Here is a 230,686-nt window from a genome sequence, read left to right as displayed (position 1 = left end):
GTAGGCCCAATGGGTAGTAGCTTCCTGGCCGTTCAGCAGACCCGCTTCGGCAAGCAGTATCGCGCCGGAGCAGGCGGTGGCCAATAGTTTTCCCGCTGCATAACAGCTTTGCAGGCAGGCGATTTCTTCTTGGAATCGCCCATCCAGCGATTCACCGGGCGCGACCATTAATTCCGGCACGCAAATCACATCGGCGGACATGCAGGCGGCGAGCGGTGCATCGGGCGTTATCTTCACGTTGTTGGCAGCGACAAAACAATCGCCGTGACGGGACACAACCTGCGGCAAGATGACAGGGGTGCCGGGTTGCCCATCGACAATCAACTTCCAGTCTCGGCCGGCCGACATGAACATGTCGTACATGCCGTAGACCACCGATGCCGAGGTTTCCGGCATGGCCAGGATGGCGACGCGGGCAGGCTGTTGGCGATTCATGGCCGTTTTGTCCGGTTCATTGCCGAAATGGCTTTAGTGACGGAGACAGGGCAGGAGTACCGTATGAATAGTCTAGGATTTTTATTCATCACAGGACGGACTAGCGCAAAGCGCACGCAATCTCAACAGCCACAAAGGAGCAGCATCATGAGCAAATACCGCAACCGCCTGCCGCAATTGCAACGCGACCGCTTATTCATGACCGATGGCGGACTCGAAACCACGCTGATCTTTCACCAGGGCATGGAGCTGCCGCATTTCGCTGCCTTCGACTTGCTCAAGGATGCGGAAGGCACTGCAGTGCTGGAAAACTACTACCGGCGTTATGCGCAAATGGCACGGCGCTACGGCATCGGACTGGTGCTGGAAGCGCCGACCTGGCGCGCCAACTCGGACTGGGCACAAAAACTCGGTTACGGCAGCATCGAACTGGCCGATGCCAATCGCAAGGCGATTGCATTGATGCTGCGGATCCGCACCGATTATGAGTCGCCCGACACTCCCGTCGTCATCAGCGGCAACCTTGGGCCGCGCGGCGACGGTTATCGGGCAGACAAGCGCATGAGCAGCGTCGAGGCATGCGCTTATCACGCACCGCAGATCGAAACCTTTGCGCAGACCGACGCAGACATGGTGGCCGCGTTCACGATGAATTATGTCGAGGAAGCGATCGGCGTCGTGGTCGCGGCCAGGGAGTATGCCATGCCGGTCGCAATCTCGTTTACGCTGGAAACCGATGGCCGCCTGCCGTCGGGCGAATTGCTCAAAACCGCAATCGAGCGGGTCGACGGCGACACCGGCGGCTATGCGGTGTATTACATGATCAACTGCGCGCATCCCAGCCATTTCGAGCATGCGCTTGAAGGCGGCAATGCATGGGCGCGGCGCATACATGGCGTGCGCGCCAATGCGTCGCGCCGCAGTCATGCCGAACTGGACGAGGCCAGCGATCTCGATGACGGCAATCCCGACGAATTGGGCAGCCTGTACGGCAAGCTGAATGCCTTGCTGCCTTGCATGAATGTCGTCGGTGGATGTTGCGGTACCGATCACCGTCATGTCGACGCGATCTGCAGCGTCCTTGCACGGGAAGCTGCCTGAAAAACCTGTCGTGTCAGTGTCTGGTATTCAGACTTAGTACAGGCGGGTTTTTCTCCAGATCACGCAATGCCGTTTGCAGCCATGCGCGGACAAAGTCATCCCCTTCGACATCGCGCAGCAGGTTGTAGTTGGTCATCATTAACACGTTGAGCGCATCGGCCTTGGCCGATGCGTCCGGCATTCCCTGCAACAGATTGCTTACCGCATCCACTGCGGCGATTGCGACTTTGTCTTGCGCCATATTTTTCTCCGTATTTGAATGTGCCGCGCGTCTCTTGCGTGAAGGCGGTCGCGCTGCCATTTCTGCGGCGGACATGCTGAAATCAGTAGCGACACAATGGCATTAGCAAAGTGTGTGCCGGTATCGCAAATACACGGCGAAAGCGACGCCAGGGCTTGAACTGGCGTTGATCGGCGCAGTTCAGGCACGAGAATTTTTACATTTCCGATGAATTGAGTGAGACGCTATGTGTAATCGATACAAAGCTGCGTAAGCTATTCCCGGATCGGCGGGTTCAAGATGCCCTGTCGCTCAGGATGCAATGGGTTTGTGCTTGGGTTTCTTAGGCTTCTTAGGCTTTTTAATTATCTGTCCGCGCGCATCGGTCTGCGGCACCCGATGTTCCGGTTCAAACCCCTGTTCTTCGACGCGTTGCAAGACTTGCCCGGTCAGCGCTTCTATGGCCGCCAGCAATTGGACTTCATCGGCGCAGACCAGCGAAATCGCTTCTCCGGAAGCGCCCGCGCGACCGGTACGGCCGATGCGGTGAATGTAATCTTCCGCCACGATCGGCAAATCGAAATTCACGACTTGAGGAAGATCAAGGATGTCCAGTCCACGCGCTGCGACATCGGTCGCGACAAGGATTTGCACTTCGGCATTCCGGAAGCGTTCGAGCGCGCGCAAACGCGCCGGCTGAGGTTTGTCGCCATGCACGGAGTCGGCACTGATGCCCTGCGTCGCCAGGGTTTCCACCAGCTCCTCTACGCCCCTGCGGGTTTTTACAAAGGTCAGCACCTGGCCCCAGCCCCTGTTTTTCAGCAAATGACAAAACAGCGCGGTCTTGCGCTTCTTGTCGACGGGGATTGCCGATTGCCTGACGGCTTTCACGGTCGTATTGGGCGGGTCGGCTTCGATCAGCAGCGGATCGTTCAGCAGCGTGCCCGCCAGCGTCCGTATCGTTTCGGAAAACGTCGCTGAAAACAACAGGGTCTGCCGCTGTTTCGGCATCAGCGAAAACACTGTGTCGAGCTCGCGCGAAAAACCGAGGTCGAGCATGCGGTCGGCTTCATCGAGCACCAGTGTCTGTACCTGCCGGAAGCGGACCGCGTTCTGCCGATGCAGATCGAGCAGGCGGCCCGGCGTCGCGACCAACAGATCCAGTCCGCGTCGCAGTTTCATCATTTGCGGGTTGATGCTGACGCCGCCATAAGCCACATGGGTACGTAGCGAAAGGTGGGCACCGTACTTGCGAAAGCTTTCATGGACCTGGTCGGCCAGTTCGCGTGTGGGGACGAGTACCAGAGCCCGCACTGAATTGCTGGATACCGGCGGGCCTTCGGTGCTCAGCCGCTGCAGCAGAGGCAATGCAAACCCGGCGGTCTTGCCGGTGCCCGTCTGCGCGGCCGCCATCAGGTCACGTCCGGCCAGTACGGCCGGTATTGCCTCGGTTTGCACCGGGGTCGGGGATCGGTAGTCGAGCGCATCGAGTGCGCGCAGCAGCGGTTCGATCAGGCCAAGGGAAGCAAATGTCATCAGAAAAAGAATAGATTGAAATCAACAGGACAACAAAAGGACAAGTCGCAACTGAACCGGGGCGGCATCAGGACACCGGACGAATTGCGATTGTCGGCGACCGCATTGCGTTCGCCCGCGCTCTCAGCTGTCCGCATCCGCCATCCACCTCTTGCGCGGCCGAATCGCGCAGCTTGGTCAGCACGCCATGCTGATGCAGCCATCTGGCAATCGCACGCGCGCGGTCCCACGACGGTCGCTTGAATTGCAAATCGGGAATGGTGTTATACGGGATCATGTTCAGCACCGCGTATTTGCCTTTGAGCAGATCGACGATGCCTTCCAGTTCATCGTCGCCGTCATTGATCCCCTCAAGTAGCGTCCACTGGTATTGCACCGGATAAGCGGTGCTGCGGCCATAGTGTTCGCCGCGTTCGACCAGTTCTTGCGGCGTCAGCTTCGGCGCACGCGGCAAGAGCTTTTCGCGCAGGGCCGGCTTGGTGGTATGCAAGGATAGCGCGAGCGCCGGCTTGACCGTGCCTTGCGGCAGGCGTTCAAAGACGCGCAGGTCCCCCACAGTCGAAAACACTAGGTTCTTGTGTGCGATGTTGCCTTCGGTTCCCAGCAGTTCGATCGCATCCATTACGTTATCCAGGTTATGCGCCGGCTCGCCCATGCCCATGAACACGACCTTGCTGACGGCGCGCTGGCTGCGTGCCAGCGCGACCTGGGCCAGGATTTCGCCGCTGCTCAACTGACGGAGCAATCCATCCCTGCCGGTCATGCAGAATTGACAACCGACCGCGCAGCCGACCTGGCTGGACACGCACAGGCCATTGCGCGGCAACAGTACGCTTTCCACGGTCTGGCCATCGACCAGGCCGACCAGCAGGCGTGCAGAACCGTCTTCCGTGGGATGGGTGGCGATCAGGCGCGCCATTGCACGCAAGTCATCATCCAGCGCCGGTAATGCATCGCGCAGCGATTTCGGCAAAAAATCCTGCGGACGGCGCCGCCCATGATCGTAAGGCCGCGCCTGCAGCCAGTCGCGCAACACGCGCTGCTCGTGTTCCGGCTTGGCGCCGAGTGCGCGCATGCGCTGTCGTATCAGATGTATATGCATCGGGGCGATTGTGCCAGATTTGCGATAGGGCGTTATCGAATGGGAGTGAAACCGGCGATGCCTCTTGCCTTGGCAGATTCGCAACTTTTATTTGTAGTCCATCGCAAAATATGAAATACGGTTAAAAAAATTCCGTTTAGTTGGCAAATTACCATTCAGTTCGTCCCGGGCATGGACGTAATAGTAGTTGCGCCTTTTCTTTGCGTGACAACTTCGCGTGACAACTATAGGAGTGGACCTTGAGATTACTAAAGAATCTAAAAATTGGTCGGCGTCTCGGACTTGCCTTTGGCATTCTGGCGCTTCTCATGCTCACCATCATCGTCTTTTCGATTTCCCGGATGAGCGGCATTGCCGAGGCAGTCGCGTTCCAGAACAAGGTCCGCACCGAAAAACTGGAACCCCTGTATGCCGCGCGCGAAGCCCTTGCCCAGACGGGCTTGTCGGCCCGGAATGCGCTCGCGATTTCAGACGAAGCGGAAGCGAAAAGGGAACTCGACAAGCTGGACGCGTTCAAGGCGGTTTATCTGGCCGAACTGAAAAAAGCCGCGCCTTACTTCAGCGGCAACAAGGATTTTGAAAAGGTCAACGCCGGCTTTCTCAAAATGGCCGAGGAACTGAATCGCGTTCGGCCGCTCCGTGCAGAGCCGACCATAAGCAACCTGGCCACGTTCATTGCCAACGAATGCCGGCCCTTGCGCAACCAGATCGTGGCCGACATGGATACCTTGCTGCGTTCGGTGCAAGCTGATGTGGATACCGCAAGCCGCGCCGCAGAAAGCTTGTTCGACCAGTCCACCATGTGGATTCTGGTGGTCGGCGGCCTGGTGCTGGTGGCAACCGTCATGCTCGGTCTCGTGATCACCGCATCGATCACCGCGCCGTTGCGGGCCGCAGTGCATGTAGCCGAGACGGTTGCGGCCGGAGATCTGACCAGCCGTATCGAGGTGACATCGAATGACGAAACCGGACAATTGCAGCGCGCCTTGCAGCAGATGAATGCCAACCTGCTCAAGATGATCGGTGAAGTACGCTCGGGCACCAATGCAATTGCAGCCGGCTCGAATGAGATTGCATCGGGTAATCTCGAACTCTCGTCCCGCACCGAACAACAGGCTTCGTCGCTGGAAGAAACCGCAACCTCGATGGAAGAGCTGACATCCACCGTCAAGCAGAACGCCGATAATGCCCGCCAGGCAAACCAGCTCGCGGTATCGGCATCCACGGTCGCGGTCAAGGGCGGCGAAGTTGTGGCACAAGTGGTGGACACCATGGGTTCGATCAACGAATCCGCGAAGAAGATCGTCGATATCATCGGCGTCATCGACGGCATTGCGTTCCAGACCAATATCCTTGCGCTGAATGCAGCCGTCGAGGCAGCGCGAGCGGGCGAACAGGGACGCGGTTTCGCCGTAGTTGCATCGGAAGTGCGTAACCTGGCCCAGCGCTCCGCCGCCGCTGCGAAGGAAATCAAGGCCTTGATCGGCGACTCGGTCGACAAGGTCGACACCGGCAGCAAGCTGGTGACGCAGGCAGGCAGCACCATGGACGAGATCGTCGAAAGCGTGAAGCGCGTCACCGACATCATGGCTGAAATCATGGCCGCGAGCCAGGAGCAAAGCGCCGGCATCGAGCAAGTCAATCAAGCCATCAACCAGATGGATCAGGTAACGCAGCAGAATGCTGCGCTGGTCGAAGAAGCCGCTGCCGCCTCTCAGGGCATGCAGAACCAGGCTTCCAATCTGGAGCAAGTGGTCAGCGTGTTCAAGCTTGATGGCATGCAGCAGAGCCAGTCCTTCGTCGCAGCGCCGGTGGCTGTCAAACCGGCTGCCGCAGTGCGGGTTGCGCACAAGCCGCGCACTGCGATGGCGGCAAAGGCACCTGCTCCGGAAAAGCGAAAAATCGCTGCGCCGGCTGGCAATCCCAACAATGACTGGGAAGAGTTTTAAACTCGCACGACCGCCCCGTACGGTCGCAGGCAATCAGGCAGGTGTGGTAAGTGCGTAAAGCCATGCCTTGATGCCGCAAGACTGCTGCATTGAATGAAAATCCCCTGCCGGCTTCCGCCGCAGGGGATTTTTTTCAGGTGATTCAGGTAGACGTGTTTTTTCGGGTCAAAAGACAAGCGTGGTCAGATTGTTTATATTTCGCTTTTCCATGCTGAACCGACATGACCGACCTGAAAGGATTCCTGATGACCGATCTCTCCGCCTTCCCGATTACCAAGAAATGGCCGGCCCAACATCCCGACCGCATACAGCTGTATTCGCTGCCGACGCCGAATGGTGTCAAAGTTTCGATCATGCTGGAAGAAACCGGCTTGCCTTACGAACCGCATCTGGTGCGCTTCGATGCGAATGATCAGCTATCGCCGGAATTTCTTTCGCTCAATCCCAACAACAAGATTCCCGCGATCCTCGATCCGAACGGCCCCGATGGCAAGCCGCTTACGCTGTTTGAATCGGGTGCGATTCTGCTCTATCTTGCGGACAAGACTGGTCAACTGATTCCGCAAGACGGCGCCGGTCGCTACGAAGCCATACAGTGGCTGATGTTCCAGATGGGTGGCGTCGGACCGATGTTCGGACAAGTCGGCTTCTTCCACAAATTCGCCGGCAAGGATTATGAAGACAAGCGTCCGCGCGATCGCTATACCGCGGAATCGAAGCGCCTGCTCGCCGTGCTGGATCGACGTCTGGCAGACCGTGCCTGGCTCATGGGCGATAGCTACACCATCGCTGATATTGCAACCTTTCCATGGGTGCGCAACCTGATCGGCTTTTACGGCGCGGGCGATCTGGTGGGGATTGCCGACTTCCCGCATGTGCGGCGCGTGCTTGAAACTTTCGTCGCGCGGCCGGCGGTCGCAAAAGGGCTGGAGATTCCCAAGCGCGATGCCGCTTAGAGCATTTTTTCCCGCATGACCGGCCGGCTCGAAATCAATCCGCTCCGAACAGGTCGTGCGCATCGAGAATTGCATAGACGATCTCAGGATTTTTTTCCAGGCATCGTCGCACGGCAGATGGAATCGACTGCCGTATTTTCCTGCACAGGCCGGGCTGCTCTACAAGCTGGATAGTCAAGCCGCGTACAGTGCGCACTTCGCGACTGCCCGGCGCGATGCGAAGAACGATGCCTAGCTGCGCCTGCATGCGTTCTCCGATATGTTTCAGCTCTGCATAGCTGCCTATCGCTTCTATGCGTTCGATCAGTTTTTTCTCTTCCTGCTGCGTCAATCTGAGAACGCGCAGGTCGCCATTCGGATCGTCCAGCAAGCGGTCGCGCTCGCAGATACAGGCGCCCGGCGGGCACTCTTTGCGTATCGGAAAAGGAACCGTGGGGATCATCGGATCGGACAGCAGGAAGTTAGCGGAAAACAGGCGAGGCTTTGAGTCTCGCCTCGTGTCAATCATACTCGCTCTTGATCGCACTCGATTTTTCTCCGCCTCAATCGGCCGGTGGTAAACGCGATCCTGACTACCGGTTCATAATTGCGTTTTTGCGTCTTGCCGAATGCGGCCGAACCGTTCCATGTCGACACGACTTCCCGTTGAACTTGCCAAATCCTATCGCCTGCTCAATCACGGCCCGACCGTCTTGGTCAGCAGCGCGCATGGCGATACCGTCAATGTGATGGCGGCGGCCTGGTCGATGCCGGTCGATTTTTCTCCGCCCAAGGTCGCCGTCGTGATTGACCGCAATACCCTGACACGCCAACTGGTCGACGCCTCGGGCGAGTTCGTGCTGAATATTCCATCCCGGCAGCTGGCGCAGGCGACGCTCGCGGTCGGATCGGCATCCGGCCGCGAGGTCGACAAGTTTCATGCATATGGCCTGAGCACGTTTGCCGCTGAAAAGATCGCAGCGCCTTTACTGCAAGGCTGCCTGGGCTGGTTGGAATGCCGTGTCATTCCCGAGCCGCAGATCCAGGAGCGCTACGATCTCTTTCTCGGCGAAATCGTCGCGGCCTGGGCCGATCCGCAGGCCTTCAGCAATGGCCACTGGATATTTGAAAATGATAGCCCGCGCAGTATTCACTACATTGCGGGCGGAAATTTTTTCGAGACTGGAGCGGCCTTCGACGTAGAACGATAAGTCTCCATCCTGGCAATCAGGCGCCGGCTTCGCATTCCTGGATGATTTCGGTTTCCTGCAAGGCATCGGCTACCCATGCCTTTGTGTCGGCGTCATCCAACACCGTTTGCAGATAAGCGCTGGCGGTGTCATTCAGCGTCACATCATAGGTTTGAAAGTGCAACGCCAGCGGGATGAACATGGCATCGGCGATGCTGAAGCGCCCGAACAGCCAGTCTCCCGATACTGTGCACGTCTGCCGGCATTGCGACCAGATCGTTTCCACTCTGCGCACTTCTTCCCGCAGTTCGGGAGAAAAATCGACGCGCCGGTGCGACGCCCGGCAATTCATTGGAATCTGGCCGCGGATCGCGCGAAAGCCGGAATGCATTTCGGCGCAGATCGCACGTGCATGCGCACGCTGAAGACGATCGTCCGGCCATAAATGGGGATGGGTTTCCGCGACATATTCGCAAATCGCCAGACTGTCCCATAATGCAAATTCGCCATCCCGATAGACGGGCACCAGTCCTGTCGGTCCGAAGCGCTTGAGCTTGTCGCTATGGCCGTCTTCATATAACGGGATGCGTATTTCATCGAAAGCGATTCCCGCCTTGCGCAGGCATATCCAGGCGCGTAGCGACCATGTCGAATAATTCTTGTTGCCGATTACCAGCTGAACCATGTGCTTCTCCCTGTTGTGCATTGAGCGTAGCTTATTTCATCGTAATTAATGAATAAAGTCGGTTAGACTGAATTCATTATTCACGGACATTGAATAAAGCGCGGGACATGGACCAGTTATTCAGCATGCAGGTGTTTTGCCAGATCATCGATTCCGGAAACATGGCCGACGCGGCGCGCACGCTTGGGCTGGCGCCCGCCACAGTGACGGGAACGCTGGCGCGTGTGGAAAAGAAGCTCGGAGTGCGCCTGCTGGACCGCACCACGCGCCGCATGAACCTGACTGAAGCGGGACGCCTCTGGTACCAGCATGCCAAGCAGATCCTGGAGCAGGCGGCCGAGGCGGAAAACGCGGTACGAAGCCTTGCCGTGGAACCGCGCGGATTGTTGCGCGTAACGCTGCCGCTCGGGGTCGCGATGATTTTCATCTATCCGTATCTGCATGCGTTTTCGCAGGCTTATCCGCTGATCGAACTTGACTTGCAGGTCAACGACCGCTTCATCGACCTGATCGAAAACCGCATCGATCTTGCCATCCGCGTCGGCTTCATGAAGGACTCGGAACTGATCGCGCGCCCGCTGCTGCGGTATTCGCGTGTGGTCTGCGCGAGTCCGCTCTACCTGTCGGCGCACGGGATACCCGAGCAGCCGTCGGATCTGGCGCGGCACCAGTGCCTGCTGTACCGGCACGATCTGCAACCGGTGTACTGGGATTTTCAGGCTGGAACAGAGGTGCAGGCGGTCCAGGTGCGCGGTACCCTGCAAAGCAACGAATCGAATGCACTGCTGGCCTGGGCTCGTGCCGGGCAGGGGCTGACCAGACAGCCGTCATGGCTGGTCGCGAAAGATCTGGAGCGAGGCGTTCTTGTTCCGGTGCTGGAGTGTTTTGCGGTGAAATCGCCGCACGACCTTCCGGGCATCTATGCGGTAACAGCCAGGACCCATCAGCTTCCGGCAAAGGTCAAGGCGTTTCTTGATTTCTTTTCTTCCAGGGTAGCGGCGCCATCGACGGCACAGTCAGGCTGAAACTGATCGAGCCAGGTCACAGCGCGTGGAATTTTGTGCGGCACCGTGCTCGGATTTCCGATGGGCGCGCGGTGCGTATGACGGTGGGCCGTCGGCACTTCGTTCAGTATTTTGTATTCACTGATTTCAATAGCCCGTAGATATCCAGTCCGGCACCGTAATCATCTCGTGCCTATGCAGCCGTCATTACGGGGATGGTATCCAATGTAAACAGAGGCTGGTTATGAAAGTACGCCGGCCGATCACTTCAACATACCGAGCGGCGGCAGGCGGCCAATTCCAGCCGCTAGACGGCGATCCGCGGCTCCTTGAAGCGGACGTTGGCGGTGACTTCCATGGATTTCCTACCGGCCCATGAGCAGGCAAACGGTTTATACAATATATACAATACGTCAATTTCCCTTGACCGAAACCACCGCCTGGGTGTGCTTTTGAAGCGGTGAACCTGACCCTGCAACAAGTGCCCGTATAATTTGGGCCATGTTGACTATTTTTTAAAAACAACAACTTTGGAAAAGGTTGCTTTTGTGCTCACCAGACCGTCGCGGTGCATGCCACCACAACCTTTCCATATGACTAACAGTTAGGCGCGAGGATAGGATGAGTCAGAGTCCCAAGCTACTGAGGCGCTTGTTGCGTGCGAAAGATCACATGGACGGGGCACCCCATGAGGAGTGGCCCATTCACCGGTTAGCGGAAGTGAGCGCGGTCTCGGCGGCGCACTTCACTCGCGAGTTCAAGAAGGCTTTCGGCGTGCCCCCACACCGCTACCTGCTCACGCGTCGTATTGAGCGAGCCACAGCGCTACTCCGCGACACCAATCTGCCTATTACGGAGATCGCAATCCAAACCGGCTGGAGCAGTCTTGGTACCTTTGGGCGCATCTTCCGTGACATCACCGGTGGGAGCCCAGGGGAGCTTCGAGCGCGTGCGCGGTCGGTTCCACATGTGGGGGTGCATATGCCCGAGTGCTTCATGCGCAATGCACATCGGCCAAACCTCAATATCGCAGTTTTGGAGAAGCGACGAATAGAAGCCTCTGGCAAACTGGAGCTCCAATCCAACTAAGGAGTTTCTATGACTCAAGGTATCAATGTGGTCGGTCTGTATGTACGTGATCAGGACGAAGCGCTTGCTTTCTACGTCGAGAAGCTGGGGTTTCTCTGCCACACAGACGTTCGTAACGGTGACTATCGTTGGCTGACTGTGCAGCATCCGAACCAACCCTCGTTTCAGCTCGGCTTGTTTAAACCTGGACCGCCAGTACATGACGCGGCAACCGCGCAGACTTTGCAAGAGATCGTCGCCAAGGGGGCCATGCCGCCACTCGTGCTCTTCGTGGACAACTGCCGTGCTGCTTACGAACGTCTGAGTAAGTGCGGCGTCGAGTTCACGCAGGCACCTGTGGATCGCTACGGCACTGTGGACGCAGGCTTTCGGGATCCTTCCGGCAATGGATGGAAGATGATCGAGGTTGCGGCCAAGCAGGAGTCGCAATGAACTGGAAAAACTGGACTCGACAGAGCCACCGCTGGCTGTCCATCGTTTTCACCGTGACTGTAATTGCCAACTTCGTGGCGAGGGCAGTGGAGCCGGCCGAGCCGCCGCCGTGGATAACATACTCCCCGCTGCCACCGCTCTTTCTTCAATTTTTTTCAGGCCTATACCTGTTCGCGCTGCCATATATGACTAAGTGGCGCAGCAGGCCACGCGCCTGACAATTGGTTCAATCCGACGCCGCTTCGCGGCGCGGCTTAACTCAAACGTGAAGCGTCTGCTTACGGGAAAACGCATAGACGGCTAAGGATCGCGTTCTGTCGGTTGACCGACTATCGGCAATGTCCGGAGTTGCGCACTTTACTGACGGCGCTCATGAGCACCGGTCTGAATGCGCCCGATGTCGAAGTAGCTGCGTACGAACACCGGAATACGCAGATTGCTCGCCGTTCAGCACATGGGTTTCCTATTGTCTTGACCATGGCGCTGTATCGAACGGGTTGATACTTGCAGTGAAGGCACCGCAAAGCGGATGCGATGCCTAAGCTTCGCTTACTTTTCAATGGCGAGAAGTTCCACTTCAAAAGTCAGCGTGCTATTCGGGGGAATAGTGCCGGGTACGCCGCGCGATCCATAGGCAGTCTTGGCGGGGCAAGTCAACTTGGCTTTGCCGCCAACCTGAATCCGTTGGACTCCTTCCGTCCAGCACGGAATCACCTGGGAAAGCGGAAAAGTGGCAGGTGCATTTCGCTTATATGAACTGTCGAATTCAGATCCATTTTCCAATGTGCCGCGATAATGTACTTTCACGACATTCGAGGCCTTCGGGTGAGGGCCGCTGCCAGCCGAAACATGCTCGATACCTACGCCAGACGGCAAGGTTTCTTTTTGACGGTCTGCAGCTACTGCAGGGGTAAGGAATAATGCGGCCAGCAGGGAAACGACGATGCGCATTTGAATTGTCCTTAAGAAGAGACGATATGACGGGAAGGTATGGTTCAACAGCCGCATTTTACCCCGTGAGGTACACGAATCCGCTATGGCCTGCGATGTGTATGGAGCGATGCGTGCTTGGACAGTTTGGCAGCGAGCACGGCGCGTTTGATCTCCCGCCGGTGGGTTGATATGGAAACCTGACGCTCGTTAGCCAAGTACGACAGAAAGGCATGGATTTTCGGCGCTCCCATATCGACGGGATGGTGTAGTCCATGGAAGCGGATATACCATCTTGCCCAATACATGTAGACGCGCTCCGTATGCAGACTATCGTGTTTGTCCCTGGGGTAACATCGTGCCTAATCGAGCAGCTTTGGAGGCCGCTTCGAGGCAGTATTTTAGGTGACGTTTTTCACGATTAATTAATGCTGTATATTTGAACGGTGTTCGGCTGTATGCTAGGCAGCATGCATCTTCCAGAGGATCATGCGAAATGGTTTATCAGGCAGCACACTGGTTTAACCGGCTGACTACGCCGATGAAACCTAATTAGGCCGCATGTGACAGTCCAGGGAGGGGGGTATGAAAGTCGCAATGCTCATTTGTGCAGCCGTTGTGCTCACCGGCTGTACCAGAGTAACGGTCACAACCGGTAGCTCGATCTCAAATGAGGACCTTGAGGCATTCTTTCACAAGCACAAAGTCGATGGCAACTACGCAGCAGCGCTCAAAAAGAGCGCTGCTGGCGTTGCCTCATACCTCGCCACCATCCATGGCTACCGTGACAACATGGCTGTTTGCAAGTCGCTTATTGAGCCGTACAACAAAGATCCATCTCTATCTGCGATTTCGGGAACGTACTACTGTCAGGAGCTTAGGTAGTTGCGGTCTAACAATTCATATATGGACTCCCTCCGAAGTACAAGGGACTGATCGACAGGGATGACATGAGGGATAAGCCTGCAGTCGTATATCCGGCATCTGAAGTGGACTCTTTTTTGGTCCGTGCCGACATGGAATCTGCGTCACCGCTGCGCCAATCGATACAAGCGGCAGGCGTGAAGCTGCCGGAAGAGTTATCGGCGTCAAGCGGTGTGGGTGCGTCCCGGTGTGCCATGATGGGCGATCAATCTCTGTGCAAAGGCGGGTGGGTCAAACGTGGTCCAATCGATTCAGGCTGGCATCGCGTAAGCAGTGCGTTCCATTTTCTTGCTCATGCGCGTCACCGTTCCGGTATAGGGTTCCCCGTCGCGCAGCGTCGCGTAGCAAATGCGAGCGAGTTTGTTGGCCAGCGCACAGGTGGCCTTGTTGTGGTTCGACCTTCCCTGAACAGTGAGCGCCCAAATTCGCAAGTGATCGATGCGCTTGCCGGCGGCCTGTGCAACACTGGCGGCACGCAGTATCGACCGGGCACCGTGGGTGAGCAACATGCGCAGGTAGCGGTCGCCGCGCTTGGAGATGTGGCCGAGAGAGCGGCTGCTGCCGGAGGAGTATTCCTTGGGTGTGAGGCCGAACCAGCTGGCGAAGTGGCGGGCATCTCGGAAGTGTTCGACGTTGCCACTGGTGGCGGCAACCATGGCGGTGGCAGTGAGCAGACCGACGCCGGGGATCGACAGCAGAGTGGTGCAGGCAGGGCTGTGCCTGGCCAGCTCAGTCAGTTCGCGTTCCAGTTGCGCGATGCGCGCTTCGAGCAGGTGGATTTCTTCGACCAGCAGTTTCATGGTGCCGCGGATCAATACAGGAACAGCGGAATTCGGATCGGCCAGGACACGGCTGATTTGTTCCAGGCCGTTGCGGCTGCCAGCCGTAACGGAAATACCGAATTCCCGACAGAAACCGCGCAGTGCATTGATACGCGAGGTGCGGGTGCCCATCCACAGGGAGCGGGTGCGATGCAACCCTTGCAGCGCCTGCTGCTCAATCGACTTGACCTTGACGGGTACGATGTCGGCGCAGCGGGCGGCCTCGAGCAAGGCACAGGCATCAGCGGCATCAGTCTTGTTGCGCTTGACGTAGGCGCGGATGTAGGCCGCAGGCAGCAACTTGACGGTAATGCCCAGGGCATTGAACTGGCGCGCCCAGTGGTGAGCCGAACCGCAGGATTCCATGATGACGAGGGAAACATTACGATTGACGAACCAGCGCTCGAACTGGCTGCGGGTCAGGCGGTGCTGTTCAATGACATGCCAGGAGGAATTGGCCACGGCGAGCTGAAAGACGGATTTGGCCAGATCGACGGCCACAGTAGTAGCATTCATAGTGGGCTCCTTTCGTTAACTGATTCCCGTCTCCACGTGAACCAGTACGCCTACTTTGGCGCAAAAAGACGGAGGGAGTCCATCCCATCATTCAAGCCGAAGCCGCTTCGCGGCTCGGCTTAATTCAGGTGTTGAACTAAACCGCTGCGCGGTGGCAAGACGCGCAACGAAGGATCGTGCTCGATGAGCAAGTCTCCTACGCTGGACTTGGGAATGTTCCCGGTTCATTCGAGGAGAGCATCATGAGCCCGCTTCGTCAGCAAATGATCGCCGACATGCAATTGCGCGGTCTGGCCCAACGCACCCAGAAGACCTATCTGGCGGTGGTCGAGCAACTTGCCGACTACTACCATCAGTCGCCCGCGCACCTGACCCAGAACCAGATCCAGTGCTACCTGCTGCACCTGATCGAGGACCGCAAGCTGGCCTGGAGCAGCACCAACCAGGCTGCCTGCGCCTTGCGCTTCCTGTACCGCACCACGCTGCACCAGCCTGATACGTACTGCTGCATCCCGGCCCGCAAGAGCGCCGCCCAGCTCCCGGAGATCCTGTCGCCCAATGAAGTCGCTCGCCTGCTGGACGCCTGCCTGCTGCTCAAACACCGTGCCCTGCTGATGACGACGTACGCGGCAGGGCTACGGGTTTCAGAGACTTGTGCGCTGAAGGTAGACGACATCGACAGCGAACGCATGATGCTGCGTATCGAAGGCGGCAAGGGAGGCCGCGACCGCTATTCGCTCTTGTCACCCGCGTTGCTGGAAACGCTCCGCCAATACTGGCGGGCAGAGCGGCCACGGCACTGGCTGTTTGCCAAACGCAATGGCAGCGGCCCCATCGATGTCTCGCAGGCGCAGAAGGTGTTTTACCGCGCCAAACGACGCGCCGGCATCCACAAGGTGGGCGGCATTCACAGCCTGCGGCACGCGTTCGCCACCCACCTGCTGGAAGCCGGCGTCGACATCCACACCATCGGGCGCCTGATGGGTCATGACAAGATCACGACCACGGCACGCTATCTGCATCTGCGGCAGCAGCAGGCAAAGACCAACTCCCCCTTGGACCTGCTGTCGGCGCTGAAGAACAAGCAGTAGAACGTGGCCGGCTGCGGCCGCACCGAACTGGCCGATATTTTCCGCCTGCACGGGCAAGGCTACCTTGCCACGCATGCGCTCGCCCGATCGCAAGCCAAGGCATGGCGTGCGATCGTCTCCTGCCGTACCCCGGCCCTGGGCGGGCATGTCGACCAATGCGCCGCCTGCGGCACGACCAGGCACGTCTATCATTCCTGCCGCAACCGCCACTGTCCGCGCTGCCAGACACGCGCCAAGGAACAATGGATCGCGAACCGGCATCGCGAACTCCTGCCGGTGCCTTACACCCATCTGGTCTTTACCATCCCGCATGCGCTCAATGGCGTGGCCAGCCATCACTTCCGGGCAATCACCGACATCCTGTTCGCGTCGGCAGCCGCCACGTTGACCGCCTTCGGCGGCAACCCGCGCTGGCTGGGCGGCAAGCTCGCGTTCTCGCTGGTGCTGCATACCTGGTCGCAGAGCCTGATGCGGCACCTGCATGTGCATGCACTGGTTGCAAGTGGTGCATTGACGCCGGACGGGCAGTGGGTGAGCAGCCGTCGCGGCTTCCTGTTCCCGGTCAAGGCGCTGTCGAAGGTGTTTCGCGGGAAGTTCATTGATGCGCTTACCCAGGCGCGCGAGCAAGGGCGCTTGAACCAGGATGCCAACACCAGCGACGCGGCATGGCGGCAGTTGCTGCGCGAGTTACGCCGGCACGACTGGGTGGTGTACGCCAAGCAGCCGCTGGGCGGTCCGGCTCAAGTACTGGAGTACTTGGCGCGCTACACGCATCGGGTTGCCATCTCCCACGAGCGGCTGGTCAGCATGGCCAATGGCACCGTCGCCTTCCGGGTGCGCGACAACGCCAATCCGGGCAAGAAGCGCATAGAGCGCCTGCCGGCACAACAGTTCATCGGCCGCTTCCTGCTGCATGTACTGCCGTTGGGATTCAAGCGCATCCGGCACTACGGCATTCTCGCCAGCGTTCACAAGCACAGGCAGCTGGCGCGATGCCGGCAGGCACTGGCAGCGCCCGAACCAGACGCCGCCATCATTGAAACAGTCGATGCGTTCTTGCGCAGGGTAACCGGACAGGCGCTGGCTTGCTGCCCGCATTGCGGACAGCCCGCAATGCGATTGATGGAAGTGGTCGCGCCCAGCCGGTGGCATGCTTGCTCGACAGGACCGCCATGAATGCTGCCCAAGAATTCCATCACCCCTTGGGATGGCAAGCGACGTTGCCAGGGCGGGGCTCGTCCGGTCCGGCAAAATCAAGGCACGATCAACACACGGCCGGAGGCCATCGACATCTGCCTGCTTGTCGGCAGATGTATCAAACAAGAGAAATGGTCGGCCGGCACCGGATTCCCTTGCCAAACCAACACCCGCCCGGCTTACAATCCCCCTAACCACCGCCGAAGTTGGCGGTTCAGTCCAACAGCGTTTATCTGCCGCTGCCGCGCCGCAGCCCTTGACTGACGCTGCTGGAGCGACAGATAAACTCTATTCGTTAGAGCGCATGGGCGAGCAACCTGAACCAATCGATCCCTGGGTGCCAGGCAGCACATCGGCGGGACAAATGCTGTGGCTCGCAAACGCGTACGCCGAAGGTGCAGAGGTACTCGCCGACGCTCTGGTTACCGATGACTTCACTCGCCAGTTCACGAGTACGCGCGTTGTACTCCACCTATGCCGGCATGCTGCCGAGCTGTACTTAAAGGGGGCTATCGGTGTTGCTACAAATCAACCGCCACTAGCCACTCATCGGCTCGACCAGTTGTACGCTCAATACGTATTGCTGTATCCGCAGGAGCATCATTGGCTCGAGGTGCCATTCTCTCGACAAGTTCTTTCGGCGGACGAGGGCCTCTTCCCCGGAACCATGGAGGAGTATCAGCGAACGCACGATCAACGATTTCGCTATCTGACGGACACGAAAGGTAAGCCGTTTATGGAGTTCGAAAAATTTGATGTACGCGCCTATGCGGAGGCGATCACCAGTTTCCGTCAAGCGCTTAGCATCCTCGTCGCACGGATCGAGTTCCCGTGCGGCTTCGATTAATGCGCTCTAACGATTAAGGTTAGATCGTGGCTCGCTTCGCAATCACGATCTAACCTTAATCGTTAAACCATAAAAGGAACGAATATGGATGTTGTCGCTGTAAAAGAACATTGCAGCCGCTATCCTGGAGCATCGTCGAAAGTGTTCGGCCCGCCCAGCAACGTTCTCGCATATACAGTTGGAGACAAGCAGTTCGCGTACTTTAAGACCAGCGAGCCTGAAAAATGGCGTTTTAGTATTCGTACTACGCCAGATCGCTTTCTTGAACTAACCAATGTTCCTGGCATCAAGCCGGCGCGTTACATGGCTCGGTTTCATTGGGTCACGATCGTCGACGTCCGTACTATCCCGCCAGACTATCTCCAAGAGCTGATCATGTGGTCCTACAAAAAGGCGCTCGGTAGCCTGACAAAGCGGCAGCAGCTCGCAATTGTCAATGAGCGGCCTAACAACACCGCGTCCATGCCGACGCTGCCCCAAGGCCCCGTTTGACATAGGCGTTAAACATATGGAAATCAGCCTTTAAATAAATTGCTTTATGATCAGTGGTCATGTGAGCGAAAGGGTAATGTATGGCTGCAATTGATGATCTGGTTAAAAAGCATAAGGCAGGCGCGCAGTTTGTCATTAGCGCGCAGATGCTTCGCTTGAAACCACAGGAATTCGATCCTATGGCGCAGCGCTGGCTCGATGACGGCGGACCGGGATTCAACGTCGTCGGGGTTCCTCATAGAACCGTAGTGGATGGTGAGTTCCTCATTAGCCGCGTTACGGTGATAAGGACGACAGCACCTTTGTAAGCTGGTGCGAAGCAGTAAGGTGCAGCAGCGCCATTGTAAAAACGCCCCTACCGCACATTCATCCTCTGCCGGTACTCCCCCGGCCCCGTGCCTGTCCATTTCTTGAACGCGCGATGAAACGCGCTGGGTTCCGCAAACCCCAGTTCCATTGCGATATCCATCACGCTTTTGGAGGTATGGCATAAATAGTCGATCGCGAGGTCGCGCCTGAGCTGGTCCTTGATCGCCTGGAAGGATTGCCCTTCGTCTTCCAGTCTGCGCCTGAGTGTCGACGGCGTCATGTGCAGGCTTCGCGCGAAGCTGTCGAAATCCGGCCATTCGGTGCGCGCGGCCGAGCGCAGGCGGCGGCGGATCTGCGCGGCGAGACCGGTGGTGTTCTTGTATTTCAGCACGATGTTGGCTGGCGCCACGCGCAGAAAATCCTTGAGCGTGCGTTCGTTCTGGATCACCGGCAGATTCAGATAGCTGCGATCAAAACTTAATGCCGTCGCGTCTGCGTTAAAGCTCAGCTGCTGCGAATACATGAAAGGATATTCCGCGCTGCGCGAGGGTTCGGGATAGGCAAACGCCGCCGACAGGATCGGAATGCGCCGTCCCACCAGCCAGCATGCGACGCCATGCTGCATCATCAGCAGCGTCTCGTGTCCGAATACCCTGGGGCAGCGCGGATTCGGCCTTTCCCGGATCGTCAGGCGGCCATGGCGGCTGTCGGTTTCAAGGCTGCAGGCGAAGTCGTCCAGGATCAGGTTGAAGAAACGCGCCATGCGATGCAACGCACTGTCGAGCGTGGGGCAATGAATCAGGGTATGGCACATCATCGCGAAGCTGCCGACCTTCATGCGGCGCGTATCCTGGGCAAATAATTCGTCGTCCAGGGCGCGCGCCACGGCCAGCCAGAGCGCGCTGAAATTTTGCGCGGTCACGCGGCCTTGCGCGCTGTTGAGCAGGGCGGGCGAGATGCCGGCCTGCCGCAGGACGGCTTGCGCATCCAATCCGCGTTCGACGATGGGTTCGAGCGCGGAATGAACGAAATAGATCGAGATGCTGCCTTTTTCCATGCGCGTCAAGGTGCAGTGAGAGATGCCATGGAGACAGATTTTAGCGCGGAAGGCTTTGTACCTTGTGGAGGGAAGGCAAAAAGTGGCAAATATTTGCAGCAATATTGGCGTTTTTTGACATGGCTGCAGTGCCTCCGCGTGCCTATACTCAAAATCGGCCGGCGCGGCGCAACGCCGTGCCGGCAATGCCGACAACAACAAGATCAGCTGTCAAAGAACGTCGCATACTGATCTTCACGCCATCATCCTTCATCTCCGAGACAAGGTGAAACCATGAACGCCACACAGGCTTTTTTTGAAGCGCGCGATTTCCTGCAACGCCATCGCGAAGATTACAACACTGCTTACCGTGATTACCGTCCGCCGGTACTGGACAATTTCAACTGGGCGCTGGACTTTTTCGATGTGCAGGCGCGCGGCAACCAGGCGCCGGCGCTGTGGGTGGTCGATGAAAACGGCAGCGAACAGAAAATCTCATTTGCCGAGATGGCCGAACGCTCCAACCGCGTCGCCAACTATTTGCGCGGCCTGGGTGTCGGACGCGGTGACCGCCTGCTGCTGATGCTGCCGAACCGGGTCGAATTATGGGAAGTGATGCTTGCCGGTATCAAGCTCGGCGCAGTCATGGTGCCGACCACGATGCTGGTATCGACCGAAGACCTGGCCGACCGGCTGGAACGCGGCGCGGTGCGCCATGTGATCGCGCAGGCATCCGAAACGGCGAAGTTCGCAACGCTGGCCGGCGACTACACCCGGATCAGCGTCGGCGGCAAGGCCGAGGGCTGGCACGACTTCGATGACAGCAGCGCCGCCGGCAGCGATTTCGTCCCGGACGGCGTCACGCCGGCCAGCGATCCGCTGCTGCTGTACTTTACCTCCGGCACCACCTCCAAACCCAAGCTGGTCTTGCACAGCCATCAAAGCTATCCGGTGGGGCATTTGTCGACCATGTACTGGATCGGCCTCAAGCAGGGCGACGTGCATTGGAATATCAGCTCGCCGGGCTGGGCCAAGCATGCATGGAGCTGCTTCTTTGCCCCATGGAATGCCGGTGCGACGATCTTCGTCTACAACTATGCGCGCTTTAGTGCAAAGCAGTCGCTCGACGTCATCACGCGTTGCGGCGTCACGTCGTTGTGCGCGCCGCCGACCGTGTGGCGCATGATGATCCAGGAAAATCTGGCCGCATTCAAGGTGCCGTTGCGCGAACTGGTCGGTGCCGGCGAGCCGCTCAATCCGGAAGTGATCGAGCAGGTGGAACGCGCCTGGGGCATACGCATACGCGACGGTTTCGGCCAGTCCGAGACCACGGCCCAGATCGGCAATACGCCAGGGCAGTTATTGAAGCCGGGATCGATGGGCCGGCCGCTGCCCGGTTACCGGATCGCCTTGCTCGATCACAACGATGCGCCGGCCGACGAAGGCGAAATCTCCATCGTTACCGCGCCGCCCCCGCTGGGCCTGATGCTGGCCTACGAAGGCGATGCCAAAAAGACCGCCGAAGTCATGCGCGACGGGTATTACCACACCGGCGATACCGCGACCCGCGATGCCGACGGTTACTACTTTTACGTCGGCCGCAATGACGATGTCTTCAAGTCGTCCGATTACCGGATCAGCCCATTCGAGCTGGAAAGCGTATTGATCGAACATGAGGCAGTGCTGGAAGCGGCGATCGTGCCTAGTCCCGATGCCTTGCGCCTGTCCGTGCCGAAGGCGTTTATCAGCCTGCGCGAAGGGCACAAGCCCAGCCGCGAACTGGCGATTTCGATCTTCGAGTTTGCGCGCGAGAAACTGGCACCGTACAAGCGGATTCGCCGCATCGAGTTCAGCGATCTTCCGAAAACCATTTCCGGCAAGATCCGTCGCGTCGAACTGCGCAAGCAGGAACAGGAGCAATCCGGCCAGACGCGCGGCCAATATGAATTCTGGGAAGAAGACCTGACTTGACATCAAGACAAGTCGGTTGCGTCAAACTGGCAAATCCTTGCAGCCAGTTTGACGCTTTCCGGCATGGCAAGCCGTCGCCATGCTTTCTATACTCCATCCATACAACGCCCCATCCTGCCACCCCATCCGTAGCCAAAGGCTGATCATGACCGACCTTTCCATTGCGCAAAAACTGACCGAATACAAACCGGCCAACAAGGTACGTTTCGTCACCGCCGCCTCGCTGTTCGACGGGCACGATGCCTCGATCAACATCATGCGGCGCATCCTCATGGCCAATGGCGCCGAAGTGATCCATCTCGGGCATAACCGCTCGGTCGATGAAATCGTGACTGCCGCGTTGCAGGAAGACGCGCAGGGCATTGCGATTTCGAGCTATCAGGGCGGCCACGTCGAATACTTCAAGTACATGATCGACCTGCTGAAGGAACGCGGTGGCGCGCACATCAAGGTGTTCGGCGGCGGCGGCGGCGTGATCGTGCCGTCCGAGATCGCGGACCTGCATGCGTATGGCGTGGCGCGCATCTTCTCGCCGGAAGACGGGCAGCGTCTCGGTCTCGTCGGCATGATCCTGTCGATGATCCAGGCTTGCGATGTCGATCTGTCCGGCTATACGCCGACCACGCTCGACGTGCTGATGCAAGGCGATATCCTTGAACGCCAGCGCCCGCTCGCGCAACTGGTCACCGCGCTGGAAAACGACAAGCTTGCGCCCGCGCTCAAGTCGGAACTGCACAAGGCCGCCGACGTGATCAAGACGCCGGTGTTCGGCATCACCGGTACCGGCGGCGCGGGCAAGTCCTCGCTGACCGACGAACTGATCCGCCGCATCCGGCTCGATCAGGACGACGCGCTCAATATCGCCGTGGTATCGATCGATCCCTCGCGCCGCAAATCCGGCGGCGCCTTGCTGGGCGACCGTATCCGCATGAATGCGATCAATCCCTGGAACGGCCAGTCGCGCGTGTTCATGCGTTCGCTCGCCACGCGCGAAGCCGGTTCGGAAATTTCACAGGCGCTGCCCGATGTGATCGCTGCCTGCAAGGTCGCGGGATTCGATCTGGTGATTGTCGAAACTTCCGGTATCGGGCAGGGCGATGCCGCGATCGTTCCGCACGTCGACCTGTCGATGTATGTGATGACGCCGGAATTCGGCGCCGCCTCGCAACTGGAAAAGATCGACATGCTCGACTTTGCCGATTTCGTCGCGATCAACAAGTTCGACCGCAAGGGTGCGCAGGATGCATTGCGCGACGTCGCCAAGCAATATCAGCGCAACCGCGAGCTGTGGAGCAAGAAGGCGGACGAGATGCCGGTCTACGGCACGCAGGCGTCGCGCTTCAATGACGATGGCGTGACCGCACTCTATCAGGGTCTGTTGCCGGCCCTGACCGAACTCGGCCTTAACGCAAAGCCGGGCAAGCTGGCGCCGGTCTCGGTGCGTTTCTCTTCAGGCAAGAATGCGATCGTGCCGCCGGCCCGCAGCCGTTATCTGGCCGAGATTGCCGACACCGTGCGCGGCTATCATCAGCATGTCGGCAAGCAGGTGGCGCTGGCGCGCGAACGCCAGCATTTGCAGGAAGCGGCGCGCATGATGCAGGCGGCCGGCAAGAGCGCCGACATCGCCGACCTGATCGACGATCGCGAAGCCCGCCTCGATGCCGAAGCGAAGAAACTGATCGCGATGTGGCCCGACATGCAGGCTGCCTATGCCGGCGACGATTATGTCGTCAAGATCCGCGACAAGGAAATCCGCACCCGCCTCGTGCAGACCACGCTGTCCGGCACCAAGATCCGCAAGGTGGCGCTGCCGAAATTCCAGGATCATGGCGAAATCCTGCGCTGGCTGATGCTGGAAAACGTGCCAGGCTCCTTCCCCTACAGCGCCGGCGTGTTCGCCTTCAAGCGCGAAGGCGAAGACCCGACTCGCATGTTCGCCGGCGAGGGCGATGCCTTCCGCACCAACCGCCGTTTCAAGCTGGTGTCCGAAGGCATGGACGCCAAGCGCTTGTCGACCGCGTTTGATTCGGTCACGCTGTATGGCGCGGATCCTGCGCCGCGTCCTGACATCTACGGCAAGATCGGCAATTCCGGCGTGTCGATCGCGACGCTGGACGACATGAAGGTGCTGTACGACGGCTTCGACCTGTGCAGTCCCTCGACCTCGGTATCGATGACGATTAATGGTCCCGCGCCGAGCATCCTCGCGATGTTCATGAATACCGCGGTCGACCAGCAGATGGACAAGTTCCGCGCCGACAACAAGCGCGAGCCGACCGCCGACGAAGCCGCCAAGATCAAGGCATGGGTGCTGCAGAATGTACGCGGCACGGTGCAGGCCGACATCCTGAAGGAAGACCAGGGACAAAACACCTGCATCTTCTCGACCGAGTTTTCGCTCAAGGTGATGGGCGATATCCAGGAATACTTTGTCCATCATCAGGTGCGCAATTTCTATTCGGTATCGATCTCCGGCTACCACATCGCAGAAGCAGGGGCCAATCCGGTTTCTCAGCTCGCATTTACGCTGTCGAACGGTTTCACCTTTGTCGAAGCCTATCTGGCGCGCGGCATGCACATCGACGATTTCGCGCCCAACCTGTCGTTCTTCTTTTCCAACGGCATGGACCCGGAATACACGGTGCTGGGCCGCGTCGCGCGACGCATCTGGGCAGTCGCGATGCGAGAAAAGTACGGCGCCAATGAGCGCTCGCAAAAACTCAAATACCACATCCAGACTTCCGGCCGTTCGTTGCATGCACAGGAAATCGACTTCAACGATATCCGCACCACGCTGCAGGCGCTGATCGCGATCTATGACAACTGCAATTCGCTGCACACCAATGCCTACGATGAAGCGATCACCACGCCGACCGACGAATCGGTACGCCGTGCGCTCGCCATCCAATTGATCATCAACCGTGAATGGGGACTCGCCAAAAACGAGAACCCGAACCAGGGCGCGTTCATCATCGAAGAACTCACCGACCTGGTCGAAGAAGCGGTGCTGCAGGAATTCGAGCGCATCGCCGAGCGTGGCGGCGTGCTGGGTGCGATGGAAACCGGCTATCAGCGCGGCAAGATCCAGGAAGAGTCGATGTATTACGAGCAGCTCAAGCACGACGGCACGTTGCCCATCATTGGCGTCAATACCTTCCGCAACCCGAAAGGCGATGCGACGCCGCAATCGCTGGAACTGGCGCGCTCCACCGACGACGAGAAGCAGTCCCAGCTCAAGCGCCTGGCTGACTTCCATACACGGCATGCCGATGCCGCACCGGCTTTGCTGCACAAGCTGCAGCAGGCCGTGATCGAAGACCGCAATGTATTCGACACCTTGATGGATGCGGTGCGGGTCTGTTCGCTCGGACAAATCAGCAGCGCATTGTTCGAAGTCGGCGGCCAATACCGCCGCAGCATGTAAGGACGACACGCAGTCATGAGCCGTCAAGCCGTCCGCCAGCTGAAACGCGCCGTCGCCGACGGCAAGGATACCGATGCGATGCAGGCGCTGCTGCAACGGTCGGTGCGCTTCGGTCACAAGCGCCTTGCCCTGATGCGCTGCATACAGGCCGAGCAGCTCGGCATCGCTGTCCTTCCTGAAACGTTACACTATTGCCAGCGCGTGGCTGACGCCATGAGGCCGGATGAACTGGCGCGCCTTATCCGTCAGGTGACCGCGGCACATTGAATGTACACATTGCATCGAACAGATTGCCCAACATAATAGGAAAGAGATAGTCATGCAAGAAGACCTGGTATTGGCCCGCAAGGAGGGCCGCGTAGGCATCCTCCAACTCAATCGTCCCGCACAGCTGAACGCCTTGAACGATGCACTGATGGATGCGCTCGGCATCGCCTTGCTGGCGATGGAGCAAGACAATGATATCGGCTGCATCGTGCTGACCGGGAGCGCCAAGGCGTTTGCGGCGGGCGCCGATATCGCCGCGATGCAGCCGATGAATTACATCAATGTGGTGCGTAACAACTTTATCGGCCGCAATTGGGAAACCATTCTCACCCTGCGCAAGCCGGTGATCGCAGCGGTCGCCGGCTATGCACTCGGCGGCGGGTGCGAACTCGCGATGATGTGCGACTTCATCATCGCCGCCGACAACGCCAAGTTCGGCCAGCCGGAAATCAAGATCGGCGTCATTCCCGGCGCGGGCGGCACTCAACGCCTGCCGCGTGCCATCTCCAAATCCAAAGCGATGGACATGGTGCTGACCGGCCGCATGATGGATGCGCAGGAAGCCGAACGCGCCGGCCTGGTGTCGCGCATCGTACCGGCCGACAAACTGGAACAGGAAGCGATCGAAGCCGCAACCATCATTGCCGCCATGTCACTGCCCAGCGTGATGGCCGCCAAGGAAGCCGTCAACCGCGCCTACGAATCGACGCTGAACGAAGGCGTGCTGTTCGAGCGCAGAACCTTCCACGCGTTGTTCGGCACGCTCGATCAGAAGGAAGGCATGACAGCATTCCTCGAAAAGCGCAAGCCGGACTTCAAGCATGAGTGAAGCCGACGCCGTCAGTCGTCTGCAAACGGCGTCTGAACTGATAGCCGGCCGCCGTTCGGTGCGCGCCTTCCACTCCACTCCGGTCGAGAAGTCGACCGTGACATCGATACTCGATATGGCGGGGCGAGCGCCGTCCGGCTCCAACACCCAGCCGTGGAAGGTGTACGTGGCGACCGGCGAAACCCAGCGCCGCGTGATCGATGCGCTGGTCGCCGCATTCAATGCACCGGATGCGGCCGAACGCTATGCGGAAGAATATCCATACTATCCGCGCCAGTGGATGCCGCCGTACATCGACCGCAGACGAAAGATAGGGTGGGATTTATACACGCTGCTCGGTATCGGTAAAGCCGACAAGGCGCGCATGCATGCGCAGCATCGCCGTAATGTCGAATTTTTCGGTGCACCGGTCAGCCTGTTCTTTACGATAGACCGAGTGATGGAGCAGGGCAGCTGGCTGGACTATGGGATGTTCCTGCAAAACGTGATGCTCGCGGCGCGCGCACACGGGCTGGAAACCTGTCCGCAGGCGGCGATCAATCCATTTCATACTGTGCTGCGCGAGCTACTGCAGTGGCCGGATAACGAGACCATGGTCTGCAGCATGTCCTTAGGCTATGAGAACGTGGATTCGGTCGAAAGCCGGCTGGTGACCGAGCGGGCGCCGGTGGAAGAGTTTGTGAAGTTTGTTGACTGATGATGTGAATGCAGGACGGGGAGACGTTTGCAGTTTCCCGTCTTCGGCATGTGGCAGCAGAGGTTCCAATAGACGTTGGGTTCAATTCATCACCGGATGCATATCGGTTATTCGAGCCCCCCTTTAACCGCTCACTAGAACACTTTCGTCCTGACTGGCTCAGTCGAGGCCGAAACGTATTAGCTGCGGAACAAGGCGCGGCGACGCGTCGTAGCGGGCTCGGCGCCCCCGTGCTAAGGCAAGGAGCATCGGCGGCCCCCCCCGCAACGCCGTGACGTGGGCAATACGTCCAGCATCGGCGAGCTGGTCAGGACGAAAGTGCTCTAAAGTCAGCACGCATCAAATCAATTCCTGGCTAGGGCAATTCAATTTCGGAAGAATTGACTGGCCTCATATGTTCTTGAAATTCTTTGCTGATCGGGATCCCATATTTCTGCAAAACCTCATATAAATTTTGTTCTACATTTTCGTCTGTATATTCTATTGATTTAATTTCCGAAAGCATTTCCGGAGATATCTGATTCAAATACTCCTCGGCCATTTTCTTTGTTTTTAAGTAGCGGGTTGCATTTCCAGCAAGTGGAAGAGTATAAAGCGCGCTTGGAATTCCAGGAATAACACCCAATGGCAGCAATATTGCAGCCTTTTTCCCTTGCCTGATTGCTTCTGATTTTGTGAAATCTCGCCCCTTTCGACTTTGCAAATAACGATAGGCGGTCATTGAAACGTCTTCGACTTGAATAGCATCGACTGTGCTATTGCGAATATATGCACATTGTTCTTCACATGGCATAGGTCCAATCAATAAAGAGTTTTTTGGATCAACGTGCTCTAGCGACGAGCTTGGGACCCGGGCGCTTTGAGGAGAGCCTGAACTTACCTGCGTATCTAGTCGTTCAGTCGATAGTGTGGCTTGGCGCTGGGGTGGCAGTGTCGCAACGGACGGTCCTGAAACGTGGCTGATGGTTGGCATCGTCGCCTGGCTATAGGTCGATGATGAAGGTGTCCGATCCGATGGTGATGTGGGCGATAGCGGCTGCATGGCGAAATGTCCGGTGGTGGAATGGTAACGTGTCCTGAGTAGCGTATACCCCGCGACGAGTTCCGGTTCGATCACAAGAAATTCTTTCCGGTAGACCAAGCGCCCGACAGAAATTGATGATCAAGGCAATACATACTCCGTCAATTCCATCGACATCTTCCCGCCGCTGAAAAACGCCGTCGACAGTTCTTCTATCCTTTCCAGCTTCACCAGTCCTATCCCTTTGCAATACCATTCATTCGTCACCAGCGGCACCTTGTGAAAACCACGTACCGGATCGGTGTACAAGGTCAGAAACGCAAGCCCGCTGACACGCGCGCAATTGCTGAATTGTCCCGCTGGCACGGTCACGGTTTCATCGACGGACTCGACGGTGTAGGTCATCAAGGCTTTATGCGAGTACTTCAGTTCGCGTGGAAACTCGCTTTTGCGCAGAATGAAGTAGGTGGTCGTCAGTGTCGTCCACGCACTGCCTTTCCTGAGCGGCACGGGCAGCACGGTACGGGGCTGGGCATCCATGGTCGCGCGTTCTTCCAGATCACTGCGTTGCGCAATCCGTACAAACCGGTCCGGTAGCGTGCTGATCCAGTACTCCACGCCGATGTTCTGTTCGCTCTCGCTGCGTCGGACCGCCACTTGCCGATTGTCTTGCGTGATCTGCTTGATCACGCTGATGACGTGGTTTTCCCGTGAGGCATTGCCGTCACTTTCGCTGCTGACCGTGTAGGCCCAGCGTGTGCCCGTCGCCAATGGAAAATAAGAATCCTCCTCTACCTTGTTGCCGCATCCGCATAACATGGCGGCAAGCATGAAGGAAACGATGATGTGGCGCATGCTCATTTCTCCGGCAGTGACGGCGAAGGCGCGTCGCTGATGCGCACCTTCACATTCGGATCGGCCGCATTGCGCAGCCACGAGCCGACCTTGCCGCCAGCAGGTGCCTCGGTCGAACCGATCTGGCTGATACCTTGCCGGCTCTTTTTCATCGCGTCATTGAGGACGCTGTGCAAGTCCTTGCGATAGGCGAGGCGATAGGCGCGAGGTTCGGGCACCGGTCGGTTGTCACGGATGGCATTGACCCACAGGTACAGCGCGCCGCCGACGCCATGCTCCTTGTCAGGCTCTTGCGTGACCACCGCCAGCAATACGAATTTTTCCGGCAGGCGCTCGTCGGCGGGCCAGCCCAGCATGCGCTGGAATGCACCCTGCGCGAACAGATAACTTAGTGTGACGATGCCTATCATGCCCATCTTGACCCAGCGCGGCCAATGTGTCGCCAGACAGAGCACCAGCAGCAGGAAGGCAACCGCGACGTAACACAGGGTGAGCAACAAGGCACTATCGTTCATAGCGTCTGCACAATGGTTTTAGGAAGGGTGTTGACATCGGTGACCGCGCCGGAAGCATCCACCGTGAATCGCACGGTGGTGCGCTCCGCGCCTTTGGACGGGAGTTTAATGTTGCCGTAAAAAATGACTTCCGCCTTGGGATTGACCTTGATGACGGAAACATTCGCCTCTACCGGTTCGTGGTTCTTGGTTTCGTAATACTGCACGTTGACCGTGTATTCGCCAGCGGCGAAGCCGCGGATGGTTACGACTTCCTGATTCAGCGGATTGATGATTTCCCGGCCGTTGACCAGCAGGATTTCTCCTACCGTTCCGCGGTCGTCGCGGTCCAGATGCATGAGGCCCGCTTCGCGTTGCCGGAACCAGACCAGGTTTCCGGCCGGGTCCTGCACCCAGGTATCGAGATCGTTGGGATTGAGATCGGGCCACGATACGGTGATGATGAATTCCGCCTTGCTCGGAATGTCGCCGGCCTTCTTTGCAACCGGATTCATCGCGAGCAACGCGACGATGAAGCAAAAGACAAAAGCGATCAGGATATTGAACAGCATGTCGTAGAAGGGATCGACTTCCGCTTCCCGCTTTTTTCGGCCGAGCGCCATCAGCCTATCCGTCCGGTGTCGGACAGGCTTTTACCGGTCTGCAAGGTATCGGCCAGCAGCGTGTCGGCGAACCGGTCCAATCTCACCAGCTGCAGGCCGAGCAGGATGTTGGCGACCAGGCCGACGGCGGTGGTCAGCAATGCAATGCCGAGCCCGCCGGTCAGGTTGCGCAACAAGGTTTGCGACTGTGCCGGGTCGAAGTTTTCGATACGGGCGATCTGCAGCGCAAGGATGCTGAAGCCGATCACCTTGCCCAGCAGGCCCAGCTTGATCTGGATGCCGTTGATCCACCATGCCGATTCGCTCGGACCATGCAGCCGTTCCGCGAGTATGTCGCCAAGGTGCCGCGTCGCGGCATGGTCTTGCGAGGCATCCGCCACGCGCGCCAGGTAGTCGCGTACCGCGCTCCCATCGCTCGGGCTATCCACGGGCGCCGAGGAGCCCGGCAATGCCCGCGACGACTTCCAGTCAGCAAGATCGGCTCTTTCCCTGCATAACCGATGGGCGCGCATGCCGCACCACATGGTCGATGCGCCAAAGATAAGCAGTATCAGTAATGTGATGCCGGTCGGGTCCGCCTTGACCAGTGTGGCCCACACATCATGAAGCCATAGCAGGTAGGCGGAGAACAAGAGCAAGCCAGCATACGATAACCAGTGCAGATACAGGATGAAGGGCGGCTCCAGTCCGGCTGCCGTCCTTGCGCAAACAGACGGTCTGGTCAACGGCCGAAAAACGGCGAATAGCTTGCGCACGGCAGGTCTCCGTATTGATGAACCTAAGGATTGCGCCGTCGGTCCGTATGATTTTTCGTGTAACCGGCGCAATATTCATGCCGAGGGATGGACGCCTACGAAAACTGTTCGCAGATGGAATGGGAAGAGAGAATTGCGCCGTTATCGGCTGCTGCCCCATCGGTGTGACAGTCCGACTGTCCCAGCTTTTAACAACGGTGCTCCATATTGGATCAATGTTGAGGATCGAACGGCCGACAGCTGTTTGCAGGCGCATGCGACAGGTTTGCAAATACCATTGCCTGCATGACCCGGATCGATACCTTGTGCGTGAAGGGCAGGGATCGATGCTCGGGTAATGGCACAGTACTTGCCTCAACGTACCCGTCTGATTACTTAATACGCTGAGGAGGCACAATGAAGTTTTCCCTATCCCTGACCCGCTCGGCGCTCGGTGCGCTGCTCTGTACCGTCGCACTGCATGCGCCGGGCGCTTTCGCCCATGGTGATGTCACGCCGCAAGCGGTCGACACCAAGGCACTGACGCAGCTTGGCGATCAATGGCGCGAAGAGAATCCATACCGCAGCAGCAAGGAAGCGATCCGCATCGGCGGTTCGGCCTATAACCAGAACTGCGCCCGCTGCCATGGCATCGAAGCGATTTCCGGCGGTATTGCGCCTGACCTGCGCAAGCTCGATCGCGACTGCGTGAACCAGAAAGTCGAAAACAAAAAGCAGGCCTGCCTCAAGGAGGTGGATCAGTACTACGTGACATCGGTGCGGCGCGGAAAAGTGCGCAATGGCGCGGTGTATATGCCGCCGTTTGAAGGCACGCTCAGCCAGGAAGCCATGTGGGCGATGAAGGCATATCTCGATACGCGTCGCGAGACGAAGTAAAACAGCGGCGACGGCCGGACTGCCGTCGCTTTAAAAACTATAACGGAGACTATGATGAAAACCATTTCACTACCCAGGCTGGGCTCGCTGTTTGCCGTTCTCTGCGCCGTGTCGGCTGCCATGCCGAGCGCACATGCCGATCTCGACAAAGTCAAGCAATCCGGTGTCCTCAAGGTCGCCGTGTACAAAGACATGCTGCCCTTCTCGGCCAACAACGGCAATGGCATCGATGTCGAACTGGCGAATGCGCTGGCCGTCAAGCTCGGCGTACGCACCAGCTTTCTTCCCTTCGATGCGGGGGAGAACCTGAATGACGATTTGCGCAACATGGTGTGGAAAGGACATTACCTCGGCTATGGGCCGGCCGACGTGATGATGCATGTGCCGGTCGATACCGGATTGATGGCGGCGAACAAGAACGTGTCGATTTTCGCGCCCTACTACCGCGAGCAGGTGCGCCTGGTCCGCGACGTGCGCAAAATTCCGAACTGCGACTCTGTCGATTGCCTGGTGGGTAAAAAAGTCGGCGTCGAAAAAGTCTCGATTGCTGCCGTCGTCTTGCTCGGCGAACAGGATGGCAAGGTGCGCGACTCGGTCAAGATCTATGACACCGCTGCGGCCGCCCTGGCAGCGATGAAAGCGGGAGAAATCGATGCGGTTCTGGCCAACCGGTCCGAGATCGAATCGGCGGTGCGCGGCAATGCCGATTATCCGCTGAGCGACCTGAGCTTTGCGCGCTTGCCGCGACAGGGATGGATCGTCGGTCTTGCGGTCAAACAAAGCAATACCGAACTGGCGCGCGCGTTGCAGGCTGCCGCCAACGATCTGTCGACCTCCGGTGAACTGGCGAAGATCTTTGCCAAATACGGAGTGACGCCCACCAGGCCGTGATCGTGATCAGGCTGCTGCTTGTAGCGCTATGCTTTTGCATCGTCGCATTGGCACCGGCCCGCGCTGGCGTGATGACGCACGCGCAGCTGGAACAGAAATTCCCGGCACCGTTGATGATCGGTCAGAAGGATACGACGGTGCCGGTATGGCCGGTGTTCAAGCAGAACGCCACCGCGAACGAATTGGTCGGTTACCTGTTCGAGTCTATCGATTTCGCTTCGGTCCCCGGCTTTTCGGGCACACCGGTCAACTTGCTGGTGGCGCTTGATGCCAGGGGCGTGTTTATGGACGTGCAAGTCATCTCGCATCATGAACCGGTCTTTCTCGAAGGCTTGGGCGAGGGGCCGCTGCACAAGTTCGTCAACCAATACCGCGGCATTTCGCTCAAGCAGAATGTCGCGATCGATACCGCGCCCAGGGATCGCGCCGACAAGTCGGGCGGCAATGTGCATATCGATGGCGTGGCGAAGGCCACCGCGTCGGTCAGGATCATCAATCAAAGCCTGTTGTCGGCTGCGCTCAAAGTCGCACGCAAAAAACTCGGTTACGCCGGCACCCGCGATCCCGACCAGATCGCACGCATCCGCGAAGAACTGGCCGAGTCGCTCGATATCCGTGCACTGACGGCGAACGGCTTGTTCAAACGCGTGGTATTCAGCAATGGCGACGTGGAGAACGGGTTTGCCGGTACAGCGGGCGCCGGGCTCGATGCGGAAGCGCTGGCCAGGCCGGACGATGCATTCATCGAGCTGCAGGTGGGATTGGTGTCGGTACCGTCGATCGGCCGCAGCCTGCTTGACGACGCCAGCTGGCAAAGATTGAAAGGACGGCTCGAAGAGGGCGACCATGCGGTGCTGGTATGGTGGAACGGACGTTACGGGCCCGTGTCGGGCAGTTTCGTCGCCGGCACCGTGCCGGATCGCCTGATCCTGTCGCAGGAAGGGTTGCCGATCGAAATGCGCGACCTCAACCTGGACCTGAAGCTGCGCGATGCCGATGCCTTGCCACCGGCATCGATGAAGGTGTTCAGGATCATTAGCCAGGCCGGGCTCGATCCGGCGCAGGCGCTCGACCTTTCGCTGCGGGTGACAAGGCTGAAAGGCATGATCTATCCGGAAAGAATCGGGCAGGACTTTGCCATGCGCTATCGTCTTCCTGAGCGTTTTTACATAGTGCCTGCCGGCGACAACAAATCATGGCTGCCGGTCTGGAAGCAGCGCTGGTGGGAGTTGGCGATCGTACTCGCAGGCCTTATCGTTTTATTCCTTGCACTGGCGCGACAGAAAAGCCTGGCCCAGGATGGCCGCCGCTTCGGCTGGTTTCGTACCGCCTACCTCGGCTTTACCTTGTTCTTTCTCGGCTGGTTCGCGCAGGGACAGCTTTCCATCGTCAATATCACCGGAGTCATCCAGGCGATCAAGGATGGGCGTGGCCTGGACTTCATGCTGTACGACCCGGTATCCATCGTGCTCTGGTGCGGCGTGCTGGTGTCGCTGCTGATCTGGGGACGCGGAACCTTTTGCGGATGGCTATGCCCGTTCGGCGCCTTGCAGGAATTTGCGGCCCGGTTGGGGAAATGGCTGAAGCTGCCGCAGATCCGTGTCCGGGCCGCACTGGATGCCAGGCTCAAGCTGCTCAAGTATCTGGTGCTTGCGGTGATACTGGGCAGCGTATTCGTGGCGCCGTCGCTGACCGACAAGCTGGCCGAGGTCGAGCCTTTCAAGACCGTGATCACGCTCAACTTCGTCAGGTCCTGGCCCTTCGTGCTGTATGCGGCCGGGCTGCTGCTTGCCAGCGCCGTCTGCTACAAGTTCTTTTGCCGTTATCTGTGCCCGTTCGGCGCAGGGCTGGCAGTGCTGGGCAGATTCCGTCTGCTGGCATGGCTGCCGCGTCGGGCGCAGTGCGGCCAGCCTTGCCAGACCTGCCGCTATCGCTGCGACTACGAAGCGATCCGTCCCGACGGCACAATCCGGTATGACGAATGTTTCCAGTGCATGGATTGCGTGGTGATTTATCAAAGCGATGAAAAGTGCGCGCCGCTCATCCTAGAAAAGAAACGGCGTGTGCCGATTTCAATCCGCGCAGCGTGACTGGCTCAGCGAGAGGTACGCAATGCAACGCAGAAAATTTATGTCCACAGGTGTGGGAGCATTGGCACTGGGCGCCGGCGCGTTATCGATGTGGGAAGCGGCGGCATTTGTCCATGCAACGCGAACCGATTCCCTACAGACCGGCAAGCGCTTGTTCAATGGCGCGGACCTGGCATTTGGTACGACGGTATCGGTGCAACTGTTGCATCACAATGAAGCGGTCGCGCGCAAGGCAATCAGGGAGGCGCTCGATACGGCGCAGGCTATCGACCGCTTGCTGAGCGTTTATCGCGAAGGAAGTCAGGTGTTCGAACTGAACCGCACAGGGCGCCTGCGCGATCCCGATCTGCATCTGTTGAAGGTGCTCGACGCGGCATGCCGTTTGTCGCGGCAAACTGCGGGCGCATTCGACATTACGGTGCAACCATTGTGGCTGGCTGCGGCGAACGGGAAGGATCCACGCGATGCGCGCCGCCTGGTCGGATGGCGCAAGCTGCACATCAGCCCGGAACTTGTGCAGTTGAAGCAGCCCGGCATGGCGATCACTTTGAACGGGATCGCACAAGGCTATGCAAGCGATCTGGCACTGGCAGCAGTGCGCGCGCATGGGATCAACGATGTTCTGGTCGACATCGGCGAGTTTTCGGCGAGTGGACAGCGCGCCCCGCAACGTCTCTGGCAGGTCGGCATCCAGGATCCGCGAGATCCGCAGTCGCTGGTCGGCACCGTGTCGCTGCAAGCGCGCAGCCTTGCAAGCTCGGGCGATTACGAGACCGCATTCAGTGAGGATTTTTCATCGCATCATATTGTCGATCCCAACACGGGCCATTCACCGCTAGAACTGGCGAGCGTCGCCGTTGCGGCACCCACTGCCATGCTTGCCGATGGCTTGTCGACCGCGTTCATGGTGATGGGAACGCAACCGGGACTTCAGCTGGCAAACCAATTGCCGGAGATTGATGCGCTCTTCATCGACAAGTCGGGAAGACAAGCGCAAACCGCCGGTTTTCCATGGATTGCATGAAGCGGTGCCTTCTTGCGATTGATCAAAATTTGCACGGCGTTGTCCTGTGTTGATCCAAATCTACACAAGTAAGCAGCTGCCATCGCTGTTGTGGTTGCTCGCCGAAATCGACAATGTGTAGCATGCGACGCATCGATTCCGCAATCGCTGATGTCGCGATTCCGGACGATTTCAGTTTGCCGAGACGCGGTCGAATTTCCCGTCAAAACAATTACTTAGTTTTCTTCAACGGTATGAATCAAGGACCGGTCGGCAAAGCCGGAGCCGACCGGCCGGCATAAAACCCAGAGAAAAAACGCGGCATTAATGCATACCGGCACAGCTTTTGCGCTTACTTCTCCAAGCCAGATCACTGGTGAATTTCACTTTAAAAATCCTGGGAGGAGAAATATGAACAAGAAGTTGTTGTTGGGCGCGGCTGCGCTCGCGTGCGGGCAGATGGCACAGGCAGTGGACCTGCAAGCGGGAGAATGGACTGTGTCTGTCGGTGGTATCGCCAATGCCTATTACACCGCAGTCGATTGCTCGGGTACCCAGGTGCCGGGCCTCGGCCTGGCAAATCGCGCACTCGGTTGCGGCGGTGATGACCGCAGGACCACCATCGGCAATGGCTTGCTGCCCAACGCGCTCATCACCAGTGTGAAGTCGCGCCAGGGCGAGTACGATGTCGCAGGCACGATCGGCATCATGGCCCACACGGCGACCGACAGCGCAATCGCGGCCAATAGCGGCGTCGATGTGCGCCAGGCCTTCCTGTCGTTCGGAAATTCGGGCATGGGCACAATCAAGCTTGGACGCGACTATGGCATCTTCGGCTCCAACGCAATCCTGAGCGACATGACCCTGCTCGGCGCGGGCGCACCGGTGCAGGCAACGCAGCGCGGCCGCGTTACGCTCGGCCACATCGGCGCGGGCTACACCTATCTCGGCAACTATGGACAAATCGCCTATAGCACACCGAAGATGGGCGGCATGACAATCGACGCCGCGGTGGTCAGTCCGGTTGGCAATGGCGGCGGTTTCAATGCAAAGTCCCAACCACAAGTGCAGGCACAACTGAGTTATGGTGTCGATGCATGGAAGACCTGGGTCGGCGCAAAGACGCAAAAGTTTTATTCGTCCACTACCGCTTCCGATTTCCAGATGACAGGTTTTGAAGTCGGTGCGTCGTACAACAAGGGCGCGCTCGGTCTCCTGGCAAACGTACAGACAGGCAAGAGTCTGGGCATACTTTCCGACGCGGATCAGGGTGACATCCGTTCGACCAACTATCTGCTGCAGGCAACCTACAAGACCAGCGACAAGCTCAAGCTCGGTGTCGGCTACGGCATGAGCCGCAATCGCGAAGACACGACAGGTCTGCGGTCCAACAGCAATCTGACGCTGGGTTCCTACTATGCGCTGACCAAGAGCGTGACACTGGTCGGTGAACTCGGCCAGACGCGCTCCAAGGCGGTCACCGGCGGCGAAGCACGCATGAATGGCGTTTCGCTTGGCGGAATCCTTTTCTTCTAAAAGAAAGAGCGGTGATGCATAAGCATGCATCACCGCGAAGCAGTGCAGCAATGAACGACTAACGAAGCAAACACGAGAACCAGCATGTCTGACATTCAAGCTCCGAAGCAAGAGAACCGCGTATTCAACGCCCCCGAAAAATTTGTCAAGCGCGCCAACATATCCGGCATGGATGCGTACAAGGCCATGTGCGCTGCCGCTGAGCGTGATTACGAATTGTTCTGGGCCCAGCTCGCCCATGAAAACATACTCTGGCGCCAGCGCTTTACCAAGATTCTGGACGAGACGGATGCGCCGTTCTATCGCTGGTTTGAAGATGGTCAGCTGAATGTTTCGTATAACTGTCTTGATCGTCATTTGAGACAAGGGAATGGTGACAAGAAGGCGATCATTTTCGAAGCGGATGATGGCGTGGTCACTGAAGTGACTTATCAGGAATTGCATGAACGCGTGTGCCGGCTGGCGAACGGCCTGCGGCAGCTTGGCGTCAAGAAGGGCGATCGCGTCGTGATCTACATGCCGATGTCAGTCGAAGGCGTAACAGCCATGCAGGCCTGCGCCCGTATTGGAGCGACGCATTCGGTGGTGTTCGGCGGCTTTTCCGCCAAGGCGCTGCAGGAACGCATCATCGATACTGGCGCCGTTGCGGTTATCACTGCCGATGAACAGGTACGCGGCGGCAAACGATTACCACTCAAGAAGATCGTCGATGAAGCGCTGGAAGCAGGCGGCTGCGAAAGCGTGCGCAATGTGATCGTCTACCGCAGAACCGGCGGTAACATCGACGTGACGGCCGGCCGCGATCTGTGGCTGCACGACGTTATCTCCAACCAGGACAGCACTTGCGAACCGGAGTGGGTCGATGCAGAACATCCGTTGTTCATCCTGTATACCTCCGGCTCGACCGGCAAGCCCAAGGGTGTCCAGCATGCCTCCGGCGGCTATCTGCTGTGGGCGGCACTGACCATGAAGTGGACCTTCGACATCAAGCCCACCGACATTTTCTGGTGCACCGCCGACATCGGCTGGGTCACCGGCCACACCTATATCGCCTATGGACCGCTGGCCGTAGGCGCAACCCAGATCGTGTTCGAAGGCGTGCCGACCTACCCCAACGCCGGCCGCTTCTGGGACATGATTGCCAAACACAAGGCCACCATTTTCTATACCGCGCCCACCGCGATCCGTTCGCTGATCAAGGCCGCCGACGCCGATGCCGAGGTGCATCCAAAGAAATATGATCTATCCTCGCTACGTCTGCTCGGTTCGGTCGGCGAGCCGATCAATCCGGAAGCCTGGATGTGGTACTACCGCAATGTGGGCAATGAACACTGCCCGATCGTCGATACCTTCTGGCAAACCGAGACTGGCGGCCACATGATCACGCCGCTGCCGGGCGCCACACCGATGGTGCCGGGTTCGTGCACGATGCCGCTGCCAGGCATCATGGCCGCGGTGGTCGATGAAACCGGCAACGACTTGCCGAATGGACAGGGCGGCATCCTGGTGGTCAAGCGGCCCTGGCCATCGATGATCCGCACCATCTGGGGCGATCCGGAACGGTTCAAGAAGAGTTATTTTCCGGAAGAGCTGGGCGGCAAGATTTACCTGGCTGGCGACGGGGCGGTGCGCAATGACAAGACCGGTTACTTCACGATCACCGGTCGCATCGACGATGTCTTGAATGTATCGGGTCACCGCATGGGTACGATGGAAATCGAATCGGCGCTGGTGGCCAATCCGCTGGTGGCGGAAGCGGCAGTGGTGGGCAAGCCGGACGAGACCACGGGCGAATCGATTTGCGCCTTCGTGGTGCTGAAGCGGGCGCGGCCGAGCGGCGAGGAAGCCAGGCAGATTGCCAAGGAGTTGCGCGACTGGGTGGCCAGGGAAATTGGTCCGATCGCCAAGCCCAAGGAAATCCGTTTCGGCGACAATCTGCCCAAGACCCGTTCCGGCAAGATCATGCGCCGCTTGCTGCGCGTACTGGCCAAGGGCGAGCAAATTACGCAAGATATCTCCACACTGGAAAACCCGGCGATCCTGGAGCAGATGCGGCAGGTTCAATAGAGTTGCCGTGTTACGTGAAGAGCCCGCATGGTTATGAGCCTTGCGGGCTTTTTGTTTTTTGAAGCATAAGCGCGTGCGCTGGAGCAAGCGTAATCACATGCACCAAAATAAAGTGAACATTGGAAATTGCTTAATTTGCAATAAATTAGTATTCTTGCAATTTCTTCGCTGGCCCTGTGGTCAGCCGCCATATAACTGTCAGGCTGATCATTAGACTAAACATGCTATTCAAGCCGTCTCACACAACCGCTAATCTTCTAAATTCCTCTCCGGCAGCAGGTTTGCTAAGCGTGGTGGAGACTGTCATACCTGCTCCCGTGGTGCAATGCGCTTAAGGTCCGTCGAATATGTCAGGAGCAGCACGTTTAAGCGACCCCATTGGTCATAGTCCAACCATGAGCTGGTTGTTAACTGGTCTGCTCGCCGGCGCCGCGATAGGGGTGGGAACGGCTGCGATCATCGGTACCGGCGGCCTGGCTGCTGCCGCAATCGTAGGTGGTTTGGCTGCCACAGGCGGCGGGCTCGGTGACATGCTCAGTACGATGAGCTGGGCGCCGAAGGAAACATGTGGTGTCATTAAAGGCACGTGCTCGGGCAATGTCTTTGTTAACGGACTGCGTGCAGCGCGGGCGCACGCAGATGTGGTCGACTGTTCCAAACATGCGTCGCCATATCTGCCTATAGCTAGCGGAAGCGCCACGGTTTATATCAATGGGCAGCCTGCTGCGCGGATCAATGACAAGGTAGGTTGCTCCGCCGTTATCACAGGCGGCTCGGGGAATGTCTTCATTGGTGGCAACACTGTCCAGACCGATGTTCTGCATCCTGAAAAGCTGGTCCCGGATGCAGTGCATGCCGCACTATTTGTCGTCGGATTGGGCAGTGCCATTGTCATTGGCGGTCCGATCATCGCGACTGCGGGGTTTGCTGGCGGCGCGGCCGGCCAGCTGGGTGGCGAATGGATAGGCGGGAAAGCATTTGGAGTCGGATCAGATGGTCAAAAGTGGGCCATGTTTGGCGGAGCGATGCTGGGCGGCGCAATGAGCGCCAAAGGCGGTGCCGTCCGCGTCGGGAAGTGGAGTCCGCCATCACCGTCGACAATGAGCGAACTGGCTACTGGCGGAATGCATCAGTTAGAGCTAGCCGCCCGCAAGACTTCCAACCCGCCAGCATTGGAGACGTCCAATCGCATGGCAGAATTGCATAAAAAATGGGGCCACCTCAACCCTAATGAACGCCGCGCACTTCTGAAGGCTAAAAGTGAAAGTACCTGGTCCAACTGGCTGGAAAAACGTGATTCGGAGGCAGCTACCGTCAATCCAAATACGCATTTTTTAGAAAAGCACGGCCCTAATACGACATTATTGGATCAAGAAATCCGGGCAACGACACGCGTGGCACCTGATGGGTCCTTAGACAGAGCGTTCAGAGATTCGACAAGATTTATGTCCGCGAGAGACATGGGGGCCGCAATGCAAAGAGCCGACTCGATATTCCACTTGAACGGTAGTGTAAACAGAGCATACTCCTTTCAAATGGAGGGTTTGATCGGTGAAGGATTTACCAAGGCGCCAGCCAATAAATGGATGTTCACAACAAATGTAAATGCTGTATATCGCAATGGCCACCCGTACACTATGTTTCCCCTTCTAAGACCAATCTCATGAAAATAGAAAACCTTGTAAACGGCTATGTTTTACCTAATTTGTTCTATGAACTCATATTTTTGGATGAACATGGAATAGATGGAAGTGATGAAGACTGGGAAAACCGCGACTACGTTGAAAGTGTTATTTCAGGTTTCGTCCTTCCTCGATTTCAGTCATTTACGCCGAACACAAAAACTGTTGTCCGTAATACGTTGCGTTACCTGCTAGTTACAGAGCAGGCAAACGGTGAAATATGGGAAGCTATTTGGCAGGCCAGTTCCGCCCCTGTTCCAACACCCTACGGTGTACGTAGCTTCATGCAGCATTGCTACGACGTGATATTTGTAAATGACAAGTTGCCTCTACCTGATGAAGTAAACAATTACCTGGTTAATCATGATCCACAGATTGCGAACCGATTGAATTAAGACAGACAATTGCCATATCGAGACGTTTAATTGATCATTCCGGAACAAATACCTGAACCTGCATTGGTTTGAACCGCTGGGCGAAGCCAGAGAAATTATGAAGGCTGGATAACGAGATTACGACGAGAGTCGTCCTCACTCCACTTTTCATGACCTGTCGTCGATCGGATTTGTACGCCAGCGATGATATTGCAGTCCAACACCGGTTTAACCAGCACCGAAAATTCCTCTTGGGATGGTCACGAAAACCCAAGCAAGCCATGACCAAGAATAAGTAGCTCCTGGCGCAACCTCTTGCTTCAGCCGAACAAGTGCTGCAGTTTGGAACACTGCCCATCCAACTGTTCAAAAACAAAACAACCGATTCTGTCCCCGCACGTAAAGGATAGAACAAATCATACCCAAACCGACCTCCGAAGCCATGTTCAGCCGTGCCGAACCACATGGCACGCCAATTGCGATGAAGACATCATCCTGGCAACACCTGGATTAGACACTTCTCACATACGACCTTCGGAGGACGACAATGAATCTGGCAGACATCAGCAAACTTGGCATCAAGAACCCGTTCAAGCAGCGCTACGACAACTTCATCGGCGGGAAATTCGTGGCGCCGGTCAAGGGCGAATATTTCGAGAACGTCAGCCCGGTCATCGGTAAGAGCTTTTGCGAAGTGGCCCGCTCGTCGGCAGAAGACGTCGAACTGGCGCTGGATGCCGCGCATGCAGCGAAAAAGGAGTGGGCCAAGACATCGCCGGCCGCACGCGCGATCATCCTGAACAAGATCGCCGATCGCATGGAAGCCAATCTCGAATTGCTGGCGACTGCAGAAACCCTCGACAACGGCAAGCCAATCCGCGAAACCATGGCTGCCGACATTCCGCTGGCGATCGATCATTTCCGCTACTTTGCCGGCTGCGTGCGCGCGCAGGAAGGCAGCGTCTCGCCTATCGATGCGGACACCTACGCTTATCATTTCCATGAGCCGCTCGGCGTCGTCGGCCAGATCATTCCCTGGAATTTCCCGATCCTGATGGCAGTGTGGAAGCTGGCGCCCGCGCTGGCCGCCGGCAACTGCGTGGTGATGAAACCGGCCGAACAGACACCGGCTTCGATCATGGTATTGATTGAGCTGATCGCGGACCTGCTGCCGCCGGGCGTGATCAACATCGTCAACGGCTTCGGCCTGGAAGCGGGCAAGCCACTCGCATCGAGCAAGCGCATCGCCAAAATTGCATTCACCGGCGAAACCGGCACCGGCCGCCTGATCATGCAATACGCGTCGCAAAACCTGATTCCCGTCACGCTGGAACTCGGCGGCAAGTCGCCCAACATCTTCTTCGCCGATGTGATGGATCAGGACGACGACTTCTTTGACAAGTGCCTGGAAGGCTTTGCAATGTTCGCGCTGAACCAGGGCGAAGTCTGCACCTGCCCATCGCGCGTGCTGATCCAGGAATCGATCTACGAGCGCTTCATCGAGCGCGCGATCAAGCGTGTTGCAGCGATCAAGCAGGGCAGTCCGCTCGACGCTTCCACGATGATAGGCGCGCAGGCATCGCAGGAGCAGATGGAAAAGATCCTGTCCTACATCGACATCGGCAGGCAGGAAGGTGCACAGGTTTTGCTCGGCGGCGAGCGCAAGACGCAGGATGGCGACCTGGCCGGCGGTTATTACGTGCAGCCAACCATCTTCCGCGGACACAACAAGATGCGCATCTTCCAGGAAGAGATTTTTGGACCGGTGGTGTCGGTGACCACCTTCAAGGATGAAGCCGATGCGCTGGCAATCGCCAACGATACGCTATACGGCCTGGGTGCCGGTGTCTGGACCCGTGACGGCACGCGTGCGTTCCGCATGGGCCGCGGCATCGAAGCGGGCCGCGTCTGGACCAACTGCTATCACCTGTATCCGGCCCATGCGGCATTCGGCGGTTACAAGCAGTCCGGCATCGGCCGCGAGAACCACAAGATGATGCTGGAGCACTATCAGCAGACCAAGAACCTGCTGGTCAGCTATAGCCCGAAAGCGCTGGGTTTCTTCTGAGGTAGCAATGCTTGTGTTCCGGCCGCGCACGCTGCCGGAACATCTCACTGTAATCAAGGTAACTGAAACAGGACGAGACATGGCAGATACAGCACCACCAAGAGTGGTCGCCACCGAGGCCGCAATGCATTTGATCGATACCCTAACCAAACGCTACGGCGCGCTGATGTTTTTCCAATCCGGCGGATGCTGCGACGGCAGTTCGCCGATGTGTTATCCGGCAGGTGAATTCAACATTAGCCAGATCGATGTATGTCTGGGCACCTTGCACGGCGCGCCGTTCTATATCGGTCATGACCAGTTCGAGTATTGGCAGCACACGCAGCTGATCATCGATGTGGTCGATGGCATGGGTGGAATGTTTTCGCTGGAAAACGGAACGGGCAAACGCTTCCTTACCCGTTCGCGCTTGTTTAGTGACGAAGAGTGTGACGCCCTGGCCCGACAGGGCGTGCGCTAGGCTCGGCTCCAGACGGAAGCGAAGAAACCCGGTCAATCAGCGCCATGCGCTTTATTCAAATAACAGGAGGAGTAAATGAAATCGAATCTGATCACGCTGTCCCTGATGGTGGTATTCGCCGCCCCTATGGGCGCTCACGCCGCCGGTGTCACCAACGCAATGATCGAGGCTGACGCCAAGTCGACCAACGACGTGCTGTCCTGGGGCATGGGCCCGCAAGGCCAGCGCTATTCCACACTTAACCAGATCAATACCAAGACCGTCAGCAAGCTGGTGCCAGCCTGGTCGTTTTCCTTTGGTGGCGAAAAGCAGCGCGGTCAGGAATCGCAGCCGCTGATCCACGACGGAAAAATGTTTGTCACCGCGTCGTACTCGCGTATCTATGCGCTCGATGTCAAGACTGGCGAGAAACTCTGGAAATACGAACACCGTCTGCCGGATGGCATCATGCCCTGCTGCGACGTGGTCAATCGCGGCGCAGCGCTGTTTGAAAACCTGGTCATCTTCAGCACCCTCGATGCGCAGCTGATTGCTCTGGATCAGAAAACCGGTGACGTAGTGTGGAAAGAAAAGGTCGACGACTATGCGGCAGGATATTCGAATACCGCCGCACCGCTGATCGCAAAGGGCTTGCTGCTGACCGGCGTGTCAGGCGGCGAGTTTGGCATCGTCGGCCGCGTGGAAGCGCGCGACCCGCGCACCGGCCAGCTGGTCTGGCTGCGCCCGACGGTCGAAGGCCACATGGGCTACAAGTACGACAAGGATGGCAAGCAGATCGAGAATGGCATATCCGGCACCACCAACAAGACCTGGCCGGGCGATTTGTGGAAGACCGGCGGCGCGGCCACATGGCTGGGCGGCACCTATGACCCGACGACAGGCTTCGCGTATTTCGGCACCGGCAATCCGGCACCCTGGAACAGCCACCTGCGTCCCGGTGACAACCTGTATTCGGCCGCAACTGTTGCCATCGACGTCGCCACCGGCCAGATCAAATGGCACTATCAGACCACACCAAATGATGGCTGGGACTTTGACGGTGTCAACGAGTTCATCACTTTCGACATGAATGGCAAGCGTCTCGGCGGCAAGGCCGACCGCAACGGCTTCTTCTATGTGATCGATGCCAAGAACGGCAAGCTGGAAAATGCCTTCCCATTCGTGAAGAAGATCACCTGGGCCACTGGCATCGATCTTAAGACCGGCCGCCCCAACTTCACGCCGAATGGCCGTCCGGGCGATCCGACCAAGGGTGCCGACGGCAAGAAGGGCGAAGTCGTGTTTTCCGCGCCTTCCTTCCTCGGCGGCAAGAACCAACAACCGATGGCATACAGCCCGAAGTCGCAATTGTTCTACGTACCGGCTAATGAATGGGGCATGGATATCTGGAACGAGCCGATCAGCTACAAGAAGGGAGCAGCCTTCCTTGGTGCCGGATTTACCATCAAGCCGCTGCAGGACGAGTACATCGGCGCATTGCGCGCGATCGATCCGAAGACCGGCAAGATCGTCTGGGAAGCCAAGAATAATGCGCCGCTCTGGGGTGGCGTGATGTCGACGGCCGGCGACCTGGTGTTCTACGGCACGCCGGAAGGCTACCTGAAAGCGCTGGACGCCAAGACCGGCAAGGAATTGTGGAAGTTCCAGACCGGCTCCGGCGTGGTTGCGCCTCCGGTCACCTGGCAGGAAGGAAACACGCAATATGTGGCGGTGGTGTCCGGCTGGGGCGGCGCGGTTCCGCTGTGGGGCGGTGAAGTTGCGAAGCGGGTCAACTTCCTGGAACAGGGCGGTTCGGTCTGGGTATTCAAGCTGTCTTCCATCTAAGTCGTTTTGCAACAAGGCGCGAGAAGCCAGACCTGGCATTCTCGCGTTGCATCTGAAACTTGGTTGAGGTCGTTGTCTCTGCGTTCTCTCGGAACCGGCATGTCCCCGGTCCTGCAAATCCGAGGAAGGCACTTTGCCGGTGATGAAAGTCACCGGCATTTTTTTGTCTGGCAGCGCGGTATCGGGATGCGCCACCGTCGAACGATCGATGTCCGTGCCCCCTTGTTCTTCCTACACTCCCCGCATGTTCAACTGTCCGGAATAATGTGATTGACACATCCGCAGTGCCCGCAGACGGGCCATGGTCGATCAGGCATGTCACCTACTCTGCCCCGTCATACCCGAGAAATCGGGTATCCATACTGAGTCTGCATTTCGGCTACGACTATCCAGTTAACTGCCTTGTCCCATTGGCTGATGGATTCCCACTTTCGTGGGAATGACGGGGACGAAACAGGAAATTGAATCAACCGCAGATAGCCGCGTGTGACTGCTTTCGGAAAAATTGGTGTTCACGTCTCCGAACGTGGATGCGCTCCCTTGCACCAATGCCTGTCAGTTTCTCATGCCTTGTCAGCGACATGCGCCCGCCATCATTGTTGACACATCGTTTTGCCCTTATTGTTTCCCATGTCCATGGGATGTCGTTGCCCAGGGAAACGGATACTGTCTGTCTTTCGCAGTCACTCGCCAGACGCTTATCCTGTCCACAATCGACCGCCATGCTGAAAACAACCGCAACTTCCGCCGCTCTCGTATGGAGAAACCTGTGCTAGACACCCGCCAGGATGCATACCGCCTGCTCCAGGCGCTCGGTGCTCCGACGCGCCTGCTCGTCCATGTGCAGCTTGTCGGCGAGGCGGCCGACCGTCTGGTGCAGGAATATAGCGATCTCGGAATTACATTCGATGCTCGCTTGATCGAATTGGGCGTGGCGGTGCACGATACCGGAAAGATAAAACACCCTGAAGAACTGGACCAGTCCGGTTCCTTGCATGAACCGGCGGGCAAGATCATGCTGCTTGCCAATGGCGTTCAAGCCGAGGTGGCTCAGTGCTGCGTATCGCATGCGCAATGGCAAGGAAGCGAGGTCTCGTTTGAAGAGCGCTCGATTGCGCTGGCAGACAAGCTCTGGAAAGGAAAGCGCGAGGAAGCGCTCGAACTGCTCGTCATTGACGACGTCGCGGCGCGACTCGGCGTTGACCGTTGGGATGTCTTCAGCCGGCTCGATTCGGTGTTTGAAGAGATCGCGGCGGAGGGAGGCGAGCGGCTCGAGCGGAGCCGGCGAAATTAGAGCTCCACAAGGCCGCGTATGGATGCCGCCTGCGAGACGGCCATCGTTTCTTCCCTCCGGCTGCCGTCAGGCGCCCGGCTTATCAAACAGGTAGCGCACACCTAGCCAGAACAGGCGCGGCGCGCCAGGTGCATAGAAAGTCGAGTGCTGTACGCCGAATTCGCCGCCGACCGCCGGAAACGGTCTTGCCTGAAAATTTCCCGAGCCATCGAATCCGGCAGGTCCCAGTTGCGCCGAGGTCGCATAGCGCTTGTCGAACAGGTTGTTGACCTGGACCATGAGTTCCAGCTTTGGCGAAGGAGTGTAGCTGGCTCCCGCATTGAAGATCGCATAGCCGGCCGTGCTGCCCTTTCCGAGGTAATAGCGGCCGTCGGGCTGATGTTCGCCATTCTCGTTTCTGCGTGCACGCATGCTTGGTCTCGATCGACAGTGCGCCGCCCAGGGTGTTCAGGCCGAACAGCGGATTGGAGCCGGGCGCCAGCGTCATTGACTTGATGGCTGTCCTGGGTATCAGATCCCAGCTCACCACATCGCCGAAAGCCTGATTCATGCGTACGCCATCGACAAAGACCGACAAGCCTTGCGGCGTGCCGAGCAAGGGTGAAGCGGTGTAGCCGCAATAATTCACATCGGCCTGGAACGGATTGCCCTGGGTTTCATTGATATGGACGCTGCCAAGGTTCCGGTTCATGAAGTCGCCGACGTCCAACGCCCGGCTTTGCCGGATCGTCTCGCCGCTGACAGTCTGCACCGGCGACGGAATCACGTCACGCGGTACCTCCAGCCCTGGAATCGGCCGCGCGCCGCTCACGACGATCGCTGGCAGGGAGGTATCGTCGGCGTGCGCCGGCAAGGCGACCAGCAGGCCGGCTATCGCAGGTATCAGCATGCCGATCGGCGTAGTTGCCGAAGAAACGTCGGGTAATGCGCGCCGGTGTGGTGCGGTTCTTTTCATGGTTTTGTGTCCAGGTGAATCGGTGGCGATCAGTGTTTGAATTGACCTGGCGCAAGTTGCATGCCGTGATGTGTATTGCGGCATTTATTTCATCGCACACTGCCTCCATCGCAATCCACCACCGGAGAAAAAGATGCAAGCAGTGATTCATCGCAATTCGGGTGCCTGGATCATGCAAGTGTGGGCATCGTTCGTAATAGCAGTTTTCCTGTGCGTTGTCGACCTGGCGCGGCCTGACGATAGCTGAGCGGACGATGAACGCGCTCGACCGCAGCGGACATCAGCTGGTCTTACCAGCAATCCAACTAGTGGGCGATCGAAACCATGGCATCCGCGATGACGCCGGGCGCCCCCAGCCCTTCTCCCGCTTGCGGGCGAAGGGCGCCGAACCGAGCTCGATAAACCGGATCGGCGAAATGTCAAAAGCCTTTTGACTATCCGCTTAGAACGTATCGCGGTCCGTCGTCCGGATCGTTTCAAAACGTGACACCGGTGTGGCGAAAGATTACAGCCGCGCTCACCTTGTTCCGTCCTGAAACAGGATTCATTCTTGACGCACGTCGTCCATGTGCCGTGTCGGCGCAGGTACATGGAGCCGTGCTTCTCGCACTTGATTCAAACGCTGCTCGCATCGCGTAACATTCCTTTCACCAGTGGCATGCTACTTGCTGAACTGGAACTTGCTGCTTCGACCCATTGATCATCTTGCGGATACCCCATGTACAAATTGATTCACCGCGACCATTTGTTATCCGCGTCCAGTGCCATCCTGCTGGTGCTGGCGTCCGACGCGGCGGCCCAACAGGAAAAGCAGCTGGATGCGGTCGTCGTGTCGGCCAGCCGCAGCGAGCAACAGCGCTTCGACGCCGCGGCATCGATCGATGCGGTCACTATCGATCCGCTGCGCGCGGCATCGCCGCTGGTCAATATGTCGGAACTTTTGTCGAGCGCACCAGGCATACAGATACGCGAGCGCCAGAATTATGCGCAAGACCTGCAATTGTCGGTACGCGGATTCGGTACCCGCTCGACCTTCGGCGTGCGCGGCGTGCGTATCCTGGTCGACGGCATTCCCGCCACCATGCCGGATGGACAGGGGCAAGCCGCGACCGCAACGCTGAGCTCGGCCCAGCGCATAGAAATATTGCGCGGACCGGTTGCGCAACTGTATGGCAATGCGGCCGGTGGCGTGGTGCAGGTCTTTACCAGCGATCCTCCACTGGCGCCGCAGGCGCCGATTGCCAGCGCATCGCTAGGCGCCGGCAGCGATGGACAGCGCCAGATGGGCGTCACGCTCGCGGGCGGCGGCAGCGAGCTGGGCGGCTTGCTCGATGTCTCTCATTATGAAACCGACGGCTACCGCGACCATAGCGCTGCCGAACGCACCCAGATCAATGGCAAGGTGCTATGGAGACCATCGTCATCGACCAGGATCACCGGCCTGATCAACAGCTTTCGCCAGCCATTGGCCCAGGATCCGCTCGGCCTGACGCGCGCGCAATTCGAGGATAACCCGCGCCAGGTAGTGGCCGGCGCGCTGACCTTCGATACGCGCAAGGCTATCGAGCAGCAGCAAGCCGGTATCGTGGTCGAACACAAGCTGGACCGCAGCAACACGCTGAACGGACGCATCTATGCTGGTACGCGACAAGTCAACCAGACGCTGGCCTTCAGCGGTGCGGCGGCGAACTCTTCCGGCGGCGTGGTGGATCTCGATAATCACTATCGCGGCATCGGATTGAGCTGGACCCATGCGACCACGGCCAATGGCATGCCTCTCAACTGGACCGTGGGCATGGAAGCCGACGATCTCGATCAGCGGCGGCGCGGTTTCGTCAACGACAATGGCGTGGCCGGCGCGTTGCGGCGCGAGGAGATGGATGGCGCAAACAATGTCGACGTGTTCGGTCAGGTCGACTGGATGTTCGCGCCGCAATGGAAGGCGAGCGCAGGCCTGCGTTCCAGCCGGGTACGCCTGTCGGTGGACGACCGCTATGTGACGGCCGCCAGCCCCGACGACAGCGGCAGTGTCGAATACCGCAACAATAGTCCGGTGCTTGGCCTGGTCTGGTATGCCAACGACAGCCTGAATATCTACGGCAATCTGGGGCGCGGGTTCGAGACGCCGACGCTGGCGGAATCCGCCTATCGCGCCGGTGCGACCGGGCCCAACCTCGGACTGCAGCCATCGCGCAGCGTGCAGGGTGAAATCGGCATGAAGTGGCGTTCCGGGACGCAAAGCGTGGACCTTGCATTGTTCAATGCGCGCAGCCGCGACGAGATCGTGCCGCAAACCACCGAAGGTGGCCGCTCGATTTTCCAGAACATCGACAAGGTCGAGCGACGCGGCGTCGAGGTCAGTTGGAGAAACGATGTCGGCAGCGTCGGCACGCAGTTTGCGTACACCTTGCTGGACGCGCGCTTCCGCGAAAGTTTTACTACCGGGCAGAACACGCTGGTGGCTGCAGGCAATCGCCTTCCCGGCGCACCCATGCACAGTCTGTTCACGCAACTCGAGTATCGCCCCGCGCCCGGTTTGAGCACTGCGCTTGAAATGCGTGTCGAGAGCAAAGCCTATGTGGATGACCTGAACAGCGATGCGGCGCCCGGGTATGCGGTGTTCAATCTGCGCGCCGGTCAGGAATTCCGCGCCGGTGCAAGCAAGTGGTATCTGTACGGACGCATCGACAATCTGTTCGACAAGCAGTACGCAGGCTCGGTGATTGTCAATGACGGCAATCGCCGGTTCTTCGAACCGGCAGCAGGACGCCGGTTGTTCGTCGGATTGCGCGCTGCGCTGTAATGCCGGGCTGTATTACATATCAACACTCAAGGAGACGACATGACTTACTTTATTCGCCGCACACTGACGCTCGGTATTGCCGGGCTCGCACTGACGCTTGATGCCGGCCTGGCGACGGCTGCACCCTACGCCTATGTGCCGAATGAGAAATCCGGCACGATTTCGGTGATCGACGCGGGCAACGATACGGTGGTAGCAACCATCAAGACCGGCGGTAAGCCGCGCGGCCTGGCCATCGGCAATGCAGGCAAGTCGCTTTATGTGAGCGACCAAAGCACCGATTCCCTGCTCGTCATCGACCTCGCGAAACAGGAAGTCAGCGATCGCATCAAATTGCAGGAGTCGCCGGAAGGCGTCGGCATTTCGCCCAAGGGCGACTGGGTGGTGGTTGCCAGCGAAATCAGCAACAGCGTCAGCTTCGTATCGCCGGCCACGCGCAAGGCGGCATACAGCATCAAGACCAAGGGCAAGAATCCGGAACATGCGCATTTCAGTCCGGACGGCAAATGGCTGTATGTCAGCGCGGAAGAGGCCGACACCGTCGACATCGTCGATGTTGAAAAGCGTACGCAGGTCAACTCCGTTACCGTAGGCAAACGGCCGCGCGGCATCGGCTTCCTGCCGGACGGCAGTCGTGCGTATGTGGCCGCCGAGATCGCCGGTATCGTGTATGCGATCGACACCAAATCGCAAAAGGTGATCGCCAGCATACCGTCGGGTAATTTCTCGAATGGCGTCACCGTGCATCCCGATGGAAAAACCGTTTACGTTTCCAATGGCAAGGATGGCACGGTCAGCGTTATCGATGTCGCCGACAACAAGGTCAGTGCAACCATCCCGGTAGGCAAACGGCCATGGAATATGGCGATCACGCCGGACGGCAAAAAACTGTATGTCGCCAATGGCCGTTCCGGTTCTGTATCCGTCATCGATACCGACAAGCGGGAAGTCGTCAAGGAAGTTGCGGTCGGCGAATTTCCCTGGGGTGTGGTGATCCAATGAACGCCGGCAGCCGCGATCGGGAAGTATCGTCGGCGGTCCGGCGATACAGCCTTCCTGCCATGACCCTGCATTGGTTGATGGCGGCCTTGCTGATCGCACAGATCGTCATCGGCCTCTACATGGTGGAGCTACCCAAGCGTACGCCGGCGGTAGGCTACTACTATAACCTGCACAAGTCGCTTGGTCTGCTCGCTTTCATGCTGGTGCTGCTGCGGGTTTGGTGGCGTTATGTGCAGCCCGCGCCTTCTTCGACCGGGCTGCACCTCGCGGCATGGCAGGAAAAGGCCGCGTGCCTGTCACACCGGCTGTTATATGTGTGTATGGTGCTGATTCCGCTGCTGGGCTTCACCGCATCGAATTTCGGCAAGCATCCGGTGCGCTTTTTCGGCTACATGCTGCCGCAGTTCGGATGGGACAGCCCGCCGATCGCAGCAGTGTTCCGCCAGGCGCATGCGGTGGCGGCGTGGCTGCTGTGCGCGCTGATTGTGTTGCACCTGCTGGCTGTTGCCTATCACCTGCTTACTTCGGGCAAGCTGGTGATTCAGAGGATGGTGCCGAAGGTCTAATCGCACTCGCAGTGCATCATCGACGCCCTGCAAGCTCGGCGCCGATGATGCACTTATTCAAACTGCTCCAGCCGTATCAGGAAATCTTCCGGTAAATCGTATTGCGCGAAATACCGAGTGCGCGCGCCGTTGCGGATACATTGCCGCCGTTCGCCTGCAAGGCTTTCTGAATGACCGACAGTTCGACGTCTTCCAGCGTGGCGTTGGTCGGCACCCCACCGACAGCCGGTTCGACCGCGCTATCCTTTCTGAGGCTGTGCACATCGTCGAGGAAATCGTCGGGAAGATGTTCAAGCCGGATTTCGCCGTCGTCACTTGTCATTACCATTGCGGTACGCAGCAGGTTGGTCAGCTGACGGAAGTTGCCCGGCCAGTTATGCTGTTTGAACAGCTGCATCACCTCGGGCGATGCGGTATAGCGGCGACCGCTTGCTTCGGCAGCCAGCAGCTTGTTGACCACGATTTCAAAATCGGTGCGCTCGCGCAGCGGCGGCAACTTGACCACGAGGCCATTGAGCCGGTAATACAGATCCTCGCGGAATTCACCCTTGGCGATCATGTCGCGCAGGTTGCGGTGCGTGGCGCAGATCAGCGAGACATTGACCGGAATCGATTTCGCGCTGCCCAGCGGGGTGACCATGCGTTCCTGCAGCACGCGCAGCAAGCGGGCCTGCAGGTTCAACGGCATGTCGCCGATTTCATCGAGAAACAGCGTGCCGCCATTGGCTTGCAGGATGCGGCCTACGCTGCCCTTCTTGCGCGCGCCGGTGAAAGCGCCGTCTTCATAGCCGAACAGTTCCGATTCGATCAGCGTCTCGGGAATCGATGCGCAGTTGACCGCAACAAAGGGACCGCCGGCACGCGGAGAATCATTGTGTATCGCCTGCGCCAGCAATTCCTTGCCGGTACCGGTTTCGCCGGTGACCAGGATGGGAATGTCGCGCCCGGTGACCTTGTTGAGCTTGCCGATGATGGCCGCCACCTGCGGATCGCCGGTGTTCAGGTAGCGCAAACTGGACAGCCGGTGCGCACTGTCATGATCCGTTGCGGTCTGCCGGCCTGTCCCCGCAGTCGCGCTCTGTGCCTGCCGCGCCGACTGCGTGATCTCGGTGCTGCAGATAACATGGCTGCTTAGCCGCACCGACGCTCTCGCATAGACCCGGACGCCGCTGGGCAGGCACATATGCAGCAGTCCCGGCGCGGCAGTGCGGTAATGATCGAACAGTGCCGATACACCCAAGCCGAACAGCGAGTTGAGCGTATGCACGCTCAGGGCCTGGGGCGACAGGCCAAGCTGGAACATTGCGCTGCGGTTGGCCGACATGAAGCGTCCGCCGGGCGTAAATGATGCAATGCCCTCCATCAGGGTACCGATGAATTCCGGCCGGCTATGAAAGTGCAGCGTGATGCCGTCCTGGTAGGCGGCAGCGAACAACTGATTCTCGATCATCTGGGCCGACATGCGCACCAGCGCCATCGTATGGCGATGGAAGCTGTGACAGTCTCCGGTGACGTCGAGCACACCGATGACAGCGCCGCGCGGATCGAAGATGGGCGCGGCCGAGCAGGTCAGGATGTGATTGGCGCGCAGGTAATGCTCGTCGGCGTTGACCAGGGTGGGCGCGCCTTCCGCAATCGCGGTGCCGATCGCATTGGTGCCGCGCCGCTGCTCGGACCATGCAACACCCGGCGTGAGCGCAACCCGGTTGGCCTTTTCCAGGAAGTCATCGTCGCCCAGCGTATGCATGATCACGCCTTGGGCATCGGTGAGTATGACCATGTTGTGTGTATTCACGATCTGCTCATACAGCGTTTCCATGACCGGCAACGCGTAGGTATGCAGCGCGTGGTTTTGCTCGATGACGCCCGACAGGTCGGTTTTCGTCAACGGCGAAAAGTCGGGCTTGTCTACTGTGCTCAAGCCATACGAGGCGGAGCGCTGATGAGATTGTTCTACCATGGTGCCGTGCTCGTCTGCAGGAAGCATGCCACACGACACTGGGCTGTTGCCCAAAGGGCGCGGCTCAGGGATCCGCGTAAATCCATTCCCGGCAATTACGGCCGGGTTGCCAAATTTTCCATATTCCACCGCTGTCTCCTTTGCGGAATTGTCCTGTAGCGCTGTTGCGTGCGTCTTGCTCCAATTTGTGACACTGATTCGTTTTGGAACAAGTACACCCGGTGCTCGAATGACCCGCCGCACACTTGTTTTTTTATTTGCTGCGCCCGCGAAATAAATCATACACCTCTCGATAAGCGCTCTCTGTACTGAATCTTTTTTGAGTCATTTATCGACCAGCGCAATATCGGCCGAGCCTGTACATGCCGCGGTTAATCACGCTGGATGACAACCGTTGTGCAAGAGTTGTTCCTTCGGCCAAGCTTTTAGAGCTGATGCACATGTGCCCGCAAGCCAGTATTTGCCTGTCAGCCTGCTTATATCAAAGTAACAAGTTTCCATGCCGGATAAACTTGAGCAAGGCATGGCAAATGCGTCCTGCCGGAATGCCCATTAATAAAGAACATGAGGGGCGCATGAACCGACGCTGGGAACTGGACACATTGCGCGGCCTGATGCTGGTGCTGATGTTCGTTACGCATTTGCCTACCCGGTTTTCCAGTATGCTCGGGCAGCCGTTCGGTTACGTTTCGGCGGCCGAAGGATTCGTCATGCTGTCCGCCTTCATGGCCGGCATGATCTACACGGCGAAGGGGCAGCGCGATGGCTTGCCGGCGATGCGCAATGCATTTCTTGCCAGAGCACTCAAGGTCTACGCCTGCCATGCGGCGCTGCTGCTCCTGCTGTTCACGGTGATCGCGGCGCTCGGCATATCGCGCGACGAGCCTGCATTGAAAAATCTGATCGGCTTTTATCTGGAGCAGCCGATGGCCGGTCTGATGGGTGGTTTGCTTCTGATCTATAACCCGCCGCTGCTCGACATTCTGCCCTTGTACATCATGTTGATGCTGGTGAGTCCTCTCGTTCTCGAACACGGTTTGAAGCGCGGCTGGCGCGGTATCTTTGCGCTCAGCATCGTATTGTGGGCAAGCGCCCAGTTCAAGATATCGGAAAATCTGTACAACGCCTTTGTCGCGCTGACCGATCTGCAAGTGCCGTATCGGGAAACCGGTTCCTTTGAAACCTTTGCGTGGCAGTTCCTGTGGATACTGGGCTTGTGGATGGGATCGGCGACCGCGACCGGCGCGATGAAAAATCGCCGCCCCTTTCCCAAAGCATTGATTCTTGCCTGCATCGCCATTGCCGTTCCCTTATTGCTATGGCGTTACATCGCGGGGCAGGTACCAACGGAAGGTGAAAGTCTGATCAACCATTGGTTCGACAAATGGCATCTTGGTCCGCTGCGCCTGTTGAATTTCTTTGCACTGCTGGTGCTGGTCATGCATTTCGGCGAATGGCTGAAACAACGTATTCCCCAATTTGCATTCCTGCAAACACTGGGCGCGGCTTCACTGCCGGTATTTTGCGTTCACCTGGTGGTCGTCTTGCTCGCGCTGTCGATATTCGGCGAGAGTACGCCAGAGCGGCCGGTATGGACCGATGTGCTGCTGATGCTGTCCGGACTGGGCAGTCTCTACCTGGCGGCAATCATTACGCTGCGCTTCGATGCGGAAGCCAATCCGCGTCCCGGAGCGGCGGCGTCGCGATAGCGATGTCACCGCGCGCCAACCGGCACCCGTCGTTACTTCGTCATCTGGGCCGATATCACCGATTTCCAGAGCGCATAGCCGGTGGTGTTCAAATGAAGCGCATCCTCCCGGAATAATTCCGTGCGCGGATTGCCGTTGGCATCCAGCATCGGTGTGAAGATATCGATGTAGCGGATGTTGCTGCTGGAAGCAATGTAATTCTCGATCAGGGTATTGGTGGCGCGGACCTTGTCCAGCAATCCCCGGCGTGCCGGGCTTGGCTTGATCGACATATAGGCGATCTTGGTGTCAGGCAATGCAGTATGCACGCCCTTTACGAATTCGCTGAAGCTTTGCATCACCTGTTCCGGCGTGCGTCCTTCGGCAAGATCGTTGTCACCTGCATAAACGATGACCAGACGCGGCTTGTAGGGAACCACCAGGCGGCCGAGATAGTTCTTGCAGTCTTCCATGCGCGATCCGCCAAAGCCGCGCTTGACGACTACAGGCATTGCCTCGAATTGCGTTTCCAATCCATCCCACAAACGTATCGACGAACTGCCGACAAACAGCACGCCTCCGGGCGGCGGCGCCTTTTCCTTGTCGGCTTGTTCGAATGCGGCAAAACTCGATGCCCATTTCGGATCGATTGCCGCCACGGTGGTGGATAAGCCAGAGTCAGGGGTGACAGGCTGGCTATGGGAAGCAGCGGCTGTCAGCGCGGCCGCACAGGAAAACAAGGCAATAAAGAGTCGTTTCACTAAAGTACCGTGATTTGGAAGGACAGCAGTGGAAAAGGCAGGAGAGTGGTCTCCATGATATGGGGTATACGGCATTAGGAAAAGCATTAAGCCGCTCTATCTGAAGGACCGGGCGCATATTGCAGCGTGAAGGCAACGCTGATGGCTTAAAAGTTTCGGAGCGTAATGAGAAAATGCATTGTCGCCATGCAGGACGGCAATTATTTCATGCAGGATGGTTTGATGAACGAACTGGAAAAGATCAACGTGATTTTTGAATGGCTGGGTAACGGAGGCCGGGTGAGGATGGTAAGAGAAATGCGCACCCACGGCGGGCAAGTATTTGCGGCCGGTGAGGCGTTACGGCTGTTGCGATTGGAACCGTCATTAGTCGATCATTCTTACGTCGCGATATTTGAAAGCGAAGAAGTGGCGAACAAGATTATTCGCATCCGCGAAACCAGTTTCGACTGGATCGAGCCGCTCTGAACGGTGCCTTAGTAAGCCCCTTCTTTGCCACGCCCGCAGGGCGAAACTCGCTGCCGAGATATATCGCCCGCCTTGCATTGTCAGGCCGCAAGTTTGGCAGCACTGCGCGCCGCATGCTTGGAAGGCGGCAAGCGCCGCAGGGTCTTCAGCGAGTCCGGTTCATGAATGGTCACTGTCTTTTGCTCGACAGAAATCAGGCCCAGCGCATTGAATGCCGACAGCGTGCGGCTAACGGTTTCAAGCGTCAGGCCCAGATAGCTGCCGATTTCCTGGCGTGTCATCCGCAAGTTGAATTGCTTGCTGGAAAAGCCGATTTCGGCAAAGCGATCCGACAGCGACATCAAGAAACGAGCGACACGCGCTTCTGCGCCCAGCGAACCGATGGAACTGATCATGCGTTGTTCGCGGATCAGTTCTCTTCCCATCGCTCCCCACATTGCCTGCTCGACGTCGGGCGAGGCTTTCCCGATGGTTAGCAAGGTCTTGAAGGGGATGAGAATCACATCGCAGGTCGACAAGGCCACGACTTCGGAGGTATACGCTTTGCCGTGAATGCCGTCGATGCCGAACATGTCGCCTTTCATCGGAAATCCCAGCACCAGCTCGTTGCCGGATTCATCGATCGCAACGGTTTTCAAGAACCCGGAATAGACGACGTATAGCATGTCGAATGGCTGGCCGATTGTATAAATGCGTTGTCCGGCGCGGAACTGCACATGCTGGAATCGCACCGTATCATCTGCATGCGAGACTGGCACTTGCATCAATTGGCACACTTCGCTGAGCGAAGACCAGAGTTTGGTCTGGCGTGCGCCAGTCGATGCCAATGGGGCGGAACGGGAAACGGCAAACTGGTCGGAAGTGGTTGAGGTCGTGAACATGGAAGCTCCTTATTATTCGCACAGGGTTTGGGTACGCGCTGAAATAAAGTATCCAGTGTCTGCGGCAATAAAGAAATCAGAAAGCACGGAATATCATGTAGGCAATTTCCGAATTACAAATCGTTGCAATTTGGATTGGTCGAAAGAGTTTCCGGGTAGAAGCATTAGCAGGGCAACTGACCGTGATCGGCAATCGAAAATGGACACCGTAAAGATGAATGCGGATATGAATGCAAGCCTATGAACATGAATTTATCCAAGCTACCCGGTGTTATTTTTCTGGCCCTGTCGCTTTCGATCGCGACCGTGTCCGCCGCGACGAATTGCCGCAGCGCTGCACCGAACATCGCCGCAGGATCCAGACTCGCGGAACTCGCCGACCGCGAGCTCCGCGAATTTAATGGTCATCGCATCGGTGATGATGGCCATATTCTGAAGTTCGGTTCAATCGAATCAGAAAACGAATTGCTGCATGATGTCGAGACAGGCGTGCCGTCCGGCAACGTATCCGGCCGCTTCGCATGGCGCAGGGTATGGGAATATTGGATTGCTCTCGGAAAACACGTCGACGGCGAACCTTTGCACCGCAAGCTGGTCTTCGTACCCGGCTTGCTAGGCAACGCCAACAGCAGTGCGCGGGCGAGAGAGGTGGAACTGTCGACGCTCCTCGTCGGCATCGGTGGTGATGGCGATGCTGACATCGCGCTGCGGGAAGCGGCCGTGCGCGCGGCATTGAACGATTCGCCCTGGTCGGCCGCATTCATCGCCTATGTCATGAATCAGGCCGGCTTGCGCAGAGAGCAGTTTCAGTACTCCGCCACGCACTCCGACTATATCAAGGCGGCGTTTCATGCATCGGACACGTATGCATATCGCGCTTGCGATCCTGTCGCCACCATGCCGCGGGTCGGCGATCTGCTTTGCTATTCGCGCGGGAACAAGCCTTTGAAAACATATTCGGCCTGGGAAGCGGCCGTGCAGGACCAAAATTTCATCAGTGCCTCGCATTGCGAAGTGGTGGTTGACGTGGACGTTGGCGCATTGAAGATCGAAACGATAGGCGGCAACGTACTGCAGTCGGTTGCGCGGCGAAAGCTGAGATTGAACGAACGCGGCGTGTTGTCGCGCAATCATTCGCCCGATGCTTTTCCGCCGGCCGATGACAACAACTGCCTTATCGGAAAGGCATGCAAAAGACAAAACTTCAACCGGCAATACTGGAGCGTGCTGCTGCAGCTGAAATAATTGAAGCGATGGCACGATGTCCGAAAACAACGAAGCACGACAATATGCGGATACGTGATGTGCATCACAGATACGCGCCGTCCCGGCGCATATATTGAAGGCCCCAGCAGTAAATAGGTTTTTACGAGCCCGCCGCCGCAAGGTATGCGGGCATTTTTTTGGATCGCCTGCTACTTTTTTAAGCAGCTCGCAAGGTTTAGAGCAGTTTCAGTCTGACTGTATCGTCGATGCCGGACGCTTTGCCTGCGGCACGGCGTTGTCGCGGGGCCGCCGAGGCCTCCTTGCCATGGCTCGCCATGTCGCGTCGCCGCGCCTTGTTCCACAGGCAAATCGCCTCGGCCTCGCCTGGCAAGTCAGCCTGAAACTGCTCTCGCGTTGTCCTCTCCACCTTCCCAAAAAGGATGGATTTTGCCCGCCCCCGGCAACGGATGGCGGGCTTTTTTTGCGTGGTACTAATCGTGTCCGGTGATGACCATCCAGCCGACGCCAAAGCGATCCGTCAGCATGCCGAAGCGCGATGCAAAGAAGGTGGTCGCCATGGGCATGGTGACCTTTCCTCCGTCGGACAGCGCTGCGAACAACTGTTCGGCCTTGGCATCGTTCTCGGCAGAAATCGACAATGAAAAACCCTGGAACACACCTTCTCCGGTGCACATGCCATCCGATGCCATCACGGTGGTGTCGCCGATGCGGAAGTTTGAATGCATGATCTTGTTTTCCGAGCCGGGCGGAAGCATGCCGGGTGGATGCGGCTCGGGGCTATCCTTGAAACGCATCAGTGCCGTGACTTCGGCGCCAAGCGCACTTTTATAAAACTCCAGGGCTTCTTCACACTGCCCATTGAAAAACAGATACGGCTCTACGTTCATGGCGTTTTCCTTTCCATTTGCTGGGGCAATTTGCAAGCGATGTACGGGATCAGGATCGGGTCTGCGCAATGACCGATCATGATTTCATATCGGCGGCGGTTAGCTGCATGTTGTCGAATTGGCACGCCGTCACCTCAGTATAGCAATATGTCAGCATGATGATCGATGCTGGAGTCTGATACCAATCCTGACTCGTAACGTGACAAATGAAATCGATGGATTTTTTTGTCTGGCAAGGCGCAGGAGGAGTTAATAGCTTTGCTATTGACGACGAGTGCAACGCAGGCAGGCGGAAAAAGACGCGATTTCATGTCACGTTATGGGTTGGGATTGGTATGAGTAGCACCTTGCAGGCAATTAACTGAAAATCGGTTGTCACTGTTATCATCAATGGCTTCCGTCCGGTATTGCCAACTTGGCTTATCATGCGCATACGTGATAGTTTCACAAGATCGGTAAAAAGAACCCAAAGATGGTGAATGTTGATGTGTGGTCTGAGCAGTATGTAGTTGGCTGCTTTCCTTATTTCCTGGTAGAGCCCATATCGCGCGGCGCTTTCCGCTTTGTAAAGCGGATTCCGACCGTCGACAAGCCGAATCGCCGCAGCCGTAATATTGTGGTGATCGTTACGCCATTTGTCGCCGCCGCGCTAGCCACTGCCAGTACGGATCGGGCTGAAAAAATGGGCCACCGCGCGATACGCCAGATTCAGGAAGCCATGGCCACGACAGACCTCGGCGAGGTGGGAGACGACCCCATCATCATCAATATCGGCGAAGGTGTACTGGCTTGAATAAAGGCAGCAGCAAGCCGTTTGCCTGAATTCCGGTGAGGTCTGGTCACTAGCCCGCCGCCAGCGATACCAGGGCCGGGATCTCGGTAGCCGGCACCGGACGCGACACCAGATAGCCTTGCGCCTCGTCGCAATGCAAGCGCTTCAATATCGCCATCTGTTCCTCGGTCTCGACGCCTTCCGCCACCACGCGCATGCCCAGTGCATGGGCCATGGTGACAATCGCCGCAACGAACACTTCGCCTTCCCTGGTTCGCCCGAGTTCGGAGGTGAATGCGCGGTCGATCTTCAAACCATCCATGTCCAGGCGCTGCAATTGCGCGAGCGAGGAATAGCCGGTGCCGAAGTCATCGACCAGCAGCTTGACGCCGAGCGCCTGCAGCGATTCCATTTCCCTGGTCACCATGGATTCTTCGCCCATCATCGACGACTCGGTCACTTCGATCTCGACCAGCCGAGGCGGAACATGGAACCGCGTCAGGCAGGCAGTGAGGAATTCATGTACCGAGCCGTCATGAAATTGCTGAGGCGAGACATTGATCGATACCGGGACTTCGAAGTTGTGCTGGCTCGACCAATTGGCGATCTGCGCGCAAACCTTTTCCATGACCTGCTTGCCGAGTCCCTTGATCAAGCCGGTTTCTTCGGCGATGCCGATGAATTCCACCGGATTGACGAGCCCGTTGTTCGGGTGATGCCAACGGATCAGTGCTTCCAGTCCGCACACCCGGCCGGATACCATGTCCACCCGAGGCTGGTAAAACATCTCAAACTGATCGAGTTCAATTGCCAGGCGCAGGCTTCGCTCGACTTCCAGGCGCTCGAGCAGATGCGCGTAAAAGGCGCGGTCATAGAAACGGAATTGCGACTTGCCGCTCTTCTTCGCCGAGTACATCGCCACATCCGCGTTCTGCAGCAGGGTTTCGGCGACTGTGCCGTCCTTCGGAAAAATGCTGATGCCTATCGACACACCAAGCTCGAGCACTCCCTTTTCCAGCTTGAATTTCTTGCTGAAGGCTTCCAGCACCCGGGTGGATACATGCGCGGCATCCGCTTCGGTTTCTATGTCTTCGAGAATCAGGAGAAACTCGTCGCCGCCGAGGCGGACCACATTATCTTGCGGGCGCAGAATCGATTTCAGGCGGGAAGCCGCGATACGCAGCAATTCGTCGCCGGCGTTGTGACCGAGCGCGTCGTTGACCGCCTTGAAACCGTCGATGTCGATAAACAGAAGCGCAAGCTGCTTGTCGCTTGCGGCAAGACGCTGCAGCGCCTGCGGAAGATAGGAATGCAGCCAATGCCGGTTGTGCAGGGTAGTCAGCGCATCTTCGTTGCCGCGCCGCTCCAGTTCCTCGATATGCTTCTTGGTATCGCTGATGTCGCGCAGCGTGACCGCGATACTGTCGCCCGAACGCAAGAGCTTCCTGTGCAGCCATGTGGCGCGCGCCAGGTTGTGCGGCCCGGTGCGGTATTCGTCTTCGTATACGCCGTGCGCCATCGCTTCGCGGCCGAGCGCAAGAACGCTCGGGAAATACGAGGGCGGGTAAAGCGAGGAAAGATGAACGCCCAGCAGTTCAGTGCGTTCCTTGCCCACCATCGCGGCGCCGCGATGATTGCAGTCCATTAATTTGAGATCCACCAGCTCGCCGTCGTCGTTGTGGATCGCCTGAAATATGAAAAAGCCGTCATTGCCCACATCGGTCGCCATGCGATAGGCATTGCGCACCGATTCCGCTTGCTGCCTTGCGCGCGCCAGACGGTCCGCCATGATGGTCGCCAGTAATGCGAGCGCAAGTGCGGCCAGCGTTGCCACCGCGCCTGCACGGAGCGCCCTACCACGGCTATCACGATAAGAAGCGAGGACCGCCTGCTGATCGACTCCGGCCACTGCGATGATGGGATAGCGGTTTAGTGCGTACCAGCCGATAAACCGGCTCTGCGCATCGGAAAACCAACCTGACCCGGGGTAGAAGCGGCTGCCGAATTCCGAATCCAGCGGCATTCTCGTGATGATTGCGGGAAGATCGGGCGCCGACAAGGTGTCGCCTATTCTCGATACCCGTATTTCGCCATCGCGTCCCATCATCGCGAGCAAGCCGCTGGAACCGATGTTATTCATGTTGAACGCCTGGGCAAAGAATGCCGGCGCTACCGAGACCACGACCACACCCGCAAAACTGCCATCGGCATCGACAATCCGGCGTGTGAACTGTATGACAGGTTTGCGTGAGACGCGGCCGACGATGACTTGGCTGATATATAAAATATCCGTGTCGCTTGCCTTGTGCACGCGGAAATGCTCGCGATCTGCGACATTGACGTCAGGATCGAAGGGTACCGTACTGTTGAGCGGCTTCCCATCCCGATTAACGATAGTCACCAGTACCAGTTCAGGTGCGGGAAACAAGCCGTCGTTCTTGGCTTTCTGCAAATCGAGCGAACCATTCGACAGTTTCCATTCATAGCGGACATGTTGTGCAATCTGGTCCACCGCATCGAATGCACGAGTCAGATGGTCGGCATATGCCTGGGCAAGCTGGGCACTTTCGCGCAAGGCAAACGATTCGGCGTTTTTTCTTTCGAGGCTCAGGTTGGTCAATAAAATCGACCAGCCAAGGATTGCCGCCACCACGATCAGCAGCGGCCACTTTGCAAGATCCCAGGCATTGCGATGACGAAATTTATTGGCGATCAATTTTTTTAGCAGTCATAAATCATGGCCCCGCAAGCCGGCTTCGACCATGTGATTGGCGCCTTCTCTGGCGAGGCATTGTGTTATGGTCGTTCGATATGGGAAAGGAATGAACCATGCTTCCTACTTATGACCGTTTCGACACGAGGATGGTTTAATGCTCATATCCATTTCAATAAAACTGCGTCTTGACGGCACTTCGTTTGGGGCTTTGTCAAATCCCCCTTTGCTTATCGCAAGACTTCGAGTAGAATGGCGCCCGCACTCAACACAGGTTTCTGTCTCCATCGTCTAGAGGCCTAGGACATCACCCTTTCACGGTGAGTACCGGGGTTCGAATCCCCGTGGAGACGCCATACAAAAAACGCCACGCATCTGCGTGGCGTTTTTCATTTGCACGTCGCATGTCGGAACGCATGACGCAGGTGGATGTGCTTGCCTGAATTGCAATAGACCAGCCGTAATCGTTAGCAAACGTTAAACTTGCGCCGCCATGCATGGTCTGACCGGCTTTGAAGTCATTCATGACGGAGGCCTCATGTCACCAAGCAAAGCGACCGACACGGTGCCGGGCAATTGCACCAGGGTGAGCCTCCATGAGTGCGCGCAATCCTTCGACATCCAATCGGTTTCCTACGGCGGCGGGAGTCTACTTCGGACTCGGCATGGTATTGCTCTGGCGCGCGGTGCGCCGCGCCCACTTGTGGTGGTCCGGAAAGATGCTGGCTGGGACCATGCTCACGGGCTTCGGATTGTGCAATGTCGTCGAGGGCATCATCGATCACCATATCCTGCAGCTGCATCACGTTAACGAAACCGTGCCGCCGCATCAATGGGTGTACTGGGATATCGGCTTCCTGGTCTGGGGCGCCGCAATGCTTGCCGGCGGATGGATGCTGCATCGCGTGCAATGAAGGGACTGAACGCGGACCTGGTGAATTGCGAAGATGCGGATTTGTCTATACTCGCTCTCTGTCACGTTTTATCAACGCAGGTGGTACGCATGACTTCTTCGGAACTGAAATATCAGCTGCTGGTCTTTGATTTCGACGGTACGCTTGCCGATTCCTTCGGTTTCTTCATTGGCGTCTTTGACCAGCTGGCCGACAGGCATGGTTTCCGGCGCATTGCGGACGAAGACATCGACAGACTGCGCGGTTACGATGCCAGGCAGATCATCCGGCACGTCGGCATTCCCTTGTGGAAGGTGCCCGGCGTGGCAAAGGACTTCAAGGCCATGATGTCGAAGGAAATTGCACGCGTATCCCTGTTCGACGGCATCAGCGAGCTGTTGCAGGCACTGGTTGCGCAAGGCGTACATCTGGCGGTGCTGACGTCGAATTCCGAAGAAAACGTGCGCGCTGTGTTGGGGCCGTCGAATGCCGCCCTGTTCAGCCGTTTCGAATGCGGCGCCACGCTGTTCGGTAAACGCGGAAAACTGCGGCGCCTGGTTGCCGACAGTCGCGTGCCGCGCAGCCGCATTCTGTGCATCGGCGATGAAACGCGCGACGCCGATGCCGCGTTCGCCGAAGGTATCGCCTTTGGCGCGGTCGCGTGGGGTTATACCCAGCTCGATACCCTGAAAGCCAAGTGTCCCGATCTGGTCTTTGCATCGGTCGACGATATTCCGCATCAGTTGGGATTGCGGCGCGACTCGGTATAGCGCACTCTCTTGCAAGACTTCGCACCACGGGTTTTTCCGGATCGTATAATCGGATCACAATAATCATTCCAGAGACGCCATGGCATGTTTCTCCCTTGGCGCGACGCTGTCGCGTTCGCTGTTATTTCTGTTCATGCCGCTGCTGCTTTCCCATGCCGTCCCGGGCCGGAGCCAGGCCGCCGGTGCCGATACCCGTTTGCTGGAAGCGGCCGAGCGCGAGCAAGCCGCGGTGATCGCCAGCCTCAAGGACATGGTGCATATCGAGTCGCCCAGTATGGATGCGCGCGGGCTTGCAAGGATGGCTGACTATACCGAGAAGCGTTTGCGTGAACTCGGCGCGGCGGTGGAGCGGCGAAAGGGCACGCAAGGTCCGGCTGAGATCGTCATCGGACGATTCAGCGGTACCGGCAGCAAGCGCATCATGCTTCTCGCCCACCTGGATACCGTGTATCCGGTCGGCACCTTGCAGTCGCAACCTTACCGGATCGAGGCCAACCGTATCTATGGGCCGGGCATTGCGGATGATAAGGGCGGCGTTGCATTGATATTGCATGCGCTGAAGATCCTCAAAGAGATGGGGTGGCGCGACCATGCCGGATTGACCGTTGTGTTCAATGCCGACGAAGAGACCGGTTCGCTCGGCTCCGGCGAGCTGATCGCCGCCATGGCCGCGGAACACGACTACGTGTTTTCCTGCGAGCCGGCACCGGACCAGCCCGATGGTGTGCTGCTGAGCGCGAGCGGTACCGGCACCGTCGTGATGCAGGTACAAGGGCGCGCCTCCCATGCAGGCGCCATGCCTGAAAAAGGTCGTAATGCCCTGGTTGAACTGGCCCATCAAATCCTGCAGACCGAAGACGTGGCCGCCTCGGTGCCCGGTACCCAGCTCAACTGGACCATTGCCCGGGCCGGTCTGGTGCGCAATCAGATTCCCGAACGTGCCTATGTGACCGGAGACCTGCGCCTGATGAATCCGGATGGCTTTGACCACATCGAGTCCGCGCTCAAGGAGCGCGTCAGGAACAGGCATATCCCCGATACGGAAACCAGCATAGCGATCGAACGCGGTCGTCCTCCGTTTGTTGCGACACCTGCCGGCCACGAACTGGCGCGAAAGGCGCAAGCCATCTATGCGGAGATCGACAGGCCGCTGATGCTGATTCCCGGTACGGGCGGGGCTACCGATGCCGGTTTCGCCGCACGCTCGGGCAAGGCCGTGGTGCTGGAAAGTTTCGGTCTTGCCGGCTTCGGCTACCATGCGCGCGATGAGTATATTGCGGTGGATTCGATCGTGCCCAGGCTGTATCTGATGACGCGCATTTTGCGCGAAGTGGCAAAACCATAACCCAGGCTATCTTTTTACTCTCAAGGTATTACCCGGGACCCCGGTACAATCACGGTAATTTCTTTCTCCATATCATCTTCAATCGTGCCAAATCGTCGAGCAGTCTTGCATCAATATCTGTTACCGAAACAGGCGCTCACCGTGCTTGCCGGAAAAATCGCCGGCGCACAGGCGGGCGTGTTCACTACCGCGCTGATCCGCGCCTTCGTCCGCTTTTACGGCGTCAACATGCAGGAAGCGGTCAATCCGGACATCGCCAGTTACAAAAGCTTCAATGAATTCTTTACCCGCCCGTTGCGCGAAGGCGCGCGCCCGTTTGCCGCTGCCGATTTCCTGTGCCCGGTCGACGGCGCAGTGAGCCAGTTCGGCAGGATCGACAAGGATCGAATATTTCAGGCGAAAGGCCACGACTATTCGACGCTGGAGTTGGTGGGCGGGGACACGAAGCTGGCAGCGGCTTTCGAAGACGGCGATTTCGCCACCATCTACCTTAGTCCCAAGGATTACCATCGCATCCATATGCCATGTGACGGCCGCCTGACCCGCATGATTTATGTACCGGGCGACCTGTTCTCGGTCAATCCGACCACGGTGCGCAATGTGCCCAATCTGTTCGCGCGCAACGAGCGCGTGGTCTGCGTGTTTGAGGGCAAGGACGGTCCTTTCGTCATAGTGCTGGTGGGTGCGACCATCGTCGGTAGCATGGCAACCGCGTGGCACGGTATCGTCAATCCGCCGCGTACGCCGAACGTGCGCGAATGGCGCTACGACGATCAGACGATCGCCATTGCCCGCGGCAGGGAAATGGGCCGCTTCCTGCTCGGTTCCACCGTGGTTCTGCTGTTCCCGAAGAACATGGTCGATTTCAATCGCGAATGGCGGCCGGAGCGGCTGGTGCAGTTGTGCGAGGCGATGGGTACGCGCCGCGCGTAACCCTTGTCAACGTGGCTTGGCGAAGCCGCTTTCGATCCATGCTTCGGCGCTGGTCCGCGTCAGCTTGAAGTTAGGGGCCACGCGGACCTCGGCCAGACGTTCGCCGCTTTCATCCTCGGCCGCCAGGATCGCATAAGGGTCGTCTTCGTCGGGCACGATATCGAGCGTCACATTGATCGTTGCGGACGCGGTACTGACCTGCACGCTTTTGTGCAGCATCGCATGAAGCTGCTGCTCATGCCGGCGCAGCACTTCGGATGCGGTCTTGACCAGCGTGTGGAAGGCGCCCGCATCGAGCGGCTTGGGATTTTTCTTGTCGCGGCCCATGGTCCATGGACCGACCAGCGCAGGTTCGGGTTCGCCATCCTTGATCATCGCGACTGCCCAGCCGTCATCGTCTTCATTCTTGATGACGCGCGCGGTCCAGCCATCGTCGCGCCAAAGCCGGTCCTGCTCGATCTTTTCCGCGGCTTCCGGGTGTTGTCCGCTGCCGGTATCGGTTTCGTCATGTTGCTCGTTAGTCATATTCGCGTCGCATGCATCGGTTCAGAGGGCGATCATCATAGTTCAATTTCAAGTTCCGGCGTGTCGCTGCAACGGCGATTCCCGATCAAGCTACAATCGGCGGGCGGAGATTTCCGCAACTCTCGCCATCTGTCAAACCTTGCCGAAGAACCAGGCCCGCAATGCATTCCCTTCATAGCCACACCGCGACCCCGATTGACGATTATGAAAGCAGGGTAGCCGAAGCGCTCGCTGCGCTCGGTATTCCTGAAGCTGCGGTAGCTCGAACGGGCTTGCCTTTTCACCGCGAAGCCGCGCATCTCGCGATTGCGGAAACCGCCTCCGACGGCGAAGAGCATTTGCTGATTCCACCGGCCGCCGCCGCCTGGAAGGAAATGAAAGCCGAAGCGGGCCGCGATGGCATCGGCTTGTATGTCGTGTCAGCCTATCGCGACCTCGCAAGCCAGTCGGCGATCGTGCGCGAAAAGATGGAACGCGGCATGCCGCTGGCGACCATCTTCACATTGAGCGCACCGCCCGGCTACAGCGAACACCACACCGGCCGCGCCGTCGATATCAATACGCCAGGCTGCGTACCGCGTGAAGAACCGTTTGAACATACCGCCGCATTTGGGTGGTTGTCGGATAGGGCAAAAGACTTCGGATTCGTGCTCTCCTATCCGCGACACAATGCCAGTGGTTTCAGCTACGAGCCTTGGCATTGGTATTACACTTGAAGTTTGTTGATCAGCTTGCCACCAGCCGCCCCGCAAGCAGCACGAACACCGTCGGCAACAGCCATTTTCTGAAGGGCGAAGCCGACCTGACCCGGCGGCTCAGACGGGCCGCCAATACTGCATAGATGGCATCGAATGCAAAGCCAACCGCGACCAGAATCGCTCCCAGCCACACAAACTGCAACAGTACCGGGCCGCGTTCCGGCGCCACAAATTGCGGCAGGAACAACCCGCAAAACATCAATGCCTTAGGATTGAGCAGGTTGGTCAGCAATCCGCGCGTAAAGCCGGATGCTGCAGATCCTTCGGCGCCCTGCGTCGTGTCGACCCTCATGTCAGCTCTTAGCACCTGCCATGCAAGAAAGAGCAGATAAGCCGCGCCGCCCCACCGCACCACATCGAGCAACACCGGATGCGCCGCCATCAACGCAGCCAGGCCGAGACCAGACATGAACACATGCATACCGCGCGACAAGGCAATGCCAAGACTGGTCACCAATGCCATGCGCACGCCGCGACTGGCGCCGGTGGCGACTACCAGTGCCATATCGGGGCCGGGCAGCAGATATACGGCGACCAGCGCGGAGAAATAGAGGGAAAACAGGGTGGCGTCCATGACAAGGCTCCTGATGAGGAAGATCGGCGTTCAGCTGCGCCGAGTCAAAATTGATAACTGAATTATCTTCCACTTCAGAAAGGTTTTTCTCGCAAAATCCAGCGGCAAATCGTCTATATTTAGAAGATTCTTTCATAAAATAACGGTCATTTAAATGAAATCGTCTCAAGTAGGGTTGGATGATGTCGACCTTCGCATAGTCGCCTTGCTGCAGGAAGAAGGACGCATGTCCAATGCGCGGCTGGCGGAGCGCCTGCACCTATCGGAAACACCGGTGTGGCGGCGCTTGCGGCGGCTGGAAGATGAGGGCTATATCACAGGCTATGAGGCGCGTACCGATCGACGCAAACTGGGTTTTGGATTGGTTGCTTTTGTGCAAATCAATTTCGCAAACCACACCGGCGAGCAGCCGGCGCAGTTTGAAGCAGCGATACAGTCGATTCCGGAAGTGCTGTCCTGCCATAACGTCAGCGGCGAAGCCGACTATTTCCTGCAGGTGGTGACGCGCGATCTCGATGCCTATGGCGAATTCGTCACGCATGTGCTGCGCAAACTGCCAGGCGTCACATCGATCCGCTCCAGCCTTGCCATGCGTGAAATCAAGGCGACTTCCCGGTTACCGTTGCGCTGAAGCGGCCGGTGTGCTGCGCAAAGTTCGATACTGCCAAGGGACTAATCCCAACCCATAACAACGGCCTCAAAACGCTCAAGCGGTCCTTGATGCAAAAAAATGGCGATATGTTGGCCTGGCGCATAGCGTTGTTTCTGTTTAAGGAATAAAACGAGGGGGAATTGGTTCTTGCGTCGGACATCAAGGAATGGAAACGATATGGATATCAATGCGCAAGTAGTCGACGATCCCACGGGTTTCATGAGCGGTGCGGCATTCGCGCATCCCCACGCGGTACAAATTTCCTGTTATGACAATGAAGTGCCGGCATTCGTGATCGCCGAAATCGACCGTTTATACGGGCACTTGTACTGTTCCCCATCCTATTTTTTAATGGCAAAAGAGATGGTTGGGGCAAGTACCTATGTCGCTGTTGAGAACAATGCCGCTGTATCGATTTTGCTTTACAAGCTGGCCGGCAATGCAGTCATGGTTATCGGTCAATTCATGAACCTGCGTGCCGAGGACATCAATCGATTCGCCGAGCACATATTCAACAGGTTCCCATTAGTGAAGATGATCTCGTTTTCAGAAATCTGCAAGATTGAACATGCTCTCGCGTATCCATCGCACGAGATGACATGCAGCGAAGACATGGTAATCAATCTGCCGGCGACGGTTCGGGACTATGAGTCAGCAGTGGGAAAGAACATGCGCCGTAACATAAAGCGATACACAAAGGCGCTGGTCGACGATTTCCCCTCATATCAGTTCCGTATCCTGGTCGAGAACGAAATTGGCGATCAGGATATCCGTGACATCATTGCACTGAGCTGTTCGAGAATGAAAAGTAAGAACATCGTTCCCCGCTTCAATGAAGAGGAGGAACGCTGGATTGTCGAGCATGCAAGGAGATGCGGCGTCGTCGGCATGGCTACGGTGGATGGCCGCGTTTGCGCGGGCGCGATCGGATTTCGCATTGGCGAGAATTACATGATGCATGTGATCGCGCACGACCTTAAATACAACGAATACAGTCTGGGCATTCTCTGCTATTACCATACGATCTGTGACGTCATCGCGCGTGGCGGCAAAAGATTCCACCTGCTGCAGGGCCGTTATGGATACAAATATCGTTTGCTTGCCGACAGACATGACATCGTGCATCTTGATGTATTCCGTAGCCACTTCGGCGCCCTTAGGCACAGCCGAAGAATCCTGAAAAAGGAAATCAAAGGGCGGCTCTGGCTGACGAAACAATGGCTGCTTCACGACGTGGAGCGCGAAGAGGGAAAGGCCTATCGGTTCCTTGGGAGTGCTGTCAATGCGTTGCGCACGGCTAAGCGGTCAAGAGGTTCATTGGAGGAGTGAAAAGGTGGCATATCTGGCATAACAGCGGAAACTGGCATAACAGCGGAAATTCGAGTCCAGGAAGCGACAATGCACGCGTACTGTCGAGTCGAAAGATGTGGGGATGCCCGCTGATGACCCTGAGCCACTGAGCCGTGGTGAACCGCGGCGTATTCCTGTCGTGTTCATATCGGTGGCTACTGCGCGGGATTGCTTTCGAGGCGGGAGTTAGCCGGGCGCGAAACACGGACTCGCGTCCATGCATCGACCCGGTGACATGAGACAGTGAATGAACCTCATCGGGATGCTGCTTATTGCAGAGGTACCCCTGCCGTACGAAGAGCCGTTCCAAGACGGTTAACTTCCGATTTGAGATGAACGCGTAACCCTTCGGACGTTTGCAAGTTGGCGGGAGCCGCGCCCAAGTTGTCACATTTCGACACTACCGCCTGGTCCTTCAATGCTGTCTGCAAGGCCGAGTTGAGCTTCGCCACGACAGGAGCGGAGGTTCCTTTCGATGCGTATAAGCCGTGCCAAACCGCAAGCTCAAGATTTTTCAGACCACTCTCCTCGAAGGTGGGCACCTCTTTCAAAGTAGGCAGGCGTTCCTTGGTAGCGAGGGCGATTGCTTTGATATTGCCGTTCTGGATCCAGCCCGTGGTGCTGGCTGGTTGATCGCAAATCATATCAACGTGGCCGCCAACAAGGTCATTCAAGGCAGGACCGGCGCCTTTATACGGTACCAGCATGATGTCCAGCTTGATCACTAGCCAGCTTTCCGTGCCATAACGCGCACCGATATCTACGCGCTGCGTAACGAAATCTACCGGCTTGAGGCTCACGTCCAGAAGCACGTCCGCGTCAGGGCAGCCAGAGTATGTGATGCTTGTACTGGATATTTCATAAAGTCTCCTCGTCACTATTGGTAATGTGGTTTAGATCGAAGCCCGCAGTCCGATGAAGAAGCGCCGTCCCGGCGCAGGCTCATAGAAACGGCGGTTGCCGTCATTGACGATGACCGAACCCGCATAGTCGCGGTCGAACACATTGTCGATGCGGCCGAACAGCGTCCATCTCGTTGCGCCTGCCCGGAACTCCTGCGCGGCGCGCAGGTTGAAGACTGCGTATCCGGGCTCGGCTTCGCTGTTGAGGTCATCGACATAGGTCTTGCTTTCGAGACGCATCTCCAATGCCGTAGTCAAGCCTTCGGCAGGTCGGTATTCAAGTTGGGTGAACAGGCTATGAATGGGCGCGCCAGGTAGCCGGTTGCCGGCGGCGACAACGCCGTTCGCGTTGGAGAAACTTTGCTTGAAACGGGCATCAAGCAGCGTATAAGCGAGCTGCGTGCTGAAGCTGCCCAAGTTGTTGCGCCAGCTTGCTTCAATGCCGCGCCGCTCCACGCGGTCGGCATTCTGGAAAATCGAGCGGCCGTTCTCGGTTGCCCGCGGCACGATCTCATCGCGGCTGCGCGCGGTGAATATGGCCAGATCCGCGCTCTGTGTGCCGGATCGCCACTTCATGCCGATTTCACCCTGCCGGCTCTTCGACGGCTGCAGGCTGAGGTTGGGGCCGGTCCCGCCGCTGCGATATGCCGATTCCGCCAGTGTCGGCGTCTCGAATCCACGCCCGATGTTGCCGTAGAGGTTGAGATTGTCGTTGGCATACCAAACCAGTCCGAGCACCGGACTGGTATTGCGGTATTCCACGCTGCCGCTGTCGTTCGGGCTGGCGGCGGTCACATAGCGGTCGTCGACCGAAAAGCGCACACGGCTTGTACGCGCGCCCGCAGTGGCTTTCCATTGCGGCGCGAAGGTCCAGTCCACCTGGCCGAAGAAATCGACATTGTTGGCATTGGCGCGCTCGTCTCGGCGCAGCTCGCCTGGAGTGCCATTGTTGTTGATGAAGCCGCGCCGGGTCTGGTCGAGATCGTCGGCCTCCATGCCGACCGTCCAGTTGAGCGGCATGCCGCCGGCCTGCGTCGCATGGGTCCAGCTGATACCGGCGCCGCGATAGTGGTTGTCGAGATCAACCACGCCTCCGGAAGAATTGGCCGCAGCGCCGGAAAAGGACAGCGTCTGGAACACCTCGCGCGTGCCGGCATACAGCCGCGCATTGAGGGTATTGCTGCGGTCGAACTTATGCTCCAGCACAAGACCCGCCTGCTGCTGGTCGACGGTCTTGCGGGTATCGAATGTCAGCGCGACCGGCGCCACCTGCCGTGGGTTCTGTTCGAACTGCGCGCGCGTCAGGCCGAGCGGGTCCTGCGCCAGCGGCAGGTCGAACAAGTTGACGATGCCGGTGACCGTAGTCGATGCCGATGGCTTCCACAAGACCTTGGCATTGACTTGGGTTCGTTCCGCCGCGCTGTGATCGCGATAGCCGTCGGTCTCATAGCGCGACACATCGAGCAGGCCGCCGAGCGTTTCGCCGCCGCCTGCCAGTGTGAATCCAAGCTGGCGCTGGCCGTCGCTGCCCGCGCCGACCGAGGCGCTGGCGTAAGGCGCCTGCGGCGCCAGCGGCGGATCGGCGGTAAACACCTGCAATACACCGCCCGCAGCATTGCCATAAAGCTGGGCCACTGGCCCGCGCAGGATTTCGATGCGCCGCGCCGAAGTCAGCGTGGCCGTGGCCGCCTGCCCCTGGCCGTCGGGCATGGTAGCCGGAATACCGTCGATAAGAATGCGCACGCCGCGCACGCCGAAGGTGGACCGGGTGCCGAAACCACGTACTGACAATTGCAGATCCTGCGCATAGTTCTGCCGCTCGCGGATCTGGATGCCGGGCGCGGTGCCGAGCAGTTCTGACAGATTGACCAGGGGCGATGCGGCGCGCAGCGGATCGACCTGGATGGCGTCGATCGAGGCCGGCGCGTCGAAGCGCTTTTGCTCGCTGCGGCTTGCGGAGACGACGACTTCTTCCAGCTGTTTTTCCTGCTGGGCCGCGGCATCGGCAATGATTCCGAAGAATGACCCAGCCAGTAGTATGGTTGCCAGCATGCTGCGTTGCGAATTGGTTTTGTCCATGGCGCGTTATTCTCGGTGCAAACTATTGATGCCCATGACGGGGAATTTCCTCGATCGAAAGCGCTAAATGCGCTTACTGGTAGATCCAAAGGGTGCTACCAGTTGCGCAATTATTGGTTGATTCAAAAAGCAAAATGTGAATGTCAGGTCGATTACTGGCAGGTCGGACTATTTGATCGACAGGACGTATTCGGCCAGCACCTTGGCATCGGCATCCGAGACTTGAGGTTGTGGCGGCATGGGCATTTGGCCCCAAACGCCGGTGCCGCCAGCTTTGATCTTTATAGCCAGCTTTTCTACCGCACTGCTGTCGCCGTTGTATTTGGCAGCCACTTCCTTGAGGGAGGGGCCAACCCGTTTTTGATCAACGGCATGACAGGCCATACAGTTGGATTTCTTGAACAAGTCATCATTGGCAAAAGCCGATCCTGTCGAAAACAAAAAGCCAGAAGCGATGCATACAGCCAAAACTTTGTGCATGAACATGATCCCCATATCAAACGCGCCCTGACGGGCCTGCGATGTCAGCCCACCCGCCATGAAGCAAGGCTACGAGCGGGGGACTGATCACCAAACATGGCTTGACCGAAAGCCATGTTTGCCAAAGATATTTCCACTTATAGCGGCACTGCCAATTCGACAGTGGGGTTTGCGGAATATCAGTTCGGGGTCATCTTGTAGATTTCGCCCTCATCAGTTGCGACGTACAGATTACCGTCGGGTCCCTGAACCACCGAGCGGAAGCGTCCTGCCGGCATCGGCAGCGACACCGTGGTCCGCTTCGCAGTCTGGCCGTCGGCGCTGATGTCCAGCACATCCAAACGGTTGCCGACCGGGGTTCCATGGATGCCGATGCCCATATGGGAGACGATCATCTTGCCGTCCCAATCCTTCCACTGCTTGCCGCTCAGGAAGGCGCCAGAAGACATACCCTGGGACAAGCCTTCGTTGGTCCAGGCCGGCTTCATCGCGTTCGGATAGGCCTTCAGGTCGGTCATGGGCATGAACTTGGACCGCTCCTTCGGGTCGACCGCACCCATCTGATTGGGACTGTAGCCACAATACTTGTCAGGGCAGTCGCCGCGGCCGTTGACGTTGGGGCGCGGGTCCCATCCGGCGTTGCCGCCAGCCTTCAGGGCGGTCACCTCGTCGGTATGCCATGGTCCGTTTTCAGCCGTGAACGGTTGGTTGCTCCCCGGACGGAAAGCGATGCCTTGAGGATTACGGTGTCCATACGTGAAGATGCGCGGGTCAAATCCCTGCGGCGCGTTGTTGCCGGGGGCAGCCTTGCCTTCGCGGTCGATGCGCAGCACTTTGCCGCCAATGCGTGTCGGACTTTGCGGCACTTCGCCGTTGTGGGTGTCGCCGGTGGTCACGTACAGGAAGCCGTCGCCGGGGCTAAAGCGGATGCGGCCGCCATTATGGGCGCCCGACGCGCCGAACGGGTGGTCGCTCGGTGCAGTCTTGTAGGGGATGTCGGCGACAATGTCCTTGCGGTCAGAAAGCTTGGTCGCATCGTCGCTGACAACGAAGCGCATGACGCGGTTGGCCTGTGGCTGCGACATGCTGGAGGCAGAGTAGACGTAGATGAAGCGGTTCTTTGCGAAGTCGGGGTCGACCGCAACACCGCTCATGCCGGCCTGGCCATCGCAAAACAAGTCGTTGGCCGTGGTGTCGTAACCCTTCGAGTCCTTCATGCCGAGCAGGCGATTGACGGTGCCTGATGGCGTTCGCACCGATAGACCGTTGCATTTCTCGGTAAAGAACATGGTACCGTCCGGCAGGAAGGCCATGTCCCACGGGTTGCTCAATTTGGACAAAACGGGGGTTGCTGACAAATTCGGTGCTGCCGCAACGACAGCACCCGAAACAGCGATTCCAGAACTTGCCAAAAGTATGCAGCTTATAAGCCTTGTACGACGCATAGTATCTTCTCCTCGAACTTATTGTTGATGTTGGAATGTTGAAAAGATGAGTCTTCCGTACTAACTTCTCACGCGCATTTTGAGTGTAGACTTTTGCCAGAATGGCATCCAAAACATTTTAACTATCTAAGCTATAGAAATATTTAATTGCACTCTTTGATTAATTACAGAAGGTTGATAGACACCAACCCCAAATGTCCGCATTCTGGGCCGGTCAGCGTCTATGCGTTTTTCAGGTTCGACCGGTCGCTTTACGTCATACTTCAGTCTGTTCGGCGATCTCCAACGCGTCATCGACCTCGATCCCAAGATAACGTACCGTAATCTCCAACTTGGTGTGGCCGAGCAACAGTTGCACTGGCCTCAGGTTCTTCGTTCGCCGATAGAAATGACGGTTGGTATCAGCATCCATGCCGACTTGCCTTGTTTCAGTACCATCCAGAGGGCAAGCAGCACCCTCCGATCTCCGCCAGCGTCGTGATTGCAAGCAGAGTGCTGGCTTTCATCTTTTCAAGCGTTCAACCTCCACGATGCAACCCTGGTAAAGACATCCGAAATATCGGTTTAGCGTAGTTGTAAGCTTTTAATGACCGCGCTGCATCTTTTCAGGGAAAGCGGCTTCAGTTCAGGAAAACGTGGTGAATCTTCATCGGCGTACCTTCGGTACTGGAAAGGGCGGACATGACATGAAAACATTTTTACTTCCGATTATTCCTGTTGGTAACTTCCGGCATCTTTCATCCCATTCAAAATTATTTTGAAATGAACGGAATAAACCGCCCTGCTGCTGCGTATACCCGGATGTGGGCAGCAGCAAGCCGACGCAGGACCGTGGACCGAACCCTTAAGAGACCTTTTACTGATACCGGAGCTTGAACATGAAATATCCCATCTTTGCCGCCCTGCTGTCGCTGGCATCCATCGGCAGTGCTTTTGCCGGCCCTGCATCCGATGCAGCGCAGACCCACTTCAATGCCATTGCATCGGGTGACCTGTCCATCGTCATGCGTGGCTACGCTGCCAATCCTCAGTTGAACTGGGTTGGTGGCCCGTTGGACGGCACTTATGTCGGAGCCGACAGCATCCGCACCACCTGGGAAAAATTTGCCAAGGCCGCAGGTCCGCTGAAAGTGAGTGTCACCAACTTGGACGAAGCCATCAACCCGAAGGGCGCCACCGTCTCCGCCAACGTGCTGTTCGAAGGTAAGCAGCCGATCAAGGTGCGTTATGTGCTGACCTACCGCGACGGTCTACTCGTCAACGAGACTTGGCAGATCGATCCGAAGCTTACGGTTGCCGCTGCCTACTGACCATTCCAGCAAACACGTTCCGGCCCTATTCCGGCCAAATGGCGAAGGTTCTTCATGCAAGACGATATTGCGCAACTAATGGTTTCCTGCATCCCGCGCCTGCGCCGCTATGCGCGTGCGCTGGCCGGCGACCGGTCTGGGGCCGATGACCTGGTGCAGGACACCATGGAGCGCGGCTGGAGCAAGCTGTCTTCCTGGCGTGCTGGCAGCGACATGCGCGCCTGGCTGTTCGGCATCATGCACAACTTGCATATCGATCAAGTGCGCAAGCCGACGCTTGCCATGGTTGAACTCGATGACGACACACCCGTGCCTCTCGTGAACGCAACGCAGACACACAGGCTGGAGATCCGCGATATGCAATCCGCATTGCAGACACTGCCGGCGGAGTTGCGCGAAGTCCTGCTCCTGGTCGCGCTGGAAGAGATGAGTTATGAGGAGGTTGCGGTCACGCTGCGCATTCCTCTCGGGACCGTCATGTCGCGGCTGTCGCGTGCACGCGAGCGGCTGCGTGCCCACATGGAAGGACGCGCCATCACATCCCCGTTGAAAGTCGTGAAATGAGCCAACTACCCATTACCGAAGCGGACCTGCATGCCTATGTGGATGGCTTGCTGCCGCACGCACGGCGCGCCGAGATTGCAGCTTATCTCGCCACACGACCCGACGAAGCGGACCGGCTGGACGCTTACCGCAGCCAGAACGAAGCCCTGCGCAAGCTGTTCGACCCGGTGCTTGACGAACCGGTCCCGGCGCGCCTGAGTGCCAGGCCCCGCCGCAGCACGATACTGCAGCGCGTTGCGGCTGGGCTGGCAATCGCTTTCTTCAGCGGTATTGCGGGCTGGCACCTGCATGATCAGACCGCCCCAGGAAGACAACTGGCGCAGGCACCGGCAGCGGCTCCCGCCGCGGCAAGCCAGCGGGTCGCCGGACTGGTGCGCCAGGCGGCGATCGCCCATGTGGTCTACAGTCCGGATGTGCGGCGCCCGGTCGAGATCGGCGCCGATCAGGAAGAACAACTGGTGACCTGGTTGTCGAAACGCATTGGCAGCAAGATACACCCCCCGAAGCTCGGCAAGCTTGGCTATGAATTGATTGGCGGACGCCTGCTGCCGGGAGAAAGCGGACCAGTGGCGCAGTTCATGTACCACGATGCCACCGGTCAACGTCTGACCCTGTATGTCTCTACCGAACAATCGCACAACCAGGACACCGGCTTTCGCTTCGCGCAGGAAGGCCCGGTCAACGTCTTTTACTGGATCGACGGCAAGTTTGGCTACGCCTTGTCGGCCGGCGCCGACAAGGGCGAACTAGCCCGTATTGCCGCCGCAGTGCACGAGCAGCTGGAAAAATCATGAGAGGCACGTCAACCATGCTTACTCCCGAAAAAATCCGTTCATTTTTGCGCAGCGGCATTACAACTGCATGTTTGCTTGCCGCGGCATCAGCTGTCGCACAGCATGCCCGTCACCATGGAGCCGGGGAAGGCAAAGCTTCACCACAGTTCATCGCCAGCACCGCCAAACCGTTTTCCGCCTTGATGGACGATGCCATGGCGGTGATGGATGACGGCATGAAGCGCGCGCCGATGAACGGCATGCCCGAGCATGATTTCGTCACCATGATGATTCCCCATCACCAAGGCGCAATCGACATGGCCAAGGCGGTTCTGCTCAACACCACCGACCCGGAGCTGAGCAACCTGGCGCAAGGCATCATTACCGAGCAGCAGAATGAAATCCGCGTGATGCGGGCTTGGCTGGGGCGGCATCAGGAAAAGCGGGCGGGCCGTGCCCAAGCGCCAAGATGATCCGTCAACTCATCTATCACAAGGCAATCATGAAACTCCGTCTTCTTACCCTCGCTATCGGCGCGTTGGCCGTCAATTTAGCTTGGGCGGCTCCCGGTGCCGCCGACCGTGTCTACACCGCCGACCAGAACAGCAATACCGTCTCGGTGATCAATCCGGCCACCAATACCCTGCTCGGACAGATCAAGCTCGGCAATCAGCGCCCCGACGTGCTCTCGCCTCTCTACAAGGGCGAGATCAATGTGCATGGCCTCGGCTTTTCGCCCGACCGCAAGACTTTGGTGGCAATCTCCAACGGCTCCAACTCGGTGACGTTCATCGACACGGCAACTAATCAGGTCAAGGGCAAGACCTATATCGGTCGCTCGCCGCATGAAGGCTTTTTCACCGCGGATGGCCGCGAGGTATGGGCGGTGGTGCGCGGCGAGAATTACATCTCCGTGATTGACCCGATCACCTACAAGGAAACCGGCCGCATCGAGACCACGCCGGGCCCCGGCATGGTGCTGTTCCATCCGGACGGCAAGCAGGCTTTCGTCGTCTCGAGCTTTAATCCGGTGGTCGATGTCATCGATGTCGCATCTCGCAAGCTTGTCAATCGGATCAAGGTCGTCAGCCCCTTCTCTCCCTTCTTGCAGTTCACGCCGGATTTCAAGGAAATGTGGATGACGCATAAGGATGTGGGAAAAGTCACCCGCATCGATACTGCCACGCAGGAAATCAAAGGCGTGTTTGACACTGGCATGATCACCAACCATATCGGCTTTGCCAAAACAACCGCAGGCGCACTGGCCTATATCACCATCGGCGGCGAAAATGTGGTCAAGGTTTTCACCACCGACGACACACCCAAGCTGGTGGCCACCATCCCGGTCGGTGCCCTGCCACATGGGATCTGGGCCTCGGACGATGGCAGCCGCATGTACATTGGCCTGGAAAACGGCGATGCGGTAGATGTGATCGATACCGCGTCCAACAAGGTGACCGCGCGGATCCCGGTCGGTCAGGCGCCGCAGGCACTGGTGTACGTCTCGAACGCGGTAACGCAGGGAGACGGCATGGCAAACTTGACGCCCCGTGGCAATAGTGAGCCGATCAACATCGCCTTGAAGCCGGCGTCCGGAGATGCCAAGGGATTCGTGGTGGCGCGTAATCTGGGCGTGATCGATGCGCTTGAAGTGTCGCTTTTCAAGCTCAAGCCCAACGTCGTGTATAGCGTCTATGTCACCGGGCAGAAGCAACCGGTGGCAAGTTTCAAAACCAATGCCGCAGGCATGGCCAACGGTACCGCCATCGGGCCGTTGCGCGAGGTCTCCAACAGCCTGTCTGCCAAAGAAGCGTCGCCCACCAAGATCACTGTCATGGAGGGCGATGCCGCTGCCGACAGCGAGAAGGCAGCGCTGGTCAGTGCCGGCTGACGGCAAGCATGTGGCGGCACTACATTGCTACGGACCCCTGATCCCAACCTGCAAGCACAATATTTATGATCAATATGCCAAGTGTGGCGGCATACCAAAGCTACAAAGTAAATAAATTAACATCCCGGCGCCATCCGGAAACGAGGGTGGAGCGCTCGGTGCCGCTCAAGGCCATGGCCGACGCCCTGCTGGCCTGGAAGATGAACGGCGAACCGATTCCACTTGCGCATGGCGGCCCGCTGCACCTGATCGTGCCCGACTACACCGGCGTCAACAACGTCAAGTACATCAAACTCCTGGCCTTTTCCTCCGAACAGAGCGATGCCGCCATCCAGAAGACCGGCTACCGCATCTCGCCGCCTGGCCAGAAGGGCGACCCAAGCCAGCCGTAGGTGTGGGAGATGGGTCCCAAATCGTGGATCAACTCCCCGGCCCGGGAAACCGGCGCAGTGGCCGCCGCATGGTGCAGATCAAGGGCGTGGCCTTCGGCGGCATGAGCGCGCTGAAATCGGTCGATGTCTCGGTGGACGGCGGCAAGACCTGGCGGCAGGCGCGCCTGGTCGGCCCCGACCTTGGGAAGTATGCATGGCGCCAGATCTTGCTGCCGATCAAGTTCGAGCCAGGGAACTACACGATCGCTTGCGCCGTGACGCACGCCGACGGCAACCGTCAGCCCGAGGGACGGGTGGAAAACACCGGCGGCTACAACAACAGCTGGCGCGGCCATGCGCTCAACATCACTGTCACGTAAGGATAGCCTTGTACTTGCAGGGCAGTCAGCGCCTTGGCCCGGGCGCTACCTTTCGGTTCGTTAGACTACTGAAAGAGGCCGTTCGGTCAACAGATTGCAGCCCGTAGCAAGGTCGATTACGTCGAGGGTGAATTTGATTGCGTATTCCGATGTTCGTGATCAGTCCCTCCGGCACCGTGATCACTCAGAACGGTAGTCATAATCGCCGGCAGGAATTTGTCGGAAAGTGGACGTTACTGGCATTCAGTTGGCGGGCATCAACCGACCCGAAGCGGATGCATTTCTGATACGAACCGATGGGCATGAGGAATATTATTACCGGCGGCTTGATCAGGCTCACCACCCCTCATTTCTGAGGTTGGCATTCAGGGGATCACGACTATCTTGACAATTATCTGTTCGTACTCAGAGCTTGTTATAGGAGAGCTACGCTGTGGACATCTCACACTTGCCTGGACAGCTCAGAGGAAAGCTCGGTAGGTCTATCGGGCGTTCTGCTACGCCGACCTACGCGGGGTTCTTGGATTGGTATTTTCTCATCCAAGTGATTTGTAAAAGATCGGAAATTTACGTTCACGCCCAGAGCCTTCATAGAACCAAAAGCCAGTTCTTTCGTTTTTTTAGCATTCCTATTTGGATAAACGAAAAGGGAGAACGCTATACGCCGTCTGGATGGGTGAAACAACAAGCATGGAGCCACATCCCTGATTTCGACCTTGGAAATTCAACTTCAGACACCCGCGCGCCTTGGCAGTCAGGGTGGAAAGTACTCAAGGCGTATGGATCTAGAGACTTTGATTATCGCTATGCGATCGGCCTTCAATCTTACTGGTATGAGCACGGTGGGGAAGGAACAGACTACAGATACGAATCCGTCCAGCAGGACTTTGAAGACGGATATGTCACAATCGTCAAATGCTTCGCCCACGGGGAAACTCAGCCAAGTGCAGAGATTACTCTTGCGTCGGTTTCTGACAATATCACTCCAGAGCATGCTCCCGATCCGCTCATTAAGGAGTTCGTTACACGATTGCCTGCAGATATACGGACGGGATTAGGCCCATACATGGATGCATGTAGGCATGGAAACGTTCATCGCAAGTGAGCAAATCGCCTCCGCAAGAATATGCGTGCCATCACAGCCAGCGATCTACCATATCGGGCTCCGCCTTTTGAATCCGGCAGTAGGATTTTTCCAATTTCGTGTATGGAAACAGGAGTTAGCAAGAGTTCATGATCCCAATGCCTGGCGGCTAATTCCAGAGCTAGACATTGGAGATTCAAAAGGCGCCTACCGCGCGCCATTCCCTAAAGACGGGCGCATGTTTGAGTGGAAGACGACCGGGCAGCCAATCGGTTCGAAAAGACAAGCGGACTTCGTATTGCTTGCCCTTGCAGGCTGGCACTACGGTCCGGGATTCCATCCGATGTTCTTTCGCCGTTTTGATTACGTTTTCGCCAATGGACACGTCGCATACTTCCATGTGCGTGCTGAAAATAGCTACGCACAAATAGACGCTGAAGTCCCGGTCGTAATGATCGTCACAAACGATCGGTGTTAAGTAAGTTCGAATAAGCTTGCCATACGAAAGATTCTTCTGGTCCGTCGAGTCCGCCGCCTCCTGCAACGGCAAGGAACTCACCAATTCCTTATGGAGCTGTCGCACAGTCATACCACGCAAGGACAGCACGTCGGCCATAGCTGCCTGTGGCATAGAGCTAGCGGAGTGGCTGTAACTAAGCAACTTGCTGATATTCATACCATCTTTGAACAGGCTTCAGAGCATTTAAAAAATTCGGAGCGATTCATTCCAAATGATAAACTGAGGGCATGGCAAGGATTAACCTCAGAAAATTCATCGCGGAACACTACAAAGGCGGAGTCTCGGCTCGGGATGTGATTCGTGAGGCTCTCACGAATTCCATTCATGCCGGAGGGAAGTTCATTTCCGTTGACCTGCACTTCTCAGAGAGACAACAGGAGTTGTCCCCCGGTAGTGAAGAAAGAAGAACTCTTGAACAAATAACCATCTCTGATGATGGGGAAGGCTTCACTGCGGAGAATCTGAATTTCTTTGATGAGATTTGCACCAGTCACAAGGACAACATTGGTGGCAAAGGTGTTGGGCGCTTGGCGTTCCTGAAATATGCCAACAAAGTTGAAATTCGAAGTCAGCTTCCAACCGAACTGGTCGAGTTCGTTTACACGCCCGAATTCAAGCCGGAAGAAGTTAAGAAATCGCCAAAACTGGGGTCCTTGAACACGTGCATCACGTTGCGGGACTTGAAGGAAAAAATCAATACTCAGGTCGCCAAGCTGGTTAACTCAATCTGCGATGATCTGCGCCTCCTGCTTTTCTTGAAGCACCAATCAGGGCACAGCATCGCCCTGAAATTCACCCATAACTCCAGACAGCCGTTTGATGAAGTCCATGTGTTCTCAGGGGAAAACATCCAGGCGGAGTTGACGCGGGAATTTGAATTCCAGGGCGAGAAGTTCAACTGCTACCTCTTTAGGGATGAACCTCCCAAAAAGGGCATTGTTGCGATGCTCTGTGCCGACGAACTCTGTATTGAAGAGTACGTCATTAGTAAGCGGTTTGACATCTGCCGACATCTGATTTTTGTCACCTCCGACTACTTCAACAAACGCTCCAATATTGAACGGCAACGACTAGAACTCCCCAAGACTGATGACGATGTGGACATGGTCTCTCCCATCAGTCGCGAGAAGCTGATGCCATGCATTCACGAGGAATGCATGACGATGATCAATGAATCCGCCGAAGGAGACATTGAGGAATTCAAGTCAGACAATATTGAGAAGCTCAAAAAATACTATCCATTCATCAAGATTGATTCGATGGATGCTGATGCCGCTCTTCTGGATGCTGATGAGGTGGTTAAGACCTATAGGGCACAGCAAGCCAGAAAAGAAGATCAGGTCGTCGAGGCTCTTCAAAGCGGCAAACCTGTCTCATGGGATGATGTGTCGCATCTTGCAAGTGAAGATTTGGCAAGATACATCGTTCATCGGGCATTGGTCATCGACTCTTTGGCAAACATGCCCCCTGACAGTGCCGAAGATGCAATCCATAACGCCATTCTTCGCAAAAAGAGTGACGGTTCCGAAATTCGCGAAAACAATGTCTGGTTAGTGGACGACAAGTTCCTGTCCTATTCGAGCATATATAGCGACCAAGCATTAGCAACCATCATTCAAGAGGTCGGCAACTTGGTAGAGTCCAAACAGCAACGACGGCCTGATGTTGCAGCGTTCTTCTCGAAAGATAGCGAAAACCACCCCAACAAGCTGGTAATCATCGAATTCAAGAAGCCGGGCGCAGATATATTTGACAACAACAAAGCTCTCATGCAGTGCCGTCTCTACGCAAGCGAGCTAGCCGACAGAATTCCAACGGTAAGAGAAGTCTTCGCGTTCTCCATTGTGGAAATCGACAATGAGTTCTACAGAGACATGAAGCAAACGGGCTTCAAGGATGTCTTTTCTCTGACGGAACGAGTGGTCTATAACGACTTCTCGATTGGCTCGAACAATGAGATTCCATTGCATCTTTATGTGATGCCCGCATCAGCCCTAATCAAGGATGCAAGGGCCAGAAACAAGGTTTTTGAAGAGGTTCTCCAATTCGATTTGAATCGCCCAGCTTTCGTAGACACTCAGAGGGCCGCTGACTCTTTAATACGGGCAGTGTCGAAACGGGATTCGAACGTCAGCAAAGGCCAGGTTGTGTAAATTGACCTTCCGTCAGGTTCGGAAGTACAGCAGTCATTCGGATGGCTGCTTTCCGAAATCATCGAACGGCAACTCCTGGCCGATTCCCGAAGCACAAGCAATCTTGTTCACTGGCCGGTAAGGTGCTAGAAGCAGCCTTCCGCCAAACATTGCAATCACATCTACTAAACAAAAAAGGCCAGCGATTAAGCGTCGGCCTTTCATTTTTATAGTCGTCTGCCTGTCCTGTTAAGCCAGTTGCAACACCTGTGGCACTCAATCGCAATAACTCTGTCGTCCTATGACCGTAGGATTTCTTCATCAAGATTGAGATTTTTTCACTGGAGTGACACAATTTTCATCTTCTCTGAGACCCTACCTCCGCGGTGCGGCCCAAATTGGGTAATATCCAAAAATGACGTTTTTAATGTCAAAATGGACAAATGAAAACGATCCTGATTCTGGCCCTGGACGGTGTAATGGATTCCAGCCTGGCCATCACGCTCGACACCCTGAAAGCCGGTCAGGCATTTCTTGCCCGGGCTGGACAGCGGGATGCGATTCGCATCGTGACGGCCGGCTATCGCAAAACCGTCAAGACGGGCGCCGGCCTGCGGCTCGATCCCGAACTTAGCTTCAAGCAAGTCCTTGAGAAAGGAATTAAGCCCGAATGGATCATCGTGCCCGGCTTGGGTCTGGTGTCGGATGCCGATATAACGGCGCGCTTTGCGCAGCGCGATGCGCTGGCAGCCATTGAGCTGCTGCGCATGGCAGAAAAGAATCTGATCAAGACCGCGGCGTCCTGCTCAGCGGTATTCATGCTTGCCCATGCCGGCGTGCTGGCCGGACGCGAAGCGACCACGACCTGGTGGCTGGCGCCGGCCTTTCGCTCGCGTCATCCCGATATTCGATTGGATGAGACCAGGATGTTGGTGCGCGACGGAAAATATCTGACCGCCGGTTCCGCCTATTCCCAACTCGATCTTGTGCTGGCAATCGTCGCCGATGTGATGGGCACAACGATTGCGCATCTGTGCTCACGCTTTTTGCTGATCGACCAACGGCCTTCGCAAGCGCGATACATGATCCATACCCACTTGCAGCAGGTCGATCCCACTGTGCTGGCTGCCGAACGCTGGATAGACGGACATCTTTCCGAAGCGATCAGTATCGCCGAGCTGTCATCCACGCTGGCGGTGTCTGCGAAAACGCTGGCGCGTCGCATCGAAGCGGCGACCGGTGTTTCGCCGGTAAAGTTTATCCAGCGCCGCAGGCTGATGCGCGCCGCGCACTTGATCGCCACCACGACGCTGTCGATCGATGCGGTTGCCGCGCAGGTCGGGTATCAGGATGGAACGGCGTTGCGCAAACTCGTCAAGCGCGAGTTCGGCATTACCCCGGGGGCATTGCGTTAGGTTCTGGCTGCTCGTGTTAAATTGATGTTGAATATTGCAAGCTTCTCCGATCAACCCGGACCCCTGCCTATCCATGCCGATTGTCACTATCACCGTTCGCAAGCCGAAAACCGCCGAATTTAAATCGCTGGTTCTTGGCGCGGTACATGCCGCGCTTGTCAGCGTCGGGGTGAATCCAAACGACCGTTTCCACCGCGTGCTGGAACTGGACGAAGCCGACTTTCAATACGACGCCACATTTCCCGATGTGCGTACGCAGAGAAGCGATGACTTCGTGCTTATCGAAATTCTTCTAGGCACCGGCCGCAGCGTCAAAGTGAAAAAGCAGATTCTTGCGGGTATCGTCGAACGCTTGTCGTCGGCCGGCTTCGACCCGGAAAACCTGATGGTCGTGTTCCAGGACGTCGCCTGGGAAAACTGGTCACCAGCAGGGGGGCGTGTACCCCACGCATGATCACTCGGCATCCGGTTGCGCGGACGGTTGCGCCAGCTTCACGGCCTCCAGCGCCATCGCGTTTTCATACACTGTTGCAATTGTCGGAAACCGGTCGAGCGGACACTCGAAGCGCAAGGCATTCCATACCTGCGGAACAAGAAACGCGTCGGCCAGTGTGATGCTGTCGCCCAGGCAGTACTGACCGGCGCGGTCGCCAATCATTTTCTCTATCGCTTCCAGTCCGGTCACAATCCAGTGCCGGTACCACGCCGTCTTCTCTTCTTCGCTATGTCCGAGTTCGGTCTTGAGGTATTTCAGGACGCGCAGATTGTTGATCGGATGAATATCGCAGGCAATGACATTGCACAGCGAGCGTACCCATGCGCGCTCGAAGCGGTCTGCGGGCAGTAGTCGCGGCTCCGGATAAGTTTCTTCCAGAAATTCGCATATCGCAATCGATTGCGTCAACACAGGGCCTTCGTCAGTTTCAAGCGCCGGCACCAGACCGAGCGGATTGATCGCGCGGTACGCAGGCGAATGCTGTTCGCCCCCATCGCGCAGCATATGTACAGGAATGGCTTGATAAGCCTGGTTCTTCAGGTTGAGCACGATGCGTACGCGAAACGATGCGGACGAACGGAAATAGGTGTGCAGGTTCAAGGCAGCCTCCAAGGATGTGAAGCGATTTTAGCGTCGGACCGGCCGGTTCCGGCATTCCTCTCACGGGAGGAATGTATTTACCGCCGGCATCGCATATCGTGTCTTCCAAGCGTATGGCCGGCCCGCATACATCTCTCCCCGTCATTCAAGAAAGGAAGCGAAATGGTCCCGATCCGTGGATTGCATCACTTCGCATATCGTTGCCGCGACGCGGCGGAAACCCGTCTTTTTTATGAAGACCTGCTCGGCTTGCCGCTGGTGCATCTGGTCCGCGCGGACAAGGTGCCCAGCACCGGCGAAGACTGTCCGTTCGTGCATATCTTTTTCCAGATGCGCGATGGCTCGCATCTGGCATTCTTCGACCTCGGCGATAACGTCGCTGCGGAACCGAGTGCCAATACGCCGGGCTGGGTCAACCATATCGCATTACGGGTCGATTCCGAAAGTGATCTTGCCGATGCCAGGCAGCGCCTTGAAGCCGCCGGCATCGATGTCGTCGGCGTCACTGATCATCACTTCATCCGGTCCATCTATTTCTTCGACCCTAATGGTATCCGACTCGAGCTGACGACGTTCGTCGGCAGCGACACCTATATGCAAGCCAAGCATTTAAGCGCTCGCGAAGAGCTGGATGCCTGGAGTGCCGAGAAACAGGCGCGCGCTGCGTAAGGAGAAGCCCATGTCAATTTTCGATGAAGGCATGGCCACGCGGCCTGCGGAAATAACCGAGGCGGAATGGCGCCAGCGCCTGGAGTTGGCTGCCTGCTATCAGGTGTTCGATTTTCTGGGCTGGACCGAATCGATTTTCAACCATATTTCAGTCCGTGTCCCCGGGTCAGAAAAGCACTACCTGGTCAATCCCTTCGGCCTGAATTATGCCGAAATCACCGCCAGCAATCTGATCAAGGTCGATGTCAACGGCCGGCTGGTCACGCCGTCTGCCTACGGCGGCAACCGTGCCGGATTCATTATCCATGGCGCGGTGCATGATGCGCGCGAGGATGCGCATTGCGTGATGCATACGCATACCGATAGCGGCATGGCAGTCGCCTGTTCGCAGGACGGCATCAGCTACGACAATTTCTATGGCGCGCAACTGTTCGGGCGTGTCGCCTATCACGACTTTGAAGGTATCACCGTGCATCGCGACGAGCAGGCCAGGCTGCTGGCGAGCCTCGGCAACAAAAACATTCTCGTGCTGAAGAACCATGGCTTGCTTGTGGTTGAAAAATCACTGATGAAAGCCTTCTGGCTGATGTGGACGCTGCAGCGCGCTTGCGATGTGCAATGCCGCGTCGAAGCCATGGGCAACAAGGGTATTCCGGTCAGCGACACCATCCGCCGGCAAAGCGCATTCGATGGCGAGAATTTCGATCCTGAGGGTTTGCTCGGACAAAAGATGCTGGAAGCCATGGTGCGCAAGATGGACATCGTCCGCAACAACCTCTATCCGAATTTTCGTTCCTGAACCATGACGCCGACTAAAGAAATCAACACAACGACAGGTTACGAACTGCCGTCCTATCCATTCCAGCCGCCGCCCGATCTGCAGCTGGAGCGGCCGCGCCGCTATCGCATTGCGATTGTCGGCGGCGGCCTGGCCGGCCTGACCGCTGCCTGCGATCTCGCGGTCCGGGGCATAGAAACCGTTCTGCTCGACGACGACAATACCGTTGGCGTGCGCGGCGCATCCAGCCGGGGCATGGTCTATGCGCAAAAGACGCTGGAGATCATGGAGCGGCTGGGCATTTATCGCCGCATCCATCAAAAAGGAATCACCTGGTCGGTAGGCCGCACCATGACCGGTGGCGACGAGGTGTATTCGTTTGACCGCGCCAGCGATAACGCGTCACAGCAATCGGCCTTCATCAATCTGCAGCAGTTCTATCTGGAATGGTATCTGGTCGATCGCATTACGGAACTGGGCAAGACCGATCTGCGCTGGAACAACAAGGTGACCGGCGCCGAGCATCTGGACGACGGAGTACGCCTGTCGGTCGAAACGCCTGCAGGCAATTACCAGCTGGATGCCGACTGGGTGATCGATGCGGCAGGCATCCATAGCGCGATCCGCGAAGGCTTCGGGCTCGACACGCATGCCGCGCGTTCGGTGGACCGCTGGTGCATCTGCGACGTGCGCTTCAAGAAGCCCTTGCCGGTCGAGCGCTGGACCTGGGTGGAAGCGCCATTCAATCAAAACCGCGCGGTATGGCAGCACCTGATGGCCGACAACGTTTGGCGTCTCGATTATCAGATGGACCCGGATGCCGATGCGGCGCATGTGAGCCAGCTGGACGTCGCCGCCGAGCGCGTGCGCGCGCACGTCGGCGCCGATACCGAGTTCGAGATGGTATGGGTCGGTCCATGGCAATACCGCACGCAGCTGCTCGACAGTTTCCGTCTCGGCCGCATTTTCTTTGCCGGCGATGTCGCGCATGTGGTGAGTCCCTTTGGTGCGCGCGGCGGCAATTCCGGCATCCAGGATGCGGACAATCTGAGCTGGAAGCTGGCGCTGGTCGTCAACGGCCAGGCGCCCGATGCGCTGCTCGACAGCTATCATCACGAGCGGCATGCCGCTGCTGTCGAGAATATCAAGGTCACCTCCCGTACCTCGCGTTTTCTGGCACCGACCTCGCTGTTCGAGCGCATTATGCGCAAGGCAGTGCTCGATCTTGCGCGCGAATACCCGTTCGCCCGCGCGCTGGTCAATACCGGCCGGCTGTCGGTACCGAACGACTATCCGGATTCGCCTATCGTGCAGAACGGCGGACATTCGGTGCCCAACCTGCCGATGGGCCTGCCGGACCGAACCGTTTCCAATCTGGTCGAGCTGTCGCGCTCGCATGGCACCGCGTATCTGGGCATCTGCTTCAAGCACCCAGGCCCGGACCAACTCGATGCAATTCGCGAACTGGCTTCGCGCTATCGCTGCTTCGCCATTTATCTATGCAACGTGGAGGGCGCCGGCCTGCCGACACTGCGCGATGACGGTGCGCTTGCCCGTGCCGTCGGCGCCGAATGCGGCTTCGCATTGCTGCGCCCCGATTTGCATGTGGCAGGCAGTTTGCAGCATGTCACCGCGACACAGGCCGAGGCCTTGCTCAAGCGCGCATTGGGCTATTGATTTATGGAGCCGACCTTGAATACCCATCCCAACATCATTGATTCCGATACGTTTTACGCGACGCTGATCGCCGCCAACGAGCGCCTCTCTCTCGAACAAAGCGCCGAACTGGCGATGCGGCTGGTGTTTTTGCTCGCCAACCAGATCGGCGACGCGCAGACGCTGGCGAACTGTATCGATATCGCCCGCAAACCTTTTACCCAATCCCATGGAGAACCGCAATGAGCAGCACCACTTTCGCATCCGCCAGTGACGTTACCGAACAAAAGGCCAAAGTCGTTGAACTGGCCAAGGGCGCCTATGGCTATATCAGCGATTCGGATCCGAACTGCGGTTTCGTGGTCGGCGACGATGCGGTTCTCATCATCGACACGCGCGCCACGCCGGCCCTGGCGCGCGATCTGATTGACGACATCCGTACCGTCACCGACAAGCCCGTCAAATATATTTTTCTTACCCACTACCATGCAGTTCGTGTCCTTGGCGCGTCGGCGTTCAACGTCGACGCGGTTTTTTCCAGCACGGGCACGCATCAACTGATTCTGGAGCGCGGCGCGGCCGATTATGAATCCGAGGTCAGGCGTTTCCCGCGCCTGTTCAAGGGTGTCGATGAAATTCCCGGCCTCACCATGCCGCATGTGACATTCGACGACAGCATGAGCTTCTGGCTCGGCGGGCGCGAATTGCGCTTCATGCATCTCGGACGCGGGCATTCTGCCGGCGATTCAGTGTGCTGGCTGCCGGATTGCGGCGTGCTGTATGCCGGTGATCTGGTCGAAAACAATTGCGCGGTGTATACCGGCGACGCTTATATGCGTGACTGGACCCATACGCTGGAACGGGTGCGCGCACTGCGGGCCGATGTGATGGTGCCGGGACGCGGCGCAGTCCTTACCAGTCGCCAGCAGGTATCGGATGCGATCGATTCGACCAAGGACTTTATCGTCACGCTGCTTGGCGCGGTGGAACATGGCTTGCGTCAAGGTCAGGATTTGAAAGGATGCTATCGCGTCGCCGAGCAAGTGATGACCCCGCGCTTTGGCGAATGGCCGGTGTACAAGCATGCATTGGCATTCGATGTCGCGCGCGCCTACGACGAATTGCGCGGGCTGGAGCATCCGCAGATCTGGACCGCAGCGCGCGACCAGGATCTGTGGGCGCGCCTGCACGGTTGATTGACGCGGTTGCGGAAGAACTGAATTGGCAACGACACAGAACGTGCGTACGGCGCAACGCATCGCGGTAGTGGGCGCCGGTGCGATCGGCGGATATCTCGCGGTGCGCCTCGCCAATGCTGGACATTGCGTCTCGGTGGTGCAGCGCGGGCAGACTTTGCAAGCCATTCGTGACCGTGGGATGGTACTGCATGAGGGCGGCACGACGCTGGTGGCGCATGTGCCGGCAGCGGCGCGCTGCGGTGATCTCGACAAACAAGATATCGTCTTCCTGACAGTGAAAGCGACCGGCTTGCGGGCCGTTGCGCCGGACCTGGCGCTGCTGCTCGCGCCGCATACGCGGATAGTGCCGGTATTGAACGGCATTCCGTGGTGGTATTCCCGGGATGCGCTGCCGATTCTCGATCCTGACAACGGCATTGCCAACGCAATCCCTCACGCAAGAATCATCGGTTGCGTCGCACATGTTTCCGCACAAATGGCGGAGCCGGGGGTGGTGCGTTGTATTGCGCCAGGCAAGCTGGTGTTGGGCGAGCCCGGCGGCGGACTGTCGCAGGCGCTGCATGACGCCGCGTCGCTGCTCGCGCAGGCTGGCATCGCTGTGTGTGCCAGCGACGACATCCGGCAGGAAATCTGGACCAAGCTGATCGGCAATCTTGCATTCAATCCGATTTCGGCACTCACCGGCGCGCGCATGGATGAAATTTTCGCGAGTCCGGAGCTGATCGGGCTGGCCCGTCAGGTCATGCTGGAAGGCATGGCCATCGGGCAGGCTACGGGGATTCACTTTCCGGTCGATGTGGATCGGCGGCTGGACATGGCGCGTGCGATCGGCGCAGCGAAATTATCGATGCTGCAAGACCTGGAAGCAGGGCGGGCGCTGGAAGTCGATGCCATTGTCACCGCAGTGGTGAAGCTTGCCGCACAGCACCGGATTGCTGCGCCGACATTAAAGACGGTGCATGCATTGATTAAGGAACGCGCGCGTCACCTTCTGTACTGAAAACTTATTTTTAATGGAATAAAGATGAAACTGGCAACATTGAAAAACGGCCGCAGGGACGGTCAGCTGTTGGTGGTGAGCCGTGACTTGCGCATGGCGGTCGCGGTGCCGGATATCGCGTCGACGATGCAGCAGGTTTTGGAGGAATGGCAGGCAAAACATCGCGCGCTGGACGAGGTGTATCGCGCGTTGAATGCGGGAATCGCGACGGGTGCGTTCGTGCTGGATGTCGCGCAGCTTGCGGCGCCATTACCGCGCGCCTATCAATGGGCGGACGGCAGCGCTTACCTGGTGCATAGCGAACTGGTCAGAAAGGCGCGCGGTGCGGAGCTGACGCCTGAACTGTGGCACGACCCACTGATGTACCAGGGCTGCGGCGACTCGCTGCTGGGCGCGCGCGATGACGTCGCGCTGGAATCGACCGACTGGGGGATCGATCTCGAAGGCGAGGTCGCGGTATTCACCGACGACGTGCCGATGGGCGTATCGCCGCAACAGGCGAAAGGCCATATCCGGTTGATCGCGCTGGTCAACGATGTCAGCCTGCGTGGTCTGGTGCCCGCCGAACTGGCAAAGGGATTCGGATTTTTCCAGAGCAAGCCGTGGACCGCATTCTCGCCGGTGGCGGTGACGCCGGACGAACTGGGCGACGCCTGGGACGGACAGCGTGTGCATCTGCCGCTGACGGTGCATGTGAATGAAGACTTGCTCGGACAGCCGAATGCCGGTGTCGATATGGTGTTCGACTTTCCGCAATTGATCGCTCACGCGGCAAAAACCCGGCCCCTGGGCGCGGGCACGATTGTCGGGTCCGGTACCGTTTCCAACGGCGACCGCAGCGTCGGGTCAGCCTGCCTGGCCGAGAAACGCGCGCTTGAAACGGTACGCGACGGCAAACCCGGCACCCCGTTCCTGACCTTCGGCGACCGGATGACCATCGACATGTTCGACCGCAACGGCAACAGCGTGTTCGGCGCGATATCGCAGCGTGTGGTCGAGTACGCGCCGCCATTGCTTGCCTGACATGCCGGACGGCCTCAGATTGACTTGTGAAGAAATCCGCTCATAATGTCCCAGATCTTGCAAGCGCCTGCCTTACCAAGGCGGGTTGCACATATCGGCAACAAGCCATATTGGGGCTGTGGGGGATATATGGAAATTTGCAGTATCGATCTGGCACACCATCGCCCGAATGTCGATCCGACGCTGGCGATCGAATCGATCAGGGCGATCGGCAAGGACGCCTTTGCGGAACGCCTGGTGGGCTCCCTCAGCCGGTACTTCAGGCTTGCCCACCTTTCCATGTTCTCGTTCGGACCGGAACACCGGCCAAATCTTCTTGGCACCAGCAGCACCTTGTCGGCGCGTATCGCCTACGATACCGCGCTGACCTATCTGGGTTCGCATTACCAGTCGGATCCCGGACAGCATGTACGCGATGCCGAAAAACCCGATACCCAGCAAGTGCACGTCCAATACCAGATCGCCAGCGACATCGTCGACACCGGCTATCGCATCAATTGCTACGAGCAGCCCGGCATCGTCGATCGCCTGTCGATTCTGCAGCGTTCCGAGGACAACGCCTGGATCGCCGTGAATGTCTATCGCGACCGCAGCCAGGGACTGTTTTCACGCTCGGACTTCGATGCGCTGATGACGGTGGCGCCTATCCTTACCGCGGCAGCCGACCGCCATGCGCAGCTTCTTCATCTCGCCAAGGCCAGCGACTGCAGCGATCACTATGCGTTGATCGCGCGCGTGAACCCGCGCCTGAGCCAGCGCGAAAAGGAAGTCTGCGCAGGCATCCTCGATGGCCTTACCGCCAAGCAGATTGCCAAACGGCTCGGCATTGCGCCGACCAGCGTGATTACGCACCGCAAGAATGCCTATCTGAAGCTGGGCATCAACGATCACAAGCAATTGTTTGCGCTGGTGCGCTGACCGGCATTCTGCCTGTCGGTGATTTCAGCGACGCTTTCACTATTCCAGCCCGGGGCCGCGCAACGCGGCCATTGAGTGCACGCATCACAACGCAAGCGTTGCCGCGCATAGCGATTTGTATTCCACAACCATACTCATGCGCTCCAATTCATCGGAGGCGTTCGTCTATTCAAAACCGAAACCCAGACATGTCCATCATTAAACGATCCGACTTTATTCAGTCCATCGCCGACGCGCTGCAATTCATCTCTTACTATCATCCCAGGGACTATATCGAGCATCTGGCGCGTGCCTATGAACGCGAACAATCCGCCTCCGCCAAAGACGCCATCGGGCAAATCCTGATCAACTCCCGCATGGCCGCCGAAGGACGCCGCCCGGTATGCCAGGACACCGGCGTGGTCAATGTGTTCCTCGACATCGGCATGCAGCTGCACTGGGAAGGCGATCATTCGATCGAGGAGATGGTGAATGAAGGCGTGCGCCAGGCGTATCTCTGCGCAGACAATCCGTTGCGCGCATCGGTCGTGCGCGATCCCTTGTTTTCGCGCACGAATACGGAAGACAATGCGCCAGCGGTGGCGCATATGCGCATGGTGCCGGGTGCGACATTGCGTTGCCGGGTAATGGCCAAGGGCGGCGGCGCGGAAAACAAGGCGAAGTTCGCTACGCTGAATCCCTCGGATTCCTTTGTCGACTGGGTGCTGAACATGGTGCCGGCGATGGGTGCCGGCTGGTGCCCGCCGGGCATGCTTGGCATCGGCGTAGGCGGTAGTGCGGAAAAGGCGATGCTGCTGGCTAAGCAGTCGCTGCTGGATCCCATCGACATGCATGCGTTGCTGGCGCGCGGACCCATGAACCGCCTCGAGGAAATGCGCATCGAACTGTATGAAAAAATCAATGCGCTCGGCATCGGCGCACAAGGCTTGGGCGGATTGACGACGGTACTCGATGTAAAGATTCTCGACTATCCAACCCATGCCGCCAGCCTGCCGGTCGCGCTCATTCCCAACTGCGCAGCGACACGCCGGATCGATTTTCTTCTCGACGGGAGTGGTCCGGCGCGACTGGACATCCCCGACCTCGCCGCATGGCCGAAGTTGCACCGGGCGCCTGACACCGAACAATCGAAGAGCGTCAATCTCGACACCCTGACCAAGGAAGAAGTCGCTTCCTGGAAGCCGGGCCAGACACTACTGCTTAACGGCAAGATGCTGACCGGCCGCGATGCCGCGCACAAGCGCATCCAGGACATGCTGGCCAAGGGCGAATCGCTGCCGGTAGCCTTTACCAACCGCGTGATTTACTACGTCGGCCCGGTCGATCCGGTACGCGACGAAGTGGTCGGCCCGGCAGGCCCGACCACCGCCACGCGCATGGACAAGTTCACCGACATGATGCTGGAGCAGACCGGCCTGATTTCCATGGTCGGCAAGGCCGAGCGCGGTCCAGTCGCGATCGAGTCGATCAAGCAGCACAAGTCGGCCTATCTGATGGCGGTCGGCGGCGCGGCTTACCTGGTATCCAAGGCGATCAAGGGCGCGAAGGTGGTGGGCTTTGCCGACCTCGGCATGGAAGCGATCTATGAGTTTGAAGTCAAGGACATGCCGGTCACGGTCGCGGTCGATGCCAACGGCATCTCGGTGCATGACACCGGACCACGGCACTGGCAGCGAGAGATTCGCGGACGTGCAATACCGATGCGCATCGCATGACGGCTCCTCTCACAGGAGGAATGCGGCAGCGGTTTCTTTGTCGCATGATGCAGGCATCGTTACACAAAATCAAAGGAGACGTCATGCAAGTTCGCCATCCATTTTTCATTTCGTTGTTCGTTGCCGCTTCGGCCATTTTTTCCGCTGCTGCGTATGCCGAAGTCAACATCGGTGTCACGCTGTCCACCACCGGTCCGGCCGCTTCGCTCGGCATTCCGGAACGTAATGCGGTCGCCTTGCTGCCCAAGGAAATCGGTGGGCAAAAAATCAATTATCTCGTTCTTGACGATGCATCGGACTCCACCAATGCAGTCAAAAATGCGCGCAAGCTGACCGCCGAAAGCCATGTCGACCTGCTGGTCGGTTCCAGCACCAGCCCGAACGCACTGGCGATGATCGATGTGGCGGCCGAATCGATGACGCCGATGATCGCAGTGGCGGCCTCGGCGGCCATCGTGCAGCCGATGGATGCCAAGCGTAATTGGGTATTCAAGCCGCCGCAGCACGACAGCTTGATGGCGCGCGCGGTGCTTGAGCATATGTCCAAGAGCAACATCAAATCGCTGGGATTCATCGGCTTCAACGATGCATACGGCGAAAGCTGGTGGAAAGAGATACAAAAGGCGGCCGAGGTCCATAAGGTAAAGATCGTCGCATCGGAGCGCTTCAGCCGCACCGACAACAATGTGGTGGGCCAGGTGCTCAAGCTGATGGCCGGCAATCCGGACGCGGTGATGATTGCCGGTTCCGGCACGCCGGCCGCGATGCCGCAGATCGCCTTGAAGCAGCGCGGCTATCAGGGACGCATTTATCAGACGCATGGCGTGGCCAACAACGACTTCCTGCGGGTCGGCGCAAAAGATGTCGAAGGCGCCTACCTGCCCGCCGGCCCGCTGCTGGTTGCGCAACAGCTGCCCGCCAATCATTCTTCACGGCAGCGTGGCGTCGAGTTTATCAATGCGTATGAATCCGCCTACGGTCCTGGCACCGCGAATACCTTTGCCGCGCATGTGTGGGATATCGGCTTGTGGCTGCAGCAGTCGATTCCGGTCGCGCTCAAGTCAGGCGCCAAGCCGGGCACGGCCGAATTCAGGAAAGCCTTGCGCGATGCGCTTGAGCTGTTGAAAGAGGTGCGTGGCGCGCACGGTGTCTACAACCTGTCTCCTAACGATCACAATGGCCTGGACGAACGTGCCCGCGTGATCGTGAAGATCGAAGGCGGGCAATGGAAGTACGTGCCGTAACAATATGCCATCACGTCGAACTGCGTATTCGGCAGACATCTTGAAAGACCTGCGGACGCAATAGCAAACGCAAGGCTTGATACCCGGACTGTGCTCCTGCACCGCCGTCGCCATCGTGCGACAGCGGGGGAGAGCGTTCGTCCCGACTTCTGGAGCGGATTCACCCATCATGGATTTTTCAATCGCTGCCATTCTTGTACAAGACGGCATCACATCCGGCGCGATCTATGCACTGCTGGCGCTGGCGATCGTGCTTGTGTTTTCGGTCACGCGCGTGATCTTCATTCCGCAGGGCGAATTCGTCGCCTATGGCGCGCTGACCCTGGCGGCGCTGCAGGCGCAACGCCTGCCGCTGACCTGCGTGCTACTGCTGGCAATGGGCGTCCTTACCTTCGTTGCCGAAAGCGCGGCAATGCTGCGCAATGTCGAAAGACACCACGGCCGGGGCAAAAGCCTGGCTTTGGTCGCCGGCAAATATCTGGCATTTCCGGCGACTGTATTCGCGTTGACCAAGCTGTATGCCGGCGCGCAGATGCCGCTGACACTGCAAGTGCTGCTGGCCTTGCTGATCGTGATACCGATGGGGCCGATGCTGTACCGCCTGGCCTATCAACCGCTGGCCAAGGCCAGCGTGCTGATGCTGCTGATCGTATCGGTCAGCGTGCATCTTGCATTGACGGGACTCGGCCTTGTGATGTTCGGGGCCGAAGGTGTGCGTACCCAGCCGTTTTCCAATGCCATCCATTCGGTAGGCGCGTTGCAGATTTCCGGCCAGAGCTTGTGGGTGATCGGCATATCGGCCGCATTGATCGTTCTGCTCTATCTGTATTTCGAATTCACGCTGTCCGGCAAGGCGCTGCGCGCAACCGCCGTCAACGGTCTGGGTGCGCAACTGCTCGGCATCAGCCCGACCCGCGCGGGCAAGCTGACTTTCACGCTGGCTGCCGCAATGGGCGCGCTATGCGGCATCCTGATTGCGCCGATGACCACCATTTATTACGAGTCGGGCTTTCTGATCGGACTCAAGGGCTTCGTCGGTTCGATCTTCGGCGGGCTGGCGAGTTATCCGGCAGCCGCAGCCGGCGCGTTTTTTGTTGGCTTGCTGGAATCGCAGTCGTCGTTCTGGGCAAGCGCCTTCAAGGAAGTCATCGTGTTCACCCTGATCCTGCCGGTGCTGCTGTGGCGCTCGCTGACATCCCGCCATGCCGAGCATGAAGCATAAGGAAAAGAACATGCACAACCAACTCCATCGACTATTACCACTCGTTTTGCTCGCACCGGCTGCGCTGCTGCCTGTACTGCCGGTTCCCGAATACTGGATCACGCTGTTGAACTATATCGGCTTGTACAGCCTGGTTGCGATCGGACTCGTTCTGCTGACCGGTGTCGGCGGACTGACCTCGTTCGGGCAAGCCGCGTTTGTCGGCATCGGCGCCTATGTCAGCGGCTACCTGAGCACCCGCTACGGCGTATCGCCCTGGCTGACGCTGCCGGCAGGTCTGTTGATCACGGTCGCCGCCGCTTACCTGATCGGCTTGCTCACCATGCGCATGTCCGGCCATTACCTGCCGCTGGCAACCATTGCCTGGGGCTTGTCACTGTATTACCTGTTCGGCAATCTGGAATTTCTCGGCAAGCATGACGGGCTTAACGGCATCCCGCCGCTCGCCATTTTCGGCAGACCACTCAATGCCGGACGCGAAATGTACTACCTGATCTGGCTGATCGTGCTGCTGGCCGCACTGGCGGTGACGAATCTATTGAATTCGCGGCCCGGCCGCGCGATCCGCGCATTGAAAGGCGGCGTCACAATGGCCGAGGCGATGGGGGTACATACCGCCTGGATGAAAGTCGTGGTGTTCGTCTTTGCCGCAGTGCTAGCCTGCATCTCCGGCTGGCTGTATGCGCATCTGCAACGTGCAGTTAATCCGACGCCGTTCGGTCTCAATTACGGTATCGAATATCTGTTCATGGCGGTGGTCGGCGGCGTTGCTCACGTCGGTGGCGCGGTACTCGGCGCATCGGTGCTGACGATCCTGAAGGATTTGCTGCAAGGCGTGCTGCCGCGACTGTTCGGCGACAACGGCAACTATGACGGCATCGTATTCGGGATTCTGCTGGTGTTGCTGCTGCAGTACGCGAAAGACGGCATCTGGCCCTACCTGCGTACGTGGTTTCCGCGCCGCACGCCTGTCGATGCGCCCGCCGACGCGGTGCCGCTCACGGTACGCAAGAAGCCTGCACGCGGCAGCTTGCTGCTCGATGTGAAGGCGGCGCGTAAGGAGTTCGGCGGCCTGGTAGCGGTCAACGATGTGAGTTTCCAGATGCGCGCGGGCGAGATCGTCGGCCTGATCGGCCCCAACGGCGCGGGCAAGTCCACCACCTTCAACCTGGTGACCGGCCTGCTGCCGCTGACCCGAGGCGAGATCCGCTATCGCGATGACATCGTGTCCAACCTGACATCGCGCGACATCGCACAGCGCGGCATCGGGCGTACCTTCCAGCATGTGCAATTGCTGCCGACCATGACCGTGCTTGAAAACGTCGCGCTGGGCGCACACCTGCGCGGCGACTTCCTGCCGCAAGGCGGCGTGATGGCGAGCGTACTGCGCCTGAACCGGAACGAAGAAAAGAAGCTGTTGCGCGAAGCCGCGATGCAGATCAAGCGTGTCGGGCTGGAACGGCATATGTACGACGAAGCCGGAAGTCTCGCGCTGGGGCAACAACGGATTCTGGAAATCGCCCGTGCATTGTGCGGCGACCCGGCGCTGCTGCTGCTGGACGAGCCGGCCGCCGGCTTGCGTTACAAGGAAAAACAGGCGCTCGCCGAGCTGCTGCGCAAACTCAGGGCGGAAGGCATGAGCGTGCTGATCGTCGAACATGACATGGATTTCGTCATGAACCTGACGGACCGCCTGGTCGTGATGGAATTCGGCACGCGCATCGCCGAAGGCGCGCCGGAAAAAATCCAGAGCGACCCCGCTGTGCTGGAAGCCTATCTCGGTAGCGTCGCTTGAAGGAGCAGATCATGTCAGTGATACTCGAAGTAAAGGATTTTCATGCATCGTATGGCAAGGTCGACGCATTGAGCGGCGTCAACCTGAAGGTCGATGCCGGTGAGATTGTCACGGTGATCGGTCCGAACGGCGCAGGCAAGTCGACCATGCTCAATGCGGTGATGGGCGCCTTGCCGGCAGGCGGCGTCGCGCGCGGCGCAGTCTGCTATCTGGGTAGTGACGTCAGCGCAATGCCGATCGAACGGCGCGTCGCGCAAGGCATGTGCCTGGTGCCGGAAAACCGCGAACTGTTTTCATCCATGACAGTGGAAGACAACCTGATGCTGGGCGCATATCGCCGCCGGCAGGCCGGTGACAAAAACTACCTGGATCAGACCGATGTCGTGTTCGGCCTGTTCCCACGTCTGAAAGAGCGCCGCAGGCAAGAAGCAGGCACCCTCTCCGGTGGCGAGCGGCAAATGCTCGCGGTGGGCCGGGCGTTGATGGGCAAGCCGCAGCTGCTGATGCTGGATGAACCGAGTCTCGGACTGGCGCCGCTGATCGTCAAGGAGATATTTCACATCATCAGCGACTTGCGCAAGACCGGCGTCGCCATCCTGCTGGTCGAACAGAACGCACGCGCCGCCTTGCAGGTCGCCGATTATGGTTATGTCATCGAAACCGGCGAAATCGTGCTGGAAGGCGCGGCATCGGAGCTGGCCGCCAATCCGCGTGTCATCGAGTCTTATCTCGGATTGGCAAAGAAAGAAACGACTGCGGCAGGCCATGGTGCGCAAGCATTTGCATAAGATTAAAACAGGAGAACATATGGAAAAGATAATTCTCACAATCAAGGCCATCGTATTCGCTATGCTCATCGCGGCTGGCTCTGGCGCCGCACGGGCGGCCGACAAGGGATCGGCCGACGAAGCCATTGCATTGGTGAAGAAGGCGGTTGCTTATATCAAGGCCAATGGCCAGGAAAAGGCCTTCGCGGAGTTCAGCAATCCCCATGGACAGTTCAAGGATCGCGACATGTATATCAATGTGACGAGCATGAACGGCGTCAATCTCGCGCATGGCATGAATCCCAAATTGATAGGCAAGAACATGCTCGAGTTGCGGGATGCGGATGGTAAATACTTCATCAAGGCCTTCATCGAAACGGGCAACAGCAAAGGAAAAGGCTGGGTCGATTATCAATGGCCGAATCCGGTGACCAAGGCGGTTGAAGCCAAATCGACCTATGTGGAAAAGGTGGATGAGGTGCTCGTCGGTTGCGGCATCTACAAGAATTGACCGGCATTGGTGCGAGAGAGCGAATCTGTGTTCGGAGATTTGAATTTAGTTTTTTTCGAAAGCGGCCGTATGCGGCTGATTGCGTTCGATGCATTTCACTGCGTCTCCTCGTCATTCCCACGCAAGTGGGAATCCATAAGCCGATAGGACAAGGCAGTTACCGGAATAGTTGCAACCGAAGTGCGGGCTCAGTATGGATACCCGATTGCTCGGGTATGACGGGGAAAGCGAAGCGGCGTCCTGTATCCGATCCGCCCGCATGCGAATACCGGTGAGCGGTGTAAGAAGAATTCTTCCGGCCCGCAGTGCGAGCAAATGTCATTACCAATCCGTCTTTCCTCTTTCAAGAGGAATGACATCGATTCCATGCCAGTCGCATGATCATTAGACATTCCAACCAGAACCAAAGGAGACCTCCGTGGCATCTCATCGCATACTTTTCCGTAGTTTGGTTGTTGCGGCCGCATCGCTTTTCACGTTAAACGTGCAAGCGCAAATCAATGTCGGCGTGACGCTATCCACCACCGGACTGGCGGCGTCGCTCGGCATTCCCGAACGCAACACGATCGCGCTGCTGCCAAGGGAAATGGGCGGCCAGAAAATCAATTACATCGTGCTCGACGACGGCTCCGATCCAACCAATGCGGTCAAGAATGCGCGCAAGCTGACAGCGGAACATCGCGTCGATGTGCTGGTCGGTTCCAGCACCAGTCCGAACGCGCTGGCGATGATCGAAGTTGCCGCGGAAACGATGACGCCGATGATCGCGGTCGCCGCTTCGTCGGCGATCGTGGCGCCGATGGATGCCAAGCGCTATTGGGTATTCAAGCCGCCGCAGAACGACAGCCTGATGGCGCGCGCCGCCTTCGAACACATGGCGAAAAACAATATCAAATCCGTCGCCTTCATCGGCTTCAACGATGCCTACGGCGAAGGCTGGTGGCATGAAACGCAAAAGGCAGCGGAAATCAACAAGCTCAGTATCGTCGCTGTCGAGCGCTTCAGTCGCAACGACAACAATGTGGTCGGCCAGGTACTGAAGATCATGGCTGCCCGTCCCGAAGCGGTGTTGATTGCAGGGTCCGGCACGCCGGCAGCAATGCCGCAACTCGCATTGAAGCAGCGCGGCTATCAGGGAAAGATTTATCAGACACCCGGCATCGCGAACAACGATTTTCTGCGCATCGGCGGCAAGGACGTCGATGGCGCGTTCCTGCCGGTCGGGCCCTCGGTGGTGGCGCAGCAACTTCCGGCCAGTCATCCGGCGCGGCAGAGCGGACTGGAATTCCTGAAAGCGTATGAAGCGGCCTATGGCCCCGGCACCACCAGCACCTTTGCCGCCCATGTCTGGGACGTCGGCCTGTGGCTGCAGAACGCGATCCCTGCGGCATTGAATTCCGGCGCCAAGCCGGGCACGCCGGAATTCAGGAAGGCCTTGCGCGACGCGATCGAATCGCTGAAGGACGTGCGCGGAGTAAACGGCGTCTATAACCTGTCGGCGAACGATCACAACGGCCTGGACGAACGGGCTCGCGTCATCATGAAAATCGAGAATGGACAATGGAAGCTGCTTCCATTGTCCCCGTGAATGTGCGCCATGACGGTTCCATGCCGCTGCCGGTCACGCTGGAACTGATCGAAAGCGTCGGACGCCGCGCCTTCTATGCTGCGGTGTTGCGTGCGGTGAACCGGTTTGCGCAAGTCGATCATTGTGCGCTGATGCGTATTCCTGTCGGTGGCCAGATCGAAGTGTTCGGCGCCGACAGCAAGTCGTCGCCATCGTTGCTGGCGGCCGCAACGGTCGCCTATATCGACCATTATCACAAGTTCGATCCGAACCGCATCCTGCTGCGCGACGCGAAAGCGATGCGCGGAGAATTGCAGGTGCATCGGCAACGGCGCGTCGACATGGGAGATCGCGCCTACCGTGAAGCTTGCTACGAACGCAGCGAATTGGTGGAGCGCCTGTCATTCAGTACCGGCATCGATGACGGTTCGCTGGTGGCGCTGAACGTATATCGACGGGAAGTCACTGGTGAGTTCAACCGGACCGAAGTCGCGTCATTGACGGATATTGCTCCGGTATTGCTCGCGGCCTGCGTGCGCCATGTCGATCTCATTCGTTGTGTCGTGCGCGATGCCGAAAGCTGGCATGAATTGCTGAAGATGCGCTGCGCATCCTTGACGAAACGGGAAGTAGACGTGCTGTCATGCATGTTGTCGGGCATGACATTGCGCGACGCGGCGCAAGCCTGCGGTATCGCCTTTTCCAGCGCGGTGACCTATAGCAGCCGCGCATACAACCGCCTGGGCGTGCGTACGCTGCGCGAAGTGAAAAACCTGTTTGAAGCTGGCTGAATCTATCACAGGCAACCATCTGGTTTACTGAGTTTTCAGGAAGTAAATGACGCAGTCACGCATTGATGCATTCGACCCCCACCCTAACCCTCCCCCTGCCCGGAGGAGGGAACTTGACCCCTTCCCCCTGATAGGGGGAAGGTTGGGATGGGGGTTGAGTGTGTCAAGTATCGACTGAATTCTCAATAGATGAGCCAGCTTGCTTGTCCCTATCTCATACGGACACAGCGTTGATTTCCTCCTCGCATAATCGTTTCAACAAGAACACCCGGCGTTAACCAAGCGGCGACGCCGGATACTGGAGATAACGATGCGTCTATACAGCCACAAGAATCGGGCTTTTCATCTCAGCAGTCTTGCGCTGGAAGCATTGCCCCGTATCGAGACCGACGCACTGCGCGAAGTCAATGCGCGTCAGCCGGAAGATTGCCATGCGGCTGAACAGGGTGCGATATCGCACGCCATACCGGAATATCTGGAACTGTTCCGCACATACCTGGACGGCGCTCCAGCGCCGTCACGAGCGCCGGTCCCGGACGATGTAGCGGCACGTGCAAATAATCTCAAGGCCTCCGCCTATTTCCTGGATGCGACCATCGGCGGCGTGTGTGTGCTGCAGGACAGCGACTGGCTGGTTGCGGAGCGACCGCGACACACGCATGCCTTCGTCTATCTGATCGAGTTCGAGCGCGAACCGGCGGTCGGCGAACCGGGCGACAAATGGATACGCGGCAGCAATGCCGCGCGTGGCGATTTGCGTGCGACCGAGCTTGCGGTGATCCTGTCGGGCTACCTGCGCGCCATGGGTTTCGCCGCACGCGGGCATGCGGCCAACACCACCCTGGTCGACATCGAAAAGCTCGCTGTGCGGGCCGGTGTAGTGCGTGCGCAAGACGGCATGCTGCAGGCGCCGTATCTGAAGGGCGGATTTCGCCTTGGGGTGGTCACCACGGATTACGCGATGGCATGCGATGCGCCGCTCGCGCCGGAGGGCGTGCTGGAACCGTCCGACCCTTCCATCAGGATGGGAATGGGCGGTACGCGGCCGGAATGGTGGAGCGATGAACTGGCAAAGCGTCCGCTGCATCTGGGCCGCTATCCGATGGAAAAGATCAAGCGCGCCGATGAGCCGACGACGCTGGTGTTGCGCGAAGAAATCCGAAGGGTGCCGAAGCGCGGCGATTTTTTCAAGCGCGCGCAGGCAGGCGATATGGGCGCCAAGGCCCAACAAGAGAAATCGCGCTTCGCCATGAAGCATCCGTATGCGCTCGGTATGGCGCCGTTGATTCAAAACATGGTGCCGCTGCAAGGTACCCGCGAGCCTTTGCAGCCTACCGGTATTGGTGGCGACCTTTCCGATCCGCAGCGCAATGCGGATGCGATCAAGGCGCTCGGACATTTTCTCGGCGCCGATTTCGTCGGCATTTGCATTGCCGAACCCTGGATGTATTACTCGCACGACGAGGTCGAAGGCAGAGAAATTCCGGCCTATCACAAGTATGCGGTGTGCATGCTGATCGATCAGGGTTTTGAAACGATGGAAGGTGCGTCGGGCGATGACTGGATATCGGCGTCGCAATCGATGCGCGCCTACCTGCGTGGCGCGGAAATCGCCGGCGTGATGGCCGCGCATTGCCGGCGCATGGGATATTCGGCACGCTCGCATTCGAATGCGCATTCGGAAGTCATCCACAATCCGACTATCCTGATGTCCGGACTGGGCGAGGTAAGCCGTATCGGCGAAACCATCCTGAATCCATTCATCGGCCCGCGTTCCAAGTCGGTGGTGTTTACTACCGACCTGCCGATGACGCCGGACCGGCCGATAGCCTTCAATCTGCAGAACTTTTGCGACAACTGCCTGAAGTGTGCGCGCGAATGTCCATGCAATGCGATTACCTACGGCCCCAAAGTCATGTTCAACGGCTATGAGATCTGGAAAGCCGACGTTGAAAAATGCACGAAATACCGGGTAACGCAACAAAAGGGATCGGCCTGCGGGCGCTGCATGAAGATGTGTCCCTGGAATCGCGAGGACACGGTGGAAGCAGAGCGCCTGACCTGGCTATCGATAGACCATCCGGAACTGGCGAAAGCGATCGCGGATCTCGATGACCACCAGGGAAACGGCGCACGCAATCCGATCAAGAAGTGGTGGTTCGACCTGGAAATGGTGAACGGTGTCGCCATGCACCCGGTGGCCGGCATCAATGAGCGCGATCTCAGCCCGGACCGGGGCGAGAAACTGGCAAAGGCGCAGAAGCTGGCGTTCTTTCCGCCCGAGCTGCAGCCGCGCGGCGGCACCACGCTGAACGAGACGGTGCCGGTCGACCGCGAAGCCGGCCTGGCGCACTATGCGGAGGCTGAAACGCCGGCTGCCGCGCGCCGACGCCAAGCCAGGAACTCTACCGAATCCGAGCGCTAGGAGCGATCTCATGGCCCATGTCGTTACCGAATCCTGCATCAACTGCCGCCATACCGACTGCGTGGAAGTGTGCCCGGTCGATTGCTTTCGCGCCGGGGAAAACTTTCTCGTCATCGATCCGAACGAATGCATCGACTGTGGCGTGTGCATCCCGGAGTGTCCGGTCGATGCGATCGCGCTCGAAGAGGATTTGCCGCCCGATCAGAGATCGTTTGTCCGCATCAATGCGGAACTGGCCGCGCAATGGCCGGCGATTACGGCCAAGGTCGATGCGCTGCCGGACGCCGAACGCTATCGCGGCCAGCCCGGCAAGCGGGCCTTGCTCAAGCGATAACAGGCTGTTGGAGCGCTAGTCCCATCGGCGGCATGACCCCCGCATGCCGCTTTTTTCGAAGGCAGATGTACTGCCATACAACAGCAAGCAGAGGAGACTTCAATTGAAAAAAACCATCATGGTGCTCGCCTTCCTATCGGCGGCATCGACAGCGGCAATCGCGCAAAGCAATCTGCAGCTATACGGGCGGCTTGATGTCGTCGTCGATTCAGTGCGTTTCAAGGGTACGCCGAATTCGGTCTCCGTCACCGACCTGTCGACCGACACATCGTACTGGGGCGTGCGCGGCAGGGAAGATCTTGGCGCAGGCTTGAAAGCCTTTTTCAAGCTGGAGTCCGGTTTTAGTGTCGATACCGGCGCACAGGGAAGCGCTACCCAGTTCTTCAACCGCGAAGCCTACGTGGGGATGGGCGGGAATTTCGGCAGTGTGCAGCTCGGCAGCCAGTACACGCCGGCACTATGGATCACCACCAAGGTCGATCCGTTCCAGCGCTCGGCCAACGGCGCGATCTTCAATCTGATGCAGCAGAACGGCGGCAACCGGCAGCGCGGCTATTTGCTGTTGCAAAACAATGCGCTCCAATATGTATCGCCTGACGTCAAGGGATTTTCTGCGCGCGCGATGCTTGGACTGAGCGAACAGACCGCAGCGCCGAGGGACGTGGGCGAGTTCAGGTCGGCCAGCATCGAATATAGCCAGGGTGCGTTCTACGGCGGGTTCAGTATCGAGGATCTGAAGATTGCCAGCACGCCAGCCGGGGCCGCGTGGTCCAACAAAACTGTCACCCTGGGCGCGACCTATGATTTGCGCACCGTGAAGCTGTATGGCTACCTGCTCAAAAATACGCTCACCAATAGCCGGGATGCGGAAGGCTACATGCTTGGCCTGACTTATCCGGTCGGTGCCGGCACCGTACGCGCTTCTTACTCGGCGCGCGAGGTCGACGGCATTGCCGGCAGCAAGGCCAGCGTGATGGCGCTGGGATACACCTACGACCTGTCGAAGCGCACCACGCTGTACACCTCGTATGCACTGCTGGACAACGGCGCCGCCTCGAACATGGGCTTGTGGCCCAGTTCGAAGACCCACGGCTTGCCGGCAACTGGTCAGGATGTCCGCAGCATTGAAGCGGGGATCCGCCACTTTTTCTAAACAAGTGCTTCGAAGAGGGCAAGATGATGCACGCCTCTTCGCCGTCGAACTCATCCAGAACCGCAACGCGGAGAATGTTTTGATCAAAACCGATGTCGTCATTATCGGCGCCGGGCCGGTCGGCCTGTTTGCCGTCTTCGAGCTGGGCCTGCTCGGTCTGAGTGCGCATGTCATTGACGTGCTCGATAAACCGGGCGGGCAATGCGCGGAGTTTTATCCCGAAAAACCTATCTACGATATCCCGGGTATTCCGGCCTGCACAGGCCAGGAATTGACCGACGGCTTGCTTGCGCAGATCCGTCCTTTCGAGCCCATGTTTCATTTCAACACCAGTGCGCGGCATGTCGAGCCGCTGGGCGACGGCGGCTGGCGGCTGACGACCGATGCCGGCGAAGTGTTTGAAGCCCCGGTCATCGTCATCGCCGCCGGCGGCGGCAGCTTCATGCCCAAGAAACCGGCGATTGCAGGAATCGAAGACTACGACGGCAAGTCGGTACATTATGCGGTGCGCAAGATAGATGCGTTTCGCGGAAAACGACTGGTCATTTCCGGCGGAGGAGACTCGGCGCTGGATTGGACAATGGCATTGCAGCCGGTTGCGCAACGTGTGACGCTGGTGCACCGCCGTGCCGAATTCCGCGCAGTGCCTGACTCGGTGGTCCGGATGCTGGCACTGGCCGATGCCGGCAAGATCGATTTCATGCTGGGCGAAATCGTGTCATTGCATGGCGAAGAAGGCATCTTGCAGCGCGTCGGCTTGCGTACCGATACCGGCGTGCGGGAGATCGGCTGCGATGCCTTCTTGCCATTCTTCGGATTGACAATGAAGATCGGCCCGATTGCCGATTTCGGCCTTGAACTGCAGGCGGGCCGCATCGTCGTCGATACCGAAAAATTCGAAACGAACCGCAAGGGTATTTTTGCGATCGGCGATATCAACGTCTATCCGGGAAAGCTGAAGCTGATCCTCTCTGGTTTCCATGAGGCGGCGCTGATGGCACAGCAGGCATTCCGCTATGCGCGTCCGAACCAGAAACTGTTGTTCCAATACACCACGACATCCACCAAACTGCGCGACAAATTAGGAGCAGCATGAATATTCACGTCACCGATTACGAAGGTAAAGAGCACACCATCGACCTGGTGGAAGGCTGGCCGCTGATGGAAGCCATCAAGGCCGCGACCTTGCCGATCAAGGCGGAATGCGGCGGCTGCTGTCTGTGCGCGACTTGCCATGTCTATGTCGATCCTGCATGGGCGGCACGGATTCCGGAAATGGATGACGAAGAACGCTCGCAACTGGACGAAGCGCCCGAGATCACAGGGCGCTCACGTCTGTCATGCCAGATACGGTTGACTGCGCAGATGGATGGCTTGCGGGTGAGCCTTGCGCCGGTTTATTGAAGTCTATTGATAACGCGGCATCATTTTCCGTGCCTTGTTTTTACTTGTTTCATACGCGAAAAATTTGACTTGCGCCGCATCATCGAACCATCGTTGTGCTGCCTCATGACGCCGCGCATCGCGGCGCGTTATCGTTCGATCAGTTCATGCCCGGCGGGTTTCCGCCCTCATTGTTCACGATCGTCCGCCATGTCTCCGCATTCGCTGGAAGAGTTTCTTCAACGCAAGGATGTACGCTTTGCGCTAGCGATCGTTTGCGGCTTCCTGTGCGGCCAGGGCATCTATCTGCTGATGTATGCAACAAGCGGCGCGGAGGCAATGCGCGGAGGCGGCGAGCTTTTGCTCTGGGGCAGTCTCGCGTGGTCCAATCTTTTACGTTTGCATGACGCGACCATGCCGAACATCCGCTTTGCCTTGTATGTCGGCGCCGGACTCATCGTCGCGAGCTGGCTGATGTAAATGCAGTCGCATCCACCTGTCATCCTGTTTGGTGCGATGGACCGCCACAATTTCGGCGATCTGCTTTTCCCTCATGTGCTGGGTGAGTTGCTGCAGGAGCCAAAGTCATGCTGTGCGGGCCTGGTCGAACGCGATTTGCGCAATGAAGGCGGACATCATGTGCGGCGCCTGACGGAAGCTATTGCTGCGCAACACGGCTCGCCGTTTTACCTGATCCATGTCGGCGGTGAAGTTCTGACGTGCGGCGTATGGGAAGCCGCGGTCATGCTGCTGCCCGATGCGGAGGCGACTGCGGCCATTCGCCAGTTCGCGGTCGACCGTCTTGCAAGACCGGCCTGGGCGCAGGGGTTTTTTGGAATCGGGGCGCTTGCGCCGTACACGGTGGCACGCGCCGCATGTCCCGGCGCGGCGTCCGTGATTTATCATGCGGTCGGCGGTGTGGACCTTGCGATATCCGATGTCGCACAACGCGACGAAGTCATTGCTAAATTGATGCAAGCCGATGTGGTCAGCGTGCGCGATGCCGTGACTTTCAATTACCTGGCAGGTCTGGGCATGCAAGTGAGGCTGATCCCTGACCCTGCGGTAATGGTTGCCGAACTCTTCCATTCGCGGATCGCGGATCGCGCCTTGCAGGGAGAGGTGGCGCAGCTCGATTCGATTTTTCCTGATGGTTACATCGCCATGCAATTCAGCGCCGATTACGGCGATGACACAACGCTGGCAACCATGGCGTCGCAGATCGATGAGCTTGCCCGTGCCACCGGTTATGGCGTCGCATTGTTCCGCGCCGGAACCGCACCCTGGCATGACGATCTCGACACGTATCGGCGGCTTGCGGCGCGCGTCGTCATGGCGTCAGTCACGATCGTGTCCGCAACCGGGCTGTGGGATATCTGTGCTCTCATCGCCAATAGCCGCCTGTATGCCGGCAGCAGCCTGCATGGGCGCATCGTGGCGATGGCCTATGGCGTGCCGCGCGTGAACCTGCGCCATCCGGCGCATGCCAGGATGACGAAGCAGGCGAGCTACGCTGCGACCTGGGATATTGCCGATATGCCGGTTGCGGAAGAAGCGAGCCGCCTCGCTGCAGCAGCACATCAAGCCTTGCGCATCGATCGCTCGATATTGCACGCCAGGGCGGCGTGGCTGGTCCATGAGTACCGGAAGGGATTTGCGCATGACTTCAAAGATTCCTGTCGCTGATTGCGTCGACATGTCGCGTCACGCCTCCGTGCCCAACTCCTGCTTGAGAAAACGCTCGAACTTATCCGCCGGCAGCGGCTTGCTGAACAGATAGCCCTGAACCTGATCGCACTTGTGTTCGCGCAGGTAGCTCAATTGTTCCGCCGTTTCCACCCCTTCGGCGATCACTTGCAGCCGCAGATTATGCGCCAGGGAGATCACCGACATAACGATCATTGCATTATCCGGATCGGTGGCCAGATCATGCACGAAGGATTGATCGATTTTGAGTACATCGATGGGGAATTGCTTCAGATAGGACAGGCTGGAGAAACCGGTGCCAAAGTCGTCTATCGACAGATTCACATCGATACTCTTGAGTTCATGCAAGGTGCGGATCGCATGCTGGACATCGACCATGACGGTGCTTTCGGTAATTTCGAGTTCCAGATCGCTGGCTTGCAGTCCACTGTCGGCCAGCGCGCTCTGCACCATGCGCACCAGATTGGGCTGGTTGAACTGGCGGGCGGAAAGATTGATCGCAATACGCAACTTGCCCAGTCCGGCCAGTTCCCAGTGCCGCGCCTGCGCGCAGGAGGTGCGCAATACCCAGTCGCCGATCGCGCCGATCAAACCGGTCTCTTCGGCCAGGCTGATGAATTCCGCCGGAGAAATCAAGCCCAGCTCCGGATGCTGCCAGCGTATCAAGGCTTCCGCGCCGACGATGCGGCTGGTGCTCACATCGATCTGCGGTTGATAATGCAGCACCAGTTCGCGCCGCTCCAGCGCACGACGCAAATCGCCTTCCAGCTGCAGGCGCTTTGCCGCGCGCTCATTCATGGTCGGCGCATAGAACTGAAAATTGTTGCGCCCCTTTTCCTTGGCGCTGTACATCGCAATATCGGCATGCGTGATCAGCGTCTCGAAATCATGGCCGTCGGTCGGATAGACTGCGATCCCGGCGCTGCAGGTGGGGAAAAAATCCTTGCCGTTGATCGGTACCGGACGCGATAGTGCCTGCATTACGCGCTGCACCACTCTTGCGGATTCGGCGATGTCGTCGGCTTCCGGCAAGACCAGCACGAACTCGTCGCCGCCATAGCGGGCCACGGTATCGGTATCGCGCGCTGCGCGCTTGAGTCGTTGCGCTATCGTTTTGAGAAACAGGTCGCCGGCCCTATGCCCAAGACTATCGTTGATGAACTTGAAGCGGTCGATATCCATGAAGGCAATGAATACCCGTTCCTCATGCCGTGCCGCCATGGTCAAGGCTTGGGTGACGCGGTCACGCAGCAGGTTGCGGTTGGCGATACCGGTCAGCAGATCGTAATTGGCCTGGAATTCCAGTTCGGCCTGATAGCGGCGGGTTTCGGTGATGTCGTACTGGGTCACGACGAAATGGGTAACTGCCCGGCCGGCCAGCGTGACCGGCGCCACATACACATGGTTCCAGAACTGCGTGCCATCCTTGCGGTAATGGCGAACGATGGCATTGCTTTCGGTGCCCGGACTCAAGGCGGCGCGCAATTCCAGCGCGCCGGCCTGATCGCGGTCGGTGCCGCACAGGAAGTCGAATGACTTACCCATCACTTCGTTTGCCTGATAGCCGGTGATCCGGGTGAACGCCGGATTCACGTATTCGATCGCGAAGTCCGGACCCTGGGCCGAAGTGATCATAATGGCATTCGCGCTGGCTTCGATCGCACGCTTGCGTAATTCGAGATCACGACTGGTGCGGCTCAGTTCGACGGTGCGCTGCTCGACCAGCTTCTCGATATGCTGTGCGCGGCTTGCGGCTGACTGCCGGTTCAATGCCGAGGCCACACTCAGCAACAGGCCGAAGATCAAGACCAGCAGCGACGCGCGATGGCTATACGTGAAAGGCGCGGCACCTCCGGATACCAGGATCGTCCATATCGTGCCGCCGACATCAAACGATTCCGACACGGTCAATGTCTGCTCACCGAACAGCGCGCTGTCGGATAGCCACCGCCCATCGACATTCGTCTGCCCGGTTTTGTGATGAAAGGCCAACTGCTGTGCTTCTCCGGCCGCTGCGGCGTGAACGCTGACTTCGAGTCCGGATGTCGACAGCGCTTGATGACCCAGCCCGCGGGCAACCAGGTCGTGGGCGTTGAAGACAGCTTGCGTGACGCCGAACACCGCCTTGCGCCGTTCGTCCATCGTGGTCAGCGGCATGTCGCTCCGGTACAGCGGCATCACGACGAAGAAGGTCGGCATATTGGTGGCGGACAAAATGGTTTGCACGATGCCCGTTGCCGATGGCGCTCCGCGATCGATTGCCCGCCATGCCGCTGCCGCGCGCTGCGGATTGGACAAGGCATCACTGCCGATACGGGATTGGTTATCGGCTTTCGGCGCGATAAAAATGGCAGGCAGGTATTGTTCCCGATTGCCGGCAGGAACCGCTTCAGTTTTTTCCGATTCACGGATCTGAAAACCGGGGTGGATGCGCCGCATCGAGGCTTCGAACATGCGACGTTCCCGCGATGAAATAAAGCGGTGGTAAGTGAATGCGCGAATGTAAGGCTGTCGAGCCAGCAGGGGTTCGGTAAAGGTTTCGAATTCTTCCTGATCAACTTCGCCGACGCTGGCGAACAATTGGTTGACGGCTTGCAGACTGGCAACGGCGTCTTCAACGCCACGCTGCAGATCGTTGATGTAGTTTTCCGCCCGACGCCGGAAATCGAGACTGGCCTTGTCGGTCTCAAGTTCATAGGTCAGACCGAAGAGCAGGGTGGTCAGCACCAATCCAAGCAAGAGTGTTACGAGCGCAGCAGGACTGGGCTTGCGCACGCGGGGCGGTTGCGACATAGGCGTCACTTTGAACAGACGCATGACTCCCTGGTGGGCATGCTGTTCTTGTTATATCGAATGAATGACGTTTTCATCATACTTGTTCGTTAGGCAAGCATATGGACATTACGCAAGTCACGCTGCGCCAACATCATGAGCGTTGTCGTATTACATCGCCGAACAAGTTTCCGCGCAGGCGCGACAAGCTTTTGCACATGCGGCCATCTCTCCGTCCGGATCGCCATGTTCTTCGCATAAAGCGGCGCAGGCGCTGCAGATTTCGGCACACTCCTTGGCCAGATGGGCATGATGCGGCGAACGGCGCGACATGAAATCGGCATGCGTCAGGCAGATTTGAGCACAATCGAGCAGGGCGATCAGATGCTTTGCTTCGCTATGCACATGGTCGCCATGCAATACATGCGAAGCGGCTTCCGTGCAAATGCGGTGACACTCCATGCAATTGGCAAGGCATTGCTTCATTTCGGGTGACATCGTGATGCTCATGACAGCGCTCCTTTCAGTAAGGCACCGGTAGCAAAATGTCATTGATAGGGTGGTTTTAACCGGAAAGGTTCCTATGCGCGATTAACTCCCGTACGCATGCAGCAAAAATTGCTGCAAGGCTTCTCCGGGAGTCGATAGCGTGCTCCCTTGCTTCCATAGTACGCCCGCTTCCATATGCGGAACGACATCGAGAATCGGTCTCGCTTCGATCCGCTTGCCTTCAAGCGACCATGGGCGGAATATCATGTCCGACAACACGGTCACGCCGAACCCGTGCGCCACCAGCCCCCGCACCGCTTCGATCGAACCGGTGCGGAACACGATATTCGGCTTCAACCGCTTGGCCTTCCAGTAGGCCGCAGTCGAGGCCTCCGCTTCATCGGCGGTCACCAGGATATACGGATGCTGTGCAATATCCTTGAGCGACGGCGATTCAAGCTGGGCGAGCGGATGTTCGGGTGCTACCCAGAGCTGGCGCCGCGAGCGTACCAGGACGGCATGACCGAAACGGTTCAACTTTTGCACATTGGAGAGGATCGCCACGCCGAGTTCAACCTCGCCCGAGAGCACCGCTTCTTCGATGCGGGCACGATCCATGTCGCGCAAGTCGATCTCGACATCCGGATAGCTTGCGCGGAATCGCGCCAGCAATTCCGGCAGGAAGTAACCTAACACCGTGTATGACGCTGCCACCGTGACTTTGCCGCGCAGATTGTTCGCGCGGAAGCGCGGTTTGTGCATTGCATCACGCACCGAATCGAGGATATGGCGCGCATGATGGAAAAAATCCTCGCCGTCGGCTGTGAGCGCAACGCCTTGCGGCAGGCGGTCGAACAGGCGCACGCCCAGCTGTTGCTCCAAGGCCAGCACGGCATTGGTAATGGCCGACTGGGAGACGTGTTCGTTGCTTGCCGCCATCGAAAACTGCCCGGTACGGGCGGCAGCCACGAAATAACGAAGCTGCCTGAGGGTAACGTTTTCTGCCATGCGTTTTTCAGATATCAGAGTTGTGTATTTGTGATTTTACGATACCAGGCCGGGTTACTATACTTGAATGAGGGTTAAAAAATACGGAGACCACCGACATGAATGCACCCCTTTCACCTGACCAGCGCAACACGCTGGACAATATCTCGCTGGACGACAAGTTCACGCTGGAACGCGGCCGTGCTTTTATCACAGGCACGCAGGCCCTGATTCGTCTCCCAATGATGCAACGCCAGCGCGATGTCGCGGCTGGCCTGAACACCGCAGGGTATATCACCGGCTATCGCGGCTCCCCGCTGGGCAACGTCGACCTGACGGCGATAAAGGCGAAAAAATACCTGGAAGCGAACCATGTTAAGTTCCATCCGGGCATGAACGAAGATCTCGCAGCGACTGCGGTATGGGGTACGCAACAAGTCAATCTCTTCCCTAACGCCAAATATGACGGCGTGTTTTCGATGTGGTACGGCAAGGGCCCCGGCGTCGACCGCTGCGGCGACGTCTTCAAGCATGCCAACATGGCCGGCACCGACAGGAACGGCGGCGTGCTGGTGCTGGCCGGCGATGACCATGCGGCGAAATCCTCCACTACCGCCCACCAAAGCGAACACATCCTCAAGGCCTGCGGCATCCCGGTGCTGTTTCCGTCTTCGGTGCAGGAATACCTGGATTACGGCCTGCACGGCTGGGCGCTGTCGCGCTATACCGGCCTGTGGGTATCGATGAAATGCGTGACCGATATCGTCGAATCCGGCGCATCGGTCGAACTCGATCCGGGCCGCGTCAATATCGTGCTGCCGACCGATTTCGAATTGCCACCGGGCGGCCTCAATATCCGCTATCCGGACGCCGTGCTCGATCAGGAAGCGCGGATGAACAATTACAAGTGGTACGCGGCGCTGGCTTATGTACGCGCGAACAAGCTCAACCAGATCATCTGGGACAGTCCGCGTGCAAAGATCGGCATCGTCACGGCCGGCAAATCGTATCTGGATACCCGCCAGGCGCTGGCTGACCTCGGCATCGATGAAGCAGTCGCGCGCGATATCGGCATCCGCCTCTACAAGATCGGCATGACCTGGCCGCTCGAAGCGGAAGGCGTGCGGCAGTTCGCGCAGGGCCTGGAAGAAATCCTGGTGGTCGAAGAAAAACGCCAGATCCTCGAATACCAGCTCAAGGAAGAACTGTACAACTGGCGCGACGATGTGCGTCCGCGCGTGGTCGGCAAGTTCGACGATACCGGCGAATGGAGCGGCAATCATCGCGAGGGCCATGGCAACTGGCTGCTGCCGGCGACCTATGAACTGAACCCGGCACAGATTGCGCGCGCGATTGCGACGCGCATCTCCAAATATTTCGCCGGCCACCCCATCGAGCAGCGCGTCAAGGAACGCGTCGCTTACCTGGAAGCCAAGGAAGCCGTGCTCAAGGTCGGCAGCGCCAAGCCGGATCCGGCCAAGGATCGTATTCCGCATTTCTGCTCCGGTTGCCCGCACAATACCTCGACCAAGGTACCCGAAGGCAGCCGCGCGCTGGCGGGCATCGGCTGCCACTACATGGTGCTGTGGATGGACCGCCAGACCGCGACCTTCACCCACATGGGCGCCGAAGGCGTGACCTGGGTCGGCCATGCGCCGTTCACCACCGAACAGCACGTATTCGCCAACCTCGGCGACGGTACCTATTTTCACTCCGGCCTGCTGGCGATTCGCGCCGCTGTCGCCGGCAAGGTCAACATGACCTACAAGATCCTGTTCAACGATGCGGTCGCGATGACCGGCGGCCAGGCTTTTGACGGCCCGCTCGATCCGGCGATGATTTCGCGCCAGATCGCGGCCGAAGGCGTGAACCCGATCATCGTGGTCACCGACGAACCCGAAAAATACTCGGCCGGCGTGAACTGGGCGCCGGGCGTCACGATCCGTCATCGCGACGAACTTGACGCGGTTCAGAAAGAGCTGCGCGAAGTGAAGGGTGTGTCGGCCATGATCTACGATCAGACCTGTGCGTCGGAAAAGCGTCGCCGCCGGAAAAAAATCGGCAAGGATGGCAAGCCGGGCTTCCCCGACCCGGCCAAGCGCGCGGTGATCAATGAAGCGGTCTGCGAAGGCTGCGGCGATTGCAGCGTCCAGTCGAACTGCCTGTCGGTCGAGCCGCTCGACACAGAATTCGGACGCAAGCGCCAGATCAACCAGTCGTCGTGCAACAAGGACTTTTCCTGCGTCAAGGGATTCTGCCCGAGCTTTGTCACGGTCGAAGGCGGCCAGCTGCGCAAGCCGAAGAAGGCTGCGGTCGACAGCAATGCCGGCGCGAAGAAACTGCCTATCCTGCAAGGCAGCAACCTGCCGCAACCTGCGCTGCCGGACACGCGTGAACCCTTCGGCATCCTGGTCACCGGGATCGGCGGTACCGGCGTGGTCACGGTCGGCCAGATTCTGGCCATGGCGGCCCACGTCGAAGGCAAGGGATGCTCGGTGCTCGACATGAGCGGCCTGGCGCAAAAGGGTGGACCGGTGATGTCGCATGTGCGCCTGGCCGATAGTCCTGACGCGATCCATTCGACCCGCGTCGGCACCGGCGCGGCAGACCTGGTGATCGGCTGCGACGTGATCGTCACGGCCAGCCGCGACGCGCTGTCGCGCATGGGTGAGGGACGGACCCATGCGGCGGTCAATGCGACCGGCACACCGACTGCGGCCTTTGTCAAGAATCCGGACTGGAAGTATCCGGGCCAAGCGGCGGAACAGGATATCCGTACCGCCTGCGGCAGCGAGCGCGTGGACTTCATTGATGCGGGCAAGCTGGCGACTGCGTTGATGGGCGACAACATCGCGACCAATATGTTCATGCTGGGCTATGCGTGGCAAAAAGGCTGGGTGCCGCTGTCCGAAACCGCGATCATCAAGGCGATCGAACTGAATGCCGTATCGATCGAGTTCAACAAGCAGGCTTTCGTGTGGGGCCGCAATGCCGCGCACGACTGGGCAGCGGTCGAGCGTCTGGCGAAAGTCAACGACACGGCGGCACAGGTGATCGAGTTCAAGCGCGCGCCATCGCTGGATGACGTGATCGCCACCCGCGTCGACTTCCTGACCAAGTACCAGAATGCCCAGTACGCCGAGCAATATCACGATTTCCTCCAGCGGGTCCGGGAATCGGAGCGTCGTGCAGCGGGAGAAAAGTCGACCAGGCTGACCGAAGCGGTTGCGCGCTATCTGTTCAAGCTGATGGCCTACAAGGATGAATACGAAGTCGCGCGCCTGCACGCAGAGACGGCATTCAAGGCAAAAATCGACGGTATGTTCGAAGGCGACTACAAGATCAAGTTCCATCTTGCGCCGCCGCTGTTTGCCAAGCGCGATACGGAAGGTCATCTGATCAAGCAGGAGTTCGGCCCCTGGATGATGAAAGCTTTCGGCGTGCTGGCGAAATTCAAATTCCTGCGCGGCACGGCGCTGGACGTGTTCGGCCATACCGAAGAGCGCAAGATGGAGCGCGCGCTGATTTCGCAATACAAGGAAACGGTGTCATCGCTACTTCCCAAATTGAGTCCGGATAACCTGGCGCAGGCGGCGGCGATTGCCAGCATTCCGGAAGATATTCGCGGCTTTGGCCATGTGAAGGAAAGGCATTTGAAGGTGGCAAAGGAAAAGGAAGCGGCATTGCTGAATGCTTTCAATGCAAGCAAGGCGGCAGGAACGACGGTGGTGCATGCAGCCTGAATCGGGATTCTGAAGCACCAAAGGTAGTTGTCCTGAACCCGCACAAAAAGCCGACGCATCGCCGTCGGCTTTTTGCATTGTATGCCCCGATGCTTCAAGACGCGGGATAATGGGGCGAATGAGTGGCGACTGAGCGAACTCGCCGGCCTATGGCGAGTCCGATATTGAGTGCAAGACATATCAGCTTTTTCAAAAGGATTTTCTATGGCAACCGGTTGGCTTTCACTTCTGAAACATGTGCCTTGGTCGGAAGTCATCAATTCCGCACCACAGCTGGCCGATAGCGCCAGGAAACTTTGGGGGGCGGTCGACAAGCGACCCATCCAGGATGAGCATGCGGATGTCGGCACCTATAGCAGCGCGTCGCCGCAGGAAACCATGGCCGTGCTGGAAGCGCGGGTGGTCGCGCTGGATGAATCGGTCGCCCAACTGCATACCCAGATGCGCGCCTCGTCCGAACTGATCAAGGCGCTGGCCGACCAGAATGCGCAGCTGATTCAGCGCATTGAAACCAACCGCGTCAGGCTGATCTGGCTGTCGGCAGCTACCGCGGTGTTCGGCCTGACGTCGGTGATAGCGCTGGTGTTGGCGTTGACGCGGTCGGCGTGATTTCAACCGTCCCGCTACCGGTCTCGATCAAGAACCGCTTGCCATTGTCCATATCGATGGTACGAATCGCTGCCAGGCGTGTAGCGCCCGGCAGCCAGCGGACAAGATCAGCTTCGGTGCAGCCCGTTTCGCGAACCAGGACGAACTCTTCGTCCTTCCATGCGCTCATCAGCCGCCCGCAACCGGTGGCCAGATCGCTACTACGTCCCCTTCTGCCAGCCTGCGACTGTTGCGCTGGGCCGGGTCGACAAACACTCCATTGACCAGCACCAGATGCACCAGCTTGGGCGGCATATTGAAGCGCGCGATCAGTTCACCCAAGGTGATATCCGGTCCTACCTCCATATCAATCGCGTTGTACTTGCGTTCCGGGGGCAGGTAGTCGGTCAGCGTGGCAAACAGCTTGAAGGTGATTTTCATGCATGACGCCAGTCGGGATGCTTGCGTGAGGTCGCGATATAGGCTTCGGGCAGACGGAGCGGATTGGCGAGCAAGGCGTTTTTCCAGCCGCCCAGGCTGAGCTTGGATTCGATCAGGCCACGCAGAATGCCGACATGTTCGGTGAAGCCGATTGCATTGGCGCCGACCAGCACATCGCCGTCGAATTCCAGACGCACATGGCGGAATGCTTCGTGATCGGTCAATTCCATACGGTCGCCGCCGGGCATATGCGACTCTTGATGCTCCCTACCCCCATACCTATGGGATTTCCTGAGTGCAAATTCCATATATCCTATGCGAAAATATGAAACAGCGTATCACACATAGATACGCCTTTTAACCTAACGCTAGCTAGCGTTTTTTCGCCTTCTCTGGAGCTAATTGTGGCGCTTTCTACGTTCTGAAATTTTCCGGTATGTCCGAGTTATTTGAATGAGTCTTATATGAAGATGGCGGAATGGCATGCATCAAATTTCTTAATTTGTTTCCATGCTCCTCACTGTTGGCGACGTTATGTGTACATTACTACACCAAATAATTTTGGCGCTTGAAACACCGTAAGGAGCTGCACTTGCCACGTACCTGTTTTCGATACTGCTAGTAGAGACATTATGAAAATTCTTAAAGAGCTTACGTCATGGCCGTTTTTGATAATCCTCTTGTGCAGCTTTACATTGACATATCTAGTTTCGCCAGAATGGGTGCGCTCGCAACCAGGAGTCGACGTAGTGTTGGGATGGATCCTGAACCATATTCCAGCATTGAACGCCTATGTTAGCCACTCACGTTTTCCTGATATTGCATACGTCTATTTCCCAGCGATGCTGTTAATTAGTCCCTTGCACTTTATATTTGTCTGGCGACAAGATGAGCAGCATCAGTTCTGGCGTGTACTTTTCGATGAAAAACCGGTTCGAACGGCCTTTCGTTTATTGATAACTACGGCGTTGCTCATCATTGTTGCTCTAATAACGTGCCTTTGGGGAGGAGAGCAACTCGACTCTGTGCCTTGGAATGACTCAAAACTAGCTTTGTTTTTGGCTGGGCACGCGGCGGCTGGAGGGGCATTCTTTGGAATGCTCGGCGTCACCTTATCGGGCTTTGCGGTTTTATTTGGTAGACGTTCCTAGTTTTGTCACGTTTCTTCAATTAGTCATTACCGCTGCACTTCCTTTTTGGGATTTATATCTTCTCCATAAGAGAGGAGTAGTTGCGTGTCGTCTATTGAAAGGAGTTAAAGGTTGTCCCTTTTCTCACTGGTACTTTGCGGTGGACAGGGTCTTCTTTGTGTTTCTGGAAATGTGTTTTTATTTGACTTCAAAAAATTAACAAAAAGGTAAAGGGAAATCATGACTGTAAGCATTACATCGCAAGACCTGACGCAAGACTCTTTTAAAGAAACATTAGTTAAGTTCGGAGAAAAGGCATTTGCAGGTGGTGGCGCATACATGTCGGCGCTTGGAGACAGTATTCTGCAACAGGCTGGTTCAGCACAAGCTAGAGCCGAGTTGTTTCAGCAGCAGTTGTCAAATCTTGACAATCTGGCTGCACACATAGTGGACGAGATGAAGGCTGTGAACAGCTCAGGTTTGGACACTGCGATTTTAAGTCGATATAACGCGCTGACAATTGAATTAGGGAAAGTTGATGGATTCATAGACAGTGCTAAGCAAGCGGGCGTAATGGCAGATAATTTGCATGCTGTCGGAAAATCTCTTGGAGCAGTGGTTGGTAGCTTGGAGCTTCTCGCCGCATTGCGATCAAATGCTTCACAAGCGGAGATTAGCAAAGAGGCATTCGTTGCCGGCGCCGGGATTGCTGCCGGTATTTTTGCGGGCACTAGCTTAACTATAGGAGTAGCGGTCGCGGTAATCGTCGGTGCTGGGGCTAAACTCTTCTGGGACAACTTTATTGCTCCCAACGTTTCCGATGCCGGCATAGATCTATCTCGCCCTTTTTGGGACAGTCTTTTCGACAGCTTGGGACTGAATCCGGTTCAAAGTAAAATTAAACAGAACACTCTTATTTCCGAACTTCAGGTGGCTTTTGAAAAAGCTGAAACCACGACAAGTCCTCTTATTCTCGATCTTGACGGTGACGGGGTTGAGACTATAAGCAGGACTGCCGATATTCACTTCGATCATGACGGGAATCAGTTTGCGGAAAATACTGGTTGGGTGGGCAAGGATGACGGCCTTTTAGTCTGGGATCGGAACGGAAACGGAAAGATCGATAGCGGACAAGAACTGTTCGGTAGCGAGACATTATTGGCAAACGGTAGCAAAGCTGCGAACGGATTTGCTGCTTTATCCGAGCTAGATGGCAATAATGACGGAAAGGTCGATGCCAATGACGCCGCATATGCGCAATTACGGATTTGGAAGGATGGCGACAGCAATGCAGTAGTGTCTGATGGCGAGTTGATCACACTGGGTGCAGGCGGCATCCAAAGTATGGAAACCGCCTACACAACGCAAGCAGAGATGGATGCGCAAGGCAACCAGCATCTGCAGGTTAGCCAATATATCCGTACAGATGGGAGCGCGCGCAAAGTGACGGACGTATGGTTTAGCGTTGACCAAGCGCGGACAATTAATCAGAACACCATTGTAGTCAGTGAAACAATTTCGGCTTTGCCGGATCTGCAAGGTTTTGGCAACGTCCGGAGCCTGCATCAGGCGATGGCAATCGATACATCCGGCCGGTTACAGTCTCTTGTAGAAGCATTTGCGAGTGAGACAAGCGCGGACGCACGTGCCAACATCATGACGACCTTGGTCTACGCTTGGGCCGGCGTCGAAAATATTGATCCGAATAGCCGCGCCGCAACCCAGATATATGGGAACGTGATCGGCGACGCACGGAAACTTGCTACTCTGGAAGCATTTCTGGGTGAAGGCTACCTTGGGACGTGGTGCTGGGGTGAGCGTGACCCTAATCCTCACGGGAACGCAGCCCCGATCTTGATTAAAGCGTTCGACAAGCTCGTGGCAGAGTTTTCCAGGGAGTTGCTTGCACAAACTCATTTCAACAGTTTATATAACGCCTTCGGTTTAGTTTGGAATGCTAGCTCTGCATCGTTGGAAATCGATGTGACAGAAGTCGTTGCCGCGTTGCAGAGCAAATATGACGCGAACCAAGAAGCGGGTGCTACGTTGATGAGAGAGTTCGGTGTGGCATTGAAGCAGGGCGGAGCTTTCGGTACAAAAGCCTTGGCAGCGTTACATCTGCATGGAAGCAGCGGTGGTACCGAATTTGAATTGTTGTTGTCCCAGATGGGTTGGAGTCAGACCACGGGCGGCAGTGGCGACAATACGTTGTATGGTGATGTTGGTCGCAGCAACGTGCTCCAAGGGCTCGGCGGGAACGACCGGTTATATGGAAACAACTTGGACGATATCCTCGAGGGCGGAACGGGAGACGACTGGCTTTACGGGGAGGACGCGAATGACACCTTGGAAGGCGGACTTGGCAAAGACGTTCTGTCTGGTGGAAAAAATGATGACACTTACGTTTTTTCGCTAGGTGATGGCAACGACACCATAAATGAAAATGCGAACGAAGGTGCCGATGTACTCAAGTTTGGCACAGGAATTTCTCCGATAGATGTTGAGGTTTCCCGAGAAATCATGGATGTTGTTTTGCGCCTTAACGGGACTGATTCAGTTCGTATTGTCGGGTACTTTAATAAAAATGCTATAGATCAAATCAAGTTTTCGGACGGCACAAGCTGGGATTTCGAAACCGTAGCGAATAAAGCATCCTACATCGGTACAGCGGGGACAGATTATATGTACGCGGTAACTGGTGTAGCCAACCGGATCAACGGTCTGGGCGGGAACGACTCCATCTATGGCGCGGACAAGGACGATGTGCTCAACGGCGGTGCGGGGAACGATGTGCTGGAAGGCAGCGGCGGCAACGACACCTATGTCTTCAATCTCGGTGATGGCAGTGACGCGATTGCGGAGAGCACATCGACGTCAGGCGGTACCGATATCCTGAGGCTGGGCGCTGGTCTGGATGCGGCCAGCACCCAGATTGAGCGCCAGAACAGCGATCTGACCCTGGTCTTCAATGGCACCGACAAGGTTAGGATTGTCAACTACTTCAACAAGAACACGGTCGACCAGATCCAGTTTGCGGACGGCACGGTGTGGGACCACGCGGCGATCACGGACAGGCTGACATACAACGGTACGGCTGGAGCGGACTATCTCTACAGCCTGTCGGGTGTGGCTAACCGGATCAACGGTCTGGGTGGGAATGACACCCTCTATGGCGCGGACAAGGACGATGTGCTCAATGGCGGTGTGGGGAACGATGTGCTGGAAGGCAGTGGCGGCAACGACACCTATGTCTTCAATCTCGGTGATGGCAGTGACGCGATTGCGGAGAGCACATCGATGTCAGGCGGTACCGATATCCTGAAGCTGGGCGCTGGTCTGGATGCGGCCGGTACCCAGATTGAGCGCCAGAACAGCGATCTGACCCTGGTCTTCAATGGCACCGACAAGGTTAGGATTGTCAACTACTTCAACAAGAACACGGTTGATCAGATCCAGTTTGCGGATGGCACGGTGTGGGACTATAACGCGGTCGTAGCGCTGCTTCCGTATAACGGTACTGATGGAGCAGACTACATGTATGGTCTGTCGGGTGTAGCCAACCGGATCAACGGTCTGGGCGGGAACGACTCCATCTATGGCGCGGACAAGGACGATGTGCTCAACGGCGGTGCGGGGAACGATGTGCTGGAAGGCAGCGGCGGCAACGACACCTATGTCTTCAATCTCGGTGATGGCAGTGACGCGATTGCGGAGAGCACATCGACGTCAGGCGGTACCGATATCCTGAGGCTGGGCGCTGGTCTGGATGCGGCCAGCACCCAGATTGAGCGCCAGAACAGCGATCTGACCCTGGTCTTCAATGGCACCGACAAGGTTAGGATTGTCAACTACTTCAACAAGAACACGGTCGACCAGATCCAGTTTGCGGACGGCACGGTGTGGGACCACGCGGCGATCACGGACAGGCTGACATACAACGGTACGGCTGGAGCGGACTATCTCTACAGCCTGTCGGGTGTGGCTAACCGGATCAACGGTCTGGGTGGGAATGACACCCTCTATGGCGCGGACAAGGATGACGTACTCAACGGCGGTGTGGGGAACGATGTGCTGGAAGGCAGCGGCGGCAACGACACCTATGTCTTCAATCTCGGTGATGGCAGTGACGCGATTGCGGAGAGCACATCGACGTCAGGCGGTACCGATATCCTGAGGCTGGGCGCTGGTCTGGATGCGGCCAGCACCCAGATTGAGCGCCAGAACAGCGATCTGACCCTGGTCTTCAATGGCACCGACAAGGTTAGGATTGTCAACTACTTCAACAAGAACACGGTCGACCAGATCCAGTTTGCGGACGGCACGGTGTGGGACCACGCGGCGATCACGGACAGGCTGACTTACAACGGTACGGCTGGAGCGGACTATCTCTACAGCCTGTCGGGTGTGGCTAACCGGATCAACGGTCTGGGTGGGAATGACACCCTCTATGGCGCGGACAAGGATGACGTACTCAACGGCGGTGCGGGGAACGATGTGCTGGAAGGCAGCGGCGGCAACGACACCTATGTCTTCAATCTCGGTGATGGCAGTGACGCGATTGCGGAGAGCACATCGATGTCAGGCGGTACCGATATCCTGAAGCTGGGCGCTGGTCTGGATGCGGCCGGTACCCAGATTGAGCGCCAGAACAGCGATCTGACCCTGGTCTTCAATGGCACCGACAAGGTTAGGATTGTCAACTACTTCAACAAGAACACGGTCGACCAGATCCAGTTTGCGGACGGCACGGTGTGGGACCACGCGGCGGTCACGGACAGGCTGACTTACAACGGTACGGCTGGAGCGGACTATCTCTACAGCCTGTCGGGCGTAGCCAACCGGATCAACGGTCTGGGCGGGAACGACTCCCTCTATGGCGCGGACAAGGATGACGTGCTCAACGGCGGTGTGGGGAACGATGTGCTGGAAGGCAGTGGCGGCAACGACACCTATGTCTTCAATCTCGGTGATGGCAGTGACGCGATTGCGGAGAGCACATCGACGTCAGGCGGTACCGATATCCTGAAGCTGGGCGCTGGTCTGGATGCGGCCGGTACCCAGATTGAGCGCCAGAACAGCGATCTGACCCTGGTCTTCAATGGCACCGACAAGGTTAGGATTGTCAACTACTTCAACAAGAACACGGTCGACCAGATCCAGTTTGCGGACGGCACGGTGTGGGACCACGCGGCGGTCACGGACAGGCTGACATACAACGGTACGGCTGGAGCGGACTATCTCTACAGCCTGTCGGGCGTAGCCAACCGGATCAACGGTCTGGGTGGGAACGACTCCCTCTACGGCGCGGACAAGGATGACGTGCTCAACGGCGGTGTGGGGAACGATGTGCTGGAAGGCAGCGGCGGCAACGATACCTATGTCTTCAATCTCGGTGATGGCAGTGACGCGATTGCGGAGAGCACATCGACGTCAGGCGGTACCGATATCCTGAGGCTGGGCGCTGGTCTGGATGCGGCCAGCACCCAGATTGAGCGCCAGAACAGCGATCTGACCCTGGTCTTCAATGGCACCGACAAGGTTAGGATTGTCAACTACTTCAACAAGAACACGGTCGACCAGATCCAGTTTGCGGACGGCACGGTGTGGGACCACGCGGCGGTCACGGACAGGCTGACTTACAACGGTACGGCTGGAGCGGACTATCTCTACAGCCTGTCGGGCGTAGCCAACCGGATCAACGGTCTGGGCGGGAATGACACCCTCTACGGCGCGGACAAGGACGATGTGCTCAACGGCGGTGCCGGGAATGATCAACTCTACGGAGGAGCTGGAAATGATGTGCTGGAAGGCGGAAGCGGAAACGACTTGCTCGCAGGCGAGGGAGGTAACGATATTTTCAGATTTACCGGCCCACTCGACGGGATAGACACGGTATCAAATTTTGTAACTGGTTCTGATGTCATCCATATTATCGGTTCAGGTTTTGGTTTGACGGGTGGCGATGGGGTCTCGTTCTTTACCGGTACATCGACACCGGCTACGTCGGGAGTATCGGCGCAATTCTTATACAACTCCAGTTCGGGCGCGCTGTATTTTGATAGAGATGGAACAGACCTCGCTTATGGTGCAGTACAGGTCGCGACGCTCACAGGATCGAAAACTTTGGTTGCGACCGATTTTGTTGTAGTTGAGGTTTAACCCAAGCATCGCGAGATGCCTGAACAAGCAAGCAGTGTTCGGGCATCAGTTCACGATTTGATGGCCCAATTCGTGAATTTCTTGCTCACGCTCGAATAGCGGGCAGTATTTGGTTGATTTATATCGAGCCAAGTCACTGGTGGAAAATATTTCAACCACTATTGCCAGTCTGACTGTAGTAGGTCTGCTGGCAATAGTAATCACGATGCTCACGGCTCCGCCACAGGGATATATAGTCAACCCCCACCGCGCTGGGTATAGCGATCGAAATAGGCGAGAAATTCGTCACGCTGCTCCTGCGCCATGCCGATGAAACGAAAGCGCATCTGCAGCACGGGCAATACGATCCCGGCGATACGCCGCGGTGCCGCCGGGATCGGTGTGATTTCAACCGTCCCGCTACCGGTCTCGGTCAAGAACCGCTTGCCATTGTCTATATCGATGGTACGAATCGCTGCCAGGCGTGTAGCGCCCGGCAGCTAGCGCATAAGATTAGCCTCGGTGCAGCCCATTTCGGGAACCAGGACGAACTCTTCGTCCTTCCATTCGCTCATCAGTCACTCGCAACCGGTGGCCAGATCGCTACTACGTCCCCTTCTGCCAGCTTGCGGCTGTTGTGCTGCGCCGGGTCGACAAACACCCCATTGACCAGCACCAGATGCACCAGCTTGGGCGGCATATTGAAGCGCGCGATCAGTTCACCCAAGGTGATATCCGGGCCTACCTCCATATCAATCGCGTTGTACTTGCGTTCCGGGGGCAGATAGTCGGTCAGCGTGGCAAACAGCTTGAAGGTGATTTTCATGCATGACGCCCGTCGGGATGCTTGCGTGAGGTCGCGATATAGGCTTCGGGCAGACGGAGCGGATTGACGCGCAGGATTTTTCCAGTCCAGGACATATTCGTTCTCCTTACGCTGTAGTCTTGTCGCTGAGCTTGGCTGCCCACTGGCGCATGCAGTCCAGGCCGGTCCAGTCGGCGTCGATATAGGTGATCGCTGCGGTCGGACATGCCTCTGCACAGGCCGGGCCTGCGACATTGTCATAGCAAAGATCGCACTTCTGCACCTTGCCGGTAGCTTGCACATAATTGACGGTGCCGAACGGGCAGGCATGCAGGCACTAGGCTTCATCGCACTGGGTGCAGGTGTAAGGCACCTTGGTGCCGGTCTGGTGGAACTCGAATACCTTGATGCGGGATTTGGCCGGGTTGAATACCCCGTAGTTTTCATAGCTGCAGGCCATTTCGCACTGCAGGCAGCCGGTGCATTTGTCCGGCTCGATGTGTAGGGACCGCTGCATTGTTCGTCTCCTTTTGAATTGAATTCGAACAGTTCAAGCCCTTCACAGCAATGCGTATGCCTGCGAACAGGGTTTCATATGATATGGCGCAAGGTTTGGTATTGCGCCGTTCAGTCGGCCCCGACGAGTTTTTGCAAATAAGCGCGCGCGTTCTCGAACTCTTGCTGCAGCTGTAGCTGTAGCTGCAGCGCATGCGCGCCTTGCATGCTGCCTTCCAGCCCGAGGCGTTCCAGTGCCATGCAAGGTCCGCGCATGCGCATCGCGCCGAGGTTTTCAATGCCGGACAGGAAGCGGTGGCTGGCTGTCTTCAGGAGCGTTGCATCGCCTTCCGTGATCGCGCGCGCAATGCTGTCGAGATGGGTCGGCGCATCCTGCACAAACAATTGCATGATGTCGGCGGCCAGCGTGGGATTATCTTCGTCTTGCAACTCAAGCAGCTGATCGATCCGGCGTTGGTCGATTACCGGCATAGTGTTGCCGTCCGCCTTGTTCGCGCGATGTGCCGGGGCGATTGCTGTCAGCACGCCGCTCACATCGTCGAGTTCGATCGGCTTCGACACATAAGCATCCATACCGGCGGCCAGGCATTTTTCACGGTCGCCGGGCATTGCATTGGCGGTCATTGCAATGATGCGCGGCCCGCTGCTGCCGAAACGCGCGCGCAGCCGGCGCGTCGCTTCCAGGCCATCCATTTCCGGCATCTGCACATCCATCAGTACCACATCGTAAGCCTGACGCTCAAGTGCATCGAGCACTTCCACGCCATTGGCGACGACGTCCGCACGGTAACCCAAGTGCGCAAGCAACTGCTGCACGACTTTCTGGTTGACGGTGTTGTCCTCGGCCACGAGTATGTTGAGCGGCAATGATTCGGCCATTCTGCCGCGCGCGGCATGCGGCTTTTCCTTGCCGGCCACAAGAGGCTGGATCTGCATTGCGTGCAGCAAGACATCGAACAGAGCTGCCGGCTTGATCGGCTTGTTCAGATAGGCAGCAAACCGGATTTCCTGCATGCCGGTGTCGTCCGGCCGGTGCGCGACCGAGGTGAGCATGACGAGGGGAAGCGCATTCGCATCGCGATGCTTGCGGATTTCGCGTGCCAGCGCCATGCCATCCATTTCGGGCATGCTCATGTCGAGAATCGCGACATCGAATGCATGGCCATGACGCAGCAGATCGAGTGCCTCGATGCCGGACGCTAGCGCCGCTGGAATCATGCCCCACAGCAGCGCCTGCTTGACCAGGATGCGCCGGTTGGTCGCGTTGTCATCGACGATCAGCACATGCTTGCCGCGCAAGGCCGAGGCGCTTTCCTGCAATACGTTTTCCGCCAGGACCGGACTCGCGGCGGCAGCCGTGATGGTGAAATAAAACGTCGAGCCGGTGCCGACCGCGCTTTCCACCCACATCCGGCCGCCCATGATTTCGGTCAGCCGTTTGCTGATCGCAAGCCCGAGGCCGGTACCGCCGTATTTGCGCGTGGTCGAGGCATCGACCTGGGTAAATGCCTGGAACAGATCGCCAAGCCGATCCGCCGGTATGCCGATGCCGCTATCCTTGACCGCAAAACGGATTTCATGCCGCTCGTCATCGATACGGGTGGATGAGACGAGTACGACGACTTCGCCGTGATGGGTGAACTTGATGGAATTCGACAGCAGGTTGACCAGCACCTGGCGCACCCGCGTGACGTCGCCCATCAATGAGGCCGGGACGCCGTCCTCGATGAAATAGGCGAAGTTCAGGTTCTTCTGGCTGGCTTCCGAAGACAGCAGGTCCAGCGATTCCTCGATACAGCGCCTCAGGTCGAATGGCTGGCGTTCGGTTTCCAGTTTGCCGATCTCGATCTTGGAGTAATCGAGGATGTCGTTGAGCAGCGTGAGCAGCACTTCGCCGCTGGCACGGATGGTTTCCGCGTAATCGCGCTGCTCGTCGTCCACCGGCGTGTTGAGCAGCAGGCTGGTCATGCCGATCACCGCGTTGAGCGGCGTGCGGATTTCATGGCTCATGTTCGCAAGAAACATGCTCTTCGCCTGCGTCGCCGCTTCAGCCTTGTCGCGGGCCTCCTGCAATTCGCGCTCATAGGCCTTGCGGGTGGATATGTCGCGCAGGATCACCGTGTATATCGCGCCGTCATCGGCTTCGAGGCGCGAGATCGAGGCTTCCGCCGGGAATTCTGAGCCGTCCTTGCGCAGCGCGAAAATGGCGCGGCGTTCGCCCATCCTCCTTGCACTTTGTCCCGAACGGTCGAAGTTGTCGATATGGGTCCGATGACTGGCGTGGTACCGTTGCGGCAGCAGTTCGTTGAGATCGGCGCCGTAGGCTTCGGCAGCAGTCCAGCCGAAAATCCGTTCGGCACCCTGGTTGAAAAGGATGATGCGGTGCCTGTTGTCCACACAGATGATCGCATCGTCGGCAATGCTGAGTATGCCGTTCAGTTGCGCTGAAGTAAGGTTGTGTGAATTCATGTCATCAATGTGGTATTTGGGGATGGCCACCAGGTTATGTAACGGCCAGCAATTCTCTCACTGCGGAGGTCAGGGCGGCACGTTCGCGCGCGGGTTCGAACAGGCCGCTTCTTTCCTTGCATTGCGAGGAAAGAATGGTGCGAAATACAGGGTCCTTGCAAGCGCGATCGATCAGTGCCGCCAGCGCAGTACTATCGCCGGGCGGAAAATAGCCGGCATATTCATCGCCCAGCATGCCGCGGTTGCCCGGAATATCGCTGGCCAATACCGGCACTTTGTGAACGACGGATTCTATGATGACATTGGCACCGCCTTCCATCCGTGAAGCAATCACCATCATGTCGCTCGCGGCAAGATATTCCAGCGTTTGCGCATGGGGTAAATCGCCCAGCCAGCGATACTGCGGCAAAGCGCGTTGCGTCGATTCGGCCTGCCGTCCGAGCGCGGCATCGAGCGCGCCGCCGATGTGCGTCATGCGAATCCGGGATGGGGCGACCACTGCGGCCGCGCGCATGAACGTCAGCGGGTCCTTTTCTGTGCGGAGGTGGCCGATCATGATGACTTCGAATCTGGCATCGGCCCGAACACGAGGCGTGTCCGGCGGCTGCGGCGCGGACTGGTAAATGACGCAGGCCTTGGCGCGTAGTGCGGGCGGTAACTGCTGCAGGCCGGCATCCTGCAGCAGTACAAGCCGGGTGGCCAGTTGCAGCGATGCCTGCGCCTGCGCGTCGGAATGAATGTCGCGATAAAGATCGGTGCCGGTAAGCACCAGCAGGATAGGACGATGTCCGAAGGCTTGTGCGAACCGGGCAAGCGAAGTCGCGGAGCGGCGTGCATGCAATGCGATCATCAAGTCGCAATGGCTATCGTCCCATTCTTCCATTACGCTGACGTCATAGGAAGAGGAAAGAAAACCCGCCCATCGGCTTGCGGTTTGCCAATTGCCGTTATTGGCGTTTGCCGTTGCCGGACTGATAATGATAACGTGCTGTTTGTTCAATCCTGTTTCCCGCAACCACGGTTGCCATATTGATGAGTCTTTCATTTCGACATGCCGGTCCCGGCGAACTGTTACTTGCGTTGCGCGATGCCCATGCCCGCACGTTGGCGATGTTCGACGCGCTGGCGACGGGCGGCTACGATAAACCGGAACGGGTGCCGTGCCTGCCCATTGTCAACCCGCCGCTGTGGGAACTCGGACATATCGCCTGGTTCGCCGAGTGGTACACCTTGCGTGAAGCGGTTTCCAGCGATCCTTCGACGGTGCGGCATGCATCTCTGCTGTCGCAGGCCGATACCTGCTTCGATTCTAATACGGTTGGGCACGATGCGCGCTGGACACTGGACTTGCCGAGTCCGGCGACGATGAGAAGTTATTGCAAGGAAGTGCATGAAAGGCTGCTGGACAAATTGGCGGTCAGCGGCGATGACGATGTTGCGCTCTATCCCTACCGATTGATTTTGTCGCATGAAGACATGCATGGCGAAGCCTTGCATTACACCATTAATACGCTCGATCAAAAACCACCGGTTTCCGCTGAAACCCGTCCGTGCGGTGAAGCGGCGCAGATTCGCTTTCCCGGCGGCGTCCTGCATCGTGGCGCAGTGCGCGGCGATGGCTTTGCCTTTGATAACGAACGCTGGGACCATTGCTGCGAGGTCTATGCCTTTGCCATCGATGCGGCGCCGGTCAGCAATGCGGCGTATCGCGCCTTCATCGAAGACGGCGGTTACACCCGCCCGGAGTACTGGAGCACCGAAGGCCGGGCATGGCTAAGCCAGACCGGTCGTGCGGCGCCTCTGCGCTGGCGCGCGCAGGATGGTGACTGGATATGCCGCCGCTTCGGCGAAGACCTGATGCTCGATGCTGACGAGCCGGTACGTCACGTCAGCCTGCATGAAGCTCAGGCCTATTGCATGTGGGCGGGCCGGCGCTTGCCGACCGAGGCGGAATGGGAATATGCCGCCCGTTCGGGACATGCCGGTTTTGGCTGGGGGCATATCTGGGAATGGACTGCATCGCTCTTTGTGCCCTATCCCGGTTTTGCGCCTGGCGCCTATCGCGAATATTCGGCACCTTATTTCGGCACCCATCAATCGGTACGCGGCGCATCGTTCGCCACGCCCGCGCGAATGCGCTCTGCGCACTTTCGCAATTTTTACCAGGCACATCGCGACGACATCTTTGTTGGTTTTCGCACTTGTGCCCTCCTACACAACTGATTTGCGAAAACATTCATGGCAACTGTCACTGCGCCCGCCCGCAACATATTTGGCGAACCTCTCGTACCTTGTTCCTTTGATCCGTTGACAGGATTCTTTCGCGACGGCTGCTGCAAGACGAATGCCGAAGATACCGGCACGCATGTGGTGTGCGCGATCATGACCGAAGACTTCCTTGAGTTCAGCGCAAGCAGAGGCAATGATCTTTCCACGCCAGTCCCGGAATGGGGCTTTCCCGGTCTCAAGCCCGGCGACCAGTGGTGCCTGTGTGCGCTGCGCTGGGGCGAGGCGCTGGCGGCCGGCATTGCCCCTCCGGTTGTGCTGGAAAGCACCAACTTCAGCGCACTCGATCTGATCGATGAAGAGGTGCTCAAGCAATTCGATCATCGCATCATGTAGCAGGGATTCTGGAGCGCGTATCGATGAGGACATAGAAGCAAGATGAAGTACCTTCAGTGAATAAAGGTACTTCAACCCCATCCCATGGATGCAGTATTGCCAATAGGCTGTTCGCGTGGCAGCATTCGTCCACATTCGTGCAACAGATACGGATTTTGCGGCGACGCGGGAAAATATCATCCCGACGCTGCTTCAAGCGGCGATACTCGACACCCCTGCCAGGGATACGACATGATCAAACTTCACGGCTTCGGCCCGGCTTTCGGTTTGCCCGACGCCAGTCCTTTCGTCACCAAGACCGAAATGCTGCTCAAGTTGTCCGGCCGACCTTATGCCACGGTCGTCGGCCGCCTTGGCAAAGCTCCGAAAGGCAAGCTTCCCTTTATTGAAGATGACGGCGTGGTCGTGGCCGACTCGACGCTGATCCGCTGGCATCTCGAATCGCGTTACCAGATTGATTTCGATGAAGGGCTTTCTCCCGTCGAGCGCGGCAATGCCTGGGCGCTCGAAAAACTCATGGAAGACAATCTGTACTGGATCGCCTTGCGCTGGCGCTGGCTGGACGACACCAATTTCGCGCGAGGTCCCGCTGTCTTCTTCCAGCGTATTCCCGGTCCCCTCAGAGCGCTGATCGAAACCTATGCACGCCGCCGTGTCCGGCAAGCGCTTCATGCACATGGCATGGGTCGGCATTCCGATAGCGAACAGCTGGCAATTGCGGCGAAGGGAATCGATGCGATTGCCGCGACATTGGGCGACAAATCGTATCTGATGGGCGAAAAGCCATGCGGCGCTGACGCAACCTTGTTCGCATTTGCGACATCGATGCTTTGCCCGCATTTTGAATCGCCGCTGCGCGATTCGGCCGAGCGTCACGCCAATCTGATCGTGTACGTTAATCGGATGCGCGACGTCTTCTATCCGGCATGATGTCGCGTTCGAGTGCCAATAGGGGAATTTTCTTCAGGCTCGCTTAAAAGAAGGTGACTACCAAGCAAGCCGGGATTTTGGAGCTTCTTGCTTTGAATTCTGGGTAGCTTTCAAAGGAGTCTTTTCCCGCAGCGCCATGCACTGCGGGATTTTTTTCGTCCTTTCGCTTTTTGCGGGCAGGTTTTTGCAGCATGCGCCGGGCATGCATGTTCGGGCCACGTTATCAGGAATTCCAATCGCCTGATCCGGAATCCGCACTGGATGATCGTCTTGCAAAAAACCGGTTATATTGCTGAAGCAGGACGGTGTCTGGTGATGCAAGCGAACATTGAAGGACGTAGCGTCATCATGGTTTTCCTGGATGCAAAAGGCAAGTACTCGCGCGCCGCCGATGCCAACCGTATCAGGGATTGGCTGGACAAAGAAAAATTGCCGCGTCGTACGCAGACTGTGCAGAAGGATCACGACTGAAGCCGTTTATCGCATTGGGCAACTACAGACAGGCGCTACAACGACATAACCAATGAGGTGACTTGATGAACATGCGCACATTTTTCATGCTTCTTTTGCTCACTGCAATTTCTGCCTTCGTACTTCTCAACTGGAATGCCATCGCCACTTCTACGCTGCTTTCACTGGGAGTGGCTAGTGTAGTGCTTCGTTTTTCTTTGAACCAAGGCGGCGGTTGGCGCGAATGACTTTTTGCAGGATGTCATTGGACTTGGCAGTCCAGACGAAGGGTTTGGGATTTTCATTATGCACAGCGATGTACTCGTCAATGGCGGCAATCAGTTCGGGCACGCTCCTGAACACGCCGCGCTCCAGACGATCGGTCGACAGGCTGCGGAAGAAGCGTTCGACCATGTTGAGCCAGGAGGCGGAGGTGGGAGTGAAGTGCAGATGGAAGCGCGGATGCTTCTCCAGCCACGCCCGCACGGTGGGATGCTTGTGGGTGGCATAGTTGTCGCAGATCAGATGCAGTTCCTTTTCCTTCGGCGTTTCCCGATCGATTTGACGCAGGAAGTCCAGCCACTCGCCATGGCGATGCCGTTGCGCGCAGCGCGAGATGACGGCGCCGTCGAGCGTGCACATTGCCGCAAACAACGTGGTCGTGCCATGCCGCTTGTAATCGTGGGTCATCGTCGCGGCTTTGCCTTTTTTCAACGGCAGTCCCGGCTGCGTGCGATCGAGCGCCTGCACCTGGCTTTTTTCGTCGCAGCACAACACCAGCGCATGCTCCGGCGGACTGAGGTACAACCCGACGATGTCTTCCAGCTTCTCCGCGAATCTCGGGTCGCGGGAAACCTTGAACGTGGCGACCAGATGCGGCTTGAGGCCATGGGCTTTCCATGCCTTGTGGACCGTCGTGTCGGATATGCCCATCTCCGCCGCGAGGGTGCGCGTGCTCCAGTGCGTCGCGCCTTTCGGCGCCGTCTGCGTGGTCAGGCGCACGATCTCGGCGGCGTCAATCCGCCGTTTGCGCCCGCTGCGCGGCAGGTCGCCGTCAATGGCGGCGACGCCGCCTTGCGCGAACCGGCGACGCCACGCGATGACTTGGCCCCGACTGATTTCCATGCGCCGGGCGATTTCATGATTGCCCACGCCGTCAGCCGCCAGCAAAACGATTCGTGCGCGCCGGGCAGCCCGCGCATCGATCGTCTGCGACCTCACGCGGCGCTCCAGTTCACTGCGCTGTTCACCGCTCAACTTGATCGTCGTGGCCTCGTTCATCATTCGCTCCGCTCAAAGAATGATGTTATGGCAACGCGCAGGGAACATAGTTCAATGATTTCGAAAGCACTACACTAGCGTGCAAGCCCCGCTCGGGCTGATCATGCTCGGATTCCTTATTCTGGTGACATTCGCGTTTCTGGCGTATGTCACTTACTTGCAGACCTCGGTGATACTGGAGAGTCGGCGGCATGCGCGCGAATTGCAATCGCACCGGGAACTGGCGGATCAGGCCGAGGCTTCCCGCTTTACCGAACTGCGGGCTTTCATTGAAAAGGAAATGAGCATTGCTGCCAACCGCGACATGGAATCGCGGAACGTCCTTTTCGCCCGGATCGACAGGTTGAATGAATCGCTCGGCAAGTCCATAGAGGACTCGAACAATACCGTTGCGGCTTATGTAGGCGAGCTGGAAGATCGATTGCTGGGCGACAAGGACACGCCCGGGCCAAAGTGGCCACAGCGCCGTGATCATTAAGCGTGTCCGCAAGAGTGTGAATAAATAAAAATGCAGGAAATTAAAAAGCTGAACGAAGCGATGCCGATGGCACAAGAGCCCTGCGCGTCATATTGAACAACACGAGTTCGAGTGCCACCAACACAAAAGCAGCATAGCCAATAGCCTCGAAACCAATGAACTTCACCAACGAACCTCCCAGGAACGGCCCGACTGCAGCACCCACCATCAACATCGCCGGAGTACCTGCTACCGCACGTCCGGTAGGATCCAGCCGGGCCAACAGGCCAAAAGCAAAGGTGTGCGTGAAGATGATGGTGAAGGCCATCAACGCGCCGCTGGCGGCAAACAGTACGTAATTCGATGTGTGGGAGACGATCATCGCAAACACGAACTGCAGGATCGGCACGCTGCAGATCACGGTCGTTGCTGCGACGCGCCGTTCCAGGAATGCAGCCAACGGAGCGGGAAACAGCGTGACGATGCCGTAGATTACCAGCGCGAACGTCACATTTGAAACACCAAACCCGCGCGCCATGCCGATCCGTTCAAAAAAGCTCAGCGTCATGGCTTGGGTCATGGCCAAGAACGCGACAGCAATGATCGAGCACCACACTGCGCTTCCCAAAGGAGGAAGCTTGACGGCTGAATTGGCAGTACCGGATACAAGGTGTCGCGTCCGTTTGGGAAAGAACATGAGCGTCGTGATCGTCGCGACTGCCATCACGGTGGCGAGCGCCACGAATAGCGCAGGCCCGCCGAACTTTTCGACGAGACCTGGGGTGCCGCCCAAAAAGATGATCCCGAAAATCCCAATGGCCAAACCCGCATGGGCGAATAGCCGGTGCGGATTGCCTGCGTGTCCGATGGTGCCGTGCGTGAAACTGAGCGCTGTGCCTGCCGCGATGCCCCCGATGAAATGCAGTCCTGCGAGAGCAGGGAATGCGGTGCTCCGCGAAGACAGTAAAAAGGCTAGTGCCGCTATACCAAACCCGCAGACAGCCGCCCACTTCGCTTTTCCGTGAGTGAAGCGAGGAGCAAAGAATACACTGGCCAGCGAAGCGCCGATCAGGAAGAGCGTTGCCAGGCCACCGGCCTGCTGCGGATCGAACCGATACTGCGAGACTAGTGTTCCGACCCAGATCGGAAGGGCAACCAGGTCGAGCATCCCGGCACAATGCGCCACCATGAGCGCGAATATTCCTCGTTTGTTCTCTGTCGTAGGCATAGCTCTCCCTTTTGCAATACTCTTGGATTTATTCTGGCAACGATTTGAACTTATCAGAGGCCTCTGTCGCGAGCTAGCTGATGACAAGAAATCAGCTATCCATAAAATGGATAGGTCGTTGCTTCTGTCAGGATTTATGAGCGACGACGGATTACAGTCCCGCCCAATTCTTAGGGGCATATCGACCTTGAAGGCGGCTTCAAGCTGAGATAGTCACCCCGGGCGTTCAAAATCCGTTCAGGCGGCGAGCGCCAATCAAAAGGCGCGGCGACGCGTCAATTAATACAAGCGCTGACCCTGACCCTATATATGCATATATAAGATGGGGCGCGCGGCGCTGGACGGGTACCTGGAATCCAAGTCGGTGTTCATGGCGGTGTAACCTGCTTTGTAAAGCGAGCGAGCCGAATTTGCCCATGCTGTCGACCTGCAGGCCGACAGCATGGCTTGATGAAAGCCGAAAACTAACGCTGAATATGGCCCGAAAAACCCAAGCGGATCAACTCGACAAACCTTTAACAAGGCAAGTTGTCCAAAAGGGCGGGAGTGTTTTCTCTGCAAAGTTAGACAGCAATCAGTGAGGCTTGCGAGCATGATCGAGCAGATTCCGGTTGGAAACGCTGAGCTTTCCCAACCGTTCCCGGTACCGTCGCAGGGAAGCAGAGCACTCGCTGCGCTCCGTGCGATCAACGCCGTGATCAGCAGTGCCGATGAAGAAAGGCAGTTGCTGCAGGAGGTGTGCAAGGCAATCGTGGACGTTGCGGGCTACCGCTCAGCCCGGGTCGTCTGCTCACACGAGGGAAGCGAAGCACCGTTGACCGTTGCTGCGTCGGAGGCCTCGGTGGAAACGTTCGAGCAGCCGGAACCGAAGCCGGACAATGAGAACGAGGAAAAGGCGAGCGTCACGGAGGCCATCCTGCAAGGAAGGCCGGACGTCGGCCCGCTGGCGGTGCTGCCATTAACAACAGGCAGTCCGGAATTGGCAAGTGTGCTGCTCATTGAGGGCAGCAATGTGACTGACTTTGACCAAGCAGAGCTGGAACTTCTTCAGGAAGCCGCAAGGAGCCTGGCTCATAGCCTGAGTCTCCTGCACTCCTTGGCCGAGTATGCAAGGGCCAGGCAGGAGTTGCACCGCGTCAATCGAGCGAGAAAGACCCTCAGTGCCGTAAACCGCGCCCTGGTCCGGGCAGAGGACGAACCGGAGCTGCTCGGGGAAATTTGCCGGATCATCGCCGCGGAGGGCGGGTATCGCAACGCTTGGGTGGGCTACGCCCTGCAGAATGAAGCTAAGGACGTGCAACTCATGGCCCACGTCGGAGTCGACCTGGTCTATCTGGATAGCCGTCCCGTCACTTGGGCCGATGACGAGCGCGGCCACGGCGCCGTCGGCAACGCCATCCGCAGCGGGCAACCGAGCATTGGCCGCAACGTTCTCAATGATCCTGACATGGCGCCGTGGCGAGAAGAGCTGCAGAAGCGAGGCTGTGCCGCGGTCAGTGCCTTCCCCCTGCGGGTGGACGGGGAAGTCATTGGCGCGCTGGCCCTGGCAGCCGGCGAGGCAGACGCTTTCGATGCGCCTGAGGCCGACTTGCTTGGCGAACTGGCAGACGATCTCGCTTTCGGGATCGAGAATCTTCGTATGCGGGAACGTAGTCGCCAGGCTGCGGCGACCGTCAAGCGGATGGCCGAACAGGATAACCTCACCGGCTTGCCGAACCGCTGGCGCCTGCGGATGCGCCTGATAGATGAAATTGCGGCGGCCAAGGTGCGGAACGGTCCGATTGCACTCCTCATGCTGGGGATCGATCACTTCCAGGAAGTCAACGAGACCTTGGGCTATCAGCAAGGCGATGGAATACTCTGCGAGATCGCCGCCCGTATCTCGCGAGTGGTAGGCGACACGGCGAACATCGCCCGCATGGGTGAAGCGGAGTTCGCCATTTTGTTGCCGAACAGCGACGCCGGTGCAGCATCCCGTACCGCCCAGCGTATCCTGAATGAAATGTTGGAGCCGGTGGAGATCGGCGAGATCACGCTGGATGCCGGCGGCCGTATCGGAATTGCGGTTTTTCCGGGTCACGGTACGGATCCGGACGCCATCATCCGGCGGGCCAATGTGGCAATGCACCAGGCTCGCCAGCAAGGCCAAAGGCAGGCGCTCTACACCGGTGGCCGGGATCGCGAATGTGCCCGGCGATTGGCGCTCATTGGCGATATGCACCGTGCCATCAACAAAGACGAGTTGCAGTTGTATTGTCAGCCCAAGGTGCGTTTCTCCAATCGGGAGATTTGCGGAGCGGAAGCACTGGTACGCTGGCAACATCCGCAACTGGGGATGATCGCACCTGAGGAATTCATCGGCTTGGCCGAGCACAGCGGGCTCATCAGTTCGCTCACCGATTGGGTGATGCAAGCAGCCTTCCGTCAGAGCTATGCCTGGCGTGAGGCCGGCTTGCGCCTGCCGCTGGCCGTAAATCTGTCGGCGCGCGACCTGCGCGACCCCAAGCTGGTCGAGCGCGTGTGCAATCTCTTCGCTACTTGGGGGGCCGACCCCGAGGGAATTCAGTTCGAACTGACCGAAAGCGCGCTCATGCAGGATCCGAGAGGCAGTCTGGACACCATGAAGCGCTTGAAGGACCTGGGAATCGAGCTGTTCATCGATGACTTCGGCACCGGCTACTCCTCTCTGGCGTATTTGCAAAAGCTGCCAGTGGACGCGATCAAGATCGACAAGTCCTTCGTGCATGACATGCTCTCGGATGCCGATTCCGCCGTGATCGTGCGCTCGACCATCGACCTCGCCCACGACCTCGATATGGAGATCGTCGCCGAAGGTGTGGAAGACCGGGCCATCTGGAGCCACTTGGCGGCCCAAGGCTGCGACATCGCTCAAGGCTATGTGGTCAGCCAGCCTATTCCGACCGAAGCGTACGCCGAGTGGCGGTCGGCAGGCGCGTTCGAGCTTCGGATCGGGTGAGGCGCGAGCCGATCTTGCGCTCATCATGGGCAATTCCGGCTCGCTCGCTTTACAAAAACAGGTTACACCGCCATGAACACCGACTTGGATTCCAGGTACCCGTCCAGCGCCGCGTCCGGGGGCCGGCTGATCGCGGTAGCAACCGGCTACTTCGCCTTGCGTCCCGGCAGCCGGTTCCACCACTTCAGCGCCGCCTTCGTATTCGCCTTGAATCCGTAATCGAAGGTGGCGAACTGTTCTTCCACCGCTTCGGCCAGCATCGTTCCCGGACTGGCCGGCAGCAACTTCAGATAGGCATCGGCTTCGCCATATTCGCGATGGATTTCCATGCCGGCCTTGGCCGCGATATGTATCATCGTTTGGTTGGAAGAAAGACAATGCATGTACAGCGTATCGACATCTTCGTTGCGGCAGCGTATCGCGGCACGCTCGAACAGTCTTGAGCCGATGCCCATGCCGCGCGCATTCGACGCCACCGACACGCCAAACTCTGCGACTCGCGCCTTGAGCGTCGCATTGTGCAATATCGACGATGTTTCGCGCGGCGTGAAAGCAAGATGCCCGACCCCCAGCAAGGCAAGATTGGCATCGTAAACTCCAAACACCGTATCGCGCGAAAAGTCCAGTCTCTGTACGTAGCGCGTAATTAGTTCATCCGGCAAAATGGTACCGAATCGCAGCAAGCGATCACTATCGTCGAGCGCGAGAAAATGCATCAGCAGGCGCCGCCTGTCGCGTTCGGATAATTCCTTGACACGGACGACCGGGCGTTCGCCGGCTGTCGGGGAAGAGGTATTCATGTTTGGCGTCAAGCCTTCTAGATCGTTCGAATCCATATACGCTCCTGCAGACCTGGTTTGTGCAATGCACCATTGCATTGTAGGCCATATGATGGCAAGTCGCTGGAGACTACTTTGTATATACGTTCCGATTGAGCGTTATCAACCGGTGTGTTCGATGTTTTGTTCACGGTGTTACGTAAAACCCACAGTTGCCATTTGTCTTGCAAGGAAGAAAAATGCAACAGCTAAACAGCTACTTACCTAATTACCGTTAGAGGAAGACATGATGATGCTGAAACGACGCACTCTCCTGGTTGCACTTTTGTTCGGCGGAAGCATTTTTGCGGCAGCGGCGGAGGAGGGAGTTACCGATTCCGGCATCCTGATCGGACAAACCGTCGGCCTGACTGGCACGGTGGCCGCCCCGGTCAAGGAAATGAATGAAGGTGCGGAAGCCTATTTCAAGCAAGTCAATAAACAAGGCGGCATACACGGCCGCAAGATTGAAATGCGTGTGCTCGACGACAAGTTCGATCCCGCGCTCACTCGTGCAAACGCGGAAACGCTGATCAGGAAAGAGCGCGTATTCGCGTTATTCCTGGGACGAGGCACCCCGCATACGCAAGGTATCCTGCCTCTGCTCGAAGGCAATAATATTCCACTGGTGGCGCCCAGTACCGGCGCATCGGTGTTCCATCAGCCAGTACACCGGATGCTGTTCAATATCCGCGCCAAATATCAGGATGAAGTAGTGCGCGCGATCGAGCATTTCACCACCATTGGCATCCAAAGAATCGGTATCCTGCATGTCGATGATGCATTTGGCCAGGACGGACTGGAAGGTTTCAAGAAGGCGATGGACACACGCAAGCTTGCACCGACCGCCACCATCAAGTTTGCGCGGGTGAATCCGGACAACAAGGCAGCCGCGGCCGAAGTCGTCAAGGCCAATCCGGCGGCACTCATCATTGTCAGCTCAGCAAAAAATACGGTCGACGTCATCAAGGCCATTCGCGCCGCCGGCAGTCAGACCCAGATCATGACCTTGTCGAACAATTCCTCCGAGGCCTTTGTCAAGGAACTGGGTCCGGCCGGTATCGGTGTGGTGGTATCGCAGGTAACGCCAGCGCCGCACCTGGTTACCACGCCGCTGGGACAGGAATTCAACATGGCGGCAAAGGCATACGGCATTACGATTTCGTATCCCGCGATGGAAGGTTATATGAATGCCAAGGTACTGGTCGAGGGCCTGCGTCGCGCCGGTCCGAAATTGACGCGGGAAGGGTTCATCCGTGCGCTGGAGTCGATGCAGCGTGTGGACTTCGGCGGTTTGATGGTGACCTATGGTCCCAACGATCATACCGGCAGTGAATTTGTCGAGCTGACGATGATAGGCAAGGATGGAAGGTTTGTTCGCTAGAGCAGTTTCACTCTGACTTGCCAGGCGAGGCCGAGGCGATTTGCCTGTGGAACAAGGCGCGGCGCCGCGACATGGCGGGCCATGGCAAGGAGTCGCAACGCGGTGCCGCGGGCAAAGCGTCCGGCATCGACGGCACAGTCAGGGTGAAACTGCTCTAAACATGGTTGACGCCTGCCCTTTCCTGCAAGCGGGAAAGGGCAGCAAAATGCGTCCGGCACGGTAAGACGCACTCAGGCAATCTATGGAATCGCGTATCAGTCGACCTTGAATAGATAAGGACTCAATGTCTTGGCCGACATGGCAACATGATCTCCCGGCTTAAGCAAGGCAGCTTCGTCGTCGGAAACCAGCACTTCCAGAATTTCCTGCCCTACCAGCAGCGTCACGATATGCACGACTTCCTCCTGGCGCACGGCCAGGACTTGCGCTCGCAAATTGAGTTGTCCCGACAAACGGTTTTGCAGGAACACTTCGGCCGGCGAGCCGGACGCAAGAATGCGACCCGCTTCTAACTGCATCACATGCTGCGCCAGCTTGAATACTTCGCCGATGTCATGGCTGACCAGCAGCGTCGTCAGGCCGAAGCGGCGGTGCAGCGCAGCCAGCTCGTCCTGCAACTCGGCGCGCAGCCGCATATCCAGCGCGGACAGCGGTTCATCGAGCAAGAGCAGGCGTGGCCGGCGTGCGACGGCGCGGGCCAGCGCCACGCGCTGCTTCTGACCGCCCGACAAGGTGGCCGGCAAGCGCGCCGCCAGCTGCGTCAGGCCGGTCAATGCCAGTAATTCGTCGACCCAGGCATCGTCGCGCCGGTCGAGCGCATAGGCGATGTTGCCGCGCACGCTAAGATTGGGAAACAGCGCGTAATCCTGGAACAGGAAACCGATCGAGCGTTTTTGCGGCGGCAGATTGATTCCAGCCGCACTGTCGAACCAGATCGTGTCATCAACGACGATGCGTCCGCTTGCCGGCCTGGCAAGACCCGCGAGCATGCGCAGGATGGTGGTCTTGCCCGCGCCCGAGGGGCCGAACAGTGCAGCGAAACTACCGCTGGCAATACGGGTTTCGATCGACAGTTGCCATGATCCACCAGCGCCATGCAGCGTATGCGCGAGGGTGATATCTATCATTCAGCCCCCGGCCTTGACCAGCTTCTTGTTCACGATATACACGGTCAGAAGGATCGCGAAAGTCACAGTGAATAGTACCGCCGCATAGAAGTTTGCCGCCGCATAGTTCAGGCTTTCCACTTCGTCGTAGATGGCGATCGACGCTACCTTGGTCACTCCCGGGATATTCCCGCCTATCATCAGGATGACGCCGAATTCGCCGACGGTGTGGGCAAAACTGAGCACCACGCCCGACAGCAGCGCGGGCTTGATGTTGGGCAGCAGCACACGAAGCAGGGTGATCGTATCGGACTTTCCCAGCGTACGCGAGGCTTCCATCAGCGATGCGGGTAATGCCTGCAAGCCGGCCTGTATCGGATGGACCATGAATGGCAGGCTGAAGATCACGGACCCGATCACCAGGCCAGCGAAGCTGAACACCAGCCGTACATGAAACCATTGTTCCAGCCACTGGCCGAAGGCGTTCTGTGGACTAAAGGCCAGCAACAGGTAAAAGCCGAGTACGGAAGGCGGCAGTACCAGCGGCATGCTGATCAGGGTTTCGATGACAGGCTTGAAACGCGTGCGCGTGTTCGCCACCCAGTAGGCAAGAGGAATGCCGATCACGAGCAGGATCAACGTCGTCAGCGCGGCCAGCCGGAAGGTCAGCAGCAATGGCTCCCAGTCGTGGTTCATGCTTGCGGCTCCGGCACCAGCGTCATTTCATTCGCCTTGATGAGTGCCTCGACCGCATCGCCAGGCACGATGGCCAGTGCTTGTGCCGAGCGGGTGGTAATCAGGGAAATCACTTCATGTCCCCGGAAATCCAGTACCACCTTGCTCATCAGGCGTCCCTGTTCGATGGCGGTCACGCGGCAGGCGAGTCGATTGCGCATGCTGATCTGGCCGGCAAGGTCTTTTGCCAGCGAGACTTCGGCCTCCTTGAACAACAGGGTCACAGGCATGCCAGCTTGCCAGCTTGCCGTTTCATTCCCGGTACCGATCAGCATGGCGGTGAAGCACTGATCGGCGGCCACCGCATCGACCAGCGCGATGCTGCCGTGCCGGTCGATCGCGGCGATATGGCCGGGCAGTCGGTTCACGGCAGGATATATCCGTAACGTTCAAGAATGGCCCGCGCGCTTTTCGACAGCACAAAGTCATGAAACTGTTGCGCAAGCATCGAATTGTTTTTCTGGCCATGCTTAAGGATCACGATGCCTTGGGCGATCGGCTGGTAAACGTCCTTGGGCAGTTCGATCCACTTGCCCTGGCCTTTCATTTCCGGCGATACGACGACCGACTTGGCGGTGAAGCCGGCTTCGACTGCGCCGGAATGGATGTATTGATTGGTTTGCGCGATGCTTTCGCCGAACACCAGCTTGTGCTTCACGGCTTGCTCAAGTTGCAGAGACGCCAGCGCCTTCATCGCTTCACGCCCGTAGGGAGCGGTCTTCGGATTGGCAACGGCGATCTTGTTGACGCCGGGTCCGGCAAGGACGGTCTGCCAACGGTCCAGGTCCAGATCCTTAACTGTCCATAACACGAGGGCGCCATGCGCATACACTTTGGGCGGTGCGATGGCGTGGCCTTCCTTGTACAGCTTTTCCGGATACTCCATATCGGCCGACAGAAAAACGTCGAAAGGTGCACCGTTGGCAATTTGCGAAAAGAATTTTCCCGACGAGTTAAAGACCGGCTTTAGGTCATGACCGGATTCTTTCTTGAAGGCGGCTTGCAGATCATCGAATGCATACTGCACATTGGCAGCAACTGCCACCGTCAAGGTATCGGCATGCGCCATTGCATGCGAGAGGAACATTGCAGCGATAAAGAGACTAAAGCGGATCATGGAATATGTAGGTTCAAGTTGCTGGGCGGGCGACGTCTCATTGTGTTTGCATTTGCACTGCAGAGAGAGTGGCGCTGCGCATACTTGCTATATGGCACGCCATATGCCGGTCGATTGTATCACCGTTGTCACTATGGCTAGCCCCCTGATACGGTGACCATAAAGCGAAGGTGTCGGAGCCTGACTGACTGCAGCTTATCCTGTGTTGGATGCGATCCCACAATAGTCTTCACGCATACCTCACCGCCCTTGGCACTGGCCGCGATTTCAGCCCGCCGGCTGCCGATCTGGCCGGCAATGGTCAAGGATATGGCGAATTGGCACGCTCTGTGCGTTGCCTTCATCAAGCATCGCACGATGCCCGAACCGACTCTCAAACTTTTATATTATGGAGAATAGTGATGAACGCGCTGACGATTAAAGACCTGCCCGTAACTGAAGACCTGGATGAAAAGGCGATGGTGTCTCTATGCGGTGGCAGGGGGAGGACGCCGCAGCAAATACTTGCATGGGAACTCACCGGCAAGCCGGCGACATGGCAGGGATTGGTCCTCGGAGACGACGGCAGGTTATATCCGCCGATGATCTGACGGCCAACCGGCACGGGGCCGCCGGAGCTGCGCCTCTGCTGGCACAGTTCCGGCGTTCCCGGGATGAGGGTTGCTTAATCTATCGGCGTCCCGCGCAATCGAGCGACATCGATCGGTGATACCAGGTCCCCCTTATTCCCCCAGGCGGTGCGGATATAAGAAACGACGGCAGCGACTTCGGTATCGTCCAATGCGACTGAATATGGCGGCATGCCATAGGGGCGCGGATTTCCCGCTGTACTCGGCGGATATCCGCCATTGAGCACGATGCGGATCGGATTGACTACCGATTGCGCCGCCAGCGAAGGATTGCCTGCCAGAGCGGGATAGACCGATGGCGCACCTTTTCCATCTGCCTGATGGCATTCCGCGCAGTGCTGTTCGTAGAGTTTCGCTCCTTGCCGCAATATTGCCTGGCGATCGCCCGAGGTGCGGGCCGTCTCTCTATTCGCACCGCTTTTTGTCTTGGGTACGTCCTTCAGATACGTCGCCATCGCATGGATGTCCGTGCTCGTGAGATGCTGCAGACTTTCACTGACCACCTCGGCCATCGGACCGGATACGGCTCCTTGCCGGGAGACGCCGGTCTTCAGCAGATCTTCGATGTCTTCGACCTTCCAGTTTCCCAGCCCATGTCCGGCATCAGATGTCAGCGATGCGGCATACCAGTTCAGCATCGGGATCATGCCGCCGGCAAGATTGCTTTCGTTGATGCTACCTCCCATGGCATTTCGGGCGGTATGACAGGCCGCACAGTGCCCGAGACCCTGGACCAGATATGCGCCCCTGTTCCACGTCTGGCTTTGTTCGGCTTGTGACTGATACGTGCCGGGGGTGAAGTAGAGCGTGCGCCAGAAGGCCAGCAAGATGCGCTGGTTATAGGGAAACCGCAAATCGGGAGTCTTGCTTTCCTGCTTTACCGGCGCGACTGTCCGCAGGTATGCGTACATCGCATCCGAGTCTTCCCGCGTGACCTTGGTGTAATCAGGATAAGGGAACGCCGGGTAAAGGAAGCGTCCATCCTTCGACTTGCCGTTATGGAGCGCCCGCCAGAAATCGTTCGATGTCCACGTGCCGATGCCGGTATCCTCATCAGGCGTAAGGTTGGACGAATAGATCTTGCCGAACGGCGTGGCAATTGCCCGGCCGCCGGCATACGCTTGCCCGCCGCGGACGGTATGGCATGCCATGCAGTTGCCGGCGCGCGCAAGATAGGCCCCGCGCGCAAGCTGCCCGCTCGCATCCGTAACCGGCACACTTGCCTGGTCGCTGCCGGGTTCGTGCAAGACTTGAATGCCGATGACAAGAGCAGGAACAAGAACTATAGCGGCAAGAACCAGAAATAAGATTCGCTTCATATTGCATCCGTAACTATTGAGCACTGCCGCAAGGGATGGGCAGCTTGATCGACGCCGCCGGCGACGGTGCCATGTCGCCTGGTATCGGCTGCGAGGCTAGCCACGACGAAACGGCAGCAATGTCGTCCGGACTGATTTGCTTGCTGATCTGCGACATGCAGTCGGGCGCGGCAGCCTTGCGCGATCCGTTCTTCCAGGCGCCGAACTGGGCATTGAGGTAATCCCGCGGCAAGCCGACCAGACTTGGAATTGCCGGAAGAACGCCGGTAAGCTTTTGCCCGTGACATGCGATGCAGGCAGGGATGCTTTTTGAGCGATCGCCGGACATCACCAGCATCCGACCACGTTCCAGTATCGCAGGGGGGACATTGGCAGCCTGCGGCGGTGGATACGGAAGATGCAGGGCAGAGAAATACTGTGAAATCTCCATCAGATAGTCGTCAGATAAATGCGCGACCATGTAGGTCATCAGCGGATATTGACGATGCCCTTCCCGGAAGTTGATCAGCTGGTTGTATAAGTAACCCGCAGGCTTTCCTGCAATTCTCGGGAAGTAGCCGTCGCTGGTCGCGCGTCCTTCTTTGCCATGACAGGCGGCGCAGGCCATCGCACGCTGCGCAATGGTGTCGGGTACCTTGGCCTGCTGCGCTGATGCAAGTCCGCACGCCGACAGCAATGCAGTCAACACCAGCTTCCCCGACAGCGTCACAAGGCTGCGCGCTCCGACTCCGGCATGCGCCGCCCGGCCGTGAATTTTTATTAACGTTGTTTTCATAAGATCCGAATAGTGACGGAGTTGCCGCTGCTTCCGCTTCCCGATGTGGCTGAGCCTTGTGCGGCAGTTTTAATTTCGGAACGATTCTGCACTGCATCGGACGAGCATGACAGTGTCAGTAGGAGAGATTTTTTGCGTAGCAGTCCGAATCTGATCCTGAAAATTCAGCTGGCTGCTATGCGCTGCAAGCAGATGAAACGACGTCCAAGCGCTCAATATGGTTAGTGAACGGAAAAAGCACTATTGCTAATCGGTCAACCCACAACTGCTATGGTTTTTTTTCGCTGTACTGAATCTGTTTTTGACGGCGCCAAACATTGACAATCTGTGTGACAGAACGGCGAGCGCTGACAATTGCGTTTGCCGCCGCGTTGTGTGCAACACGCAATTGGCTGGTGAAGCCCTTAGGTGAGATCAATGTATCAATACGATGAATATGACGAAGTGCTGGTCAGAGAGCGTGTATCGGAATTCCGCGACCAGGTCGCCCGCAGATTGTCTGGTGACCTGAGTGAGGAAGAGTTTTTGCCGCTTCGCCTGCAAAACGGCCTGTACAACCAGAAGCATGCCTACATGCTGCGGGTGGCGATTCCGTACGGGGTGCTGTCGTCCGCACAGCTTAGAATGCTTGCCCATATCGCACGCAGATATGACCGGGGCTACGGCCACTTTACGACTCGCCAGAATATTCAGTACAACTGGATCAAGCTGGAAGAAGCGCCGGATATTCTTCAAGAGCTTGCCACCGTACAGATGCATGCGATTCAGACATCCGGCAACTGTGTGCGCAACATCACCACTGAACAGTTTGCAGGCGTTGCCGCAGACGAGATACTTGACCCGCGTCCGCTTGCCGAAATCCTTCGCCAGTGGTCAACGCTGAATCCGGAATTCGCATTTCTTCCACGGAAATTCAAGATAGCGCTCTCTGCGTCGAAAGAAGACCGTGCGGCAGTGAGGATGCATGACGTCGGCGTTTACATGCATCTGAATGCGGCTGGCCAGAAAGTCTTGCGCGTATTTGCCGGAGGAGGCCTTGGCAGAACGCCGATTCTCAGTTCGCAAATACGCGATGACTTGCCATGGCAACATCTGCTGTCCTATGTGGAAGCCATCCTGCGTGTCTATAACCGTTACGGGCGCCGCGACAATAAGTACAAGGCGCGCATCAAGATACTGGTCAAGGCGCTTGGCGTGGACGCTTTCGCTGCCGAGGTCGAACAGGAATGGCTGCATCTCAAGGATGGCCCCTCCACACTTACCGAGGATGAATACGAGCGGGTTGCGCATTTCTTTCGGCAGGAGCGGTACGAGCAGGTGGATGCGCACGACCCCACGTTCGAGCGGCAGCTCGCGGACAACAAGCGCTTCGCGCAGTGGGTAAAGCGCAATGTGCGGGAACATAAAGTTCCGGGTTATGCATCAGTGACGCTGTCGACCAAGCCGGGAGCCGGCGTACCGCCCGGTGATGTGACGGCCGAGCAAATGGAGCATATCGCCGCATGGGCCGATGAGTTCGGTCTCGGCGAAATCCGGATCGCGCATGAACAGAACGTGATTCTGCCGGACGTACGCTTACGCGATCTGCATGCGCTCTGGTATCGCGCTGTTGCACAAAACCTTGCCACGCCCAATCTGGGTCTGCTCACGGATATCATCGCCTGCCCCGGCGGGGACTATTGTTCGCTCGCCAACGCCAGATCGCTTCCGATAGCCGAATCCATTGCGCGGCGTTTCGACGACCTCGATTTTCTTTGCGACCTCGGTGAACTGTCGCTCAACATATCCGGCTGCATCAATGCATGCGGACATCATCATATGGGAAACATCGGAGTACTCGGTGTCGACAAGGATGGCGAGGAGTGGTACCAGGTCACCATCGGTGGCGCGCAGGGCAACGAGTCAGCGCTTGGCAAGGTCATCGGTCCCTCGTTCCGGGCGGAGGAAATGCCTGGCGTAATTGAACGGCTTGTAGAAACCTATTGCCAGGTGCGGGTGGAGGGCGAAGCTTTTATCGATACGCTCGCCCGGGTCGGAGCCGAACCCTTCAAAGCCAATGTTTACCATCATGCGGTATAAAGACAGATCAGTTTTGCGATGCCAAAGATAATCAGGATTAATGCAGGTGTTCCACAAGTGATGGACGACGACTGGGAGCTGGTAAGAGCGGCTGAACTTGCCTCCGCATGCGAGCCGCATCGCAAGATCGTGCCGCTCTCTTATTTTCGGAGCATGCTTGAAGAACATCGTCCATCAAATATTCAGGCGGTATGGATTTCCCCGGACGACGATTTTGAATCCCTCGTCCCTGAACTAAGGTCGATGAAAGTCATTGCTGTTGACTTCCCGACGTTTCGCGATGGTCGAGGCTACAGCGTCGCTACCTTATTACGTTCCAGATACCAGTGGGACGGAGAGCTGCGCGCGATCGGCGATGTATTGCGTGACCAGCTTAACTATATGCGCCGCTGCGGATTTGACTCCTTTGCCGTGCGTGCGGATAAGGACATTGACGATGCAATCAAAAGCTTCAACCATTATTCGGTGAAGTATCAGGGAGCGGTCGATGATCCGCTACCGCTGTTCCGACGCCGTGGCGGACTTTGACTTTGATTAAATTTACTTTTCGCATTCATCTCACATCGCCCTGGTCGGCGAGCACAAGGTACCAACATGTCAGACAAAGCTATCAACAAGGCAACCGAGCGATCATTCATGGCCACGATGGTGGCGATTGCCTGGTCTTTTATCGGCTTGCGGAGAAGGAAAGATTTTGACGAAGACGTTGCAGGAGGCATGAATCCTCTCTACGTTGTCGTCGGTGCGCTCATGGGAGCCGCCATCTTCGTGGCCACCCTCATCTTTTTCGTGAAGCTGGCGGTCTCTTGACAAGGCATTTCCGCCAACCGCGCGGGCAGTGTCGTATTTCACGATAATAGCCATATCAGATTATTATTGGCCGGGGAGAAACCTCGCTTGCGACTTTGCCAATCCGGGCACAATAGGATGGCCGGCAGCCTTTTTAACGATGCAGGGATTCCATGAAACGCTATGAATCGTTGGCTGAGGAAATTGCGCAGTCGATTCGTTTAGGAGTGATGAAGCTAGGCGACCGGCTTCCGTCGGTGCGGCAGGCAAGCGTCAGCCGGGGCGTGAGTCCTTCCACGGTATTCGAGGCGTATTACCTTCTGGAAGCGCGGGGATTGATCCGGGCGCGCGAGCGATCCGGGTATTACGTTATCGCAGGAGCGAAAGCAGGCCTGCCGGAACCCGAAATTTTTTTACCGCCGGACAACGAAACGACCACGGTCGATATCAGCGGACTGGTATTCGAAATCCTGGAATCCACCAAGACGCGAGACATCGTTCCTTTCGGGTCTGCCTTTCCCAGCCCGCTGCTGTTTCCACTGCCACGCCTTGCACGTTCGATGGCGTCCAGCGTACAGGAAATGGACCCATGGAGCACGGTCGACGATCTCACTCCCGGCAATGGCAAGCTGCGTCGCCAGATCGCACTGCGCTACCTGGCCGACGGATTGCATATACATCCTGATGAAATCGTCATCACCAACGGTGCACTGGAAGCATTGAATTTATGTCTCTCGGCCGTCGTTCGTCCCGGCGATGCCGTGATCATCGAATCGCCTACCTTTTACGGGGCCTTGCAGGCCCTCGAGGGCCTGGGCCTGCAAGCGATCCAGGTGCCGACGCATCCGCGCGACGGAATTGACCTGGCGGAACTGGCCGCTGCGTTGAAGCGCCATCAGCCCAAGGCATGCTGGCTGATGACCAATTTCCAGAATCCTCTTGGCAGCCTGATGCCGGATGAGAAGAAAAAGGCGGTGGTGGAACTGCTGGCATCGCATGAAGTGCCGCTGATCGAGGACGATGTCTACGGCGAACTTTACTTCGGAAACAAACGCCCGGTACCCGCCAAGGCCTTTGACCAGAAGGGCCTGGTAATGCATTGTTCGTCGTTTTCAAAATGCCTTGCGCCCGGCTATCGGGTGGGATGGGCGATACCCGGAAAATTTACCGAGAAGGTGGCGAGACTGAAGCTGACCCGCACCCTGTCCGCGTCGGCGCCGGCGCAGGCCGCCCTCGCGGACTACCTGACCAAGGGCGGCTACGACAAGCACCTGCGCCAGCTTCGTCATGCCTTGTCGGTGCAGCAGAGCGCAATGATGCAAGCGGTCATGCGTCATTTTCCCCCTGGTACGAAATCGACAAAACCTTATGGCGGTTATTTTCTCTGGGTCGAACTTCCGCATACCGTGAATACCCTGCAGATCCATCGGCAGGCGCTTTCGCTCGGAATCAGCATTGCACCTGGACCGATGTTTTCGGCGCGCCGCGAGTTTACGAACTGCCTGCGTTTGAATTATGGCCATCCCTGGAATGCGCAGGCTGAATCGGCGATCGCAACATTAAGCCGCTTGATTGCGTCGAATACAGGCAACGCCAGCCATTGATTTCAAACCGCTCCGCTTGGCCGCTGTCGCCTGAATCTGCTACGAACTCGTTAGCACATATTGATCACGCGAACAAAATCGAACACCGCAGCAGGCTTGAGCAAAACGTCAACGGCCCAGCTGCCGATGATCACGGCGGCCACTGCAAGCAGCACGGCATGTCGCCAGGAGTTGTCCATCGGTTTTCCTTTACGCCAGCGCGGCATTGTTGCGGACGATTTGCCGGTCATTGATGGGCACATGCAGCAGCGCTGCCAATAGACCGAGGAGTATCGAGCAGATCCACATCAGGTCATACGATCGCGTTGCATCGAATACCAGGCCGCCCAGCCAGACACCGAGAAAGGAGCCGATCTGATGTCCGATAAAGACAAAGCCGAAAAGCGTTGTGATGTATCGCACCCCGAACACCTGCGCGACGATTCCGTTGGTCAGCGGCACCGTGCCCAGCCAGCCGAAACCCATGATGAATGCAAATGTATAAATCGTTATTTCGCTGACCGGTAACAACAGGAAAACGGTCGTCGCCGCCGAGCGCAACACATATACCCAGGCGAGCAGATATTTTTTCCGAAAACGCCCGCCCAGCATGCCCCAGATATAAGTCCCGGCCACGTTGGCGAGTGCAACAAGCGATAGCGCAACGACGGCGGTATTTCCCGCCAGGCCTTTGTCGAGCAGATAGGCGGGAAGATGATTCGCAATGAAGGCGAGTTGAAATCCGCATACCAGAAAGCCGGCATTCAGCAGCCAGAACCCGCGATGCGCAAAGGCTTCGCTTAACGCATGCCGGAGCGACTGTTCCGGTTGACCTGTCCGCTCCTCGGACCGGTCATTGAGCATCGCCGACGCAGGCGCGGCCACGGTCAAGAGAATCGCCATGACGATCAGCGCACCCAGCCAGCCGAATTGCTCCATTGCGCTCTGGGCGCCTGGTACCATCGCAAACTGGGCCAGCCCTCCGATCGCGCCTGCCAGTCCAAGAGTGGACGCACGTCGCTCCGGCGTTACGATGCGACTCAACGCACCATAGACAACGCTGAACGAGGTTGCCGACAAGGCGATACCGATCACCAGCCCCCCTGACACGGCAAGCTGGAACGGAGTGCCGGCATGCGCCATGCAATACAGCCCGGCGCCGTATAACAGACATCCGGCGAACAGTACTCTCACCGAGCCGAAGCGGTCGGCAATCATGCCGGTAAATGGCTGGGCAATACCCCACACCAGGTTCTGCAGCGCGATCGCGAAGGCAAAGGCTTCGCGACTCCATCCGCGCTCGGTCGTCATCGGAAGCAGGAACAAGCCCAGGACATGCCGCACGCCTAGCGCAAGGCCCATGATGATGCCGCCGCATACAATGATGCCGAATGGGTTCTTCAAGAGTTTGTTCATTGTCCCACCTGTGAAAGCAGCATGGTTCTGACTTCCAGGAAATTGCCTTGCGCGCTCGCGGCCATCGCGATTGCCTCTTCCAGCCGATCATTGCCCCAGAACATCTCGTCGCCGACCAGGAATGTCGGTGCGCCGAATATGCCGCGCGCCCGCGCTATTTCGGTATTGCGGCGCAAACGCGCCTTGTTTTCTTCGCTCGTTGCTTGCCGGATGACGATGTCGGGCTCCGGCACGAGGGCTTCAAGCGCATGCCTCACGTTCAACACCTCATTGATGTCCAGGTCGTTCACCCAGTTCTGCACCATGACGTTTTTGCAGAATTCGGCAATCCATGGTTCGCCGGCCGAGCAGGCCGCCACTCTCATCGGCAGTACCGCAGCGCGCGGAAAGGCGGAGGGCTTGTTGAAGGGCAAGCCGTATTTCCGCGCTTGCCGCTCCATGTCTCGCCAGACATAGTTACCCTTTTCAGCTTGCAGGACGAATGGCGAAGAACTCCATCCCAATTCACGAAATATCGGCCCCAACAGAAATGGCTTCCACTCGAGCGCGACGCCCGCTCTGCGCGCCAGTTCTTCGATGCGCATGGTCGCCAGGTAACTGTAGTTGCTGCCGAATTCGAACCAGAATTCGAGGCGAGGCGGACTCGCAAGTGTGTGCGCCGTGTTCAATATGTTCTCCTGCTGTAATAGGGACGATGCGGCGTATGCACCGACGCGCTTTTCATGCAAGCAGGACGAGACAGCGCGCCTCGATGCTTTGGCGTGGCAAGGCGTCCGCCGGTGCGGTCGGGTCATCGAAGGCGCTATGGGGCGTCATGCGGGCAGGCTGGTCAAGGCGCGAGTCATAGGTCTTGAAGACGAGCATCTCGCCCGGCGTCATCGACGGGTAATAGAACCAGCGATGGGCATCCGAGTACCGGGCCAGGTAGATTTCGCCGGTGCGGGTCGGATAGATGAGGTCGCCTTCTACCCAGTCTTGTGAAGGAAAACTTCTCGCATCGCAGAGCGCCAGCGGGGTATCCATCACCGGATATCCCACCGGACGCCAGAAGTTCAGGATGAGAAACGGGGTGTCGGGCGCAGTCTCTGGCAGTACTGCCTGACACCGTTTCGGCCCGGATGTTTCGGTGTAATCGTTATGGACCCGGCCCAAGGCCGAAGGCCGCGTGCCGCCGCTATCGCGGCCGAACGAAGCGGTTGGCCTGGTCGCGTCGCGCCGCCGCACCAAGTGGTCGAAGACGACGGCCCGCGTTCCGCCGGTAAGCTTCAATGCGTGTTCTTCCAGCTCGCGATAGTAAATATTCTGTATCTGCCGCTCATCCTCAAACCAGGTTTGAGCGCTTGGCGCTGCCAGCAATGCAAAGCCATTCAACTGCAGCGAGAATCCGGATGATAGAGGACGGACATCATGGATCTTGCACTCGACGCGGTCATACGCGGCGTTTTCCCACGGCACTCCTGCGGGCGGCTGGAACATGTAATTGCATGGCCTTTTTCCAGTCGAAGCAAGGTAGCCGAGTTTTGCCGTAACGTATGGCTCATGAAGGTCGCGTTTCATCGGTAGTGCCTTTCCCGGGGTCTATTCCCTTAGAATGCGTTATCTGCTTTTCTGTTGCCCATTCTGGTTGACTGCGCATGGCGGCACAAACGCTGTTTTTGCATGACTCACATGAAAAAAACGCATGGATAACAATCTGTTGAACTTGCCGCCGCTGGATGCGATGCGCGGCTTTGTCGCCGTTGCAAGGCGCATGAGTATCACGCAGGCAGCCCAAGACCTGTGCCTGACGCAATCGGCGGTAAGCCGGCAGATCCAGTCTCTGGAAGAGCATTTCGGCACCGCCTTGTTCCTGCGCCGGCATCGCGCGCTCATCCTCACCGAAGCTGGGGAGCAATTGCTTCGCATCGCGTCGCCATGGCTGGACCGCCTGGGAGAATTCGACCGGTCCTTGCGCCAGAAACAACGCATGCGTCCCGTCACGATAAGCGCCAGCATTGGCGTCACATCCTTATGGTTGTTACCGCGCCTTGGTGCATTTCAGGCGATGCACCCGAATATGGATATCCGTGTCGCCGCACATAACCAGTTGTCGGACCTGGAGCGTGATGGCGTCGACCTGGCGATTCGCTACTGCCGCGAAGCCCAGGCGCCGCGTGGGGCGCTGCGTCTGTTTGGCGAGCAGATCGTGCCTGTGGCTAACAAGGCAATTGCTTCGGCGGCGTTCAATGCACCGGGCGGTCTGCTGCAGCAAGTTCTGCTCGAATACGACGAGCGTGCCCGGCCCTGGTTGCGCTGGGAAGACTGGCTGCGCGCCCAAGGCATGGATCCTGCCGAGGCGAAGGCTTTCCTGCATTTCAATCAATACGATCAGGTGATACAGGCAGCGCTGGAAGGCCATGGCGTTGCGCTGGGACGCATCGCGCTCCTGCTGCCATGGCTGAAGGATGGGCGTCTGGTCACCTATCCGGGCAGCGACATTGAAACAAGCGATTACGCCTATTGGTTGATCGAAACCGCGTCCTTGCGGCCCGAGGTAGAGGTTTTCCGCGACTGGATCCTGGAAGATGCCGTGCGCATATCCGAGGATATTGTTCGGCTGAGGTAACTCTTATCTTGCAGGGCACTCAGTCGCCTGCGTCCATCTAATACCAATCAAACATGGGATTGGTATTAGATGGTTATTGATTGGATCGCTGTAACTGCATCGAGACAGCGAACCGTTCAGATGGATGCACACTGACGGACATTTCAAATACTTGCCCTCCCGCGTCTTGATACCAACGTATGATTTTCAAGGCCGGTGCATTCGGCTCGGCCTGAAGCAAAGGCGCCATATTTTCCGGTACTGCTACCGCACGGATTTCCTGACGAATCTGGGCAATGCGACGCCCGTAGCGCTCCTCGATCATTGAGCTAATCAGGGTATCCGGCGACTTCCGAATTAATTCCCCAATCTCGGCGTACGCCGGTTCGATATAGACGTCCGTCCATCCAACCGGCGGCCTGTCATTCGCATCAATGCGCAGGCTCGATATCCGCAGCCACTTGCTCCCACTGTCGCAGGTCAATTCCTTGGCTAACGCTCCCCGAATTGTCGTCTCTTCAACGGACAACACCTTCCTGATGTGCTCGCTGCCGAACTGCACCAGATCATCTATCGAGGAAAGCGTCGGCCGAAATTCATTGGTAGGCCGGACTGCTTCCACCCGTGTGCCCACATTCTTACGCCGGGAGACCAGGCCCAGTTGCTGGAGTTCGTGTAATGCAGCACGAATAGTGTGACGACTCGTTTTGTAGTGGTCACACAGTTCCATCTCGGTCGGCAACAGCGAACCGACTGGAAATTGACCAGCGGCAATGCCTTCAGTTAAATGCCGCGCGATGTCTGCGTAATGGAGTTTTGTTGGAAGTTTCATAGGTGCAATAGGCATTTTAGTACAAATAATCGCTTGCACCATATGTCCGGACATATTATATTTGATATGTCCGGACATATTAACGGCCTGTTGAGGCCGGACCACATTCCTACTACTACATATGCGAGACATTCATGCTCTCAAACACTCAAGCATCCGCAAGCACCGTCGTCGATTCCATCCTGTTCCGCGATGCCTTCGGCACGGCCAACATGCGCGGCATTTTTTCTGATCGCGCTCTGATTCAACGTTATATCGATGCCGAAATTGCTTTGGCGAAAGCCGAGGCCCGCGTCGGCGTAATTCCGAAAGAAGCTGCCGACGTGATCGCTCGCGAATCAAAGATTGAGCGCATCGACTTCGACCATATGCGTGAAGAGACGGATATCGTTGGTTATCCGATTCTTCCTCTAGTGCACCAACTGGTGGAGATGTGCGGTGACGCTGGCCGTTACGTGCATTGGGGCGCAACGACTCAAGACATCATGGATACGGCAGTGGCGCTGCAAGTTCGGGATGCCCTGGATGTCGTAGAAAGCGACATCCAGGAATTACGGAAAATTCTTGCGGACCTGGCGGTCACGCATCGCGACACCCCTATGGCGGGCCGTACGCATCTTCAACAAGCGCTACCCGTCACCTTCGGATACAAAGTCGCTATCTGGCTGGCCATGTTCGACCGCCATCAGCAGCGTCTTCAGGAAATGCGTCCACGCGTCTGCGTTGTTGAGTTTGCCGGTGCGGCTGGTACGCTGGCGTCGCTTGGCGAGAAAGGCTTTGACGTACAGCGAGCGATGGCTGAAGAGCTCGGCCTCGGGGTGCCGGCAACTACCTGGCATGTGGCACGCGACGGCTTTGCAGAAGCAGTCAACCTCTTGGCACTGGTCACCGGTTCATTGGGAAAAATCGCTGTTGACATCATGATCATGGCATCCACCGAGTTCGCCGAAGTGTACGAGCCATTTGTAAAAGGCCGCGGTGCTAGCAGCACAATGCCCCAAAAGCGCAATCCGATTTCCAGCGAATTGATGCTTGCCGCGGCAAAAGCCGTGCGCCAGCACGCAGGTTTGATGGTGGATGCGATGATTCAAGACTTCGAACGTGCTACCGGCCCGTGGCATGCGGAATGGATCGCGATTCCGGAAAGCTTTATCCTCACCGCAGGTGCGCTGCATCAGGCGAAATTCGCCCTGGGCGGACTTATCGTCGATACCGATCGCATGAAAACCAACCTTGGGATCAGCAAGGGCCTCATCGTTGCCGAAGCGGTAATGATGGGAATGGCTCCCCATACCGGGCGACAACAGGCGCATGACATCGTCTATGACGCCTGCCGTTCTGTGAATGAGAAGGGAGGCACGCTGGCCGATGCATTAATGGCTATGCCGGAAGTGACCAAGCATTTTGACCGCGCCACGATTGAGCGCCTGACTGATCCTGCGAATTACCTTGGCCTGGCTCCGCAAATGGTTGATCGAGCCATCGACCTGTCAAAGCGTCTGTAATTCAGATTCCGCAGTAGAGGAAACATCATGAGTAATGAAGCGATGCGGGCCGATTACGCGATTGCCCCGCCAAAGAAATTGCCTTGGTATCGGAAACTCGGCATGCAGGTTCTGCTGTCGCTAATCCTTGGTATCGCAGTTGAACTGGAAGATGGCAACCTTCTTCCGGAAGACATGAGCGACGCCAACCTACATCCGGCTGGAATCCAGCTTCGATAGTTGTAAAGCATCACAAGCCTTTTTACTTATTCCGTTCCAATTCAAGGAGACAACGATGTTGAAGAACGCCCTTTTTGCTTCCGGCCTGATCGCGCTCGCGAGTACTGGTTATGCCTATGCCCAAGAGTATCCGGCCAAGCCGATCACGATGGTCATGCCTTATTCCGCTGGTGGTCCAGGAGATACGCTGGCGCGTCTGGTGGCGCAGAGTATGACTAAAACGTTGAAGCAGCAGGTCTTGATCGAAAACGTTGCCGGTGCCGGAGGGACGATTGGGTCCGGTCGTGTGGCGAACGCTTCGCCGGATGGCTATTCGCTTCTGATGATCCATGTCAGCCACGCAACCAACCCGGCTCTGTATCCAAAGCTGCGATATGACTCCATTAAAGACTTCGAGCCAATTGGCCTGGTTGCCGATCTGCCTATGGTTTTTGTTGCGAAGAAGGATCTGCCGCCAAAGGATTTTAAAGGACTGATTGATCACGTAAAAACCAACAAGGACAGGGTCAACTATGGCCATGCCGGTACTGGATCAGCTTCGCACCTTTGCGGCTTGTTGTTCTTCAGCACAGTACAGACGACCGTGACCACTGTGCCGTATAAAGGGTCCGGCCCGGCAATGAACGACATGCTGGGAGGGAACGTCGACTTCATGTGTGACCAGACAGTCAATGTCGTATCTCATCTAAAATCCGGAAAGATCAAGGGCTATGCTGTGGCGAGCAAGGAGAAGTCACCCGCACTGCCGGATCTGCCAACCGCCAGTGAATCGGGTCTTCCGGGTTTTGAGCTGAATATCTGGTATGGGGTATTTGCGCCAAAAGGAACACCGAAACCTGTCGTAGATAAGCTCGTTGCAAGCTTGCAGGAGGCCATGAAGGATCCGACCGTGAAAGCACGGTTCGCAGATTTGGGCGCAACACCAGTATCTGCCGAGCGTGCCAAACCTGAAGCCCTACGCACGCTGCTGAAGTCGGAAATTGACAAGTGGGGGCCGATCATCAAGAAAGCAGGAGTTTACGGCGAATGACCCGGTAAAGATTACCGTGCTTTCGATACTCACAAGATGAAACAACGCTGGAGAGCCCTTGCAAGTCAATGGCTCTCCATTTTTACATTCACGGAAAAACTATGACGGTAATTTACGTCGAGGACGTCGTCGACAGCATTGCGGATGCGCTTCAATTCATCAGCTACTACCATCCTGCAGATTTCATCGATGCACTCAAAGACGCGTACGAGAGTGAGGGAGGGGCGGCAGCGAAGAACGCCATATTGCAGCTGCTGGTCAACAGCCGGTTAAGCGCAATGGCAAAGCGGCCGATTTGCCAGGACACTGGCGTCGCGCATGTATTCCTTGAAGTCGGGATGGAAGTGCAATTTTCCAACCGCCTTGGCGGGTTTCTTCCGACCATTCAGCAGCTTGTAGATGAAGCCGTCCGGCGAGCCTATCTGAGTGAAGTGAACACCTTACGTGCGTCCATGGTGTCGTCGCCGCTCGGGATTCGAAGTAATACACGTGACAACACGCCAGGCATCGTTCACGTTGAAATGGTGGCCGGCGCGCGGCTTGGCGTCACGGTCGTTGCCAAGGGTGGCGGTGGTGATGTCAAGGCACGGTTTGCAACATTAAACCCAAGCGACTCGCCCGCTGATTGGATTATTGAACAACTTCCAGGGATGGGCGCCGGATGGTGTCCGCCCGGTGTTCTCGGGATAGGGATTGGCGGGAGCCCGGAACAGGCGATGCTGCTCGCGAAGAAATCCTTGTTCTCGCCGATCGACCTGCATCAGTTAAGGGAGCGAGGACCAGTAAGCCCGGTAGACGCGCTTCGCCTGGAAGTCGCCGAGCGTGTCAATGCGCTCGGGATCGGCGCACAAGGGCTGGGAGGCCTAACGACAGTGCTGGATGTGAAAGTAATGGAGGCACCATGCCATGCCGCCACTCTGCCAATCGCACTCATTCCCAATTGCGCGGCAACCCGACATATCCGTTTTTTCCTCGATGGTAGTGGCCCGATGACGTTTGAACCGCCAGACCCCGGTATCTGGGATGGCATTCCGGACATGCTGCCAACTGACGGCGGCATGCACGTTGATCTCGACACGTTGACCAAGATCGAGGTCGCCCAATGGCGAGTCGGGCAGACGCTGCTCTTGTCCGGCAAGTTGCTTACGGGAAGAGATGCCGCGCATAAGCGGCTCACTGACATGCTGGCCGCTAACGAACCGCTTCCGGTTGACCTGAAAGACCGTGCCATCTATTACGTCGGTCCTGTGGACCCTGTCGACGGTGAAGCGGTAGGATCAGCCGGACCTACGACGGCAACGCGAATGGACAAGTTCGTCGCACCATTGCTAGAGCAGACTGGATTGCTTGTGATGATCGGAAAAGCGGAACGAGGTCGAGCCGCACGTGAGGCAATACATCAACATGGCGCCGCATATCTTGTTGCAGTAGGTGGAGCAGGATATCTGGTTTCGAAGGCAGTCCTGTCGGCGCGTGTGATTGCCTTTCCCGATCTGGGAATGGAAGCGATCTATGAGTTTGAAGTCCGCAATATGCCAGTGACGGTGGCCGTAGATGCAGCCGGGGGAAACATTCACAGCGTCTTTAATCTCGTTAAGGTCTGAACTGCAAGATAATCAGGGCAGGGCCTACGGTAGTCTCGCGGATCAGCTAAGCAGGTAAACAAAACTTCCTTGACATTACGCGACACAGTCAAAAATCTTCGGATAGAACGCCAGAGGTTTGCAGCGTTTTGGCATTCGACGGTCCTGTGACGTAATCGATCAACGACGCGATCTGTTCATCGATCGAGGTATATTGCTTGTTCGCGCAGATGGCGTCCTTGCCCTGGCCCCACAGTGTATCCAGCGGAGTGCGTTCCGGTGCATGTTTGGGCAGCCATAGGGACGAAAAAGACGCCAAAAACTGAACAGCGGCTCCCACTCATATTGAAAGCGACGTTTCTTTATGGAAGTGTCCGAAATACGTCTGTACGCCTTTTCTTCTCATGCCTTCTGCGCGGTCAAACTAGCCGGATAACAGCAGCTTTAATCTCCACTGCTATCCAGATCACACTTTGCTTTAAATAGCGGATTGAGTTTAATCTTGGATGCCGAACATAATTCGATACCATTCCGCCCCCATGTCGAATTTTTATGAAGATAGACCTTTTACGGAGATAATTGTCTACATAGACGTCCGCATCGACGTATATCTATCCATGGCGAGCGTGGCTAGGGAAGGCCTCCATCGCATATTTTACAAAAATGGTTGGAGGTCCCCTTTTCGTCGTACGCTGGTTTAATGCATGTGTTGTCCGCCATTAATCGCAATATTGGCTCCGGTAAGGAACGCTGCCTCATCAGATGCCAGATAAGCGACCAGTCCGGCGACTTCTTCAGGCTTGCCCAGGCGAGACATCGGAATTTGCGGAATGATCTTCGTATCCAGTACTTCCCGAGAAATCTCCCTTACCATTTTCGTGGCAATGTAACCAGGCGACACGGTATTGACGGTTATCCCCCTGCGTGCCACTTCCAAAGCTAACGCCTTGGTAAAGCCATGCATACCCGCCTTGGCAGCTGAATAATTGGTTTGCCCGAAAGCGCCTTTTTGGCCATTCACAGACGAGATGTTAATTATTCGGCCCCAACCACGTTCCATCATCCCATCGCATATCGGCTTAGTCATGTTGAATACGGAATCGAGATTGGTCTTCATCACTGCATCCCAATCAGGCTTGCCCATTTTCTTGAATGTCGTATCGCGCGTGATTCCTGCATTGTTGACCAGGACATCAATCGGTCCAAGTTCCTTGGTAATCCGATTGATGCATTCCTGTGCGGATTCATCATCTGCTACATCACAAGGGTAAGCACGGAAACCGAAACCGCCGGCTTCCATGTCCGCCAACCATTGCTGGGACTTAGTATTGCCTGGCGAGTAAGTGGTGACCACTCGATAACCCACTGACGCCAACTTCATACTGATGGCTTCTCCTAAGCCTCCCATTCCGCCGGTCACTAATGCGATCTTTGTCATGATGCGTCCTTTTCAGTTAATGTGTACCTTCAAATATTTTTTGATGTGACTTCGTATGTGTTACAAGTCTCACGTCGCGCGCTGGCTAGCTCAGTCACTGCAATGCGGTCGGAGTCCGCTTGACCGGTTGCTTTTCTGATTTACGCGCGACGTTTTCGTTGGAAGCTGGAGGCTCTTTATCGGGCATGCTGGTCGATCGGAACATTGTATCGGTCCATCGTTCGTATCCTGAAACCAGTGTATTTAGTGTTGCGTAAAACAGCGGGCGGGTAGTCTCATTACCGGCCAAATTCGTTCGTGTCGCCTGATCGAAGGCAGCGGCGAACTGTTGTTGCAGCTCCTTGCTATGGGATGCCAAATCAGCCGCGAATTCGCTGCAAGCTAAAGAAAAAATGTCTGCAACAGAACGTGTGTACAGCGTTGCCGCTTCCACATTCTGTTTGATGTTCGCTGCAGTGAGCGAAACGCGTTCTTGCGGATCTTGTGTGGAAAGAATGCGTCTTGCCGCCGCATGAGCGCTATCCCAATTGACGGTCGCTGTCTGCAGATTGACCTTTGCAATCTGCGTGCTGGTCTTCACTACCATACGACTGCTTGACGCAACTATCGTCATCTGTGCTTCAATGACGTTCCGGGTAACCGGAAAAAGCGGTTGATCTGGCGTGAACAAATTACTCTCCTTTTTTATGTTGTTGATAAATGGTGACCGGAACAGGCGGGGAAATGACTTTTTTATCTGTCCGGGGTGAAAAGCAATAGTGGGGTCGAAAAGCCTCGATCCTTCGGGGGCATAGAAACAGCACTGGGATGGGAACGCGCATGTAGAAAATGTCCATGGCTCGTGCAGGCCAAATTTTGGATCGCTGCACAATTGACCCCACTCATGGTGTGTTCGTGATTCAGGTAACAGTAGAGTGATAGGTAAACCAGGAAGGACTTCATAATCATGGCCAAGCCAGATTTCGACAGTAGAACTGGCAAATGCAATATGGTTGGCACGGTCAAGCAATATTGTGAACGGCTGCGTTATATCGATCGCCATGGGTGCCACAGAACACATTGATCCATCGTGTCCATTAATCTGCATAGCTGTCCCCTCGATTTAGCCGGGCCATCGCAAGCTGCTCGAGAGTGCGGCGAAGCGCTTTCAATTCATAGCTCTTATCGAAAAAAGCATATGCGCCTGCATTGATGTAATGCCGTCGATAAATGTCGTCGGCATAGTTAGACACCACGATGACCTTTGTGTGGGCATAGCGCTCCATCGCCAACTGCAGAACCGGAGCCCCGCATTCACCGCGAAGTTGAATGTCAAGCAGAACGACGTCTGGTTGATTTTTCGCAATGCCTACGAGAGCGGCCATCACATGACCATACTCGCCGCATAACAACAAGCCCTCGATCTTGTCGATCATATGGCGCCATACCCCACATACGGCATCGGAATCCTCAACCACCATGACGCGAAGCATGGTCTCTCTCGCGACAAGCCATTGACTTAGATGGTGATCTTCCGATCCGCGGGTTTCAGGTTTTTCGACGGGTAAGCAATACCAGGGCGCGCTGTGAATAGAAGTGCCTAGTTCCTGCATGTCTCATTGTTTATATGTTTTTTTGAAAGATCAGTATTGCGACCTTTCCTTCGCTCATCTATCAGCGAATGTGCATTTTGATGTCATGTAAACGTTGGTCCCAGACTGTAGGAATTTGCTTACCGTGTGACGGAAAAGGTAGTTTGCAACTTTGTGTTGAGAATAATCAAAAGACGAGGCCGGTTTCAAACGAACTGCGCCGCCGCCGTGAGTCCTTGCGTACTGAAAGATGCGGGGCAAAATTGGCATGCGCGCCGACGACCCACGGACTTTGGAGTGTTTGATAGGTGATGAGGTTACACACCGATTGTGCGAGTCCGGAGCGTATGGGTCACATTTTTAGGGAGACAAGGTTCACGGCCGCATAGGTCCGCCTAAATCCCGCATAAGGGCGCGGGATTCGTCGCTCAAAGCAGCTGCATTACCGTTGAAAATGATGCTGCGACAATGCGCCTCTTTAATCAGTCTGGATACACTAAGGGCCCGTCCAGGAATAAGTTGCACATTTGTGGTGGCCGTAGCGGGCGCGCTGCGGCGTTACCCGCCGCTGGCAGTGCTCGCACTGCGGCGCGTCGGGCGCCTTGCATCGCATCCCGCTACGACCACCAAAATGCACACCTCATTCCTGGACGGGCCCTAAGCCTCTGATCACATCAGAAGGCCATTCTGACGGGCGTATTGCGCCATTTCTGAATTCGTACTTAGTCCAATCTTTTCCAAGATTCGTCGACGGTAAGTAGTGACCGTGCTTGCACTGAGATGGAGCGTGTCGGCGATCCGGACAAGGCTTTCGCCGGACGCAATCAATTTCAATACTTCTAGTTCACGATCAGAGAGTGCTTCGAAGGAAGTAAGAGCTTCGCCGCTGATCATGCTGACAAACTTTTCGGCAATGGTAGGACTGATATATCGGCTTCCCGCAGCAGCCTTACGAATGGCTGTTTCGAGGACCGCCGCCGGGCTTGTCTTCGACAAATAACCGGAGGCACCGAGTTTAAACGCGCGCAGTGCATAGACCTCTTCCGAGTACATGCTCAACACCAAGACGGCCAGCTTTTTATGTTCGGCACGTAGCAGCCTGAGTAGTTCGAGTCCATTCTTGTCTGGTAACGCAATATCTACCAGCGCGACATCAAAGCCGTTGGTCTGCGCAATCCGCAATGCGGTATGCGCATCCTCGGCTTCGGCAACCACTTCAATATCATGTGCCGAGTTGAGCATCAGGCGCACGCCGCTGCGAGCAACGGTATGGTCGTCCACCAGCAGGATTCGGATCTTCTTAACAGACATGGGGACTTTGCAATGGTAGCTTAAGCATCAGGATGGTCCCCTGTCCCGGCATTCCGGTAATGACGAATTCGCCACCGAAGTACCTGACCCGTTCATACATACCGCGAATACCCCATGATTCCCTTTGCGGAAAATTATCGGTATCGATTCCTTTTCCGTCGTCTTCCACTTCTATGATAATGCAATTGTCCTGGTACCCGACGCCAATTCTGACTTCTGATGCGTTTGCATGGCGAATGACATTGGTCAGCGCTTCCTGAACGATGCGAAACAGCATCGTGCTTCGCTCTGTATCAAGCTCGATGTCAGCCGCCGTTCTGGTAATCATGCATTGGCATGACAGTCCGGTTTGTGTAGCGATGCGGTCCGCGTACCACTCGATGGCTGCCCAGACGCCGAGCTGATCAAGTACGCTAGGACGCAAGTCGGAAATAATCCGACGGACTGATTCAACCGCGCCATCGATGAAATGGGAGGCCTCAATGAGAAGCTTGTCAGGCGCCATGCCGGCGTCTTCGGCGTTCTGAATTGCGACAGTCAGGTAGGCCTTCAGCCCGGTAAGCACGCCGCCCAACTCGTCATGAATTTCCCGTGCAATGCGTTTTCGCTCCTCTTCCTTGAGTTTTTGCTGGTGTGCTGTCAGACGCCTCAAATCGTCGTGTGATTGCTGTAATGCCCGCTCAGCCAGCTTGCGTTCAGTAATGTCCATAAACGAGCCAATCATCGTGACGAGCTCTTGTTTCTCATTGTAGACAGGATGGCCCTTGCTGAGCACATAACGCACAGAGCCATCGGGCCGGATAATTCTTTTTTCGATGTTATACGGTAGTCCATGCTTCCTGGTCGCTGCCACGGCGGCTCGTGTTGCTTGTTGGTCATCAGGATGCACGATACTCAGTGAGAACTCCAGATCGAGCTTTCGTGATTGCGGTTCCAATCCACATATCCGATAGAACTCGTCCGAGCAAGTAAGCTCTGCGGTAGTAGCATCGATTTCCCAGCTTCCAAGATGCGCAACGCTTTGGGCATGGGTAAGTACGTACTGCGTGTGCAGCAGCTCTTTCTCGCTGCGCTTGCGCTTTTCCACCTCATCCTTGAGCTGCACATTTGCCTGCGTCAGCGCGTCCGTTCGCTGGATCAGTAGACGTTCATGATCGCGAAGTGCTTCTTCAGCCCTTTTCCGCCGTTCTGCCTCGGCCTTGAGCGCATAAGTTTGATGCTGTAACCTGACGAGTGTCAGGTGGCCTTCCTCTGTCACGCATTCGCCGTACTCTGCTTCGGCTGGGCATACACGCGAGTGCAAATGGCAAATGTCATTGATGGCGCGGGTATGTTGGTCAGCTGGAAACACGCTTAAGGGATAACCACAAAGCAGTGTAAAGGAATAATGTTTGGCCAATCCGTTCCATAACTCTTCAACACGAATGGCCGCATCGTGTTTTCCTTGCTCGCACAGCAAGGCCACCATTTCACCGAACGCACGTACGTGCCTGTCGGCGCCAGCGCTAAAGGAGTTTATTAAATGGCCGATGACTTCATTGAATCGTTGCTGATCTGGCCAGCCATCAATCAGTATGCTTGGCAGCACCTTGTCTGCATCAAGAAAAAGACAGTGCCTTTGGTCGTGAAGCATGCTGGCCGCAGACTCGCCAACTTCTTTTTTTAGGCGCTGGCGGAGAGCGGCAAGATGCGGCTCAGTGGCAATAAGAATAGCGAGATCGCCGGTCAAAAGACCACTGCCAATAAATGCGGAAACGGAATCTAGAAGATGGTCCTCATTCGCATAAAACTGAACGATGTGTTTACATGTATTTTTATCCGGAAGGTCATCCATATGCATTGGGAAGGTACGGAACAACCTTTGTTGGTACAAAAGAATGATGATTTGGTAGTGTTAAATTCTACATCAGCTTGGTCGCTCTACAGAAATCTTATCACCAGAGTCAGTATTCTGGGTCGAATAGATATTTGCCCTTTAACGTGGTCTTATAAGAATTCATCCTAAGGCTTTACTGAAATCCGCATATCTCTTGGTGGAGTCCCGGTTTTATGGGGGAACGCCTTTTGTCTTTTCGGGTTTCAACGTTAACGCAGCCGCAGTAGCGGAATGCTCGTCCAATGCGCCTCGGCAGTCTTTCTGCATGCGCTCTCCACCATCTCCCGAAAATATACTCGATTCGCCAGTCCCGTAAGCTCATCGTGCTGCGCTATACGACGCATTGCCTCCTCCTGTTCGAGGCGTCGAAACGGCAAGGCAACCAGAATGCCTACAGCATTCGCGAGCCTCCACAGTTGCGCATCCTGCTGGCGTTTCTGGACACTATAAAAATTCGATTACGCCAAGTCCATGCTGCTCCACATCGCCCGAACCATATGAAACGGGCGGGGATAGCCGCATTCAAGTCCACACGCGTGGGCACCTTGCCTTCTCAAGAACGTATAGTCGTGTGCCATATCCTCAATCCACTCCGTCTGATTTTCAATCCATACTTTTCCGACAAAGCCTTAGTGAGTACGAATTGATCGTCGCGTGCTTTCGATGGCAAAGATGTAGAGGTTGTGATCTGCGTGATACCAATATTGGCGGCAGACGAGGCGCTTCGAGAACCCGTGATTCGGCCCCCAGCAGGCCCCCGTTCCCAACCGCAGGAACTAGTGAATCTGTGGTCGATCTTGATCACGTCAACCGGCCATTGCATCAAGTGTCTTAGCGAGGAATACCCCACCCCGAAGTCATCGATAAAAAACCGAAATCCTCTGTTCATCAGAAGATCAAGCTCGGAAATTGATTTCTCCGGGTCTTGCATCACGCTGCTTTCAGTAACCTCTATCCCTAGCCAGTCCGATTCCGCGTCCCAGGTCTTGAGAAGAGAAATCAGACTTTCAGAAAGGTCCGGTTCATTCAGATTGCGTACCGACAGATTGACGGCCTACGGGATACGGATGCCTTGCTTACTCCACTCGTGATACTGACTCAATGACTACCAAAAGCGCAACTTTTCTTCTTCCGAAAAGGTACTAATCTTCTGACGGTAAAAGTCGCAGTAAATGGTGGTGAGTGGGATCGACACGCCAGTGTTGATGCGAATACTCAGCAGCTGGAATTGAACGAGTCGGGGGCAATGGCTTCCTACCCCGTCTCACGACAGCCCCATCAAAAATGTGTAGTTAGGTTTGTAGGTGCCACCAAAAATTGCGGTCGGGCGTAATGTAAATCATTGAAAAATAAAGAGTAATTTCCTACATCAGAATGATGTCGTACTGCTCCTGATGATAGAGGTTCTCCACTTGCAGTGAAATCGGCTTGCCAATGAAATCGCCCAGCATTGCCAGATGCTGTGACTCTTCTTCCAGAAACATGTCGACCACGACCTGGGATGCGAGGATGCGGAATTCACGCGGGTTGAACTGCTTTGCTTCGCGTAGCAGTTCACGCAGGATCTCGTAGCATATGGTGCGCGCAGTCTTCACCTGCCCCTTGCCGGAGCAGGCGGGGCAGACTTCGCACAGGATATGCGCCAGCGATTCGCGAGTGCGCTTGCGCGTCATTTCGACCAGCCCGAGGGCAGAGAAATTCGAGACCGATACCTTGGTGCGGTCGCGCGACAACGCCTTGTTCAATTCGGCCAGCACCGCGCTGCGGTGCTCGGTATTCTCCATGTCGATGAAGTCGAGGATGATGATGCCGCCCAGATTGCGCAAACGCAGCTGGCGCGCGATCGCATGCGCGGCTTCCAGGTTGGTCTTGAAGATCGTGTCATCGAAATTGCGGCCGTTGACGTAGCTACCGGTATTGACATCGATCGTGGTCATCGCCTCGGTCTGATCGACGATCAGGTAGCCGCCTGATTTCAGGTCGACGCGCCGTCCGAGCGCGCGCTGGATTTCTTCCTCCACGCCGTACAAATCGAAGAGCGGCCGTTCGCCGGTGTAGTGTACGAGCTTGGACAGCACAGACGGCGTATAGGTATTGCCGAATTGCTGCAGCATCTGGAAATTTTCGCGCGAGTCGATCTGTATCGTCGCGGTTTCGTCATTGACGAAATCGCGCAGCACGCGCTGAGCCAGATTCAGATCCTGATACAGCAGATTCGGCGCGGGCCGGGTCTTCGCTTGTTGCGTAATCGTGGCCCAGGTCTTGCGCAGGTAATCGACGTCCATCTGCAGGTCGGACTCCGATGCTTCCTCGGCCATGGTGCGGATAATGAAACCGCCTTTTTCTTCCGCCGGCAGCAGTTTTTGCACACGGCTTTTCAGCTGCTCGCGCTCGGCTTCCTTTTCGATGCGCTGCGAAATGCCGATATGCGAATCCTGCGGCAGGTAGACCAGCATGCGACCGGCGATAGAAATTTGCGTCGACAGGCGCGCACCCTTGGTGCCGATCGGATCTTTGATGACCTGCACCATGATCGCCTGGCCATCGTACAAAAGCTTTTCGATGGGGGTGGCCGGCGTATTCGAGTTGTCGTGCGGCCGCGCTTCCCAGATATCGGCGACATGCAGGAAGGCCGCGCGTTCGAGCCCGATGTCGATGAACGCCGACTGCATGCCGGGCAGCACCCGAACCACCTTGCCGAGATAGATATTGCCCGCCATGCCGCGCGACAGCGTGCGCTCGATATGGAGTTCCTGCACCGCTCCCTGGAGAATCAGGGCGACCCGTGTTTCCTGGGGAGTGATATTGATGAGGATGTCTTCGCTCATGGACCTGTCAGCCGATATTCAGAGGTTACAAGCGAACCTGGCAAGCGCGTAGCGATAGGCCGGCATGCAGCCATGGCCGTGCGATCGACATGGTTCGTGTTATGAATGCATTCCAAAACGTGCGGCGCCAGGTAGCAATAGTGTCGTCTGTTGCTTGCGCAACGGGGCTACCGCCACGCGTTTTGGAATGAACGCATCAAACATCCGTTCAGCGGACCGGTCCCAGTACCGGTATGCCTGCCTGATTCAGCAGGCTTGCCGTTTCATGCAGCGGCAAGCCCATGATGCCTGTATAGCTGCCCGCAATATGCGCGATGAATACCGAAGCCAACCCCTGTATGCCGTAGCCGCCGGCCTTGTCATAAGGCTCAGACGTCGCGCAGTAGGCGCGGATCATGTCTTCCGATATCGGCGCAAAACGCACTTCGGACGTTTGCAGCGTCTGCCAGTTGTCTTCGTCACGGTGCAGGGCGACGCTGGTCAATACCTGGTGCGTGCGGCCGGAGAGCGCACGCAGCATGTCCATCGCGTCGGCCTGGTCGGCGGGTTTGCCGAGGATGCGGCCGTCGATGACCACCGTGGTATCGGCCGCCATCACCGGGCGAATCGGCAGCCGGCGCATCATCATCATCTTGGCGGCGAATTCCGCTTTTGCGCGCGTGACGCGCACGACATAGTCTTCCGCCTTTTCACCTGGATGCACGTCTTCGTTGACTTCCGGGCCGCGCGGCGCGGCGTCGCGCAGAAGCAGCAATTCGAATTCGACGCCGATCTGGCGCAGCAGCTCGCGACGGCGCGGGCTCTTGGATGCGAGGTAAATCTTGTAGTCTGCTGGTTTCATGACGCAGTATTCTTATACTCGGTGATACGGATGATTCTGGGTGATGGACCATGCGCGATACAGTTGCTCCGCGAGGAGCACGCGCACCATCCCGTGCGGCAGGGTCAGGCTCGATATCCTGACCAGCATGTCGGCCGAAGCCTTCAGGCCGGCATCGAGCCCGTCGGCACCGCCTATCACGAATGTAACATCCCGGCCGTCTTGTTGCCACTCCGTTAGAAGTCGCGACAGTTGCATCGTCGTAATGTCCTTGCCGCGCTCGTCCAGAGCGACAATGCGCGATGCCTTTGGAATCGCCGCTTCGATCTTGGCGCGTTCCAGCGCCATCACGGTTTCGGCAGTCTTGCTGCCGGAGCGCTCGACCGGCTTTATTTCCTTGAGCTGGATACGGCATTCCGGCGGCATACGCTTGGCGTATTCGGCAAAGCCGTCTTCGATCCAGCCCGGCATCTTGTGCCCGACCGCCGCTATGACAAGCTGCATGACGACTTATTCTGCCGCTTTCTTGGTACTGCGTTTGGCCGCCGTTTTGCGCGGTGCGGCAGTCTTGGTGGCGGCGACTTTTACAGTCTTGCCGGTAGGCGCCTTCGGTGTCCTGGTGGACGCGGTTTTGGCGGCTGTTTTCTTGACGGCGGTCTTGCGGGCCGGTTTCTTGGGTTCGTCGTCGACCGTCGTCTGGCTTGCGACCAGGTGGCGCGAACGCTTCTTCGGCGCTTCTTCTGCCATGTCTTCGGAAGCAGTACGCTTGGAAATACGTTTGGCTGCGCCGAACTTGACTTCCTTGTCGCCCCAGATTTCTTCAAGACGGTAATACTCGCGGATGGCCGGCTGCATGATGTGTACCACCATGTCGCCGAGGTCGACCAGTACCCATTCGCCGGTGTCTTCACCTTCGATACTGACGATATGGCCGCCTTTTTCCTTGACCTTGTCGCGTACCGATGCGGCCAGGGCCTTGGTTTGTCGATTGGAGGTGCCGGAGGCGATAGCGAGGCGGTCGAACATGCTCGTCAGATGGATCGTGTCGTAGACCCGGATGTCCTGGGCCTTGACGTCCTCAAGGGCGTCGATTACGGTGGATTGCAGTTTTTTGATGTCCATTAGCTTGTATAAAGATGATGTTGTTGGAGATAGTCTAGCACCCCGGCTGGAACGAGCGCGTGGACGGGCTCGCCATGTTGAAGTGCTGAACGAATTTGCGTGGCTGAAATATCGTATGCAAGCGTGGAGGCCAAGTAGGCTAAACCATGCGGCGTCGTGCGAATCTGTTCTGCGCTCGCAAGCCGGCGTGAAAAGGCGCGCGCAACTTCCGGCGCCAATTGCGCCATGTCGAAGCCGGGACGCGAGGCGGCGCAAATATGCGCATGGTCGAACAGCGACTGCCATTCTTTCCAGGTATGCAGCTGCTGCAACTGGTCAGCGCCGATCAGAAAGGCGATCGACACGTCCGGACCGAGTTCTGCACGCAATGTCTGCAGCGTGTCTATCGTATAGGTCGGCGTCTGGCGCCGGATTTCCTGTTCGTCGATGATCAGCGGAACGGAAAGATGTGCAAAGGCGATGCGCAGCATATCGATGCGCTGTGCAGGCGTTGCACGTAATGCCGATTTTTGCCATGGATTACCCGCCGGCAGCAAGCGCAGCTCATCCGGAGCGAGCAGAGTGGAGAAAAAGTTTCCCAACGCCACATGGCCGTTATGTACCGGGTCGAAGCTGCCTCCCAGCAATGCGATGCAGCGGTTTATACCCATTCGCGCGGCACCAGAAAATCGGAGTACAGCGCCGCTTCCGGCGTACCTGTTTCCGGTGTCCAGTCATAGCGCCATTTCACGATGGGCGGCATCGACATCAGGATGGACTCGGTCCGTCCTCCAGACTGCAGGCCGAACAGAGTGCCGCGATCGAAAACCAGATTGAATTCCACATACCGTCCGCGACGGTATGCCTGGAAGTCGCGCTCGCGTTCGCCATAGGGCGTGTCCTTGTGTTTGGCCAGGATGGGAATATAGGCATCGATGAAGCGGTCGCCGACGTTTTTCATCATGGCAAAACTCTGTTCGAGACCGAGTTCATGGAAGTCATCGAAGAAAATCCCGCCCACGCCGCGCGGCTCCTTGCGATGCTTGAGATAAAAGTAATCGTCGCACCATTTCTTGAAGCGCGGATGCAAATCGTCTCCGAAGGGGGCCAGCGCGTCGCGGCAGCTTTGATGGAAGTGACGGACATCGCTTTCATCGCCGTAATAGGGGGTCAGATCCATGCCGCCGCCGAACCACCATACCGGCTCCTTGCCTTCGGCGCTGGCGATGAAAAACCGGACATTCATATGCACGGTCGGCGCATAGGGATTGCGTGGATGCAGCACGAGCGACACGCCCATCGCTTCCCACGCGCGCCCGGCCAGCTCCGGCCGGTTCGCGGCGGCGCTCGGCGGCAAGGCGGTGCCGCTCACATGCGAAAAACCGACACCGCCGCGTTCGATCACATTGCCTTCTTCGAGAATGCGGGAAATGCCGCCGCCGGCGATCGGCCCTTCGCCATGCGGACGTTGCCACTGGTCCATGAGAAAGGACTTTCCGTCGACTTGCTCGATGGCGGCGACGATGCGCGCCTGCAGGTCGAGCAGGTAGGTTTTGACGTCGGCCGAAGTAAGGGATGTTGTCACGATCTTGTGTTTGTTCGTTATGTGCTCGCGCTGGGCGCAGTCTTGTTTTAACACTTATGGCGGATAAGCGCGCATGAAAGCGGCTGTACGGGTCGCTTTGACAATCCGGTCGGGCGCGTTAGCAACTACCCAGCCTCATGCCCGGACATATGCAGCGGCGAAACGCGACGCTGAAAGAAAACAGCGGCACGGTCATCCTCGGGATGGCCGTGCCGTATCGTCAGACCCGTGTTGATGCAGACTTATCCGTGGCGCTTCAATGCGCGCCAGCCGATATCGCGACGGAGTTGAGCGCCGTCAAAATGGATCTGTTCCACCGCGTCATAGGCATGCTTCTGTGCCATTTTGACATTGTCGCCAAGACCGACGACGCATAGCACGCGTCCGCCCGAAGTGATCAGCTTGCCGTCGGCCATCGTCGTGCCCGCATGGAAAGTCACGCATTCCGGGTTTTCGGCCGGGATGCCGGTAATTGCATCGCCCTTGCGCGGCGCATCGGGATAGCCGGCGGCGGCCATCACGACACCCAATGCGGTGCGGCGGTCCCATTCCAGTTCGACTTCGTCGAGCGTGCCGTTGACCGCATGTTCCATCACGGTCACCAGGTCGGTCTTCAGGCGCGCCATGATGGGCTGGGTTTCCGGATCGCCCATGCGGCAATTGAATTCCAGCGTTTTCGGATTGCCCTTGTCATCGATCATCAGGCCGGCATACAAGAAGCCGGTGAAGGGAATGCCATCCTTGCTCATGCCCAGTACCGTCGGGTTGATGATTTCGCGCATGATGCGCGCGTGCAGCGACGGCGTCACGATCGGCGCCGGGGAATACGCACCCATGCCGCCGGTATTCGGACCTTCATCATTGTCTTTCAGGCGCTTGTGATCCTGGCTAGTCGCCAGCGGCAGCACATGCTTGCCATCGACCATGACGATAAAGCTGGCTTCCTCGCCGTCGAGAAACTCTTCAATCACCACGCGTGCGCCGGCATCGCCCAGTTTGTTATCGGACAGCATCATGTCGACTGCGGCATGCGCTTCATCGACGGTCATCGCGACAACCACGCCCTTGCCGGCAGCCAGGCCGTCAGCCTTGATGACGATGGGAGCGCCTTTCTGGTTGATGTACTTGCGTGCCGCCTGCGGATCCGAAAACGTCTGGTAATCGGCGGTCGGAATGCGATGCCGTTTCATGAAGGACTTGGCGAAATCCTTCGAGCTTTCGAGTTGGGCGGCTTCCTTCGTCGGCCCGAAAATCTTCAGGCCCTGTTCGCGGAAAATATTGACGATGCCCGCCGCGAGCGGAACCTCCGGACCCACGACTGTCAGCGCGATATGTTCCTTGATCGCAAACTGCGCAAGCCATACCGGGTCCGAGATGTCGACATTTTGCAGGCGTGGATCGAGGGAAGTGCCGCCGTTGCCCGGCGCCACATAAACCATTTGTATCCTCTCGGATTGTGCAAGCTTCCAAGCCAGGGCATGTTCGCGGCCGCCTGAACCGACTACCAGAATTTTCATGAGAATCTTATTGCGTTATTGAATATTGCCTGCAGGGCGGCGTGCAGGTCATGCGTCGCCGCCATGGCAGATAAAGCCGGATATCGTTACCATTCGCGTTACTTTTCGCGTCACTCTTCGATAATGGCGTTGGTATAGACCTCTTGCACATCGTCGAGGTTTTCCAGCGCGTCCAGCAATTTCTGCATTTTTACCGCGTCGTCGCCGGCAAAGACGGTTTCGGTTGCCGGCTTCATGAGGATTTCGGCCATTTCGGCTTTGAAACCCGCTTTTTCCAGCGCATCCTTGACTGCGGAGAAATCGTGCGGCGGCGTGATCACTTCGATACCGCCTTCGTCGTCGGTCAGTACATCTTCGGCGCCGGCTTCCAGCGCGGCTTCCATCAAGGCGTCTTCATTGGTGCCCGGCGCGAAAAACAGCTGGCCGCAATGCTTGAACATGAAGGCGACCGAACCTTCGGTCCCCATGTTGCCGCCGAACTTGGAAAATGCATGGCGTACCTCGGCCACGGTGCGCACCCGGTTGTCAGTCATGCAATCGACGATGATGGCTGCACCGTTGATGCCATAGCCTTCGTAGCGGATTTCTTCATAGTTGGCGCCATCCAGACCGCCGGTACCGCGCTGGATTGCGCGATTGACGTTATCTTTTGGCATGTTGGCGTCAGCCGCCTTGTCGACAGCCAGGCGCAGGCGGGGATTGGCGGCGATATCGCCGCCGCCCAGGCGGGCCGCGACCGTGATTTCCTTGATCAGGCGTGTCCAGATCTTGCCGCGCTTCGCATCGGTCGCGGCTTTTTTATGTTTGATATTGGCCCATTTACTGTGTCCAGCCATGGCAAATCTTTCTTGGAAGTGAACGAGGGAGGGCAGGGCGCAATGCATCGGCGCGCATCCGTCGCCAAAATAATCAAGTGCCAAGCCGAAAACCAATCTACAATTTTACCATACCACCCCCGGTGAAATTTCCCTGAAGGACAGTCCCACATGCCCATCAAACCCTTGCTGATCGCCAAACACCAGGATATCGACCTTGCCTTGTTGCCCAGTCTGGCCAACCGCCACGGGTGTATCACCGGTGCGACCGGAACCGGCAAGACAGTAACGCTGCAGGCCTTGGCGCAGGCGCTGTCGGACATCGGGGTGCCGGTCTTCATGGCCGATGTCAAGGGCGATCTGTCGGGCCTGGCCAAGCCGGGTTCGGCAACGCCACGGATCAAGGAAAGGCTGGACCTGCTGACGCTGGAAGAACACGCCTGGGCCGCCTGCCCGGTCACGTTCTGGGACGTGTTTGGCGAAAAAGGCCATCCGGTGCGCGCCACCGTATCCGACCTGGGACCGCTGCTGCTGTCGCGCATGTTGAACCTGAACGAGGTACAGCAAGGCGTCCTGCAACTGGTATTCAAGGTCGCCGACGACCATGGATTGCTGTTGCTCGATTTGAAAGATTTGCGAGCCATGCTCCAGCATGTCGGCGAAAACGCCGCCGAAATCCAGACCGAATACGGCAATATCTCGGCGGCCAGCATCGGCGCAATCCAGCGCGGCCTGATCGCCATCGATGAACAGGGCGGCGACCGCTTCTTCGGCGAACCCATGCTCAACATCGACGATTTCATGCAGACCGATGCGCGTGGCAAGGGCGTCGTCAACATCCTGGCGGCGGACAAGTTGCTGCATTCACCGCGTCTGTACGCGATTTTCCTGCTATGGATGCTGGCCGAACTGTTTGAGCACCTGCCGGAAGTGGGCGATCTGGAAAAGCCGAAACTGGTGTTTTTCTTTGACGAAGCCCATCTGCTGTTCGATGAAGCGCCCAAGCCGCTACTGCAAAAGATCGAGCAGGTGGTCCGCCTGATCCGCTCCAAGGGCGTCGGCGTGTATTTCGTCACCCAGAACCCGCTGGATATCCCGGACACGGTGCTCGGCCAGCTCGGCAATCGCGTCCAGCATGCTTTGCGCGCCTATACGCCGCGTGATCAGAAAGCGGTGCAGACCGCGGCTGAAACCTTCCGCCCGAATCCCAAACTGGATACCGCGCAAGTCATTACCGAACTGGGGGTTGGTGAAGCGCTGGTTTCTTTCCTCGACGAAAAAGGCCGTCCTAACATCGTCGAACGTGCATTCATCATACCGCCGGCATCGCAGATCGGGCCGATTACCGATGTTGAACGCGATGAGTTCATCGCCAGCTCCATCATTGCCGGCGTCTATGAAAAATCGGTAGACCGCAAATCGGCCTATGAAAAACTGAAAGGTCGCGTCGCCACGCAGATGCGGGACAAGGAAGAAGTACAGCCCGCCAAACGTGGGCGTGCATCCTCGTCCGCCACAGCTGCATCACGGCAAGATGCGGAACCTGCTCCGCAGGAAGGCGGCTCATCGTTCGGTGATTCGGTGCGCGATGCCATGGGCGGCCTGTTCGGCAGCGGTGGCGTTGGCCGACGCAAGGATACGATGGTCGAAGCAATGGCGAAATCGGCCGCGCGCAGCATTGGATCGCAGGTCGGTCGCGAAATCATTCGCGGCGTGCTCGGTTCCATCATGAAGCGATAGTGCGAAACGCTTCACCTTCGGATTGCATATCTTTGCCTGCGTCGAATGCGGCGCTGCCATCCGGAGTTTTTTCATAAAACCGGCGAAGGTCTTTTTCGCTGCAGGTAAGAAAATTCCGCACGGCGTAAAATTGCGGAATGCCTTCCACTTCCTTTTCCGCACCGGATCGTCGCGCTTTCTTGATCGGCCTGGCGATCGCCATCGCGGGAGCGGTTCTGTTCTCGGCCAAGGCGATCGTTGCCAAGCTGCTCTATCGTCACAACATCGATGCAGTCACGCTGTTAGCGTTTCGCATGATGTTTTCGATGCCATTTTTCGTCGCGGTCGCGATCTGGAAATCCCGTACCGAGCCGTCTCTTACGAACGGCGAGTGGGTCCGCATCGTGCTGATGGGCTTGCTCGGTTATTACCTGTCGAGCTTTCTGGATTTCCTCGGCCTCGAACATATCTCCGCCGGCCTTGAGCGCCTGATCCTGTTTCTGACGCCATCCTTTGTACTATTGCTGTCAGTAGCCTTTCTCAAGAAGCGCATTACCGGCCTCGAATGGCTGGCGCTTGGCACCGCGTACCTGGGCACGGTGCTGGTGTTCTTGCACGATGTGCGGCTGGGCGGATCGAATGTTGTGCTGGGCAGCGTTTTCGTACTCGGCAGCGCCTTCACTTATGCGGTATACCTGCTGATGTCCGGCGAAATGGTGCGGCGCGTCGGTTCGATCCGACTGGTTGCATACGCCATGTGCGTCTCAAGCGTGGCCTGCATCGCGCAGTTCTTTCTGCTGCGGCCGGCTTCGATGCTGGTGCAACCGATGGAGGTCTACGGCTTGTCTTTGTTCAACGCTGTATTCTGTACCGTATTTCCCGTATTCATGACCATGGTGGCAGTGTCGCGTATCGGCGCGCCGACGACTTCGCAAGCCGGAATGATAGGACCGGTTTCAACGCTCTTCCTGGGTGCGCTGATCCTTGGCGAACCAATAACGGGCATACAGCTTGCGGGCACGGCACTGGTGCTGACCGGAATTTATTTATTATCGAAAAAACGCGCATAGGAGAAATCATGGACTTTGGTATTGCAGGCAAACATGCGCTGGTATGCGGCGCCAGCAAGGGACTGGGACGCGGTTGCGCGGAAGCGCTTGCGGGCGAGGGCGTGCATGTCACACTGGTGGCGCGCACCGTGGAAACCCTGGAAGCCACCGCGGCGGAAATCCGGCAAAAGACCGGGGTGACCGTGAATGCGGTCGCGTGCGATATCACGACGCCGGAAGGCAGGGCAAGAGCACTGGCCGCCTGCCCGCAGCCGGATATCCTGATCAACAATGCCGGCGGGCCGCCGCCCGGCGATTTTCGCAAATGGGAGCGCGACGACTGGATCGCCGCGCTGGACGCCAACATGCTGACGCCGATCGAATTGATCAAGGCGACGGTCGACGGCATGATAGCGCGCCGCTTTGGGCGTATCGTCAATATCACGTCCAGCGCGGTCAAGGCGCCGATCGACGTCCTTGGACTGTCCAATGGCGCGCGTTCCGGCCTGACCGGCTTTGTCGCCGGCATTGCGCGCAAGACCGTCAGTCATAATGTGACCATCAACAATTTGCTTCCGGGCCAGTTCGACACCGACCGCCTGAAAAAGACGCTGGGCGCGGCTGCCGCCGCATCGGGCAAGGGCATGGACGAGGTGATGGCAGCCCGCAGCCAGCAGATACCGGCGCAACGCTTCGGCAATCCGGCAGAATTTGGCGCGGTTTGTGCATTCCTGTGCAGTGTGCATGCCGGATACATGACCGGACAGAATGTGTTGCTGGATGGCGGAAACTATCCAGGTACGTTTTAGTGTTAATGCTCGCATCCGATGTGTACCATCGAAGCTTGGCCACTTTCGACAACGAGTTTTCCATAGATAGAGGAAGCAGTGAAAAAACGTATCGCACTGATTGCACATGACAAGAAGAAAGACGACATGGTCCAACTGGCGTCCGAGTATGCCGATCTGCTCAGGCAGTGCATCCTGGTCGCCACCGGCACCACAGGCAAGCGTTTGCATGACGAAGTCGGTCTGACCGTTGAGCGCAAGCATTCCGGGCCCGTCGGCGGCGATTTGCAGATCGGCGCCGAACTGGTCGAGGGCAAAATCGATTGCGTGATCTTTCTGCGCGATCCGATGACGCCGCAGCCGCACGAGCCTGATATCAATGCGCTGGTGCGCGCCTGCGACGTGCATAACATCCCGTGCGCAACCAACGTCACTTCTGCCAGGATGCTGCTGTCGCAGATCGTTCCGCATCATCATCATCACAACTAACTCGATAACTGGAGCAAACATGGTCAAGGCGATTCGTATCAATTCCGTCGGGGGTCCGGAAGTCATGGAATATGTCGACGTCGAGGTAGGCGATCCCGGTCCCGGCGAAGCGCGCGTGCGCCAGGCGGCGTGCGGCCTGAATTATATCGACGTGTATTTCCGTACCGGCGCCTATCCCCAGCCGCTGCCGGCCGGCCTCGGCATGGAAGGCGCGGGCGTGGTCGAAGCCGTGGGCGAAGGCGTCAAGCACCTCAAACCGGGCGATCGCGTCGCCTATGCGGGACGACCCACCGGCGCGTATGCGGAAGCGCGCGTGATGCCGGCGTCGATACTGGTGAAACTGCCCGAGTCCATCGATTTCGAGACTGGCGCCGCGATGATGCTGCAGGGACTCACCGTGCAATACCTGTTCCGCCGGACGTTCCCATTGCGCGGCGGCGAAACCATCCTGTTCCATGCGGCCGCCGGCGGCGTCGGCCTGATCGCCTGCCAATGGGCGCGCGCGATCGGCGTCACCATGATCGGTACCGTCGGTTCCGATGAAAAGGCGGCGCTGGCGAAGGCGCACGGCTGCACGCATACGATCAACTACAACACCGAAAATTTCGTCGAACGGGTCAAGGAGATTACGGGTGGCAAGGGCGTGCCGGTGGTGTATGACTCGATCGGCAATGACACCTTCATCGGTTCGCTCGATTGCCTGTCGCCGTTGGGCATGCTGGTGAGCTTCGGCAGTGCGTCGGGTCCCGTTCCGCCGTTCGGCCTGAATGAACTGGCATCGCGCGGCTCGCTGTTCGTCACACGGCCTACCCTGTTTACGCACACGGCCAAGCGCAACGACCTCGAAGATATGGCAGCCGATCTGTTCAGGATGCTGGAAAGCCGCAAGATCAAGATCGACATCAATCAGCGCTATGCACTCAAGGATGTAGCGCAGGCGCACCGCGATCTGGAAGCGCGCAAGACCACCGGTTCCACCATCCTCGTGCCATGAAACCGAATGATCCGCATGACAATCCGATGAACCATCCCGACGAACAGCCGACGGGCGCTGAAGGCACGCCGAAATTCGGCCGCCTGCTGCTGGTTCTGATCGGCGCGGTGCTGCTGGTGGTGGCGATCACGCTGGCCTCGGAAGCGATGTATTCCTGAGCCCGCATTACGCCGGTTGATCGCGCACGCCATGAATGATCCAACTTCCAGCCGCGCGAATCCGATGCACGCGGTCCCAGCCAACCGTGTCGCGCTGCTGCATGCGCTGGCGTTTGCCGCTTTGCGACTAAGCGTGGCACAACTGGATGAATTTTCCGTGCGGTTAAGCAATGCGCTTGCCGCACACACATCCGTACTCGAAGGCAATGCAGCCATCGCCTGCAGGCATGCGGCAGTCAATCTGGATGCTCATCGCGCCACCTTTCACAAGTTTGTTGCCGAATGCCTGCAAGAGTCGCTCCTGCAGGCTGCGCAATCGACCGCCGACCACGGCATGGCGCCTGTTGCGAGCGGTGCGATGGATTTATCCCTGCTGAATTTTGAAGCAATGGAATCGCGGGTCTTGCTCGACAACCTGAGTCAGGCACTGGATGCATTCCATCGCGATAGCCTGACGGCGCTCAGCCTGCGTATTGCCAGCTGGCTGGATTCGGATGCCATCGGCATTGCGCAAAATCCGTTTCGTTCGGAAATTTTTTTATGCGGTGTCTCTGCCGCCTGGCTTAAGTTCGACCATGGCGGCGAGGCCCATCGTATCGTCATGCAGCAAATGCGTCCGGAAGTTTTTCTTTCGCTCGACACTATCTGGCAGGAACTGAACGATGAATTGGTGTCCAGGGGCGTGTTGCCGGACCTTGAAACCACTTATCGCAAACGTATCGTCGACATTGATATGGCGACCCCGTCCATCGATGTCCGGCTGCGTGCCTGGCTTGCCCCGGAAGGCGTACTCAACATCATTGATGCGCGCGTGACGGCTTTGATGGAGCGTATGTGCGTGCATCTCTTGCGCAACGAAGCCATTCCGGAGCGTGTGCGTAAGCTGCTCTTCCGCATGCGCGACCCCTTGACCCGACTCGCGCTTGTCGATACCGCCTTCATTTTAAATGAGAACCATGCGGTCAGACGGCTATTGCAGGAAATCATGGATGCCGGCCTGGGCGATGACGCGACAGCCGCGCCCGGCCACCTGCTGTATCGCATGCTGGAAAGTATCGTTACGCGCACAGAAACAGCGGTTGCCGCGCTTGCTGGCACAGCCATTCCAGAACAATCGACATTCGAGGCATTGGGCAAGGAGCTCAAGGCAACGGTGGAACAGTTCCACCGACGCGTGCAGCCCAAGCTTGCTGCGCAATGCGAGCAGGCGGTGCGCGAAGAAGAGCAATCCCATGCACATGCGTTGGCGCGGGCCGATGTGTTTGAAAGAATAGAAAACGGCGAAGTTCCAGCATTTCTGGAGGACTTTCTGCTTGGGCAATGGACGCGCGTGCTCGCATTCGGACATGGGGCGCGAAACACCAAGCCGGATGTGCTGCCCATGGTTCTGAACGTCATGGACGAACTGGTCTGGAGCGTGCAGCCGAAAAGCGAGCTCGACGCGCGCAAGGATCTGGTCAGTCGCTTGCCGAATATGCTGGCGATGCTCAATGCCTGGCTCAATGTGATCAAGTGGAACGGTCCGGAGCGCGATGCATTTTTCACAGATCTGGCCGAGCGGCATGCCGGCACCATGCGCGCGCCGATCGCCTCGTCGCCGCGCCAGAAGCTGGAACTGCGTATGAATACGGTGCAAAAGGCAAGCGAGCATCAGCTTACGCGTCGGGCACGCGAACAGCAGCAGGCAGCACTGGTCGGCTTTACGCCGCTGCTGGATCGGCTCGGTCCCAAAAGCTGGATGGAATTCGTGCGCAACAACGGCACACGGGTCAATTGCCGGCTGTTATGGATAAGCCCGCAACGCGGCCGATTCATCTTTGTCGTACCGGCCACTGAAGTCTTGTTTACGCTCAGCGATGAAGCGCTGGCTCAGGCGCTGCATGCCAACCGCGCCAATGCCATTGCAAGCAATACCTTGATCGGTCGCGCGTTCGACGACGCGCTGCAAGATCTGGGGATCAAGTAATGCCCGGCGCAAGCGACAACTTGCGCGGATTTATAGCGCTTACTTCTCCACTTTGAGTTCCACCAGATGCGGGACGCCGTTCTTGCCGGGAAAATCCGCAAAGGCGCTGCGCACCATGTAGGGCATGATCGCGGCCAGGGAAGGGTTCGTACCTTCGCTCATGACGGTCGTTTCATACAGTTTCTTGCCGTCGGCCATCTGCGACAGGGCAATGCGCAATTGGCGCGTAAAGAGTTGATATTGCGATACACGATGCTCGACAATTGGCGGCGAGAACCAGAATGGGTCGTAGAACGGCCCGTGGAATGGGCTGTAATAGCCACGCCATGGCGGACCGTACCAATGGGGATTGAGGATTACCGGATAGACTTCGCGCACATCGCGCCCGGAGATGCTGTAATTCAGCGATGCCTTTAGTGTCGGCTTGGTCGCTGCAGGGGCTTCCATGAAGCCCAGGCGGCCTAGTTCGGTACGGACCAGGTTTTCATAGTTACGGTATTCCAGGCTGTCATTCTGTTCCTTGGTCCGTTCAAACACATACGCCTTGCTCGGCAACGTTTCAGGCCATTCATGAAAAGCCGTGACGTTGCTTTTAATGGTACTGCTGGCGCAACCGCCCAGCAGCAGCGTCGATAATGCCAGCAGGTAGGTTATTAGCCATCGCTTCATGACTTTCTCCGGTATGGCAATGTCTCTCTATAGAAATTCAGATTAGGCAAGGTGGGTAAAAATTCCGTAATTTTTTGTAAGCCGCCTGCCGGGTTTTTCAATTGTCTGCTAGCGCGGATTTTCGAAAAAGATATAGTTCGAGCCAAAGTCGCTGACCTCGAAATACACTTTTTTCTCGCCCGGGTCGGCGATCATGTTGAGGTTTTCATCGAGCACGCCATAACCGAAGCGGTAGGAACGAGCGCGGCCGTCGTCGGTGCCGGAGGCGGTCGTCATCTTGTCGATGCGGATGAAACGGCGCATTAGTTTATCGCCCGCATAGAACTCCAGCACGCCGTTGGTGCCTGTCCAGTTCTGCACCGATCGGCTGATCTGGTTCTGCTGTTCCTGCGTGCAGCCGGTCAATAATGCAGAAATGGCAACTACGAAAAGCGCAAAGGATGATTTCATCAGGATAGGCTCCAGACCTGTTGGTTGGTAAAATGGCACATTGCACCATTATCTCGCGAAACAGACCTACTTCCTACTTATGCGTACCGACACTCCTCTTACGATTTATCGCAAGGATTACACGCCGCCGACCTACCGGGTCGATACCGTCGAAATGGGCTTCGATCTCGATCCCGATCTGACCCGCGTCGCGACCCGTCTCACGATGCGGCGCAATCCCGACAGCCGCAACAAGAGCCTGGTGCTGTTCGGCGACAGCCTCGAACTGGTTCAACTGCGCATGAACGGCAAGGAAGTCGGCAAGCGTGGCTATACGCTTACCAATGGTGTGCTCGAAATCCACAACGCGCCGGAGCAGGTCACGCTGGAGATCGAAACTGCGACGCATCCCAATCAGAACACTTCGCTGATGGGCTTGTACACGTCCAACGGTAATTTCTTTACTCAGTGCGAGGCAGAGGGTTTCCGCAAGATCACCTTCTTCCCTGACCGGCCCGACGTGATGGCGAAGTACACCGTCATGTTGCGAGCCGACAAGTCACGCTATCCGGTGCTGCTGTCCAACGGCAACCTGGTCGAGGAAGGCGATCTCGGCGACGGCCGCCACTATGCAGTATGGGAAGATCCATTCAAGAAGCCATCCTATTTGTTTGCGCTGGTCGCCGGCCAGCTTGTCTGCCAGGAAGAAAAATACAAACTGCAGTCGGGCCGTGAAGTGCTGCTGCAGGTATGGGTCGAAGAAGGTAATCTCGACAAGACCCAGCATGCGATGGATTCGCTGGAGAACAGCATACGCTGGGATGTGGAACGTTTCGGCCTGGAGCTTGACCTTGACCGCTTCATGATCGTCGCCGTCGGCGACTTCAACATGGGCGCGATGGAAAACAAGGGCCTCAACATCTTCAACACCAAGTATGTGCTGGCCAATCCGCGCATCGCGACCGACACCGACTATGCCGGCATCGAATCCGTCGTTGGCCATGAATATTTCCACAACTGGACCGGCAACCGCGTCACCTGCCGCGACTGGTTTCAGCTGTCGCTCAAGGAAGGCCTGACGGTATTCCGCGACCAGGAATTTTCCGCCGACCTGATTGGGACCGAGAGCGGCCGCGCGGTCAAGCGCATCGAGGATGTGCGCGTCCTGCGCCAGGCTCAGTTTCCGGAAGATGCCGGCCCGATGGCGCACCCGGTGCGTCCCGATTCCTACGTCGAGATCAATAATTTCTACACAGTCACGATCTACGAAAAAGGATCCGAAGTCGTCCGCATGTACCAGACCCTGCTCGGCCGCGACGGCTTCCGCAAGGGTATGGACCTGTACTTCCAGCGCCATGACGGACAGGCGGTGACCTGCGACGATTTCCGCGCAGCGATGGCCGATGCCAACGATCGCGACCTGAGCCAGTTCGAACTCTGGTACAGCCAGGCCGGCACACCGCACATCAAGGCCGACATGCAGTACGACGCCGGTATCAGGACCTATTCGATCACATTGACGCAATCCTGTCCGCCCACACCAGAACATGCGAAGAAACAGTCATTCCACATTCCGGTAGCGGTTGGTCTGCTCGATAGAAACGGCCGTGACATGCCTTTGACGCTGGAAGGCCAGGACAATGCCGATAACGGTTCTGCACAGACGACCTTGGTGCTTGAACTGAAAGAACAAAGCCAGACCTTCGTGTTCACGAGTGTGGCGGAACCGCCGGTGCCCTCCATCCTGCGCAATTTCTCCGCACCGGTGGTGCTGGACGTGGAGTATGCGGATGCCGAACTCGCATTCCTGATGGCGAACGATAGCGATGCCTTCAATCGCTGGGAAGCAGGCCAGCGGCTTGCGATGCGTCGCATGCTCGCGTTGTCGGCGGCGGTGCAGGGCGACCACGCGTTAAGCAATGCGCAGCTCGATGAAGGCGCGCTCGGCAATGCTTTCCGTGCCACGCTAAGAGACACCACGCTCGATCCGGCATTCTGCGAACTCGCGCTGACGCTGCCCTCTGAGACTGTGGTGGCCGAACAGATGGACGTCATCGATCCGCATGCAATCCACGCGGTCCGCGTATTCCTGCGCCGCGCCCTCGCATCCACTTTGAAGGTCGATTGGCTGGTGGCATACCAGTCCAACCGCACGCCCGGCACCTATAGTCCCGATCCAGTGTCGACCGGCAAGCGCGGCCTGAAAAACCTCGCCCTGTCCTACGTGCTGGAGATCGACGATGCCGACGCGCACCGTCTCGCACAAAACCAGTACGACAACGCCAACAACATGACCGACCGCATCGCTGCGCTGTCGGTCCTGGTCAACAGCACGGCGCCCGGCAGGGATGCCGCACTCGCACACTTCTTTGAAGAGTTCGAGCACGAAGCACTGGTGATCGACAAGTGGTTTTCATTGCAGGCCATGGCGCGCAACACCGATGTCGCAACCGTGCGCGAACTGATGAAGCATCCCGCCTTCACGCTCAAGAACCCGAATCGCGCACGCAGCCTGATCTTCAGTTTCTGCAACGGCAATCCTGCGCAATTCCATGCGGTGGACGGCAGTGGCTACGAATTCTGGGCCGACCAGGTGATCGCACTCAATGCCATCAACCCTCAAGTGGCCGCGCGGTTGGCGCGCACCATGGATCGCTGGCGCAAGTACGCACCGGCGCTACAGGAAAAAATGCGCGCCGCGCTGCTACGCGTGGCATCGGCGGGTGCGCTTTCCAAGGACGTGCTGGAGGTCGTTACCAAGTCGCTGGCCGAATAAGCCGGGACACACAGGACCGCTAAACAACCATATCAAGGCGTCGTCGCCGCAGACGGCGCAAACATACATCGCACCTTCCCATAATCATTACTAATGGAACGCCAATGAAACGAGTAAGCCTTACGCAATACCTGGTCGAAGAACAGCGCCTGCACAACAGCATCCCCGCCGAATTGCGGCTACTGATCGAAGTCGTCGCACGCGCCTGTAAAACGATCAGCCATGCGGTGAGCAAGGGCGCACTGGGCGAAGTCCTCGGCAGCGCCGGCAGCGAAAACATCCAGGGCGAAGTGCAAAAGAAGCTCGACGTGCTGTCCAATGAAATCCTGCTCGAAGCCAACGAATGGGGCGGCCACCTCGCGGCCATGGCATCGGAAGAAATGGAGACCATCCACCCGATCCCCAACCGCTATCCCAAGGGCGAATACATGCTGCTGTTCGATCCGCTCGACGGCTCCAGCAACATCGACGTCAACGTCTCGATCGGCACCATCTTCTCGGTACTGAAGGCACCGGAAGGCATGAAAGACCCGACCGAACAAGACTTCCTGCAACCGGGCAGCAAGCAGGTCGCCGCCGGCTATGCGGTCTACGGCCCACAAACCGTCCTCGTACTCACCACCGGCGACGGCGTCAACTGCTTCACGCTTGACCGCGAAATGGGCTCCTGGGTCCTCACCCAGCGCGACATGCAAATCCCAGTCGAAACCAAGGAATACGCAATCAACGCGTCCAACGCCCGGCACTGGTATCCGCCGGTCAAGCGCTACATCGACGAACTGCAAGCCGGCGACACCGGTCCGCGCGGCAAAAACTTCAACATGCGCTGGATCGCTTCAATGGTCGCCGACGTGCATCGCATCCTCAATCGCGGCGGCGTCTTCATGTATCCCGCCGATGCGCGTGAACCGGACAAGCCAGGTAAGCTGCGCCTGATGTATGAAGCGAATCCGATGGCATTTCTCGTTGAACAGGCAGGCGGTGCGGCGACTAATGGCAAGCAGCGGATCATGGATATTCAGCCGACTAAACTGCATGAGCGGGTGGCGGTGTTTTTGGGGTCGAAGAGTGAAGTGGAAAGGGTGACGGGGTATCACGCGGAGTAAGCAGCCGATGGTTGTTATCGGCTACGGACTTAGTGAATCGATTTAGGCTCATAGCCGGTGACTTAGGCGCCTAGCGGGACATGAAATTCTTTTGCTAGAATACGCGTCATCGCTGATGTAGCTCAGTTGGTAGAGCAACTGATTCGTAATCAGTAGGTCGGAGGTTCGACTCCTCTCATCAGCACCAATATCCATGCGGGTTAGCGGTCACAAGCTGCTAATCCGCATTTTGTTTTTGTGCCGCCGTTGCGCCATTGAGCAGTACGTCCACGACCCGGGCATGTTGCGCAAACTGTTCCGGCGCCAGGTGCGCATAGCGCTTCACCATCTCCGACGATTCCCACGCGCCCATTTCCTGAATCGCGTTCAGCGGCACGCCCTGTTGCGTCAGCCAGCTCGCCCAGGTATGCCGCAAATCGTACCAGCGGAAATCCTCGATCCCGGCACGCTGCAACGCCTTGTACCACGCCTTCGTATTGACCTGTGTGACCGGCTTTTCCTTGTAGGTGAACGCCGCTTTGCGGTGCTTGCCGATCTGCTTGGTCAGCACTTCCATCGCCGTGGCGTTGAGCGTGACGTGAATCGATCGTCCCGCCTTGGCCTGGTCGGCGTGGATCCAGGCGACGCGCCGCGTCAGATCCACTTGCGACCATTCCAGTTTCGTGACATTCGCGCGTCGTAACCCTGTTGCCAATGAAAACCGCACCATGTCTGCCAGGTGTTCCGGCAGTTCCTGGAGCAGGATGTTCGCCTGCTCCGGTGTCAGGTAGCGCACACGCCGCTTCGGTTCGCGATACAGCTTGACGACCGGCGGTCTGTCGATCCATTCCCAATCCAGCGTCGCCTTGCGCAGGATGGAACGGATCAGCGCAAGCACACGGTTTGCGGTGGCCGCAGTGCGCGTCTGCCGTTTCAGGGCACCGACCTTGGCGATCACATCGCGTGTCAGCTCGTCGAGATACTTGCCCCTGAAATGCGGCTGGATCCAGCGCAGGGTCGCCACATCCTGCTTGTGGGTCTTCTTGTGCTGGGTTTCCATCAGCCATTCATAGGCGGTTTCGTCCCACGTGCGCCGGGGCATTTCACCCAGCTTCGCGACACGCCATGATTCCGCTTTCAGCTTGTCATGGAGCTCTTGCGGTTGCTTCTTGTCTTCGGTTTCAGCAGAGCATCTAACGCGCTCTCCTTTTGGCGTGGTGAAATCGATCCACCACATACTTCCGCGTTTGTAGAGTGACATGGTTCCAGCTCCTTTCTCGGTGTCACCTGCAACGCTTGCCAAGAACCAGCATAGCGCGCACGCACATAGGCAACAAGATCATCCTCAATAAACAACCAGGCTTTGCCCGGCTTCGCGCCGGGCAAAGCCCCAGCTTGGCGCGGCGGCGCACTTCCTCCGGATGCATCCTGAGGAAGGCGGCGGCTTGTTCCAGGTCGAAGGTCTGCATCATCGCCCCAGATAGATAGAGGTAATCTATCTGGGCGCGCCCGTGACCCAGTTCAGCGGAGATCGTCAAACGGGCTTCCTTATCGATCCGTTTCTGTTCGGCGCTCAATTGCCTGGCGGTCGGACAGCCACGGGCCGGGAATTCCCAGCCGGTCAATTCCCGGTAGCGCTGCTACGCAAAGTGGTGCCGGTGTCCATGCACCTTGTGGATGCCGGCTTGCTCGCATTGCGCGCGGAACTGGCGCAAATGCGCCTTGTACGACTGATCCGGCGGAATCAGGCTGCCGCCGTCGGCCAGTGCTTTGGCCGCGTCCAGGAGCTGTCGTTGTTCTTCAGTGCGAATCGGAATCTCGCGCGGCCGGCCACCCTTGCACCAGCTCGCCTTCAGCAACAGCACATCGCCCTGGTCCGCATAACCTGGTTGAATCTTGAGGCTTTCCTCGCGCCGCAGGCCGAACGCCGCCTGCAGCTGCAGCGACATCGCACAATGGGAATCGGCGACCCGGCTCAGCTGGTCGTTCGTCAGCTCGCGTGCCTTGGAAACATTCGTCACATACACGCGGTCCGCGATGCCGTACGCCTCATTGCTGCGGGCAACGATGTTTTGCTTGCCGATCTTTTCCGCCAGCCAGCGCAAATGCGCCATCCGGTTTTTCAGCGTGCCGGTCGACAGGCCCTCGCTTTGCCAGTGCGCCGCCAGCGCCTCGGGCTTGAGGCCTCCCAATGTCAGATGCTGATAGCCCATCTCGTCGAGATCGTCGGCTGCCATCGAGAACGTCCACCCCCGATCCTGTTGGGTTGCGAACGACCCATCCGGATGGTGCAGGCACAGCTGCTTCAGTTCCCAATTGAGCTGCCTCATTTTTCGCCCCTGCCTGCGCCATACGCACGATTCGATGGTGCGACGATGTGCGGCTTGCCGATCTTGCGTGCTAGCCAGCGCAGGTAGAGTAGCCGGTTGCGCATGGTCGCTGCGGAGAGCTGTTCCGCATGCCAGGCATCCACCAGCATGCGTATGTTGTCAGTGTTGAGATTGACGGCACGCTTGCGGTGCACGCCGAGACGGAACCACTGCCGTGCGCACATCAGCAGGGTGCGCTGGCGGTCCGCTTGCGTTGCCTGCGGCCCTTGCGGATTGCGCCGGCAAATCTCGCGGATGTCATGTTCCAACTGATGCAGGCGCGGGCACTTGCACTTTTTCTGCGCAGGACGCATCACGGCGGAATGCGAAGAAGCAGCTAGCCCATTGAGCACAGCGGCCCAGACAGGTCCATTCGGAGGTTGGTCATTTATCATTTACTCCATTCAAAAGAGAGAAAACAATCAATGCACGGCAAATTCGGATACGGCGGTGATACGGTGGCGTGATTGCGTTGGCTAAGTGTTTCTGCTCCTTCCACGAGCCGTAGCGACGTGGGAATCGAAGGGAGCGCAGGACACACCAGGGCTGTTTGTGCAGAGAGGGAACTGCCCGCCGGCGCTGCACGCGCCATCAGCGTCACGCTCCGTTCCTGTTGGAACTGCAAGACGTGAAGGACCATTGACCCAGGGTCCCAAGGAGTGCGCTGCGCGCACGTTCTGGACGTCCGTGTCGTGGACAAACGGCGGCAAGCGTCTGGCGCTTGCCGTACTCGGTGAAAAGCGGTCTGGCCGCCATCACGGATCCCTGTCCCGCGACCATCCGTTGCAGATGGGGCGGCGCACCCCGCGTCAGACGAGGGTTGCAAAGGCCGCCAGCGGTGGTAGAAGCGACCGTCACTGTGCAGTGACGGTCGCCGCACCTGCCGCAGCAGGCATACGCCACTCTGTCATCGACATGTGCATGGCGCAGGTCTTGGCAAGCGCCAGCGCATGCAGATGTTGTGCTGCTGGCGACGGTAGGGATATCGAAGGCGTGCAGTCCATGCTCGGGGGCACGAGCCGCACGGATTGAAACGCATCGATGCGCGTGGACGTAGTCATGCCGCGTCCATCGGACATCGATGGTTTGCTGCGTATTCGCCCCGGCACCAGGCCGGGGACGAACGGGATCTGGAACGCTGGCGCGTTCCAGCGTGCCGGCATCACAATGGGTGGGCACGCGCTGACGAATATGGCCGGTATGGCACCGGCCACTCTGCAGTGAAAACGACGGCATGGTCCTGCAAGAAAACCGGAATCGCCTCCCGGTGATTCCATGCCGTCTCTCTATGCGGTTGTTGCCAACCGCATCATCAGCACGTCCCCAAGGGGACGATGCTTCTCCGTGAACCTGGCCGCCTTCAAGGGGACGGACGCACGTTCGGTCCAACATATTCAGCGGCGCATTGCCGCTGGCTCCAAAGGCGCGTAACGGGCGCACCGCCAAGGGCATGATCCTTGGAATCCCGCGATGGGATGTCCTGCTTGCCATTACAGAGTAGGTGAAACTGTTGCAACTTGCAATAAATGCAACGCAGGGAGAGGCGATCCAATATCGGAGCGGCTTGACGCGGACTTTGTCACGTACACGATTCGCGGCAAACTCCTTCTTGGCGAGTGAAGCACAAGAAATGTCAATCTTTGATATCTTTCATGTGATGGGTTAATGATGAAATCAAGAGGTTTTCCAATGAATATGAACATCAATCTCACGCCGCAACTCGAAGGAATGGTGGGGCAAAAAGTGAATTCCCGCCTTTACACGTCAGCCAGCGAAATGGTGTGCGAAGCACTCTGGTTGATGGAGGAAACGGACCGGCTGCGGGCCGCCAAGCTTGAGCAGTTGCGCCAGGACATCCAGGAAGGATTGGACAGCGGTCCTGCCGCTGCCTGGGATGCGGCGGCAATCAAGCGGCAAGGGCGCGTAAAACAGGCCGTTTAAGGGAGAAAAAGCTCTCGGCAATTCGTTTAGCATATTGATGCATCCCAACGCCTAGCTATTCGTTTCTACCTCTGAATAATTCGTGTCTGCATATGTTTCGCTGTCCAACCAACGATGAACAGCAAAAAAGCCGACTATAGCCCTGCAAGCTTTCGTAGCCTTTCAATCAAGAGCGAGACGCGAGCTTGATTTGAAGGATCTGGATGGAGATGCCAAGGTAGCTGCTCGGTGAATAATTCATCGGCTAAAAGATCTTCAAATTCTTGTTGAATGTATTCGCGAACAGCTCGATCCGACGATGCTACTTCATCGATAAGTTCTTTCCGGCCGTCAATCAAATTCACAATGTCTTCAATGTCGTGATGTCCATAGTCTCCCTCCCCTCGGCCTTGAAAGGATTCCAGTTTAGTTGCGATAAACAGTGGAGCATTCACTATCCTTATTACCGTCCCACTTGGTAACGTAAGATGTTGAGCGTGCTGAACAGCAAGTGGATACCAGCGGTTTGAAAATCCCAGACCGATCTCTTCGGCAGGCATTACATCAACAATGAGCGCGCCTTTGCGCCAGCGACAGATAACATCTCCTTGCTCCTGGAAGCCGCGGTCTTTCAGCTTTTGCTGAAGATCGTAATAGTTTCCAAGCGATGTTACTTCTGCAATTAGGTCGACATCCTGTGTTGCTCGTACAGACGGTCGCGCCGGGTCAGTAATGAGCAATCCAACCGCACAACCTCCAACAAGCACGAGTTCTTCGCAGAGTTCTCCAAGTGCGTGCGCTACAAGTTCTACGGAAGCGACGTTCGGATCCTGTGCGTTCATTTTAAGTGCTCCATTAGTAGTTGTGAGGCAAGTTCCTTTTCCCTAGCGGATCCAGCACGAAGTGCATCAACCAACGTAAGTACGCCGTAAAGCTTTTGATCTGCGCGACAGGCTGCTGGAACAGAGTGATAGAGCGGTTGGAGCGAAGTTCCTCTTGCTTCGCCTTCTGGGTCAGGCCAGACAGGAGGTAGGCCATCCCCTGTCATAAAGTGCTCTTTTAGTACGGGACCGGCGAACCTGGTTGGCATTCCCCGTGCAAGTGAGCCGATTAAAGGGGGAAATGAGTACTGAACTCCGTGAACTAAAAATTCTTGCAACGTTGAGCGGATGGCTCTCAATTCTGTGCCCGAACGACTTAGAAATCGAGATGCTTCGGCGCGCTTTACTGCCGCGTGTACTTCTGACACTGACATAAACAATTCCGCGGCAAGGTCGGAGAAGGTGTATTGGCGATCTGGCCGTACCGCTATTTTTAACGACACAAATAAGTCTTGCGGTTTTAGTGTGGGTTGCTTGCTTTTAGGCAAATTCATTGGATCTTTCTAAGCCTTCATGACATTTTTACATACTACGACTGCGTCCGCATAAGAGCAAGTATTCGCTTTTCGCGAATGGCGAACAAGCCGAAAATTAGCCATCAAGCCCAATTATATTATCTTTTATGCAATTTGTTCCTTTCTATGATTCTGATTAGACTCATATTTAAGCGGAATAACGTATAAATAGCGTATTCGTTATTCGCGAATAGCGAATGAACAAATTTTAGGTATAAATGCGAAAAAAGTATCTGATTTGAAATAATGTGAGCATAATTTCTTTGTGAATCCCGTATACTCCTTGTTATACGGGCTTTCGGTCCCAGTTATACCGAAATCGAGTTGGTGAAAATCTAAGTGAGGTCAGTAATGGCTGAAGTCATACGTAAAAAAAGTCCGCGTGCACCTTCCATGTCATTAAATGAGGCTTTGGACCGGGCGATTAAGGTCTACGACAAAGAGCGACTACATCCCGCTGCAGTCGACATAATCGCAAACCACATAGGCTACAAAAGTGCCAACAATGGATCGGCACTTTCAGCAATAGCATCGATGCGCTATTACGGCCTCTTGGATCGTCCTAAAGAAGGATTCTTGGCAGTTTCAAAGGACGTCGAGTCCTTTCGCTATGCTCCAGAAGAGGAGCAACGACGAGCCTTGTTGATAAAATTTCTTAAGCAGCCCCCGCTTTATGCTGAACTCCTTGAGAAGTACGCATCTGGCCTTCCTTCCGATGCCAATTTGAAATACGAACTCATTCAACGAGGTTTTATTCCGTCTGCCGCTGAATCTACACTTGCCTCGTTTAAACAATCTGTAGACTTTTCTGGCTACTACGATTCTCCAGCAAATGTCGGAGACGTCGAATCTATTGAGGAGATTCCGTCTTCATCAGTCTCAAAGCCAGAGGAGGTATTATCAACCTCTGTGGTTGTGCCCTCAGCACGATTGGCGCCAGTCAGCGTTATGCACAGTATCGAGCAAGATGATTTTGACCGGATACCTGTCCGTTTATCCGGCGGTCGACGAGCGTGGCTTTTGATACCAACCCCCTTTTTTGCGGCAGACAAGTCTCGATTAAAGGCCCAAATCGACCTATTGCTGGCTGAGGATGAAGAAAATGCTTCGTGAAGTCTAGGTATCTGTCCTGGTAAAGCGCCATGAAGCGGTTTTCGCTAACATGCCGGCAACGTTCAACGGTGGAAGTCGGGGCAGTGGGCTTAGCCCGCCGGTTTACTGTCCGTGAACTTCGTAGTCCGCCAAAAGTATGGCGCATATAGCTGCGATAGCATAACTGCCGACTGAAATAGTCAGCCACTACCGTTGAATTTGGCTGTCTCATAGAGTACAGCAATATGGCTGTTACGATACGAGGCATGCGTCGAAGCACAAGTATGCTGTGTCAGACCTGTGGCACACGAGCATCTGAATACGGTTTGATACTCTTGGATGAGCCTGAGGATGAAACGCGGCAAGAATTGCAAGTGACTGATTAATAAAAAATTAACGAAAATGTTGTAAATTCGTAATCAGTAGGTCGGAGGTTCGACTCCTCTCATCAGCACCAAAAGACTTAAGCACGTAGCCCAGCCCAAAAGGTTGGGCTTTGTTGTTTTTGGTCATCGAGTAGCGTGTAGGGGGTAAGATTACTTCTGCTCGGTAAAACGAGAAGATGAGTCTGCTTCTTCTCGAGAAGTCGGTGCAGATACTTAAATAGAGAGGTAGTCGCACTGAGTAGGGCAGGAAGTGGAATCCGTCATGTTCATTATTCCATCCACTTAACTGGTCGATACCTAGCCCAGAAACGGAACTACGTACAGGCGCTATCTCGCTAAATTCCTTTTGAAAAGCATTCATAGATAATCCCGCGCAACCATTGGTTGCCTGCATCTCGGTGATATCGTGCATGCCAGTGCTGTTTTAAATCGAACGCCGGTGCTTTCATCGGCAGGTCAAGCATCTTCAATGTACCAAATTTGGCAAAGGCTTCTGCGCACGAATAGGGCACCGTGACGATCATGTCAGACTCCGGCAATAAATGAGGGATGCTCATGAAATGCGGGATGCTGAGCCCTACTTTGCGCGCGATATTTTGCCCTTCCAGATATCGCTCCATTATTTCCTGACTCCGTCCTTCGGCCCTAACCACGACATGTGACGCGTCCAGGAATTGCTTCATTGAGAGCTGTCTTTTGATGGTGGGGTGGTCGCGACGGACCAGACACGCAAAGGTATGCGTAAAAAGATGCTGTTGGTAGAAATTGGCCTTGGTGATGTCTGGAAAATAGCCGACGGCCAAGTCGACCTCTCCTGCGGTCATGGCTTCTTCTAGACGTGCAGGAGTCATGGACACGGATTTGAATGTAATACCGGGCCCTGACATGCGTAGCTTCTTGAGCAGTTTCGGCAGGAAAACCATCTCACCCACGTCCGACAGACTCAAGGTAAAGACCCGGGTACTCGTCAGTGGGTCGAAATTATCCTTTAAAAACACATCACGCTGAACAACCTCCAGAACGTGCTGAATAGGATCAGCCATTCTCAAAGCTCTGGGCGTTGGCTCCATCCCCTTGGATGTCCGAACGAACAGAAGATCGTCAGTGAGGACGCGGAGCTTGTTCAATGCAAAGCTAACCGCAGGCTGGCTAAGTCCAACAATCTCACCAGCAAGCGTCACATTTCTGGTCCGCATTAACGCATCAAAGATGCGCAACAGGTTCAAGTCAATCTTTTCAATATCCATGGTATGGATTAGCGTTATTTGTGCATTTGATTGACAGATAATACTGCCAATCGCAGAATCTGTTCAACAGCAAACGACTATTTGCTGCCGAAAAAATTAAATGTACTAGCTTCCATCAAGCTTGATTTACAGGAGACAACATGAAAACCCGCCGTCGATTTGCTCTGCTATTGGCTTCGGCCGGCATGACATTTCTTTTTTCGCCCCAAGTGATCGCACAAGAGGACACCATACGCGTGGGACTTATCCTTGAAAAATCTGGGCCATTCGCAAGCTATGGCAAGCAGATGGAAAACGGCATCCAGTCGTTTATGAAAATCAACGGTGACAAGGTGGCGGGTAAGAAGGTTGAACTCATTATTCGTGATAGTACCGGCCCAGTTCCGGAAGTAGCCAAGCGGCTTGCGCAAGAGCTTGTAACTAACCACAAGGTTCATTTTCTCGCGGGCTTTGGATTTACACCAAATGCTCTTGCAGCTGCACCGGTCGCTACCGCTTCCAAAACACCGATGATCGTTATGAACGCGGCGGCCTCCACCATCAGTACGCGCTCGCCATATATTGCACGCGTCTCGTTCACGACGCCGCAGGTATCGATGCCAATGGGCGACTGGGCAGCAAAAAATGCAATAAAGAATGTCGTCACCGTGGTTTCGGAATATGGTCCCGGCATCGACGCGGAGACATATTTCAAGAAAGGTTTTGAGACGGCGGGGGGAAAGGTGAGCGGTGTCATACGTGTCCCGTTGTCTGCCCGTGACTTTTCGCCTTATCTGCAAAAAGTAAAGGATGCTAAACCCGACGCGGTGTTCGTATTCCTTGCTGCGGGAGAGCCAATGATTTCGTTCATGAAGGCCTATGGTGAGCGAGGCTTGAAGCAAAGCGGAATCCGGGTCCTCTCAACCGAAGGTTGGGCCGACGATCGGGAACTGTCTCTGATTGGGGAATCGGCCATGAGTGCGGTCACCACCGGCTTTTATTCCATGACGCACGATAGCGCGAAGAACAAAGAATTTGTGTCGACTTACCTCGATATTGATAAGTCAGGCATGGTGCCCGACTTCATGGCGGTGTCGGCTTATGACGGCATGGCGGCAATCTATGCCGTCGCTAGCAAGTTGAGCGGGATGATCGATGGCGACCGGGCTATGGCAGTACTGAAGGGCCTTCAGATCGACAGCCCGCGTGGTCCGTTGACCATCGATGCCGAGACGCGCGACCCGGTGCAAACCGTTTATGTTCGCAAAGTCGACAAATTAAACGGCAAGATGGCCAATGTCGAATTCGACGGCTACAAGAATGCAAAAGATCCCGGCAAAGAAGCGGCCAAGTAAGAACCAAATATCACCTTCCAAATTGCGGGAAGAGCGGTGCGTCCGGCAATAAGTTTGACGTGCCGCCCCAGTCTCGCAACGTCATTATCTAGGAGTACCTCTGTGCCAACGATCCGCGTCAATGATATTGACCTCCATTATCGACTGGATGGTCCCCAGGCAGCGCCTGTACTGGTCTTTATTAATTCGATTGCCACCGATCTCACGGTCTGGGACGCCGTGGTGCCTGCCTTGCAGAACTCCTTTGGTGTCCTGCGCTACGACGCTCGCGGGCAAGGCAAATCAACAGTGACTGATGGACCTTATTCAATCGACATGCTGGGAAATGACTTGTTAAGTCTACTCGACAGCTTAAGTTTGCGCCGGGTCCATTTGTGCGGCCTTTCCCTTGGGGCGATGGTGGGTATGCGTCTAGCCACCAAACATCCTGAACGTATTGACAAGCTCGTGCTGTGCAATACCGCAGCGCAGATCGGGCCACCAGAGTCTTGGGACGCTCGTGCGGAAGCCGTGCGCGGAAAAGGGATGTCGGCTATTCGCACTGCCGTGCTCGAGCGCTGGTTATCTCCAGAGTTTGTCGCTCAAAACAAGGAAGGAACGGAGCGGGTGCTCAATATGGCCCATAGTTCGCCGGTGAATGGTTACATCGGTTCCTGCGCCGCCATTCGTGACATGGATCAGCGAGAGTCCATTAAATCGATTACTGCCCCTACGATAGTTGTGGCTGGGACAGCCGATGCTGCAACACCGCCTGCCGACGCGCGTTACATCGCCAACGCAATTCCTCGAGCAATTTACACGGAGCTGCCTGGTGGACATTTGTCGAATGTCGAGCAGCCGACACGGCTGGGAAACGCAGTTAGGAGCTTCCTGCTGAACTCGTCAGCAACGAGCTCCCTTTAAGAAAGTAGGGGAGACATCATGTTTATTCGTAACGCATGGTATATCGCCGCCTGGGCAAATGAAGTCACCGGGAAACCACTTGCACGGCGTATTCTCAATGAACCCATAGTACTGTTTCGCGACAAGACGGGTAAGGCAGCGGCGCTTGTCGACCGTTGCTGCCATCGTGCAGTCCCATTGTCATTAGGCCAGGTCACAGAAGAGGGTCTGCAGTGCGGTTACCATGGACTGACCTTTGACTGCTCAGGGCAATGCGTGTCTGTTCCTGGCCAGGATAAGATTCCACAGAAGGCGCGGGTACGCAACTATCTCTTAGTCGAGAAAGATGAGTTTTTGTGGATATGGATGGGAGAAGCGGAAAAAGCCGACACATCGAAGATCATTGATTATCCATACCATAATGATTACAAGAAGTGGCCTCATAAACACGGGCTTTATCACGTCAAGTGCAATTACATGCTGCTGGTTGATAACCTCATGGACTTGACGCACATTGGCTATATCCACGGAAAAACCATCGGCGGTAGCCCTATGACGCATGTGAAAGCCGAGATGGAAACGATCCCGACAGATACCGGGCTCAAGTTCACCCGCTGGATGCCAAATTCCGTGCCTCCGCCAACCTACGCCAAAGCTGTTCCATTTAAAGGGAATGTCGATCGCTGGCAGGAGTTCGAATATATCGCGCCAACATCGATTATCCAGTGGAGTGGGGCAATTGATGCTGGTAAGGGCGCCCGGGAAAACCGCGACCAGCCAGGATTTTCGCTACGCCTTTACCATGGACTGACACCGGAAACGGAGACTACTACGCTCTATTTCTGGTCGACCGCAAACGGCTACCGCCAGGATGAGCCGGAAGCCACTGAACTTCTTTACCAGGAAATTGGCAAGGCATTCATGGAAGATAAAGAAATAGTGGAAGCGCAGCAGCAGCGGATGACCGAGCTGGGCGAGTCCATGTTGGTGGACACTATTTCTGATCGTACACGGGTACATATGCGCCGAACGGTGGACCGGCTATTGAAAGAAGAAGGGCAGCTTAATCAGGCTGCATGATCGAATTGCGCCCATTTGGCAGATTAGTAAGGAAATGTGGCTTTGCGGGTAAACCGTAGATCCTGCATGGAAGAGGCACTCAAATTATGAGCAGCATTGAAGTGAAGGTAGTACAAAAAATCAGGGAGGCAGAAGATATCTTCTGTTTCGAGCTCGCCAGCACAGACGGCAAGTCACTTCCACCCTTCAGTGCGGGAGCGCATATTGACGTACACGTAAATGACTCAGTCACAAGACAATATTCCCTTTGCAATGATGCCAGCTTGACGCACCATTATCTGATCGGCGTGCTTCGAGACCCTGGTTCTCGCGGAGGATCGAGTGCATTGCATGACAAGGTGGCCGAAGGTGACACGCTTAAGATCAGCGAGCCCAAGAACCACTTCCCACTGGTTACGGCCAGAAAGACACTTCTCTTTGCGGGCGGCATTGGAGTCACCCCCATTCTTTGCATGGCAGAGCGCTTAGCGCTAATAAGCGCAGACTTTGAGATGCATTATTGCACCCGTTCTATTGAACGGACTGCATTCTTAAAACGAATTAAGTCATCTTCCTTTTCAGACAGGGTACATTTTCATTTTGATACGGGCGACGACACTCAGAAACTCCAATTGCAGGCGTTGCTTCGGACGCCAGAGCCAGATACACATATCTATGTCTGTGGCCCCGGGGGATTTATTGAATATGTAGTCGGTACGGCAAAAGCGATGCACTGGGCTGAAGAGAACGTGCATTTGGAGTGTTTCGGCGCAGCGCCGGTAGATACCTTAGGTGATCAGGCATTCCGTATTCAGGTCGCAAGTACTGGCGATTACTACACGGTTCCCCCAAGCCGCACCGTAGTGCAGGTCTTAGAGGAAAACGGAATCGACATTCCGGTCTCATGTGAGCAAGGTGTGTGTGGCACCTGCATTACACGGGTCCTATGCGGGACGCCGGATCATCGGGACATGTATTTCACCGATGAGGAGCGTGATAAAAATGACCAGTTTACGCCCTGCTGTTCACGTGCCAAGACAGCTGAACTGGTATTGGATCTCTAGAAAGCTATCGATAAAATGGGTCATCTGCCGGCATCGGGCAGTTTGTCATAGACCATACCCTCGACCAGGACGTCGCCAAAGATAAAACCGAAGCTGCATAGCATGATAGCGAGCTTGCCAAGGAAGATAGCTCTTGAGCCATTATTCATAGTCGCCCACGTTTTGATAGGCATGGTCAAGGGTTGTGCAATTGTCATACTTGTCTCCGAATGGTTGTTGTGTGCTCTGAGGCTGCGCGCCGAACCTGACAAACGACTGACGAACCCAAGATAAAGCCAGTTTTTGGCAACTCTTGGAAACTAGACCCTGACTGGCACTCTTTACTGGAGGGCACATCAGAGATGCTTTCGAATTCGAAAAGTCGACCAAAGCATCCCTATCATCCATGGCGAAACCTTGCCTCGGCGCGTCACCCTCGGCGACCGCGTATCATAGAGGCTTCCATTCGTGCAGCCTTAATCAAGGCGCGTCTTGTCTGCACGATCTCTTAATCGCGTAGACAAACTCGACATTAGCCAACAAGATCGTTACCTGCCATGTCAACCGACCTGATCTTCTACGCCCTAGCAATCCCTGCCATTCTGCTAACCGGCGTCTCCAAGAGCGGATTCAGCGCACTCGGCGGCATCGCCGTGCCGTTGATGTCGCTCGCGATCGCACCGCGCCAGGCAGCAGGGATCATGCTGCCGATATTGGTTCTCACGGATATCGTCGGCCTGCGCGCCTACTATGGACGCTGGGACCGCGCAATCCTGCGAACGCTGATTCCCGGTTCGCTGCTGGGCATCCTGATCGGAGCCCTGAGCTTCGGTACCTTCAGCGAGGATGCGATCCGTTTGCTGATCGGTGTGATCTCGGTGCTGTTTGTCGTCAGCCGCCTGGTGCTGCCAGCGCTGACGCGCGCAACGACATCGCTGTCATTCTTGCGCGGAACCTGTCTGTCCGGCCTGGCGGGCTTTACCAGTTTTGTCGCACATGCAGGAGCGCCGCCAGTCATGATGTATCTATTGCCGTTGCGTTTAGAGAAAGTCACTTATATCGCAACGAACAATATGTTTTTCTTTATCACGAATCTGGTCAAGCTGGTTCCGTACGCGCTGCTCGGGCAGTTGTCGGCGTCGAATCTTTCATCGAGCCTGGTGCTGACGCCGCTGGTGCCCTTGGGTGTCTTTCTGGGTTTCCGGCTGCAGCGCATGGTCAACGAGGTGTGGTTCTTTCGTATCGCGCAGGCCGGCTTGCTGTTGACCGGACTGCAGTTGATATGGCAAGGCACGCGCGCGTAGAGCCTTTTCACCCTAACCGGCTGAGACCATATTGAAGACGTATGGTGCTGATAAACTGGTCTTGCGCTGGAGGATCGAAGCGTCATCGGCCACAGAAGGACGCTCATGGAATGAATCCTGCGTCATGCGCAATCGGCGAAGTGGCACCGCGGATCACGGTCGTCTTTCCGCGCCCTAACCGGCTTACCTTGTCGTTGCGAAACTGTAGCGGGAATGCCTATGCCGTCGCATCGCATTCACAAAATAATTCGAACATAAGCTTAAGCCGGACATACGCCAGCTTGTATTTTTGTTCCGGTGGGCCATAGATAGTCTAAAATTTAGGCAACCCGCAAAAACCTGTCCACAAATGAACAAGCCGCTTTCTCCTGCCGTACCCAGCGAAAAAACCAGTGTTCGCGGCAACCTCGACTTTCCGGTCGTGGGAATAGGGGCGTCTGCAGGAGGCCTGGAAGCGTCGATTCGATTTTTTGAAGGAATGCCGGCGGACAGCGGGATGGCGTTCGTCGTCGTCCTTCATCTGTCTCCCATGCATGAAAGTGCGTCGTCGGAAGTGCTGCAGCGTGTGACCGCCATGCCGGTGATCCAGGTCACGAAAACTACGCTGATCCAGCGCAATCATGTCTATGTGATTTCCCCAAACCACAATCTGTCGATGAAGGATGGTTACCTGACGGTGACGGAGTTTACGTCCTCGCCCGGGCCCCGGGTCGTCATCGATGTGTTCTTCCGTACCTTGGCCGAGGCGCATCGGGAGCAGGCATTTGCCATCGTGCTGTCAGGTAGCGGATCTGATGGCGCGGTCGGAATCACGCGTATCAAGGAACAAGGCGGCATCATTTTGGTGCAACATCCGAACGAGGCGCAGCATGACGGCATGCCGCTCGCAGCAATCGCCGGGGGCACCGCGGATTTCATTCTGCCGGTCCGCGAGATACCCGCGAAGCTGGTTGAATTGTGCAAGAACGCGCGCGCAATCGAGTTGCCCTCATTTGAGGGCAAAGAAAACGACTCACTGCTGGAAGATCGGTCAAGCAACGAATCGGAAGAAGCGCTTCAACACATCATCAAATTGCTGCTTGTGCATACCGGGCATGACTTCCGGCATTACAAGCGTCCTACCATCCTGCGCCGTATCGAGCGCCGATTGCAAGTTCGCGGCGCTGCCACGCTGGCGGAATATGGAAAATTGCTGGAAGCTGACCCCAACGAACATGGCGCATTGTTGCGCGACATGCTGATCGGGGTGACAAATTTCTTCCGCGACAAGGACGCCTTCGACGCGCTCGAAACCAAGGTACTGCCGGATATCCTCGCAGGCAAGCAGTCCAACGAGCAGATCCGCGCCTGGGTGCCTGCCTGTTCCTCGGGCGAGGAAGCGTATTCGATCGCGATGCTGATTTCGGATCAGGTTGCGCAATTGAACAAGCCATCGCAAATCCATGTGTTTGCATCGGATATCGATGAACGCGCGATAGGCACCGCGCGTGCTGCGCTTTATCCTGGCTCGATCATGGCGGATGTGCCGCCGGAACGGCTGCAGCAATATTTCACCAAGGAAGAGGAGCGCTATCGCATCCGCAAAACCATACGTGACCGGGTATTGTTTGCCCCGCACAATATCTTACGCGATCCGCCGTTTTCCAAACTCGACCTGATCTCCTGCCGCAATCTGCTGATCTACCTGAACCGGGAAATGCAGGCGCACGTCCTCGAGATGTTCCATTTCTCGCTCAATCCCGGCGGCTTCCTGTTTCTTGGCAGTTCAGAGTCGGCCGACCTGGCATCCAATCTTTTTACGGCGGTTGATAAAAAGCACCGCATCTACCAGGTCCGGGCCTTGTCGCGCGGGCGGTATCCGCCAACGCTGACCAGTTACACTTCGATGCGGCAGCAACACATTGGTGCGCCGCCACCGGTAGGCAAACGGCAATTTTCATTTGCCGAAGTTCATCAACGCGTGCTTGCCCAGTATGCACAACCCAGCGTCATCGTGAATCACGACTCGGATATTGTTTACATGTCCGAACACGCTGGCCGTTTTCTCCGGCATATCGGAGGCGAGCCTTCGCGCAATCTCGTGTCGCTGGTGCATCCGGAGTTAAGAGTCGAGTTGCGTACCGCTTTGTTTCAGGCCATACGCAGTGAAATGAGCGTGGAAGCGCGCCGCGTCAGGCTGAACCGGAATGACCGTACCTATTTCGTCAAGATGACCGTCCGTCCCTTCCATGACGATGATGCCGCGGCGGATTTTGTTCTGGTGCTGTTCGACGAAGTAGAACAGACCATGAGCGACGAGTCAGAAACGGCCGGCGAGAAGCGCGATACCGTGCTGGCTCGACTTGAGGAAGAACTGCAACGAACGAAAGAGCAGTTGCAGGAAACCATAGAACATTCCGAAGTTTCCAATGAAGAATTGCGTGCTTCCAATGAGGAATTGCAGGCGATCAACGAAGAGCTGCGCTCGGCGACTGAGGAATTGGAAACCAGCAAGGAAGAGCTGCAGTCGGTCAACGAAGAACTGAGTACGGTCAACTACGAATTGAAGTCCAAGGTCGAGGAAACCAGCAAGATCAACGACGATCTGAACAATCTGATTGCATCCGCCGACATCGCCACCATCTTCATGGACCGCGGCATGCGCATCAAGCGCTACACCCCGCGCGCGTCGGATATCTTCAATCTGATTCCATCGGATATCGGGCGCCCCTTGCTGGATATCACGCATCGGCTCGACTATCCGGCATTGACCGGAGATGTGATGGTCACCTTCGACACCTTGCACGCCGTCGAGCGCGAAGTGCGCAGTACGGACGGCCGCTACTATATCGTGCGCCATCTGCCTTATCGCACTACCGAAGATCGCATCGAAGGCGCGGTGATGACATTTTTCGACATTACCAGCAGGCGCGATGTGGAACTGCGATTGCGTGCCGGCGAAGAGCGCATGCGTCTGGTCGCCGAGTGTATGACCGACTATGCCATCATCACACTCGATAGGGAAGGCCTGATCACGAGCTGGAGCAAGGGTGCCGAGGGCATTTACGGCTTTTCCGAAATGGAAGCGATAGGGCGTTCCGGCGATATGGTGTTTCTGCCAGAAGATTGCGCGGCCGGCGTGCCCGAGCTTGAAATGCGCAAGGCCAGGGAAGAAGGCCGCGTAGAGAACGAACGCTGGAATGTGCGCAAGAACGGAAGCAGGTTCTTTGCCAGCGGCGTGATGGCGCCCCTGAATGAAGGAAGCCGCGACGGCTACGCGAAGATCGTACGCGATCAGACAGAACGCATCAGGATGGAAAACAGCCGCGAAACCCAGCTTTCCAATGAACAGGCCGGGCGCTCCACTGCCGAAATGGCCAATGCGCTGAAGGATGAATTCCTTGCCATCATGTCGCATGAGTTGCGCAATCCCCTGAATCTGATTCACATGAATGTGGAGTTGCTGTCACGGCTGCAGGAAGTCCAGGAATCTCAGCTTGGTGTAAAGGCAGTCAGCGGTATTCGTGCAGCGGTCGTCAACCAATCCAAGGTGATTGAAGACCTGCTCGACCTTTCACGCGTCCAGACCGGCAAGTTGGCACTGTCACTTTCCCGTGTCGATTTCGGTTCTCTGGTGGGAGACATCATTGCGGTATGCAAGCAAGATCCTGGTGTGCTGGCGCGCCACATCGTCATCAGCGAAAAAGGCGCACCGCTGGAAGTGCAGGCCGATCGTGTGCGGCTCGAACAGGTGGTGCTCAATATCGTTGGCAACGCGGTCAAATTTACCGCGCCGAATGGCCGCATCGACGTGTGCCTGAAGCGACTGGACAGGGAAGTGCTGCTGGAAGTGCAGGATGACGGCAAGGGCATCGATCCCGAATTTTTACCCCATATATTCGAGATGTTCAAGCAGGCGAACCCCGGCACCAGTCGCGGCAACAACGGCTTGGGGATAGGTCTTGCGCTGGCGCGTCAGATTGTTGAGTTGCATGGCGGACGAATGGAGGCGGAATCGGAAGGCATAGGCAAGGGAACCTGCTTCCGGGTATTTCTTCCTTTGCGTGACGCCACGACGGCGACAGGCGATGAAGCCGATGAGCAAGTTGCAGAGCATTTTCAGAATGCGCGCATTCTACTGCTCGACGACAATATGGAAGCGGTAGAGAGCTTTAAATATTTGCTGGAATACGATGGCGCAACCGTTAATGCTGCCTACAATGCCGCTGACGCACTGGCGTTCCTTGCAGACAATACCGTCGATCTGATCATTTCCGATCTGGCGATGCCGGTCATGGATGGCTTTGCATTCATTGAAGAGGTGCGCAAATATCCGGCGCACAAAACGACAGTAGCGATCGCGGTGAGCGGCCTAGGTCGTGTACAGGATGCCGAGCGCGCGCTGGAGTCGGGCTATTCCGCCCATCTGATCAAGCCGGTATCACTGGATACATTGCACAAGACCATGGCGGGATTACTGGATTCCGATAACAAGAGCACGCCGCAATCCTGATAAGAATCTCCGGCTACCGGTCACGTGCCGGTACGTCCGCTCTTGGTTGCCTGCCGCAATCTGCTCTCGTCGCCGCATCGACGTCTTGCCGACATCGTTTTGATGAACACTCCTTGTAGAGTGAGAGCGTGAGAGCGTATCTGTAAAAAAATGCAATTAATTCGTGTAATCCGGGTCGAAATTGTTCAGGCATGGCTGCCTGGCGTTTTGCCTGTTTGCCATTGCTGGTTCAATCAAGGAAACCATATCAATGGCAGCTCATTCCAGAATTGTAGTAATCGGCGCCTCGGCAGGCGGGCTGGATGCATTGCGCCGGCTGCTGGGTAGACTGCCGGTAAATTTCCCCGCACCGATCCTGGTTGTTTTGCATATCGGCAGTCACTACAGCGTCCTGCCAAAAATCCTTGAAAACGATATTTCCTTGCCCGTGCGGCATGCGGAAGATAACGAACCCTTGGTGCCAGGTGTTGTGTTATTCGCGCCGCCGGACCGGCACCTGCTGCTCGAAGATGGCATGGTCCATCTGTCGAAAGGAGCAAAAGAAAATTTTTCTCGTCCTGCGATCGATCCCTTGTTTCGTTCTGCCGCCGTGTTTTATCGCGAAAATGCAATTGGCATCATCTTGACCGGATTTCTGGACGATGGAACCATAGGCCTTCAAGCGATCAAGGCATATGGCGGCGTTGCGCTTGTGCAGAACCCGGATGAGGCCGATGAGCCCTCGATGCCGCGTAGCGCTCTGGACCATGTCGACGTCGATGCCTGCCTGTCGCTGGAGGGCTTGGCCGACAGGCTGCTTGAAATCGTCGAGACCGAGCCGGAGGCAGCGGTCCCATCGGCGTCATGGCATTTGATCGAGACAGAAGGGCGCTTTGACCGGCGGCAAAAGAGCAGCATGGAAGAACTCGACCGTATCGGCGTACCTTCCGGTTTCACCTGTCCCGAGTGTCAAGGTTTGCTTTGGGAAATCAATGAGGCAAGCCCCGGCCATTTTCGTTGCCATACCGGTCATGTTTTTACAGAGCAAGGTCTCAACACCGCGCAAGATAGTCTGATTGAAGAAGCCGTGTGGGCCGCCGTGAGGGCGCTGCATGAAAAGCAGAAGCTTTTGCAACGCTTGGCCAAAGCGGTGGGGATTGCCGACCGCCACGACGCAGCCAGGGAGCATGTGGCCGCTGCGAATAGCCTTGCGGAGCATGCCGAAATTCTGCGCAAGCTGGTTACCCAACGGTGAAATGTAGAGCGCTTTGCTACTCTCGCACCGATGCGCACACAGTGCTCTACTGACCCACTAGCATTCTGGTGCTGGTATTGATTCCTCCCGCCAGCTCCGGTGGATACGGCCTGTCAAGAAAGACGAGGGCGTACTCATTGAGTTGCATGGCGGAGGATGATACAGAAACGAGTGTGAAGCGATATCGGTAAACCCCGGATTGTTGTCATTGATCAAAGCTGTGCGCTGTTCAATTGACGCAACGGTTTCATTCGCATAGGGGTAACAAATTGGAACATTTTCGCGAATGCCCTCTGTGCGGATTTAAGATGAAGTGTCGAGGCTGTCCGGTGTGTTCAGCGCGCTCGTCAGGTTCCACTCGAGGTCTATCATGAAGCACCTTCTTGTTCCGATTTTTGCCGCCGTCATACTGTCCGGATGCGCCGTTGTTCCCTACGATGCCTCCTACGGCACGTATGCGTCCCCTGCTGTCTACGCCGACCCCTATGCGGTTCAACCCGGCTATGTCATGCCGGCCCCCGTATATGGACCGCCAGTCTACGTCGGGCCGCCGGTGCACTTTAATTTTGGCTTGCATTATCGAAGCGGTGGCGGCCGGCACCATGGCCATCATCATGGACATGGACACCGGCGTGGATGGCGCCACTAAGAACCTTTGTTCGGTATCATTTGTACGCATGCGTTCGTCGACCTCGTCTTGACCTGCTTGCAAGGTTTTTCAACCGTCTGCTAATGTACCAAAGGTAGCGGTACCATACATGTCTGGTGTTAAAATCCCGGCTATGGATACCAAACCTAGCACCAGCAAAATCGCCACAATCAATGGCGAAAAGCGCAGTCGCCGTGGCAGCGGCGGCATCACCCTGCGCGATGTCGCCAAACTGGCCGGCGTCGCGCCCATCACTGCCTCCCGAGCATTGAATACCCCCGACGCCGTATCGCCTGCGGTCTTGCAAAAAGTGCGTGACGCAGTCGAAAAGACCGGCTATGTGCCTAACATGCTGGCTGGCGGCCTGGCCTCCAGCCGAAGCCGGCTGGTTGCCGCCGTGGTGCCGACGGTGGTCGGTCCGGTGTTCCAGGAAACGGTGCAATCGCTGACCGAATCGCTCGCGCGTTCGGGCTATCAGCTGATGCTGGGACAGAGCGGCTATGCCAATTCCCGCGAAGATGCCTTATTGGAAACCATCATTGCTCGTCGTCCCGACGGCGTGGTCCTGACCGGAATCATGCGTTCGCCCGATGGCCGCCGCCGCTTGCTGGCGAGCGGCATTCCGGTGGTGGAAACCTGGGATCTGACACCGACGCCGATCGACATGCTGGTCGGTTTTTCGCACGAAAAGATCGGGATCGCCGTCGCCGAGTTCCTGCATGCGCGCGGCCGCCGCAATGTGATGACGATCCGTGGGAACGACGAGCGGGCGCAGCGGCGTGCCAAGGCTTTTCTCGAAACGGCCGGCAAGCTCGGCATGCTGGCACAGGGGCAAGCGGGAGAATACGTCGTTCCGGCACCGACAACCCTGGGTAGCGGACGCAGGGGTTTGCGCGAAGTCCTCGATATCAACCCGGATACCGATGCAGTGTTCTGCAGCTCTGATCTGCTGGCGCTGGGTGTGCTGATCGAAGCCCAGGCACGGGATATTGACGTTCCGCAACGCCTTGGCGTGATCGGATTCGGCGATCTGGGCTTTGCCGAAGATTTGCATCCTTCTCTGACTACGGTGCGTATCGACGGTACTGCCATAGGTGCCGTGGCAGCTGCCCTGATCATCGACCGGGCGGAAGGCCGTGCGGTGGCCGAACCGGTGCGCGACATCGGTTTTTCCATCATCGCGCGCGACAGCGCTTAATCCTCAATCAAAACATCGGCCCGACGCTAATTGACATTCCAAAAAGGTAGCGCTACCATTTGCAAAGGTACCGCTACCATTATGAGGCAGCGTCACGGGATGGATATGTGCGGAATTTGTTGCAGGTGGGTGTTTCTTAAGGGCAGGGTAGTGCCAAATCCACAAGTGCTTTCTGCGTCTAATACACCCGGCAAGTCTGTCGTCTTTTCACGAAGGTAATTTCATGTCTCCTCAAGAATTAAAGATCGTGCTTCAAAGCGGATTGCTTTCCTTTCCGCTGACCGACTTCGATGCCCAACTCGATTTCAATCCTGGCGCCTATGCCGAACGGCTTGAATGGCTGATGCCATACGGCGCTTCCGCATTGTTCGCCGCTGGCGGCACAGGCGAGTTCTTTTCGCTGGAACCCGCCGAATACAGCAATGTGATCCACACCGCCATCGAGACCTGCCTTGGTCGTATGCCCATCATTGCTGGCGCCGGTGGCGGGACGACGCTGGCTATCAAATATGCGCAGGAAGCCGAACGACGCGGCGCGCAGGGCGTACTGTTACTGCCGCATTACCTGACCGAAGCGACGCAGGAAGGCTTGGTTGCGCATGTGGAGGCGGTGTGCCGCAGCGTGAAATTCGGCGTGATCGTTTATAACCGTGGCGCATGCCGACTGACGCCGGAATCGCTGCAGCAATTGGCCGATCGCTGCCCGAATCTCATCGGATTCAAGGACGGGGTCGGCGACGTCGAGGCGATGATGGCAATCCGCCTTCAGCTCGGCGATCGTTTCGCTTATTTGGGCGGCTTGCCCACTGCTGAAGTGTATGCCGGCGCTTACAAGGCCATGGGCGTGCCGGTCTATTCCTCGGCGGTCTTCAACTTCATCCCGCGCACTGCGATGGATTTCTACAACGCGCATGCGGCAGGCGATACCGCGACTACCGACAGGCTGATCAAGGAATTCTTCCTGCCCTACCTGGAGTTGCGCAATCGCGGTCAGGGCTATGCGGTAAGCATCGTCAAGGCCGGCGCAAGCATTGTCGGTCATGGCGCAGGACCGGTGCGTCCACCGCTGTCCGATCTGAAGCCGGCGGAAATCGAAAGCCTGCGTGCGTTGATCAGCCGCCTGCCCGAAGGGAAATAAACCGATAAGTGTCAGGCACCAGGGAATCCTTCTTTCATAGCCAAAGAGGAACTGGAGCGAGTCGTTCACCGGAGCACCATCGTTCAACAGCAAGTTTTACCAAACCATTCGCAAGAATGCAGGAGATAGACATGAAGAACTTCATTACCGCAGTAGCCCTCGCACTCGGCGTTGTCGGCGTCGCGCATGCCGCCTATCCGGAAAAGCCGATTACCGCTATCGTACCGTTCCCGCCGGGCGGTTCTACCGACGCGATCGCGCGCACGCTCGGCGCAAAGATGTCGCAGACCCTGGGGCAGCAGGTTGTGGTTGAAAACAAGGCCGGTGCGACCGGTGCGATTGGCGCAGGCCTCGTGAAAAGCGCGCCACCCGATGGGTACACGTTTCTGGTCGCCTCCATCGGCGTTTACTCGGTCAACCCGGTGCTGCAAAAGAAGCTTGCCTATGATCCCGCCAAGGACTTCGATCTGCTGAGCGTGGCCGTACGCGCACCGAATGTGCTGGTGGCGCCGCCCAGCTTCCCTGCAAACACCTTGCAAGAGTTGATCGCGCATTTGAAGAAGAATCCCGAAAAGGTGACTTTCGCGACGTCCGGCGCCGGTTCTTCCGATCACCTCACGGCAGCGCTGTTCTGGCAAAAGACCGGCACCAGCGGCATTCATGTGCCCTACAAGGGCGGTGCTCCCGCCATCACCGATCTGATCGGCGGCCATGCGGATGTGTCGTTCCAGAACATCAATGTCGTTGCCGGGCACATCAAGACCGGCAAGCTGAAGGCATTGGCGATCACCGGCGACAAGCGCTCGCCACTGCTGCCGCAAGTGCCGACGCTGGATGAGGCCGGTGTCAAGGAGGTCGACGTGTACTCCTGGCAGGCATATGCGGCACCCAAGGGCTTGCCGGCGGATGTCAAGAGCAAGCTGTACAACGCGATCGTTGGCGCATTGAATGATCCCGAGATCAAGAAGCGTTTGGTGGAACAGGGATTTGAAATCGTCGCAAACACACCGGAAGAATTCAGCCGTTTCCAGGCCAAGGAACTGGCGCGCTGGAAGCAGGTCATCGAAGTCGGCAAGATCGTTGTCGACTGAGTCTCTGAAGATACATGCAATAAGGCTGCGCTAGCTGCACTAACTTCGCTGCTCAGCGCATGCCAATAAACCGATACGGAAAAATTATGTCTACAAGTACTAGCGCGCAAGCGTCCAGAGGCGCGCCCGTCGTGACCGGCATGCGCGTCATCCCGGTCGCCGGACGCGATTCCATGCTGTTGAACCTGAGCGGCGCCCACGGCCCTTTCTTCACGCGCAATATCGTGATCCTCACCGACAGCGCCGGCCATACCGGCGTGGGCGAAGTGCCGGGCGGCGAACGCATTCGCCAGACGCTCGAAGATGCGCGCGACCTGGTGGTCGGCAAATCGATCGGCGCGTATCACGGCGTACTCAACAGCGTGCGCCAGAGTTTTGCCGACCGCGATGCCGCGGGGCGCGGCTTGCAAACCTTCGACCTGCGCATCACGATCCATGCAGTCACCGCGCTGGAAGCGGCCATGCTCGACTTGCTCGGACAATTCCTTGAGGTCCCGGTGGCGGCATTGCTCGGCGAAGGACTGCAACGCGACAAGGTCGAAATGCTTGGTTACCTGTTTTATATCGGCGATCGCACACTGACCGATCTGCCCTATCCGAGCGAAGCGGAGGCCGACAACGACTGGTTCCGCCTGCGCCATGAAAAAGCCATGACGCCTGACGCCATCGTGCGTCTTGCCGAAGCGGCCTACCAGCGTTACGGTTTCAACGACTTCAAGCTCAAGGGCGGGGTGCTGCGCGGTGAAGACGAAATGGACGCCGTCACCGCCTTGTCCGAGCGCTTTCCGCAGGCGCGCATCACGCTGGATCCGAATGGCGGCTGGCTGCTCAAGGATGCGATTCGCCTGTGTCGCGACAAGCATGATGTACTGGCGTATGCGGAAGATCCCTGCGGCGCGGAGAACGGCTTTTCGGGACGCGAAGTCATGGCCGAGTTCCGTCGTGCCACCGGCTTGCCCACCGCCACCAACATGATTGCGACCGACTGGCGCGAAATGGGCCATGCGATCCAGTTGCAATCGGTGGATATCCCGTTGGCCGATCCGCATTTCTGGACCATGCAGGGTTCGGTGCGGGTGGCGCAGATGTGCAATGAATGGGGTCTGACCTGGGGCTCGCATTCCAACAATCACTTCGACATTTCGCTGGCGATGTTCACGCATGTTGCCGCTGCAGCGCCGGGCAAGATCACCGCGATCGACACCCACTGGATCTGGCAGGATGGCCAGCGTCTGACCCGCGAGCCGCTGCAGATTGCGGGCGGCATGGTGGCCGTGCCGCAGAAGCCGGGGCTCGGCATCGAACTCGATATGGAGCAGGTCGAGCTTGCCCATCAGCGTTACCGTGAAATGGGACTGGGGGCGCGCGATGATGCGGTGGCCATGCAATACCTGATTCCCGGATGGAAGTTCGATAACAAGAAACCTTGCATGGTCAGATAGTTGATTCCAACGTGAGTCTTGCCGCGCCGATCGCATGGTCCGAATTGCGGTCGGCCGGTGTTTGTTTTCTTGTGTTCCTTTCTGCGGCCAGCACACCAGTCCCTCCTGGTAAGATCTATCGCTTCATCGAGGAGGAAAAAAATGGACACCTATATCGACGTACTGCAGACCTATATGAAGGCGCTGGGCGACAGCGATTATGAAAAGATAGTCAGCCTGTTCGCACCTGACGGCAAAGTCTTGTCACCCTTTCTGGGCGAAATGGATGCCGCTCCCTTCTTTCAGCGTCTTCAGGGCGCATCTAGCCGCAATGTGATCACGCCGATCGATGTATTTTCCAGCGCGAACGGATCCAATCGTGCGACCGCATATTTTCAGTACGACTGGACCGTAAGCGATGGCACCTTGATTACTTTTAAGGTGATGGATTTATTCGAGTTTGAGGACGGCGGCAACAGGATCAAATACCTGAGCCTGATCTACGACACCCATCCTATCCGTGCCACGGCTGGCAACAAGTATGAGACGGCTTAAGCCGATTTTCGGGCACAAGGTGTTCTCACGTCTCAGCGAGTCGGTTCATCGCCATGCCTGTTTGGGTTTATCTACAAAACAAACTCAAACAGCAGTTGAAGAATAAAAAAATTCCGATGGTGTGGACGTGCGGAAACCAGTTTGCCAAGTGCTGATAAGAAACATTATGTATGCGGCATTGCGGAAATGTTGTCTGACGATTATCCCGAGCGCTGTAAGGAAATTCCGAATAAAGGTTGCGCATCGTCAAGTGAGGTAAGACGGGTTTGGAAGATACTTTGAGTTCCTTAAATCACTTTCCGAGTCCTTAGATGCTTACCGAGTTCACCACTGCCGCCGCTATTGAGAACCTTGTAAATGCTACTTTGGGTGCAGATGCGTCCGCGCGCCACGAGTATTTATTACGCCAATCGCTGCATAACCTGGTTCGGCTCGCGAAGGCTGAATACAAGGTAGAAGTTCAGCATAGTGTGGGAAAGGTGGTGCAGGTATTGCCGACGGACGCGACTCTGGTCCTTTAATCTGCAACATGAAAATAAAACGCTTGTTGCCGACGGCAACAAGCGTTTTATTTGTGTGGGTATGAAATACTGAAGGCAGTTGCAACAAAAAACTATGAAGAATTATTGGCCTAAGTGTAGTGACTTAGCCGCGATTGCGCATCGACCATAGCATTGCACCGATGGAACAAGCGATATAGAACAAAATAACCCATTGGTCGTGCGCTTCCAACAAAATTGTTTGCATGGCATCCTCCTGAAATTGAAGGCTAGGATGACATTGCTGTCCTTCAAGGCCTTGTGCAAACGCAATCGTCGTGCGCGGGCTTATATGCACGCGAAAATCTTTGATTCATAGCTTGTCTTTCAAGATGCTGGCGAGCGTTGAATACGGAACGAATGACGGTCGACATGACGCATTGTCGTATGTCAATGTAGCCGCACGGAACGCATGGTGAAATCCCGTACAGCATATACGGAGGATTTTCATGGTGACTTTGCTTGCAGTACTACTATTCGTTCTTGCCAGCGCATCATTCATCCATGCGTACGGCTGCCTTTCTTATTTTGCAAGCGAGGTAAGTGTGTCTGCCTATGCGCCGCCGACACTGGAAGATCTGGAGTTGCTGTTATTACGCAGCTAGCGCTGATCCCCCGTGATTACGCCTGGTCGCCTCTAAAAAATTAGCAAATGCGTACGCCTCAAGGCAACACGCATGAGGACCAGTCGATATTGATTGAACCTGGCCATCATGGGCTTGCAATAAGCTCAATGAAATGAGTGATAGGCACGCTGGATCGTCGTGACCGCGACCGGCAACTCATCATAACCATTCAGGTCTGCTGGCTGATTTACCCGCGGCACATAACCCCATTGCGAGGAACGCACCATGCGGATGTACTTCATTTCAAGGTCGCCGGCTTGCTTGAGTGTTTCTAGAGCTTCCTTTTCGATTTCATGAATCAAACGCCAAGTCAGTACCCGACCTGCGGTACGGTGGCGCTCTGCTATGTTGGTGATGGCGACGGTAAGACGTGCTTTTACTGCGTTGAGTTTATAGCCTTCGAACAAGATCATCGTGACAACAACTTTGATGCTGTATGGGTACACAGTATAAGATAAACGGCCTCTCAAGTGAATGGCGGACTGACTTCTATTTCCTCCTTTGTTTTCAGGTTCGATCGGCAGTATTCACAGAGTGATAAGTTAGCGGCGAACGGCCATGGGGAAAATTGCATCAGCATGCAAATGCGTCAATATTTGCGAGGCCCGGACTTCCCGGACTTATGTCAATCGCGATGATGCAAGCGTGTCGAGAACCGGTATAAACCCGCCCGTAAACTGTTGGATTTTTGCTGTCTTCTACAGATACTGTGAGTGAGATCACATTGTGTGCATGCAATGTTCCATATACTAAGTACATATTGTAGTGCTGGACTCCAACATATTTCCCCAAGAGGAACTGACCATGGATAACATGCTTCAAGACGATTCAAGAGCCGCCCGTCGCTCGGCTTTGTTTAAGCTGCGACGCATACAATCGGCTGCATGTGTCGGCGCTTCTATCGGTGCCGGGTTGGTCCTTCTGGTATTGAAAGCGCTTTGACGCCTTGTCACGCTGCTTGGGCATGATTTCCTGAAGCGCTATCGCAGAGATCTTTGTGTCAAAACTGCCAACACCTATGTTGGCAGCCCTTTTTCTTTGCATCGAAACAAGTTGCTTAATGGCATGAGAAAATGGCGACAATTTCAATTGCGCTCTTTTTTCGGCCAGTTTCGATGACCCGCTTTCTCTTCCTCGACTTTTTAAAAGTCGTGGCATTCAATCTGATCGTCTTTCACCATCTGGCATTCTATGGCCCCATGGCTGATCAGGTGCGGCACGCACTTCCTGACCTGATCGATTGGCTTGCCGGACCGGCCCGCATCGCGGTGCAGATCTTTCTCGTCGTCGGCGGTTTTCTTGCGGCAAAGTCATTGGCGTCGCGCGGCCAGGCAAGGCTGTTTTGGCTGTGGCAGGAATTGACGCGGCGTTTCGTCAAACTGGTGCCGCCTTTCATGGTTGCCATGCTGCTGGCGGTGGCCGCTTCGCGATGCGCCGCGATATGGATCGATCATTATTCGTTGACCCCTTCGCCTACCTGGGCGCAGATTGCGGCGCATGCGTTGCTCTTGCATGGCGTGCTCGGCGTGGAGTCGCTTTCGGCGGGCGCCTGGTATGTGGCAATCGATTTTCAGCTATATGCGCTGCTGGTATTGCTGTTCAGCCTGGCGCGCGGGTTTCGGAATAACGACGCGTCGCGCTGGCGGGTCCCGCTTTTGATTGCCGTCGGTATTGCGGCATCCCTGTTCTACTTCAATCCTGATCCGCAGTGGGACAATTGGGCGCCTTACTTCTTTGGCAGTTATGGGCTCGGCGCGCTGGCATGGCTGGCATCGCGCGGCATGCGAAGCAGTACGGGATCGGCGCTGCTGATTGGCATCATGATTCTGCTAGGCGGACTCGCGCTCGAATTCGACTTCCGCAGCCGCATTGCGTTGGCATTGGCGGTGTCGCTGGCGCTGGCCATGGTGTACGGCGGGGCGCAAGCGGCAGTACGCTGGGAAGTTCCCGGCCTGCATTACCTTGCACGCATATCGTATTCAGTGTTTCTGATACATTTCCCCGTTTGCGTGCTGGTCAACACGCTGTTTACGTGCATAGGTTCATCGTCGCCCTTGGTGCAGGGAATCGGCATGCTGGTGGCTTGGGTGGCAAGCATCGCTGCAGGCGCACTGTTTCATCGCTGGGTTGAAATTCCCTTGGGGCGGCTTATCGCATTGCCAAAGTTGCCGAAGCCGGTAAGAGCCGAGGCAGGTCCGATCCCGCCACTGCGCCCATAATGCCGGTCAGCCGCAGGCAGCGGCCCGGATCAATCAGCTTTTGTCTAGCCAGGAGCCGATCACGCCGGCACTCAGGATGAGCACGCCGACGATCAGCGAAATCATGGCTGCAAGCGTTGCATCGGCCGCGAGTGCGCCGAAGCCGCCGCATAACACGACACCACCGACAAGCTGCATCAGCCGGTATTCGCTCTGTTCCATTGCATCCTGGTATGAAAATGATAAGGATGCAATTAAACCCTGCTTTGCAAGTAAAAGGTACCCCATGTCCATGGGACAGAATTTGTCCTACACGGAATACAGCCGGGGAATACCTGGGCGGATTGCGCCCCCGGATTCAGCTACGGGATTGTTTAGAGCAGTTTCACCCTGACTGTACCGCCGATGCCGGACGCTTTGCCCGCGGCACGGCGTTGTCGAGGGGCCGCCGAGGCCTCCTTGCCATGGCTCGCCATGTCGCGTCGCCGCGCCTTGTTCCACGAGCAAATCGCCTCGGCCTCGACTGGCAAGTCAGGATGAACCTGCTCTAGAGGCGTCGACGTCATGGACTTCGGGTATTGCAATGCAGGCGAGTCCGCTTGTGCCACAATGTAAGTTCGTGAGTTGCAACGCGGGAAAGCACGCATGAATAAACACTGTTACGCATGTCCATTCATTTCGACCTGACCGACCTGCGCCTGTTTGTCTACATCGCAGAAGAAAACAGCCTGACACGCGGTGCGGAACGCTCGCATATGTCGTTGTCGGCGGCCAGCACGCGCATCAAGAACCTGGAAGACAGCGTAGGCGCAAAGCTGCTGGTACGTGCGAGTCAGGGCGTCAGCCTGACGCCGCCGGGACAAGCCTTGCTTCATCATGCCCGCCTGGTGCTGCAGCAGCTCGAGTACCTGCGCAGCGAGCTGCAGGAATATGCGCAGGGCACCAAGGGACATGTCCGGGTGTTTGCCAACACAACGGCCATTACCGAGTTCCTGCCTGCCATTCTTTCCGCATTCCTGGCCAGTCATCCCGATGTCAGCGTCGACCTGCGCGAACGGCTAAGCCACGACATCGTGCGTGCCGTCAGCGAGGGCAAGACTGATATCGGCATTGTGGCCGGCAACGTGCGTACCGAGGGGCTGGAAGTATTGCCCTATCACGAAGACCGTCTGGTGCTGGTGACCGCGATGAACCATCCGCTGGCGCGTATCGAGCGCATCGACTTTGAAAAGACCCTTGAGTTCGATCATGTGGGTCTGCATGAATCGAGTGCGATCCATGCCTTCGTCAAGCATGCGGCCGGCGCGCTGGACAAGCATGTCAAGACGCGCATTCAGGCCGGCAATTTCGAGGCAGTCTGCCGCATGGTTGAAGCCAATGCCGGTATCGGCGTGTTGCCGGAAACCTCGGCGCGGCGTCATGCGAAAACGATGGCGATCCATATCGTGCAACTGACCGACGAATGGGCATTGCGCAAGCTGCATATATGCATGCGCAGCCGCCAGCTGTTGCCGCCGTTTGCACGCGAGCTGGTGGATCTGCTGGTGGCGGATGCGGCCGGCTGATCAGATATCGAAAAACACCGTTTCTTCAGGACCCTGCAGCTGTATGTCGAAGCGGTAAACGACCTGGCCGTTTTTCTCTTCGCGGTGTGCAATCAAGGTCTTGCGGCGCACTTCCCATTCAATCAGGTTCAGCACCGGGTCCTTCGCATTCGCATCGGTCTCGTCGGAAAAATACATCCGTGTATTGAGGCCGATATTGATGCCGCGTGCGACGATCCAGAAGTTGACATGCGGTGCCATCGGCCTGCCATTGCGGCCTTCAACGATGCCGGGCTTGATCGTCTCGAAGCGGTAGGTCCCGGTTTCAAAATCCGAGCAGCCACGACCCCAGCCGCGAAAGCCCTGATCCAGCGCCTTGGCCTGGCGATCGGCGGGATGATTGTATTTTCCATCGGCATTTGCCTGCCAGATTTCGATCAGCACATCGCGCACTGGTGTGCCCGACCCGTCGAACACACGTCCTTCGATGCCGATGCGCTCGCCGGCAGTGTCTGGACCGGCCAGGACATTGCTGAAGTTCTTCTCGAAAATATCGAAGCCCGCTTGCTTGGGGGCCAGGCCGATATGCACATAAGGCCCCGCGGTCTGCGAGGCGGTTTCTTTCAATAGCTCGATCTGGTTCGGCTTCATTTGCCGCCTCCCTGAATGCGGTTTTCGAAAAGCGTTGCACGAGCACCGCGCAACACGACGTCGAAGCGGTAAGCAAGGCTGTCCAACTGGATGAAGGCGCCGCGGTCCAGCGGAGCGATCAGTCCGCGCACCGATTCTTCATTGCCGATCGATTGCAGGATCGGACATTGCGGAATCATCGGATCGCCTTCGAAGTACATCTGCGTGACCAGCCGCTGCGCCCAGGCCGACCCGGAAATCGCGTAGTGAATATGCGCCGGCCGCCAGTCATTGATCCGATTGCGCCACGGGTAGGGACCGGGCTTGATGGTCCGGTAAAAATAATAGCCGTTGGCATCGGTCAGCATGCGGCCGCAACCGCCGAAATTCGGATCGATAGGCGCGATGTACTGATCCTTCTTGTGACGGTAACGTCCGCCCGCGTTGGCTTGCCAGACCTCGACCAGAACGTTGGGTACCGGCCGGCCGAACTCGTCGAGCACATAGCCGTGCACGACGATGCGTTCGCCAATCGGCAAACCTTCCTTTGCATAATTCATGATCAGGTCATTGTCGAGCGGGCCGAGTTCATCCGGGCTGAAGGCCGGCCCGGTGATTTCGGACAGCGAATTCTGTAGCGAAATCAAGGCGTTCTTCGGCGAGCGCAGCACGCTGGTTTTATATTGAGGCGTATAGGCCGGCGGATGCACGCTGCGATCACGCTGCAGGTATTCGCCGAACTGGTCGAGCAGGCCAGGCATGGAAGTCTCCTCAAAAAAGCAATTGCCATAGAGGCAAGGGCGGGACAGAATGCGGCTACTTTATTCCTGAATAATTTTTATGTAAATTGAAAAAGAATGCGTTTTTCCATAACATATGGTTATGGAAAAAGAGACATTTCGACTGCGGGTTCGCTTGCGCCATATTCACTGCTTTCTTGCCGTGGCGGAGCAGGGCAATCTGGGCAAAGCCGCCGAACGCTTGCGTTTGACGCAGCCGGCGGTATCCAAAACGCTTTCCGAGCTGGAAGACATTGCGCATTGCAAGCTGTTCGAGCGCAACCGGCAAGGTGCGCGCCTGACTTCGGCAGGAGAACAATTTCGCAGGCATGCGCTGGGCGTGCTGGAAGCGCTCGACGCCGTAGGCAATGCCATCGGGCTTGAGTCGCAGCAGGAAAACGCCTGCGTGCGCCTTGGGGTGTTGCCAAGCGTCGGCGTCGACCTCGTGCCGGCGGCACTGGCGGTTTTCAGGAAGCTGCACCCGCATGCGCAGGTGTCGGTCGAAACGGGCGCAAACGCAGCGCTGGTCGATATGCTGAAGGCCGGTTCGGTCGATTGCGTGATGGGCCGCATGGCGGACCCGCAAATGCTGCTCGGCTTGTCCTTCGAATTGCTGTACGTCGAACCCTTGTGCCTGGTGGCGCGTCCTGGTCATCCAATGACGGCGACAGCACTGCCGCGCCTGGAGGATGTGCTTGCGTATCCCCTGCTTGTTTCGCCCAAGGGCACGATCCCGCGCCACAATGCAGAAAGCTTCCTGAGGTCGCGGGGGTTTGCAATGCCCCTGCAATACACTGAAACTCAGTCTGTGTCGATTGCACGCGAAATCGTGCTGCAGTCGGATGCGATATGGATTGCTCCGCTGGGTGCGGCGCGACATGCAATCACCAGCGGCATGCTCGCGAGGCTTGCAGTGCCCACTGAAGGCAGTGAAGAGCCGGTCGGTCTACTGCAGCGAAGCGACGCCAGCCTGGGCGCTGCTGTGCGCGACTTCATGACGGTGTTGCGTGACGTTGCGTCAGCCCGTCGGCCGCCGCAGTTGCTCTAGTCCCTCATTTGGCCGCGTCGGCAAGTTTGCGTGGCGCCTCTTCCTGTTCCACTCTCTCCAGAGGAATAAAGACGGTCAGCGAAGTGCCCTTGCCCGGCGCGCTGTCGATGACGAACTTGCCATTGAGTGCATGGATGCGTTCCTCCACGCCCACCAGGCCGAACGAATTGCCGGACTGACGAATATCGGAATAAATGCCGATGCCGTTATCGGAAATCGTCATGACCAGCCGGCCTGCTTCCCGGTGTACTTCGACGATGACATGGCTGGCTCGGGCGTGCCGGATTACATTGGTCAGCGATTCCTGCAGAATGCGAAACAGCGATGTGGCCCGGGCATCGTCGACATGAAATTCCTTTTCGTTCATCACCAGTTCGCAGGTGATGCCGGAACGGCGGCGGAATTCCGCGACCTGCCATTCGAATGCGGCGGTCAAACCGAGATCGAGAACGGCGGGGCGCAGATTGTTGATGATCGTGCGTATGGTCTTGACCGTCGCATCGATGTGATTGAGTGCACCGCGCACTTTTTCATTGAGCCGGGGATGCGACCGGCCGGTGCGTGCATCCAGCATGGACACGTCGATGCGCAGTGCCAGCAAGGTTTGACCGAGTTCGTCATGGATTTCACGCGCGATGCGCTTGCGCTCGTCTTCCTTGACGCGGTCCTGATGCGCAGTCAGGTCGCGCAGCAGTTCCTGCGAACGCTGCAATGCTTCGACCGTGTGCTTGCGGTCGGTGATATCCATGATCGTGCCGCGCAACAGCGTGTTGTCGCCGTCGTTGTCGAACCGCGTAATGGTCTGTACCCAGCGAATCGATCCATCGAGCCGCCTGATGCGGTGTTCGATATTGAACTCTTCGTTGTCCGGAAGTGCGCGCATCAGTCCCAGATGCACGCGTTCGTGGTCCTCGGCATGAATACGGCACAGGAAGTCGTCGAGCCGTGGACCATCCTTGAAATGATCCATGCCGAAAATGCGATAGGTCTCTGCCGACCATGTCATGCGCTTGCTTGCCGTGTTCAGCGTCCAGCTGCCAAGACGGGCCATGTGCTGCGCTTCCGCCAGGCTTGCCTCGCTGTTGCGCAAATCGGTCGTCATTTCACGCGCCAGTTCGATCGCGCGCCGACGCGCGGTCATCATCGAATAATAGATGCTGTAAAGCAGAGTGCTGGCAATCAGACCGCCAATCAGCACGATCCAGGAAAGCGACACGTCGAATCCATTCATCAGACTCGACCGGCGCCCGAGGATCTCGGCTTCCCATACACGAGGACCCACCGTCATCGATACGCGCTTGGCAAACAGATCGGCTTCCGTCGGCTCGATGGCCGGCGAGCGCTCGGCAACAAGAGGTATCGCGGCACTGTCGAACATCAGCCGCTGCGGATCGCTGGTGCCGCTATTGAGTTTTTCATCGCCGTGTCCGGCGTCAAAGATGCGGATGCGCATCGAGCCCAATACCTTCTTGTCGATGGCGCCCATCATCAAGCGGTTGACATCGAAGCCGGCACCTACGGACCCGTAATAAGCGCGTCGCCGTTCGGCTACATTGCGCAAAGGCATGCCACGTTTATAGAGCGGCATGCGCATGGCGAGGCCGATATGCTGATGCGGACCGGTGATATGAATCAGCCGGCCTGACGACACCAGTTGTCCGGTGTCGCGCGATGTGGCGAGCGCTTTTGCCGCCACGGGATTGGATGCCATGTCGACCCCGAACGATACGCCATTGCTTTCCATCGGCTCGACATAAGTAATTACATTGTAATCACGTCGCTCTCCTGCCGGCTTGACCGCAAAGGCGGGATAACCTTCAGGACTGATACTGGTGTCGCGTCGCACCGCTGCTTCGAAGGATTGCTTTTCCAGCCCTGGTACGTGCTGCGCGTAGTTAAGGTTGGTAATGCCGGGGAAACTGCTGTCAAGCTTCAATTCCTTGACATAGTGACGGAATTCGTCCCGGTGTACTTTTTCTGAAGTCTGGAACAGGGCCGTGGCACCGCGCAAGACATCGATATAGGATCGCACCCGGTTTTGAACCGCGAGTTGCGCATTGTCGGCGATGTACTCGAATTGAGACTGAGCCTTTTCTTCGACGATCTGCGCGACCATCAAATGCAGCAATAGCGATATGGCGACACCCAGCCACCAGGCAGGAGACGTGATAAGGGAAATCAGGAAGCGTCGGGAAATGCTTATCTTGCCCATAAATTCTACAAATTGAGCTCGGCGGGCCGTGTTATGCCGGCATTGCTGCGGAACATGCTTATAGATGTGAGTGGAGTGTAACGGTTTTTTTAAGAAATCCGTAGTGCACGCTGGCATTGATTACATGTAAAAATACCTTGAGTGTCATGAATGATATGCATGTGTTGGTTAAGAGAAATGCTAAGCGCAAAAGGTTTGCGTTTGATCAATTACTTTACACACTGGCAATAATTTCCACATGCTAAATTTTCCTTGTCGCAAGACGCGTCCGAAGCCCATGAAAAGTGGCCAAGAGACGTTCCGTTCAATAAACGTGAGAGGTGGCATAACATGAATAAGCAAGCGCAGAACAAGACCCCTGATCAAATGGTTGAAGCGATCTTTGCGCTGGATCTTGATCCGATCAAGTTCAAACTGATGGATGCCAAAGAAGGCCATGGCTGGACACGCGAAGCAGCGGACCGCCACGAACTCGAGTACCGGCGCTTCCTGGCGCTGATAGCAAAGTACCCGAACGAAGCGATTACCCCGAACGCCGATGTAGATAAGTTCTGGCACGGTCACATTCTGGATACGATGAAATATGCAGTGGATTGCGCGACCGTGTTTGGGTACTTCTTGCATCATTTCCCGTATTTCGGCATGCGCGGCGATGAAGATGCGGCAAATCTCGCGGAAGCTGCGGCCCGTACAAGAAGCCTGTACGAAATGGAATTCGGCCAAGTTTCCGACGGCAGGCAAAGCTATTGCGCACGGGCGGTAGCGGAAGATGCTTCCTATTGCGCCCGCGTCGTGAGTCAAGAGGCTTCTTACTGCGCCCGCGCTGTTGCACCCGATGCATCGTATTGCGCACGGGTGGCGCAGCCCGGTACTACAGGCATGCCGGCGGAATCGTCGTACTGCGCCCGCGTTGTGGCATCGGTTGAGGATGCAAGCTATTGTGCTCGCGTCGCTACCGCTTACTATGAATCGGCCATGCCAGCCTATTACGCTACGGTGCTGGGCAAGGGACGTCCTTCGCTGGAAGCTTAGTCAATTGTCATAATGCTTTCGCCCCTTCCCCTGTCAAGGGAAAGGGGCTGGCCGCCTGAAGCCCGCACAAAAATCCCCGTCACGCCGGCCGCGTCCAGTACCCGGGTTCTGCGTACACAGACTTCAGCATATCGATGAAAAAACGGATCTTTGCCGGCAGATGACGCTGCTGCGGATAGACCGCCATGATGTCGTAGTTGTCCAGCGCAAAATCGTTCAGCACCGTGATCAATCTCCCGGAAGCAAGCTCTGTCTGAATTTCCCAGGTGGAGCGCCAAGCCAGTCCCAGACCTTCGCGTGCCCAGCGATGCAAGAGTTCGCCATCGTTGCAGTCGAGATTGCCGTTGACCTTCACGGTGACCGGCTTGCCCTGCTGCTGGAAATACCATCCGCGCTGCTGACCGCCTTGCAGGTTGAATGCAAGGCAGTTGTGCTTTTCCAGGTCGTCCAGCGTGCGCGGGATACCATGACGCTCAAAATATTCTGGTGTCGCGCACACGACGCGGCGATTGCTTGCCAGCTTGACTGCGACGAAATTCGGATCGATCGCGCCGCCGATGCGGATGCTCAGGTCGTAGCCTTCGCGCACCAGATCGACTACCCGGTCGGTCAGGTTGAATGAAATCTGTACATCGGGATTGGCGGCGATGAAGCCGGGTGCATGCGGCGCCACATGCTTGCGGCCGTAGGCGGCGGGTGCGGATACGACCAGATGGCCGGTGGCCTTGTGCCGGCCTTCGGAAATGATCTTTTCGGCATGATCGAGTTCGTCGAGCAGCTTGCGGCAGTGGTCGAGGAAGACCGTGCCTTCCTCGGTCAGGGTGAGGTGGCGGGTGGTGCGGTGCATGAGCTTGACGCCCAGGCGTTTTTCCAGCGCGTCAATGCGACGGCCGAGCATCACGGGGGTGATGTTCTGTTCCAGCGCGGCGCGGGCGAGGCTGCCTTTTTCGATGACTTCGACGAAGGCTTCGATTTGCTTGAACTTGTCCATAGGGGATGTTTTCTTCGGTAATGGCATTTCAATTCGTCTCGATTATTCCATACCTGAAGTATTGAATACAGCGATTGTTTATCTCCTTATCAAACAATAAGTTGGCCTTTACACTCGACCCATCAGAAATTTGACTGTGTCCAGGAGGATGTATGGCTAAGATGACCGCAGCGGAAGCCGCGATTTATGTGTTGGAAAAAGAAGGCATGACCCAGGCGTTCGGTGTTCCGGGTGCGGCGATCAATCCGTTTTATGCTGCATTGCGCAAACGCGGCAGCGTCAAACATATACTGGCGCGGCACGTGGAGGGCGCATCGCATATGGCCGAGGGCTACACGCGTGCGAAGCCGGGCAATATCGGCCTGTGTATCGGTACTTCCGGGCCGGCGGGTACGGACATGATTACAGGGCTGTACTCGGCCCAGGCGGATTCGATTCCTATTCTGTGCGTGACCGGCCAGGCGCCGCGCGCCCGTCTGTACAAGGAAGATTTCCAGGCAGTGGATATCGAGTCGATCGCCAAGCCGGTCACCAAGTGGGCAGTGACCGTTCGTGAACCGGCGCTGGTGCCGCGCGTGTTCCAGCAGGCTTTCCATCTGATGCGTTCCGGACGCCCGGGACCGGTGCTGATCGACTTGCCTTTCGATGTGCAGATGGCGGAAATCGAATTCGATCCCGATACCTATGAGCCCTTGCCGGTCTACAAGCCAGCAGCCACGCGTGCGCAAATTGAAAAGGCGCTGGCAATGCTCAACGATGCTGAGCGCCCATTGATCACCGCCGGTGGCGGCATCATCAATGCGAATGCATCCGAATTGCTGGTGGAGTTTGCCGAAGTCACCGGCGTGCCGGTAATCCCGACTCTGATGGCGTGGGGTGCGATTGCTGACGACCATCCGCTGATGGCGGGCATGGTCGGCCTGCAGACCAGCCACCGTTACGGCAATGCGACCATGCTGGAATCGGACTTCGTGCTCGGCATCGGCAATCGCTGGGCAAACCGCCATACCGGCTCGATCGACGTATTCACCAAGGGACGCAAGTTCGTGCACGTGGATATCGAACCGACACAGATTGGTCGTGTATTCGGCCCGGACCTCGGCATCGTGTCCGATGCAGGTGCGGCGCTCAAGCTGTTTGTCGAAGTCGCCAAGGAATGGAAAGCCGCCGGCAAGCTGAAGGACCGCACGCAATGGGTATCGCAGTGCCAGGAACGCAAGCGCACGATGCTGCGCCGGACCAATTTCGACAATGCACCGATCAAGCCGCAGCGCGTGTATGAAGAAATGAACCGCGCATTCGGTCGCGAAACCTGTTACGTCAGCACCATCGGCTTGTCGCAGATCGCAGCCGCGCAATTCCTGCATGTGTACAAGGCGCGCAACTGGATCAATTGCGGCCAGGCTGGTCCGCTCGGATGGACTATTCCTGCAGCGCTGGGCGTATGCGCAGCCGACCCGGACCGTCCAGTGGTCGCGATCTCGGGCGACTACGACTTCCAGTTCATGATCGAGGAACTGGCAGTGGGTGCGCAGTTCAATCTGCCTTACCTGCATGTGGTGGTGAACAACTCGTATCTCGGCCTGATCCGTCAATCGCAGCGCGGCTTCGATATGGATTACTGCGTGCAGCTCGCGTTTGAAAACATCAATGCGCCCGAGTTGAACGGCTATGGCGTGGATCATGTGGCCGTGGTCGAAGGTCTGGGCTGCAAGGCCATCCGCGTGACCCGTCCGCAGGATATCCAGGATGCGTTCGGCCAGGCACGTGCATGGATGCGGCAGTACCGTGTGCCGGTCGTGGTGGAAATCATCCTGGAACGCGTCACCAACGTATCGATGGGTACCGAGATCAACAACGTCAACGAGTTTGAAGAACTGGCTGAAAAGCCCGAGCATGCGCCGACTGCGATTGCGATGCTGGATTAAGGAGGAAGATAGATGACCAAACTGGCAGCCAACCTGACCATGCTGTTCAATGAGCAGCCTTTCATGGATCGTTTTGAAGCGGCGGCACGTGCCGGCTTTCGCGGTGTGGAATTCTTGTTTCCATATGCATTCCACGCCGACCAGATCGCCGACAAGCTCAATGCCTTTCAGCTGGATCTGGTATTGCACAACCTGCCAGCCGGCAACTGGGAAGCGGGCGAGCGCGGCATCGCCTGCCATCCGGACCGCGTCAATGAATTTCGCGAAGGCATCGATGAAGCGATTCGTTATGCCAAGGTCCTCGGCACCAAGCAGCTCAACTGCCTGGTCGGAAAAGTGCCGCAAGGCGTGAGCGCGGAACAGGCGCGCGAAACCTTGGTCGAAAATCTTCGCTACGCAGCCGACATGCTGAAGGAACACAAGCTGCGCCTGCTGATCGAGCCGATCAATCACTTCGATATTCCCGGCTTCTTCCTGACGCGCACGCAGCAGGCGGTCGACCTGATCCGCGATACCGGGTCGAGCAATATCTACGTGCAGTACGACATCTATCACATGCAGCGCATGGAAGGCGAAATCGCCAATACCATCAAGGCCAATCGCGACATCATCCGGCACATACAGCTGGCCGATAATCCCGGCCGCTTCGAACCGGGTACCGGCGAAATCAATTACCGCTACCTGTTCAAGATGCTGGACGAGATCGGTTACGATGGCTGGATAGGATGCGAATACAAACCGCGCGCCGGCACCGTCGAAGGCCTGGGCTGGCGTGCCGCGCACGGCGTATAAATCAATCAAACATATTCTGGAGAACACTATGGCAAAAGTAGGCTTTATCGGATTGGGCATCATGGGCGCACCCATGGCGGGACATCTGCAGGCAGGCGGACACAAGCTCTACCTGCATGACCAGAAAAACCCGCCGTTCGAACTGATCGAAGGCGGCGCAACGGTCTGCACCTCGGGCGCGGAAGTCGCCAAGCGCGCCGACATCATCATCATCATGGTGCCCGACACGCCGCACGTCGAAGCAGTGCTGTTCGGCGAAAACGGTGTCGCCAGCGGCCTGTCCGCCGGCAAGACCGTGGTCGACATGAGCTCGATCTCGCCGA

At 57.1% G+C, this 230,686-nt stretch carries 220 protein-coding genes, 2 tRNA genes and 5 pseudogenes (2 of these 227 cut by a window edge); 139 read left to right on the top strand and 88 right to left on the bottom strand.

The annotated features are described in order from the left end of the window. Window positions 1–435, bottom strand: the beginning of a protein-coding gene (locus D3871_RS17750; RefSeq protein WP_119770429.1) for a GlxA family transcriptional regulator. 597 nt of this gene lie to the left of the window's left edge; the window shows 435 of its 1,032 coding nt (coding positions 1–435); it begins with the start codon at window positions 433–435; its stop codon lies off the left edge, out of view. A gap of 147 nt (window positions 436–582) precedes the next feature. Between D3871_RS17750 and D3871_RS17745 the strand changes: the two genes are divergently transcribed. Continuing rightward, the gene (locus D3871_RS17745) at window positions 583–1,536 is read left to right on the top strand and encodes a homocysteine S-methyltransferase family protein (protein WP_119770428.1); all 954 of its coding nucleotides are present in this window, start codon (window positions 583–585) and stop codon (window positions 1,534–1,536) included. Between the two features lie 13 nt (window positions 1,537–1,549). On the opposite strand, the gene D3871_RS17740 is transcribed toward D3871_RS17745, so the two are convergent. The 3 genes from D3871_RS17740 to D3871_RS17730 all read right to left on the bottom strand — a co-directional run bounded on the left by D3871_RS17740 (window position 1,550) and on the right by D3871_RS17730 (window position 4,394). Then, window positions 1,550–1,777, bottom strand: a complete 228-nt coding sequence (locus tag D3871_RS17740) for a hypothetical protein (RefSeq protein ID WP_119770427.1) — start codon at window positions 1,775–1,777, stop codon at window positions 1,550–1,552. A gap of 291 nt (window positions 1,778–2,068) precedes the next feature. Beyond that, entirely contained in the window at window positions 2,069–3,292 is a 1,224-nt protein-coding gene (locus tag D3871_RS17735) for an RNA helicase RhlE1 (protein WP_119770426.1), read from the bottom strand. 67 nt (window positions 3,293–3,359) lie between these two features. Then, window positions 3,360–4,394, bottom strand: a complete 1,035-nt coding sequence (locus D3871_RS17730; protein ID WP_119770425.1) for an RNA methyltransferase — start codon at window positions 4,392–4,394, stop codon at window positions 3,360–3,362. Window positions 4,395–4,633: 239 nt separating this feature from the next. Here D3871_RS17730 and D3871_RS17725 point away from each other — a divergent pair, with 239 nt between their 5' ends. Continuing rightward, window positions 4,634–6,343 carry a methyl-accepting chemotaxis protein gene (locus D3871_RS17725; protein ID WP_233575703.1) on the top strand — a complete coding sequence of 570 codons (1,710 nt, stop codon included), beginning with the start codon at window positions 4,634–4,636 and terminating at the stop codon, window positions 6,341–6,343. 245 nt (window positions 6,344–6,588) lie between these two features. Continuing rightward, entirely contained in the window at window positions 6,589–7,299 is a 711-nt protein-coding gene (locus D3871_RS17720) for a glutathione binding-like protein (RefSeq protein ID WP_119771420.1), read from the top strand. 34 nt (window positions 7,300–7,333) lie between these two features. Here D3871_RS17720 and D3871_RS17715 read toward each other — a convergent pair whose 3' ends face one another. Further along, window positions 7,334–7,741 (bottom strand): hypothetical protein, encoded by a 408-nt coding sequence (locus D3871_RS17715; protein ID WP_119771419.1) that lies wholly within the window; start codon window positions 7,739–7,741, stop codon window positions 7,334–7,336. A gap of 184 nt (window positions 7,742–7,925) precedes the next feature. Between D3871_RS17715 and D3871_RS17710 the strand changes: the two genes are divergently transcribed. Beyond that, window positions 7,926–8,489, top strand: coding sequence for a flavin reductase family protein (locus D3871_RS17710; protein WP_119771418.1), 564 nt, complete (start codon window positions 7,926–7,928; stop codon window positions 8,487–8,489). 16 nt (window positions 8,490–8,505) lie between these two features. Here the strand turns inward: D3871_RS17710 and D3871_RS17705 are convergent, their stop codons facing one another. Then, window positions 8,506–9,153, bottom strand: a complete 648-nt coding sequence (locus D3871_RS17705; RefSeq protein WP_119770423.1) for a glutathione S-transferase family protein — start codon at window positions 9,151–9,153, stop codon at window positions 8,506–8,508. Between the two features lie 107 nt (window positions 9,154–9,260). Between D3871_RS17705 and D3871_RS17700 the strand changes: the two genes are divergently transcribed. The 4 genes from D3871_RS17700 (at window position 9,261) to D3871_RS17685 (ending at window position 11,896) form a co-directional block, all read left to right on the top strand. After that, on the top strand, window positions 9,261–10,178 hold the full coding sequence (locus D3871_RS17700; RefSeq protein WP_233575702.1) for a LysR family transcriptional regulator: 918 nt from the start codon (window positions 9,261–9,263) through the stop codon (window positions 10,176–10,178). A gap of 600 nt (window positions 10,179–10,778) precedes the next feature. Then, window positions 10,779–11,246 carry a helix-turn-helix domain-containing protein gene (locus tag D3871_RS17695; RefSeq protein WP_119770422.1) on the top strand — a complete coding sequence of 156 codons (468 nt, stop codon included), beginning with the start codon at window positions 10,779–10,781 and terminating at the stop codon, window positions 11,244–11,246. A gap of 9 nt (window positions 11,247–11,255) precedes the next feature. After that, the gene (locus D3871_RS17690; protein ID WP_119770421.1) at window positions 11,256–11,678 is read left to right on the top strand and encodes a VOC family protein; all 423 of its coding nucleotides are present in this window, start codon (window positions 11,256–11,258) and stop codon (window positions 11,676–11,678) included. Then, window positions 11,675–11,896, top strand: coding sequence for a hypothetical protein (locus D3871_RS17685; protein WP_119770420.1), 222 nt, complete (start codon window positions 11,675–11,677; stop codon window positions 11,894–11,896). Before D3871_RS17690 ends, D3871_RS17685 begins: the two co-directional genes overlap by 4 nt. Before the next feature lie 331 nt (window positions 11,897–12,227). Here the strand turns inward: D3871_RS17685 and D3871_RS17680 are convergent, their stop codons facing one another. Next, window positions 12,228–12,629 carry an FKBP-type peptidyl-prolyl cis-trans isomerase gene (locus tag D3871_RS17680; RefSeq protein ID WP_119770419.1) on the bottom strand — a complete coding sequence of 134 codons (402 nt, stop codon included), beginning with the start codon at window positions 12,627–12,629 and terminating at the stop codon, window positions 12,228–12,230. Between the two features lie 83 nt (window positions 12,630–12,712). Beyond that, window positions 12,713–12,937, bottom strand: coding sequence for a phage integrase N-terminal SAM-like domain-containing protein (locus tag D3871_RS31705; protein WP_420799675.1), 225 nt, complete (start codon window positions 12,935–12,937; stop codon window positions 12,713–12,715). Between the two features lie 256 nt (window positions 12,938–13,193). On the opposite strand from D3871_RS31705, the gene D3871_RS17670 reads away from it, so the two are divergent. Further along, window positions 13,194–13,493 (top strand): hypothetical protein, encoded by a 300-nt coding sequence (locus D3871_RS17670; protein WP_147376840.1) that lies wholly within the window; start codon window positions 13,194–13,196, stop codon window positions 13,491–13,493. 290 nt (window positions 13,494–13,783) lie between these two features. On the opposite strand, the gene D3871_RS17665 is transcribed toward D3871_RS17670, so the two are convergent. After that, entirely contained in the window at window positions 13,784–14,869 is a 1,086-nt protein-coding gene (locus D3871_RS17665) for an IS110 family RNA-guided transposase (protein ID WP_119767376.1), read from the bottom strand. A gap of 242 nt (window positions 14,870–15,111) precedes the next feature. Between D3871_RS17665 and D3871_RS17660 the strand changes: the two genes are divergently transcribed. The 5 genes from D3871_RS17660 (at window position 15,112) to D3871_RS17640 (ending at window position 18,804) form a co-directional block, all read left to right on the top strand. Further along, window positions 15,112–15,960, top strand: coding sequence for a site-specific integrase (locus D3871_RS17660; protein ID WP_119770416.1), 849 nt, complete (start codon window positions 15,112–15,114; stop codon window positions 15,958–15,960). A gap of 3 nt (window positions 15,961–15,963) precedes the next feature. After that, window positions 15,964–17,136 carry an IS91 family transposase gene (locus D3871_RS17655; RefSeq protein ID WP_119770415.1) on the top strand — a complete coding sequence of 391 codons (1,173 nt, stop codon included), beginning with the start codon at window positions 15,964–15,966 and terminating at the stop codon, window positions 17,134–17,136. 277 nt (window positions 17,137–17,413) lie between these two features. Continuing rightward, a complete protein-coding gene (locus D3871_RS17650) occupies window positions 17,414–18,004 on the top strand; it encodes a hypothetical protein (protein WP_147376839.1) in 591 nt (196 codons plus the stop codon). Between the two features lie 84 nt (window positions 18,005–18,088). Continuing rightward, window positions 18,089–18,496 carry an MmcQ/YjbR family DNA-binding protein gene (locus D3871_RS17645; protein WP_119770413.1) on the top strand — a complete coding sequence of 136 codons (408 nt, stop codon included), beginning with the start codon at window positions 18,089–18,091 and terminating at the stop codon, window positions 18,494–18,496. Between the two features lie 80 nt (window positions 18,497–18,576). Then, complete coding sequence (locus tag D3871_RS17640; protein WP_119770412.1) at window positions 18,577–18,804, top strand: hypothetical protein; 228 nt, start codon at window positions 18,577–18,579, stop codon at window positions 18,802–18,804. Between the two features lie 47 nt (window positions 18,805–18,851). Here D3871_RS17640 and D3871_RS17635 read toward each other — a convergent pair whose 3' ends face one another. Next, entirely contained in the window at window positions 18,852–19,862 is a 1,011-nt protein-coding gene (locus D3871_RS17635; protein WP_119770411.1) for an AraC family transcriptional regulator, read from the bottom strand. 273 nt (window positions 19,863–20,135) lie between these two features. On the opposite strand from D3871_RS17635, the gene D3871_RS17630 reads away from it, so the two are divergent. The 5 genes from D3871_RS17630 (at window position 20,136) to D3871_RS17610 (ending at window position 27,029) form a co-directional block, all read left to right on the top strand. Further along, window positions 20,136–21,812, top strand: a complete 1,677-nt coding sequence (locus tag D3871_RS17630) for an AMP-binding protein (protein ID WP_119770410.1) — start codon at window positions 20,136–20,138, stop codon at window positions 21,810–21,812. Between the two features lie 145 nt (window positions 21,813–21,957). Beyond that, window positions 21,958–25,236 (top strand): fused isobutyryl-CoA mutase/GTPase IcmF, encoded by a 3,279-nt coding sequence (gene icmF, locus D3871_RS17625; RefSeq protein ID WP_119770409.1) that lies wholly within the window; start codon window positions 21,958–21,960, stop codon window positions 25,234–25,236. A 15-nt stretch (window positions 25,237–25,251) separates the two neighbouring features. Further along, window positions 25,252–25,503: a hypothetical protein gene (locus D3871_RS17620; RefSeq protein ID WP_119770408.1), complete on the top strand. Its 252-nt coding sequence runs from the start codon at window positions 25,252–25,254 to the stop codon at window positions 25,501–25,503. Window positions 25,504–25,555: 52 nt separating this feature from the next. Further along, window positions 25,556–26,332: an enoyl-CoA hydratase gene (locus D3871_RS17615; RefSeq protein ID WP_119770407.1), complete on the top strand. Its 777-nt coding sequence runs from the start codon at window positions 25,556–25,558 to the stop codon at window positions 26,330–26,332. Beyond that, a complete protein-coding gene (locus D3871_RS17610) occupies window positions 26,325–27,029 on the top strand; it encodes a nitroreductase (protein WP_119770406.1) in 705 nt (234 codons plus the stop codon). The genes D3871_RS17615 and D3871_RS17610 overlap by 8 nt, the downstream gene beginning before the upstream one ends. A gap of 355 nt (window positions 27,030–27,384) precedes the next feature. Here the strand turns inward: D3871_RS17610 and D3871_RS29945 are convergent, their stop codons facing one another. The 5 genes from D3871_RS29945 to D3871_RS17585 all read right to left on the bottom strand — a co-directional run bounded on the left by D3871_RS29945 (window position 27,385) and on the right by D3871_RS17585 (window position 30,777). Then, window positions 27,385–28,002 carry a hypothetical protein gene (locus tag D3871_RS29945; RefSeq protein WP_147376838.1) on the bottom strand — a complete coding sequence of 206 codons (618 nt, stop codon included), beginning with the start codon at window positions 28,000–28,002 and terminating at the stop codon, window positions 27,385–27,387. A 189-nt stretch (window positions 28,003–28,191) separates the two neighbouring features. Then, window positions 28,192–28,905 (bottom strand): hypothetical protein, encoded by a 714-nt coding sequence (locus D3871_RS17600; RefSeq protein ID WP_119770404.1) that lies wholly within the window; start codon window positions 28,903–28,905, stop codon window positions 28,192–28,194. Between the two features lie 2 nt (window positions 28,906–28,907). After that, window positions 28,908–29,420, bottom strand: coding sequence for a hypothetical protein (locus tag D3871_RS17595; protein WP_119770403.1), 513 nt, complete (start codon window positions 29,418–29,420; stop codon window positions 28,908–28,910). Beyond that, entirely contained in the window at window positions 29,417–30,022 is a 606-nt protein-coding gene (locus tag D3871_RS17590; protein WP_119770402.1) for a hypothetical protein, read from the bottom strand. Before D3871_RS17590 ends, D3871_RS17595 begins: the two co-directional genes overlap by 4 nt. Beyond that, entirely contained in the window at window positions 30,022–30,777 is a 756-nt protein-coding gene (locus tag D3871_RS17585) for a hypothetical protein (protein WP_233575701.1), read from the bottom strand. Before D3871_RS17585 ends, D3871_RS17590 begins: the two co-directional genes overlap by 1 nt. Window positions 30,778–31,173: 396 nt before the next feature. On the opposite strand from D3871_RS17585, the gene pedF reads away from it, so the two are divergent. The 12 genes from pedF (at window position 31,174) to D3871_RS17530 (ending at window position 46,942) form a co-directional block, all read left to right on the top strand. Beyond that, window positions 31,174–31,653 (top strand): cytochrome c-550 PedF, encoded by a 480-nt coding sequence (gene pedF / locus D3871_RS17580; RefSeq protein WP_119770401.1) that lies wholly within the window; start codon window positions 31,174–31,176, stop codon window positions 31,651–31,653. Window positions 31,654–31,704: 51 nt separating this feature from the next. Continuing rightward, complete coding sequence (locus tag D3871_RS17575) at window positions 31,705–32,544, top strand: substrate-binding periplasmic protein (RefSeq protein WP_233575700.1); 840 nt, start codon at window positions 31,705–31,707, stop codon at window positions 32,542–32,544. Window positions 32,545–32,546: 2 nt separating this feature from the next. Continuing rightward, window positions 32,547–34,634 carry a 4Fe-4S binding protein gene (locus D3871_RS17570; RefSeq protein WP_233575699.1) on the top strand — a complete coding sequence of 696 codons (2,088 nt, stop codon included), beginning with the start codon at window positions 32,547–32,549 and terminating at the stop codon, window positions 34,632–34,634. Between the two features lie 40 nt (window positions 34,635–34,674). Continuing rightward, on the top strand, window positions 34,675–35,658 hold the full coding sequence (locus tag D3871_RS17565) for an FAD:protein FMN transferase (protein ID WP_233575698.1): 984 nt from the start codon (window positions 34,675–34,677) through the stop codon (window positions 35,656–35,658). A gap of 390 nt (window positions 35,659–36,048) precedes the next feature. After that, complete coding sequence (locus D3871_RS17560) at window positions 36,049–37,173, top strand: porin (RefSeq protein WP_119770398.1); 1,125 nt, start codon at window positions 36,049–36,051, stop codon at window positions 37,171–37,173. An 84-nt stretch (window positions 37,174–37,257) separates the two neighbouring features. Then, window positions 37,258–39,240, top strand: a complete 1,983-nt coding sequence (gene acs / locus D3871_RS17555; RefSeq protein ID WP_119770397.1) for an acetate--CoA ligase — start codon at window positions 37,258–37,260, stop codon at window positions 39,238–39,240. Window positions 39,241–39,635: 395 nt separating this feature from the next. Then, the gene (locus D3871_RS17550; RefSeq protein WP_158597969.1) at window positions 39,636–40,907 is read left to right on the top strand and encodes a PAAR domain-containing protein; all 1,272 of its coding nucleotides are present in this window, start codon (window positions 39,636–39,638) and stop codon (window positions 40,905–40,907) included. Beyond that, a complete protein-coding gene (locus D3871_RS29940) occupies window positions 40,904–41,317 on the top strand; it encodes a hypothetical protein (protein ID WP_147376837.1) in 414 nt (137 codons plus the stop codon). The genes D3871_RS17550 and D3871_RS29940 overlap by 4 nt, the downstream gene beginning before the upstream one ends. Window positions 41,318–41,843: 526 nt before the next feature. Beyond that, on the top strand, window positions 41,844–43,364 hold the full coding sequence (gene adh / locus D3871_RS17545) for an aldehyde dehydrogenase (protein ID WP_119770395.1): 1,521 nt from the start codon (window positions 41,844–41,846) through the stop codon (window positions 43,362–43,364). A 79-nt stretch (window positions 43,365–43,443) separates the two neighbouring features. Then, complete coding sequence (locus D3871_RS17540; protein ID WP_119771414.1) at window positions 43,444–43,824, top strand: DUF779 domain-containing protein; 381 nt, start codon at window positions 43,444–43,446, stop codon at window positions 43,822–43,824. Window positions 43,825–43,929: 105 nt separating this feature from the next. Further along, window positions 43,930–45,648, top strand: coding sequence for a PQQ-dependent methanol/ethanol family dehydrogenase (locus tag D3871_RS17535; RefSeq protein WP_420799674.1), 1,719 nt, complete (start codon window positions 43,930–43,932; stop codon window positions 45,646–45,648). A gap of 769 nt (window positions 45,649–46,417) precedes the next feature. Beyond that, entirely contained in the window at window positions 46,418–46,942 is a 525-nt protein-coding gene (locus D3871_RS17530; RefSeq protein WP_199724833.1) for an HD domain-containing protein, read from the top strand. Window positions 46,943–47,008: 66 nt separating this feature from the next. Here the strand turns inward: D3871_RS17530 and D3871_RS30910 are convergent, their stop codons facing one another. Together D3871_RS30910 and D3871_RS30905 are read right to left on the bottom strand one after the other, a co-directional pair. Next, window positions 47,009–47,353 carry a TonB-dependent receptor gene (locus D3871_RS30910; RefSeq protein ID WP_233575697.1) on the bottom strand — a complete coding sequence of 115 codons (345 nt, stop codon included), beginning with the start codon at window positions 47,351–47,353 and terminating at the stop codon, window positions 47,009–47,011. A gap of 79 nt (window positions 47,354–47,432) precedes the next feature. Continuing rightward, a pseudogene (locus D3871_RS30905) lies at window positions 47,433–47,693 on the bottom strand (TonB-dependent receptor plug domain-containing protein); the annotation flags it as partial. On the opposite strand from D3871_RS30905, the gene D3871_RS30900 reads away from it, so the two are divergent. The 5 genes from D3871_RS30900 to D3871_RS17505 all read left to right on the top strand — a co-directional run bounded on the left by D3871_RS30900 (window position 47,632) and on the right by D3871_RS17505 (window position 52,268). Continuing rightward, window positions 47,632–47,937 (top strand): hypothetical protein, encoded by a 306-nt coding sequence (locus tag D3871_RS30900; protein ID WP_233575696.1) that lies wholly within the window; start codon window positions 47,632–47,634, stop codon window positions 47,935–47,937. The pseudogene D3871_RS30905 and the gene D3871_RS30900 overlap by 62 nt on opposite strands. A 214-nt stretch (window positions 47,938–48,151) precedes the next feature. Continuing rightward, complete coding sequence (locus tag D3871_RS17520) at window positions 48,152–48,331, top strand: hypothetical protein (protein WP_119770391.1); 180 nt, start codon at window positions 48,152–48,154, stop codon at window positions 48,329–48,331. 284 nt (window positions 48,332–48,615) lie between these two features. Further along, complete coding sequence (locus D3871_RS17515) at window positions 48,616–50,700, top strand: TonB-dependent receptor family protein (protein WP_119770390.1); 2,085 nt, start codon at window positions 48,616–48,618, stop codon at window positions 50,698–50,700. A 39-nt stretch (window positions 50,701–50,739) separates the two neighbouring features. Next, window positions 50,740–51,702, top strand: a complete 963-nt coding sequence (locus D3871_RS17510) for a beta-propeller fold lactonase family protein (RefSeq protein ID WP_119770389.1) — start codon at window positions 50,740–50,742, stop codon at window positions 51,700–51,702. Then, the gene (locus D3871_RS17505; RefSeq protein ID WP_119770388.1) at window positions 51,699–52,268 is read left to right on the top strand and encodes a cytochrome b; all 570 of its coding nucleotides are present in this window, start codon (window positions 51,699–51,701) and stop codon (window positions 52,266–52,268) included. Before D3871_RS17510 ends, D3871_RS17505 begins: the two co-directional genes overlap by 4 nt. 76 nt (window positions 52,269–52,344) lie before the next feature. On the opposite strand, the gene D3871_RS17500 is transcribed toward D3871_RS17505, so the two are convergent. Further along, window positions 52,345–54,255: a sigma-54-dependent Fis family transcriptional regulator gene (locus tag D3871_RS17500; RefSeq protein ID WP_420799668.1), complete on the bottom strand. Its 1,911-nt coding sequence runs from the start codon at window positions 54,253–54,255 to the stop codon at window positions 52,345–52,347. Between the two features lie 548 nt (window positions 54,256–54,803). Between D3871_RS17500 and opgC the strand changes: the two genes are divergently transcribed. After that, window positions 54,804–55,937: an OpgC domain-containing protein gene (opgC, locus tag D3871_RS17495; RefSeq protein ID WP_233575695.1), complete on the top strand. Its 1,134-nt coding sequence runs from the start codon at window positions 54,804–54,806 to the stop codon at window positions 55,935–55,937. Window positions 55,938–55,969: 32 nt separating this feature from the next. On the opposite strand, the gene D3871_RS17490 is transcribed toward opgC, so the two are convergent. After that, window positions 55,970–56,677, bottom strand: coding sequence for an SGNH/GDSL hydrolase family protein (locus D3871_RS17490; RefSeq protein ID WP_233575694.1), 708 nt, complete (start codon window positions 56,675–56,677; stop codon window positions 55,970–55,972). A gap of 222 nt (window positions 56,678–56,899) precedes the next feature. Between D3871_RS17490 and D3871_RS17485 the strand changes: the two genes are divergently transcribed. Continuing rightward, window positions 56,900–57,145 (top strand): hypothetical protein, encoded by a 246-nt coding sequence (locus D3871_RS17485; protein WP_147376836.1) that lies wholly within the window; start codon window positions 56,900–56,902, stop codon window positions 57,143–57,145. Between the two features lie 80 nt (window positions 57,146–57,225). Here D3871_RS17485 and D3871_RS17480 read toward each other — a convergent pair whose 3' ends face one another. Continuing rightward, complete coding sequence (locus D3871_RS17480) at window positions 57,226–58,026, bottom strand: Crp/Fnr family transcriptional regulator (protein ID WP_119770385.1); 801 nt, start codon at window positions 58,024–58,026, stop codon at window positions 57,226–57,228. A 246-nt stretch (window positions 58,027–58,272) separates the two neighbouring features. On the opposite strand from D3871_RS17480, the gene D3871_RS17475 reads away from it, so the two are divergent. Continuing rightward, window positions 58,273–59,271 carry a DUF2272 domain-containing protein gene (locus D3871_RS17475; RefSeq protein WP_158597968.1) on the top strand — a complete coding sequence of 333 codons (999 nt, stop codon included), beginning with the start codon at window positions 58,273–58,275 and terminating at the stop codon, window positions 59,269–59,271. A gap of 452 nt (window positions 59,272–59,723) precedes the next feature. Here D3871_RS17475 and D3871_RS17470 read toward each other — a convergent pair whose 3' ends face one another. Continuing rightward, window positions 59,724–60,140, bottom strand: a complete 417-nt coding sequence (locus D3871_RS17470) for a VOC family protein (RefSeq protein WP_119770383.1) — start codon at window positions 60,138–60,140, stop codon at window positions 59,724–59,726. Window positions 60,141–60,612: 472 nt separating this feature from the next. Between D3871_RS17470 and D3871_RS17465 the strand changes: the two genes are divergently transcribed. Next, window positions 60,613–60,933: a hypothetical protein gene (locus tag D3871_RS17465; RefSeq protein WP_119770382.1), complete on the top strand. Its 321-nt coding sequence runs from the start codon at window positions 60,613–60,615 to the stop codon at window positions 60,931–60,933. A 49-nt stretch (window positions 60,934–60,982) separates the two neighbouring features. Here D3871_RS17465 and D3871_RS17460 read toward each other — a convergent pair whose 3' ends face one another. Beyond that, window positions 60,983–63,628 (bottom strand): bifunctional diguanylate cyclase/phosphodiesterase, encoded by a 2,646-nt coding sequence (locus D3871_RS17460; RefSeq protein WP_119770381.1) that lies wholly within the window; start codon window positions 63,626–63,628, stop codon window positions 60,983–60,985. A gap of 277 nt (window positions 63,629–63,905) precedes the next feature. On the opposite strand from D3871_RS17460, the gene D3871_RS17455 reads away from it, so the two are divergent. The 5 genes from D3871_RS17455 to asd all read left to right on the top strand — a co-directional run bounded on the left by D3871_RS17455 (window position 63,906) and on the right by asd (window position 67,566). Next, window positions 63,906–63,981 (top strand) — tRNA-Glu (locus D3871_RS17455). A gap of 240 nt (window positions 63,982–64,221) precedes the next feature. Then, window positions 64,222–64,539: a DUF2243 domain-containing protein gene (locus D3871_RS17450; protein ID WP_119770380.1), complete on the top strand. Its 318-nt coding sequence runs from the start codon at window positions 64,222–64,224 to the stop codon at window positions 64,537–64,539. 89 nt (window positions 64,540–64,628) lie between these two features. Continuing rightward, window positions 64,629–65,288, top strand: coding sequence for an HAD hydrolase-like protein (locus tag D3871_RS17445; protein ID WP_233575693.1), 660 nt, complete (start codon window positions 64,629–64,631; stop codon window positions 65,286–65,288). A gap of 133 nt (window positions 65,289–65,421) precedes the next feature. Further along, window positions 65,422–66,633: a M20/M25/M40 family metallo-hydrolase gene (locus tag D3871_RS17440; protein ID WP_119771411.1), complete on the top strand. Its 1,212-nt coding sequence runs from the start codon at window positions 65,422–65,424 to the stop codon at window positions 66,631–66,633. Between the two features lie 84 nt (window positions 66,634–66,717). Beyond that, entirely contained in the window at window positions 66,718–67,566 is an 849-nt protein-coding gene (asd, locus tag D3871_RS17435) for an archaetidylserine decarboxylase (protein ID WP_119770379.1), read from the top strand. A gap of 6 nt (window positions 67,567–67,572) precedes the next feature. Here the strand turns inward: asd and D3871_RS17430 are convergent, their stop codons facing one another. After that, window positions 67,573–68,091: a hypothetical protein gene (locus D3871_RS17430; RefSeq protein WP_119770378.1), complete on the bottom strand. Its 519-nt coding sequence runs from the start codon at window positions 68,089–68,091 to the stop codon at window positions 67,573–67,575. A 161-nt stretch (window positions 68,092–68,252) separates the two neighbouring features. Here D3871_RS17430 and D3871_RS17425 point away from each other — a divergent pair, with 161 nt between their 5' ends. Next, on the top strand, window positions 68,253–68,807 hold the full coding sequence (locus D3871_RS17425; RefSeq protein ID WP_119770377.1) for a M15 family metallopeptidase: 555 nt from the start codon (window positions 68,253–68,255) through the stop codon (window positions 68,805–68,807). Window positions 68,808–68,817: 10 nt separating this feature from the next. Here D3871_RS17425 and D3871_RS17420 read toward each other — a convergent pair whose 3' ends face one another. Further along, window positions 68,818–69,423 carry a LysE family translocator gene (locus tag D3871_RS17420; RefSeq protein ID WP_119770376.1) on the bottom strand — a complete coding sequence of 202 codons (606 nt, stop codon included), beginning with the start codon at window positions 69,421–69,423 and terminating at the stop codon, window positions 68,818–68,820. A gap of 154 nt (window positions 69,424–69,577) precedes the next feature. Between D3871_RS17420 and D3871_RS17415 the strand changes: the two genes are divergently transcribed. Both D3871_RS17415 and D3871_RS17410 read left to right on the top strand, forming a co-directional pair. Continuing rightward, on the top strand, window positions 69,578–70,054 hold the full coding sequence (locus D3871_RS17415; RefSeq protein ID WP_119770375.1) for an Lrp/AsnC family transcriptional regulator: 477 nt from the start codon (window positions 69,578–69,580) through the stop codon (window positions 70,052–70,054). A 198-nt stretch (window positions 70,055–70,252) separates the two neighbouring features. Next, entirely contained in the window at window positions 70,253–71,404 is a 1,152-nt protein-coding gene (locus tag D3871_RS17410; protein ID WP_119770374.1) for a GNAT family N-acetyltransferase, read from the top strand. Between the two features lie 290 nt (window positions 71,405–71,694). Here the strand turns inward: D3871_RS17410 and D3871_RS17405 are convergent, their stop codons facing one another. The 5 genes and pseudogenes from D3871_RS17405 to D3871_RS17385 all read right to left on the bottom strand — a co-directional run. Continuing rightward, window positions 71,695–72,237 carry a tripartite tricarboxylate transporter substrate-binding protein gene (locus D3871_RS17405; protein WP_119770373.1) on the bottom strand — a complete coding sequence of 181 codons (543 nt, stop codon included), beginning with the start codon at window positions 72,235–72,237 and terminating at the stop codon, window positions 71,695–71,697. An 81-nt stretch (window positions 72,238–72,318) separates the two neighbouring features. Beyond that, entirely contained in the window at window positions 72,319–74,406 is a 2,088-nt protein-coding gene (locus D3871_RS17400; RefSeq protein WP_119770372.1) for a TonB-dependent receptor family protein, read from the bottom strand. A gap of 168 nt (window positions 74,407–74,574) precedes the next feature. Further along, the gene (locus D3871_RS17395; RefSeq protein ID WP_119771410.1) at window positions 74,575–74,886 is read right to left on the bottom strand and encodes a c-type cytochrome; all 312 of its coding nucleotides are present in this window, start codon (window positions 74,884–74,886) and stop codon (window positions 74,575–74,577) included. A gap of 179 nt (window positions 74,887–75,065) precedes the next feature. Continuing rightward, complete coding sequence (locus D3871_RS17390; RefSeq protein ID WP_233575691.1) at window positions 75,066–76,226, bottom strand: PQQ-dependent sugar dehydrogenase; 1,161 nt, start codon at window positions 76,224–76,226, stop codon at window positions 75,066–75,068. Window positions 76,227–76,587: 361 nt separating this feature from the next. After that, window positions 76,588–76,716: pseudogene (locus D3871_RS17385) on the bottom strand (integrase); the annotation flags it as partial. Window positions 76,717–77,209: 493 nt separating this feature from the next. On the opposite strand from D3871_RS17385, the gene D3871_RS17380 reads away from it, so the two are divergent. From D3871_RS17380 to D3871_RS17330, 11 genes and pseudogenes are all read left to right on the top strand, one after another. Then, window positions 77,210–77,641, top strand: a complete 432-nt coding sequence (locus D3871_RS17380; RefSeq protein WP_119770370.1) for a nuclear transport factor 2 family protein — start codon at window positions 77,210–77,212, stop codon at window positions 77,639–77,641. Window positions 77,642–77,695: 54 nt separating this feature from the next. Continuing rightward, complete coding sequence (locus D3871_RS17375; protein WP_119770369.1) at window positions 77,696–78,205, top strand: RNA polymerase sigma factor; 510 nt, start codon at window positions 77,696–77,698, stop codon at window positions 78,203–78,205. Next, a complete protein-coding gene (locus D3871_RS17370; RefSeq protein ID WP_119770368.1) occupies window positions 78,202–78,999 on the top strand; it encodes an anti-sigma factor family protein in 798 nt (265 codons plus the stop codon). The genes D3871_RS17375 and D3871_RS17370 overlap by 4 nt, the downstream gene beginning before the upstream one ends. A 14-nt stretch (window positions 79,000–79,013) precedes the next feature. Continuing rightward, complete coding sequence (locus tag D3871_RS17365; protein WP_199724871.1) at window positions 79,014–79,451, top strand: DUF305 domain-containing protein; 438 nt, start codon at window positions 79,014–79,016, stop codon at window positions 79,449–79,451. Window positions 79,452–79,480: 29 nt separating this feature from the next. Continuing rightward, window positions 79,481–80,869 (top strand): YVTN family beta-propeller repeat protein, encoded by a 1,389-nt coding sequence (locus D3871_RS17360; protein ID WP_119771409.1) that lies wholly within the window; start codon window positions 79,481–79,483, stop codon window positions 80,867–80,869. Between the two features lie 146 nt (window positions 80,870–81,015). Then, a pseudogene (locus D3871_RS17355) lies at window positions 81,016–81,620 on the top strand (molybdopterin-dependent oxidoreductase); the annotation flags it as partial. Window positions 81,621–82,053: 433 nt separating this feature from the next. Beyond that, entirely contained in the window at window positions 82,054–82,725 is a 672-nt protein-coding gene (locus D3871_RS17350) for a hypothetical protein (protein ID WP_119770366.1), read from the top strand. Further along, window positions 82,703–83,182, top strand: a complete 480-nt coding sequence (locus D3871_RS29935; protein ID WP_147376835.1) for a hypothetical protein — start codon at window positions 82,703–82,705, stop codon at window positions 83,180–83,182. The genes D3871_RS17350 and D3871_RS29935 overlap by 23 nt, the downstream gene beginning before the upstream one ends. Window positions 83,183–83,451: 269 nt before the next feature. Next, the gene (locus D3871_RS17340) at window positions 83,452–85,377 is read left to right on the top strand and encodes an ATP-binding protein (RefSeq protein WP_119770364.1); all 1,926 of its coding nucleotides are present in this window, start codon (window positions 83,452–83,454) and stop codon (window positions 85,375–85,377) included. 422 nt (window positions 85,378–85,799) lie between these two features. Next, entirely contained in the window at window positions 85,800–86,771 is a 972-nt protein-coding gene (locus D3871_RS17335) for a GlxA family transcriptional regulator (RefSeq protein ID WP_119770363.1), read from the top strand. Window positions 86,772–86,844: 73 nt separating this feature from the next. Next, on the top strand, window positions 86,845–87,225 hold the full coding sequence (locus D3871_RS17330; protein ID WP_119770362.1) for a tautomerase family protein: 381 nt from the start codon (window positions 86,845–86,847) through the stop codon (window positions 87,223–87,225). Here D3871_RS17330 and maiA read toward each other — a convergent pair whose 3' ends face one another. Further along, on the bottom strand, window positions 87,226–87,867 hold the full coding sequence (gene maiA / locus D3871_RS17325) for a maleylacetoacetate isomerase (RefSeq protein ID WP_119770361.1): 642 nt from the start codon (window positions 87,865–87,867) through the stop codon (window positions 87,226–87,228). 162 nt (window positions 87,868–88,029) lie between these two features. Between maiA and D3871_RS17320 the strand changes: the two genes are divergently transcribed. The 23 genes from D3871_RS17320 (at window position 88,030) to D3871_RS17210 (ending at window position 111,703) form a co-directional block, all read left to right on the top strand. Further along, window positions 88,030–88,536, top strand: a complete 507-nt coding sequence (locus D3871_RS17320; protein WP_119770360.1) for a VOC family protein — start codon at window positions 88,030–88,032, stop codon at window positions 88,534–88,536. Window positions 88,537–88,546: 10 nt separating this feature from the next. Continuing rightward, on the top strand, window positions 88,547–89,335 hold the full coding sequence (locus tag D3871_RS17315) for a class II aldolase/adducin family protein (RefSeq protein WP_119770359.1): 789 nt from the start codon (window positions 88,547–88,549) through the stop codon (window positions 89,333–89,335). Between the two features lie 3 nt (window positions 89,336–89,338). Further along, window positions 89,339–90,991 carry an FAD-dependent oxidoreductase gene (locus D3871_RS17310; RefSeq protein ID WP_119770358.1) on the top strand — a complete coding sequence of 551 codons (1,653 nt, stop codon included), beginning with the start codon at window positions 89,339–89,341 and terminating at the stop codon, window positions 90,989–90,991. Between the two features lie 15 nt (window positions 90,992–91,006). Continuing rightward, a complete protein-coding gene (locus tag D3871_RS17305; RefSeq protein ID WP_119770357.1) occupies window positions 91,007–91,216 on the top strand; it encodes a DUF2783 domain-containing protein in 210 nt (69 codons plus the stop codon). Continuing rightward, entirely contained in the window at window positions 91,213–92,166 is a 954-nt protein-coding gene (locus D3871_RS17300; RefSeq protein ID WP_119770356.1) for an MBL fold metallo-hydrolase, read from the top strand. Before D3871_RS17305 ends, D3871_RS17300 begins: the two co-directional genes overlap by 4 nt. Before the next feature lie 25 nt (window positions 92,167–92,191). Next, complete coding sequence (locus D3871_RS17295) at window positions 92,192–93,169, top strand: ketopantoate reductase family protein (RefSeq protein WP_119770355.1); 978 nt, start codon at window positions 92,192–92,194, stop codon at window positions 93,167–93,169. Between the two features lie 24 nt (window positions 93,170–93,193). After that, the gene (locus tag D3871_RS17290) at window positions 93,194–94,192 is read left to right on the top strand and encodes a fumarylacetoacetate hydrolase family protein (protein WP_119770354.1); all 999 of its coding nucleotides are present in this window, start codon (window positions 93,194–93,196) and stop codon (window positions 94,190–94,192) included. Between the two features lie 129 nt (window positions 94,193–94,321). Further along, a complete protein-coding gene (locus D3871_RS17285) occupies window positions 94,322–95,110 on the top strand; it encodes a helix-turn-helix transcriptional regulator (RefSeq protein ID WP_158597967.1) in 789 nt (262 codons plus the stop codon). A gap of 188 nt (window positions 95,111–95,298) precedes the next feature. Next, window positions 95,299–96,825: a fumarate hydratase gene (locus tag D3871_RS17280; RefSeq protein ID WP_119770352.1), complete on the top strand. Its 1,527-nt coding sequence runs from the start codon at window positions 95,299–95,301 to the stop codon at window positions 96,823–96,825. 83 nt (window positions 96,826–96,908) lie between these two features. After that, on the top strand, window positions 96,909–98,069 hold the full coding sequence (locus D3871_RS17275) for an ABC transporter substrate-binding protein (protein WP_119771408.1): 1,161 nt from the start codon (window positions 96,909–96,911) through the stop codon (window positions 98,067–98,069). Window positions 98,070–98,238: 169 nt separating this feature from the next. Beyond that, window positions 98,239–99,291 carry a branched-chain amino acid ABC transporter permease gene (locus D3871_RS17270; protein ID WP_119770351.1) on the top strand — a complete coding sequence of 351 codons (1,053 nt, stop codon included), beginning with the start codon at window positions 98,239–98,241 and terminating at the stop codon, window positions 99,289–99,291. A gap of 10 nt (window positions 99,292–99,301) precedes the next feature. After that, window positions 99,302–101,086 (top strand): branched-chain amino acid ABC transporter ATP-binding protein/permease, encoded by a 1,785-nt coding sequence (locus D3871_RS17265; protein ID WP_233575690.1) that lies wholly within the window; start codon window positions 99,302–99,304, stop codon window positions 101,084–101,086. Between the two features lie 11 nt (window positions 101,087–101,097). Then, a complete protein-coding gene (locus tag D3871_RS17260; RefSeq protein WP_119770349.1) occupies window positions 101,098–101,874 on the top strand; it encodes an ABC transporter ATP-binding protein in 777 nt (258 codons plus the stop codon). A gap of 19 nt (window positions 101,875–101,893) precedes the next feature. Then, window positions 101,894–102,364, top strand: a complete 471-nt coding sequence (locus D3871_RS17255) for a cache domain-containing protein (protein WP_119770348.1) — start codon at window positions 101,894–101,896, stop codon at window positions 102,362–102,364. 418 nt (window positions 102,365–102,782) lie between these two features. Then, the gene (locus D3871_RS17250; protein ID WP_420799667.1) at window positions 102,783–103,952 is read left to right on the top strand and encodes an ABC transporter substrate-binding protein; all 1,170 of its coding nucleotides are present in this window, start codon (window positions 102,783–102,785) and stop codon (window positions 103,950–103,952) included. Further along, window positions 103,925–104,722 (top strand): helix-turn-helix transcriptional regulator, encoded by a 798-nt coding sequence (locus D3871_RS17245; RefSeq protein ID WP_119770347.1) that lies wholly within the window; start codon window positions 103,925–103,927, stop codon window positions 104,720–104,722. The genes D3871_RS17250 and D3871_RS17245 overlap by 28 nt, the downstream gene beginning before the upstream one ends. A gap of 310 nt (window positions 104,723–105,032) precedes the next feature. Continuing rightward, the gene (locus D3871_RS17240) at window positions 105,033–107,147 is read left to right on the top strand and encodes a 4Fe-4S dicluster domain-containing protein (protein ID WP_119770346.1); all 2,115 of its coding nucleotides are present in this window, start codon (window positions 105,033–105,035) and stop codon (window positions 107,145–107,147) included. Window positions 107,148–107,157: 10 nt separating this feature from the next. Next, window positions 107,158–107,481, top strand: coding sequence for a ferredoxin FdxA (gene fdxA / locus D3871_RS17235; RefSeq protein ID WP_119770345.1), 324 nt, complete (start codon window positions 107,158–107,160; stop codon window positions 107,479–107,481). 103 nt (window positions 107,482–107,584) lie between these two features. Beyond that, complete coding sequence (locus tag D3871_RS17230; protein WP_158597966.1) at window positions 107,585–108,634, top strand: porin; 1,050 nt, start codon at window positions 107,585–107,587, stop codon at window positions 108,632–108,634. A gap of 79 nt (window positions 108,635–108,713) precedes the next feature. Further along, window positions 108,714–109,730, top strand: a complete 1,017-nt coding sequence (locus D3871_RS17225) for an NAD(P)/FAD-dependent oxidoreductase (RefSeq protein WP_233575689.1) — start codon at window positions 108,714–108,716, stop codon at window positions 109,728–109,730. Next, window positions 109,727–110,038: a 2Fe-2S iron-sulfur cluster-binding protein gene (locus D3871_RS17220; RefSeq protein WP_119770342.1), complete on the top strand. Its 312-nt coding sequence runs from the start codon at window positions 109,727–109,729 to the stop codon at window positions 110,036–110,038. The genes D3871_RS17225 and D3871_RS17220 overlap by 4 nt, the downstream gene beginning before the upstream one ends. A gap of 189 nt (window positions 110,039–110,227) precedes the next feature. Then, window positions 110,228–110,497 (top strand): hypothetical protein, encoded by a 270-nt coding sequence (locus D3871_RS17215; protein ID WP_119770341.1) that lies wholly within the window; start codon window positions 110,228–110,230, stop codon window positions 110,495–110,497. Further along, complete coding sequence (locus tag D3871_RS17210) at window positions 110,498–111,703, top strand: polysaccharide pyruvyl transferase family protein (protein ID WP_119770340.1); 1,206 nt, start codon at window positions 110,498–110,500, stop codon at window positions 111,701–111,703. Between the two features lie 18 nt (window positions 111,704–111,721). Here the strand turns inward: D3871_RS17210 and D3871_RS17205 are convergent, their stop codons facing one another. The 3 genes from D3871_RS17205 to D3871_RS17195 all read right to left on the bottom strand — a co-directional run bounded on the left by D3871_RS17205 (window position 111,722) and on the right by D3871_RS17195 (window position 115,993). Then, a complete protein-coding gene (locus D3871_RS17205) occupies window positions 111,722–114,541 on the bottom strand; it encodes a bifunctional diguanylate cyclase/phosphodiesterase (protein ID WP_233575688.1) in 2,820 nt (939 codons plus the stop codon). A 126-nt stretch (window positions 114,542–114,667) separates the two neighbouring features. Continuing rightward, window positions 114,668–115,006, bottom strand: a complete 339-nt coding sequence (locus D3871_RS17200) for a four-helix bundle copper-binding protein (RefSeq protein ID WP_119770338.1) — start codon at window positions 115,004–115,006, stop codon at window positions 114,668–114,670. Between the two features lie 81 nt (window positions 115,007–115,087). Further along, window positions 115,088–115,993, bottom strand: a complete 906-nt coding sequence (locus tag D3871_RS17195; protein ID WP_119770337.1) for a LysR family transcriptional regulator — start codon at window positions 115,991–115,993, stop codon at window positions 115,088–115,090. A gap of 98 nt (window positions 115,994–116,091) precedes the next feature. Between D3871_RS17195 and D3871_RS17190 the strand changes: the two genes are divergently transcribed. Continuing rightward, window positions 116,092–119,715 (top strand): indolepyruvate ferredoxin oxidoreductase family protein, encoded by a 3,624-nt coding sequence (locus D3871_RS17190; protein ID WP_119770336.1) that lies wholly within the window; start codon window positions 116,092–116,094, stop codon window positions 119,713–119,715. 204 nt (window positions 119,716–119,919) lie between these two features. After that, window positions 119,920–120,324, top strand: a complete 405-nt coding sequence (locus D3871_RS17185; RefSeq protein ID WP_119770335.1) for a hypothetical protein — start codon at window positions 119,920–119,922, stop codon at window positions 120,322–120,324. Between the two features lie 168 nt (window positions 120,325–120,492). Here D3871_RS17185 and thiS (D3871_RS17180) read toward each other — a convergent pair whose 3' ends face one another. Both thiS (D3871_RS17180) and D3871_RS17175 read right to left on the bottom strand, forming a co-directional pair. Next, complete coding sequence (thiS, locus tag D3871_RS17180) at window positions 120,493–120,744, bottom strand: sulfur carrier protein ThiS (protein ID WP_119770334.1); 252 nt, start codon at window positions 120,742–120,744, stop codon at window positions 120,493–120,495. Further along, complete coding sequence (locus tag D3871_RS17175; protein ID WP_147376834.1) at window positions 120,741–120,974, bottom strand: hypothetical protein; 234 nt, start codon at window positions 120,972–120,974, stop codon at window positions 120,741–120,743. Before D3871_RS17175 ends, thiS (D3871_RS17180) begins: the two co-directional genes overlap by 4 nt. Window positions 120,975–121,376: 402 nt before the next feature. Between D3871_RS17175 and D3871_RS17170 the strand changes: the two genes are divergently transcribed. Next, complete coding sequence (locus D3871_RS17170) at window positions 121,377–121,895, top strand: hypothetical protein (protein ID WP_119770332.1); 519 nt, start codon at window positions 121,377–121,379, stop codon at window positions 121,893–121,895. Between the two features lie 219 nt (window positions 121,896–122,114). Then, window positions 122,115–128,033 (top strand): beta strand repeat-containing protein, encoded by a 5,919-nt coding sequence (locus D3871_RS30290; RefSeq protein WP_119770331.1) that lies wholly within the window; start codon window positions 122,115–122,117, stop codon window positions 128,031–128,033. 236 nt (window positions 128,034–128,269) lie between these two features. On the opposite strand, the gene D3871_RS17160 is transcribed toward D3871_RS30290, so the two are convergent. From D3871_RS17160 to senB, 5 genes and pseudogenes are all read right to left on the bottom strand, one after another. After that, a complete protein-coding gene (locus D3871_RS17160) occupies window positions 128,270–128,449 on the bottom strand; it encodes a hypothetical protein (protein WP_119770330.1) in 180 nt (59 codons plus the stop codon). A 137-nt stretch (window positions 128,450–128,586) separates the two neighbouring features. After that, the gene (thiS, locus tag D3871_RS17155) at window positions 128,587–128,838 is read right to left on the bottom strand and encodes a sulfur carrier protein ThiS (protein ID WP_119770329.1); all 252 of its coding nucleotides are present in this window, start codon (window positions 128,836–128,838) and stop codon (window positions 128,587–128,589) included. Window positions 128,839–128,944: 106 nt separating this feature from the next. Then, window positions 128,945–129,334: pseudogene (locus tag D3871_RS17150) on the bottom strand (4Fe-4S binding protein). A 110-nt stretch (window positions 129,335–129,444) separates the two neighbouring features. Then, window positions 129,445–131,802, bottom strand: coding sequence for a PAS domain-containing hybrid sensor histidine kinase/response regulator (locus D3871_RS17145; protein WP_119770328.1), 2,358 nt, complete (start codon window positions 131,800–131,802; stop codon window positions 129,445–129,447). 34 nt (window positions 131,803–131,836) lie between these two features. Next, complete coding sequence (gene senB, locus D3871_RS17140; RefSeq protein ID WP_233575687.1) at window positions 131,837–132,802, bottom strand: selenoneine biosynthesis selenosugar synthase SenB; 966 nt, start codon at window positions 132,800–132,802, stop codon at window positions 131,837–131,839. 32 nt (window positions 132,803–132,834) lie between these two features. Here senB and senA point away from each other — a divergent pair, with 32 nt between their 5' ends. The 4 genes and pseudogenes from senA to D3871_RS30895 all read left to right on the top strand — a co-directional run. Continuing rightward, entirely contained in the window at window positions 132,835–134,025 is a 1,191-nt protein-coding gene (gene senA, locus D3871_RS17135) for a selenoneine synthase SenA (RefSeq protein WP_199724832.1), read from the top strand. A gap of 15 nt (window positions 134,026–134,040) precedes the next feature. After that, window positions 134,041–134,424 (top strand): DUF2237 family protein, encoded by a 384-nt coding sequence (locus D3871_RS17130; protein ID WP_119770326.1) that lies wholly within the window; start codon window positions 134,041–134,043, stop codon window positions 134,422–134,424. Between the two features lie 231 nt (window positions 134,425–134,655). Further along, window positions 134,656–135,354 (top strand): glutathione S-transferase C-terminal domain-containing protein, encoded by a 699-nt coding sequence (locus D3871_RS17125; protein ID WP_119770325.1) that lies wholly within the window; start codon window positions 134,656–134,658, stop codon window positions 135,352–135,354. Between the two features lie 228 nt (window positions 135,355–135,582). Beyond that, a pseudogene (locus D3871_RS30895) lies at window positions 135,583–135,825 on the top strand (hypothetical protein); the annotation flags it as partial. Window positions 135,826–135,999: 174 nt separating this feature from the next. Here D3871_RS30895 and D3871_RS17115 read toward each other — a convergent pair. Beyond that, the gene (locus D3871_RS17115; protein ID WP_119771405.1) at window positions 136,000–137,085 is read right to left on the bottom strand and encodes an IS630 family transposase; all 1,086 of its coding nucleotides are present in this window, start codon (window positions 137,083–137,085) and stop codon (window positions 136,000–136,002) included. A 79-nt stretch (window positions 137,086–137,164) separates the two neighbouring features. On the opposite strand from D3871_RS17115, the gene D3871_RS17110 reads away from it, so the two are divergent. Beyond that, window positions 137,165–137,563 (top strand): LapA family protein, encoded by a 399-nt coding sequence (locus D3871_RS17110; RefSeq protein WP_147376833.1) that lies wholly within the window; start codon window positions 137,165–137,167, stop codon window positions 137,561–137,563. A gap of 40 nt (window positions 137,564–137,603) precedes the next feature. On the opposite strand, the gene D3871_RS17105 is transcribed toward D3871_RS17110, so the two are convergent. Next, window positions 137,604–138,770: an MFS transporter gene (locus D3871_RS17105; protein ID WP_119770322.1), complete on the bottom strand. Its 1,167-nt coding sequence runs from the start codon at window positions 138,768–138,770 to the stop codon at window positions 137,604–137,606. 592 nt (window positions 138,771–139,362) lie between these two features. Between D3871_RS17105 and D3871_RS17100 the strand changes: the two genes are divergently transcribed. Beyond that, window positions 139,363–141,747, top strand: a complete 2,385-nt coding sequence (locus tag D3871_RS17100) for a putative bifunctional diguanylate cyclase/phosphodiesterase (RefSeq protein ID WP_119770321.1) — start codon at window positions 139,363–139,365, stop codon at window positions 141,745–141,747. Window positions 141,748–141,893: 146 nt separating this feature from the next. Here the strand turns inward: D3871_RS17100 and D3871_RS17095 are convergent, their stop codons facing one another. Continuing rightward, entirely contained in the window at window positions 141,894–142,583 is a 690-nt protein-coding gene (locus D3871_RS17095; protein ID WP_119770320.1) for a GNAT family N-acetyltransferase, read from the bottom strand. A gap of 229 nt (window positions 142,584–142,812) precedes the next feature. On the opposite strand from D3871_RS17095, the gene D3871_RS17090 reads away from it, so the two are divergent. Together D3871_RS17090 and D3871_RS30285 are read left to right on the top strand one after the other, a co-directional pair. Then, window positions 142,813–143,949 carry an ABC transporter substrate-binding protein gene (locus tag D3871_RS17090; RefSeq protein WP_233575686.1) on the top strand — a complete coding sequence of 379 codons (1,137 nt, stop codon included), beginning with the start codon at window positions 142,813–142,815 and terminating at the stop codon, window positions 143,947–143,949. Between the two features lie 17 nt (window positions 143,950–143,966). Next, window positions 143,967–144,107 carry a hypothetical protein gene (locus D3871_RS30285; protein WP_158597965.1) on the top strand — a complete coding sequence of 47 codons (141 nt, stop codon included), beginning with the start codon at window positions 143,967–143,969 and terminating at the stop codon, window positions 144,105–144,107. Between the two features lie 96 nt (window positions 144,108–144,203). Here the strand turns inward: D3871_RS30285 and D3871_RS17085 are convergent, their stop codons facing one another. The 4 genes from D3871_RS17085 to modA are packed head-to-tail and all read right to left on the bottom strand — an operon-like array spanning window position 144,204 to window position 146,907. Continuing rightward, window positions 144,204–145,076 (bottom strand): ABC transporter ATP-binding protein, encoded by an 873-nt coding sequence (locus D3871_RS17085; RefSeq protein ID WP_119770319.1) that lies wholly within the window; start codon window positions 145,074–145,076, stop codon window positions 144,204–144,206. Further along, window positions 145,077–145,751, bottom strand: coding sequence for a molybdate ABC transporter permease subunit (gene modB / locus D3871_RS17080; RefSeq protein ID WP_119770318.1), 675 nt, complete (start codon window positions 145,749–145,751; stop codon window positions 145,077–145,079). It abuts the gene before it with no gap. Beyond that, a complete protein-coding gene (locus D3871_RS17075; protein ID WP_119770317.1) occupies window positions 145,748–146,158 on the bottom strand; it encodes a TOBE domain-containing protein in 411 nt (136 codons plus the stop codon). Before D3871_RS17075 ends, modB begins: the two co-directional genes overlap by 4 nt. Continuing rightward, window positions 146,155–146,907 (bottom strand): molybdate ABC transporter substrate-binding protein, encoded by a 753-nt coding sequence (gene modA, locus D3871_RS17070; RefSeq protein WP_233575685.1) that lies wholly within the window; start codon window positions 146,905–146,907, stop codon window positions 146,155–146,157. Before modA ends, D3871_RS17075 begins: the two co-directional genes overlap by 4 nt. Before the next feature lie 401 nt (window positions 146,908–147,308). Here modA and D3871_RS17065 point away from each other — a divergent pair, with 401 nt between their 5' ends. Next, window positions 147,309–147,497 carry a hypothetical protein gene (locus tag D3871_RS17065; protein WP_119770316.1) on the top strand — a complete coding sequence of 63 codons (189 nt, stop codon included), beginning with the start codon at window positions 147,309–147,311 and terminating at the stop codon, window positions 147,495–147,497. Window positions 147,498–147,571: 74 nt separating this feature from the next. Here D3871_RS17065 and D3871_RS17060 read toward each other — a convergent pair whose 3' ends face one another. Then, a complete protein-coding gene (locus D3871_RS17060) occupies window positions 147,572–148,855 on the bottom strand; it encodes a cytochrome c (protein ID WP_119770315.1) in 1,284 nt (427 codons plus the stop codon). A gap of 13 nt (window positions 148,856–148,868) precedes the next feature. Further along, on the bottom strand, window positions 148,869–149,630 hold the full coding sequence (locus D3871_RS17055) for a c-type cytochrome (RefSeq protein ID WP_119770314.1): 762 nt from the start codon (window positions 149,628–149,630) through the stop codon (window positions 148,869–148,871). A gap of 417 nt (window positions 149,631–150,047) precedes the next feature. Between D3871_RS17055 and D3871_RS17050 the strand changes: the two genes are divergently transcribed. The 4 genes from D3871_RS17050 to D3871_RS17035 all read left to right on the top strand — a co-directional run bounded on the left by D3871_RS17050 (window position 150,048) and on the right by D3871_RS17035 (window position 154,102). Continuing rightward, the gene (locus tag D3871_RS17050; RefSeq protein WP_119770313.1) at window positions 150,048–151,709 is read left to right on the top strand and encodes a nitrite/sulfite reductase; all 1,662 of its coding nucleotides are present in this window, start codon (window positions 150,048–150,050) and stop codon (window positions 151,707–151,709) included. Window positions 151,710–151,727: 18 nt separating this feature from the next. Then, window positions 151,728–152,237, top strand: a complete 510-nt coding sequence (locus D3871_RS17045; RefSeq protein ID WP_119770312.1) for a DUF934 domain-containing protein — start codon at window positions 151,728–151,730, stop codon at window positions 152,235–152,237. 66 nt (window positions 152,238–152,303) lie between these two features. Further along, a complete protein-coding gene (locus D3871_RS17040) occupies window positions 152,304–152,519 on the top strand; it encodes a DUF2970 domain-containing protein (RefSeq protein ID WP_119770311.1) in 216 nt (71 codons plus the stop codon). A 152-nt stretch (window positions 152,520–152,671) separates the two neighbouring features. Further along, window positions 152,672–154,102, top strand: coding sequence for an aminotransferase-like domain-containing protein (locus tag D3871_RS17035; RefSeq protein ID WP_119770310.1), 1,431 nt, complete (start codon window positions 152,672–152,674; stop codon window positions 154,100–154,102). Window positions 154,103–154,152: 50 nt separating this feature from the next. On the opposite strand, the gene D3871_RS31385 is transcribed toward D3871_RS17035, so the two are convergent. From D3871_RS31385 to D3871_RS17020, 4 genes are read right to left on the bottom strand one after another with little or no spacing between them, the layout of a single operon-like run. Continuing rightward, window positions 154,153–154,281, bottom strand: a complete 129-nt coding sequence (locus D3871_RS31385) for a hypothetical protein (protein ID WP_274381755.1) — start codon at window positions 154,279–154,281, stop codon at window positions 154,153–154,155. 10 nt (window positions 154,282–154,291) lie between these two features. After that, window positions 154,292–155,497: an MFS transporter gene (locus tag D3871_RS17030; protein ID WP_233575684.1), complete on the bottom strand. Its 1,206-nt coding sequence runs from the start codon at window positions 155,495–155,497 to the stop codon at window positions 154,292–154,294. Next, window positions 155,494–156,165 carry a 2-hydroxychromene-2-carboxylate isomerase gene (locus tag D3871_RS17025; RefSeq protein WP_233575683.1) on the bottom strand — a complete coding sequence of 224 codons (672 nt, stop codon included), beginning with the start codon at window positions 156,163–156,165 and terminating at the stop codon, window positions 155,494–155,496. Before D3871_RS17025 ends, D3871_RS17030 begins: the two co-directional genes overlap by 4 nt. 52 nt (window positions 156,166–156,217) lie before the next feature. After that, a complete protein-coding gene (locus D3871_RS17020) occupies window positions 156,218–157,054 on the bottom strand; it encodes a CmcJ/NvfI family oxidoreductase (RefSeq protein WP_119770308.1) in 837 nt (278 codons plus the stop codon). A 124-nt stretch (window positions 157,055–157,178) separates the two neighbouring features. Here D3871_RS17020 and D3871_RS17015 point away from each other — a divergent pair, with 124 nt between their 5' ends. After that, a complete protein-coding gene (locus D3871_RS17015; RefSeq protein ID WP_119770307.1) occupies window positions 157,179–158,102 on the top strand; it encodes a LysR substrate-binding domain-containing protein in 924 nt (307 codons plus the stop codon). A 73-nt stretch (window positions 158,103–158,175) separates the two neighbouring features. Here D3871_RS17015 and D3871_RS17010 read toward each other — a convergent pair whose 3' ends face one another. Continuing rightward, complete coding sequence (locus D3871_RS17010) at window positions 158,176–158,913, bottom strand: GntR family transcriptional regulator (protein WP_119771401.1); 738 nt, start codon at window positions 158,911–158,913, stop codon at window positions 158,176–158,178. A 134-nt stretch (window positions 158,914–159,047) separates the two neighbouring features. Here D3871_RS17010 and pcaB point away from each other — a divergent pair, with 134 nt between their 5' ends. The 4 genes from pcaB (at window position 159,048) to D3871_RS16990 (ending at window position 163,271) form a co-directional block, all read left to right on the top strand. After that, entirely contained in the window at window positions 159,048–160,418 is a 1,371-nt protein-coding gene (gene pcaB / locus D3871_RS17005; RefSeq protein WP_119770306.1) for a 3-carboxy-cis,cis-muconate cycloisomerase, read from the top strand. 27 nt (window positions 160,419–160,445) lie between these two features. Beyond that, window positions 160,446–160,637, top strand: a complete 192-nt coding sequence (locus D3871_RS17000; protein ID WP_119770305.1) for a hypothetical protein — start codon at window positions 160,446–160,448, stop codon at window positions 160,635–160,637. Window positions 160,638–160,692: 55 nt separating this feature from the next. Then, window positions 160,693–161,667: a tripartite tricarboxylate transporter substrate binding protein BugD gene (locus D3871_RS16995; RefSeq protein WP_119770304.1), complete on the top strand. Its 975-nt coding sequence runs from the start codon at window positions 160,693–160,695 to the stop codon at window positions 161,665–161,667. 101 nt (window positions 161,668–161,768) lie between these two features. Further along, window positions 161,769–163,271 carry a fumarate hydratase gene (locus D3871_RS16990; RefSeq protein ID WP_119771400.1) on the top strand — a complete coding sequence of 501 codons (1,503 nt, stop codon included), beginning with the start codon at window positions 161,769–161,771 and terminating at the stop codon, window positions 163,269–163,271. Between the two features lie 88 nt (window positions 163,272–163,359). On the opposite strand, the gene D3871_RS16985 is transcribed toward D3871_RS16990, so the two are convergent. From D3871_RS16985 to D3871_RS16915, 15 genes are all read right to left on the bottom strand, one after another. Then, window positions 163,360–163,569 carry a hypothetical protein gene (locus tag D3871_RS16985; protein WP_119770303.1) on the bottom strand — a complete coding sequence of 70 codons (210 nt, stop codon included), beginning with the start codon at window positions 163,567–163,569 and terminating at the stop codon, window positions 163,360–163,362. A 378-nt stretch (window positions 163,570–163,947) separates the two neighbouring features. Further along, the gene (gene phbB / locus D3871_RS16980) at window positions 163,948–164,688 is read right to left on the bottom strand and encodes an acetoacetyl-CoA reductase (RefSeq protein WP_119770302.1); all 741 of its coding nucleotides are present in this window, start codon (window positions 164,686–164,688) and stop codon (window positions 163,948–163,950) included. A gap of 94 nt (window positions 164,689–164,782) precedes the next feature. Beyond that, a complete protein-coding gene (locus D3871_RS16975) occupies window positions 164,783–165,730 on the bottom strand; it encodes a phasin family protein (RefSeq protein WP_158597964.1) in 948 nt (315 codons plus the stop codon). A gap of 34 nt (window positions 165,731–165,764) precedes the next feature. Beyond that, window positions 165,765–166,280, bottom strand: coding sequence for a response regulator (locus tag D3871_RS16970; RefSeq protein ID WP_119770300.1), 516 nt, complete (start codon window positions 166,278–166,280; stop codon window positions 165,765–165,767). Window positions 166,281–166,928: 648 nt separating this feature from the next. Then, complete coding sequence (locus D3871_RS16965) at window positions 166,929–167,570, bottom strand: response regulator (protein ID WP_119770299.1); 642 nt, start codon at window positions 167,568–167,570, stop codon at window positions 166,929–166,931. Continuing rightward, the gene (locus D3871_RS16960) at window positions 167,560–169,404 is read right to left on the bottom strand and encodes an MEDS domain-containing protein (RefSeq protein WP_158597963.1); all 1,845 of its coding nucleotides are present in this window, start codon (window positions 169,402–169,404) and stop codon (window positions 167,560–167,562) included. The genes D3871_RS16965 and D3871_RS16960 overlap by 11 nt, the downstream gene beginning before the upstream one ends. A 595-nt stretch (window positions 169,405–169,999) precedes the next feature. Beyond that, complete coding sequence (locus tag D3871_RS31700) at window positions 170,000–170,491, bottom strand: EAL domain-containing protein (RefSeq protein ID WP_119770297.1); 492 nt, start codon at window positions 170,489–170,491, stop codon at window positions 170,000–170,002. A gap of 319 nt (window positions 170,492–170,810) precedes the next feature. Then, entirely contained in the window at window positions 170,811–172,274 is a 1,464-nt protein-coding gene (gene rng, locus D3871_RS16950; RefSeq protein WP_119770296.1) for a ribonuclease G, read from the bottom strand. 208 nt (window positions 172,275–172,482) lie between these two features. After that, entirely contained in the window at window positions 172,483–173,115 is a 633-nt protein-coding gene (locus D3871_RS16945; RefSeq protein ID WP_119770295.1) for a Maf family protein, read from the bottom strand. 12 nt (window positions 173,116–173,127) lie between these two features. After that, a complete protein-coding gene (rlmH, locus tag D3871_RS16940) occupies window positions 173,128–173,598 on the bottom strand; it encodes a 23S rRNA (pseudouridine(1915)-N(3))-methyltransferase RlmH (protein ID WP_119770294.1) in 471 nt (156 codons plus the stop codon). Between the two features lie 6 nt (window positions 173,599–173,604). Beyond that, window positions 173,605–174,216 (bottom strand): ribosome silencing factor, encoded by a 612-nt coding sequence (gene rsfS / locus D3871_RS16935; protein ID WP_119770293.1) that lies wholly within the window; start codon window positions 174,214–174,216, stop codon window positions 173,605–173,607. Then, complete coding sequence (locus tag D3871_RS16930; protein WP_119770292.1) at window positions 174,216–174,866, bottom strand: nicotinate-nucleotide adenylyltransferase; 651 nt, start codon at window positions 174,864–174,866, stop codon at window positions 174,216–174,218. The genes rsfS and D3871_RS16930 overlap by 1 nt, the downstream gene beginning before the upstream one ends. After that, window positions 174,857–175,780 carry an oxygen-dependent coproporphyrinogen oxidase gene (hemF, locus tag D3871_RS16925; protein WP_420799666.1) on the bottom strand — a complete coding sequence of 308 codons (924 nt, stop codon included), beginning with the start codon at window positions 175,778–175,780 and terminating at the stop codon, window positions 174,857–174,859. Before hemF ends, D3871_RS16930 begins: the two co-directional genes overlap by 10 nt. A gap of 242 nt (window positions 175,781–176,022) precedes the next feature. Continuing rightward, complete coding sequence (purD, locus tag D3871_RS16920; RefSeq protein WP_119770291.1) at window positions 176,023–177,297, bottom strand: phosphoribosylamine--glycine ligase; 1,275 nt, start codon at window positions 177,295–177,297, stop codon at window positions 176,023–176,025. A gap of 110 nt (window positions 177,298–177,407) precedes the next feature. Then, on the bottom strand, window positions 177,408–178,133 hold the full coding sequence (locus tag D3871_RS16915; protein ID WP_119771398.1) for a YebC/PmpR family DNA-binding transcriptional regulator: 726 nt from the start codon (window positions 178,131–178,133) through the stop codon (window positions 177,408–177,410). A 150-nt stretch (window positions 178,134–178,283) separates the two neighbouring features. Between D3871_RS16915 and D3871_RS16910 the strand changes: the two genes are divergently transcribed. Next, a complete protein-coding gene (locus tag D3871_RS16910; RefSeq protein ID WP_119770290.1) occupies window positions 178,284–179,852 on the top strand; it encodes a helicase HerA-like C-terminal domain-containing protein in 1,569 nt (522 codons plus the stop codon). On the opposite strand, the gene D3871_RS30280 is transcribed toward D3871_RS16910, so the two are convergent. Then, on the bottom strand, window positions 179,839–180,000 hold the full coding sequence (locus D3871_RS30280; RefSeq protein ID WP_158597962.1) for a hypothetical protein: 162 nt from the start codon (window positions 179,998–180,000) through the stop codon (window positions 179,839–179,841). The two genes, D3871_RS16910 and D3871_RS30280, sit on opposite strands and share 14 nt — an antisense overlap. Between D3871_RS30280 and D3871_RS16905 the strand changes: the two genes are divergently transcribed. From D3871_RS16905 to D3871_RS16885, 6 genes are all read left to right on the top strand, one after another. After that, window positions 179,990–180,901, top strand: coding sequence for a DMT family transporter (locus tag D3871_RS16905; RefSeq protein ID WP_119770289.1), 912 nt, complete (start codon window positions 179,990–179,992; stop codon window positions 180,899–180,901). The two genes, D3871_RS30280 and D3871_RS16905, sit on opposite strands and share 11 nt — an antisense overlap. 8 nt (window positions 180,902–180,909) lie before the next feature. After that, window positions 180,910–181,689, top strand: a complete 780-nt coding sequence (locus tag D3871_RS16900) for an SDR family oxidoreductase (RefSeq protein ID WP_119770288.1) — start codon at window positions 180,910–180,912, stop codon at window positions 181,687–181,689. Between the two features lie 78 nt (window positions 181,690–181,767). Beyond that, a complete protein-coding gene (locus D3871_RS16895; RefSeq protein WP_119770287.1) occupies window positions 181,768–182,157 on the top strand; it encodes a methylglyoxal synthase in 390 nt (129 codons plus the stop codon). Window positions 182,158–182,176: 19 nt separating this feature from the next. Beyond that, complete coding sequence (locus D3871_RS16890; RefSeq protein ID WP_119770286.1) at window positions 182,177–183,151, top strand: quinone oxidoreductase family protein; 975 nt, start codon at window positions 182,177–182,179, stop codon at window positions 183,149–183,151. Then, on the top strand, window positions 183,148–183,309 hold the full coding sequence (locus D3871_RS30520) for a hypothetical protein (RefSeq protein ID WP_199724831.1): 162 nt from the start codon (window positions 183,148–183,150) through the stop codon (window positions 183,307–183,309). The genes D3871_RS16890 and D3871_RS30520 overlap by 4 nt, the downstream gene beginning before the upstream one ends. 31 nt (window positions 183,310–183,340) lie before the next feature. Next, a complete protein-coding gene (locus tag D3871_RS16885) occupies window positions 183,341–185,275 on the top strand; it encodes a DUF1631 family protein (protein WP_119770285.1) in 1,935 nt (644 codons plus the stop codon). Between the two features lie 39 nt (window positions 185,276–185,314). Here the strand turns inward: D3871_RS16885 and D3871_RS16880 are convergent, their stop codons facing one another. After that, on the bottom strand, window positions 185,315–185,944 hold the full coding sequence (locus tag D3871_RS16880) for a DUF4136 domain-containing protein (RefSeq protein ID WP_119770284.1): 630 nt from the start codon (window positions 185,942–185,944) through the stop codon (window positions 185,315–185,317). A 108-nt stretch (window positions 185,945–186,052) separates the two neighbouring features. Further along, window positions 186,053–186,394, bottom strand: a complete 342-nt coding sequence (locus tag D3871_RS16875; RefSeq protein ID WP_119770283.1) for a hypothetical protein — start codon at window positions 186,392–186,394, stop codon at window positions 186,053–186,055. Window positions 186,395–186,473: 79 nt separating this feature from the next. Between D3871_RS16875 and pepN the strand changes: the two genes are divergently transcribed. The 3 genes from pepN (at window position 186,474) to D3871_RS16860 (ending at window position 190,442) form a co-directional block, all read left to right on the top strand. Then, window positions 186,474–189,149, top strand: coding sequence for an aminopeptidase N (gene pepN, locus D3871_RS16870; RefSeq protein WP_119770282.1), 2,676 nt, complete (start codon window positions 186,474–186,476; stop codon window positions 189,147–189,149). A 104-nt stretch (window positions 189,150–189,253) separates the two neighbouring features. Next, the gene (locus D3871_RS16865; RefSeq protein ID WP_119770281.1) at window positions 189,254–190,255 is read left to right on the top strand and encodes a class 1 fructose-bisphosphatase; all 1,002 of its coding nucleotides are present in this window, start codon (window positions 189,254–189,256) and stop codon (window positions 190,253–190,255) included. Between the two features lie 111 nt (window positions 190,256–190,366). Further along, window positions 190,367–190,442, top strand: a tRNA-Thr gene (locus D3871_RS16860). Between the two features lie 30 nt (window positions 190,443–190,472). On the opposite strand, the gene D3871_RS16855 is transcribed toward D3871_RS16860, so the two are convergent. From D3871_RS16855 to D3871_RS16840, 5 genes are all read right to left on the bottom strand, one after another. Beyond that, on the bottom strand, window positions 190,473–191,495 hold the full coding sequence (locus D3871_RS16855; protein ID WP_119770280.1) for a tyrosine-type recombinase/integrase: 1,023 nt from the start codon (window positions 191,493–191,495) through the stop codon (window positions 190,473–190,475). A 22-nt stretch (window positions 191,496–191,517) separates the two neighbouring features. After that, window positions 191,518–191,859 (bottom strand): hypothetical protein, encoded by a 342-nt coding sequence (locus D3871_RS31880; protein ID WP_199724830.1) that lies wholly within the window; start codon window positions 191,857–191,859, stop codon window positions 191,518–191,520. Window positions 191,860–191,874: 15 nt separating this feature from the next. After that, window positions 191,875–192,564: a phage integrase N-terminal domain-containing protein gene (locus D3871_RS16850; protein ID WP_199724829.1), complete on the bottom strand. Its 690-nt coding sequence runs from the start codon at window positions 192,562–192,564 to the stop codon at window positions 191,875–191,877. Next, entirely contained in the window at window positions 192,561–192,998 is a 438-nt protein-coding gene (locus tag D3871_RS16845) for a phage integrase N-terminal domain-containing protein (RefSeq protein ID WP_119770279.1), read from the bottom strand. The genes D3871_RS16850 and D3871_RS16845 overlap by 4 nt, the downstream gene beginning before the upstream one ends. A gap of 459 nt (window positions 192,999–193,457) precedes the next feature. Continuing rightward, window positions 193,458–193,664: a hypothetical protein gene (locus D3871_RS16840; RefSeq protein ID WP_147376832.1), complete on the bottom strand. Its 207-nt coding sequence runs from the start codon at window positions 193,662–193,664 to the stop codon at window positions 193,458–193,460. On the opposite strand from D3871_RS16840, the gene D3871_RS30275 reads away from it, so the two are divergent. Together D3871_RS30275 and D3871_RS16835 are read left to right on the top strand one after the other, a co-directional pair. Then, on the top strand, window positions 193,663–193,827 hold the full coding sequence (locus D3871_RS30275) for a hypothetical protein (protein ID WP_158597961.1): 165 nt from the start codon (window positions 193,663–193,665) through the stop codon (window positions 193,825–193,827). The two genes, D3871_RS16840 and D3871_RS30275, sit on opposite strands and share 2 nt — an antisense overlap. A 465-nt stretch (window positions 193,828–194,292) precedes the next feature. Then, window positions 194,293–194,544 (top strand): type II toxin-antitoxin system ParD family antitoxin, encoded by a 252-nt coding sequence (locus D3871_RS16835; protein ID WP_119770277.1) that lies wholly within the window; start codon window positions 194,293–194,295, stop codon window positions 194,542–194,544. 134 nt (window positions 194,545–194,678) lie between these two features. Here D3871_RS16835 and D3871_RS16830 read toward each other — a convergent pair whose 3' ends face one another. Together D3871_RS16830 and D3871_RS16825 are read right to left on the bottom strand one after the other, a co-directional pair. Continuing rightward, window positions 194,679–195,365, bottom strand: a complete 687-nt coding sequence (locus D3871_RS16830; protein WP_119770276.1) for a hypothetical protein — start codon at window positions 195,363–195,365, stop codon at window positions 194,679–194,681. Further along, window positions 195,362–195,898 (bottom strand): hypothetical protein, encoded by a 537-nt coding sequence (locus D3871_RS16825; RefSeq protein ID WP_119770275.1) that lies wholly within the window; start codon window positions 195,896–195,898, stop codon window positions 195,362–195,364. Before D3871_RS16825 ends, D3871_RS16830 begins: the two co-directional genes overlap by 4 nt. 372 nt (window positions 195,899–196,270) lie before the next feature. Here D3871_RS16825 and D3871_RS16820 point away from each other — a divergent pair, with 372 nt between their 5' ends. Next, window positions 196,271–197,032 carry a hypothetical protein gene (locus D3871_RS16820; RefSeq protein WP_147376831.1) on the top strand — a complete coding sequence of 254 codons (762 nt, stop codon included), beginning with the start codon at window positions 196,271–196,273 and terminating at the stop codon, window positions 197,030–197,032. 700 nt (window positions 197,033–197,732) lie between these two features. On the opposite strand, the gene D3871_RS16815 is transcribed toward D3871_RS16820, so the two are convergent. Next, entirely contained in the window at window positions 197,733–198,644 is a 912-nt protein-coding gene (locus tag D3871_RS16815) for a LysR family transcriptional regulator (RefSeq protein ID WP_119770273.1), read from the bottom strand. Window positions 198,645–198,784: 140 nt separating this feature from the next. On the opposite strand from D3871_RS16815, the gene D3871_RS16810 reads away from it, so the two are divergent. The 4 genes from D3871_RS16810 to D3871_RS16795 all read left to right on the top strand — a co-directional run bounded on the left by D3871_RS16810 (window position 198,785) and on the right by D3871_RS16795 (window position 202,983). Next, on the top strand, window positions 198,785–199,978 hold the full coding sequence (locus D3871_RS16810) for an ABC transporter substrate-binding protein (protein ID WP_119770272.1): 1,194 nt from the start codon (window positions 198,785–198,787) through the stop codon (window positions 199,976–199,978). Window positions 199,979–200,080: 102 nt separating this feature from the next. Next, the gene (gene pcaD / locus D3871_RS16805) at window positions 200,081–200,881 is read left to right on the top strand and encodes a 3-oxoadipate enol-lactonase (RefSeq protein WP_119770271.1); all 801 of its coding nucleotides are present in this window, start codon (window positions 200,081–200,083) and stop codon (window positions 200,879–200,881) included. Window positions 200,882–200,899: 18 nt separating this feature from the next. Continuing rightward, window positions 200,900–201,940 carry an aromatic ring-hydroxylating oxygenase subunit alpha gene (locus D3871_RS16800; protein ID WP_119770270.1) on the top strand — a complete coding sequence of 347 codons (1,041 nt, stop codon included), beginning with the start codon at window positions 200,900–200,902 and terminating at the stop codon, window positions 201,938–201,940. 86 nt (window positions 201,941–202,026) lie between these two features. Then, entirely contained in the window at window positions 202,027–202,983 is a 957-nt protein-coding gene (locus D3871_RS16795) for a PDR/VanB family oxidoreductase (RefSeq protein ID WP_119770269.1), read from the top strand. Between the two features lie 20 nt (window positions 202,984–203,003). Here D3871_RS16795 and D3871_RS30270 read toward each other — a convergent pair whose 3' ends face one another. Then, window positions 203,004–203,180 (bottom strand): hypothetical protein, encoded by a 177-nt coding sequence (locus tag D3871_RS30270; protein WP_158597960.1) that lies wholly within the window; start codon window positions 203,178–203,180, stop codon window positions 203,004–203,006. Between the two features lie 339 nt (window positions 203,181–203,519). Between D3871_RS30270 and D3871_RS16790 the strand changes: the two genes are divergently transcribed. From D3871_RS16790 to D3871_RS30265, 11 genes are all read left to right on the top strand, one after another. Next, a complete protein-coding gene (locus D3871_RS16790) occupies window positions 203,520–204,266 on the top strand; it encodes a sulfite exporter TauE/SafE family protein (protein WP_119770268.1) in 747 nt (248 codons plus the stop codon). A 349-nt stretch (window positions 204,267–204,615) separates the two neighbouring features. Continuing rightward, window positions 204,616–208,758, top strand: coding sequence for a CheR family methyltransferase (locus D3871_RS16785; RefSeq protein ID WP_119770267.1), 4,143 nt, complete (start codon window positions 204,616–204,618; stop codon window positions 208,756–208,758). A 250-nt stretch (window positions 208,759–209,008) separates the two neighbouring features. Further along, the gene (locus tag D3871_RS16780; RefSeq protein WP_119770266.1) at window positions 209,009–209,992 is read left to right on the top strand and encodes a chemotaxis protein CheB; all 984 of its coding nucleotides are present in this window, start codon (window positions 209,009–209,011) and stop codon (window positions 209,990–209,992) included. 370 nt (window positions 209,993–210,362) lie between these two features. Next, entirely contained in the window at window positions 210,363–210,641 is a 279-nt protein-coding gene (locus D3871_RS29865) for a hypothetical protein (RefSeq protein ID WP_147376830.1), read from the top strand. Window positions 210,642–210,774: 133 nt separating this feature from the next. Continuing rightward, window positions 210,775–211,839, top strand: a complete 1,065-nt coding sequence (locus tag D3871_RS16770; protein ID WP_199724828.1) for a LacI family DNA-binding transcriptional regulator — start codon at window positions 210,775–210,777, stop codon at window positions 211,837–211,839. Between the two features lie 223 nt (window positions 211,840–212,062). Beyond that, complete coding sequence (kdgD, locus tag D3871_RS16765; protein WP_119770263.1) at window positions 212,063–212,977, top strand: 5-dehydro-4-deoxyglucarate dehydratase; 915 nt, start codon at window positions 212,063–212,065, stop codon at window positions 212,975–212,977. 131 nt (window positions 212,978–213,108) lie between these two features. Then, window positions 213,109–214,068, top strand: coding sequence for a Bug family tripartite tricarboxylate transporter substrate binding protein (locus tag D3871_RS16760; RefSeq protein WP_233575682.1), 960 nt, complete (start codon window positions 213,109–213,111; stop codon window positions 214,066–214,068). Between the two features lie 86 nt (window positions 214,069–214,154). Then, complete coding sequence (gene gudD, locus D3871_RS16755) at window positions 214,155–215,510, top strand: glucarate dehydratase (RefSeq protein WP_119770261.1); 1,356 nt, start codon at window positions 214,155–214,157, stop codon at window positions 215,508–215,510. Between the two features lie 141 nt (window positions 215,511–215,651). Further along, window positions 215,652–216,044, top strand: a complete 393-nt coding sequence (locus D3871_RS16750) for a nuclear transport factor 2 family protein (RefSeq protein ID WP_119770260.1) — start codon at window positions 215,652–215,654, stop codon at window positions 216,042–216,044. A gap of 311 nt (window positions 216,045–216,355) precedes the next feature. Then, window positions 216,356–216,565, top strand: coding sequence for a hypothetical protein (locus D3871_RS16745; protein ID WP_119770259.1), 210 nt, complete (start codon window positions 216,356–216,358; stop codon window positions 216,563–216,565). A gap of 467 nt (window positions 216,566–217,032) precedes the next feature. After that, window positions 217,033–217,188, top strand: coding sequence for a hypothetical protein (locus D3871_RS30265; RefSeq protein WP_158597959.1), 156 nt, complete (start codon window positions 217,033–217,035; stop codon window positions 217,186–217,188). 125 nt (window positions 217,189–217,313) lie between these two features. Here the strand turns inward: D3871_RS30265 and D3871_RS16740 are convergent, their stop codons facing one another. Continuing rightward, a complete protein-coding gene (locus D3871_RS16740; protein WP_119770258.1) occupies window positions 217,314–217,622 on the bottom strand; it encodes a DUF2471 family protein in 309 nt (102 codons plus the stop codon). 702 nt (window positions 217,623–218,324) lie between these two features. Between D3871_RS16740 and D3871_RS16730 the strand changes: the two genes are divergently transcribed. Further along, window positions 218,325–219,428, top strand: coding sequence for an acyltransferase family protein (locus D3871_RS16730; RefSeq protein ID WP_233575681.1), 1,104 nt, complete (start codon window positions 218,325–218,327; stop codon window positions 219,426–219,428). Window positions 219,429–219,461: 33 nt separating this feature from the next. On the opposite strand, the gene D3871_RS30260 is transcribed toward D3871_RS16730, so the two are convergent. Both D3871_RS30260 and D3871_RS16720 read right to left on the bottom strand, forming a co-directional pair. Then, on the bottom strand, window positions 219,462–219,629 hold the full coding sequence (locus D3871_RS30260; protein WP_158597958.1) for a hypothetical protein: 168 nt from the start codon (window positions 219,627–219,629) through the stop codon (window positions 219,462–219,464). A 152-nt stretch (window positions 219,630–219,781) separates the two neighbouring features. Beyond that, window positions 219,782–220,015 carry a hypothetical protein gene (locus D3871_RS16720; protein WP_147376829.1) on the bottom strand — a complete coding sequence of 78 codons (234 nt, stop codon included), beginning with the start codon at window positions 220,013–220,015 and terminating at the stop codon, window positions 219,782–219,784. A 57-nt stretch (window positions 220,016–220,072) separates the two neighbouring features. On the opposite strand from D3871_RS16720, the gene D3871_RS16715 reads away from it, so the two are divergent. Beyond that, window positions 220,073–220,972 carry a LysR substrate-binding domain-containing protein gene (locus D3871_RS16715; RefSeq protein ID WP_119770253.1) on the top strand — a complete coding sequence of 300 codons (900 nt, stop codon included), beginning with the start codon at window positions 220,073–220,075 and terminating at the stop codon, window positions 220,970–220,972. Here D3871_RS16715 and pcaG read toward each other — a convergent pair whose 3' ends face one another. Then, a complete protein-coding gene (pcaG, locus tag D3871_RS16710; RefSeq protein ID WP_119770252.1) occupies window positions 220,973–221,602 on the bottom strand; it encodes a protocatechuate 3,4-dioxygenase subunit alpha in 630 nt (209 codons plus the stop codon). It lies immediately after the preceding gene. After that, entirely contained in the window at window positions 221,599–222,342 is a 744-nt protein-coding gene (pcaH, locus tag D3871_RS16705) for a protocatechuate 3,4-dioxygenase subunit beta (RefSeq protein WP_119770251.1), read from the bottom strand. The genes pcaG and pcaH overlap by 4 nt, the downstream gene beginning before the upstream one ends. A 121-nt stretch (window positions 222,343–222,463) precedes the next feature. Here pcaH and D3871_RS16700 point away from each other — a divergent pair, with 121 nt between their 5' ends. After that, window positions 222,464–223,408, top strand: a complete 945-nt coding sequence (locus D3871_RS16700; RefSeq protein WP_119770250.1) for a LysR substrate-binding domain-containing protein — start codon at window positions 222,464–222,466, stop codon at window positions 223,406–223,408. A 4-nt stretch (window positions 223,409–223,412) separates the two neighbouring features. Here the strand turns inward: D3871_RS16700 and D3871_RS16695 are convergent, their stop codons facing one another. Continuing rightward, window positions 223,413–225,620, bottom strand: a complete 2,208-nt coding sequence (locus tag D3871_RS16695) for a CHASE domain-containing protein (RefSeq protein WP_158597957.1) — start codon at window positions 225,618–225,620, stop codon at window positions 223,413–223,415. Window positions 225,621–225,950: 330 nt separating this feature from the next. Between D3871_RS16695 and D3871_RS16690 the strand changes: the two genes are divergently transcribed. Then, window positions 225,951–226,652 (top strand): glycine-rich domain-containing protein, encoded by a 702-nt coding sequence (locus tag D3871_RS16690; protein ID WP_233575680.1) that lies wholly within the window; start codon window positions 225,951–225,953, stop codon window positions 226,650–226,652. A 79-nt stretch (window positions 226,653–226,731) separates the two neighbouring features. On the opposite strand, the gene D3871_RS16685 is transcribed toward D3871_RS16690, so the two are convergent. Then, window positions 226,732–227,643 (bottom strand): LysR family transcriptional regulator, encoded by a 912-nt coding sequence (locus tag D3871_RS16685; protein WP_119770248.1) that lies wholly within the window; start codon window positions 227,641–227,643, stop codon window positions 226,732–226,734. Between the two features lie 152 nt (window positions 227,644–227,795). On the opposite strand from D3871_RS16685, the gene gcl reads away from it, so the two are divergent. The 3 genes in view from gcl to glxR are tightly spaced (at most 16 nt apart) and all read left to right on the top strand, a layout consistent with a single transcriptional unit that may run on beyond the window. Continuing rightward, window positions 227,796–229,571 (top strand): glyoxylate carboligase, encoded by a 1,776-nt coding sequence (gene gcl / locus D3871_RS16680; RefSeq protein WP_119770247.1) that lies wholly within the window; start codon window positions 227,796–227,798, stop codon window positions 229,569–229,571. Window positions 229,572–229,583: 12 nt separating this feature from the next. Further along, a complete protein-coding gene (gene hyi, locus D3871_RS16675) occupies window positions 229,584–230,363 on the top strand; it encodes a hydroxypyruvate isomerase (protein ID WP_119770246.1) in 780 nt (259 codons plus the stop codon). A gap of 16 nt (window positions 230,364–230,379) precedes the next feature. Next, window positions 230,380–230,686, top strand: the beginning of a protein-coding gene (gene glxR / locus D3871_RS16670; protein WP_274381775.1) for a 2-hydroxy-3-oxopropionate reductase. It continues 602 nt past the right edge of the window; the window shows 307 of its 909 coding nt (coding positions 1–307); it begins with the start codon at window positions 230,380–230,382; its stop codon lies off the right edge, out of view.

The organism is Noviherbaspirillum saxi, assembly GCF_003591035.1.
GTDB lineage: Bacteria > Pseudomonadota > Gammaproteobacteria > Burkholderiales > Burkholderiaceae_D > Noviherbaspirillum > Noviherbaspirillum saxi.
The sequence above is the reverse complement of the archived record's forward strand: the minus strand, read 5'-3'. Positions and strand labels throughout refer to the sequence as shown.

Bases quoted from the DNA above. Each gene is read 5' to 3' on its own strand.
- D3871_RS17745 (WP_119770428.1), top strand. From the start codon at position 583: ATGAGCAAATACCGCAACCGCCTGCCGCAATTGCAACGCGACCGCTTA.
- D3871_RS17740 (WP_119770427.1), bottom strand. From the start codon at position 1,777: ATGGCGCAAGACAAAGTCGCAATCGCCGCAGTGGATGCGGTAAGCAAT.
- D3871_RS17735 (WP_119770426.1), bottom strand. From the start codon at position 3,292: ATGACATTTGCTTCCCTTGGCCTGATCGAACCGCTGCTGCGCGCACTC.
- D3871_RS17730 (WP_119770425.1), bottom strand. From the start codon at position 4,394: ATGCATATACATCTGATACGACAGCGCATGCGCGCACTCGGCGCCAAG.
- D3871_RS17720 (WP_119771420.1), top strand. From the start codon at position 6,589: ATGACCGATCTCTCCGCCTTCCCGATTACCAAGAAATGGCCGGCCCAA.
- D3871_RS17715 (WP_119771419.1), bottom strand. From the start codon at position 7,741: ATGATCCCCACGGTTCCTTTTCCGATACGCAAAGAGTGCCCGCCGGGC.
- D3871_RS17710 (WP_119771418.1), top strand. From the start codon at position 7,926: ATGTCGACACGACTTCCCGTTGAACTTGCCAAATCCTATCGCCTGCTC.
- D3871_RS17705 (WP_119770423.1), bottom strand. From the start codon at position 9,153: ATGGTTCAGCTGGTAATCGGCAACAAGAATTATTCGACATGGTCGCTA.
- D3871_RS17700 (WP_233575702.1), top strand. From the start codon at position 9,261: ATGGACCAGTTATTCAGCATGCAGGTGTTTTGCCAGATCATCGATTCC.
- D3871_RS17695 (WP_119770422.1), top strand. From the start codon at position 10,779: ATGAGTCAGAGTCCCAAGCTACTGAGGCGCTTGTTGCGTGCGAAAGAT.
- D3871_RS17690 (WP_119770421.1), top strand. From the start codon at position 11,256: ATGACTCAAGGTATCAATGTGGTCGGTCTGTATGTACGTGATCAGGAC.
- D3871_RS17685 (WP_119770420.1), top strand. From the start codon at position 11,675: ATGAACTGGAAAAACTGGACTCGACAGAGCCACCGCTGGCTGTCCATC.
- D3871_RS17680 (WP_119770419.1), bottom strand. From the start codon at position 12,629: ATGCGCATCGTCGTTTCCCTGCTGGCCGCATTATTCCTTACCCCTGCA.
- D3871_RS17670 (WP_147376840.1), top strand. From the start codon at position 13,194: ATGAAAGTCGCAATGCTCATTTGTGCAGCCGTTGTGCTCACCGGCTGT.
- D3871_RS17665 (WP_119767376.1), bottom strand. From the start codon at position 14,869: ATGAATGCTACTACTGTGGCCGTCGATCTGGCCAAATCCGTCTTTCAG.
- D3871_RS17660 (WP_119770416.1), top strand. From the start codon at position 15,112: ATGAGCCCGCTTCGTCAGCAAATGATCGCCGACATGCAATTGCGCGGT.
- D3871_RS17645 (WP_119770413.1), top strand. From the start codon at position 18,089: ATGGATGTTGTCGCTGTAAAAGAACATTGCAGCCGCTATCCTGGAGCA.
- D3871_RS17640 (WP_119770412.1), top strand. From the start codon at position 18,577: ATGGCTGCAATTGATGATCTGGTTAAAAAGCATAAGGCAGGCGCGCAG.
- D3871_RS17635 (WP_119770411.1), bottom strand. From the start codon at position 19,862: ATGGAAAAAGGCAGCATCTCGATCTATTTCGTTCATTCCGCGCTCGAA.
- D3871_RS17630 (WP_119770410.1), top strand. From the start codon at position 20,136: ATGAACGCCACACAGGCTTTTTTTGAAGCGCGCGATTTCCTGCAACGC.
- icmF (WP_119770409.1), top strand. From the start codon at position 21,958: ATGACCGACCTTTCCATTGCGCAAAAACTGACCGAATACAAACCGGCC.
- D3871_RS17620 (WP_119770408.1), top strand. From the start codon at position 25,252: ATGAGCCGTCAAGCCGTCCGCCAGCTGAAACGCGCCGTCGCCGACGGC.
- D3871_RS17615 (WP_119770407.1), top strand. From the start codon at position 25,556: ATGCAAGAAGACCTGGTATTGGCCCGCAAGGAGGGCCGCGTAGGCATC.
- D3871_RS17610 (WP_119770406.1), top strand. From the start codon at position 26,325: ATGAGTGAAGCCGACGCCGTCAGTCGTCTGCAAACGGCGTCTGAACTG.
- D3871_RS29945 (WP_147376838.1), bottom strand. From the start codon at position 28,002: ATGCCAACCATCAGCCACGTTTCAGGACCGTCCGTTGCGACACTGCCA.
- D3871_RS17600 (WP_119770404.1), bottom strand. From the start codon at position 28,905: ATGCGCCACATCATCGTTTCCTTCATGCTTGCCGCCATGTTATGCGGA.
- D3871_RS17595 (WP_119770403.1), bottom strand. From the start codon at position 29,420: ATGAACGATAGTGCCTTGTTGCTCACCCTGTGTTACGTCGCGGTTGCC.
- D3871_RS17590 (WP_119770402.1), bottom strand. From the start codon at position 30,022: ATGGCGCTCGGCCGAAAAAAGCGGGAAGCGGAAGTCGATCCCTTCTAC.
- pedF (WP_119770401.1), top strand. From the start codon at position 31,174: ATGAAGTTTTCCCTATCCCTGACCCGCTCGGCGCTCGGTGCGCTGCTC.
- D3871_RS17575 (WP_233575700.1), top strand. From the start codon at position 31,705: ATGATGAAAACCATTTCACTACCCAGGCTGGGCTCGCTGTTTGCCGTT.
- D3871_RS17565 (WP_233575698.1), top strand. From the start codon at position 34,675: ATGTCCACAGGTGTGGGAGCATTGGCACTGGGCGCCGGCGCGTTATCG.
- D3871_RS17560 (WP_119770398.1), top strand. From the start codon at position 36,049: ATGAACAAGAAGTTGTTGTTGGGCGCGGCTGCGCTCGCGTGCGGGCAG.
- acs (WP_119770397.1), top strand. From the start codon at position 37,258: ATGTCTGACATTCAAGCTCCGAAGCAAGAGAACCGCGTATTCAACGCC.
- D3871_RS17550 (WP_158597969.1), top strand. From the start codon at position 39,636: ATGAGCTGGTTGTTAACTGGTCTGCTCGCCGGCGCCGCGATAGGGGTG.
- D3871_RS29940 (WP_147376837.1), top strand. From the start codon at position 40,904: ATGAAAATAGAAAACCTTGTAAACGGCTATGTTTTACCTAATTTGTTC.
- adh (WP_119770395.1), top strand. From the start codon at position 41,844: ATGAATCTGGCAGACATCAGCAAACTTGGCATCAAGAACCCGTTCAAG.
- D3871_RS17540 (WP_119771414.1), top strand. From the start codon at position 43,444: ATGGCAGATACAGCACCACCAAGAGTGGTCGCCACCGAGGCCGCAATG.
- D3871_RS17535 (WP_420799674.1), top strand. From the start codon at position 43,930: ATGGTGGTATTCGCCGCCCCTATGGGCGCTCACGCCGCCGGTGTCACC.
- D3871_RS30910 (WP_233575697.1), bottom strand. From the start codon at position 47,353: ATGCGTGCACGCAGAAACGAGAATGGCGAACATCAGCCCGACGGCCGC.
- D3871_RS30900 (WP_233575696.1), top strand. From the start codon at position 47,632: ATGAAGTCGCCGACGTCCAACGCCCGGCTTTGCCGGATCGTCTCGCCG.
- D3871_RS17520 (WP_119770391.1), top strand. From the start codon at position 48,152: ATGAACGCGCTCGACCGCAGCGGACATCAGCTGGTCTTACCAGCAATC.
- D3871_RS17515 (WP_119770390.1), top strand. From the start codon at position 48,616: ATGTACAAATTGATTCACCGCGACCATTTGTTATCCGCGTCCAGTGCC.
- D3871_RS17510 (WP_119770389.1), top strand. From the start codon at position 50,740: ATGACTTACTTTATTCGCCGCACACTGACGCTCGGTATTGCCGGGCTC.
- D3871_RS17505 (WP_119770388.1), top strand. From the start codon at position 51,699: ATGAACGCCGGCAGCCGCGATCGGGAAGTATCGTCGGCGGTCCGGCGA.
- D3871_RS17500 (WP_420799668.1), bottom strand. From the start codon at position 54,255: ATGCTTCCTGCAGACGAGCACGGCACCATGGTAGAACAATCTCATCAG.
- opgC (WP_233575695.1), top strand. From the start codon at position 54,804: ATGAACCGACGCTGGGAACTGGACACATTGCGCGGCCTGATGCTGGTG.
- D3871_RS17485 (WP_147376836.1), top strand. From the start codon at position 56,900: ATGAACGAACTGGAAAAGATCAACGTGATTTTTGAATGGCTGGGTAAC.
- D3871_RS17480 (WP_119770385.1), bottom strand. From the start codon at position 58,026: ATGTTCACGACCTCAACCACTTCCGACCAGTTTGCCGTTTCCCGTTCC.
- D3871_RS17475 (WP_158597968.1), top strand. From the start codon at position 58,273: ATGAATTTATCCAAGCTACCCGGTGTTATTTTTCTGGCCCTGTCGCTT.
- D3871_RS17470 (WP_119770383.1), bottom strand. From the start codon at position 60,140: ATGAACGTAGAGCCGTATCTGTTTTTCAATGGGCAGTGTGAAGAAGCC.
- D3871_RS17465 (WP_119770382.1), top strand. From the start codon at position 60,613: ATGGTGAATGTTGATGTGTGGTCTGAGCAGTATGTAGTTGGCTGCTTT.
- D3871_RS17450 (WP_119770380.1), top strand. From the start codon at position 64,222: ATGAGTGCGCGCAATCCTTCGACATCCAATCGGTTTCCTACGGCGGCG.
- D3871_RS17445 (WP_233575693.1), top strand. From the start codon at position 64,629: ATGACTTCTTCGGAACTGAAATATCAGCTGCTGGTCTTTGATTTCGAC.
- D3871_RS17440 (WP_119771411.1), top strand. From the start codon at position 65,422: ATGCCGCTGCTGCTTTCCCATGCCGTCCCGGGCCGGAGCCAGGCCGCC.
- D3871_RS17430 (WP_119770378.1), bottom strand. From the start codon at position 68,091: ATGACTAACGAGCAACATGACGAAACCGATACCGGCAGCGGACAACAC.
- D3871_RS17425 (WP_119770377.1), top strand. From the start codon at position 68,253: ATGCATTCCCTTCATAGCCACACCGCGACCCCGATTGACGATTATGAA.
- D3871_RS17420 (WP_119770376.1), bottom strand. From the start codon at position 69,423: ATGGACGCCACCCTGTTTTCCCTCTATTTCTCCGCGCTGGTCGCCGTA.
- D3871_RS17415 (WP_119770375.1), top strand. From the start codon at position 69,578: ATGAAATCGTCTCAAGTAGGGTTGGATGATGTCGACCTTCGCATAGTC.
- D3871_RS17410 (WP_119770374.1), top strand. From the start codon at position 70,253: ATGGATATCAATGCGCAAGTAGTCGACGATCCCACGGGTTTCATGAGC.
- D3871_RS17400 (WP_119770372.1), bottom strand. From the start codon at position 74,406: ATGGACAAAACCAATTCGCAACGCAGCATGCTGGCAACCATACTACTG.
- D3871_RS17395 (WP_119771410.1), bottom strand. From the start codon at position 74,886: ATGCACAAAGTTTTGGCTGTATGCATCGCTTCTGGCTTTTTGTTTTCG.
- D3871_RS17380 (WP_119770370.1), top strand. From the start codon at position 77,210: ATGAAATATCCCATCTTTGCCGCCCTGCTGTCGCTGGCATCCATCGGC.
- D3871_RS17375 (WP_119770369.1), top strand. From the start codon at position 77,696: ATGCAAGACGATATTGCGCAACTAATGGTTTCCTGCATCCCGCGCCTG.
- D3871_RS17370 (WP_119770368.1), top strand. From the start codon at position 78,202: ATGAGCCAACTACCCATTACCGAAGCGGACCTGCATGCCTATGTGGAT.
- D3871_RS17365 (WP_199724871.1), top strand. From the start codon at position 79,014: ATGCTTACTCCCGAAAAAATCCGTTCATTTTTGCGCAGCGGCATTACA.
- D3871_RS17360 (WP_119771409.1), top strand. From the start codon at position 79,481: ATGAAACTCCGTCTTCTTACCCTCGCTATCGGCGCGTTGGCCGTCAAT.
- D3871_RS29935 (WP_147376835.1), top strand. From the start codon at position 82,703: ATGGAAACGTTCATCGCAAGTGAGCAAATCGCCTCCGCAAGAATATGC.
- D3871_RS17340 (WP_119770364.1), top strand. From the start codon at position 83,452: ATGGCAAGGATTAACCTCAGAAAATTCATCGCGGAACACTACAAAGGC.
- D3871_RS17335 (WP_119770363.1), top strand. From the start codon at position 85,800: ATGAAAACGATCCTGATTCTGGCCCTGGACGGTGTAATGGATTCCAGC.
- D3871_RS17330 (WP_119770362.1), top strand. From the start codon at position 86,845: ATGCCGATTGTCACTATCACCGTTCGCAAGCCGAAAACCGCCGAATTT.
- D3871_RS17320 (WP_119770360.1), top strand. From the start codon at position 88,030: ATGGTCCCGATCCGTGGATTGCATCACTTCGCATATCGTTGCCGCGAC.
- D3871_RS17315 (WP_119770359.1), top strand. From the start codon at position 88,547: ATGTCAATTTTCGATGAAGGCATGGCCACGCGGCCTGCGGAAATAACC.
- D3871_RS17310 (WP_119770358.1), top strand. From the start codon at position 89,339: ATGACGCCGACTAAAGAAATCAACACAACGACAGGTTACGAACTGCCG.
- D3871_RS17300 (WP_119770356.1), top strand. From the start codon at position 91,213: ATGAGCAGCACCACTTTCGCATCCGCCAGTGACGTTACCGAACAAAAG.
- D3871_RS17290 (WP_119770354.1), top strand. From the start codon at position 93,194: ATGAAACTGGCAACATTGAAAAACGGCCGCAGGGACGGTCAGCTGTTG.
- D3871_RS17285 (WP_158597967.1), top strand. From the start codon at position 94,322: ATGGAAATTTGCAGTATCGATCTGGCACACCATCGCCCGAATGTCGAT.
- D3871_RS17280 (WP_119770352.1), top strand. From the start codon at position 95,299: ATGTCCATCATTAAACGATCCGACTTTATTCAGTCCATCGCCGACGCG.
- D3871_RS17275 (WP_119771408.1), top strand. From the start codon at position 96,909: ATGCAAGTTCGCCATCCATTTTTCATTTCGTTGTTCGTTGCCGCTTCG.
- D3871_RS17270 (WP_119770351.1), top strand. From the start codon at position 98,239: ATGGATTTTTCAATCGCTGCCATTCTTGTACAAGACGGCATCACATCC.
- D3871_RS17265 (WP_233575690.1), top strand. From the start codon at position 99,302: ATGCACAACCAACTCCATCGACTATTACCACTCGTTTTGCTCGCACCG.
- D3871_RS17260 (WP_119770349.1), top strand. From the start codon at position 101,098: ATGTCAGTGATACTCGAAGTAAAGGATTTTCATGCATCGTATGGCAAG.
- D3871_RS17255 (WP_119770348.1), top strand. From the start codon at position 101,894: ATGGAAAAGATAATTCTCACAATCAAGGCCATCGTATTCGCTATGCTC.
- D3871_RS17245 (WP_119770347.1), top strand. From the start codon at position 103,925: ATGGAAGCTGCTTCCATTGTCCCCGTGAATGTGCGCCATGACGGTTCC.
- D3871_RS17240 (WP_119770346.1), top strand. From the start codon at position 105,033: ATGCGTCTATACAGCCACAAGAATCGGGCTTTTCATCTCAGCAGTCTT.
- fdxA (WP_119770345.1), top strand. From the start codon at position 107,158: ATGGCCCATGTCGTTACCGAATCCTGCATCAACTGCCGCCATACCGAC.
- D3871_RS17220 (WP_119770342.1), top strand. From the start codon at position 109,727: ATGAATATTCACGTCACCGATTACGAAGGTAAAGAGCACACCATCGAC.
- D3871_RS17215 (WP_119770341.1), top strand. From the start codon at position 110,228: ATGTCTCCGCATTCGCTGGAAGAGTTTCTTCAACGCAAGGATGTACGC.
- D3871_RS17210 (WP_119770340.1), top strand. From the start codon at position 110,498: ATGCAGTCGCATCCACCTGTCATCCTGTTTGGTGCGATGGACCGCCAC.
- D3871_RS17205 (WP_233575688.1), bottom strand. From the start codon at position 114,541: ATGCGTCTGTTCAAAGTGACGCCTATGTCGCAACCGCCCCGCGTGCGC.
- D3871_RS17200 (WP_119770338.1), bottom strand. From the start codon at position 115,006: ATGAGCATCACGATGTCACCCGAAATGAAGCAATGCCTTGCCAATTGC.
- D3871_RS17195 (WP_119770337.1), bottom strand. From the start codon at position 115,993: ATGGCAGAAAACGTTACCCTCAGGCAGCTTCGTTATTTCGTGGCTGCC.
- D3871_RS17190 (WP_119770336.1), top strand. From the start codon at position 116,092: ATGAATGCACCCCTTTCACCTGACCAGCGCAACACGCTGGACAATATC.
- D3871_RS17185 (WP_119770335.1), top strand. From the start codon at position 119,920: ATGGCAACCGGTTGGCTTTCACTTCTGAAACATGTGCCTTGGTCGGAA.
- thiS (WP_119770334.1), bottom strand. From the start codon at position 120,744: ATGAAAATCACCTTCAAGCTGTTTGCCACGCTGACCGACTACCTGCCC.
- D3871_RS17175 (WP_147376834.1), bottom strand. From the start codon at position 120,974: ATGGAATTGACCGATCACGAAGCATTCCGCCATGTGCGTCTGGAATTC.
- D3871_RS17170 (WP_119770332.1), top strand. From the start codon at position 121,377: ATGAAAATTCTTAAAGAGCTTACGTCATGGCCGTTTTTGATAATCCTC.
- D3871_RS30290 (WP_119770331.1), top strand. From the start codon at position 122,115: ATGACTGTAAGCATTACATCGCAAGACCTGACGCAAGACTCTTTTAAA.
- thiS (WP_119770329.1), bottom strand. From the start codon at position 128,838: ATGAAAATCACCTTCAAGCTGTTTGCCACGCTGACCGACTATCTGCCC.
- D3871_RS17145 (WP_119770328.1), bottom strand. From the start codon at position 131,802: ATGAATTCACACAACCTTACTTCAGCGCAACTGAACGGCATACTCAGC.
- senA (WP_199724832.1), top strand. From the start codon at position 132,835: ATGAGTCTTTCATTTCGACATGCCGGTCCCGGCGAACTGTTACTTGCG.
- D3871_RS17130 (WP_119770326.1), top strand. From the start codon at position 134,041: ATGGCAACTGTCACTGCGCCCGCCCGCAACATATTTGGCGAACCTCTC.
- D3871_RS17125 (WP_119770325.1), top strand. From the start codon at position 134,656: ATGATCAAACTTCACGGCTTCGGCCCGGCTTTCGGTTTGCCCGACGCC.
- D3871_RS17115 (WP_119771405.1), bottom strand. From the start codon at position 137,085: ATGAACGAGGCCACGACGATCAAGTTGAGCGGTGAACAGCGCAGTGAA.
- D3871_RS17105 (WP_119770322.1), bottom strand. From the start codon at position 138,770: ATGCCTACGACAGAGAACAAACGAGGAATATTCGCGCTCATGGTGGCG.
- D3871_RS17100 (WP_119770321.1), top strand. From the start codon at position 139,363: ATGATCGAGCAGATTCCGGTTGGAAACGCTGAGCTTTCCCAACCGTTC.
- D3871_RS17095 (WP_119770320.1), bottom strand. From the start codon at position 142,583: ATGGATTCGAACGATCTAGAAGGCTTGACGCCAAACATGAATACCTCT.
- D3871_RS17090 (WP_233575686.1), top strand. From the start codon at position 142,813: ATGATGATGCTGAAACGACGCACTCTCCTGGTTGCACTTTTGTTCGGC.
- D3871_RS17085 (WP_119770319.1), bottom strand. From the start codon at position 145,076: ATGATAGATATCACCCTCGCGCATACGCTGCATGGCGCTGGTGGATCA.
- modB (WP_119770318.1), bottom strand. From the start codon at position 145,751: ATGAACCACGACTGGGAGCCATTGCTGCTGACCTTCCGGCTGGCCGCG.
- modA (WP_233575685.1), bottom strand. From the start codon at position 146,907: ATGATCCGCTTTAGTCTCTTTATCGCTGCAATGTTCCTCTCGCATGCA.
- D3871_RS17065 (WP_119770316.1), top strand. From the start codon at position 147,309: ATGAACGCGCTGACGATTAAAGACCTGCCCGTAACTGAAGACCTGGAT.
- D3871_RS17060 (WP_119770315.1), bottom strand. From the start codon at position 148,855: ATGAAGCGAATCTTATTTCTGGTTCTTGCCGCTATAGTTCTTGTTCCT.
- D3871_RS17055 (WP_119770314.1), bottom strand. From the start codon at position 149,630: ATGAAAACAACGTTAATAAAAATTCACGGCCGGGCGGCGCATGCCGGA.
- D3871_RS17050 (WP_119770313.1), top strand. From the start codon at position 150,048: ATGTATCAATACGATGAATATGACGAAGTGCTGGTCAGAGAGCGTGTA.
- D3871_RS17045 (WP_119770312.1), top strand. From the start codon at position 151,728: ATGCCAAAGATAATCAGGATTAATGCAGGTGTTCCACAAGTGATGGAC.
- D3871_RS17040 (WP_119770311.1), top strand. From the start codon at position 152,304: ATGTCAGACAAAGCTATCAACAAGGCAACCGAGCGATCATTCATGGCC.
- D3871_RS17035 (WP_119770310.1), top strand. From the start codon at position 152,672: ATGAAACGCTATGAATCGTTGGCTGAGGAAATTGCGCAGTCGATTCGT.
- D3871_RS31385 (WP_274381755.1), bottom strand. From the start codon at position 154,281: ATGGACAACTCCTGGCGACATGCCGTGCTGCTTGCAGTGGCCGCCGTG.
- D3871_RS17030 (WP_233575684.1), bottom strand. From the start codon at position 155,497: ATGAACAAACTCTTGAAGAACCCATTCGGCATCATTGTATGCGGCGGC.
- D3871_RS17020 (WP_119770308.1), bottom strand. From the start codon at position 157,054: ATGAAACGCGACCTTCATGAGCCATACGTTACGGCAAAACTCGGCTAC.
- D3871_RS17015 (WP_119770307.1), top strand. From the start codon at position 157,179: ATGGATAACAATCTGTTGAACTTGCCGCCGCTGGATGCGATGCGCGGC.
- D3871_RS17010 (WP_119771401.1), bottom strand. From the start codon at position 158,913: ATGAAACTTCCAACAAAACTCCATTACGCAGACATCGCGCGGCATTTA.
- pcaB (WP_119770306.1), top strand. From the start codon at position 159,048: ATGCTCTCAAACACTCAAGCATCCGCAAGCACCGTCGTCGATTCCATC.
- D3871_RS17000 (WP_119770305.1), top strand. From the start codon at position 160,446: ATGAGTAATGAAGCGATGCGGGCCGATTACGCGATTGCCCCGCCAAAG.
- D3871_RS16995 (WP_119770304.1), top strand. From the start codon at position 160,693: ATGTTGAAGAACGCCCTTTTTGCTTCCGGCCTGATCGCGCTCGCGAGT.
- D3871_RS16990 (WP_119771400.1), top strand. From the start codon at position 161,769: ATGACGGTAATTTACGTCGAGGACGTCGTCGACAGCATTGCGGATGCG.
- phbB (WP_119770302.1), bottom strand. From the start codon at position 164,688: ATGACAAAGATCGCATTAGTGACCGGCGGAATGGGAGGCTTAGGAGAA.
- D3871_RS16975 (WP_158597964.1), bottom strand. From the start codon at position 165,730: ATGGCGATCGATATAACGCAGCCGTTCACAATATTGCTTGACCGTGCC.
- D3871_RS16970 (WP_119770300.1), bottom strand. From the start codon at position 166,280: ATGCAGGAACTAGGCACTTCTATTCACAGCGCGCCCTGGTATTGCTTA.
- D3871_RS16965 (WP_119770299.1), bottom strand. From the start codon at position 167,570: ATGTCTGTTAAGAAGATCCGAATCCTGCTGGTGGACGACCATACCGTT.
- D3871_RS16960 (WP_158597963.1), bottom strand. From the start codon at position 169,404: ATGGATGACCTTCCGGATAAAAATACATGTAAACACATCGTTCAGTTT.
- rng (WP_119770296.1), bottom strand. From the start codon at position 172,274: ATGAGCGAAGACATCCTCATCAATATCACTCCCCAGGAAACACGGGTC.
- D3871_RS16945 (WP_119770295.1), bottom strand. From the start codon at position 173,115: ATGAAACCAGCAGACTACAAGATTTACCTCGCATCCAAGAGCCCGCGC.
- rlmH (WP_119770294.1), bottom strand. From the start codon at position 173,598: ATGCAGCTTGTCATAGCGGCGGTCGGGCACAAGATGCCGGGCTGGATC.
- rsfS (WP_119770293.1), bottom strand. From the start codon at position 174,216: ATGGACATCAAAAAACTGCAATCCACCGTAATCGACGCCCTTGAGGAC.
- D3871_RS16930 (WP_119770292.1), bottom strand. From the start codon at position 174,866: ATGGGTATAAACCGCTGCATCGCATTGCTGGGAGGCAGCTTCGACCCG.
- purD (WP_119770291.1), bottom strand. From the start codon at position 177,297: ATGAAAATTCTGGTAGTCGGTTCAGGCGGCCGCGAACATGCCCTGGCT.
- D3871_RS16915 (WP_119771398.1), bottom strand. From the start codon at position 178,133: ATGGCTGGACACAGTAAATGGGCCAATATCAAACATAAAAAAGCCGCG.
- D3871_RS16910 (WP_119770290.1), top strand. From the start codon at position 178,284: ATGCCCATCAAACCCTTGCTGATCGCCAAACACCAGGATATCGACCTT.
- D3871_RS16905 (WP_119770289.1), top strand. From the start codon at position 179,990: ATGCCTTCCACTTCCTTTTCCGCACCGGATCGTCGCGCTTTCTTGATC.
- D3871_RS16900 (WP_119770288.1), top strand. From the start codon at position 180,910: ATGGACTTTGGTATTGCAGGCAAACATGCGCTGGTATGCGGCGCCAGC.
- D3871_RS16890 (WP_119770286.1), top strand. From the start codon at position 182,177: ATGGTCAAGGCGATTCGTATCAATTCCGTCGGGGGTCCGGAAGTCATG.
- D3871_RS30520 (WP_199724831.1), top strand. From the start codon at position 183,148: ATGAAACCGAATGATCCGCATGACAATCCGATGAACCATCCCGACGAA.
- D3871_RS16885 (WP_119770285.1), top strand. From the start codon at position 183,341: ATGAATGATCCAACTTCCAGCCGCGCGAATCCGATGCACGCGGTCCCA.
- D3871_RS16880 (WP_119770284.1), bottom strand. From the start codon at position 185,944: ATGAAGCGATGGCTAATAACCTACCTGCTGGCATTATCGACGCTGCTG.
- D3871_RS16875 (WP_119770283.1), bottom strand. From the start codon at position 186,394: ATGAAATCATCCTTTGCGCTTTTCGTAGTTGCCATTTCTGCATTATTG.
- pepN (WP_119770282.1), top strand. From the start codon at position 186,474: ATGCGTACCGACACTCCTCTTACGATTTATCGCAAGGATTACACGCCG.
- D3871_RS16865 (WP_119770281.1), top strand. From the start codon at position 189,254: ATGAAACGAGTAAGCCTTACGCAATACCTGGTCGAAGAACAGCGCCTG.
- D3871_RS16855 (WP_119770280.1), bottom strand. From the start codon at position 191,495: ATGTCACTCTACAAACGCGGAAGTATGTGGTGGATCGATTTCACCACG.
- D3871_RS16850 (WP_199724829.1), bottom strand. From the start codon at position 192,564: ATGAGGCAGCTCAATTGGGAACTGAAGCAGCTGTGCCTGCACCATCCG.
- D3871_RS16845 (WP_119770279.1), bottom strand. From the start codon at position 192,998: ATGATAAATGACCAACCTCCGAATGGACCTGTCTGGGCCGCTGTGCTC.
- D3871_RS30275 (WP_158597961.1), top strand. From the start codon at position 193,663: ATGCCGCGTCCATCGGACATCGATGGTTTGCTGCGTATTCGCCCCGGC.
- D3871_RS16840 (WP_147376832.1), bottom strand. From the start codon at position 193,664: ATGACTACGTCCACGCGCATCGATGCGTTTCAATCCGTGCGGCTCGTG.
- D3871_RS16835 (WP_119770277.1), top strand. From the start codon at position 194,293: ATGAATATGAACATCAATCTCACGCCGCAACTCGAAGGAATGGTGGGG.
- D3871_RS16830 (WP_119770276.1), bottom strand. From the start codon at position 195,365: ATGAACGCACAGGATCCGAACGTCGCTTCCGTAGAACTTGTAGCGCAC.
- D3871_RS16825 (WP_119770275.1), bottom strand. From the start codon at position 195,898: ATGAATTTGCCTAAAAGCAAGCAACCCACACTAAAACCGCAAGACTTA.
- D3871_RS16820 (WP_147376831.1), top strand. From the start codon at position 196,271: ATGGCTGAAGTCATACGTAAAAAAAGTCCGCGTGCACCTTCCATGTCA.
- D3871_RS16815 (WP_119770273.1), bottom strand. From the start codon at position 198,644: ATGGATATTGAAAAGATTGACTTGAACCTGTTGCGCATCTTTGATGCG.
- D3871_RS16810 (WP_119770272.1), top strand. From the start codon at position 198,785: ATGAAAACCCGCCGTCGATTTGCTCTGCTATTGGCTTCGGCCGGCATG.
- D3871_RS16800 (WP_119770270.1), top strand. From the start codon at position 200,900: ATGTTTATTCGTAACGCATGGTATATCGCCGCCTGGGCAAATGAAGTC.
- D3871_RS16795 (WP_119770269.1), top strand. From the start codon at position 202,027: ATGAGCAGCATTGAAGTGAAGGTAGTACAAAAAATCAGGGAGGCAGAA.
- D3871_RS30270 (WP_158597960.1), bottom strand. From the start codon at position 203,180: ATGACAATTGCACAACCCTTGACCATGCCTATCAAAACGTGGGCGACT.
- D3871_RS16790 (WP_119770268.1), top strand. From the start codon at position 203,520: ATGTCAACCGACCTGATCTTCTACGCCCTAGCAATCCCTGCCATTCTG.
- D3871_RS16785 (WP_119770267.1), top strand. From the start codon at position 204,616: ATGAACAAGCCGCTTTCTCCTGCCGTACCCAGCGAAAAAACCAGTGTT.
- D3871_RS16780 (WP_119770266.1), top strand. From the start codon at position 209,009: ATGGCAGCTCATTCCAGAATTGTAGTAATCGGCGCCTCGGCAGGCGGG.
- D3871_RS29865 (WP_147376830.1), top strand. From the start codon at position 210,363: ATGAAGCACCTTCTTGTTCCGATTTTTGCCGCCGTCATACTGTCCGGA.
- D3871_RS16770 (WP_199724828.1), top strand. From the start codon at position 210,775: ATGGATACCAAACCTAGCACCAGCAAAATCGCCACAATCAATGGCGAA.
- kdgD (WP_119770263.1), top strand. From the start codon at position 212,063: ATGTCTCCTCAAGAATTAAAGATCGTGCTTCAAAGCGGATTGCTTTCC.
- D3871_RS16760 (WP_233575682.1), top strand. From the start codon at position 213,109: ATGAAGAACTTCATTACCGCAGTAGCCCTCGCACTCGGCGTTGTCGGC.
- gudD (WP_119770261.1), top strand. From the start codon at position 214,155: ATGTCTACAAGTACTAGCGCGCAAGCGTCCAGAGGCGCGCCCGTCGTG.
- D3871_RS16750 (WP_119770260.1), top strand. From the start codon at position 215,652: ATGGACACCTATATCGACGTACTGCAGACCTATATGAAGGCGCTGGGC.
- D3871_RS16745 (WP_119770259.1), top strand. From the start codon at position 216,356: ATGCTTACCGAGTTCACCACTGCCGCCGCTATTGAGAACCTTGTAAAT.
- D3871_RS30265 (WP_158597959.1), top strand. From the start codon at position 217,033: ATGGTGACTTTGCTTGCAGTACTACTATTCGTTCTTGCCAGCGCATCA.
- D3871_RS16740 (WP_119770258.1), bottom strand. From the start codon at position 217,622: ATGATCTTGTTCGAAGGCTATAAACTCAACGCAGTAAAAGCACGTCTT.
- D3871_RS16730 (WP_233575681.1), top strand. From the start codon at position 218,325: ATGACCCGCTTTCTCTTCCTCGACTTTTTAAAAGTCGTGGCATTCAAT.
- D3871_RS30260 (WP_158597958.1), bottom strand. From the start codon at position 219,629: ATGGAACAGAGCGAATACCGGCTGATGCAGCTTGTCGGTGGTGTCGTG.
- D3871_RS16715 (WP_119770253.1), top strand. From the start codon at position 220,073: ATGTCCATTCATTTCGACCTGACCGACCTGCGCCTGTTTGTCTACATC.
- pcaG (WP_119770252.1), bottom strand. From the start codon at position 221,602: ATGAAGCCGAACCAGATCGAGCTATTGAAAGAAACCGCCTCGCAGACC.
- pcaH (WP_119770251.1), bottom strand. From the start codon at position 222,342: ATGCCTGGCCTGCTCGACCAGTTCGGCGAATACCTGCAGCGTGATCGC.
- D3871_RS16700 (WP_119770250.1), top strand. From the start codon at position 222,464: ATGGAAAAAGAGACATTTCGACTGCGGGTTCGCTTGCGCCATATTCAC.
- D3871_RS16695 (WP_158597957.1), bottom strand. From the start codon at position 225,620: ATGGGCAAGATAAGCATTTCCCGACGCTTCCTGATTTCCCTTATCACG.
- D3871_RS16690 (WP_233575680.1), top strand. From the start codon at position 225,951: ATGAATAAGCAAGCGCAGAACAAGACCCCTGATCAAATGGTTGAAGCG.
- D3871_RS16685 (WP_119770248.1), bottom strand. From the start codon at position 227,643: ATGGACAAGTTCAAGCAAATCGAAGCCTTCGTCGAAGTCATCGAAAAA.
- gcl (WP_119770247.1), top strand. From the start codon at position 227,796: ATGGCTAAGATGACCGCAGCGGAAGCCGCGATTTATGTGTTGGAAAAA.
- hyi (WP_119770246.1), top strand. From the start codon at position 229,584: ATGACCAAACTGGCAGCCAACCTGACCATGCTGTTCAATGAGCAGCCT.